Source organism: Mesorhizobium sp. RCAM 06353 (assembly GCF_059683585.1).
In genome coordinates this window covers 5,737,773-5,966,719 of sequence record NZ_CM185031.1, presented here as the reverse complement: position 1 = coordinate 5,966,719, position 228,947 = coordinate 5,737,773, and the positions used below count along the sequence as shown (strand labels likewise).

Below are 228,947 nucleotides of genomic sequence, written 5' to 3'. Positions count from 1 at the left end.
GAGATCGCAGATCGCCAAGGTGCCAACCCTGCCCACCAGCGATAACCAGCAGATGTCCGGAACGGACCTCCGGGCCGAGGCTGGCCCAGGCCCCCAAAAGGCGAATGAGGTTCTTGCGTGGCTCAAGGGTCCCCACAAACAGCAGATAGGGCCGGTCAATTCCAAAACGCGTGCGCACGGCCGCAATGTCGCCCGGCACGAGGCGGGTGTAACCGGGGTAGATCGTTGTCACTGGAGTTTCCACGCCAGGGTACCGCTCACGGAGCGCCCCCTTCGTTGAATTGGAGTCCACGACAATTGCATCAGCCCGGCGCACTGCTGAGCCGACAAAGGCGCGCTCCGCGCCCCATGTCTGCCAACGCATGGTTTCGGGCGCATAGGCCCAAACCAGATCGTGAATTGTGACCACCCGTGGCATCGGCGCCGGTAGACGGAAGGGAAGCCTGTGGGCCGGACCCCAAAAGATGTCGACCGCGTCGTTGACCGCAGCGCGTGGCAGCGCCGTTTGCGACCAGATCATTCGAGCGACGGCGCCTGGGAAAGCCGCGACGCGGATGTCGGCTCCAACCAACTCGCCAAGTGCGTTGGCCGGCGGCTCGGGTAGATAGAGAATTGGCCGGTGTCCGGCCGCGACGAGCGCCCGCGTCATCTCGACGACATATCTTCCGATACCCGTGAGGCCAGGCACTAGGTTGCGTGCGTCGATTCCGATTTTCATTTACGATCTGGGTACAATGAACTGCGTGCGGTGCAGGTAGCGAGCACTTCTGCCGTGATGTCCTTTTCATGCCTATCGCCGGCACTTCCTTTCGCATAGCAGAGTCGAACTCCATTGCAACATGGTCCGCGATGAGGGCGAAGGTCGATATCAGGCTTGGTGACCGAAGCCGGCCATGCTTCCGATCTCTCATTTGACAAGCGATGGTGCACTGCAATACCAGACACAGCCTTCCGGGGGCCGGAAAGCGGATGATCGAGCGGATGATCAAGAAGAAACGAATTTTCTGGCTGGGCATGCACAAGGTGCTGTCGCAGACCGAACTTCCTCACCTGCGGGCGCTAGGCTACGAGGTGTTCAATCCGCCCTATCTGAGCGACGTCTATGATCAGTCCGCTGTCTACGACTGGGCTCCATCAGCTTCCAGCCTGCCCAAAGAGGCATTGGAGATCCTGGAAAGGACCAACTTCTTCTACGATGAGGTTCCGCCGGAAGCAGCTGAGATTCTGAACGCATATTTCGATGCGGCTATCGTTACCATCAACCCGCTATGGCTGGTACATTTCCTGAAAGCCTACCGTGGCCGTGTCATCTATCGTACCTATGGTCAGCCCTACAGTCTGTCGGATGAGCTCATCAATATTGGAGGGCTGCCGCTTGTCACAGAGCGGGACGATTTCTGGTTCATGCCGCACTCCGAAAAGGTTGCCGACATAGAGGACGATTGGCTGCGATCGCGCATGGCGATCGTTCCCTATTGCCTCACGCAGGACGTCGTCGATCTGCGCGACACATGGGATGCCGGGGCGTCGACGGCAGAGGTGGGGTTGCTATGTCCAAGGGCGGCTGACATCCCTTATTACTCCGCCAACTACCGTCACCTTAAGCACTATTTCCCTGCCAAAGGTTACAGGATCTTCGGCGCGCAAAACGTGCCCGTCCGCGATGAACAGGTGATTGGAACGGTCGAGCGTCCCGAGTTCCTGAGACGATTCGCTCAGATGCGTGGCTTTGCCTATCATTACGAAGAGCCTACCGTCTGCTATCTGCCGCCGATAGAATTCATGACGCTTGGCGGTCCGGTGCTTTTCAAAAGGAGTCTTTGCTCAGCCGGTATTTCCCCGCCGACGCGCCCGGCAGGACCGACAGCATTGAAGATCTGGTGAGGCGGTCGGAGCAGCTGAGGAAAGGTGACCCTGCTCTCTCCCGCGAACTGATCGAAAGCCAGGCTGAGGTTCGCAAACTCTACCAGCCGGAATTTGTGTGGCCCGTATTCGACCGGGCGATAGAGATGGCGCTTGGTGAAGCAGGATCGAACCGGGCACAGGAATTGATTTATACGCCTGCCGTGAAGGTGGAAGCGCCTGCCGCCGAAACTGTTCTTGTAGCCTTCCACGGTTTCGGACCGCTGGTCGTTCGCCACAATGGCGAATACCACTGTTCAGAGGGGATCGCGCGCGTTGTCCGTCAGATCATTCGTGCGTTAAGCGATCTTGGTTTCAAGATTGTCGTCACGAGCCGCAAGCAGGACATCGGCCGCGTTCATGGCTTCCTCGGTTCCGCCGCCGGGCGCGATCTGAGGATCATGGTTGTGGAAGAAGAGGTTGCAGGTGGAGGCAACGCTATGAAGGCGCTGGGCCGCCTTCGCCAGATTGCAAGGATGCGGCCATTCTCCGCCAACCTCGATCATCTCAGGACGCTCTACCGAACGAGAGACTTCAAGAAGATGCCGCGCGCACTAGCATCCACGGCATTGTTGGCAATTTTCAAGATTTTGGTCAAGGTGGAGCAGCAAGTAAAGAATATAAGACTTGCGAATGGAACCATACCCAACGCCAAATATGTCGATTTGATAAATGCAGACCCGAACATCGCGCATGTTTTGATCTCGCACTATTACATGTTCCCCGAGCTTGCCCATCTGAATGGTAAGAATATTGTCCTGTATCTTCCCGACTACATGCCTCATTTCTACCAGGGATCGGCTGAGATGGGGGCTACACGGCAATCGGCCATGATCGGCAAAAAGATGGTCGCCAAGGCGCGCCGCATCCTGACGAACTCCGCGTTCACCGCGTCTTATCTGCCCAAGACCGCTTTGGCGCCAAGGCCCGAGACTATCGCCCACATTCCCTTGCCGTTCCTGAATGACGGTGCAAGCAGCGTAGAATCCCTTGATCGGTTTGGAGCGCTGCCAGCGCACTATGTATTTTACCCCACGAGGAACCGGCCCTCAAAGCGGCTCGCAGATTTCGCAAAGACCGTGGCGATCGTAAACGAACGGCTGAAGGCGGCGGGAGGCAAGGATCAGCTCGTTGGGATTTTGACCACGCCCTTGACAGGCCAGGCGGCAGCCGGGGCGGGGGAGCATCTGATTTCGCTTTCGGAGCTGACGGACGCGGAACTCGGATATTTGTACAAGAACGCGCTCTGTCTGCTGTTTACATCTGAAATGGAAGGGAACTTCCCAACCCAGATAACCGAGGCGCTGCACTTGGGCGTGCCGGTGGTTGCAACGAACATCCCTCTCATTACCTTGGAGATGGAGGATGCATCGGCCTCCCTGGATTTGGTCGATGTCGGCGACTGCGAGGGATTCGCGAACCGGGTTATGTCGATCCTAGCGGATCGCTCGGCGGTGGTGCGCCGGCAGGAAGGCGCTAGGCAACTTTCGTCCCGGAAGTTCGCCTATGACAACTTCAAGCACGGATTGTTCGAGCTCTTCAGGCCGTAGGCTGTTTCGTGCACAGGCGACAAACTGTTGATTTATCTGGCTGGCCGCAAGCCGATGTAAGCAAAGCCGAGCGGTTTTGGAGTCCCTGCAGGAGATCATTCGCGCGTTTGCAAGACCAAAGGCGCGGTCTGGAGAAGCGCGTTCCAGAGGACCTTCGTCAGTTCGTGATCCGTAGCGCAAGGCCATACATGGTGCGCGGCAGTGCGGCTTTGGCGCGCGTATCGAGCGGGTGGAATGGGGGCGTGACAGGGAGCCCGAAATCAGCTTTTGTTGGTTTGGCAGATGCGCTCGTCCGCTGCCGCTGTTGGTGTACGATCGGGATCGCTCATAATTGAGGGCGAACCATGGGGGAATAAGAACGCGCAAGGTCGCACGGCGAATGTTTCATTCGCGCATTTTGCATGACCAAAGGCGCAGTTGGAGAAGCGCATTCTGGAAGATCTTCGTCAGTTCTTGATCCGCAACGCAAGGCCATACTTCGTGCGCGGCAGTGCGGCTCTGGCGCGCGCGTACCGAGCAGGTGGAGTGCGGGGCGTGACAGGGTGCCTGAAATCAGCTTTTGTCGGTCTGACACCGCCTGCTGAACAGATTGTGCCGCCGGCCCCTGATGCACTCGAGACCGCGCCCGCTGCCGCTGTCGATTTGACACCGCTTGCGGAACAGAGTGTGGCGCCGGCTCCTGATACACCCGATATGGCATCCGCTGCCGCTGGTGACATACGATCGGGGCCGCTCAAGTTCGCGCTTGATGATCGATATCGTCTGCCTGCCGCAACGTGGTCAGCTTATTTGGATCATATCCATTCGGACGTCCCAGACGATGCGGTGGAACTGCAGGCTTCGATCACCGTCTATGTGGCTATCGTCCTTACGCCGGGCCAGAGTGAGCAGGAGCAAGATGGGTGCGTTGAGACCACGCGGACCTCTATTCGAGCGGCTAGTTCCCATGAGTTGGTCGACATTCAGCCGGTAGCGCTGGGGGAGTCCGCTTCCAGGAATCTGGAGTGCTACTCTTCCGCCAAGGAACTTGCAGAGAAAATTTCAGGCGGGCGTACCTACGTTCTCTTCCTGAAGGCCGGCGACGAAGTGTCTGATAAACTTTCCGAAGTGCTTGCTTATGGGCTGAACGACGACAAGGACCTGCTGTTATTCGACATGTGGCAGAGATCGAATGACAAGGTCCTTCCAATTCTTTTGCCGGGCGTAAATCCGATACTGGGTTTGAACAAGGATTATTTCTATTCTCGGTTCTTGATCTCCGGTTCTGCAATAAAGGAAGAATCCGCGAATGCGGAGGCCAAAACGCCATATGATCTGGCTCTTGGCGTGCTCGGAAAAGCATACGAGGCGAAGCAATTTCAAAAATACGGGCATTTGCCGTTTCCCATCATTTGTCTTCCTGGGGAAGAAGCGGTCTCGGCGCCTTCGGCGTTGCCGGAACCGTTCCGGTATCGCTTTCCCGGCGCCAAAAAACATGACGTGAGCAAGTCGGAGGAGGAGCCGATACCGTCGGTGTCGGTCGTCATCTGTACGCGAAACAAAGGACAGCTTCTCTTTCAGCTGGTGAATGGCATCCTCAACCAGAAAAACAGTCTCATTGAGGATGTCGTCATTGTTGCCAACAACACGGATAATCCTCTGGCGATTGAGAGACACAGGCTTCTTTCAAAAAATAGAAAAGTAAAATTTTTAGAATTTCCGCAGCCGTTTAATTTTTCTGCCCAGAGCAACCTTGGCGCTAGGAACGCGAAGGGAAATACCCTCCTCTTCCTGAATGATGACATCGTGCCTGTCACGGAAAATTGGGTGGCTGAATTGTTGCGGCCGCTCGAAAGCGAACGCATTGCAATGGCTGGGGCGCTGCTGCTTTACCCGAATGAACGGGTGCAGCATGCCGGTATGTTTCTCGGCTTCGATGGGATTTGTGGCCACACCTTCAGGCATGCTGCGTTGCCCGAAGAGGATTATTGCGGGCTGCTGTCTGCACCGCGCAACGTCAGCTGCACGACGGGGGCATGCCAGATGATTAAGCGCGATGTTTTCGAGGATCTGAATGGATTTGATGAAACCTTCGCGACGTACATACAAGATGTCGACCTGTGCCTGCGGGTGCGCGAACATGGTTACGACATAGCTTGGACACCCTCGGCTGTTCTCCTGCATGTGGAATCTCCCTCCGTAAGAGAAATTCTCGCAGACGCGAGTATTGAGTTCACGCGGAAACGCGAACGCGACATCTTCACGGAGCGTTGGGGGCAGGCATATCTAACAAAAGATCCATTTCACAATCCGAACTTTTCTATCGATGACGAGCGTCTTCGCGAAATCGTCTAGCTGCAGAACACGGAAAAGCGGGTGGCTCACCATTTGACCACTTGTCTAACAGGCAAGTCGGCTGCGGGGACGCGGAGCATCTGACTTCACTTCGGAGCTGACGACCCAGATGACCGAGGCGCAGCGCCTGGGGTGCCAATGTTTGCCACAAACATCCTTTTCATTGCCCTGGAGCTGGAGGTGCGTCTGCTTCCCCGGATATTGTCGATGGCGGCGACTGCGGAGGATTTGCGGACCTGCGCGCAAACGCAACCACCGATTCCATCCGATTGACCGCGTGGCTCATCGTTTTCACCCTGCACGATCGGTGTTGCACGGCGAAAAGCTGGTCATCGATGCGCAGCAGCATGAGGCGCCTGACGCTCCGCCCAAAAAAACTCTGGCGATGGCCGCAACTCCACGCTATGCGATGATTGCAGCGGGGGCTGAGGACAGAGCTACGGAACGAGCGATCGATGAGGGATGTCATTCGATCGCGCGAGGCTGTAATGTTCAAGTCCTCTGCCTGGAGTATAGTACTGGCCAATGACTTCCTATGTAAAAGCCGTATCCGGAAGTCGGCCGAAGATGCGGCGCGCCATCATCATGGTCCAGGATTTGGCCATGGTTCTGATTGCGGTGGCGCTTAGTCTCGTCCTCTCCAGGTCAAATCTTTCGTTCGATGCCTTCTCCTACGAAGGCTTCGTCACCTGGGCCGGGATCGTCCTCATCAGCCACCTGCTGTTCAGATATTGTGGCCTCTACACCACGATCTGGCGCTTTGCCTCCACCCCGGACTTTTTCAACATTCTGAAGAGCTGTGCGATTCTGACGGTCGTGCTTTACGGCGTCTCGCTGATGTCTCGTTTCTTCCAGCCCGTGGCTGGCCTTAACGAGCGCCAATTCATCGTCTTCTTCCTCGTTTCGTTCACCATCATATCGGCGCCTCGGCTGTTCTACCGGTTCCTTCGCGACGGCGCGAGCTGGGGTATCCTTACCCAGAAGGGCAACAAAACGCAGGCCAAGCGGGCGCTGTTCGTCGGTCGGCTTGGCGAGGCCGACCTGATCATTCGCTTCACACGCACGGCGGAGCCGGCCGACTATTCCATCGCCGGCATCATGGCGACCGAGCGCGGTGCACCATTGGGCACACGGATTCAAGGTGTTCCCGTGGTAGCGTCCCGGCCGCGCCTGATCGATGTCCTGGAGGACTACGCCGCCGGCACCAAGAGCATCGACCTGCTTATTTTCGGCAGCGGCGTCGAGCATGAGATCGAGGAATATTCCGAGCTTGTGCGTGTCGCCCGCCATGGCGGCATAGCCGTCGTACAGTTCTCGCGGCTTTCGCAACTGGGGCAGGAGGGAAAGATCGTTCTCGACGAAGTCGAAATGGAAACGATCCTGCGCCGCCCGACGGTGCCGTCCGATATCGAACGCATTGGTGCCTTTGTCGGCGGCAGGCGCGTCCTAGTGACGGGAGGCGCCGGGTCTATCGGCCGCACACTGGTCAAGCGGTCGCTGGAGCTGGGGGCAGGGGCGGTGCTGGTCGCCGACAATTCCGAGTTCGGCATCTTCCAGTTGAGCCAGTATGTCGACGAGAAGGATCATGATCGTCTCAAGGTCCGCATTGTCGATGTCGCGGACCGGCGGCAGATGACGCGTGTCGTCACCGAATTCAAACCGGATATCATCTTTCATGCCGCGGCGCTCAAGCACGTTCCGCTGCTCGAGGAGAACTGGGAATCGGCCATTCAGACCAATGTTTTCGGCACGCTTGTCTGCGCTGAGGTTGCCGCCAAATGTGGCGTTCCGCAGTTCCTGCTCATCTCGAGCGACAAGGCCGTGGATCCGAGCTCGGTGCTTGGCATCACAAAGAGAGCGGCCGAGCAGCTCGTCAGTTCCCTGCACGAAAGCCACGCAGTCGCGCCGGACGGGCGCCGTTCCGGCACCAAATTCATAGCCGTGCGGTTCGGCAACGTGTTTGGCTCCAACGGTTCGGTGGCGACCATCTTCCAGGCACAGATCGAAGCCGGCGGCCCGGTCACGATTACCGATCGACGCATGACGCGTTATTTCATGACGGTGGCGGAAGCTGTCGACTTGGTCATCATGGCGGCCGCCGACGCGCAGTCGCGTGACGGCAAGGACGACTATGCCATCTACATGCTCGACATGGGCAAACCCGTGCCGATTCTCGAAGTCGCGGAAACCATGATCCGCATGGCCGGCAAGACGCCCTATGCCGATATCCCGATCCGCTTCACCGGCATCAGGCCCGGTGAGAAGCTGCATGAGACGCTGCAGGGCGCCAATGAAGAGATCGTCACGCTCGACATCGCCAAGATTTTCGGCCTCAGGACGGATGTCGTGGCGTGGCCGGCGGTTCAGGCCGCGCTGGCTGCGCTGCAGGCGGCAATGAAGAACCAGGACAAGACTTCCGCCCTTGCGGTGCTGGCGGAACTCCATCGGCCGGAGACGTCAGCGCCCGACACGCGGCAGGAAACGGGTTCGAGAACAGTCGGGCAGGCAGGTTAGATACGTTGCAGTTGACGGTTGAATGACGAGATCTTGCCTGGATATCGATCCTGTGGCGTTGTCAGAGCAATTCTCAAGGGAAAGCGCCATGCGCTTTTCCCGGGAAAACCGGTTCACACTTTTCCTGGAATTGCTCTAGTGATCGGGGGATGGCCGTGAAGGGACTGAAGCGAGCCTTCGATCTCGTCGCGACAGCCCTGTTGTTGCTGGTGACGTCGCCTGTTCTATTGCTCTGCGCGCTTGCGGTGCGGGCATCGTCGCCCGGTCCGGTGATCTTTTCGCAAACGCGGGTCGGTCGCGATGGCGTGTTGTTTCGCTGCCACAAGTTGCGGACGATGGTCCAGGGAACGCCGTCCTTGCCCTCGCACGAAGCGCCAGCGAATGCCGTGACCGCGGTCGGAAGGACCTTGCGGAAGTTCAAGCTCGATGAACTGCCACAATTCTGGAACGTTCTGCGGGGCGAGATGAGCCTGGTCGGGCCGCGCCCTTGCCTACCGACACAGACGGAACTGATCGAGCGTCGCAGGCGGCTGGGCGTCTTGGCGGCACTTCCGGGCATTACCGGCATGGCCCAGATCAGGGGCATCGACATGTCGAACCCGCAGCTTCTGGCCGAAACGGATGCCGCCTATCTCAGGACGGCGTCGTTCTGGCTCGACCTTCGCATCCTGTTTGCAACGCTCTATCGCAAAGGAGGCGATTGAGCGTTTCCGAGCCGCGCCATCTCGGCCAGCCGCTCCAGCGTGGCGGTTTCCGGCTGCCAGCCTTCGGATACGAGCAGGGAAGGGTCGCATATCTGTGTCGCCGTCATGCTGTCCCAGGACGTCCGCTTGCCCAGCACGACCGCGGCTGTCCGCAACGGACCGGCCGGCACGGCCATCAGGCGCTTCCGTCGTCCAAAACCGTTGCGAAAGGCGCCGACAATGTCAGCGACCGAAACCGGCGGCACGTCGCTGGCAACATAGATCGGGCGCCGTTGCCCCGAACAGTTCAGCAGATGCCACACCGCGCCTGCCGCCGATTGCGATGACAGCAGCGAGCGGGTTCCTGTCAACGCACCTGCCGGCAGCGGCAGGCCCGTATCGGCCAGTCGCATCAGCGTCGCCAGGTTTCCCTTCATGCCGGTTCCGTAGACCGGGGGCAGCCGCAATACGGTAGCGTCGGAACGGCCATGCGATGCATAGGCGTCCAGCACCCTGATCTCTGCTTCGCGCTTCGAGCGCCCATAGGCGCATTGCGGATCGGGTATCGTGTCCGCGTCGATCGTTGCACTGACGTGCGCACCGATCACGGCCCGGATCGAGGAGAGCTGGATGAAGCGTCCGCTTGCCTGCTCGGCCACCGCTTGCGCCAGCCGTCCACTCAGTTCCGTATTGGCCGCCCGAAAATCGGCTTCGGTGGCATTGCCTTCATCATTGTTCAGGCCCGCGCAATGGACGACATCCGTAACATCCCGGGTAAGCGCCAGGAAGGCAGCCGCCGGCGCATCGAAACCGGGCATCTGCATGGCATCCTGTCCCGGACCAAGCCTCTCAGGATAGCGGGACGCGAGACGAAGCTCCGCGCCCGCCTCACGAAGCTGCTGCACCACCTGACGGCCGATGAAGCCTGTCGCGCCTGTGACCAGGACTTTCACGGCCTTGCCCTGAACGGCTATTGGGTGGATGGATGCGTCTGATCTTTCATTACTGGCGGAAGCGCCTGGTCGTCCGCCCCGAGCGGAAGTGTCTGGTCTTGCGGCAACGGAGCCTGACGTCCGCAGGCAAGATAGGTTCCCGACACCAGGAAGACCATCAGTACCGAATCCAGAATGTCGTGACCAACCAGGATGCCCGTCATCCCTGATGTGAGATAGGTGATCACCACGATGACAATCATCGTAGCGCCAAAACGCTCGATCGGATCGGTGCTGTTTCGCAGGACCATGGTGGCATTTGTGGCGGCAACGACAAAGATCGCCGCCAGCGTTACCGCGCCCAGGAGCCCTGCCTGCACCAGGGCGGTCAGGAAGCCGTTGTGGAAATGGTTGAAGCCGGCATCCATCCCGAACTGATCCCGGAAGCCTTGTCTTATCAAGAACTGGGTGGCACCCACACCATGTCCAAACAATGGGGTCTCACGGAACGCTTTGAGGCCTATCTCCCAAAGGGCAACACGGAATCCCAACGAGGTGTCGTAGTGGCCCTGTGCCCCAAGCGCATTCCAGTCGGCGCGCAGAAAGTCGATGCGCCCGGATATCGTCTGGAAGCCGACAGCGCCGACCACGACGCCGACCGCCACCAGCAACAAGAGCAGCCGAACGGCATTCTTGCCCCTCAGCCTGCGCTGGTTGATCATCAGAACGGCGATGCCGGCAATCAGCAGGGCTAGCCAGACGATGCGCGTCTCGGAGTAGATAATGGCGATCGTTCCGCCAAGCGCTGCGCAAATGAGGGCAGTCCTGTGCTTCTCGATGTCCGACAAGGCGCCGGCCACACAGACCATCACGGCAAGGCACAGGACCTCCGCGAACACGATCGCATTGCCCGCCCCGCCCTTGGCTCTCATCCCCACCCAATATTGCTGCGCAACGGCCAGCAGCAGTGCGACGAAACAGGCCGCCAAGCTGCTGAGCACGATGATGCGAACGAGCGTAGTCTTCTGCGAGATGCTCCAGGTCGAATAGGAGACGGGAAAAAACAGGAAGGTTACGAGCGGAATAAGGCGTGGCGCATCCTGGACGAGCGTGTTGTTGACAATGGACGCCACGAGATTGGCCACGCAATAGGCATAGATCGCGATCGTCAGCGCCATCATCGCCCGGTCGGTGTTGAAGCGCCTCTTCTTGAAGGCGATCAACAGGACGGACCACAGGCCGCCGCCATTGAATACGAAGCTGACCACCGATCCCAGAACCGGTGGAAAAAAGAAGCAAAGAGTGGAGAAGTAGATATTGATCCGCGAAGGCGTGAGTTGCTGTCTTGCAGACGAAAGCCGGTTCAAGTTTCGGGCTCGCTATTCTCGAGTAGCTTTGTGCGGCATACCCTGTTCAGCCGAACCGAATGTGCTCGCCTCGAAATTGCCCATGCCTGATGACGCATCTTGCCCGCTTCCGGCGGCTTGTATAGCTGCTGGGCTGTCTTTTCGATAGTGCGTCGGGGCTTGTTGTCACCGAAAATCGGCGGCAGGCGCCCGTCGATTGAGAAAGGGCTCCAGGAGCATTTGCCGCCATGGTCTCCCGAGCAATATTTTTCCTGCCTTTTTCCGGTTGGAGGCCTTGCGAACAGAAATTTTCGGGTTATGGCGAAAGCGTGGAAAATTCGTTCTCAAACTGACCGTTGCCGGGCTCGTCTTGCATTGTTCTGCCCTGCGTCGATCTGCTAGAACGCCCGCACGAAACACTTTGTCCAGAAGCGAAGCTTGAACCGGGCGCAAAAAGCCCGATGATTTGATGCAAGGTCTTCTGGCGCAAGGCACGAGAGAACGCTCACAGTCTATGACCATAGCGCTTACGCATCTGCAGCGGCTTGAAGCCGAATCCATCCACATATTCCGCGAGGTTGCGGCCGCCTTCTCCAAGCCGGTGATGCTCTATTCGGTCGGCAAGGATTCATCCGTGCTGATGCATCTGGCAATGAAGGCGTTCTATCCCGCCAAGCCGCCGTTCCCGTTCCTTCACGTCGACACCACCTGGAAGTTCCGCGAAATGATCGCTTTTCGCGATCAGATGGCGCAAAAGCTCGGCTTCGACCTTTTGGTTCATGTCAATGAAGACGGCGTGCGCGACAACATCAATCCGTTCGACCATGGCTCGAACACCCACACCCATGTGATGAAGACTGTGGCGCTGCGTCAGGCGCTCGACAAATACGGCTTCGATGCCGCCTTTGGCGGTGCCCGTCGCGACGAGGAGAAGTCGCGCGCCAAGGAGCGCATTTTCTCGTTCCGCAATGCCCAGCATGTCTGGGACCCGAAGAACCAGCGCCCCGAAATGTGGAAGATATTCAACACCCGCATCGCGTCGGGCGAATCGATCCGCGTCTTCCCGTTGTCGAACTGGACCGAACTCGATATCTGGCAGTACATCCTGCAGGAGAACATCCCGATCGTGCCGCTCTATTTCGCCAAGGAACGGCCGGTGGTGGAACGCGACGGGATGCTGATCCTCAAGGACGACGATCGCATGAAACTGCGCCCCGGCGAGACAGTCGAGAACCGGCTGGTCCGGTTCCGCACCTTGGGCTGCTATCCGCTCACCGGCGCCATCGAATCCGATGCCGACACGCTCGAAGCCATCGTTGGCGAGATGCTGACCGCGCGCACCTCCGAGCGCCAGGGCCGCCTGATCGACCGGGATGAGGCAGGCTCGATGGAAAAGAAGAAGCGCGAGGGGTATTTCTGACCATGCGCCACATCATGGCAAAGAGCCTCGCCCCCACCGACGGCGTCCGCGACTATCTGGCCGCGCAGGAGAAGAAGTCGCTGCTGCGCTTCCTGACCTGCGGTTCGGTCGATGACGGCAAGTCGACGCTGATCGGGCGTTTGTTGTCCGACACCAAACAGATCTTCGAGGATCAGCTCGCCGCGCTCGAACGCGATTCGCGTAAGCATGGCACCACCGGCGACGACATCGACTTCGCGCTGCTGGTCGACGGTCTTGAGGCCGAGCGCGAGCAAGGCATCACCATCGACGTCGCCTATCGCTTCTTCGCGACGCCGAAGCGCAAGTTCATCGTCGCCGACACGCCCGGCCACGAGCAGTACACGCGCAACATGGCAACCGGCGCCTCGACCGCCGATCTGGCGATCGTGCTGATCGACGCGCGGCAAGGGGTGCTGCGCCAGACCAGGCGCCATTCGATCATCGCCTCGCTGCTCGGCATCCGCCACATCGTGCTGGCCGTCAACAAGATCGATCTCGTCGATTTCGATCAGGCGGTTTTCGATCGGATCGTCGAAGACTACGGACAATTCTCGCGCGACCTCGGCTTTCAGACCATCGTGCCGATCCCGATGTCGGCCCGCTACGGTGACAATGTCAGCGGCCGCTCGCAGAACATGCAATGGTATTCCGGCCTGACGCTGATCGAGCACCTCGAGACCGTTTCGGTCGAAGAGGCCGCTGTCGAGCAGCCGTTCCGTTTTCCGGTCCAGTACGTCAATCGTCCCAATCTCGATTTCCGCGGCTTTGCCGGCACGATCGCGTCGGGCGCGATTGCGCAAGGCGACGAGGTCGTCGTCGCCAAATCCGGCAAGTCGTCGCATGTCAAACGCATTGTCGCTTATGGCGGCGATCTGAAACAAGCGGTGGCCGGCCAGGCCATCACGCTCGTTCTTGACGACGAGGTCGAGGTTTCCAGAGGCAACATGCTGGTTTCGCCGGCTGCCAGGCCGCAGGTCGCCGACCAGTTCGCCGCCAACATCGTCTGGTTCGACGAGCATGCGCTGCTGCCCGGCCGTTCCTACATCCTGCGCACCGAAACCGACCAGACCAGCGCCACCGTCACCGACCTGAAACACCGCATCAACGTCAACGACTTCGCCCATGAGGCGGCCAAGTCACTTGAAATGAATGAAGTCGGCATCTGCAACATCTCGACGCGGGCGCCGATCGCCTTCGATCCCTTCGCCGAGAACCGCACCACCGGCGCCTTCATCCTGATCGACCGCATCAGCAACGCCACCGTCGGCGCCGGCATGATCTTGCACTCGCTGCGTCGTGCCGAGAACATCCACTGGCAATCGCTCGACGTCGGCAAGCGCGTACGCGCCGATATGAAGAACCAGCGGCCCGCCGTGTTCTGGTTCACCGGACTTTCCGGCTCCGGCAAGTCGACCATCGCCAATTTGTTCGAGAAGAAGCTGTACGCCACCGGCCGGCACACCTACATTCTGGACGGCGACAATGTCCGTCACGGTCTCAACCGCGATCTCGGCTTCACCGATGCCGACCGCGTCGAGAACATCCGCCGCGTGGCCGAAGTGGCCAAGCTGATGGCCGATGCCGGGTTGATCGTCATTGTCTCCTTCATTTCGCCGTTCAGCGCCGAGCGGCGTATGGCGCGTGAGTTGATGGCCGATGGTGAGTTCATCGAGGTGTTTGTCGACACGCCCTTTGAGGAGTGCGCCAGGCGTGATCCGAAGGGCCTCTATGCCCGCGCGCTGAACGGTGAGATCAAGAACTTCACCGGTGTCGATTCGCCTTACGAAGCGCCGGAAAAACCGGAAATCCATCTGAAGACGCTCGGCAGATCGGCCGAAGAGATGGTAGATGCCCTGGAACACTGGCTGAACGAGCGTGACATTGCCGAAGACCAATATGACAATGGCGGCGGTATCTGACGACAGGTCGATGCTCGACATCTTCGAGCGGCTGGCCCTGGCGGCCGGACGCGAGGTCATGCGTGTGTTTCACGCCGGCTGTGAGGTTGACCGCAAATCCGACTCCTCGCCGGTGACCGAGGCTGACCGCGAGAGCGAGAAGATCATCCTTGCCGGCCTGCGCGCCGCATTTCCCGACATTCCCTGCGTGGCCGAAGAGGAAGCGGCGGCCGGAATCATGCCGGCCGATCTTGGCGACGCCTTCTTCCTCATCGATCCGCTCGACGGCACCAAGGAATTCGTCAATCGCCGCACCGACTTCACCGTCAACATCGCGCTTGTCCGCCATGGCGTGCCGGAAGTCGGCGTCGTTTTCGCACCTTGCACCGGACGTTTCTTTTCTGGCCAGCCGGGCGGGGCGGAGAGCCTCGAAATCGATGGTGACTACCAGATCGTCGCGCGCCGGCCGATTTCAGTGAGAACGGCAGCAGTGCCGCTGGCCGTGGTTGCCAGCCGCTCCCACAACACGCCGGAAACTGAAGCCTACATTCGCGACCTCGGCGCCGCCGAGATCGTCTCAGTCGGCTCCTCCTTGAAATTCTGTCTTCTGGCCAGCGCCGAGGCGGATGTCTATCCGCGCTTCGGCCGCACCATGGAATGGGACACGGCCGCAGGCGACGCGGTGCTACGCGCAGCGGGCGGCACGACACGCACGCTCGACGGCAAGCCTCTGGTCTATGGCAAACGCGATCAGGCCGATGACGAGGATTTCGCCAATCCGCATTTCATCGCCAGCGGCAGGGCAGGGGCGAGCCCCGTCTGATATTTCTGCCTATTCGGCCGCTGCTTGCGCCGAGTTCGAGCCGATATAGTTGCGGATCGTCTCGATAATCCTCTCCTGGTCGGCTTCGCTGAGATAGGGGTGCATCGGCAGGCACAGGATGCGCTTCGGCAGGTCCTCCGAGACGGCAAGACCGGTCGGCGTGCGCGGGTAGTCGCGATAGGCGACCTGGGCATGCAGCGGCTTGACGTAGTAGATGACGGACGGAATGCCCTTTTCGCCCAGATGCGCCTTCAGCCCGTCGCGCTTGGGCGTCTCGATGGCGTACTGCGCCCAGGCCGAACGGCTGCCGTCGAGGTTGCGGGCCGCTGTGACGATATCGCCAAGCCCCTCCGCATAGCGGTTTGCCACCAGCTGGCGGGCAACCATCTCGTCTTCAAGAATGGCGAGCTTTTCGATCAGGATCGCCGCCTGGATCGTGTCGAGCCGTGAATTGATGCCGACGCGGACATTGTCGTACTGCGTTTCGCCCTTGCCGTGGAAGGCGAAGGAACGCAGCTTGTCGGCCATCGCGTCATCATTGGTGAACATCGCGCCGCCATCGCCATAGCAGCCAAGCGGCTTGGCCGGATAGAAGCTGGTCGAGCCGACATGGCCGAAGGCACCGCACATCTTGCCGTCAAGCGACCCGCCCATCGACTGCGCGGCGTCCTCGATCACCAGCAGTCCTTCGCGGTTGGCGATCGCCATGATGGCATCATAGTCGGCGGCAAGGCCGAACAGGTCGACCGGGATGATCGCCTTCGGTTTCAGCCGGCCTTCCTTCTTGATCATGGCGATGGCCGCCTCGAGGCTGGCGATGTCGATGTTGTAGGTCACCGGATCGACATCGACGAAGACAGGTTCGGCCTTGGCCAGAGCCACCACTTCGGCGGTGGCGGCGAAAGTGAAGCTCGGCACGAACACCGCGTCGCCCGGGCCGATGCCGGCGGCAAACAGCGGCAGCAGCAGCGCATCGGTGCCGTTGGCGCAGGCCACGACATGCTTGGTGCCGATATAGGCGGCGAGCTTGTTCTCGAATTCGGTGACCTGCGGGCCGAGGATATAGCGCCCTTCTTCGACGACACGGTCGATCGCGGCCTTCAGCCGGTCGCTTATGCGTTCGCGCTGCGCGCCAAGATCAATGAACTGCATGTCGGCCTCAAAACGGTTCTAACCAGGCGGTTTAGCCCAATAACGGCCCGCTGGTATCAGAGTTGCGCCTGCCGAGAAAGCCGGGCAGCCAGAGCCGCCAATTGCCGAGGTATCGCAGTCTGTTACCGCTGATTTCCGGCGTATCTTCGCAAGATGCCGGAAATCCGGGCTTCGTCGGGCTCAATCGTGCCTTTATGGTCCCACTGAGCGGCCCTGCGAAACATAAAGTGATCGGCTGGCTCAGCGCTATTCAGGTGATTTCATGCCGCCACGGCGGATTGGCGCCCGCGCGTGACACGGTCACCGCCGCTGCCTTTGCACCGAGCGCCAGCGCCTTGTGGATGGCCTCTTTCGATAGGCTGGCGATTGCCGCTTTCGTCAGCAGGCCCTGTTCATGCAGGGAGGCAAGGATGCCGGCATTGAAGGTGTCGCCGGCGCCGACCGTGTCGACCACCTCGACTTTTTCCGGCATCACGGTGACGGCGTGGTCTTTGGTGTAACCGACAGCGCCTTCGCTGCCATGGGTTACGACGATCAGCTTGGGGCCGCGGTCGAGCCAGTTGCGGATGACATCCTCATGCGAGCCGGCTTCGCCGAACCAATGGAGGTCTTCGTCCGAGAGCTTCACGATGTCGGCCATCGCCATCATCTCGCGGATGCGTCTGAGGTGCTTGGCCTTATCGGGGATGAAGTTCGGCCGGATGTTGGGATCGAGCATCATGACGCGGCTTGCGTGCTCGCGCCGCATGAACTCTTCATAAGCACTGCCGGCGGGCTCCGAGATCAGGCTGATGGCGCCGAACAGCATCGCCTCGATTTCGTTGCCGAGTGCTGGCAGGTCATCGATGGTCAGCAGGCGTCCGGCTGTGTTCTCGTCGTAGAATGTGTAGGTCGCCTGGCCGTTGGTGAGCTTCACGAAGGCCAGCGTCGTTGGCCTGGGCGAGGTGTGAGCATAGGTGGAACTGACCTTGCTCGCCCCCAGCGCGTCCCTGAACTGGCCACCGAAAAGATCCGACGACAGGCCGGAAAAGAAACCGGCCGGTGCGCCAAGCCGGCCAAGCGCGATCGCCGAATTGAACACCGCGCCGCCGACATAGGGAGCAAAGGCCGGCTCACCCTGCGTCGTCGTGCGCGGCAGCATGTCGATCAGGGCTTCGCCGCAGCAGAGGATCATGGCTTCCTGGTCTCCGGCGGATAGATCACGCCCTTGCGGATGATGATGTTGGCGTAGAGCCGCGGCTCGCTTGTCGCGACGATGGCATGCGCCGATTTGACCCGTGCATAGAAGTCGGCTCCGGCCAGTGCAACCACCTTGCGGCCCGGCGCGTGTTTGGCGCAGATCGCCTCGATCTCGCGATGAACTGGATCGGCGAGCGACGGATCGCCTTTCACGGACGCGCGAAACAGCGCCTCTGGAACCGCGTCGTCGACCGGCAGGATGCTCAGGATCGCGTCGAGCACCGGAATGAGCGGATGACCGTCGGCGCGGATCAGGCGTCTTGCCTGCTCCTCGGCCGGGTAGTTTCCGTCGACAAGGGCGATCTCGTCGCCATGACCCATGGCGCGCAGTGTCGCCAGAAGGTCCGGACCGAGCAGCGCCGGGATTCCGATCAGCATTCAGGCGCTCCTGGAAATCGTCGTCGAACCAATGAGGAAGCGTTCGGAAAGCGGCAGGCTGGCGCCACCGAGCGCCCGGGCATGGATGCCGACGGTTCCTTCGCGAACGGCGGGAAGTTTCAGGCCTTCGCCGTCGATCGTCGCGATGGCGGCGATGATGGCATCGACCAGCCGGCGGCGCACCGCCTTCGGCATCCAGCCGTCGATCACCGCCGCCTCGAAATCGATGACCGAGGACGCCGCGACGATGGCATAGGCGAGCGCCCTCGAGGCGCTGGCGATCCAGTCGTCGAGTTCGGGGCCGATCTCGCCCCAGTCTTCCGGCGATGTCCACAGATGCGAGGCCTCGACGCCCCGGGCAATAAGCGCCTTTTCCAGCATGGCGATCGACGCCACGTCGATCAACTGGGTCGGCTTGCCATCCGGTCCGGGCACCGGCATCGAGCCGAGCGCTCCGGCATTGCCGGTTGGGCCGCCGAACAGCCGGCCGTTGAGCACGATGCCGCCGCCGGCGAAGGCGCCGATATAGAAATAGACGAAGTCACGCGCGCCGCCGGCCTGGCCGAAGACGAGCTCGGCGCCGCAGGCCGAGGTGGCGTCATTTTGCAGATAGACCGGAAACTCACATTGCCCCTGGATATCGGCCCTGATGTCGCGGTGGCGCCATTCGTCCATGACGTCGCGCGGCGCGCCAGCGGTATCGGCCCAGTTCCACAGTTCGAACGGCATGGCGATGCCGAGGCCGGCGATGCGCTTGTCCTGCGCCGGTGTCAGTTCGCCACGCATCTTCTTCATGCCTGATGTGACGAACTCCACCGTCTCGCGCGGTGCCGGATAGCGATAGGAGTGCTGCAGCATCGCGCGCACATGCCCAAGAAAATCGATCAGCACCAGTTCCGCGCTGCGACGGCCGATCTTGAGGCCGATGAAGAAGGCGCCCTCGGGGTTGAGCGCCATCGGTATGGAAGGCTGGCCGATCTTGCCGCGCAGCGGCGCCTGGCGAACGAGCAGGCCTTCTTCCTCCAGTTCGCGCATGATGACCGAGACTGTCTGCGCCGAGAGTCCGGTCATACGGGCGATGTCGGATTTCGCCAGGCTGCCATGCTGGCGCACCAGCGAGAGCACCAACCGCTCGTTGTGGTCGCGCATGCCACTCTGGTTGGTGCCGCGGTGAATCAGGCTGTCATTCGCTTCGGGCGAACCGTGCCTCGCAGTGGCGGTCTCCACCCTGTTCCTCCCGTCGTTTCTTCTCAATGCTTTTGAGCCAGAATGAGTGAACGAAGCAAGGCTGTCAATAATAAATAAGAGTGATTTAATTATTGACAGAGGCCTCGGTCTGGTGTCTGTTGGGTCCGCGTCCACGCTGGGAGAAATTCGTTGGATGCGCTGTGGATGTCGGTTGGCCGGCATCCGGAATTGGTTCCACTGGGAGGAAAATCGTGACCAATACAAAACTGTTGAAGTCCACCGTCTTTGCGGCGGCGGCCCTGGGCCTGATGGCGTTTGCCTCGTCCGCATCCGCGGCCGGTGTTGGCGCTTGCCTGATCACCAAGACCGATACCAATCCCTTCTTCGTCAAGATGAAGGAAGGCGCGACTGCAAAGGCCAAGGAACTCGGCGTCGACCTCAAGACCTACGCCGGCAAGATCGACGGCGACAGCGAGAGCCAGGTCGCAGCGATCGAAAGCTGCATTGCCGACGGCGCCAAGGGTATCCTGATCACCGCTTCCGACACCAAGGGCATCGTGCCGACCGTGAAGAAGGCGCGCGATGCCGGCCTGCTGGTGATCGCGCTCGACACGCCGCTCGACCCGATCGACGCGGCCGATGCGACCTTCGCCACCGACAATCTCGAGGCCGGCAAGCTGATCGGCGCCTGGGCCGCCGCGACGCTCGGCGACAAGGCCAAGGACGCCAAGATCGGCTTCCTCGACCTGACGCCCTCGCAGCCGACCGTGGACGTGCTGCGTGACCAGGGCTTCATGATGGGCTACGGCATCGACGTGAAGGACCCCAACAAGATCGGCGACGAAACCGATCCGCGCATCGTTGGCCACGACGTCACCAACGGCAACGAGGAAGGCGGCCGCAAGGCGATGGAGAACCTGCTTCAGAAGGACTCCGGCATCACCGTCATCCACACCATTAACGAGCCGGCCGCTGTCGGTGCCTACCAGGCGCTCAAGGCCGTCGGCCTTGAAAAGCAGGTGCTGATCGTCTCGGTCGACGGTGGCTGCCCCGGCGTGAAGTCGGTTACAGAAGGCGTGATCGGCGCGACATCGCAGCAATATCCGCTGCAGATGGCGGCGCTCGGCATCGAGGCGATCGCAGCCTTCGCCAAGGACGGAACCAAGCCGAAGCCGACCGAAGGCAAGAACTTCTTCGACACCGGCGTCAATTTGGTGACCGACAAGCCGGCCACTGGCGTGAAGTCCATCGACACCAAGGAAGGCCTCGCCAAGTGCTGGGGCTGATGCCGGTCTGACTGGCAACAAAACAACCGAAACGGCCGGGGGGACTTGATCCCCGGCCGCTTCGGGTGGACGATGGGTCGCGTGACCGCGAACAATCCCGGCGATAGACCGGAAAGGCGTGGACGGGCGTCAGCGATTGGCTGACCCCTCACGGGGAGGAAACATGGCTCAAGCTCAGGAATTCGAGAAGGTTCTCTCGACCAGCGACACCAGCGTCGCCGCTTTTGACGAGCACAAATCGGCCGTCAAGCGCATCCAGCATTTCCTGCATTCAACACCGGCCGCTGTGCCGCTGATCGTGCTGGTCCTGTCGATCGTCATCTTCGGTATCGCCATCGGCGGGCGGTTCTTTTCGTCCTACACGCTGACACTGATCCTGCAGCAGATCGCCATCATCGGCATTCTCGGTGCCGCGCAGACGTTGGTCATCCTGACCGCCGGCATAGATCTGTCGATCGGCGTAATCATGGTTATTTCAGCCGTGATCATGGGCAATTGCGCGGTCAGTTACGGTATGCCGGCCATTCTCGCCGTGACGATCGGGCTTGCCGCCGGTGCGGCCTGCGGGCTGCTCAACGGGCTGCTGGTCGCTTATATGAAGCTGCCGCCCTTTATCGTGACGCTTGGCACCTGGAACATCGTCATGGCGACGAACTTCATCTATTCGGCCAATGAGACGATTCGCGACACCGACGTCGACGCCCAGGCGCCGCTGCTGCATCTCTTCGCCCTGAGCTTCAAGATCGGCACGGCGGTGCTGACGCTTGGCGTCATCGCCACGGTCGTGCTCGTTCTGATCCTCTGGTACGTGCTCAATCACACGGCATGGGGCCGCCATGTCTACGCCGTTGGCGATGACCAGGAAGCGGCGAAGCTGTCGGGCATCCAGACCAAGAAGGTGCTGATGACGGTCTATACCCTTGCCGGGCTGATTGCCGCTTTCGCTGCCTGGGTCTCCATCGGCCGCAACGGCTCGATCTCGCCTTCGGCCGCCGTCACCGACTACAATCTGCAGGCCATCACCGCGACGGTGATCGGCGGTATTTCCCTGTTCGGCGGCCGCGGCTCGATCCTGGGCACGCTGTTTGGCGCGATGATCGTCGGCGTCGTCTCCATGGGCCTCAACATGCTAGGCGCCGATCCGCAATGGAAAGTGCTGCTTACCGGTGTGCTGATTATCGGTGCCGTGGCAATCGACCAATGGATCAGAAAGGTTTCGGCATAATCATGACCCAGGAACCCATCCTTACCGCGCGCGGGCTGGTCAAACGCTATGGCCGCGTCACCGCCCTCGACAATGCCGACTTCGACCTTTATCCCGGCGAAATCCTCGCCGTCATCGGCGACAACGGCGCCGGCAAGTCGTCGCTCATCAAGGCGATTTCCGGCGCAGCCGCGCCGGACGAAGGCGAGATCCGGCTCGAAGGCAAACCCGTCGCCTTCAAGTCGCCGATGGAAGCCCGCGAAGCCGGCATCGAGACGGTCTACCAGAACCTAGCGCTGTCGCCGGCCCTGTCGATCGCCGACAACATGTTCCTTGGCCGCGAGATCCGCAAACCCGGCTTCCTCGGCAAGTGGCTGCGCATGCTCGACCGCCCGGCGATGGAAAAGCGAGCCCGCGACAAGCTCACCGAGCTTGGCCTGATGACCATCCAGAACATCAGCCAGGCGGTGGAAACGCTCTCCGGCGGCCAGCGCCAGGGCGTGGCGGTGGCGCGCGCCGCTGCCTTCGGCAGCCGGGTGGTAATCATGGATGAACCGACGGCTGCCCTCGGCGTCAAGGAGAGCCGCCGCGTGCTCGAACTGATCCTCGACGTCAAGAAACGCGGCCTGCCGATCGTGCTGATCTCGCACAACATGCCGCATGTCTTCGAGGTGGCCGACCGTATCCACATCCATCGCCTGGGCCGTCGCCTCTGCGTCATCGATCCCAAGCAGTATACGATGTCGGATGCCGTTGCCTTCATGACCGGAGCAAAGACCCCCCCGGAGGCAGCGCTGGCAGCCTGACTGCCAAGTTGCCGCAGGCGCTCCTGGTTGCGCAATCGCCTAAATCGATTGAACATCCTGAAAGATGCGCTAGCATGGGCTGGGAGGATTGACGAAAGCCGGTATGATCGGGGCAACCGCACGAGAGGCAGCATGACGCGCGCGATGACATCCGAAACCCTTCCCCCACTGCTCGAAAACCCCGATCCGAAGACGCTCGCAAGAGAAGTTCTGATGGCCCTCAAATACAGGGTCGGCAAGGACACCACCGTTGCGACCCAGTACGACTGGCTGACCGCCTCGATCAAGGTCGTGCGCGACCGCATCGTCGATCACTGGATGCAGGCGACGAAAGAGGCCTACGACCAGCAGGAAAAGCGCGTCTATTATTTGTCGCTGGAATTCCTCATCGGCCGCTTGATGCGCGACGCCTTTTCCAATCTCGGCCTGATGGACAATATGCGCGAGGCGCTGTCTTCGCTCGGCGTCGACCTCGATCTCATCGCGGCGCTCGAACCCGATGCCGCGCTCGGCAATGGCGGCCTTGGCCGGCTCGCCGCCTGCTTCATGGAAAGCATGGCGACGGTCGACATTCCAGCACACGGCTACGGCATCCGCTACGCCAACGGCATGTTTCGCCAGGAGATTCAAGGAGGCTGGCAGGTCGAACTGCCCGAGACCTGGCTCGATCACGGCAACCCCTGGGAATTCGAACGGCGCGAACGCTCGTTCGAGGTCGGCTTCGGCGGCTCGGTGGAATCCATCACCTCAAAGGATGGCCGGCTCGAGCGCCATGTCTGGAAGCCGACCGAGCATGTCCTGGCCGTCGCCTACGACACGCCGGTCGTCGGCTGGCGGGCAAACCGCGTCAACACGCTGCGGCTGTGGTCGGGCATGCCGGTCGATCCGATCCTGCTCGACAAGTTCAACGCGGGCGACCACATCGGCGCACTCGCCGAAAGCAACAAGGCCGACGCCCTGTCGCGCGTGCTTTACCCCGCCGATTCCCACATGGCCGGGCAGGAGCTCAGGCTGCGGCAGGAGTATTTCTTCTCGACCGCCTCGCTGCAGGACATCGTGCAGCGGCACCTCAGCCAATATGGTGACCTGAAGTCGCTTCCCGACAAGGCGGCGATCCATCTGAACGATACCCATCCAGCGATCGCGGTGCCGGAGCTGATGCGGCTCCTGATGGATGTCCACGGCATGGACTTCGACCTTGCCTGGGATGTCATCAAACGCACCTTCGGCTACACCAACCACACGCTTCTTCCCGAGGCGCTGGAAAGCTGGCCGGTGCCGCTGTTCGAGCGGCTTTTGCCGCGCCATATGCAGATCGTCTACGCCATCAACGCGCAGGTGCTGCTGGAAGCGCGCGCCACGAACCTGTTCTCGGATGAGCAGATCAGCCGCATCTCGCTGATCCAGGAGAATGGCGACCGCCGGGTGCGGATGGGCAACCTGGCCTTTGTCGGCTCGCATTCGATCAATGGCGTTTCGGCGCTGCATACCGAGCTGATGAAGGAAACGGTGTTCGCCGACCTGCACAGGCTCTATCCCGATCGCATCAACAACAAGACCAACGGCATCACGCCGCGGCGCTGGCTGATCCAATGCAATCCCGGGCTGACCTCGCTCGCCCGCGAGGCGATCGGCGACCGCTTTCTCGATGACATAGACGCCATCAAAGGGCTCGACAGCTTTGCCGATGACGGCGCGTTCCGGGAGAAGTTCGCGGGCGTCAAGCGGCAGAACAAGGTGCGGCTGGCCAATCTCGTCGCCGACCGGCTCGGCATAAAGGTCGACCCTTCGGCGCTGTTCGACATCCAGGTCAAGCGCATCCACGAATACAAGCGCCAGCTTCTCAACATCCTCGAGGCGATCGCGCTTTACGACCAGATCCGCTCGCATCCCGAGCGCGACTGGATGCCGCGCGTGAAATTCTTCGGCGGCAAGGCGGCGCCCAGCTATCACAACGCCAAGCTGATCATCAAACTTGCCAATGACGTTGCCAGGGTCATCAACCGCGATCCGGCCGTTCGCGGTTTGCTGAAGGTGGTGTTCGTGCCGAACTACAATGTCAGCCTGGCCGAAATCATGATGCCGGCCGCCGACCTGTCCGAGCAGATTTCGACCGCGGGCATGGAAGCGTCAGGCACCGGCAACATGAAGTTCGCGCTCAACGGCGCGCTGACCATCGGCACGCTCGACGGCGCCAATGTCGAGATCAAGGAATGCGTCGGTGACGACAACATCTTCATCTTCGGCCTGACCACGGCCGAGGTCGCCGAGCGGCGCAACAATGGCTACAACCCGCGCGCCGTGATCGAGGGCTCCCCCGAACTGGCGCAGGCGGTCGCGGCCGTTTCCTCGGGTGTCTTCTCGCCCGACGATCCCGATCGCTACCGCGACCTGATGAACGGCCTCTACGACAGCGACTGGTTCATGGTCGCCGCCGATTTCGACACCTACGCCGCCGCCCAGCGGGATGTCGACGCTGTCTGGCGCAACAGCCCGGACTGGTATGCGAGAGCAATCCGCAATGTCGCGCGTGTCGGCTGGTTCTCGTCCGATCGCACGATCCGCCAATACGCGAAAGAAATCTGGAACGTGCCGGTCTGATGTGATTGCATGAGGCCACGAACAAGGTGGTCCCGGTGATGCGGGTTGAACCTCAACTCGCATCGCCAGAAACAAACACCTGGTGCCCTGGGAGGGACACTGCCTGATGAGGAAACCGCGCGCGACCGCTGCGACAAGCGGGCCGGACGGACTGGCGCCAGCCAGCGATGTTGCGGCGATTGTCGCCGGCACGCACGGAGATCCGTTTGCGGTCCTTGGTGTCCATGAGGTCGGCAAAGGCCTGTTTGCCCGTTGCTTCGTTCCGCATGCCGAGACCGTCACCGCCTATACGCTGACGGGCATCGAGGCTGGTCAATTGTCCAGGCGGGACGATGCCGGCTTCTTCGAGGGGCAATTGTCGATCAAGAAGCGGCAGCCGCTGCGCTATCACGCGCGCAATGCCGGCGGCGACTGGTGGCTGACCGATCCCTATTCTTTCGGCCCCGTGCTCGGGCCTCTGGACGATTACTATATCGCCGAAGGGTCGCACCTCAGGCTGTTCGACAAGCTTGGCGCGCATGTCATTGAGCACGAAGGCGCCACCGGCGTGCATTTCGCCGTCTGGGCTCCCAATGCAAAACGCGTCTCGGTGGTCGGCGATTTCAACGACTGGGACGGCCGCCGCCACACGATGCGCGATCGCCGCGACACCGGCATCTGGGAACTGTTCGTGCCCGACATCGGCGCCGGGCGGCCCTACAAATACGAGATCATCGGCCCGGATGGCGTCAGGCTGCCGCTGAAGGCGGACCCGTTTGCGTTCAAGTCCGAATTGCGTCCGGCCACGGCCTCGGTTGTCGCCGTGCCGCCGGCGCATGAGTGGGGCGATGAGGCGCACCGCAATTTCTGGCGCAATGCCGATCACCGCCGCGAAGCCATCTCGATCTACGAAGTCCATGCCGGTTCCTGGCAGCTTCGCGACGACGGCACGTTCCTGTCATGGGACGAACTGGCCGACCGGCTGATCCCCTATGCGGTCGAGACCGGCTTTACCCATATCGAGTTCATGCCGATCTCCGAACATCCTTATGACCCGTCCTGGGGTTATCAGACAACCGGGCTTTACGCGCCGTCGGCCCGCTTCGGCGATCCGGACGGCTTTGCCCGTTTCGTCGATGGTGCGCACCGCGCCGGCGTCGGCGTCATCCTCGATTGGGTGCCGGCGCATTTCCCGGTCGATGCGCATGGCCTGGCCCATTTCGACGGCACCGCGCTCTACGAGCATGCCGATCCGCGCAAGGGTTTCCATCCCGACTGGAACACCGCGATCTACAATTTCGGTCGCCGCGAAGTGATATCGTTCCTGGTCAACAACGCACTGTTCTGGGCCGAGAAATATCATGTCGACGGTTTACGCGTCGATGCGGTCGCCTCGATGCTCTACCTCGACTATTCGCGCAAGGCCGGTGAATGGATCCCCAACGAGAAGGGCGGCCGCGAAAACCTCGAAGCGGTCTCTTTCCTGCAGAAGATGAACAAGGAGGTCTACGGACACCATCCCGGCGTCATGACCATCGCCGAGGAATCGACCTCATGGCCGAAGGTCTCGGCGCCGGTGCATGAAGGCGGCCTGGGCTTCGGCTTCAAGTGGAACATGGGCTTCATGCACGACACGCTGGAGTATTTCGCCAAGGAGCCGATTTTCCGAAAGCACCACCACAATGACCTGACCTTTGGCCTGACCTACGCCTTCTCGGAGAATTTCGTGCTGCCGCTCTCGCATGACGAGGTCGTGCACGGCAAAGGCACGCTGCTGGGCAAGATGGCCGGCGACGACTGGCAGAAATTCGCGACCTTGCGGGCCTATTACGGCTTCATGTGGGGCTATCCCGGCAAGAAGCTGCTGTTCATGGGACAGGAGTTCGCGCAGCGCCGCGAATGGAGCGAGGCGCGCGCTCTCGACTGGAACCTGCTGGATTTCCGCCCGCATCGCGGCGTCTGGCAGACGGTACGCGATCTCAACTATCTCTACCGTTCGCGCCCGGCACTGCATGGTCGGGATTGCGAGCCGGAAGGCTTTTCCTGGTTGATCGTCGACGACAGCCAGAATTCGGTTTTTGCCTGGGTGCGCAACGCGCCGGGCGGCAGCCCGGTGGCCGTCATCTCCAACTTCACGCCGGTGCCGCGCGACAATTACCGCGTGCCGCTGCCGAAGGCCGGCAAGTGGCGCGAGATCATCAACACCGACGCATCCGAATATGGCGGCTCCGGCATGGGCAATGGCGGCATTGTCGAGGCAAGGGCAGAGGGCAAGAGCATCTCGGCAACGATGCTTCTGCCACCGCTGTCGACGATCATGCTCGAACTCATTGTCGACTGAGGCCGGCAAGGCCGAGCATCATGGCGAGACTTGAGTAACTTGGGAGGGTAGAAATGGCAGACTTGAAACGGACCCAGCCGCTGGCACGCGATGCCATGGCCTATGTACTGGCCGGCGGCCGTGGCAGCCGCCTCAAGGAACTGACGGACCGTCGCGCCAAGCCGGCGGTCTATTTCGGCGGCAAGACGCGCATCATCGATTTCGCGCTCTCTAATGCGCTCAACTCCGGCATTCGACGCCTCGGCGTCGCCACCCAGTACAAGGCGCATTCGCTGATCCGCCATCTGCAGCGCGGCTGGAACTTCCTGCGGCCAGAACGAAACGAAAGCTTCGACATCCTCCCGGCCAGCCAGCGCGTCTCGGAAACGCAGTGGTATGAAGGCACGGCCGACGCCGTCTATCAGAACATCGACATCATCGAGGCCTATGGCCCGGAATACATGGTCATCCTGGCCGGCGACCACATCTACAAGATGGATTACGAGCTAATGTTGCGCCAGCATGTCGATGCCGGTGCCGATGTCACGGTAGGCTGCCTCGAAGTGCCGCGGATGGAAGCGACCGGCTTCGGCGTCATGCATGTCGATGCCAAGGACAACATCATTGCCTTCGTCGAAAAGCCCGCCGATCCGCCTGGTATTCCCGACAAGCCCGAGTTTGCCCTGGCCTCGATGGGCATCTACGTCTTCAAGACCAAGTTCCTGATGGAACAATTGCGCCGCGATGCCGCCGAGCCCGGTTCGAGCCGCGACTTCGGCAAGGACATCATTCCCTATATCGTCCAGCACGGTAAGGCGATCGCCCACCGCTTCGCCAAATCCTGTGTCCGCTCGACGATGGAAAACGAGGCCTACTGGCGCGATGTCGGCACGGTCGACGCCTATTGGGAAGCCAATATCGACCTGACCGATATCACCCCGGAACTCGATCTCTACGACCGCGACTGGCCGATCTGGACCTACGCCGAGTTGAAGCCGCCGGCGAAGTTCGTCCATGACGAGGACGGCAGGCGCGGCTCGGCCGTGTCCTCGCTCGTCTCGGGCGATTGCATCGTTTCGGGCGCATCGCTGAAACGCAGCCTGATCTTCACCGGCGCGCGCATCAATTCCTATTCGACGCTGGAAGAAGTCGTCATGCTGCCCGACGTTCATGTCGGCCGGAACGCAAAGTTGAAGCGCGTCGTCATCGACCATGGTGTTAGGATACCGGAAGGGCTGGTCGTCGGCGAAGATCCGGTTCTCGACGCCAAGCGTTTTCGTGTTTCCGAGAAGGGCATCTGCCTGGTCACCCAGGACATGATCGACAAGCTGAAGCTCTAGGAGCTATTCCAGGAAAAGTGTGAAGCGGGTTTCCCACGGGAATTGCGCAAAAACAAGAATTGGACAGGATCGGACCATAAACGCATGCAGGTTCTGTCGGTCACGCCCGAGATATTCCCGCTGATCAAGACCGGCGGGCTTGCCGACGTGACCGGGGCGCTGCCCATCGCGCTCGCCGCCAAGGGCGTGACCATGCGCACGCTCATTCCGGGCTTTCCGACCGTGATGGCGGCCTTCAAGAAAAAGAAGGCCGTCTACCAATATCCCCTGCTGCAGGGCGGCAAGGCTCTGGTCCATGCCGTCCAGATTGCCGGGCTCGAGCTGTTCGTGCTCGACGCGCCGCATCTGTTCGACCGCCCCGGTGGCCCCTACGGCAATGCTGCGGGCGCAGACTGGCCTGACAATTGGCGGCGTTTCGCGGCGCTCAGCCAGGTCGGCGGCGATATCGCCGGCGGCGCCATCTCCGGCTACCAGCCTGATATCGTCCACGCCCATGACTGGCAGTCGGCGATGACGCTGGCCTATATGCGCTATGGCAAGGCGGTTGGCGTCCCGTCGATGATGACGGTCCACAATCTCGCCTTCCAGGGCCAGTTCGGCGCCGGCATCTTCGGCGAACTCGGTCTGCCGGCGGTGGCGATGGCGCTCGACGGCGTCGAATATTATGGCGGCGTCGGCTTCCTCAAGGCCGGCCTGCAGGCAGCCTGGGCGATCACCACGGTGAGCCCGACCTATGCGCAGGAAATCTGCTCGCCGGAATTCGGCATGGGTCTCGATGGCCTGATCAACATGCGCTCCAGTGATCTCTACGGCATCGTCAACGGCATCGACACCGCCATCTGGGATCCGGAGACGGACAAGCATCTGGTGTCGAACTACACAGCCGCCACGCTGAAGGCACGGGCACCGAACCGGGCAGCCGTGGAGGACCGCTTCGGCCTCGACCGCGACGACAGCCCGATCGTCTGCGTCATCAGCCGGCTGACCTGGCAGAAGGGCATGGACATATTGGCGACGGTGATCGACGGCATCGTGGCGACCGGCGCACGCTTGGCCGTACTGGGCTCAGGCGATGCAGGACTGGAAGGCGCGCTGCTTGCTGCTGCTGCACGCCATCGCGGCCGCATCGGCGTGGTCGTCGGTTATGACGAGGGGCTGTCGCACACCATGCAGGGCGGTTGCGACGCCATCATCATCCCGTCGCGCTTCGAACCCTGTGGGCTGACCCAGCTTTACGGTCTGCGCTACGGCTGCGTGCCGATCGTTGCCCGCACCGGCGGCCTGGCGGACACGGTCATCGATGCCAATGAGGCCGCCGTTTCGGCTGGCGTCGCCACAGGTTTTCAGTTCGCGCCCAACAATGGCATTGCCATGCTGCACGCCATCCGCCGTCTCGTCGACGCACATGCCAATCCGGTGATCTGGGAATCGCTGCAGCGTCAGGGCATGAAGGCCGATGTGTCATGGGACAAGAGCGCGGAAAAATATGTCGAACTCTATCGCCTGCTGCTTTCGAAAAGGGTTGCCTGAAGCATGATACGGACCGTTCCCACCAAGCCCTATTTAGACCAGAAGCCCGGCACGTCGGGACTGCGCAAGAAGGTGCCGGTGTTCCAGCAGGAGCACTATGCCGAGAACTTCATCCAGTCGATATTCGACGCGCTCGACGGCTTCAAGGGCAAGACGCTGGTGATCGGCGGCGACGGCCGCTTCTACAACCGCGAGGTCATCCAGAAGGCGATCGCCATGGCGGCGGCCAACGGCTTCGGCAAGGTCATGGTCGGGCAGGGCGGCATATTGTCGACGCCGGCCGCCTCGCACGTCATCCGCAAATACAAGACCTTCGGCGGCATCATCCTGTCGGCCAGCCACAATCCGGGCGGCCCGCATGAGGATTTCGGCATCAAGTACAATGCCGGCAATGGCGGCCCGGCACCGGAAAAGCTGACCGACGCGATCTTCGCCAAGACTAAGACGATTTCGAGCTTCAAGACATCAGATATCGCCCAGATCGACATCGACAAGATCGGCACCGTCGAGGCCGGCGGCATGAAGGTCGAGATCATCGACCCGGTCGCCGACTATGCCGATCTCATGGAAACCCTGTTCGACTTCGACGCCATCCGCGCCAATTTCAAATACGGTTTTCGCATGCGCTTCGATGCCATGCATGCGGTGACCGGCCCCTACGCCAAGGAGATTCTCGAGCGCCGGCTTGGCGCGGAGAACGGCACCTGCCGCAACTACAAGCCACTGCCGGATTTCGGCGGCCATCACCCCGATCCGAACCTGGTCCACGCCAAGCATCTCTATGACGAGATGATGGGACCGGACGCGCCGGATTTTGGTGCGGCTTCCGACGGCGACGGCGACCGCAATTTGATCATCGGCAAGGGCATCTTCGTCACCCCGTCGGATTCGGTGGCGATGCTGGCCGCCAATGCCCAGTTGGCGCCGGGCTACAAGGACGGCCTCAAAGGCATCGCCCGTTCGATGCCGACCAGCGGCGCAGCCGACCGCGTCGCCGAAAAGCTCGGCATCGGCATCTATGAGACGCCGACCGGCTGGAAGTTCTTCGGCAATCTGCTCGATGCCGGCATGGCGACGATTTGCGGCGAGGAAAGCGCCGGTACCGGCTCCAACCATGTCCGTGAAAAGGACGGCCTGTGGGCCGTGCTGTTGTGGCTCAACATCCTTGCCGTGCGCGGCGAGAGCTGCAAGCAGGTCGTCACCGAGCATTGGGCGGCCTATGGCCGCAACTACTATTCGCGCCACGACTATGAAGAGGTCGAAAGCGACCGCGCCAATGCGCTGGTCGACGAACTGCGCGCCAAGCTAGGCTCTTTGCCCGGCACCAGCGTGCGCGGCCTGAAGATCGCCAAGGCCGACGACTTCGCCTATCACGACCCGGTAGACGGCTCGACCAGCGAGCATCAAGGCATCAGGGTGCTGTTCGAAGGCGGCTCGCGCGTCGTCTTCCGGCTCTCCGGCACCGGCACTTCCGGAGCGACGCTGCGCGTCTATATCGAGCGCTACGAGCCGGACAAGGCCAGGCATGATCTCGACACTCAGGTTGCACTCGCCGACCTCATCGCCGCCGCCGACGACATTGCCGGGATCAAGAGTCACACCGGCCGCAACAAGCCGAGCGTGATTACTTGAGGGTGGTGCATCGCGCCTTTCCTTCTCCCCTTGTGAGAGAAGGTGGATCGGCGCGTAGCGCCGAGACGGATGAGCGGTGCGCGACGGATCGCCGTCGGTGCCAAGCTGGAGCACACCTCATCCGTCGCCTTCGGCGACACCTTCTCCCACAAGGAGAGAAGGGGGAGCCTGCATGACCCGACTCGGCGCCACCGTCACCCCCGAAGGCATCCGCTTCGCCGCCTGGTCCTCGTCGGCTCGTCGCCTCTGGGTCTCGATCTTCGACGAGCAGGGAAATCGCGAACTCGACCGGTTGGAACTGAAGCCGGAAGGCAACGGCATCTATGCGCTCTTCGTCCCCGGCCTTGCCGCGGGCACGCGGTATGGCTTCCGTGCCGATGGCGACTATGCACCCGAGCGCGGGCTGTGGTTCGATCCCGACAAGCTGCTGAGCGATCCCTACGCCGTCGAAATCGACCGCTCCTATGCCTATCACTGGCGGCTCGCCGCGCGGCGCAACGAGGGCGCCGACACCGCGCCGCTGATGCCAAAGACCGTGGCCAAGGCCCTGCCCATTGCGGCGCCTGTGCTACCGCCGCTCTTCCGCCCGGGCGGTCTGATCTACGAGCTGAATATCCGCGCGTTCACCAAGCTGCATCCGGATATTCCGGAAGCGCAGCGCGGTACGATCGCTGCACTTGCTCATCCTGCCGTCATCGAGCATCTCAAAAAGCTCGGCGTGTCGGCCGTCGAACTGATGCCGGTGACGGCATCGATCGACGAGCGGCATCTGCCGCCGCTGGGCCTGAGCAATGCCTGGGGCTACAATCCCGTCACCTTCATGGCGCTCGACCCGCGCCTGGCCCCGGGCGGCCTGGCGGAGTTGCGCGGCACTGTCGCCGCACTGCGTCAGGCCGGCATCGGCACCATCCTTGATCTCGTCTTCAACCACACAGGCGAAAGCGACAGGCTGGGGCCGACGCTGTCGTTGCGCGGCCTCGACAATCAGGCCTACTACCGGCATTTGCCGGATGGCAGGCTGGTCAATGACACCGGCACCGGCAACACGGTCGCCTGCGATCACCCGGTGGTGCGCGACATGGTGCTCGACACGCTTCGCCACTTTGTCCGCCATGCCGGCGTCGACGGCTTCCGCTTCGATCTGGCGCCGGTTCTGGGCCGCGTCGACGGAACATTCGATACCCAGGCGCCGTTGTTGAAGGCGATGCACGAGGACACGCTGCTCGCCGATCGCGTCTTGATCGCCGAGCCCTGGGACATCGGGCCGGATGGCTACCAGCTTGGCAATTTTCAGCCGCCCTTTCTCGAGTGGAATGATCGATACCGCGACGATGCCAGACGTTTCTGGCGCGGCGATACCGGCGCGGTGGGAGCGCTGGCGACGCGGCTTGCCGGCTCGTCCGATATTTTTGCCAGGACCGGCCAGCCGGCCAGCCGCACGGTCAATTTCATCGCCGCCCATGACGGTATGACGCTGGCCGACATCGTCGCCTATGAGCGCAAGCACAACGCGGCCAATGGCGAGCAGAACCGCGACGGCCACAACGACAATTTGTCCTGGAACAACGGCATCGAGGGTGAGACGGACAGTGCGGCGATCATCCGCGACCGCTTCGACGACCAGCGCGCGTTGCTTGCCACGCTGTTTGCCTCGCGCGGCACCATCATGCTGACCGCAGGCGACGAGTTCGGCCGCACACAGAAGGGCAACAACAACGCCTACGCGCAGGACAATGCCATCACCTGGCTCGATTGGGCAGGCCGCGACCAGGCGCTGGAGCGTTACGCATCGGCGCTCGGCATGCTTCGCCGCGCCGTCCCCGCTTTGTCGGCCACGCATTTCCTGACCGGAGAGCCGGCCGACGCTTCTGGCATCCCCGACGTCGCCTGGTTGACTGAGACAGGTATGCCGCTCGCCGACACGGACTGGAACGACTCTGCCCGTCACCGCCTCGTCATGCTGCTCGGCGATGCAGGCGGCGGCCGGCTTGCCGTCATGATCAACGGCGATCGTCGCCAATGCGTCTTCACCTTGCCCGCACGGGACGGGTTCCAATGGCAGCCGGCGATCGAAACGCAGCCGATCGACCTCGCGCGGCCGCTGCCGGGCCGCAGCGTCAATTTTATGATCGAGCGCGGGGCCGCAAAGGGTCGCGCCAGGAAAGGTTCGTAATGGCCGACAACAATGCCAGCCCTTGGGCCGATCCGGGGGCCGGGCAGGGGACCGAATGGTGGCGTGGCTGCGTCATCTATCAGGTCTATCCGCGCTCCTTCCAGGACACGACCGGCAATGGCAGCGGCGATCTCAGGGGGATCACGGCAAGGCTTGCCCACATCGCGTCGCTCGGCGTCGATGCCGTCTGGCTGTCGCCCTTCTTCAAGTCGCCGATGGCCGACATGGGCTATGACGTGTCGGACTACCGCGACGTCGATCCGATGTTCGGTTCACTGGAAGATTTCGACGCTCTGGTCGCCGAGGCGCACCGGCTGGGCCTGAAGGTCGTCATCGACCAGGTGCTGTCGCACTCATCCGACAAGCACGAATGGTTCATCGAAAGCCGCGCCAGCCGCGACAATCCCAAGGCTGACTGGTACGTCTGGGCCGATACGAAGCCCGATGGCAATGCGCCCAACAACTGGCTGTCCGTCTTCGGTGGCCCGTCCTGGGAGTGGGATTCGACCCGCCGCCAATATTACATGCACAATTTCCTCGCCTCGCAGCCCGACCTCAATTTCCACAATCTGGAGGTCCAGGACGCGCTGCTGGACACGGTGCGCTTCTGGCTCGAGCGTGGCGTCGACGGTTTCCGGCTCGACACCGTCAACTACTATGTCCACGACCGCTGGCTGCGCAGCAATCCGCCCTTGGCGTCGAGCGTCGCCGGCACCAATGGCGAGACCAACACTTACCTTTACCAGGAGCATCTGTTCGACAAGACACAGCCAGAGAACCTGGCTTTCCTCAGGCGCTTCCGCGCATTGCTCGACGAGTATCAGGACCGCGCCGCCGTCGGCGAAATCGGCGATGAGGGCCGCTCGCTGCAGACGCTGGCCGCCTACACCTCCGGCGGCGACAAGCTGCATATGTGCTACACGTTCGATCTGCTTGGTGCGCAATTTTCGGCGGCGCATGTGCGCGGCTGCGTCGAGGCCTTTGAACATGCTGTCGCCGACGGCTGGGTCTGCTGGGCGTTTTCCAACCATGACGTGGTGCGCCATGTCAGCCGCTGGACCGGGCCGGACGGCGATGCCGACGCGGTTGCCAAATTCTCGATCATGCTGCTCGCCTGCCTGCGCGGCTCGATCTGCCTCTACCAGGGCGAGGAGCTCGGCCTGGAGGAGGCGGAGCTTGCATATGAGGATCTGCGCGATCCGGTCGGCGTCCGCTTCTGGCCGGGCGTTAAGGGGAGGGACGGCTGCCGCACGCCGATGGTCTGGGAGGCTGGCGCCGACAATGCGGGTTTCTCCACCGGCAAGCCCTGGCTGCCGGTCCCGGCCAGTCATCGCGCCCGCGCCGCCGACATGCAGAACGGCGACGAGCGATCGGCGTTGTCCGCCTACCGCTCGACGCTCGCCTTGCGCAGGCGCCATTCGGCCCTGGTCAGCGGTTCGATCCGATTTCTCGATGCCGAGGGTGACGTGCTCGCCTTCATCCGCGAAGGCGGTGGCGAGAGGCTGCTCTGTGTCTTCAATTTCGCTGGGGAGCCGGCGAATTTGCCGTTGCCCGGGGATATCGGTGCAATTGCGGCCGTCTTGGGTGGCACCGCCGCTGTCGAGGAAGAAGCGCTCTCGCTGCCAGCTCTCGGTTGCTTCCTTGGCCGGCTCGATTGACCGGCGGTTCAGCCGTCTTTCGGCCAAGCGATCCGCCTGGCCGTAGAGAGCGCTACTGAACCAGAACGGCGCGTCCGCAAGTCGCTCCGGTGACACGCACGTCGGCCTGGCCGACACCGACACCCAGTGCCGAAAGCACATTGTAGAGCAAGTCATCGACGGGCGCCGTTACGGTGTTCAGCACCGCCACCACTGCGGGTTTGACCGTTCCGAGCAGGGCGGTGAGATCGATGCCGAGACCAAGCACACCGACCGAAAGCGACAGGTTGTTGACCAGGGACGTGGTGAGCGACTGCGAGATGTTGCGCGTCGAAACGGTCTTGATCGTCTTGTTGGCGATGTCGGTCGCGTTGAAGGTCAGGGTCTGCGGGCTGTTGTTGGTGATCGCGGTCGCGGCCGAGCCCATCAACTGGATCAACGGTATGTTGATCAGCAGCAGATGGAGACTCACATCCGCGATCTCTGCGTTGGTGAAGGTCTGCGGCTGGCTGAAATCGGCGAAGCCGGAGGGATTGTTGCTGTTGGCGAGGTTCAACTGGGCAATACCCGGATGTGCGGCGATGGAAACGCTGATGCTGGAAGGCCCCGTCGGACAGGTGATGTCGGTCAGTTTGGCTTCGGCATAGGCGACTTCCACATTGAGCGGCACATTGACGGCCAAAAGGCTGATGCCGCCGCCGAGGCCGGGCGTGCCGACACCGACGGAGGCCGTCAGTTTGATCCGCGTTTGGGCCGTCCGCACCGTGGTGCCGATGCCATCGATCGCCAGCCAGGGCGAGGATTGCGCGGGCTCCCCAATGGCTATGCTGAGCTGGGTGTTGAGCAGGCCAGGGATGGTGGCGCCGAGATTGATCGCGGCCTGGTTGGTGCCGTTCGCGAGCACGGCGGCGGCGGTCAGCATGCCCATGGCGCTTGCGTCGACGCCGAGGCCGGACGGCTGTTGCCCAAGCCCCAGGCTGCCGACGGAACCGAGGTCGACAAGACTGCTGAGCGGGATCTTGACCGTGCTGGTCGACTTGGAAGCGATGGTCTGCAGGGCGACCTTGGCCGTGTTGCCGAGGCCGGGAACGTTGGCCATGGCAGTGGCGATCTGGCCGACAGTCGCCTTCGAGGCCAGCACGTCCGAATAGGTGCCGGCCGTGATGTTCAACTGTGTGCCGAGCGTACTGATGAAGGAAAGCACGCTGACATCGGCCGAGATCAGCCCATTATAGTCCATGACGCTGAGCGAGATGTTGCCGCCGAGAAGCCCGCTCAGAAGCGCGTTGAGGATGCCGCCATTGACGCTGAGCAGTCTCGATCCGACCGAGAATGTCGCCTGCGGCGTCATGCTGGCCGTGGCTTGGGTACCGATGACCGGACTGGGGATGAGCGAGCTGGCGAAATAGCGGGCGGGGATTTTCGTCAGGGTGACACGCACCGCGTTATAGGGTGTCACGCCCGCCTGGAAGCGCTGGGTGACATTGCTGGTCGTCGAAGCATATCGGCCTTGCGTGACCGTTACCACCGTCTTTCCGACAGCCGGGGCGATGGTCTGGCCCGAGGCTTGAACAACGACACCCGGCATGCCGTTGTCGGTGAGCGTGGTCACGACCGCCGTGTTGACATTGTTGATGTTCGAGGCAGCAGTGATCGCCGCCAGGTCGACCATCGCCTGGGCTTGCCGGCGCTCGCCGTAGATTGAGGCCTCGTCGATGGCCACCGCGGCCAGCGCCAGCGCGACCGGCGCGCTCAGTGCGGTCATGACGGCGAAATTTGCTTTCCTGTCTCCCACCATCGACCGTGCAAGCCGGCCGATGCCCTTGCCCGCACGCTGCAGCATTAGATACCTCCGACCCTGATCGTTGACTGGCGCGTGATCGTGGTCCCCGGCATCGCTATGCCCGGGAAAAGATTCCAGATCGGCAGGTTGCGGGCATCGTATGAGATGGACACCACGAACTGGCTTCCATCAGCCACGCTGTCATTGGCCTGGTAGGTCAGTTTGCTGGCGTCCACGAACGGGTAGCCGCCGGCATTTGTGGTCAGGTAGCTGGCCACCAGCGTCTGCCGCTCGGTCTGGTTCAACCCGGCTATGGCCGTCCGGGCGGCATCGGCCGCGATCTGCTGGATCGAGTTGGCGGCGCCAAAGTAGATGCCGTATGCAACCATTCCGAGCAGGATAAGGATGAAGAGCGGCGATAGCAGAGCGAACTCGACCGCCGAGGTTCCCGAATTGTCGGTTCGGAATGCGCGCCTTCGGACCCTGGAAATGAGGTTCTGAACCATGCTACTAGCATGCCAAAGTTCGCATGCAGAAAGCGAAAACTCCGGGTACAACCTGAGGATGCGCGCGATTGAAAATGCCGCTCTAATTTAGCCGTTGCTTCTTCGATTATGAGGATTGACTTAGCGTCAATCAGTACTCGGTTGAAAAGAGCTTACCTCCTGTCTAGTCTCCTGCCACCAGCTGCCGGAGGGAACCGGTGGCGCGCTCAAAGGGGCCAGACATCGGTCCCGGGGCGTCAACACGTAAAGGCGCGCCGACGGCAGCGCCGACAGGGAGAACTTCATGCTGAAAAACATGCTGAAGGCGACGGTGTTCGCCACCACCATGGCGGTAGCCGCCGGCGCATTCTACACGCCGGCTTTCGCCGAGAGCGTCTATAACAGGGGCACCGCCGCCGAATCGGAGTCTGTCGACCCGCACAAGACTTCGACGGTCTATGAAGCGAATGTGCTACGTGACCTGTTCCAGGGCCTGGTCATGCAGGACGAGAAGGCGAACCTCATCCCGGGCGCCGCCGAAAGCTGGACTGTATCGGATGACGGCACCGTGTACACCTTCAAGCTGCGCAAGGACGGCCAGTGGTCGGACGGCAGCCCGGTGACGGCGGACGACTTCGTCTACGCCTTCCACCGGCTGGAAGACCCGGCGACCGGCGCCGAATACGCCTCGATGCTGTATCCGGTGAAGGGGGCGGAGGATTTCAACACCAAGAAGGGCAAGCCCGAGGACATGGGTGTCAAGGCGATCGACGCCAACACCCTGGAAGTGACGCTGAAGGCGCCGACCCCTTACTTCCTGGAGATGCTGACCCATCAGGCGACCTATCCGGTCAGCAAGGCTTCGATTGAAAAGCTCGGCGCCGACTGGATCAAGCCCGGCAATCTTGTTTCGAACGGCGCCTATACGCTGGCCGAATGGGTCCCCAACGACCACATGAAACTGGTCAAGAATCCGAAATTCTGGGACGCCGCGACCGTCAAGTTCGACGTCGTCAACTACATCCCGACCGAAGATCGTTCATCGGCGATGAAGCGCTTCGAGGCCGGCGAACTCGACAGCTATGACGATCTGCCGACCGAACAGCTTGCCGACCTCAAGACCAAGTTCGGCGACCAGATCCATGTCGGCCCGTATCTCGGCACCTACTATTATGCGATCAAGACCGACAAGGCGCCGTGGAACAACCCCGAACTGCGCAACGCCATCTCGATGGCGATCGACCGTGACTTCATCGCCGAAAAGGTCTGGCAGAACTCGATGCTGCCCGGCTATTCCATGGTGCCTCCCGGCATTGAGGGCTACACGCCGGCAATGGCCAAATACGCCGATATGCCGCAGATCGACCGCGAGGACGCAGCCAAGAAAATCCTCGAAAAGCTCGGCTACACGCCCGAGCATCCGCTGAAGATGGAGATCCGCTACAACACCTCGGAGAACCACAAGAACACCGCGGTTGCCATCCAGGAGCAGCTGAAGCCGCTCGGCATCGACGTCACGCTGCTCAACACCGACACCAAGACCCACTATTCCTTCCTTGAGCAGAAGGGCGACTACGACGTGGCGCGAGCCGCCTGGATCGCCGACTACAAGGATCCGGAAACCTTCCTCGGCATCTCGCGCAAGGCGAGCGGCAACAACTACTCGAACTACAACAGCGCGCCATACGAAGCGGCCATGGACAAGGCGGCCGCCGCCGGCGGCAAGCCCGAGGAGCGCATGAAGGAGCTCTCCGAGGCCGAGCGCATTCTCGTCGACGATGTCGGCCAGATCCCGCTTCTGTACTACAGCTACCACGACATCGTTTCCTCGAAGCTGCATGGCTTCGTCGACAACGTGATGGACGTCCATCCGTCGCGCTTCGTCAGCAAGGACTGATCCCTGGCCAAGCCGCCGCGCACTCGGTGCGCGGCGGTGCTGGTTTGCCATCGCATCGGCCGGGAAGCGCAATCGATTTTCGGAAAATCCGGTGCGAAGATTTGAAGGCTGGCGCACAATCATCCGACTGGATGGGCGTGTTCCGGATCAAGTGGGGCACCGATGCTGCGATATGTCTTCCGGCGGCTTTTGACCGCCATCCCGACGCTGTTCGTCATCGTGACGATGGCGTTCTTCCTGATGCGCGTCGCGCCAGGCGGGCCATTCAACCAGGAGCGGGGGCTGAGCCCCGAGATCAAGGCCAACCTTGAAGCCCAGTTCGGCCTCAACGATCCGCTCTGGCTGCAATATGTCCACTATCTCGGCAATCTCCTGCGCGGCAATTTCGGCCCGAGCTACAACATGCCGGATTTCACCGTCACCGAACTGTTCGCCAAGGGCCTGCCCATTTCCGTCCAGCTCGGTGCCTCGGCGCTGATCCTGGCGCTGCTGCTCGGTAGCGTGCTCGGCACTATTGCCGCGCTCAACCAGAACAAGCTTGGCGATTATACGGTGATTGCGCTGGCGACGGCCGGCAGCACGATCCCGACCTTCGTCATCGCGCCGGTGATCCAGCTCTTGTTCGGGCTGACCTGGAAGCTGTTGCCGATCGGTGGCTGGGGCGATGGCGCCTTCATCAACAAGGTCGGCCCGATACTCACCCTTGCCTTGCCGCAGATCGCCATCGTTGCCCGTCTCATGCGTGGCTCGATGATCGAATCGCTGCGCTCCCACCATATCCGCACGGCTCGTGCGCTCGGCCTTTCCGACTGGTCGGTGGTGGTCAAGCACGCCCTGCGCGGCGCCGTCCTGCCGATCGTCTCCTTCACCGGCCCGGCGGCCGCGGCGCTTTTGACCGGTTCCGTCATCGTCGAGACGATCTTCTCCATTCCAGGTGTCGGCCGCTATTTCGTCGATGCCGCGCTCAACCGCGACTACACGCTGGTGATGGGGACCGTGGTGGTGATTGCCATCTTCACCATCATCTTCAACCTGATCGTCGACGTTATGTACGCGGTCGTCGACCCGAGGGTGCGCTATGACTGACATCGCAGCCGCAGCCGCTCCCGCAATCGTTGGCCGTTCGCTCTGGGGCGATGCCTGGGCGCGCCTCAAGGCCAACCGCGCCGCCATGTTCAGCCTCTATTACCTCGCCTTGATCGGGCTCGTCAGCGTGTTTGGACCCTGGTTCGTGCCGCATCAATACACGACCATCTATGCCGACTATGTGCGCATGCCGCCAAGCCTGTCGGCCTACCCGAAGCCGGAGATGATTCAGGGGGCACTCACGGACGCCATCAAGCGCATGCGGGTCGACCTCAAGGAGTGGCATCAGGAAGGCAGCCGCGTCACGGTCACGGTCACCTCGACCAAACCGATCGATGATCGCAACATCCGCTACCTCGACCGCTCCGATGCCTTTGACGACACCAAGATCGATAACAAATCGCCGGACGGCCTCGAGGTGACAATGAGCACATCGGTCAAGCAGCAATATTTCCTGTTTGGCACCGACAACACCGGCCGCGATCTGCTGTCGCGCACGCTGATGGCCGGGCGCATCTCGCTCGCCATCGGCCTGCTCGCCGGCGTCGTGGCGGTGGTGATCGGGGTGATCTACGGCGCCGCCGCCGGCTTTTCCGGCGGCAAGATCGACGAGGTGATGATGCGCATCGTCGATGTGCTCTACTCCTTGCCGTTCATTTTCTTCGTCATCATGCTGGTGGTGTTCTTCGGCCGCAACTTCGTGCTGATGTTTCTGGCTGTGGGCGCCGTGCTGTGGCTCGACATGGCCCGCATCGTGCGCGGCCAGGCGCTATCGATCCGCCGTCAGGAATATGTCCAGGCGGCGGAAGCCATGGGGGTCGGCCAGCGCGGCATCCTGCTGCGCCACGTCATCCCCAATCTGCTTGGTCCGGTGGTGATCTACATGACGCTGCTGGTGCCGCAGGTGATCATCCTGGAAAGCTTCCTGTCGTTCCTCGGCCTCGGCGTGCAGGAGCCGATGACCAGCTGGGGCGTGCTGATCTCGGTCGGCGCCAAGAACATCGGCACCGCCAACTGGCTGTTGTTGTTCCCCGCCTTCTTCCTCGTCTCGACGCTGTTTGCGCTGAATTTCGTCGGCGACGGCCTGCGCGATGCGCTCGACCCAAGGGACCGCTGAGATGGAAACTTCCCAAACGATCCTCAGCGTCAAGGACCTGCGCGTTCGCTTCCGCACGCTCGACGGCGCGGTCGAGGCGGTGAAAGGCATCAACATCCACGTCAAATCAGGCGAGACCGTTGCCGTGGTCGGCGAGTCCGGTTCTGGCAAGAGCCAGACCATGATGGCGGCGATGAGCCTGCTGGCCTCGAACGGCGAGGCCACCGGCAGCGTCGACTATCGCGGCCGCAACCTGCTGACTCTCAGCAAATCCGACCTGAACAAGGTCCGCGGCGCCAAGATCAGCATGATCTTCCAGGAGCCGATGACCTCGCTCGATCCGCTCTATTCGATCGGCAACCAGCTGATCGAACCGATCCGCCGGCACCGCGGCCTGAATGCCGCCGCGGCACGCGAAGAGGCGCTAAAGCTCTTACGCCTCGTGCATATCCCCGACCCCGAACGGCGGATGAAATCCTATCCGCACGAAATGTCCGGCGGCCAGCGCCAGCGCGTGATGATCGCCATGGCGCTCGCCAACGACCCCGACATCCTGATCGCCGACGAGCCGACGACGGCGCTCGACGTGACCATCCAGGCGCAGATCCTGATGCTTCTGGCCGAACTGCAGCGCAAGCTCGGCATGGCGATCGTCTTCATCACCCACGATCTCGGCATCGTCCGGCGCTTCGCCGACCGGGTCTATGTCATGCGGCAGGGCGAGGTCGTCGAGGAGGGTGAGGCCGAAGCGATCTTCGCCAACCCGCAGCACGCCTATACCAAGATGCTGCTGGCGGCCGAGCCCACGGGCACCAAGGCGCCTCCGCCCGTCAATGCGCCCGTGGTGCTGGAAGGCAGGAATGTCGAAGTCACGTTCAAGATCGGCGGCGGGTTTCTGGCCGGCGAGGCGCTGATGCTGCGCGCCGTCGATGACATCTCGATCCGGCTGCAGCGCAACCAGACCATCGGCATTGTTGGCGAATCCGGATCGGGCAAATCGACGCTCGGCCGCGCCTTGTTGCGGCTGCTGCCGAGCGACGGGCTCATTCGTTTCGGCGATCGCGACATTTCCCAGGCCGACCGGCAGCAGATGCGGCCGCTGCGGCGCCAGATGCAACTCGTCTTCCAGGACCCGTTCGGCTCGCTGTCGCCGCGCATGACCGTCGGCCAGGTCATCACCGAAGGGCTGCTGGTGCATGAGCCGAACCTGTCGCACAAGCAGCGCGACCAGCGCGCGGTCGAGGCCTTGCTTGAGGTCGGTCTCGATCCCAACGCCCGCAACCGCTACCCGCATGAATTCTCCGGCGGCCAGCGGCAGCGCATCGCCATTGCCCGCGCCATGATCCTGAAGCCAAAGATGGTCGTGCTGGACGAGCCGACCTCGGCGCTCGACCGTTCGGTGCAGAAGCAGATCGTCGAACTGCTGCGCAAGCTGCAGGCCGACCACGAACTGTCCTACCTCTTCATCAGCCACGATCTCTCGGTCGTGCGCGCCATGGCCGACTACATCATCGTCATGAAACAGGGCAAGATCGTCGAAGAGGGGCCGACCGAGGCGATCTTCAGCAATCCGCAGCATATCTACACGCAGACGTTGATGGCCGCGGCGATCGATGTCACGCGCTTCCGGCTGAGCGCGTGAGACGGCGCTTCAGGTAAAGGCAATCATCGTGGCGGCAACCATTCGTTCAGCCCGCTGACCTCGGGCATTTGCGCGCTCGCGCGGCGGCAATGGCATCCTGCTGCTGTTTCAGCCGGTCGATCCTTGCCGTTTCACGGTTGGCCACCGCGGTTTTCACACGCGAACCGCCAAGCAGCCAGCGCGGAACACTGGTGTTGGCGACCTTGCCGCGGGTGATCGCGGTTTGCGAGATCTCGCCGGCGTTGGTCCCCAGCGCACTGTTGAGATCGGTGCAGCTCATCGTGTCGTACTTCGACGGATCGACGGTTTTGCCGATCGACGAACAGCCGGCAACGAGAAGCACCGCAATCAGAAGAACCGGTGCCGAGGTTGTCGTTGAGATCAGATTCATGTCCTCACCAAGCTCGTCGTTTCACTGGCTCCACCATAGCCATCGAATTATCTGGAGCCGACGGTTATTTCGTCAAAGTTTCGCTCGCGACGAAACGCTACGGCCGCATCACCACACATGGATTGCTGGCCGATGTGGGAACGTTCTCGGGCACTCGAAGTTGATCTCGGTCGAGTGTCTTAATTCAATCACTGGTAACGGAGAGAGCCCGTCTCGGTTGATGCCGGGGCGGGCTTTTCGTCGGCCGCTGGCCAACGGTCACGCTGCTTCGGCGATGAATGCGGCGGGAGCGCAACCGCCGAGCACTGCCTGGGCGATGTCAGTCTCATGGTCATCGACATGCGCGGTCACCAAAACGATTGGCTCGGCAACGCCCCGATCATCCGGCTTTGTGGCAGCCGTGATGAATGCACCGAGCAACCCGCCGGCACCGCCGCCGCAGATCGTGGAAATCAGTGCCGTTGCCGACAGGCCTGCCGGAAGAGGATCGGCGCCGAAAACGATCATGGTGCTTACGCAAGCCAATACCGCGCCGACGGCACCAAGAAGGACACACGGAGTCCTCAGAAACCCGACCTCGTCCTGGTAGGGCCCGATAATGGCAATCTGAACGCGAGGAACACCGACCGCCACCAGCGCTCCAGCAACCCGGGCGGCATCGGTATGGGACTCAAAAAGCTTGCTGATTGTTCGCATGGTCTCAGGGCGTCTTGCCGAGCAACGAGTCGGTAACGAAGGACGCGGCGATCAAATCGTCGCCATCGATGCTTCCTCGTCCGTCGACCATCATGGCCGCGACCTTTTGGAAGGTCTTCATTTCGCTCATGGTAATCCGGGCTTGCTCAATCCTGGACTTAAGGTCCGCTACGCGCGTCCCCAAAGCATCGGATCTTGTGGCCTCACTGTTAGGCATGGTGACGTTCATCCAGTTCCGCTTCCCTCGTTTGATCATCCTCGCGCCCAGCCAATCGAACAGGGCCGCAGCGTAAACGTTCCATGGCTGGGCTTAGGTCCGGCATGGACCAGGACTTTAGTCTGACTGAAAAATGCAATGGTCTTACCTCTGGTGCCGCTCGGAACAGCCACTGTTCGGAGCCGTTGTCCGCTGCACGTTCAGGAGGAAGCTGATGGAGAAGAGTGTTGACCAAGCGCGTTGGTTGCTCGCGCTGATCTTCGCGGTGGCCATCACTTTCATGGCGATTGGAATAGCCCTTGGTTGACCATCCGAGAGGTCAAGCAGGAAAGATTGCAGATTGGCGCAGCTACGTCCCTTCCTGCGCTGATAGGGTTCGCTCGCCGCGCCCGTGTGGCGAGCGAACCCTCAAATTTCAGCAGGCCAGCAGCTTGTATTCAAGCCAGTGAAGCGAAATTCCGCGAGCTTTTCGGGGGCTGAATGGCGTCGTATCCACACGATGGTTCGTTGATGATGCCTTGTATCGGCACGCCGGATCACCAGCCACATTTCAGATTCTTTGCCGGCAGGCCCGGCTGCAAGGAGCCGGGCCTCGGCGTCGATCAGTAATCGTTGTTTTCGATCACCACGGGGCGGCTGTGATGGTGCCTGGAGACGGAGCCAGTCACAATGACGGCATCCGGACGATGGTGCCGGCGGCCATGATCGTAGAACGCAACGGTACCATGGTGACGATGATGCAGGCGCTGGCCGTCCTCGTTGATGATCTTGACGTTGCTGTGGTGACGATGGTGGGTTTTGATAATGACATCGGCTTCGGCCGCCGAAGCGATAGCCGGCAAGCCGACGGAAAACGCCAAAGCGCACATGATCATTGTTTTCATTGTAGTTTCTCCATTGCCTTGATTGACCCTTCGCCGGAATAACTGCCGCTGGTCGCTTTGGTTCCGGGTTCCCAGGGCAGCTGGATAGGCAATGGCAATTCGCAGGACGAGCGATCGCGTACCCACGGCTGAGAAGGGGCCGCCTCTCGCTCAGGGCCCTTGCAAAGAACGATGTGTCCCGACGCATAGGTCGTGCGCATAGGCAAGACCGCAGCCAAAAACCCGTCTCTCTCGATCGTTGCCATATGGTGGAACATTAGGCGCGCCTAATTGTTCTACTCCTTGCAGCAGGCGCCTTGCCGTCTGCTGAAGATCAGCGGCAAGGCGGGTCGGCCCGCGTTCTCTGCCAGAGATGCAGGGCTTCAAAAGGCAAGAGGAGAGAGATCATGAACAACATCATTTGGCTCGTTGGAGCGGTGGTTATCGTCATAGCGATATTGAGCTTCTTCGGCCTGCGATAAGCTCGACGTCAGCTTTGACCATGGACCCCTCATCGGAAGATGACCAGCCGAAGCGGACACTACGAAAGCGCCGCAGGCCACCAGCCGAAGACCGAAACGATGGCGGGGAGTTCCTCGCCTCTTTTCCACCTGAAGACAGGAGCTTCCGCGTCTGGTTCCTGTCCAATGAAACAGGCATCAGCGTCGACCAGGCCAGCGAACTTGTCGACAGGATCGAGACGGATGGCGCGGCGTTGTTGAATGCCGCGCGACGGATGAAAATTCACGCGCAATGACCGATAAATTGCAGCCGGCTACGTCGTCTGCGTTTTCAACAAGCCCGCTTGTGTAGTGGGTTGGCGACAAAGCGAAGAGTTGCGCCGAGGAGGCAGCTCATCTCGCCGTATTTTCAGCTGTGATATCAGTTTGAGCGCCAAAGTCGGGATGCGCTAACACGTTGTTTTTCTGGTCGGAGTGGCAGGATTTGAACCTGCGACCCCCTCGTCCCGAACGAGGTGCGCTACCAGGCTGCGCTACACTCCGTGACCAGTCGGCGGGCTTATAGCCGCCACACTTCATTCCTGCAAGCGCAATGGCAGCACTTCTGTCGCATTTATCGGCTTTCGCCACGCAGGCCGCTGGCGCTCCAGTTAAATGCGCGCGCCCAGTCGGCAAAGCCGTGCCAGCGCACCTCGGGGAATTCCCCGTGCAAGGTTGCGATATCGACGTCGTAACCGACGCGGTCGAACCATTCGAACATCAGTGCCGCGTCCTCGCTCTGCTGGCGGGCAGCAGCGATCGGGATTTCTTGATAGCGGATCGGGCGGCCGATGGCCTCGGACAGGATTTGCGCCTGCTCTTCGCCGGACAGTTCGTCCCCGGCGAAATCGAAGCGCTTGCCGAACACCTGCTCCCGCCGTTCCGCAAGCGCGGCAACGAAGGCGCCGATATCGGCCAGCGCGACCAGTTGGAGGACGCGCTTCGGCGGCATGGCGAAGGCGTGAATGCCTTGACGGAGCGCGTCGATCGACCACGCCGCGACGGCATTCTCCATGAAGGCGACCGGCGCGCTGATCGTGTAGGGAATGCCGAGCTGCCTGACATGCTGCTCGACCAGGTATTTGCTTTCGAAATGCGGAATGCCGGTCTGCTTGTCGGCATCGGCGACGGACGAATAGATCAGGTGTCCGATGCCGGCGGCCTTCGCGGCATCGACCGCCAGGATTCCCTGGCGGGTTTCCTCCTCGAGGCCGGCCTCGTAGCTGTTGCCCATCAGGAACATGGTGTCGACGCCTGTTGCGGCCTTCACGATGGAGGCTGTGTCGGCGAGATCGCCGGCCACGATTTCGGCGCCCGCAGCAGCCAGTTGCCGTGCGGCTTCGCTGTCCGGCTTGCGCGTCAGCGCCTTGACGCGATGGCCCCTCGACAACAGGGCACGCGCAACGGCGCCGCCTTGCTGGCCCGTGGCTCCGGTCACAAGAATGCTTCGTTTGCTGGTCATCTCATTTGCTCCTTTTTGTTTGTCTGGAGCAAATTAGGCTCTGTCTCATTGATGCATAATTGCGTATAATTGGAAAACTTTGTCCCAATATTGAGCACAATGATCGACCTCAACGATGTCATCGTGTTTGCCCGCGTCGTCGAAGCCGGCAGCTTCACCGCTGCCGCGCGCCTACTCGCCATGCCCAAGACGACGGTCAGCCGCCGTGTCGCCGCGCTCGAACGCGAGGTCGGTGTGCGTCTGCTGCAACGCACCACACGCAACCTCAATCTGACGGACGCCGGACGTCTCTACTATGAGCAAAGCAGCCAGGGGCTGCGGACGATCGAGGAGGCGAATCTACGCCTCGCGGAGGCGAGGGCAGAGCCTTCGGGTACGATCCGCATTTCGGCCCCGGTCGGTTTTGGTGGTCACTTCCTCATCCGCGCCGTGGTCGAGTTTCTGGCGTTGTACCCGAAGACCAATGTCGAGCTCCGCCTCACCGACGACAAGCTCAACCTGATCGAGGACGGCATCGACCTCGCCTTCCGCACCGGGAGACTTGAGGATTCGACGCTGATTGCCCGCAAGATTGGTTCCACGCACAGGCTGCTTTGCGCCAGCCCCAACTATCTCGCCCGGTACGGAATGCCGGAAAGCCCGGCCGATCTCGCCCGCCATCGATGCGTCATTGCGGGTCCGTCGGCCTCAGGCGCTCATTGGGTGTTGGAGGGACCACAAGGCCAGGAAAGTGTCGTCGTCGCCGGGCGTTTCGCCGCCAATGAGATGCAGGCGGTGGTGGCGGCCGCAATCGCAAGCTTCGGCATCGCCCAACTGCCGCAGGTGATGGCCGAGGCGCTCATCGCGGAGGGACGGTTGCAACGCGTTCTCGATGGCTACACGACGCCCGAGGGCGGCCTATATGTTCTCTATCCAAGCAGCCGACACCTCTCACCCCTGGTCAAGGCCTTCATCGATCTTGCGGTCGAGCGGATTTCGAATCGGGTAAACACGGCTTAGAGTCATGTCTGCTGCCCCAGACCAATTTTGAGCGAGACCCGAATGAGCCAGCGCATCGTCAGTTTTGTCATGAGCGGCGGCGTCGGCTCGCGGCTCTGGCCGCTGTCGCGCGAGGACAATCCGAAGCAGTTTCACGATTTTTCCGGCGACGGCTCCATGCTGGCCAAGACCTTGCGCCGGCTGACGGCGAGGCCGGCCGGCGAAACGCCGATCTTCCTGATCGCCTCCGAGCGCCATGCCGATCGTGTCCATGCCGACCTGGCCGGCCTCGATCTCGCCGGCGGTGGTCCATTGTTCGAGCCCACGGGGCGCAACACCGCGGCCGCGATCGCACTGGCAACGCTGCGCACTCTGTCCGAGTTCGGCGACAGCCTCGTGCTGGTCGTGCCGTCGGACCACGAAATATCGACAGCAGGGCAATTCTGGCAGAGCATCGAGGCAGGTGCCGAGGCGGCAAGTGCCGGCCGGCTCGTGGTGTTCGGCATCAAACCGACACAGCCCGAAACCGGCTATGGCTATATCGAGGTGGCGGGTGCGCAGGGTGGCATCTTCGACGTCACACGTTTCGTCGAGAAGCCGGACCTGGCGACGGCGCAGAGCTATCTCAAGGCGGAAAGCTTTTACTGGAACACCGGCATCTTCCTGTTTCGCGCCGCCGCCATGCGTGACGCCTTCGCCGTTTTCGAGCCCGACATCTGGCAGGCCACCGAAGCCGCCTACAAGGCGGCGACATCGGACCTGTCAGGTCTCTATATGCCGCTGGAGCTCTATGAGGCCATCCCCTCGATCTCGATCGACTATGCCATCATGGAACGGGCGCAAGGCATTGCCATGGTGCCGGCGGGCTTCCGCTGGAACGATCTCGGCTCCTGGCAATCGCTGCTCGACGTCGGCCCGGCCGACGACCACGGCAATGTCGTCATCGGCGATGTCGTCGCCATCGATTGCGAGAACTCCTACATCCGCAGCGACGGCCGCCTGCTGTCGGCGATCGGCATGAAGGATGTCGCCATCGTTTCGACCGCTGACGCGACCTTCGTCGCACCGGTCAGCCACAGCCAGCACGTCAAGAAGATCGTCGAGCAGCTCGAAGAATCCGGTCGGCTGGAAACCAGGTTCACGCCGGCGCATGACCGCGTCATCGAAAGCGGCGCCTGGCGCCGCCGCGTCCACCACTGGCTGTTCCAGGAGACCTTGCCGCTGTGGTCGACATCGGGTGTCGACGAACGCCATGGCGGTTTCCATGAAGCGCTCAGCTTTGATCGCGCGCCGCTGATGAAACCCAAGCGCATGCGCACGATGGCCAGGCAGGTCTATGCCTTCGCGGTCGCCAGCGCGCGCGGCTGGGACGGTCCGGCCGACCGGCTGATCAGCCACGGTATCGAGTTCATGGTCAGAAATGGCCGCACCGACAAAGGTGGTTGGGTGCGCACCTTGCATGTCGACGGCTCCGTCGCCGACCCCACCGAGGATGCCTACGATCATTCGTGTGTGCTCCTCGCGCTTGCGCATGCGCATATGTCGGGCAATCCCGATGCCTTGCGGCTCGGCGAGGAAACCTTCGCGTTCCTCGATGCTCATCTCGAGGATCATCGCATGACTGGTTTCCTCGAAACATCGGAGGGAGAGGGCGAGCGGCGCTCCAACCCGCACATGCATCTGCTCGAAGCGTTCCTGGCCTGGCACCAGGCAACCGGCGAGCGCGCTCATCTGCGCCGCGCGGCACGCATCATCGATCTCTTCCGCAGCCATTTCTTCGATCGGGAAAGCTGGACGCTGGGCGAATATTTCGATGACGAGTGGAGGCCGTCAGCCGGTGAGAAGGGCGCCAGGACCGAGCCCGGCCATCACTTCGAATGGGCTTCGCTGCTGGTCGATTTCGCTGGACGCAGCGGCCAGGCCGAGCTGAGCGGCTTCGCCCGAAAACTCTATGCCTCGGCCATCGCCAATGGCCTCAACCGTGCCACCGGCCTTGCCTATGGCGCCGTCTCCCGGCAGGGCCTGCCGCTTGACCTGATCTCGCGCAGCTGGCCACAGGCCGAAGCGGTCAAGGCGGCGATTGCGCTGGACGGTTCGGGTGGACCCGATCTGAAGCCGGAGATCGAGGAACGCGTCGGCAGGCTGTTCCGCTGGCACATCGACCCGGCCCCGCTCGGCCTGTGGATCGACCGCATCGACGAGCGTGGCCGTTCGCTGGCATCGGATGTCCCGGCCAGCATCTTCTATCATCTGGTCTGTGCGCTGACGCAGTATCTGGATGGGACGGCGGAGAAGGCGGCCTAAGCCCGGATCAATACGGGCTCGCCACGTCCCCGGTCTCGACATAGATCGACTTGAGCTGCGAATAGAGCGCCAGTGCCGCCAGCGAGTTCTCGCGGCCGATGCCGGACTGCTTGAAGCCGCCGAAAGGGATTTCCACCGGCGTCAGATTGTAGGCATTGATCCAGCAGGTGCCGGCTTGCAGCTCGGCGATGACCCGGTGCGCGCGCGGCAGGTCACGGGTGAAGACGCCGGCGGCGAGGCCGAACTCGGTGTCGTTGGCGCGGTCGATCACCTCGTCCTCGCCATCGAATTTCAGCACGCTCATGACTGGCCCGAAGATCTCTTCGCGGGCGATGCGCATATTGTCGGTGACACCGGTGAAGACCGTGGGCTCGATGAAGAAGCCGCCTTCAAAACCTTGCAGCGAGGGCACATTGCCGCCGCAGGCCAGAACAGCCCCATCCTGCTTGCCGATCCCGATATAGCCGACCACCTTCTCTTGCTGCGCCTTCGACACTAGCGGCCCCATCTGGGTCTCGGGGTCGAGCGGATCGCCGATGCGGATTTTCTTGGTCCGCTCGATCAGACGGTCGACGAAGCGGTCGTGAATGCCGCTTTGCACGAAGACGCGCGTGCCGTTGGAGCAGATCTGGCCGGTCGAGTAGAAATTGCCGAGCATGGCGCCGCCGATGGCGTTCTCGATGTCGGCATCGTCGAAGACGATCAGCGGCGACTTGCCGCCGAGCTCCATCGTCGCGTGCTTCATCTTCGAGCCGGCGAGCGACAGCACCTTGCGCCCGGTCGGCACCGAGCCGGTCACCGAAACCTTGGCGACGACATCGTGGCCGATGAGGCCTGCACCGACATCACCATAGCCCTGCACGACGTTGAACAGCCCGTCGGGCAGGCCGGCCTCGCTGTAGATTTCGGCCAATGCCAGCGCCGAAAGCGGCGTGTTCTCGGATGGCTTGAACACCATGGCGTTGCCCATGGCGAGCGCCGGTGCCGATTTCCAGCCGGCGATCTGGATCGGGTAGTTCCAGGCGCCGATGCCGACGCAGACGCCGAGCGCCTCGCGCCGCGTGTAGGCGAAGGGGCCACCGAGGTCGACGGATTCGCCATTGTAGGCGGCGATCACGCCGCCGAAATATTCAAGGCAGTCCGCGGCGGACGGTGCGTCCGCCACCAGCGTCTCTTGGATCGCCTTGCCGGTGTCGAGCGTCTCGATGCGCGCGAGATCGGCGTTGCGGGCGCGCAGAATGTCGGCGGCGCGGCGCAGGATGCGCCCGCGCTCGACCGGCTTCAGCCGCGCCCAGGCCGGCTGCGCGGCGCGTGCGGCCTCGATGGCGAGTTCCAGCACATTCGGCGTCGCCGAGCGTAGCATGGCGATGGTCTCGCCGGTTGCCGGATAGATGACCGGCAGCGGCGCGCCTTGCTCGTCGTCGATATAGCGTCCGTTGACATAGTGCGATGCCGTGGGCTGGGCGCGCATGGGAGTCTCCAAATTGTCTGTCGCGGCATGCGGATCGTGAAGTCACACGATCATGGCCTATCTGTCGGACAGCTGCCAGCGCGGATTGATCCACGGTTCCTGGTTGGACGGCGCCAGCGGCGTGCGGCCAAGAATGTGGTCGGACGCCTTCTCGCCGGTCATGATCGACGGTGCGTTGAGATTGCCGTTGGTGACACGCGGGAAGATCGAAGAGTCCGCGACCCGCAATCCTTCGACGCCGATGACCCGGCATTCCGGATCGACGACGCTCATCATGTCGTCGGCGCGGCCCATCTTGCAGGTGCCGCAGGGATGGTAGGCGCTCTCGGCATGGTCGCGAATGAAGATGTCGAGATCGTCGTCCGACTGCACATGGCTGCCCGGCGAGATCTCCTTGCCGCGATAGGCGTCGAAGGCCGACTGGCCAAAGATTTCGCGAGTCAGCCGGATGCAGTGACGGAACTCGGTCCAGTCGTCCGGATGCGACATGTAGTTGAAGCGGATCACCGGTGTCGCCTTGGGTTCCGGCGAGCGCAGCGTCACCGAGCCGCGCGACTTCGAGCGCATCGGCCCGACATGTGCCTGGAAGCCATGCGACTTCGCCGCCGCCTTGCCGTCATAGCGCACCGCCGCCGGAATGAAGTGATACTGGATATCGGGGTAGTCGACGCCGGCGCGCGAGCGCACGAAGGCCGCCGCCTCGAAATGGTTGGTGGCGCCGAGGCCGGACTTGAAGAACAGCCATTGCGCGCCGATGAGCGCCTTCGAGAACGGATTCAGCACCGAATTCAGCGTGATCGGCTTAGTCGATTCCTGTTGGATATAAAGCTCCATATGGTCCTGCAAATTGCGGCCGACGCCCGGCCGGTCGGCCACGACGGCGATGCCGTTTTCGCGCAAATGCTCGGCCGGTCCGATGCCGGACAGCATCAGGATTTTTGGCGAATTGATCGACGACGCGGCGACAATCACCTCACGCCGCGCCTTAACGACCTGAATCTGTTTGTGAGCTTCGATCTCGACGCCGATGGCGCGTTGATTCTCGATGATCACCCGGCGGGCAAAGCCCTTGACCAGACTCACGTTTTTCCGCTTGAGAGCCGGCTTCAGATAGGCTGATGCCGCCGACCAGCGGCGGCCGCCACGGATGGTTTGCTCCATCGGCCCAAAGCCTTCCTGCTTGGCGCCGTTGTAGTCGTCGGTCAGTTCGAACCCGGCCTGGCGGCCCGCTTCGACGAAGGCGCCATAGAGCGGATTCCTGCGCGAGCCACGCTGCACATGCAGCGGGCCGCCGTGCCCGCGCCAGCCATCCTCGCCGCCGTCATTGTCCTCCATGCGCTTGAAGTAGGGGAGCACGTCGGCGAAGCCCCAACCCGTTGCACCTTCTTCGGCCCAGTGGTCGAAGTCGCGGGCGTGGCCACGCACATAGACCATGCCGTTGATCGAGGACGAGCCGCCGATCACCTTGCCGCGCGGCGTCGCCAGCACGCGGCCGCCGAGATGCGGCTCCGGCTCGCTGGCAAAACCCCAGTCGTAGAGGCTCATGTTGAGCGGGATCGACAGTGCCGAAGGCATCTGGATCAGCGGCCCGATATCGCTGCCGCCGAATTCGATGACGATGACCGAATGCTTGCCGTCCTCCGACAGCCGATAGGCCATGGCCGAGCCGGCCGAGCCGGAGCCGATGATGACGAAATCCGCTTCAAGCATGGTTCATATGCGCCATAAAATCGGCGAGCGAGACATTGCCGCCGGTTGCCACCACAAGGACGGTCTTGTCCTTCACATCCACCTTGCCGCCGAGCAGCGCCGCCAGTGACGCCGCCCCCGACGGCTCCAGCACCAGCTTCATCCGCTCGAAGGCGATCCGCATGGCGCTGCGCACCGACTGGTCGTCGACGGTGATGCCGCGAACGCCAGCGGTCTTGACCGCCGCGAACGGCGCATCACCTGGCCGTCGCGACATCAGCCCGTCGCAGATCGACTTCGGCCCGATTGGCATCGTCTCGATGCTGCCATGCGCCAGCGACGAGCCCATGCCATTGAAACCTTCCGGCTCGACGCCGATGATCTCGGTCGCCGGCGACAGATAGTGGAAGGCAAGCGAAACGCCGCCGATCAGTCCACCGCCGCCGACCGAGCAGAACAGCAGGTCGGCGCTGGCATCCTTGGCCGCAAGCTGGTCGAGCGCTTCGAGGCCGGCGCCGGCCTGGCCTGCGACGATCTCCGGATCGTCGAACGGATGCAGCAGGGCCAGCCCCTCGGTCTGAGCGATCTCGCGCGCCTTGGCGGCCGCGACTTCCTCACGCGCGCGATCGCCATGGTCGGTCAGCACGACGCGCGCGCCATAGCCCGCCGTGGCGTCACGCTTGGCGGCTGGTGCGTCGATCGGCATGACGATGGTGACCGGAATGCCGAGCGCCTGGCCGGCGGCGGCCAGCCCTTGCGCGAAATTGCCGGAGGAATAGGCGACGACGCCCTTCTTGGCCTCATCGGGCGAAAGCTGCTTCAGCCGCCAGTAGGCGCCGCGCACCTTGAACGATCCCGCCCATTGCAGCGATTCCGGCTTGATGAAAACACGGGCCGCACCCGTCTCTCTGGCAAGCGCTGTCGATTCCAGCAGAGGCGTGATCTGCGTCGCCCTGGAGGTGACGGCATAGGCCTGTTTGAGATGGGCCAGCGAAGGAACGAGAAGGTTGGTCATCATTCGCCTCGCGGAAACCGTTTCTGCTCTTCGAGCACGTTGAGATCCATGTGGTTGCGCATGTAGCGTTCCGAAGCCTTTTGCAGCGGCTGGAACTCCCAGGGGTAGTGCGTGCCGTTGCGCAGAGCGGGATAGACCACCCAGCGCCGTGCCTGGCTGGCGCGCACGGCGGCGTCGAGGGCCGCCATGTCCCAGCGCGCCCGGACCTTTTCCAGGAAAGTCGCCACCAGATCCGCATGCCCGGGGTCGGCGGCAAGATCGCTCAATTCATGCGGGTCGGCTTCGACATCGTAGAGCTGCGGCGGATCGATCTCGCAATGAACGAACTTGTAGCGGCCCTCGCGGATCGCCACCAACGGCGCGTTGGAGCCCTCGGCGGCATATTCCATCAGCACCGGAGCGGTGCGCTGCTTGCCATCGAGCAGCGGCAGCAGCGACTGGCCATCGGTCCATGGCGCGATCGCGCTCATGTCGATGCCGGCGAGATCGCACAGGGTCGGAGTCACGTCGAGATTGGAGACCGGTGCCTTGATCAGTCCGGCCGGTATGCCTTTGCCGGCGATCATCAGCGGCACCCGCGCCGAACCCTCGAAGAAGCACATCTTGAACCACAGACCGCGCTCGCCGAGCATGTCGCCGTGGTCCGAGCAGAACAGGATGATCGTGTCGTCGAGCATCCGCGTGCGCTCAAGCACTGACAGCAGTTCGCCGACCTTGTCGTCGAGATAGGAGATGTTGGCGAAATAGCCGCGCCGCGAGCGGCGGACCTGCTCGGCCGTGATGTCGAAACTGTCGTAGTCGGAGGCTTTGTACAGCCGCTGCGAATGCGGATCCTGTTTGTCGTAGGGAATGAAGCCCACTTCAGGCTCAAGCGCCGGGCAATCCTCGTAGAGATCCCAATACTGCCGCCGTGCCACATAGGGATCGTGCGGATGGGTGAAGGAAACGGTCAGGCACCAGGGCCGGTGCGCGGCATCGTCGGAGACGCGGGCGAAGTCATAGAGTTTCTGCACCGCGTGGAAGGCGACCTCGTCGTCATACTCCATCTGGTTCGAGATTTCGGCGACGCCGGCGCCGGTCACAGAGCCCAGATTGTGGTACCACCAGTCGATGCGTTCGCCGGGCTTGCGATAGTCAGGGGTCCAACCGAAATCGGCGGGATAGATGTCGGTGGTCAGCCGCTCCTCGAAGCCATGCAATTGGTCCGGGCCGACGAAATGCATCTTGCCTGACAGCACCGTGTGATAGCCGTCGGCGCGCAGGTGATGGGCAAAGGTCGGGATCGACGAAGCGAATTCGGCAGCGTTGTCATAGACCTCGGTGCGCGACGGCAACTGGCCGCTCATGAACGAGGCGCGGCCCGGCGCGCAGAGCGGTGAGGCCGTGTAGTTGTTCTTGAAACGAGCCGAACGTGCGGCCAATGCTTTCAGATGCGGCGCATGCAGAAACGCCGCCGGCCCATCGGGAAAGAAAGTCCCGTTGAGCTGATCGACCATGACGATCAGGAAATTGGGTCGCTTCGCTGTCACTGTTTGTGCCGCTCGCCGAGTTTGGTTTCGAGATAGTCCTCGACCAGCGCGATTGCGGTCGCGGCGTCGGGCACGCCGTCTTTCAGCGCCCGCCTGATGTAGAGCCCGTCGATCATCGCCGCCGTCGTCTCGGCGGCGCGGTCGGCCTCTGCCCTGGGCAGGATGCCGGTCAGCCCGCTCATCAGGTTCGAGTGCAGCCGTCTTGCATAGACCCTGAGCAGCCGGCGCAGCGCGGATGACTTCTGCGCCTCGACATAGAAGGCAAGCCAGGCGGCGATGGTTTGCGGCTGGAACTGGATGTCGGAGAAGTTGACGGCGACCACAGCCGAGACGCGTTCGCGCGGGGAAGCGGCGGATTGCAGGGCGCGGCGCATATCGATGGTCAGTTCGGCGAGGATGTGCCGCATCGTTGCCAGCAGCAGCTCGTCCTTGGCGCCGAAGTAATGATGGGCAAGTGCCGAGGACACGCCGGCACGCCCGGCGATCTCGGACATGGTCACATCCAGCGAGCCGCGCTCGCCGATCGCCGAGATCGTCGCGTCGATGAGCGCCTTGCGGCGCAATGGCTCCATTCCGATTTTCGGCATGCTGTTCCCGATTTTTGCGCGGAGATTATTTTTTATTGACGGGTCAATCAACAAAAAATCGACACGACCACGACCTGTACCAAGCGATTGTCGGCTTGCGGCCCTTCACGGCTCGGCTGAGAATGTTTATATTTGAACAATAACGGCGAATTGCGCCATGAGCCCAAAGGCTAGGCTGGCGCCAAGGATGGAGACCGCCATGACCGCATGCATCGTTGGCTGGGCGCATTCGCGCTTCGGCAAGCTCGAAGGCGAGACGCTCGAAAACCTCATCGTCAAGGTGGCGACGGGCGCGCTCGACCATGCCGGCATCGGCCCGGACGAGGTCGACGAGATCGTGCTCGGCCATTTCAACGCCGGCTTTTCGGCGCAGGATTTCACCGCCAGCCTGGTACTTCAGGCAGACGACCGGCTGCGCTTCAAGCCGGCGACGCGCGTCGAGAACGCTTGCGCCACGGGATCGGCGGCGGTCAGGCAAGGCATCCGCGCCATCGACGCCAATGCCGCCCGCATCGTGCTGGTGGTTGGCGCCGAGCAAATGACGACGACGCCCGGTCCGGAAATCGGCAAGAACCTGCTGAAAGCGTCCTATCTGCCGGAGGACGGCGAAACGCCGGCCGGTTTCGCCGGCGTCTTCGGCAAGATCGCGCAGGCCTATTTCCAGCGCTATGGCGACCAGTCGGATGCGCTCGCCATGATCGCCGCCAAGAACCACAAGAATGGCGTCGACAATCCCTATGCGCAGATGCGCAAGGATTTCGGCTACGAATTCTGCCGCCAGGAGAGCGAGAAGAACCCCTTCGTCGCCGGCCCGCTCAAGCGCACGGACTGCTCGCTGGTCTCGGACGGCGCCGCCGCCCTTATCCTTGCCGACACCGGGACGGCACTGAAGATGCGCCGCGCCGTCGCCTTCCGCGCCAACGAGCACGTGCAGGATTTCCTGCCGATGTCGAAGCGCGACATCCTGTCCTTCGAGGGCTGCGAGCAGGCCTGGACCCGCGCTCTGAGGAACGCCGGCGTGACGCTCGACGATCTGTCCTTTGTCGAGACGCATGACTGCTTCACCATTGCCGAACTGATCGAATATGAGGCGATGGGCCTGGCTAAGCCCGGCGAGGGCGCCAGACTGGCGCTGGACGGCACGACGGCGAAGGACGGCCGCCTGCCGGTCAATCCCTCCGGCGGACTGAAGGCCAAGGGCCATCCGATCGGCGCCACCGGTGTCTCCATGCATGTCTTGACCGCCATGCAGCTTGTCGGCGAAGCCGGCGGCATCCAGGTGGCGGGCGCAAAGCTCGGCGGCATCTTCAACATGGGCGGCGCGGCGGTCGCCAACTACGTTTCCATTCTCGACCGGATCAGGTAAACCGCCCCTGCATTTTGCGGGAGGTGATATGTCAAATCCGGTTCTGATCGAAGTCCTGCGCGGCGCGATCGTCGAGAGCGTGCATCGCGGTGCCGTCGCGGTCTTCGATGCCGACGGCAAGCCGGTCCTGGAGATCGGCAATACCGCGAAGCCGGTGTTTCCGCGCTCGGCGGTCAAGGCGATCCAGGCCTTGCCATTGGTCGAAACGGGTGCTGCCGATGCCTACGGCTTCGGCAACCGCGAACTGGCGCTGGCCTGTGCGTCGCATTCGGGCGAGCCGGCGCATGTCGAACTGGCGCGGTCCATGCTGGCCAAGGCCGGTTTGGACGGGTCGGCGCTCGAATGCGGCGCGCATTGGCCCTCGAACCATGATGCGGAGATTGCGCTCGCACGCGCCGGCGGTTCGCCCAACGCTTTGCACAACAATTGCTCCGGCAAGCACTCCGGCTTCCTCTGCACCTGCATCCACTCGGGCATTGCGCACCGCGGCTACGTCAAGTCTGGACACGCCTTACAGGAGATGGTGCGTGACGCCATGCAGTCGGTCACCGGCGCTGTCCACAGCGCGGATGAGCGGGCGACCGATGGCTGCTCGATCCCGACCTATGCGGTGCCGCTGAGGAGTTTCGCGCTCGGCTTTGCCCGCATGGCCACGACATCAGGTTTTGGTCCAGAGCGAGCCAAGGCGGCGAAGCGTCTGTTTGCGGCCTGCATGGCAGAGCCCTTCTTCGTCGCCGGCACCGGCCGCGCCGATGTCGCTTTTATGGAAGCAGCACCTGGCCGGATTTTTGCAAAAGGCGGGGCCGAAGGTGTCCACTGCAGCGCGATACCGGAACTTGGCCTCGGCATTGCGATCAAATGTGATGATGGTGCAGGCCGCGCCGGCGAGGCCATGGCTGCCGCCGTCCTTGCCAGGCTGCTGCGTGCCGATGAGGCCGTGGCGGCGAAGCTGCTCGAACTGGCGAACGCACCGATCGAAAGCCGGGTCGGCGCCAAGGTCGGAGCACTGAGGCCGACGCCAGCCTTGAATTGAAAACTGCTCTCAGCTGACGCGGTTGCGCTCAACCGTCAGATGCGCAAAGCCGCTGCTGCTCAACTGGGTCAGGTCTGATGTCACCGGCTCGGCCCAGCGCTGACCGATGACGGCGCCGTTCAGCGCGCCGTCGATGACGTTGTCGGAGATGACGGCCGTGCCGGCGCCTTCGACCACGCTGACGACAATGCCGGTGCCTGCCTTGCGGATGATGTTGCCCGTGGCCACCACATTGCGCAGATACGGCCCCCAGCCGATCGACATGCCGTAGAGCGGTGCGTTCTCGATGACATTGTTGGAAGCGATGGTGTCGGCCTCGACGGCGATGCCGACGCCGAAGCCGGGCGGATCGGCAGTGTAGGGGCCGCTGGTCGACAAATTGCGTACGATGTTACCGGAGCAGACGCCCATGCGGCCGCCTTCGTTGAAGTTGACGATCGAGATGCCGTTGGCCGCGCCATCGACGATGTTGTTGCTGATGACGGCACCCTCGAACGAGAATTCGGAATAGACTGCGGTCTCGCCCGAGCGCGAACAGGTATTGCCGGAGATCTGCAGATTGCTGGAACTGTTGGCGCGGATCGCCGAGAAAGCGCAGTCCGAAACGACATTGCCCGAAATGATGACATTGCCGGCGCGGAAGGCGTTGATGCCATTGCCGTTCTGGCCGGTTCCGCCGCTGCGCGCGCCGATGCGTTCGACTCGGTTGCCGGTGACCATGGTGCCGTCCTCCGCCGCTTGCCAGCGATGCACCAGGATGCCGCCATTGGCGCAGTCGGAGACGGTGTTGCCCGTGATCGCCAGTCCGGCCGCCTCGACCGAATAGATGCCGGCGTCCGCCGCGCCCGATATGTCGGAGCGTTCGATGCGGCCCGCCGCGTGTTCCAAGGCAAGTCCATTCTTGCCGCTGCCGGTTATCTGGCAATTGTCGATGACGAGATGGCCGACCCGGCGCAGATCGAGCAACCCTTGCGCATAGTCGCCCATCGAGCGGTTAGAACCGTCGAAGACCAGCCCGCTCAGTTCGATATGGTCGGCCTGTTCGGTCATGAAGAGGTGGCCGTCGCCGCCATAGACGATCCGCGTTGCACCCGGCACGCCGGAAAGACGCACGCGGCTGGGCAGTGAAAGGTTCGACACCACATAGGTACCCGCCGGCAGGAACACCGGTATGTCGCGCTCGTTCGCGTCACGCAGCAGCTTGGCGAAGGCCTTGCTCTGGTCGTCGAATGTGCCGGGCTGCACGCCAAGTTCGGTGGCATTGATCGAGCCGCGCATCGAGGCTTTTTCGATCCCAGCCAGGCTGGCCGCCGCCTTGCCGAGCGAGAGGCCCATGACGGCAAAGCCGGCGGTTCCGGTCAGCAGTGTTCGCCTGTTCAACATCGGCACAGAATCCCAGTGTTCGACCATAACACCGCAGGAATCGTGCCAGACGTCCTGTTCCGCTTCACGACGTATCGACAATGACTTGTCGAGCAGCCACTCGAGGCCTAGGTTCAGGGAATGAGCAGAGCTTTTACCCGCGAAGAAGACAGCGAAAATGCCATCGCCGGCGTCGGCGAGCGGCCGATCAGCACGCACCGCAACCTGGTGACGGAGCGCGGCCTGGCGCAGATCGAGGACAATCTGGCCGATCTGCGCGACATCCTGGCGAAAGCCGAGAAGAAAGCCGATCGCGAGCGCATCGCGGTCGTGTCGCGCGACCTGCGCTACTGGACGGCCCGGCGCGAAAACGCCGAACTGTCCGTGCCGGAGCCCGACAGCGACGTCGTCCGCTTCGGCATGGGCGTCACCCTGGAAGGCGATGACGGCAAGAAGGTGCACTGGAAGATCGTCGGCGAGGACGAGGCCGATCCGGCCAAGGGCACGATTTCCCACGTCTCGCCAATGGCGGTCGCTCTGTTCGGCAAGAAGATCGGCGAGGTCGTCACGGTCAACGGCAAGGAATGGGAAATCGTCAAGCTGTCGGACAGTTAGTCTTCAAGCTTGACGACATGATCGCGGAAAAAAGCTGCGGCACCCACTTCATCAATCTCGCCAGCGGCAACCATCAAGACCAGTTGAATGACGTCCTGCTGGTCTGCCTCGACGCTCAATCCGTTGAAATAGAGAAACAGATCGGCCGCTGCAAAGGCGGCGCGCTTGTTGCCATCAACGAACGGGTGGTTCTTGGCGATGCCGAACAGATAGGCGGCTGCGAGTTCGCACAGATCCGGTTCGCCATAGATCTCTCGCTGCTGTGGACGGGAGAGCGCCGACGCCAGCATTCCCTCATCGCGGATACCTGCCGCCCCACCATGCAGGCGCAACTGCTCAGCGTGAAGCGACTCCACGAATTCCCGCGAATGATGCTCGGTCATTTCGCGAGCGCGCGGTAGGCAACCTCGTACTTTTTCATCCGCTCACGAGCGATCTTCATCTTGCGCTCGAATTCTTCGGCGCTGTCCTCGGTGCGGCGTAAACGAAGCTCATCGCCTTCCTGGACGATGACGATGCTGTCGCCGGCCTTCATGTTCAAACGCTCGAGCAGATCCTTGGGCAGGATCACACCCTCGGAATTGCCGATCTTGCGTATGATTGTGTTCATGATGGATGCCTTGTTGCAACGTCAATTATAACTCGATAGCAATTCTGTTGCAACGGAAATTATAACAAGCCTATCGAACTGCCAGCAGCCGATCCAGCAACCGATCCGCCGCTTCAGGAATAACAGTCCCCGGCGGGAAGATTTCCGCCGCACCGGCTTGCAGCACCGCGTCGTAATCCTGCGGTGGAATGACGCCGCCGGCGACGATCAGCATGTCGCCGCGGCCGAGTTTTTTCAGCGCGTCGCGCAATTCGGGGATGAGCGTCAGGTGCCCTGCCGCCAGCGATGAGGCGCCGATGATATGGACGTCATGCTGAACCGCCAGTTTGGCAATCTCTTCAGGCGTCTGGAACATCGCCCCGACGGTGACGTCGAAGCCGAGATCGGCGAAAGCAGTGGCGATCACCTTCTGCCCACGATCGTGGCCATCCTGTCCCATCTTGGCAACGAGAATGCGCGGCTTGCCGCCAGTTTTTTTCTCGAAGGCGCTAAGCTTGTCGTGCAGCCCGTCGACCACCGGATTGTCGCCAAGCGCCTTGCGGTAGACGCCGGAAATGGTCTGCACCGTCGCAACGTGCCGGCCAAAGGCTCTTTCAAGCGCAAACGAAATCTCGCCGACCGTGGCATTGGCGCGCGCGGCACGGATGGCGAATTCCAAGAGGTTCTCATTGCCTTGCGCGGCACGGGTCAGCGCATCGAGCGCGCTTTCGACCGCTGCAACCTCGCGCGTGCCCTTCAGCCGCTGCAGCTTCGACAATTGCCGGGCCCTGACCTCGGCATTGTCGATCTTCAGCACATCGACCTCGATATCGTTCTCCGGGCGATGCGCGTTGACCCCAACCAGCATCTGCTCGCCGGAATCGATGCGCGCCTGCGTGCGTGCCGCCGCTTCCTCGATGCGCAGCTTCGGAATGCCTTGTTCGGTCGCGGCGGCCATGCCACCGAGCGCCTCGACTTCCTCGATATGGGCAAGCGCGCGCGTCGCCAGATCATGGGTGAGCCGTTCGAGATAGGCTGAGCCGCCCCACGGATCGATGATGCGCGTGGTGCCGGATTCCTTCTGCAGGATGAGCTGCGTGTTGCGGGCGATGCGCGCCGAATGATCGGTCGGCAGCGCCATTGCCTCGTCGAAGGAGTTGGTGTGCAGCGACTGGGTGTGGCCCTGCGTGGCCGCCATCGCCTCGATCATGGTGCGGATGATGTTGTTGTAGGGGTCCTGCGCCGTCAGCGACCAGCCGGACGTCTGGCAATGGGTGCGCAACGACAGCGAGCGCTCGTCCTTCGGCGCAAAATTCTTCTTCATCAGCGTCGCCCACAGCAGGCGCGCGGCCCTGAGCTTGGCCACTTCCATGAAGAAGTTCATGCCGATCGCCCAGAAGAACGACAGGCGCGGCGCGAAGCGGTCGATATCGAGCCCCGCCGCGACACCGGCGCGGGCATATTCGATGCCGTCGGCGATCGTATAGGCGAGTTCCAGATCGGCCGTCGCACCGGCTTCCTGCATGTGGTAGCCGGAGATCGAGATCGAATTGAATTTCGGCATGTTCTTCGACGTGTAAGAGAAGATGTCCGACACGATCCGCATCGAGGGCTTTGGCGGGTAGATGTAGGTGTTGCGGACCATGAACTCCTTCAGAATGTCATTCTGAATGGTCCCGGCCAGATCCTTCTGCGCAACGCCCTGTTCTTCCGCCGCGACGATATAAAGCGCCATGATCGGCAGCACCGCGCCGTTCATCGTCATCGACACCGTCATGTCGCCGAGCGGAATGCCGTCGAAGAGCTGCCGCATGTCGAGGATGGAATCGATGGCGACGCCCGCCATGCCGACATCGCCGGCGACGCGCGGGTGATCGCTGTCATAGCCGCGATGCGTGGCCAGATCGAAGGCGACCGAGAGGCCTTTCTGGCCGGCGGCAAGATTGCGCCGGTAAAAGGCGTTGGACTCTTCGGCCGTGGAGAAACCGGCATACTGCCGAATCGTCCAGGGCTGCTGGACATACATGGTCGGGTAGGGGCCGCGCACGAAGGGCGGCAAGCCTGGATAGGTGTCGAGGTGCGGCAGGCCCTTGAGGTCGCCCTGATTGTAGAGATGCTTGACGACAAGCCCTTCCGGCGTCGCCCGCTGGCCCTTGACCTCGACCGGTGCGCGGCGTGGCGGCACCCAGCCGATCTGACTGAAATCCGGGATCAAGAGGCGGCCCCGATGGATTGGTCGATGCGGACTGGAAACAGCGGTTCGCACAGGACGACACCTTCGGTGAAGGCAGGCCGCTGCTCCGCGTCCAGGGTCTCGACCGGACGCTCGCTCTTCTGCGGATAGAGCGTGGTGCCGATGATGGCTCGCTCGCCGGCTTTGAAGGCGGCGTCGCGACGGGCGGCCGCTGCGCGAACGCGCTGCTGGATGTGTCCGTCCCGAAGGCTGGACAATACGCCTCCTTCGGCCTCGATCGTCTGCAATTCCGCCCAGGCGGCTTCGCAAAGGTCTGCCGTCAGCGTTTCCACCGCGCCGGACCCATAGGCGGGATCGGCGACGTGATCGACATGGCTTTCATTGGCCATGATCAGCTGGGCGTTGCGCGCGACGCGGCGGGCAAAAGCCGCCGGCAGGCCGTGCGCGATGGTATGCGGCAGGATGGAGATCGAATCGGCTCCCCCGCCGCCGCGGCGAAGCAGCCGATCGTCGTGCGCAGGATGTTGGTCTCGGGGTCCAATGCCGTCATCATCCGAAATGATGTCTCGGCATGGATGTTGGCCGTGGAATTGGGGATCGAGCAGGCTTCCTGCACCCGTGCCCACAGCCTGCGCAAAGCCCGCACTTTGGCCATCGACAGGAACTGGTCCTGGTCGACGCTGAGCGCGAAGCCGATATGCGGTGCGGCATAGACGAGTGGCTGCCGCGCCTTCTCGAACATTCTGAGATACGAGACCGCCGAACCCAGCATGATGCCGAGTTCCTGCGCCTCGGTGGCGCCGGCATTGTGGAAGACGCGACCGTCCGCTTCCAGCAGCACGCCGGGAACGCCCATCGAGAAGAAATGCGCCAGCGATTGCGGCATCGATTCCTGCAGCGCCTCGATCGACATACGCAGCCGGCCAGTTCCTGCAAGGATAGCCGCTGGGTCGATGCCGAAGGAGAGGTTGAGCTTTGCCGGATCGGAACGGCGCTTGCTCAGGAACGCCACCAGCCAGTCGGCCATGGGGCGGCTCCACGGATGGGTATCGATGCGGATCTGGATCCGGTTGAGGGGCACACCCTCCAGCACCGTTTCCAGCGCCTGTGCGGTCCTCGGCAGACCGTAGCCGAATGCGTTCGGAGCACCTTCGAAGACGAGCGACAATCCCGTCGCGCCCTGCGCGATATCATCCAGAACCTGCGCCTTGGCACGATCGACATTAGGGTCGTCGACGCGCTGGCTGACGATCCAGGGCGATCGGGGATTCGCACGCACGATTGGCTCGGCCCCGGTCGCACGGTCGTAGAGTGGCTCGATGCGGATGGTGTCGTCGGTGTGCGAGACCAGCTTTTCCTCGAAGGATGCGCCGGCCAACGCCTTTTCCGCCAGGGCCAGCCAACGCTGGCGCTCCGCGTTCACAGGTTCAGCATCCCTAGTCAAGGCTCCGGCGCCCATCCATCCTCCTCGTTTCATGCGGCCGCACCAGCCGGGAGCATTCAGTCTACGGTCCCCGGTTCATTACCGCAATGCAATGCACTTCCGAGGGCTGAATTCGATCCGCCAGATATATAGGGCGGCTTGCATGGACGAACCATGAACGATTGCCAAACACCAGCAAAATCCGCAAGTTCCAAAAATCCGCTTTCGGCGATGGGTCCGATTGGGACGATTGGCCCCGTTTTGGATGACCGGCCCCGATCTAGATGATCGGCTTGTCGCTATGCAACAGCCTCACTATACCTTCGGGCAAAGGCTGGCTTTTTGACACATTAGTTTGCGGAGACCCGACATATGGCTGACGACACCAGTATTTTCATCGGCGCCAGCCGCAAGCCCGACGACAGTTATCAGCGTGCCGAGCAGCTGTTGCTGCAATATGGGAATCGCCATGGCCTGGTGACCGGTGCGACCGGCACCGGCAAGACCGTTACCTTGCAGATCCTGGCCGAAGGTTTTTCGAATGCCGGCGTGCCGGTGTTCTGCGCCGACATCAAGGGCGACCTGTCCGGCATTTCCATGATGGGCACGGCGCAGGATTTCCTGGTCAAGCGGGCAGCGCAGGTCAAGCTCGATCCCTATGACTTTCAGGAATTCCCTGTCATTTTCTGGGACCTGTTCGGCGAGCAGGGGCATCCGATCCGCGCCACCGTCTCTGAGATGGGGCCGCTGCTGTTGTCGCGGCTGATGAACCTCACCGAGGCGCAGGAAGGCATCATGAACATCGCCTTCCGCCTGGCCGACGAGGAAGGCCTGCTGCTGCTCGACATGAAGGATCTTCAGGCGCTGCTGGCCAACATCGCCGAGCGCGCCGACGAGATCGGCTCGCGCTACGGCAATGTGACCAAACCTTCCGTGGGAGCTATCCAGCGCACGCTGCTGGTCCTGGAGCAGCAGGGTGCGGCGCATTTCTTCGGCGAGCCGGCACTGCGGATCTCCGACATCATGCGCACCACCCGGGATGGACGCGGTGCGATCAGCGTGCTCGCCGCCGACAAGCTGATGATGAACCCGCGGCTCTACGCAACCTTCCTGTTGTGGCTGATGTCGGAACTCTTCGAGGTGTTGCCGGAAGTGGGCGATCTCGACAAGCCGAAGCTGGTGTTCTTCTTCGACGAGGCGCATCTTCTGTTCGACGAAGCGCCGAAGGTGCTGATCGATCGCGTCGAACAAGTCGTCCGCCTGATCCGCTCGAAAGGTGTCGGCGTCTATTTCGTCACGCAGAACCCGCTGGATATCCCTGAAAAGGTCCTGGCCCAGCTCGGCAATCGCGTCCAGCACGCGCTGCGCGCCTACACGCCGCGTGAGCAGCAAGCGGTGAGGACGGCGGCGGAAACGTTCCGTCCCAATCCCGATTTCGATTGCGCCGTCGCCATCACTCAGCTCGCAACCGGCGAAGCGCTGGTCTCGACGCTGGAGGCCAAAGGCATTCCGTCCATGGTTCAACGCACCTTGATCCGGCCGCCGTCGTCGCGGCTCGGGCCGATAACTCCTGCCGAGCGGCAAAAGCTGATCGCGGAAAGCCCCGTCACCGGACAGTACGACGAGGTCATCGACCGCGAATCGGCCTTCGAGATGCTGCAGAAGAAGGCCAAGGAGGCGCAGGACGCCGAAGCGCAGGCGCAGCAGGCCGGCACCGGCGGCTCGCGCTGGACCATTCCCGGCTTTGGCGATGACGATCCGTCGCCGCAATCAGGTGGCCGCCGCGCGCCGGCGCCGCGCCCGTCCAATCGCCAGACGGTGGCCGAGGCCGCGATCAAATCGGTAGTACGCTCGGTCGGCTCGTCGGTCGGACGCGCCATCGTGCGTGGGATCCTGGGGAGCCTGTCGAGAGGCCGCTGAGCTTATGCCAAGGCAGCAAAGCCTCTACTGCCTTACAGCGCCGCGCGTTCCCTTGAACACGTGGCGCTAAGCATTTCCGTAGACGGCCAACTCAGAAGATCGCGTCCGTTACTGCCTTCACCGGTCCGAGCAGGACCGATCCGTCGGGCACGCCAGAATCGATCGGGATAGCCTTGCGGTTGGCCGTCGCCGCCATCGCCTGACCGATATCAGCGGTCACGATGACCGGCGTCTTCTGGGGCACGCGATCATAGAGATCGATGATGTCCTGGTTCATGAAACGAACGCAGCCTGATGAAACCGACTTGCCGATCGATTTCCATTCCGGCGAACCGTGCAGGCGGTAGAGCGTGTCGACGTTGCCCTGGAAAAGATAGAGCGCGCGCGCACCGAGCGGGTTCTTCAGCCCGCCGGGCATGCCGCCATTGTCGGCGCTGTATGGCTTCAATTCCGGCTGCCGGGCGATCATTTCATCTGGCGGCGTCCATTTCGGCCACTTCTGCTTCCACTGGACGACGGCATCGCCAGACCATTCGAAGCCGGCGCGGCCGAGGCCGACACCATAGCGGATCGCCTGGCCGCCCGGTCGCACCAGATAGAGATGATGTCCGGTCGTATCGACGACGATGGTGCCAGGCTTCTGCCCCGTCGGATCGGGCACGATCTGGCGCAGGTACTGCGGATCGATTCTTTCGAACGGTATGGCCGGAAGGTCGAAACCGCCATCGCTGACGGCCGCATACATCGTCGCGTAGTCGGGCAGAGGCGGTTCAACATAAGTCGGCGGTGGCGGCTGGACCGGTTCCGGCCCGGTGGTGGCGCATGCGGAAACCGCAATCGAGGCGGCGCCTAGTGCAGCGGCATTCAGGAAGCCGCGACGGCTCAGGCGAAAGGATTCGATTTCGGTATTGGACATGGTTGCCTTCTTTAGGTCGGAAATCGCAACAAAGCGTGAATTCGCCGACCGTTGTTACGAGGTGCCTGACAACACCTGAGACGATAGGCGGTTCCGATTCTGGCCCGAACGTGGACAAACAAAGGCGAAGGTGTGACTGCGCCGCCACTGTGGCGCCAGGGCCACAGCCCTAGCTGCCGGACACCAACGCTTCGAGGGTTGGCAGGATCAGGGCCGGCGGGAAGTCCCGGTATTCCTCGGGTTGGTTCGAACGATTGATCCACACCGTGCGGAAGCCGAATTTGGTGGCGCCCGCAATGTCCCAGCGATTGGAGGACTGGAAGGACACCGCGCCGGGATAAAGGCGCCAGCCGGTGGCGACCATGTCGTAGACCGCCGGATCGGTCTTGAAGCGCTGCACCGCATCGACCGAATAGATGTCGTCCAGGACCTGGTCGAGCGCGGCGGATTTAACCGCCGCTTCCAGCATTTCGGGCGAGCCGTTGGAGAGGATCGCCAGCCTGGCTCCCGAGGCCTTGAGCGCCTTCAGCACGGCCGGCACTTCCGGGTAGCAATCCAGCCGCCAGTAAGCTTCCAGCAATTTTGACCTGAGACCGGGATCTGCTGAAGGGACCTTGCGCAGGGCGAAGTCGAGCGCCTGTTCGGTCAGTTGCCAGAAGTCGGCATAGGCCCCCATCAGCGTGCGCACCCAGGAATATTCGAGCTGCTTGGCGCGCCAGATTTCGGACAGCAACTGGCCGTCGGGCCCGATCTGATCGGCATGGCGTCGCACGGCGGCATGCACGTCGAACAGCGTGCCGTAGGCGTCGAAAACATAGGCGGCGTATTGCATGGCGACAGTTTTGAGGCGAGGCGGGGCAAGGTGCAAGCCTTGATTGCATCGCGCCAGTCGCTGGCCTCAACAAAACTCCCCGATGCCCGTTGACGGCAGCGGCCAAAGCATCATCCAATGTTGTCACACAAGATTGATCGGAACGGGACAACGCGATGACACTGGCGGCAGCGGCGCAATCCGTGACATGGACCTTCGTCGATGGCGACTGGTACGAGGGCAATGTCGCCATTCTGGGGCCGCGCAGCCACGCCATGTGGCTGGGCACCAGCGTTTTCGACGGCGCGCGCTGGTTCGAGGGCGTGGCGCCCGACCTCGACCTCCATGCCAAGCGGGTGAACGCCTCGGCGATCGCGCTTGGCCTCAAGCCGAACATGTCGCCCGAACAGATCGTCGGGCTGACTTGGGATGGATTGAAGAAGTTCGACGGCAAGACGGCAGTCTATATCAGGCCGATGTACTGGGCCGAGCATGGCGGCTATATGGGCGTGCCGGCCGATCCCGCTTCGACCCGTTTCTGCCTTTGCCTCTATGAATCGCCGATGATCTCGCCGACCGGGTTTTCGGTGACCGTGTCGCCGTTCCGGCGTCCGACCATCGAAACCATGCCGACCAACGCCAAGGCCGGCTGCCTCTATCCCAACAATGGCCGTGCCATCCTTGAAGCCAAGATGCGTGGCTTCGACAACGCGCTGGTGCTGGACATGCTGGGCAATGTCGCCGAGACCGGAAGCTCCAACATCTTCCTGGTCAAGGATGGCCACGTGCTGACGCCGGCGCCGAACGGCACCTTCCTGTCCGGCATCACCCGCTCGCGCACGATGACGCTGCTGGGCGAGTATGGATTCAAGACGACGGAAAAGACGCTGTCGGTGCGCGATTTCCTCGAAGCGGACGAAATCTTCTCGACCGGCAACCATTCCAAGGTGGTGCCGATCACGCGCATAGAGGATCGCAATCTGCAACCTGGGCCGGTGGCCAAGAAGGCGCGCGAACTCTATTGGGATTGGGCGCATTCGACGTCGGCTGGCTGACGCGCCGGCCCGGCCTTTTTGTCGCTGCGCGGTTCGCCGCGGGAAAACCGTGTGACAGTTTTCCGGAACCCGCTTAGAAAGGGTACCGGCGCTTCATTTCCGGAGTTGCCCCAGCTCAATCCAGACCTATCTTAATCCGGTATCCACACCGGATTTTTCCACGAGGGAGTACTACCCATGGCTTTTGAATTGCCCGCTCTGCCCTACGACTATGAGGCCTTGCAGCCCTACATGTCGAAAGAGACGCTGGAGTATCACCACGACAAGCACCACAAGGCCTATGTCGACAATGGCAACAAGCTGGCCGCGGAAGCCGGCATGGGCGATCTGTCGGTCGAAGAGGTGGTCAAGCAGTCGTTCGGCAAGAATGCCGGTCTCTTCAACAATGCAGCCCAGCACTACAACCACATCCATTTCTGGAAGTGGATGAAGAAGGGCGGCGGCGGCAACAAGCTGCCTGGCGCGCTGCAGAAGGCTGTCGACAGCGACCTCGGCGGCTATGACAAGTTCAAGGCTGATTTCATCGCCGCCGGCACGACACAGTTCGGTTCGGGCTGGGCCTGGGTTTCCGTCAAGGACGGCAAGCTGGCGATCTCGAAGACGCCGAATGGCGAAAACCCGCTCGTCCATGGCGCCTCGCCGATCCTCGGCGTCGACGTCTGGGAACACTCCTATTACATCGATTACCGCAACGCCCGCCCGAAATATCTCGAGGCCTTCGTCGACAGCTTGATCAACTGGGATCATGTGCTGGAACTCTACGAAAAGGCGAAGTGATCGATCGTCAGAAAGGCCCCGGCAATCCCGGGGCTTTTCTTTTTCTGTAGCGATGTCGGTGGCTGCGAAGGCCCGGAAAATCATCCGAGCAAAGGGAATAATCCGCCCGCCGCTTCCGTTAACGTCCTGTCCTGAAATGCCTTCATCATGGAGCCCAATGAATGAGAAAGCTTGTCATCGCCATCTCAATGCTCGCCTTCGCCGGTTCGGCCGCCTTTGCCGATCCGATCCTCGACCGGCAGGCTCTGATGAAGGAGCGCGGAAAGATCGTCGGCGGCTTGGCGAAAGTGGCCAAGGGCGAGGATCCCTTTGATGCTGCAGCCGTGCTTACACAACTCCAGGCGTTGCAGGCGAATGCTGAGAAGCTCGACGTGGACGCGTTGTTCCCTGCAGGCAGCGATGCCGGCGACACCACGGCGGGTCCGAAGATCTGGGAAGACATGGCAGGCTTCAAGGCTACCGAGGACAAATATCTCGCCGACGTCAAGGCCGCGACCGCTGCTGCTCCCGCCGACGTTGATGCGCTGAAGGGGCAGATCAACACCCTCGGTGGCGATTGCGGCACCTGTCACCAGACCTACCGGGTCAAGAAGGGCTGATTGCCTGACATGGCATGGCTGAAGAAGCTCGTCGGCGCGGCCCTCATTATGGGCGGCGTCGGCGCGGCTGGTGGTTGGCTGCTGTCGGCGCCGGTCAAGCTGGATGCCGCGACCCTGGCGCAACTCGGGCCGGGCGACGCGACCAAGGGCAAGCGCATTTTCTATGCCGGCGGCTGCACTTCCTGCCACGCGAAGCCGGGTTCGCAGGGCGATGCCCGGCTTCAACTGGTCGGTGGCCTCCAACTCAAGACGCCGTTCGGCACCTTCGTGCCGCCCAACATTTCGCAAGATCCCAAGGACGGTATCGGCGCGTGGTCGGTCGGGGACCTCGCCAACGCCATGCTCAAGGGCGTGTCACCGTCCGGCGAGCATTTCTATCCGGCCTTTCCCTACGCGTCCTACGCCCGCATGAAGCCATCGGACATTGCCGATCTCTACGCCTTCCTGAAGACGCTGCCGGCGGTTGCCGGCAAGGCGCCGGCCAATTCGCTCGGTTTTCCCTTCAACATCCGTCGCGGCATCGGCCTGTGGAAACGGCTCTATCTCAGCGACCAGCCTGTTGTTGCCTTGGCCGCTGGCACGCCTGAGCCCGTGATGGCCGGCCGCTACCTGGTCGAAGGGCCGGGCCATTGCGGCGAATGCCACACACCGCGCGACTTCGCTGGCGGCATCAAGAAAAGCGAATGGCTTGCCGGTGCCGTGGCCGCCGAAGGCTCGGGCATTGTGCCCAACATCACATCGGGCGCCGGCGCCGTCGCCAAATGGTCGGAAGCCGATATCGCCAACTACCTCGAAACCGGCTTCACGCCCAATTTCGATTCCGTTGGCGGCGCGATGGTCGACGTGCAGCGCAATATGGCTGAGTTGGCACCGGAGGACCGGGCCGCGATCGCCGCCTATCTCAAGGCAGTACCGCCGCACCCGAACGGTTATCCCGCACGCAAGCCGGCGAGCTAATTATCGACTACAGGTGCCGATCGCCTAGGAAGTCGAAGCCCGTTTCGAAGAAGAGATTGTAGTTGCAGGTCAACTCCTCGCCCGGTGCGATGTCGCGCAAGGCGTAGGTTTCCTCGGGCGACGAGACATCGCAATTCGGCTCGTCGTCATGGTTCATGTAGCGGGCGTCATCGGCTTCGAAGACGATATAGGCCGGGTCGCGCCGGTCGGGGTAGGAATAGCGGTCGAGATAGTTCTTCACCGGGCCGGTCTCGCCCTCATAGGTCTCGACGTCGATGATCCGGTCGAACCGGGGGTCGAGCTTCCAGATCAGTGTGCCCTTGGGGATGTGGTGCTTGGCAAAGACACCGATGCCCTGGATGGGCGATTTGTCGAGATAGACGTCGACCAGCAGCATAATGGACCCTTGTGCGAGCGTGGGCTCTGTGGCCCCGGGAAAGTCGTGCATTGGGTAACGCGCGACCATCGCAATTGCGAGTGGAAATGAGCAATTTGGAATTCAAAAAGTCATGATCGCTGAACCCAAATGTGAACGTGCTGTCCGGAGCCCTTAGCGTTGCTGCAGGGCCAGGCGGACGCCCAGGGCGCAGTAGATGCCGCCGACCACCTTGCCCTGCCATTTCAGCACTATCGGATTTCGGCGCAGGAAACTTCCGAGCCGGCCGGCGCTTAACGCAAAGATGACCGTGCTGAAAAGGCCCAGCGCGACGAAGACAATTCCCAATGCGGCCAATTGAAATATCACCGATCCGTTTTCGGGCCGCACGAACTGAGGCAGGAATGCGAGGAAGAAAAGCGCGGTCTTGGGGTTGAGCACCTCGGTCAGGACGGCCTGCCGAAACGCCTTGCCGGCGGGGATGGCGAGCGCGCCGGCGGTCGGATCGGCCGGCGTCTTCTCGATGATTGCGCGAATGCCGAGGTAAACGAGGTAGGCCGCGCCGATGTATTTTACGATGCTGAACAGTGTCGCCGACGTGGCGATGATCGCCGAGATGCCGATCATTGCCATCACAGTATGAAACATGTCGCCGGCCGCGATCCCGGTACCGGTCGCGATCCCGACCTTCGTTCCCGAACTCGCTGCCCGGGCGATCGTCAACAGCGTGGCCGGACCCGGGATAAAGACGAAGCCGAGCACGACGGCGATGTAGGCGATCAATGTCGACAGGTCGATCATCGGAGGGCCTCCTCGGCAAGCTGCGCCTTTCCAGTCACTTTCAGCGCGAAGGAGTAAGTATAGGCGATCTCCTCAAGCCTTGAGAACCGGCCCGATGCACCGGCATGGCCGGAATCCATGTTGATCTTGAACAGCACCGGATTGTCGCCGCTCTTGCGGTCGCGCAGCCGCGCCACCCATTTGCCCGGTTCCCAATAGGTGACGCGCGGATCGGTGAGGCCGGCAAGCGCCAGGATCGGCGGATAGTCGAGGGCCGCGACATTGTCATAGGGCGAGTAGGCGGCGATCGTCCGATAGTCGTCGGCCGACGCGATCGGATTGCCCCATTCCGGCCATTCCGGCGGCGTCAGCGGCAAGGTCGCGTCGAGCATGGTGGTGAGAACGTCGACGAACGGAACCTCGGCGACGATGCCGCCAAAGCACTCCGGCGCCATGTTGGCGATGGCGCCCATCAGCATGCCGCCGGCCGAGCCGCCTTGTGCGACCATACGGTCATGCGCGGTATAGCGTTCGGCCACGAGGTGGCGCGCACAGGCGATGAAATCCGTGAAGGTGTTCATCTTGTGCTCCCGCTTGCCGTCATCGTACCAGCCGTAGCCCTTATCCTTGCCGCCACGGACGTGGGCGATGGCGTAGACGAAGCCGCGGTCGACCAGCGACAGGCAGTTGGTGTTGAAGGCTGCCGGCACGGTGATGCCGTAGGAGCCGTAACCATAGAGCAGGCACGGTGCCGATCCATCGAGCGGCGTGTCGCGATGGTGCAAAAGCGAGATCGGCACCAGTTCGCCGTCAGCGGCGGGCGCCATCAGCCGCCTGGTGACATAATGGTCCGCATCATGGCCGGATGGCACTTCCTGGGTCTTGAGCAACACACGCTCGCGGGTGCGCATATTGTAGTCGAACACTTGCGCCGGCGTCGTCATCGACGAATAGGAAAAGCGCATGATCTCGGTGTCGTATTCATAAGAGCCTGACAGGCCGAGTGAGAAAGCCTCCTCGTCGAGAGACAGAAGATGCTCTTCACCGCTGGCGCGGTCGCGCACGACGATACGCGGCAGGCCCTCCTTGCGTTCGAGCCGCACCATATGGTCCTTGAAGCCGATCACCGACAGGATCAGCCGGCCCGGCTCATGCGCCACCAGTTCCTGCCAGTTGGCGCGAACCGGATCGCTTGCCGGCGCCGTCATGATCTTGAAGTCCTTGGCGCCGTCCGCATTGGTCAGGATGAAGAAAATGTCGCCGCCTTCCTCCAGCTCATATTGCAGGCCGGTCTCGCGCGCCGAAACCAGTCTGGGTTCGGCAAACGGATCGCTGGCGCTCAACAGGCGATATTCCGAGGTTTCGTGATCGTTGATGCCGATCATGATCCATTGATTGTTGCGGGTGCCGTCGACATTCATGAAGAAGCCGGGATCGGTTTCCTCATAGATCAGGCGGTCGTTTTCAGGGTCTTGCCCCAGCGCGTGGAACAGCACTTTCGACGGCCGGTGGTTGGGGTCGAGACGGGTATAGAAGAACCCGTCATTGCCCGCGTCCCACACGCCCGAACCGCCGGTGGCGGGAATCTGGTCCGCCAGTTCCTTGCCGTCGGCAAGATCGCGTACGCGCAGGGTGTAGAATTCGGAGCCCTTGTCGTCGAAGGCCCACAGCAGCTTGCGATGGTCGGCCGAATGATCGACGCTGCCAAGCCGGAAATAGGCCTTGCCTTCCGCCTCCAGGTCACCGTCGAGCACGATCTGCTCAGCTCCGCCGTCGCGCGGCATGCGGAAATAGCGCGGCTGCTCGCCGCCGAGCTTGAAGGAAGAACCGTAAGCATAGGGTCCGTCTTTCATTGGAACGGAAGAATCGTCTTCCTTGATGCGGGCCTTCATCTCCTTGAAAAGCTGTTTCCGCAGGCCTGATGTGTCGGCCATTAGCTTCGACTGGTAGGCATTCTCGGCTTCGAGTTCGGCACGGATACCCGCATCGAGCAGGGAAGGGTCCCTGAACATCTCCTGCCAGTTGTCGGCCCGCAGCCAGGCATATTCATCGGTTCGCGTGATGCCGTGATGCGTGTCGAAAACCGGCCGCTTCTCGGGTGTCGGTGGGCTGACGATCGGAAATCGGGGAGTGTTGGTCATTGCGTCTCACTTGGGAAATATCTTGAATGGTGAATGAACACGCCGATCAGGGTGGGTTCAAGGGCCGCAGCCTAGAGGTGATGTCGGTTCGATGAGATGGGCCGGGAGGAAAGATGATGACTGTTCGATCTCGGATTGCCGCAGCCTTCGCCGTTGCTTCGCTAACTCTGGTCTTTGCCGGCCAGTCTCATGCGACCGTATTCGCGGCTTGGCAAGTGGCCAATGTGCCGTTCGGCGACACGCTCAATGTGCGTAAGTATCCGTCCGGCACATCGCAGAAGCAGGCCGCATACCCGAACGGCACCGTCCTGCAGATGACCGGACGCTGCACCGGTGGCATAAACCTCCTCGATATCGCCAATCAACCAGCATGGAAGCAACAGCAGACGGTTCGCTATCGCTGGTGCGAGGTCTGGCACGACCCGGCCAAGAACGGGGCCTTCGTCACCGGCTGGGCCTACGGCAAGTACATCGCCCCGTATTGATCCCCCCTGCGATTGTCCTGCGACGGCATGTCGCCTGGTTGCCTGCGAAAAAGATGAGCGGCAACCTGAGGTTTTGTGGACAGATGTGAACAACCAAGATTGTCGCCTCGATGGCAAAGCAAACCAGAGCATTGAAATCTGCTTTGTGAGTTATCGCGAATGTAACGATCAGCTGACGTAACGTCAGGCGTTCCCGGTTTGGCGGGCGAAATATCGAAAAATTACATGATGCACGAAAGTTTGAAGCTGATTGCCGAATAGTTGATCAACATTCCCAAATATAATGCAAAGAGCGAATTGACTTACTTGCTCTATGGTCGCATTGATGTGCCCGCGACGCGAATCGTAGCAACTCTACCTGCTCAAAATTCGCGCAATGCCCTGCCTGTAAAAAAGGGCGCAGATCGACGTAACTCTTGTTGGGGCCTGAAGACCATGGATATTGTCGAAACACCTTCCAGAAACGCTGACGCGCTGATCGAGTTGACCGCCGATGTGGTGGCCGCTTATGTCAGCAACAATCCCGTGCCGGTCAGCGAACTGCCGAACCTCATATCAGATGTCCATGCCGCTCTCGGGCGTGTGGGCGGAACCGCCGAACAGCCCCCTGCCGACAAGCAGAAGCCGGCTGTCAACCCGAAGCGCTCGGTTCATGACGACTACATTGTCTGTCTTGAAGACGGCAAGAAGTTCAAGTCGCTCAAGCGTCACCTGATGACCCACTATGATCTGACGCCGGACCAGTATCGCGAAAAGTGGAATCTCGACCCGAGCTATCCGATGGTTGCACCGAACTATGCGGCAGCCCGCTCGCAGCTCGCCAAGAAGATGGGCCTTGGCCGCAAGCGCAAGGCGCGGTAACCGCCTGCTCTGTCAGGCCGAACCGACATCAACGGCGCCTTCGGGCGCCGTTTGATTTTGGCGACGTGACGGGACCGTGCCGGCCGAAGTCAGGCGGTCTGCGCGAGCGCCATCTCGGCATCGCGCTTGATGCGCTTGACCATCGAGCGAAGACCGTTGGCGCGCTGCGGCGACAGGTGCTCGTCCAGGCCGAGTTCTTTCAGCGTCGCGTCCGCATCGGTTTTCTGGATCTCGCTGGCGGTCCTTCCGGAAAACAGCACCAGCATGATCGCCACCAGCCCGCGCACGATATGGGCGTCCGAATCGCCCGTGAAGATAATGACCGGATCGCTGCCCGGACCCCGTTCGGTGGTCAGCCAGACCTGGCTGACGCAGCCCGGCACCTTGTTGGCTGCATTGCGCTCCTCGTCGGGAAAGGGCGGCAGCGCCTCGCCCAGTTCGATCACATAGCGGTAGCGGTCTTCCCATTCGTCGAGGAACGAAAAATCGTCGCGGATCGTCTGGATCGTCGTCGTCATGACCCGGATATAGTCATGCAGCGGTGCCGCGTCACGGAAAAAACAAGGACACCGCGGGCGTCGAGAGGGCAGACGGCCCGCGGTGCGCCGTCGAGACGGCTTAATTCTTTATCGGCAGGTTGACGGTCTCGGGCAGGACAATCTCTTGCGGCACGCTGCCCGTCATTGTCGAGGTGTCGGGGCCGGCGGACTTGTCGTCCAGCATGGCGGCCGCGATCTTGGCGGTCTCCTTGGCGCGCGCGGTGATGGTGTGCATCGCCGACTTGCCGGTTTCACAGACATCTGGCTTGCGCTCGCAGATGCCGGCGATGTCGCCCACCGCGTCACGGGCCGCGAACAGGGCCTGGATCGGCCCGACGCTGTCCTGCCCCGGCTCGTTTGAACCGACGCTCAGCGGCAGCGCCAGCAGTACCAGTGAAAACCAGAAAGCCATTCTTATCAGGAAGAACATGCCTCGCCTCTCGTCGTGACCGGATCATGCATCATATGGCATGACCTCTTTTATGGGCAGGATGTTGCCACACAGGCACGAAGGACGGCTTGCAGGTTCGCCGAGAATTTTCCTCAAATTTTAGGCAAATTCGAAACGAAGCGTTTTGCCATGGATTTGTTTCATATCGGGACAATTTTGGTTACGCCGTGATAACCATTTATCTGATTGGTTCCATTGCATTTTCTCTAGATTAAGCCACTTTTCGCCGCGCCCATGGTCCGCTGACGGCAGGCGTTCTCGGATAACCCTCCATTTACTATGGCGGCATTTGCACGGGTTTTCGGCGGCAAGCATCCCGATATTTGCCACAGGCCGGGCTTTGGTCGGCCCTGCCTTATCCATTCCTTAAACGCTGGATGAGAGTTTCAGAGCCAATCAAAACAATCTGCAAAAGCAGAGCTGTTGACGACGAGTGCGAGTGCGTTGAGTTGATGCCGATCAAGGCCAAATACGCTGAATTGCCTGGCGCGATTGCCGCCGGTTGCGAACGTATGGTCCATCCCTCTATTCTCGGGCAGAGCGGGCGCGAGCGCCAGCGCCGCTTCATCGGCGTCATGCTGGCGGCGCCATTCTTTGCTGCCGGTGCCGCGGTCACGCTGGTTACGTCAGGCATGGGTGCCGCGGTGACCATGGCCGCCATCTTCGCGGCCTTCGGTCTGTGCTGGTTTATCGCCCTGCTGGTGGCGGCGACCGGCAGGATGGCCACGGCGGCACCGATCGCCCTGGCGATGGCGGCTGTTGCTCTCGGCGGTCTGATCGCCGCGGCCGGCGGGTTGAGTTCTCCTGTCGCCATGCTTGCCGTGGCGATGCCGTTCGAAGCCTGGTGGATCGGCGCTTCGCGGCGTGCGGCCCTGTGGGGAGCGGTCTCGGCGATTGCCGCCATTGCCCTTCAGCCTCTGGCTGCGACTTTCTTGCCCTTCGCAGGCGCGCAGATCGCCGCCTGGCATTGGCTGATGCCGCTGGCCTGGGCGCTGACGCTGATCCCGCGCCTGTCGGCGTTTCGCGATAGTGCCGGTGTGGCTGATACGCTGGATAGCGGTGACCGGCTGGAAGACATCATCGACGCGGTGGTCTTGCGCGTCGCCCGCCATGGTGAGGTGCTCGATGCCTCGGCCAAGGCGCGCACGCTTTTGAAATTGCCGCCGGAACTGCTTTCCGGAACCGGCCTCTTCGACCGCGTCCACCTGTCGGACCGTGTCTCCTATCTCAGCGCCCTGGCCGACATGCGCGATGGTGCTGCCTCGCGCCGCCTCGAATTGCGCATCAGGCTGCCCCAGAACGGCAACGGCCAGAATGACAGTCGCCAGAATGACAATCGCTTGATAGCTGACAATTATCGGCCGTTCCTGCTCGAACTGCTGCGCGCCCAGGAACAGGACGACGTCTTCACGCTCATCCTGCGCGAGAATGACGAAACGGCCCGGCTGCGTGAGGAACTCGCGCAGGCCACTGAAGCGGCAGCCGCCGCGGAGGTGGCCAAGGGCCGGTTCCTGGCCGTGGTGAGCCATGAACTGCGCACGCCGTTGAACGCCATCATCGGCTTCTCGGACATGCTGCTGCACGAGATGTTCGGCGCCTTCAAGGATCCGCGCCAGAAGGAATATGTCGGTCTGGTGCGGGATTCGGGTCAGCATCTGCTGGCCGTCGTGACATCCATACTCGACGTGTCGCGGATCGAATCCGGCGCCTACGCGGCGGAACCGGAGCCGTTCCGGTTCATGGAAGCCGTCGACATGTGCCAGTCGATGATGAGCCTGCAGGCGCAGGCCAAGAACATCGACCTGCAGACGCAGATCGCTCCCGACGCCGGCGACATCAATGCTGATCGCCGCGCTGTGCAGCAGATCCTCATCAACCTGGTCTCCAATGCGATCAAGTTCACGCCTGACGGCGGCGATGTCGTCGTCGGCGCCAAGCGGATCGGCTCGCGCCTGCATTTCTGGGTCAGGGATACCGGCATCGGCATTGCCGAGGAGGATTTCGCCAATCTCGGCAAGCCCTTCATGCAGATCCAGAACGACTATACGCGCCGTTTCGAGGGGACCGGCCTTGGCCTGTCTCTGGTGAAGGGGCTGGTGGCGCTGCACGAAGGCACCATGTCGATCGAAAGCATGCCGGGCGAGGGCACCACGGTGACCATCAGCCTGCCGGTCAACGGGCCGAAGGGGCGCCCGGCGAACCAGGCAGGGGTGCTGACGATGCCGGTGACGAGGGCGAAAGGGGACAGAAATGGCTCGCTCCGCAAAACAGCCTAAGGCGGTCAAACGCCGCAGCAACGCCTTTCAGGACGGCGCCATCGCCGTCGGCGGGATGATTTCGCGCAATCCCGTACTGGTGGGTGGATCGACGGCATTTTTGGTGACGCTGTTCTATGTCTCCGCGAATGCGCTGTGGTATCAGCCCTTCCCGCATGCCGGGGCGTTCTTCGCCACCCGCAGCATCCAGGCTTTTCCGCACGCCGCGGCCGACGAACCGGAGACGACATTCAACATCGAACGACCCAATGCTGCGCCGGCGCCGGTCAAAGGCGATCCGGTGGTCGAGCAGGTGCAAGGCATATTGAAGGACCTCGACTTCTATCCCGGCACGGTCGACGGCATTTCCGGCCCCAACACGCGCAAGGCCATACAGGCCTATCAGCAGAAGGTCGGGCTCAACGCCTCCGGCGAGATCGACGCGCTGCTGCTGGACCAGCTTGGCGCAACGCCTAAGACCGCTGCCGTGCCCAAACCACAGCCTCGTCCCGACGTGGCGCCGGCCGCCGTGCCGGTGTCGTTGCAGACAAATTCTGGGCAAACGAATTCAGGGCAGGCGGATGCGGCCCCGACCCAGGGACCCGATCCCCGCATCGTCAAGATCCAAGCCGGGCTCAAGGCGTTCGGCAATGACGATATGCAGCTGGATGGTGTCGTCGGCGCGCGCACCAAGGCGGCGATCAAGGAATTCCAGTCGCTGTTCGGGCTGCCGCAGACCGGCGAGCCCGACGAGATCGTCTACGTCAAGATGCGTGAGATCGGCCTGACCAACTAACCCGGAAATGACGGCTCGCCGAGCGGCGGAAACGGCGATACATAGCCCGCACGCTTCCGGAGTTCTCTCATGCGCGTCACATCGGATTTCTGGGTCTCGGCCCTGGTGCGCCGGGTTTTCGGCGCCGGCGGATTTGCCGCCGTGGTCAATCGCGGCGCGACCGAGGCCGGTGCTGTTTTCGTGCTGGCGCGGGACAGGCTGGGCGAAATCGCCCTCTACGGGCCGGCGCCACAGACAAGCTATGATTCGGCCAAGCCCGACGACCGCTTCTTCAGCCTTCTCGCCGCCGGCGATGATCCAGCCGTGCTCGATGCCCGTCTTGAAAGGGAAAAGAAATTCGATCCCGACATCTGGGTGGTCGAGATCGAGGCCGGGACCGTTCCCGTCGAGGAGCTTATTTCCGTGAAGACGCCCTGAGGCTGGGGGCGGCTTCGTCGCTGTTCGAGGCCATGCGGCTGTCGCTGTTTGCGGGTGAAGCGTCACGAACCATCCTGGACAACGTCTCGGCTTTCCACCCCCGCACCCTGTCCAGCGCCACATCGCGATGCAGCAGACGGTAGCGGTCGAGGTAGGTGCGGATGGCCTGCGGATGCGGAAACAGGCTGGGATAGATGGCGACCGTGATCAGGAAGGCCCTGTCTTCGCTGAAGTCGAGCGAGCGCAGCGCCGCCAGCAGTGAGGCATAGTTCTGGTTGGCGGTCAGCGCGCGCGCGGTCGAGAAATCAATGTCGAGGGCGTCCGCCAGCGCGGTCTGGAAGAAGGCGGCGTTTCCCGTCAGCGCCGTCTCGCGCAGTTTGACATAGGTATCCGAGCCGGGGAACGCATCGACCTTGGCCGCCAGAGCTTCGTCGCCGGTGCGCATCATGGAACGCAGCCTGCGCCGCGCATTCTCGGCGGCAGTGCCGGGGGACTGTTGGCTTGTCGCGCTGTCCTCGACCGGTTCAGCATTTGCGGCTGCTGCAGCTGGCACCACGGCGGCTTGCGCCTCCGGTTCCCGCACCCGCACCAGTGTCGGCCGTTCGAGCGCCCTGATCAGATCGGCGATGGTCGGGTTCAGGTCCTTGCGGCGCGCAATGGCGCGCGCATGCGGCAGGCCGTGCCGGCCGATCAGCGCGATCAGGTCGATATCGCTGACGGCGCGTGAGCGGATCAGCAGCGGCGCGGCAATGTCGACCGGTTCTTCGCACAGGCGGCGCACGAGCGCCGCGGGGGCATATTCGCATTCGGAAAGCGCGGCTGCCACGTAGCGCCGCGATTCGACGGACACATCGTCGAACAGCGGCAGCGTCAGGTCTTCAAGCTGGCCGATCTCACGGCGGGACGGCCGGGTCAGCGAACAGAACGCCGACACCGCGGCGCGGAACAGCCTTTCGGCCTTGCCCGATTCCGTCCGTATCGCGATTTGCCTGAAGTCCGAAGATGACACGAAGGATACCCGATACTCGATACACAGCCTTGATCATGCTCAACCGGGACCATGTCGGTTTCGCGACTATCAAGAACAAAGATCAAGTTAGCGGCGATCCGTTAGCGCTCCGTTAACCCTCTGCCGGCCTTAATGATTTTTGGAGGCGTTGCGTTGTGCTCCGGGGAAACCGAGAGGAATGCGCGAATCATGGGCATGGTACTGTCTTTCGTGCCGCGTGCGGCACCGACCAATCGAGCCAAGCAAACCACCGAAATACCGGCGGCGGTGATCATCTTTCCCGGCATCCGCTATGAGCGGTCCAGTACCGGCGAAGCGCGGCCTGCCGGGCCCGACAAGCCGGGATCGCCACGGACGCCGATGCCGCACCACTGAGTCTTCACTAGGCGGCGACCCGCGCACCAGGCTGCATCCGCTGCCGGCTTTCCTGGTGCGGATATCAGGCCTTGATCTGGTCTAGAAATCCTGCAGCTCGCAGGAACTCTGATCGAGAAAGCGCGACACGATCGGCTTCCAGCTATCGTCCGGGACGAAACTGCGGATGACGAAGATGCCTTCGTCGATCGGCGCTTCGACGAAGATCGCCCCCTGCAGATCCTCGGGCAGGTCCTTGCGCACGTCGATCATCTGCGCCGGCGTCAGCACCACGGCGTCCAGCTTGCCACCGGTCGCCGTATGGTCGTTGAAGGAATAGATGTTGTGGCCGTTGCGGTCATAGACCGATACCGACCAGAAGGGGACATTCCCCGGCGCCTTGATCCGGACCATGCCTTCCTCGAGGTCGAACCGGCAGGCCGTGGCGTAGAACAGCGGGTCGACCGATTTCACCACCGGCGCGCCGCCTGCCTCGGCATCGAGCCGGTTCATCCTGTAGAGATCCGACGCCATCGACAGTCGCGACCAGGCGTCGCGCTCCGAAAACTCCGGCACCAGGAGCAGCACCACGATGTGCACGATGCCGGCGCCGACGAGGCCGAGCAGGACGGCGTGGAATAGGCGGCGCAGCGCGGCCAGGAGATTACGCATCGCAGCCGGCCTTCACGATCCTGGGCAGCGAAACGTCCGACAGGCCGGTGCTGCTGGCGATAGGCGTGTCATAGAAGGTCAGGACGAAATACATCCGTCCGGAACCATCGGTCAGAAGCCAGTTGCCTTGCATCGGGTGATGGCCGACCGAGACGATCACTGAATTGTCGGCCTGGCGCAGCACCTCGTAGGACTGAAGTGCTGCAAGTCGCGGCTTGCCGGTCTCGACGACGCCGAGCGATTGATCGGCGGCATAGAGCGTCCAGAAGCGGGCGGTCGGAAATCCGCCCTCTATTTTGTAGCTGCATTCCCGCTTGAGCTGGTCGCCGGCAGCGTCATTTTCCGCGACGAAGGACAGGCCTTCGGCGCGGCCGAGGGCAAGCACGCCCTCGCGCGCCACGCGCGCCTTGGAATAGGGGTCGGCGGCCGGCGTGCCGATGTCGGGGAAGGCGGTCCATTGGCCGATGCGGATCGCGCCGACGCCGTCCTGGATCTTCAGCGCATACCAGACGCTGGCGCCGCCGCCGCCAACGGCTATGGCAAGCGAAAGCAGCGTCAGGAAGGCATTCTTGAGCATGAAGGGCCGGTTGAATGAAGGAGTGCCGATCGGGGATATCGCGGCGCAGGGCCTCGTGGCAAGCGGAGGCTTCCGATTAGGGGGTAAGAGCTGTGGTTAGGTGCGGCTTTCGCTTCTCCCGCAAGGGCGGGAAGGAAAGGCGCCACAATCACAGCGCCGAAAGCGTTTCGGGTGGCGTGGAGGCGTCGAGTTTGGGGGCGGACTGGAACAGCTGCGTCATGTCCCTCAGCGTTTGCGTGGTCCGGCTGGACAACACCGCCGGGCGTTCGGCGGCCGCGTCGGCAGCAGCTTGGTCCTCGCTCTTCTTCTGGGCTTCAGCGGCCTTGGCCGCGATCTCCTCGTCGACGAACGGCTTGTCGATGCCCGGGATCGGCTTCAGGTCGATGTTCTGGTGCGCGTAGACCATCAGGCGCTGCCACACCATCGCCGGCAGCGAGCCGCCGGTCATGTTCTTGGTTGGGGTGAAATCATCGTTGCCCAGCCATACGGCCGCCGTGTAGTTGCCGGTGAAGCCGACGAACCAGGCGTCGCGATAGGATTGCGTCGTGCCGGTCTTGCCGGCGACGACGATGTTGGGAATGAGCGCCCGCCGCGCTGTGCCTATCACCGGTACGGCCGCAAGCATGGTGTTCATCGATTTCAGCGCCTGCTCGGAGAGCACCCGGTGCGGCGGCGGCGCATCCTTGGTCCAGTCATACACCACGTCGCCGGTGCGGGTGACGAGCTGGGTGATGCCGTGCCGGGAACCGACGAAGCCGTTCTGGGCGAACACGCTGTAGCCCGTCGCCTGGTCCATCACCGTCATGCCCGAAGTGCCGAGCACCATGGTCTTGTGTCCCTCGAGCGGCGATTCAACCCCGAAGGATTCCGCCATCGCCTTGATCGGACCGATGCCGAGATGGTCCTTGGCCAGCCGTACCGGCACGGTGTTGATCGACTTGGCCATCGCCATCAGCAGCGTGATATTGCCCGCCGACTCGCCACTGTAATTGTGTGGCGACCAGTTGCCCCAACTGATCGGGCCGCCTGATATGATCGAGTTGGGCGTGAAACCGTGTTCCATCGCCGTGGCGTAGACATAGGGTTTGAACGACGAGCCGGTCTGGCGCAGCGCCTTGGTGGCGCGGTTGAACTGGCTGGCGCCGTAATCGCGGCCGCCGACGATCGCCCGCACCGCGCCATTGGTCTCGATGACGACCACTGCGCCTTCGGTGACGTTGTACTCCTTGCCGAACTGGCGCAGGTGGAACTCGACGGACTCTTCCGCCGCCTTCTGGATGTTGGCGTCGAAGGTGGTGTGGGCAACCAGAGAATGCTGACCGGGCTTGGCGATCTTCTTGACCTCGTCGAACGCCCAGTCGAGGTAATAATCCGGGCTTTTCTGTTCGCCGCGGTCGACGACGTCGGCCGGATGCAGCCTAGCCTGCAGCACCCGGCCCTCGGTCATGAAACCGGAATCGACCAGGTTGGACAGCACCACATTGGCGCGGGCACGCGCTGCCGGCAGGTTGATGTGGGGGGCGTATTTGGTCGGCGCCTTGAACAGGCCGGCCAGCATGGCGGCCTCGGCGAGGTTCAGGTCCTTGACGCTCTTGCCGAAATAGAAGTCTGCCGCCGCCTCGATGCCGAACGTGCCGCCGCCCATATAGGCGCGGTCGAGATAGAGCTGCAGGATTTCCTTCTTCGATAGATTGGCTTCGAGCCAAAGCGACAGGAAGGCCTCCTTGATCTTGCGCTCGAAGGTGCGTTCATTGGTCAGGAACAGGTTCTTGGCCAGCTGCTGAGTGATGCTGGAGCCGCCCTGGACGACCGAATTCGCCCGCACATTCTCGAAGATCGCGCGCGACAGGCCGAGCACATCGATGCCGTAGTGATCGAAGAAACGCCGATCCTCGGTGGCGAGCACCGCCTTGATGACGTGATCGGGCATCTCGTCGACCGGCACGGAATCGCGCTGGATGATGCCGCGCTGGCCGATCTCGTTGCCGTAACGGTCGAGGAAGGTGACGGCGAAGTCGCCCTGGGCACGCCAGTCGCCGGTCGTATCCTGGAAGGCAGGTATCGCCAGCGCCAGCATCACCACGATGCCGCCGGCGCCGAGCGTGAAACCTTCGCTCAAAAGTTCGATGATGACGCGGCGCCAGCCCTTCAGGCGGAAGCGCCGCGAGAAGATCGTTGCGCCTTCCCAGAACTGCCGTGCCTTGAAGCCGATCTCGTAGAGCGAGGAATCGACCCAGGCGTCCACCGCCAGAAGGCGGGAGGCGATCGCACCTCTTCTCTTGCGCGGTTCAGGGCTGACCATTCAAAAACCCGGCTCGGCTGTGGCGTGACCTGAAAACCGCAAGCCGGCAATTTCAGGGCAGCGCCCTGTTCCGACTATTCATCCATTTTGTGGACGCTCACAAGGGCGGCGAGGACACAGCCGCAAGGTTTGTCGATGAAAAAGCAGGCAACCGGTGACACGGTCGCCCGCCCGTCGGATTCTTGATCCGGCGGGCGAGGGCGGTTTGTCGTTCCCGGGCTGTCAGGCCGCTTCGCGCTTCAGCGCCTGCGCCATGCAATGGATGCCGCCGCCGGTCTTGGAGATCTCGCTCATGTCGACGGCCGCGACCTCGAAGCCGCGTGCCTTGAGCTGGCCGATCAGCGTCTGGCTGGAGGTCGGCGCGATCACCCTGTCCTTGCCGAGCGACATGAAGTTGCAGCCGAGCGCCATCGTGTCCTGGAACGGCACGTCGATGATCTCGTGGCCCTTGCCCTTCAGCCAGTCGACGATGCCGGGTTCGGTGCAGGCGAGGCAGACGGCGGTGAGCTTTTCGGCGATCGGCACCACCATCAGGTCGATATGGACGTAATATTCGTCGATGAAGGCGAGACGCGTCTCCCAGCCCTCCTTCTCGAACCAGGACTGGACCTGGCGGGCACCTTCTTCCTGCGTGCGGGCGCCGCCGCAGCCGATCAGCACCACACCCTCTTCGATGACGTTGAAGTCACCACCCTCGAAGGTGCCGGCGGTGACCATGTCGTAGATCGGGATGCCGAGTTTCTCGTAGGTGCGGATGGCGGCATAATTCTCGCCGCGCCGCCACCAGTTGGCCATGGCGGTGATGAAGGCGCCATAAGGCGTCATGACGCTGGAATCGCGGGAATAGACCTGCATCGGCAGCTCCGGCGTCGGCTCGTGCCAGTGGATGTTGACGCCGAAATGCTCATAGGCGGCGACCAGGTCCTTGTGCTGCGCCTGGGCGATCTGGACGTTGCAGGGCGCCTCGCGCAGATGTTTTCGCGACAGCGAACTGGTCGACAGATGGCGCAGGAAATTCGGCGATCCAAGCAGCACGTCGGTCAACACATCGGTTTCGTTGGCGAAGCCCCAGGCGGTGAGCGGCTTGGTGCCGCCGGCCGGATTGCGGCGCTGCAGCGAAAACGGCTCGGCGACGATGCGATCATGAACGGTCATGCGGTTCTCCTCATGGGCTTGTTCTCAAGAGTTGGTCGGGTCATGCATTGCTTGGGATCCACCAGTCGCGCCCGCGCGCGGTGGTGACATATTCCGGCCAGCGGAAATGGATCGGCGGTTCGTAGTCGCAGAGCGGCGCGATCCAGTTCGAACCGTCAACACCGCCGCCGGTGCGGGTGACGAACTCGTCCATCGCCGCATCGTGGGCGGTTCTGTCCTCGAGCAGCCGCAGCGCCGCCAGCGCGATCGTCTTGGCCGCGCAGGTGACCATCGGGTCGATGGTGGCGGGAATGCCGCCCAGCGCATTCATCACCCAGGAAGGATAGGCATGGCCATTGGCCGAGCGCAGCGCCGGACGCGCGACATAGAAGCGTGCCGTCGGCGCATGCCAGCTCATGTCGGTATAGTCGTCGGAGGTCGAATTCACCTGCGAAGGCGGCAGGTCGCGGCGCAGGATGGCCTCGGCCTCCTGTGGCGAAATCAGTCGCTCCAGCTCATCGATGAACGGGTTTTCGGTCGCGGCAGCTCCGGCATTGACCTGGATTTCGCGCCCGATCGCCCTGGCCGTCTCGTCCCAGCGTGGCGGCCCGACCGTCGACAGCGCTTCATAGGCAATCTCGGCCATGGCGTGATTGGCCAGCCCAGGCCGCGACTTCGATACCCAATGGCGTTCGTATCGGCACCCGCTCATCGTGGCGGCCGCGGCCGCATTGCGGTCGAGCACGGCGGTCACCTGCTCGGCCATGCCGATGGTCGGCACCCGGATCATGTACTGGATCTCGGCCAGCCCCGCCGGCAGATTGTCGGCGGTCGCCTGGCCGGCCGTCAAGATCGCCTCGCTGATCGACCAGCCGCCCTGATGCGGCAGCATGGAATCGCGCAGCGCCTTGGAGGCCATGTACATCATCATCAGCGCGTCGTTGGCGCCCGGTGCCCGCACGGCCGAATGTGCCTGCGGGATCGGTGCGCCGTCACCCGCAGCGCGCGCCCAATTCTGCGGCTCGTCGCAGATGAAGCGGTAGATCATGGCGTAGGCGGCGCCACAATGCGTATCCCAGCGCGCCGTGTTGCAGAGCGGCAGCATGTAGAAGGGATGGAAGGAGATCATGCCGGCAAGGCCGTCATAATAGCCTTTTGCCGCATGGATCGGCTTCGAGCCGCGCACCTTCTCGGCCGGCTCGCCGGTGAAGCGCAACGTGCCCGAAATACCGTGCCGCTGCATCGCCGCCTTGGTGGCCAGCAGGCCGCCGAGGCTCGCCATGCCGAGCCCCGAATGCGGGTCGGTGTGGCCGCCGGCCTCGATGCCAAGGCCGGGCCGCGGCTGCTTCACAGTCACCGCGTCCTGGCAATTGCCGGGCACCGCGTCATATTCGGCATACATGCCGATGGTCGGCCCGGCGCCATTCGTCCAGTGGGCGCAAAATGCGGTCGGCATGCCGCCGGACCCTTCCTCGACGGAAAAGCCCTCAAGCTTCAGCCGCGCCACATACCAGGCGGCGGACTGGTATTCGCGCCAGGCGGTCTCGCCGAAATCGAAGATGGTGCGCGTCCACGCCGACAGCAGCGGCTGGATGCCGTCGAGGCAGGCAAGGGCGGTCTCTTGCGCTGATGTCGCCACCGGTTTGTCCATCCCTCAAAGAAAGCAGTGAAGCGGCTCGCCAAAAAGTGATATGTTTTCCCGGTTCGTGCAAATTCGGTTCACCTCTTGAGAATTCCATCCACGCAAGCGCTGCGCGCGCTCGACAGTTTCGCCAGGCATGGCAGCGTCTGGCGTGCCGCCGACGAACTGCACCTCACCCGCAGCGCGGTGAGCCACCAGTTGCGGCTGTTGGAACGCGATCTCGGCTTCGATCTCCTGCAGCGCATCGGTAAAGGGGTGGCGCTGACGCCGCGCGGCCAGCGCTACGCGGCCGATGTCAGGAAGGCGCTGACCGTGCTCGGCGACGCGGGGACGCAAAACAGCGGCGCCGGCGTCGGCGGTTCCTTCGCCATTTCCTGCCCTCCGGGCTTCGCCTCGATGTTTCTGTGCAGCCATATCGGTGAATTCCAGCAGATGTACCCTGACGTGGCGCTCTCGGTGCTGACGCCGCGCCGGCTCGACGACGTCTCGAATCCGGACGCCGATGCCTTCATCGCCTTTGGCGTCGGCAACTGGCCGAACCGGGCGGTGGAACTGCTTTGCGAAGTCCACTTCACGCCGCTTTGCAGCCCGACGCTGCTCAACAAGGTGGGCGGATTTTCCAAACCCGCCGACGTATTGCGCGCCAACCTGCTCCATCTCGGCGACACCGAGGACTGGGCGCGCTGGCTGGCGCTGTCCAAGGTGGAGAATCCCGATACCGAAGGCGGTATCTTCTTTTCCGACATGAACCTCGTCTTTTCGGCGGCGGTCGCCGGGCAGGGGATTGCCATGGGCGACGAGCTGACCGGCCGCCGGGCGCTGAGCGAGGGCCGGCTGGTGAAGCCGTTTGAAGCCTCGGTGCCTTCGCCACGCTCTTATTTCCTGGTCTTTGAGCACGCCAAGGCCAGCCATCCCGTGCTCAATGCCTTCAGCGACTGGCTAAGGGCGAAGCTCTCGGAGAACCGGCTCTAATCTCCCCCTCGAGGGGGAGATGGCCGCGAAGCGGCCAGAGGGGGTCGGTTCGACTGGGCTCGGCCTGCTGCGGCGGATGAAGGTTGGCGCTCCACGCGCGGCGACCCCCTCTGTCGCCTTTCACCACGCACCCGTGAATCAAATTTGCCGATCAGGCGAAAACTATTCGGTTGCGGTGAGCCGCGGGCCTGCCTACGATTTCGCCAGAGACTGAGGAAGAGGCAGGATGCAGCAACCCGGCCGGGCCGCAGAGATCAAGGCAATCGGGATCGGCAAGAGCTTCGGCTCGTTCCGTGCGCTGGACGATCTGTCGCTCAACATCGGCCGCGGCGAATTTCTGACGCTGCTCGGCCCCTCCGGCTCGGGCAAGACCACGTTCCTGATGATCCTGGCCGGCTTCGTGCAGCCGAGCGAAGGAAAGCTTTTCAGCGACGGCACCGACATCACCGACCGCCCGGCCGAACAGCGCGCCGCCGGCATGGTGTTCCAGGGCTATGCCCTGTTCCCGCATATGAGCGTCGAGGCCAATATCGCTTTCCCGCTCAAGGTGCGCAAGAAATCGGCCGCCGACATCAAAAAGCGCGTCGGTGAGATGATCGAGCGCGTCGGTTTGATCGGCCACGAGAAGAAACTGCCGTCGCAGCTTTCTGGTGGCCAGCAGCAGCGCGTGGCGCTTGCCCGGGCGCTGGTGTTCGAGCCGGGCGTGCTTTTGCTCGACGAGCCGTTTTCGGCGCTGGACAAGAGCCTGCGCGGCCAGATGCAGGCCGAGATGAAGCGCCTGCACCAGGAAACCGGCACCACCTTCGTCTTCGTCACCCACGACCAGAGCGAGGCGCTGGCGCTGTCGTCGCGCGTCGCCATCTTCAACCACGGCAAACTGCTGCAGGTCGGCGCGCCGGACGAGGTCTACGACCGGCCGGACAACCGTTTCGTCGCCGAGTTCCTCGGCGAGATCAACATGCTGCCGTTGAAGGGCGTCAAGCCCGCCGACAATGGCTCGACCGGGCTCTGCGAGGACCGCGCGGTCAGCATGCACTGCAAGGCCGAGAAAGTCCGTGGTGACGCCATCCTGGCGATCCGGCCCGAACACATGTCGATCGCGCGCGAGGCGGCCGTCGGCGAGAACGGCATTGCCGCGACCGCCATCGCCTCGACCTATATGGGGGCGGCGACCAAGCTCGACCTGACCACGAAGCAAGGCGCCAAGGTGACCGTCTCGGTGCCGAACGAAGTCGCCGCCGCCGCACTCAGCAAAGGCAATTCCGTCTGGCTGACCTGGCCGGCGGAAAAAGGTTTCCTCCTTCCGGACGGAGGACAATGAGCGCCGACGCGGCCTGACTTGCCGCACCGGCTTTCCGGATTGAAATCAACTAAAACAAAGGGGAACTGACATGAACGATACCAAGAAACAGGCCATCGAAACGCTGTCCGAAAGGACGAGACGCGGCGAGATTTCGCGCCGCCAGTTCACGCAACTCGCGGCCCTTGTGCTTGCCGGCACGCCGATGCTGCTGCGCTCGACCAGTGCCTTTGCGCAGGCCAAGGAACTGGTGCTGGTCAACTGGGGCGGCGATGCCATTACCGCCTATGATGCGGCCTATGGCCAGGCTTTCACCAAGGACACCGGCATCACTGTCAAGATGGACGGCTCCGGCCCGACCGAAGGCGCGATCTCGGCGCAGTTCAAGAGCGGCGCGCCGACCTGGGATCTGGTCGACGTCGATCCGTTCTCGGCCATCACGCTCGGCGCCCAGGGCGCGCTGGAGCCGATCGACTATAAGATCGTCGACAAGACGAAGATGCGCCCCGGCTTCGGCTGGGAGTTTGCCGCTTCGACCTATTTCTTCTCCTATGTCATCGCCTATGATTCCGAGAAATACGGCAAGGACGCCCCGACCGGCATGGCCGACTTCTTCGACGTGAAGAAGTTCCCCGGCAAGCGCTCGCTCTACAAATGGGGCGTGTCGAGCTGGGAAGCGGCCCTTTTGGCCGACGGCATCGCGCCGGCTTCGCTCTACCCGCTCGATCTCAAGCGGGCACATGACAAGATCGCCGCCTTCAAGGAAAACGTCGTCGCCTACTGGGGTGGCGGCGCCGAGAGCCAGAGCGTGCTGCTCAATGGCGAAGCCTCGATGGCTATCGTCTGGTCGACCCGCGCTTCGCTGATCGAGCAGGATTCCGGCGGCAAGATCAAGTTCATCTGGGACCAGGGCCTGATCTCGCCCGGCGCGCTGGCCGTGCTCAAGGGCAACCCGGGCGGCAAGGACGCGGCGATGAAGTTCATCGCCAGCGCCCAGGATCCGCAAAAGCAGCTCGTCATGTTCGACAAGCTGGGGCAGGGCCCGGCCAATCCGGCGGCTGACGCGCTTATCCCTGCAGACAAGAAGCGCATCAACCCTGTCGATCCGGAGAACATGAAGAAGCAGATCGCGCTCGACATGGATTGGTACGCCAAGAACTATGGCGCCGCGCTCGACGAATACACCAAGATCATCTCGGCCTGACCAAGGCCGGGATGATCGGGTCCAAATGAGAGCATATCTCTCCGACAGGATGGGCGCGGCGCTGTTGATGGCGCCGCTGCTCCTGTTTCTTGTCCTCGCCTATGCCTGGCCGTTCCTCGGTGTCGTCAAGTGGAGTTTTACGCTGCCGACGCCTGGGCTAGGCCAATACGAGGCATTGCTCACCGACGATCTGGTGCAGTCGGTGTTCATCCGCACGCTGCGCATCGCGGCCATCGTCACTGTGGTGTCCGTCGCCGCCGCCTATGCCATCACAGTCGTTTGGGTGCGCGGCAGCCCGGCGCAGCGCCTCATCGCCGAATTCTGCATCCTGGTGCCGTTCTGGATCTCGGTGCTGACGCGCGCCTTCGGCTGGGTGGCGCTGTTGTCCAATCGTGGCTTGATCAACACCTGGCTGCAGTCGATCGGCTTCATCTCCGAACCGCTGGCGTTGGTGCGCAACGAATTCGGCGTCATCGTCGGCATGACGCATTTCCTCATTCCATTCGCCGTCTTTCCGCTGGCGTCCGCCATGCGCAGCCTCGACGACCGCGTGCTGCTAGCGGCCCGCGGACTCGGCTCCAGCCGCATGCGCACGTTCTGGACGGTGTTCGTGCCGATGACACGCTCCGGCATCATCGGCTCGGCGCTGATCGTCTTCGTCTTCTCGCTCGGCTTCTTCGTCACGCCGGCGATCCTTGGCGGCGGCCGCAGCGTGATGATCGCCGAGCTGATCTATCTCAGGATTTTCCAGAGCCCGGACTGGGGTCTGGGCGCGGCGATCAGCGTCGTGCTGGTGCTGTTCGTCGGCGCGCTGATGGCGCTGCTGTTCCGCTATGTCAGACCGAAGCAGTTGATCTGATGCCGACCTATCGCCCCGGACCCGTCTCGCTGGTCATCGCCGCTTTGGTGGCGCTGTTCCTGCTGATGCCGCTGCTTGCCGTCATCCCGGTGTCGCTGACACCGAGCCGCATGCTGGCTATGCCATCAGGCGAACTGTCGCTGCGCCATTACCGGGCATTGATCGAGGATCCGCGCTGGATCGACTCGATCCTGCTCTCGATCCGCATCGGTGTCGTCAGCAGCGCCTTTTCCACCGTGCTGGCGCTTTGCTTCAGCCTCGGCGTCTGGATGTTCCAGCCACGCTTTACCGCCGCTCTCGTTGGCTTCGTGCTGTTGCCGATGGTGGTGCCGCCGGTGGTCTCGGCGATCACGCTCTACTTCCTGCTGACCTCGGTATCGGGCATGAGTTCCTTCTTCGGCTACGACACCTGGCTCGGCGTCGCCATGGCGCATTCCGTGATGACGGTGCCCTTCGCCACGGTGCTGATCCTGGTCTCGCTCAGCCAGCTCGACCGCCGCATCGACCTTGCCGCGCGGGGCCTCGGCGCCAGTGTCTGGGAGCGCGCCACCCGCATCATCATGCCCAACATCAAGTTCGGCATTGTCACAGCGGCCTTGCTGTCCTTCGTCCTGTCCTGGGAAGAGATCGGCGTCACCCTGTTCATCACCTCGGTCAACGCCATCACGCTGCCGCGCCTGATGTGGATGGGCCTGCGCGACAACATCGACCCGGCGATCGCCGCGCTGTCGGTGATCCTGATCATCATTACGGTGCTGGTGCTGGCGGTGCGCAGTGTTATCACCAGGCAGCGCGGCGGGCACTAAACAAAACGCACCGAAACGCGGTCGAATCTGCCCGACGCGGAATTCCGTCTTCTGACCCCAGGCGTCCATCTGTTGTCCTCGACTTCACTCTCGATGCGGCGCTAAATAGACAAAGCACTGGCGTTTCATGGAGGGTGATGATGTCGGTGACGTATGACTTTACCGGCCAAACAGCCATCGTCACAGGTGGCGCCCGCGGTATCGGTCGAGCGATCGCTCATAAGTTCGCTTTGAGTGGAGCGGACGTTTGGATCTGGGATATTGAACCTGTCGAGCTTGAAGGCACACGTTCTCTTTCAGTGGACGTGACGAAACGCGACAGCGTCATGCAAGCGCTAGCCACCATGGGCGGAAGCGGGATCGACATTCTCGTGAACAATGCGGGGTGGCTGGGCAGCTACAAGCCGTTCGAGGATTTCGAACCGGCGGAATGGCAGCGGATCCTGCAGGTCAACCTCCTTGGCACGTTCGAAGTAACGCATCGGGTGCTCCCACTCATGCGACGAGCAGGCAAGGGTCGTATCGTCAACATGGGATCCCTTGCGGGGAAAGAGGGACTGCCGAGCCTTGCGGCCTATTCCGCGGCCAGCGCCGGTGTCATCGCTTTTACCAAGGCACTGTCGCGTGAGGTCAGCGATACCGAGATTCGCGTCAATTGCATCGCTCCGGGTCCGATCGATACGCGCCTTATCCGGGATCTCGGCAATGAGACCGTCGACTCGATGATATCGGCAAGTCCGCTGAAGCGGCTCGGTGATCCGGACGAGGTTGCGGCGCTCGTGGTGTGGCTTTGCTCAGATGCCAGTGCGTTCAACACCGGCGCTGTTTTCGATATGTCGGGCGGCCGAGCTCGATACTAACAGAGATTCGAGCAACAGATATTCTGCGGCAGCTCAAGCCGCGACATAAGCAGTCTTCTTGCGCAGATAAGCATCGAAGCCGTATTTGCCGTCCTCGCCGCCGAGGCCTGAGTTCTTCAAGCCGGAATGGAAGCCCTGGACCATCTCGCCGCAGGTGCGGTTGATATAAAGTTCGCCGAAGGCGCTTTCTCTGTTGAAGCGCATGACACGGTTGAGGCTGCCGGTGAACAGATAGGCGGAGAGGCCGAATTCGGACTCGTTGGCCAGGCGCAGCGCTTCGTCGAAATCGGCGACGCGCATGACCGGCACGACCGGCCCAAAAATCTCCTGCTGCATGATTGGCGCCGTATTCGAAGGGGCCATCATGACGGTCGGCTCGAACCAGTGTCCCTTGGCAAAGCCATCCCCCTCAGGTCGATGGCCGCCGGTCAGCAGCTCCGCGCCGCCCCGCACGGCCTCGGCCACCATGGCTTCGACCTTTTCGAGTTCGGGCCGGCTGATCTTGGGGCCAAGGTCGACCGCGTCGAGCGGGTTGCCGATTCTGCAGCGCTGCCGCCCGCGCAACGAAGCTGTCGAGGAACCGGTCGGCGATGACCTCGTGCAGATACATGCGCTCGTTGCAGGTGCAGATCTGGCCGCAATTGGTGAAGCGGGCGATGATCGCGGCATCCACCGCGGCATCGATATCGGCGTCGTCCATGACGATGAACGGCGCCTTGCCGCCCAGTTCCAGGCGAATGACCTTGAGGCTTTCGGCGGCGGCGGCATAGATCTCGCGTCCGGCGCGCACGCTGCCGGTCATGGTGACGAGATCGGAGAGCGGGCTGCGCACCAGCGCTTCGCCGACTTCGCGGCCACGACCGCTGACGATGTTGACGACGCCGGCCGGAATCCCGGCTTCCTCGCAGAGCCGGCCGATCTCGAGCAGGGAAAGCGGCGTCAACTCGTGCGATTTGAGCACGATGGTGTTGCCGGTCGCCAGCGCCGGGCCGAGCTTTCTGCCGGCCAGAGCCACCGGATAGTTCCAGGCGGTAAGGCCAACCACGACGCCGTAGGGCACGCGCCGGATCCAGATTTCCTCGCCCGCCGCATCGGAGGGGATGATGTCGCCTTCGATGCGCCTGGCATTGTCGGCGGCAAATTCGATGAAGCCGATGGCGCCGCCGACTTCGCCACGTGCCTGGGCGATCGGCTTGCCCTGTTCCATCGTGATCAGCCGGGCAATGGTTTCGCGATCACGGTCGAGCAGGGCGCAAAGCCGGCGCAACAGCCGGGCGCGCTCGATTGGCGGCAGCGCCGCCCAGGCCGTTTGGGCAGTGCGGGCCGCTCTCAGCGCGTCCTCGGCGTCGCCGGCGACACCTTCCGGGACGGAGCCGACCAGTTCTTCCGTCGCCGGGCTGTGCACGGCAATCGTTCGGGTCGCCCGGCCTGATGTCCAGCGACCGCCAATATACATCTTGCCCTCGACCGGCAGTCCGGTTTGCGCGGTCATGGCTGTTATCTCCGGTTCAACGAGACGGCGAGGATGATGATGACGCCCTTGACGATCTCCTGGATGGTCGTCGAGAGGCCGATCACCACCAGGCCGAAGGCCAGGATGCCGATGAAGATGGCGCCGATAACCGAGCCGATCACCGAGCCGCGGCCGCCGAACAGGCTGGTGCCGCCGATGATGACCGCGGCGATGACGTTGAGCTCGAGCCCGACGCCGACGCTTGGGTTGCCGGCCGAGGCGCGCGCCGCCAGCATGTAGCCCGCGAACGAGGCGCAGGCGCCGCATATGGCAAAGGCCACCACCTTGGCGCGATCGACGTCGATGCCGGAAAACCGTGCCGCCGCTTCATTCCCGCCGGTTGCCGCCATCTGCCGGCCGATCACCGAGAGATGCAGCACATAGATGCCGGCCAGCGCGAACACCACCGTCCACCACACCGCGGCCGGCAGGCCGATCAGCGTGCCGTTGGCCATGATCTTGCCGAGCGTCCGGTCGCCGATCGGCACCGGCAAGGAATCGGTCAGCGTGAGGGCCGTGCCGGACAGGATGCTGAGCATGCCCAGCGTCACCAGGAAGGAGGGGATGCGCAACCGGGTGACGATCAGGCCGTTGACCAGCCCGACCAGCGCCCCGAAGGCCGTCATGACAGGGATCGACAGCCATGGCGCGATGCCGGTCTGCATCAGCATGGCGCCGACCATGGCCGAAAGGCTGGCCAGAGCGCCCACCGACAGGTCGATCTCGCGGCACATGATCACCATGGTCATGCCGACGGCCATGATCGACACTACCGCCGTGATGCGGCCGATGGCGTTTGCCGTCGCCAGCGAGGCGAAGTTGGGCGCATGCAGGATGAAGAACAGCGTGATCAGCCCGAAGACGATGAAAGTGATGTGGTCGCGCGCCAGGCGTTTCGCCTTCTGCCAGCCGAAGGCGCGTCTGGCGGCTGCTACGGCCGGGACCGGGCTTGAAGTAAGGATCGAGTTGGTCATGCGGCCTCGTGAGTGATGGCGAGTTGTTGCAGCACGGTGCGGATTTCTTCCTCGCCGCGCGCTGTGGCCTCGCCCGTCACCAGCCGGCCGTCGACCATGTAGATCAGCCGGTCGGCGAGACCTGCGAGTTCATCGAGTTCCGAGGTGATCAGCAGCACCGCCATGCCCTTTTCGGCGGCCTGCAGCACCAGCGCGCGCATTTCCGCCTTGGCGTTGACGTCGACACCTGCCGTCGGCTCGTCGAGGATCAGCAGTTTTGGATTGCTGGCGAACCATTTTGCGAACACCACCTTCTGCTGGTTGCCGCCGGACAGCTCCGATGCCGGCTGGCCCGGTTCGCGGCAGGCAATGTGCAGCGCGTCGCGAAAGCTCAGGAACATCTCGGTCTCGCGTCGCCACGACAGGACGCCAGGCCAGCGCGACGTCAGTTCGGTGAGATTGGGCAGCGCCACATTGGCGGCCAGGCCGTGCTGGGCGACCAGCCCTTCGGCGCGGCGATCCTCCGGCACCAGCGCCATGCCGGCGCGGATGCGCGGCGGCGTCGCCAGCGCGCCGATCTCGTTGCCGCCGAGCCGCACGTCGCCGCGCGCATCGGGGATCAGGCCGAACAGCGCCTTGGCGAGCGTCGAGCGGCCGCTGCCGACAAGGCCGGCGATGCCGACGATCTCGCCGGCGCGCACGGTCAGGCCAATATCGCGCAGCTTTCGCGCCGTGCTCAGCCCCACGACCTCAAGAACGATTTCGCCCGGTTCGCGCCGCGCCTTCGGTTTTATCGCCGCGACGGAGGCGGAGCGCGCCATCAGCCGCGACACTTCCGGTATGGTGATCTGGCCGGTGGCGAACGGCCCCTGGATCTGGCCGTCCTTGATCACGCTCAGCCGGTCGGCAACGCGAAAGATCTCCGACATGCGATGGCTGATGTAGACGATGCCGATACCGGCAGCGCGCAACTGGGCAATGGTGGCGTGCAACACCTCTTCCTCACGCACGGTGAGCGAGGAGGTCGGTTCGTCCATGACGATCACCGAAGCGCCGCGCGACAATGCCTTGAGGATTTCGACCTGCTGGCGCGCCGCGAACGGCAGGTCCTCGATGCGAGCGTCCGGATCGAGCGCAAAGCCTTGTTTTGCGATCAGTTCAGCGGCCTCGCGCCGGATGCGGCGGCGGTCGATGCGGCCGCCGAACAGCGCCGGTTCGCGGCCGAGAAACAGATTGTCGGCGACGCTCATCGCCGGCACCAGGCTCAATTCCTGGAAGATCATCGCCACGCCAGCCTCAAGGCGCGCGCGCGTCGATGTCGAGGCCAGCGGTTCGCCGCGCACCAGGATGGTGCCTTCGTCGGGCCTGTGAATGCCAAGCAGCACCTTCATCAGCGTCGATTTGCCGGCGCCGTTCTCGCCAAGCAGCGCATGGACCTCGCCCGCCCGGATTTCGAAATCGACAGCGCGCAGCACGGTGTTGGCGCCGAACCGCTTGACGATGCCGCGCATGGAAACCAGCGCGGGCAGGGGATTGTCGGCAGCGGACATGGCGGTTCCCGAAAGCGGCGGTATGGGCGGCGGGACGATCCGCCGCCCGGGTCAGGTCAGTAGCAGGCGCCGGCACAGGCCTTGACGATATCGTCCGGCACGTCCTGCTTCGTCACCTGCTTGAGGGCCGACAGCAGATTGGCCTTCTTCACTCGCAGCGAGGGCAGCGAGATATAAGGCGGCACCTGCTTGCCCAGCAGTGCGGCCGCACCGGCCTGGGCTTCGGCTATGCCGAGATCGTAGGGCAGTTGCGCGCCGATGGCGATGATCTGGTCGCGGGCAATGTAGAGTGCGCTGTCCGGGCCGAGATCGTTGGTGGTGACGACCAGGTCGTTGCGGCCGAGCGACTCGGCGCCGGCCAGTGTCTGCATGGCCGGGTCGCCCCACACCGCGAAGATGCCCTTGATGTCGGGATGCGCTGTCAGCATGGCGACCGCTTTGTCGTAGGCTTCGCGCGGCTGGGTGAACTTTTCGCGTGCCGCCACGGTGACGCCGGGGTGGGCGGCGACTGATTTCTCGAAGCCGGCAACGCGGGCGGCGATCGAATAGTAGGATTCCTGGATGTAGGTCATCAGGCCGACTTCGCCCTTGCCGCCGATTGCCTTGATCAACTCGTCGGTGGCGAACACCGCGTTCTGTTCGTTGTCGGATGCGACGACGGTGACATAGTCCTTGCCCGGCGCCATGCCGTAGGCGACGTTGTCCATGAACACGATCTTCACACCGCTTTCGGACACCCGCTTGTAGGTGTCGGCCTGCCCCTTGGGGTCGATCGGCACCGAGAAGATCAGATTGACCTTCTGCGCGATCATGCCTTCGAGCTGGTCGGCCTGGGCGGTTGGCGCCTGCTTGGCGTCGGTGACCGCCACGACCTTGATGCCGTATTCATCGAGCGTCTTCTTCAGCGCCTCGACCTGCAAAGTGTTCCAGGGCGAGTCCATGGCCTGCATGGCGATGCCGGCGGTGAAATTCCCGGCCTTGAGTTTTGCCAGCTCGTCGGCGGTGAAGGTCAATGATGCGGCCGGGCTGGCGGGTGCGCCGTCGGGAAAGCCGACCACCGGCTGGCCGGTCGGCGACAAGGGCAGCGGCACCATCAGTTCGGCGGCTTCGGGCGGCAGATCGGCGGCGAAGGCAGCCGTGGCCATGGGTGCGGCCGACAGCAAGAGGGCAAGCGCGAGTGGACGAAGGCGAGACGATCTGGTCACGAGTGTTCTCCGTATTGTTCCCCTGAGCGGTTGATTCCGCTTCGGTTTTTCAAAGAAAATATTGCGGTAAGTCCTTCTGGAGGCGGCGCAATTCGCCTTCGTTGTAGCGAATGTGATGGGCGATGGTGTTGGCCGCCTTGCGCGGCCGCCCGGCTTCGATTTCGTCGACCACCATCGAGTGCTCGGCATAGGAGATGGCGAGACGACCGGGGCGCGGCAGGCCGAGCCGGCGCACGCGCACCAGATGCAGCCGTGCCGCCGCGATCTGATCCCACAGCCCCGGCAGTCCCGCCAGTTGTGCGAGCATGCGGTGGAAGGCGTCATCCGCCTCGTGGAAGCCGTCGACGTCGCCAGCGGCGACGAGCTGAACCTGTTCCAGAAGCTGGTTGCGCAGCGCCGTCACGATCGCGGCTTTCGGATGCGATGCGAGCTCGTGCACGATTTGCGCCTCGACGGCGCTGCGCAGGAACGAACTTTCGATGACGTCGGCCGGTGAAATGCGCGAGACGTAGGAATTGACCTGCGGGATCACCGTGACCAGCCCCAGACCGGCCAGGCGATTGATCGCATCGGTCACCGGCTGGCGCGACACGCCAAGCTCCCTGGCGATGTCGTCCTTGAGCAAAAGATCGCCCGGCCGGCGGTCGACCCGCACGATCGTCTTCAGCAGCGCTTCGAACACGAATTCGGCCCGGCTCCGGCGAACCGAAGCATCGACCACGACATCGTCATCATCTTCATTGGCGGCCATTTCGAAGCCCTTTGCCTGGGGATCAGTGGCCATAGGCTAAGCACCAACATTGCGGTCAATCAAGCCGATTTTCGCCAATTTTAGAGGCAAAGCCGATAGAAGATCAATCAATATGTTGTTTTTATTGAATATTATTTTTTTCAGATGGCAGTCTTAAATTTCAGTTGCGGCTGATCGTGTTTCGAAATATGGATACAAAAGTGACCAAAACCAGCAAGATTCCCGCAATTGAGGGATTTTGGCGGGTTGGGCGCTTTGAAGAAGCGGTAACAAAAATTTTAGCTGCGAGGCGTCGATGCTGCTGCGGACTGATCCTGTCGGGGCCTTCGTGGATTACCCGCCAATCCCGGTTGCTTCGGCTGCAGGCGGGCCACTCGCCGGTCTGACGCTGGCAGTGAAGGATCTCTACGACGTCGCCGGCTATCCCACTGGCGGCGGCCATCCGTTGCGGCGCGACTGGAGCGGCGGCAAGCCCGCCACGGCGCCGGTCGTCCAGACCCTGCTGGATGCTGGCGCCCGGTTTGTCGGCAAGACCCATACCGACGAGTTCGCCTATTCGATGAATGGCGAGAACCCGCACTACGGAACGCCGGTGAACCCACGCGCGCCAGGCCGCATCCCAGGCGGGTCGTCTTCGGGTTCGGCCGCGGCGGTCGCTGCCGGCCTCGCCGATATTGCGCTCGGCACCGATACGGGCGGCTCGATCAGGCTGCCGGCCTCCTATTGCGGGCTCATTGGCCTGCGCCCGACCCACGGGTTGATCGACACCGCCGGGCTGCAGCCCCTGGCGCGCAGCTTCGACACCGTCGGCTGGTTCGCACGCGACATCGATGTCTACGAAACGGTGGCGAGGTTGTTGCTCCCTGACGAGGCTTCTCAACCGCCGATCACCCGTCTCGTCGTCGCGGCGGACATTGCCAGTTACATGCTGGGCTATGCCGAGCGCCGCGTCTTCGAAGATGCGCTCGAGCGGCTGTTCCGGATCATCGACATCGCCGGGGAAGTCAGGGTCGCGCCGGAGGGTTTCGATGCTTGGCGGCCGATCTTTCGCACCATCCAGGCCTACGAAGCCTGGTCCGATCATGGCGCCTGGATCACCGAGCATCGACCGGCCTTCGGCGAGGGGGTGCGGCAACGCTTCGACTGGGCGGAGGGGGTGTCGAACTCCGATTACGAAACGGCTCTTGCCGCGAAAGCCGCTGCACAGGAACGGCTGTCGTCACTGGTTGGCTCGGGAACCGCGCTGGTCTTCCCGACCGCCCCTTCCGTCGCCTTGCCGTTGGGTATGGCTGGAGAGGGGCTCGAGGCCTACCGCGGCCGTTCGATTTCGATGCTTTGCTCGGCGGGGCTGAGCGGCCTGCCGCAGATATCGATGCCGATCGCCGAGGTGGAGGGGCTGCCGTTCGGAATATCGATCCTTGGTCCTGGGAACTCCGATACGGCTTTGCTGTCCCTTTGCCGCAAGGCGCTCGCGCAATTTGCCGGCTGAACAGACTGGTTCTCTAGGGTTGCCCGGCATGGCAATCTGTTCATAACAGGGTCGTATTTTCGAGATGATCGGTGTTCAAGATCGCGGTGAGACGAATCATGCGATATGGCGCAGGCTTGTCGAGCCGGGTACGCTGCGCGCGAATTTGCCAGTTTGGCGAACGGCTTGCACAAGGCGTGACAGGCGAGGGGGACGACAAATGACCGCGCCCGGCGATTTGCTGCAGGCACTGTTTCTGAGGCTTAAAAGCGATAAGTCGCTGTCGGCGTTGCTTGGTGGCGCCGGGCTGCTCGAACAGGCGGCCGACAATGCCGCCTTTCCCTATGTGACCTGCGGCCAGACCAGCGCCTTTGATTGGAACACCGGCGCCGACAACAACGACGATCAGCTGATCACGCTGCATGTCTGGTCGAAAGCCCAGGGCGAAGCCGAAACGCTTGCCATCATGGACGCCATCAGGGCCCGCCTCTCCGACGCGGCGCTGGTGATCGGCCCGCGTGGCCACACGCGGCTGTCGCTTGAATTCACCGAGGCCCGTTACGACGAGGATCTTCTCGTGCACCACGGACTGCTCCGGTTTCGTGCGCTGACGCAGGAAGATGCCTGACATGCTTTCAATCTGACCGTAACGGAGTCTAGACTGGCGTCTGCGGGATTTCGTCGGGTTGGAGCGTCGAAATCACCATCGGTCGTCTCGCGTTCAGGGGTGTAGCGGGCATGTTTTTCGCATCGATCACTGTTCATTTCACGTTCAGCACCGATGCATTACAACGCTGACTATGAAAACGCTTCGCTCCCACTTTCGAACCGCGACCCTGGCGCTCTGTGCTGCCGGGCTGTTCGCGTCGCAGGCGACAGCGATGCCGGTGATCGCGCCCGACCAGGCCAGCCCGATCGTCCTGGCCGCATCCGACTGCTACGCGATCGGCCAGCAGGTGGCCGAGCAGAATGGCGGAACGCTGGCCAAGGCCTCGCAGTCGACACGCGGTGGCCAGCCGGTCTGCGTCATCGTCGTGCTGGTGCCTGGCAAGGACGGGCAGCGTCCGCGCCGCTCCGAGATCGTGGTTCCGCAGAACTGACTCAATCTTCCATCTGACAAGGCTACGTTTCCCAGGTCGCCGGAATCGGCCTATATCTGAACAAGTCCTTCAACAGGTATCGATCTCCGCATGCGCGTACTCGTCGTCGAGGATGACAAGGATCTCAACCGGCAGATAGCAGACGCGCTGGTCGACGCCGGCTATGTCGTCGATCGTGCCTTTGACGGCGAGGAAGGCCATTTCCTCGGCGACACCGAACCCTACGACGCCGTCGTGCTCGATATCGGGCTGCCGCAGATGGACGGCATCAGCGTGGTCGAGCGCTGGCGCCGCGGCGGCCGCAAGATGCCGGTGCTGATCCTGACCGCGCGCGACCGCTGGAGCGACAAGGTCTCCGGCATCGATGCCGGCGCGGACGATTATGTCACCAAGCCGTTCCACATCGAGGAAGTGCTGGCGAGGCTCAGGGCCTTGATCCGCCGCGCCGCCGGCCATGCCTCGTCCGAACTGACCTGCGGGCCGCTGCGCCTCGACACCAAGGCCTCGAAGGCCGATGTCGACGGCGTGCCGCTGAAGCTGACCTCGCACGAATTCCGCCTGCTTGCCTATCTGATGCACCATATGGGCGAGGTGGTCTCGCGGACCGAACTGGTCGAGCACCTCTACGACCAGGATTTCGACCGCGATTCCAACACCATCGAGGTCTTTGTCGGGCGGCTGCGCAAGAAGATGGGCATCGACATGATCGAAACCGTGCGTGGCATGGGCTACCGCATGCGCGAGCCGGAGGCGTAACTCGGAACCGCTCAAACCAACCGCAAGGGCGCCGCTTTCGCTGCGTGTGTGGCCGCGTTCGCTGACGTTCCGCGTGATCGCCTTTTCCACGGTGTGGGCGATCCTGACCCTTGTCGTCATCTTCACCCTGATCACCACCCTCTATCGCCAGGCCAGCGAGCGCGGCTTCGACAGCCTGTTGTCGGCCCATCTGTTCAACCTGATCGGGTCCATCGGTATTTCCGACACGGGAGCGCTAACCGGCGCTCCCGACCTCGGCGACCTCCGCTTCTCGGAGCCGAATTCAGGTTGGTACTGGTCGGTCGAGCCTGCCTCGGAAGGCGTGCATGGCGACCTTCATTCGTCGTCGATGACGAGCAAAATCCCGTCGCCCAGCGTCGCCGAGGTGCCCTTCAATGCCAGCTTCCAGCGTAGCTATGCGGCCGAAGGCATCGACGGCGAGCAACTTGAAGTGTTCGAGAGCGAATTCGTGCTCGACGCCAAGAACCGCGCAGCGCGTTTCCGCGTCATGGGCAACCAGAGCGAACTCGAACAGGAAATCTCCACCTTCCAGCGCCGCCTGCTGACCTATCTCAGCCTGTTTGGCGTCGGCATGATCGCCATCAACGCCATCGCCATCCTGCTCGGCCTGCAACCACTGCGCCGGGTCCGCAACGCACTTGCCATGGTGCGCGAAGGCACCGCACAGCGGCTCGACGGCCGCTTCCCGGCCGAGATCGAGCCATTAGCCAACGAAACCAACGCCTTGATCGAAAACAACAAACGCATCGTCGAGCGCTCGCGAACCCAGGTCGGCAATCTCGCCCATTCGCTGAAGACGCCACTGGCGGTGCTGCTCAACGAAGGCCGGGCGCTTGGCGGCGCCAAGGGACAATTGATCGCCGAGCAGGCCGCCTCGATGCAGAAGCAGGTCGACCATTATTTGCAGCGCGCCCGCGTCGCGGCGCAACGCGACAGCGTCGTCTACCGCACGCCGGTGGCGCCGCTGGTGCAGCGCATGGTGCGGGTCTTGCAGAAGCTCAACCCGCAGACCAGCCTGTCGCTATCGCTGCCGGCCACTGAGATCGTCTTTGCCGGCGAGCGCGAGGACCTCGAGGAACTGCTCGGCAATCTTCTCGAAAATGCGATGAAATGGGCAAAGAGCGCGGTGTCGGTCACGGTGGCGCCGTCGGCCGGCAAGGATGACAATCTTTTCGAGATCAGCATCGATGACGATGGTCCAGGCATTCCCGAGGACAAGGCGCGCGACGCGCTGAAGCGTGGAAGGCGCCTGGACGAGACGAAACCGGGAACAGGTCTGGGGCTGGCCATTGTCGCCGACCTGGTCAACGAGTATGGAGGCGTTCTCGCGCTCGAACGATCTGGCCTGGGCGGATTGAAGGCAGTGGTGCGCTTGCGGAGCCTTCAGTGACGCTTTCTCGGGACCAATCGACAGCGGTGGACGGCGTATGGTATGGCGGCATATCGATTGATCTTGAACCTGCCGGCAGCGGCCAAATTTCCGACAAATATCAATACTATGGCCACGCCTACTTCTCCGATGACGCGACCCCCGGCGCATCCATGGCAGGCTCCAACTCAAGAAAACCGGTTGTTGGCATGAAGATTCGCGTCGCGCTTGTTTCCGCCCTGCTGGCCTTATCCGGCTGCGGCACCTTGAGCGGCAAGGGCCCAACGCTCGCGCCGACACCGGCCTCGACGCCTCCGTCAAGCGGCAAGGTCACCAAGTCGATCATTTCGGCAATGGACGGCGGTCTCATCGGCGGCTCGATCGGCAACGGCCTCAGTGAATCGGAAAAACGCAGCGCTCTCGAGGCCGAATACAAGGCGCTCGAATATACGACGAGCGGCCAGAAAGTGGCGTGGAAGGGCGATCAGGCATCGCGCTATGGCGAGGTGGTTCCGGCCCAACCCTATCGCGTCGGTTCGCAGGATTGCCGCCAGTACACGCAGACGGTCTTCACCGGCGGAGCAGGCGTCACGGCGCGCGGAACCGCTTGCCGCAACGCCGATGGCAGCTGGACGCCGCTGACCTGATATCCAGACCGGCTCCGGCCGGTTGATGTCGATCAAGGACTTCAGGCGCGGCGGCCGTCAAAGCGTCGCAGGATGCTTGTGTTGGCAGGGCAGGGCTCTGTCGTTATTGGAAGAACCATGCTGTTCTGGGTCATAGCCGCGATACTGACGCTCGGCGCGAGCCTGGCGGTGCTGCTGCCGCTGGCCGCAGGAGCCAAGGGCGCGTCGTCGAGCGGCGATCACGACCTGGAAGTCTATCGCGATCAATTGTCCGAGCTTGACCGCGACGCTGCGCGCGGCCTGATCCAGCCGGCGGAAGCGGCCGAGGCGCGCGCGGAGATCGCGCGCCGCATCCTTCGCCTCGACAATGCGGATTCTACGGGCAAGGCATCGGCCAGGCAGGTCTCGGTCACCGCGCGGCTTGTCGCGACCGTGGCCGTGCTGGCCGTGCCGCTGGTGAGCTGGGGCCTTTACAGCCAGATCGGCTCACCTGACCTGCCATCGCAGCCGCTCAGCGAACGTCTGGCCAAGAACCCGGCCGACAGTTCGGTCGACGAATTGGTGGCGCGGGCCGAGGCCCATCTTGCCGCCAACCCTTCCGACGGCAGGGGATGGGACGTGCTGGCCCCGGTCTATCTGCGCATGCAGCGCTTTTCCGACGCGGTGGCCGCGTATCGCAACGCCATCCGCTTCGATGGCGACAGCGCTGTTCGCCAGGCTGGCCTCGGCGAGGCAATCGCCGGTGCGGCGGGCGGCATTGTTTCCGCCGATGCCCAGGATGCCTTCGAGGCGGCGCTGAAGCTCGATCCGGCTAATGCGAAAGCCAGCTTCTATCTGGCCATGGCCTTGGCGCAGGAGGGACGGAACAACGATGCGGTGACGGCCTGGCAGGCAATGCTGGGCACTTTGCCACCGGATTCGCCATGGCGCAGCGCGGTCGAGCAGGCATTGGCCAAATCCGGCAGCCCTGAAGTCGCCTCCGGTGCCGCCGCGAAAGGTCCCGATGCCGCGGATGTCGGCGCCGCATCCTCAATGTCGCCGCAGGATCGCGAAGCCATGATTAATACGATGGTCGCCGGCCTCGACGAGAAATTGCGGCAAAATCCGCGTGACCCGGAAGGATGGATGCGGCTCGTTCGTTCCTATGTCGTGCTGGGCAAGGCCGATCAGGCGCGCGATGCGCTCGGTCGTGCCATCGCCGTCTTCGGCGCCGGCAGTGACGAAGCCAAGAAATTCAGCGCCTTTGCCGCCTCGCTCGGCCTGACGGCGACGGAGTAGACATGACGCGCAAGCAGAAACGGTTGTCGGTCATTGCAGGCGGGTTGGCTTTCCTGGGTGCTGCCACCGGGCTGACCTTCTACGCGCTTGGCCAGAAGGCCTCCTATTTCTACATGCCGGCTGACCTCACCACGGCCAGCGTCCAGCCCGGTCAGCGTATCAGGCTCGGCGGTCTGGTCGAAAAAGGCACCATCCAGCGCGGGCAGGGGGCGACGGTCGCCTTTTCGGTGACCGACACGCATAAATCGGTCAAGGTCACCTATACCGGCATCCTGCCCGACCTTTTTCGCGAGGAGCAAGGCGTCATCACCGAGGGTACTTTCGGCCCCGACGGTGTCTTTGTTGCCGACAGCGTGCTGGCCAAGCATGATGAGCGCTACATGCCCAAGGAAGTGGCCGACGGCCTGAAGGCCAAGGGCGTCTGGCAGGAGAGCAAGAGTGAGTAACTCTGGCGGGAGAGCAAACGTGGACTTCGGAAACAACCATGGTTGAGACCGGACATTTCGCCCTGGTCCTGGCGTTCGCGCTTTCGCTGGTGCAGACGATCGTGCCGCTGTTTGGTGCGCGCCTCAACAACCAGCGCCTGATGGCTGTCGGCGGTCCCGTTGCCGTGACCGGCTTCGCGCTGACGGCGCTGTCCTTCGCGGCGCTGGCGAGTGCCTACGCGAACTCCGATTTCTCGGTGGCGAGCGTCTGGGAAAACTCGCATTCGCTGCAGCCGATGATCTACAAGATCACCGGAACCTGGGGCAATCACGAAGGCTCGATGCTGCTCTGGGTGCTGATCCTGACCTTTTTCGGCGCGCTGGTCGCCGCTTTCGGCTCCAACCTGCCGGCAACGCTGCGCGCCAACGTGCTGGCGGTGCAGGGCGCCATCGGCGCTGCCTTCTTCCTGTTCATCCTGGCGACGTCCAATCCTTTCATCCGCCTCAATCCGGCGCCGATCGAGGGCCGCGACCTCAACCCGGTCCTGCAGGATCTCGGCCTCGCCATTCATCCGCCGCTGCTCTATCTCGGCTATGTCGGCTTCTCGATCTGCTTCTCCTTCTCGGTCGCCGCCTTGATCGAGGGCCGCATCGACGCCTCCTGGGCGCGCTGGGTGCGGCCATGGACACTGGTCGCCTGGATGTTCCTGACCGGCGGCATCGCCATGGGATCATACTGGGCCTATTACGAGCTCGGCTGGGGTGGCTTCTGGTTCTGGGATCCGGTCGAGAACGCTTCCTTCATGCCGTGGCTGGCGGGCACCGCGCTGCTGCATTCGGCCATCGTCATGGAAAAGCGCTCGGCGCTGAAGATCTGGACGCTGCTGCTCGCCATCCTCACCTTCTCGCTGTCGCTGCTCGGCACCTTCCTGGTGCGCTCGGGCGTGCTCACCTCGGTGCACGCTTTCGCCACCGATCCGACGCGCGGTGTCTTCATCCTGTGCATCCTGACGCTGTTCATCGGCGGCTCGCTGGCGCTGTTTGCGCTGCGCGCCTCGAAATTGACGGCGGGCGGCCTGTTCCACCCGATCTCGCGCGAAGGCGCGCTCGTCCTCAACAATCTGTTCCTGACCACGGCGACCGCCACGGTGCTCGTCGGCACGCTCTATCCGCTGACGTTGGAGGCCCTCACCGGCGACAAGATCTCAGTCGGGGCGCCGTTCTTCGACCTCACCTTCGGCCCCTTGATGCTGCCGCTTCTGGCCATCGTGCCGTTCGGGCCGTTGCTGGCCTGGAAGCGTGGCGATGTCTTTGCCGCGTCGCAGCGCCTGATGGCGGCCTTTGCCACGGCGCTGGCGGCGATGCTGGTCACCGGCCTATTTATCGACGGCGCGTCGGTGTTCGCCGCCCTCGGCATCGGCCTTGCCGTCTGGCTGGTCGCTGGCGCGCTCACCGATCTTGCCGTCAAGTCCGGCGTCGGATCGGTCGCACCGGCCGTCATGTTCAGGCGCTTCGCCGGCCTGCCGCGCTCGGTCTTCGGCACGGCATTGGCACATCTCGGCCTCGGCCTGACATTGCTCGGCATCGTCGCCACGCTCTCCTTCGGCACTGAGAAGATCCTCAGCATGCGTGCCGGCGAGACGGTCGAATTATCAGGCCATACGCTGCGTTTCGTCGGGCTTTATCCGGCGCAAGGGCCAAACTACAGCGAGGACCGCGGCCGCTTCGAGCTGATCGGTGTCAGCGGCAGTCCTGTCGGAGAAATCAGTTCCGCCAAGCGCTTCTTCCCCGTGCGCCAGATGACGACGACAGAGTCCGGCATCAAGACGCTCTGGTTCAGTCAGCTCTACCTCTCGCTCGGCGACGAGGGCAAGGACGGCTCCGTCGTGGTGCGCCTGTGGTGGAAACCACTGGTGACGCTGATCTGGGGCGGCGGCCTGGTGATGATGGCGGGCGCTGCCATGTCGCTGATGGACAGGCGCCTGCGTGTCGGCGCGCCCTCGCGCCGGCGCAAGCAGGCGCGCGGCGTGGCGCCAGCGACCCTGCCATGAACGCACGCCTTTCGCTGACCTCGATTGTCCTTTTGCTGGCGCTGTTTTTTGCCGGTACGGCAATGGCGGTGAAGCCTGACGAGATGCTGGCCGATCCGGCCCTCGAGGCGAGGGCGCGGGCGCTGTCGGAAGGCCTGCGCTGCATGGTCTGCCAGAACCAGTCGATCGACGAATCCGATGCCGATCTTGCCCGCGATTTGCGGATTCTGGTGCGCCAGCGCCTGGTCGCCGGCGATACCGACCAGCAGGTTATGGACTATGTCGTTTCGCGCTACGGCGAATTCGTGCTGCTGAAGCCGCGTTTCGACCTGCGCAACGCACTGCTTTGGGGCACGCCCGTACTGTTGCTGCTGGTCGGAGGCGTATTCATTGTGTTGACCGCGCGATCGCGCCGGACACTGGCGACAAAGTCCCTGTCATCAGAGGAGCAGGCGGCATTGGACGCGATCCTGCACCGCGACTGACGGCGGCGACCGCCCCGCCAACATTACCAAAGTTTCATGTGTCGGAAATGGCGCCGTAATGTGCGCCTCTCTAAGTCTCTTTCCCCGAGGATGCCAATCAAGCAGCGTCCGTTTGAAAGAGGATAAGAGATCCATGAATATTGCCCCCAATTCATATTCCGTCACCCGCAAGCGTCTCATGGCAGCCGTCGCTTCCGTCGCCGTTGCTGGCATGATCGGCGTTGGCGCGCTGACCAGCGGAACCAGCCCCGTTCTGGCCGATGCGGTACGCGTCGAGGCGCCGCAGGTGCAAGGCTTCGCCGATGTCGTCGAGCGCGTTTCGCCGGCCGTCGTCAGCGTCAAGGTCAAGGCCAAGATCCAGCCGACCGCCGATGACGGCTCCGATGATCAGGACGGTCTCGACAATCTTCCCAACAATCCGCAGCTGCGCCGCTTCTTCAAGGAATTCCGCGGCTTCGGCGACCAGAACGGCCAGAATGACGACGGCCATCGCCGCTTCGGTCACCGCGACCGCAACAATGACCAGCCGCGCCCGGTGGCGCAGGGCTCCGGCTTCTTCATCTCCGATGACGGCTACCTCGTCACCAACAACCACGTCGTCGAAGAGGGCACCGCTTTCACCGTGGTGACCAATGACGGCAAGGAACTCGACGCCAAGCTGGTCGGCACCGATCCGCGCACCGATCTCGCCGTGCTCAAGGTCGAAGGCAGCGGCAAGTTCACCTATGTCGACTTCGCCGACGATTCCAAGGTTCGTGTCGGCGACTGGGTTGTGGCCGTCGGCAATCCGTTCGGTCTTGGTGGCACTGTCACCGCAGGCATCGTGTCGGCGCGCGGCCGTGACATCGGCGCTGGCCCCTATGACGATTTCCTCCAGATCGACGCCTCGGTCAACCGCGGCAATTCGGGCGGTCCGACCTTCAATCTGAACGGCCAGGTGGTCGGCATCAACACGGCGATCTTCTCGCCTTCGGGTGGCAGCGTCGGTATCGCCTTCGACATTCCGGCCTCGACCGCCAAGCAGGTTGTCGAAGACCTGATGAAGAACGGTGCGGTGCAGCGCGGCTGGCTCGGCGTTGAAATCCAGCCGGTCACCTCTGACATCGCCGAATCGCTCGGTCTGAAGTCTAACAATGGCGCGTTGGTGTCGAGCGCCCAGGACGATGGCCCCGGCAAGAAGGCCGGCATCGCGGCTGGTGACGTCATCACCCAGGTCGAGGGCAAGGATGTCGCTTCGCCGAAGGAACTCGCCCGCCTGATCGGCGCCTATTCGCCGGGCAAGTCGGTTGACGTCACCGTCTGGCGCGACGGCAAGAGCCAGACGATCAAGGTCGATCTCGGCAAGCTGCCGGCCAGCGACAAGCAGGCTTCGAACGACCAGCAGCCGCAGCCCGCCACTCCGGCGAAGCCCGACACGCTGGCTGATCTCGGTCTCAAAGTCACCAAGTCCGAAAACGGCAAAGGTCTTGTGGTGACCGATGTCGATCCCGACAGCGATGCCGCCGACCGCGGCATCCAGCCGGGCGACATCATCACCGCGGTGAATTCGAGCGAAGTCAACGGCACCGACGACGTCACCAAGGCGATGACCGAAGCGGTGAAGGCCGGACGCAAGGCCGTGCTGATGCAGATCACCCGCGACGACAACAACCGCTTCGTCGCGCTGCCCGTCGCCAAGGGCTGACAACGACTTTTCCGGTGCGGCGGTTTCAAACACCCCCGAGCCACCGCATGGGAAAGCATGGAGCCGGGTACGTTAGTCAGTCATCGTGCTCTCCTCCAGCGGCAGCGGGCCTCCCATCGCCCGCTGCCGCACATTTTGGAAGCTGCCTAAAAGCGCTCCCTCGGGCCTGGGCCGAGAGGACGTCATGATTGCAGGATCATGCCCTGAAACAGGCCTCGAAGCAGGCTTGTCCGGGATGAAGACAACCAGAGAACAAGATTTTATCGCGCGCGGTCTCGATCATCTTGATCGCGACGCGCTTTGGCAAAGGCTAAAATGCAGATGCCGGCTACTCAACCTTCCAGCGAAATCGCGTATAACGGCCCCATGAAGATTCTCGTCATAGAAGACGATCGCGAGGCTGCGGATTATCTGCAGAAAGCCTTCGCCGAGGCTGGTCATACCGCGCACGTCGCCGGTGACGGCGAAACCGGTTTCGCGCTTGCCGACGCCGGCGACTATGACGTGATGGTCATCGACCGGATGATGCCGCGCCGCGATGGGTTATCGGTCATTGCCGGCCTTCGCTCCCGGGGCAACACCACGCCGGTGCTGATCCTCTCGGCGTTGGGTGAGGTCGATGACCGGGTCACCGGCTTGCGCGCCGGCGGCGACGACTATCTGACCAAGCCCTATGCTTTCTCCGAGCTTCTGGCCCGCGTCGAGGTGTTGAACCGCCGCGCCAGCGCCAAGGAAGCCGAAACCATCTACCGGGTGGGTGACCTTGAGCTCGATAGGCTGTCGCATTCGGTCCGCCGGGCGGCGCGCGAGATCACGCTGCAGCCGCGCGAGTTCCGCCTGCTCGAATATCTGATGCGCCATGCCGGCCAGGTGGTGACGCGCACCATGCTGCTCGAAAATGTCTGGGATTATCATTTCGACCCGCAAACCAATGTCATCGACGTTCACGTCTCGCGGTTGCGCGGCAAGATCGAAAAAGGCTTCGACAAGCCGATCCTGCATACGGTTCGCGGCGCCGGCTACATGCTGAAGGGCGGCTAGGCGACAGCATGGCTCTTTCCGTGCCGGCCATCATGAAGACGACGGCAGCGCGGCTTTCGGCGCTATACCTTCTGCTCTTCGCGCTCTGCGCCGTGCTGCTTGTCTTCTACATGACCTCGCTGTCGGCGCGCATGCTGACGGCGCAAACGCAGGAGACCATCAACGACGAAGTGCTCGGTCTTGCGCGCGCCTATCAGCGTGGTGGCCTGCCGGTGCTGGTGCGCGTGGTCGAAAACCGCTCCCGCCAGCCTGGTGCCAACCTCTATTTGATCGCCGACGCCAATGGGCAGATCCTGACCGGCAACGTACAGAGCCTGGAGCCTGGCGTGATCGACAACGAGGGCTGGACGACCGAGCCGTTCTCCTACAAGCGCTTCGGCGAAGGTGAGCTTGACCGCCTGCGCAGCGGAGCATCTGACCAGACGCCATCGCCTTCAACTGGCGACAACACCGCGCAGCAGGCCGAAGGCGAGAAGGGTCACAACGCCATTGCGCTGGTGCTGCGGCTGCCCAACCAGATGATCATGCTGGTCGGGCGCGATCTTGGCGAACCGGAGCGCTTTCGCGCCGTTATTCGCCGCGCCCTGATGCTGGCGCTCGGCATGATGGGGCTTGGCGGACTCCTGATCTGGTTCTTTGTCGGCCGTGCCGCGCTGAAGCGCATCGACAGCGTGTCGGAGGCCAGCCGCCGCATCATGGGCGGTGATCTCTCGGGCCGGCTGCCGGTGACCGGCGCCGGCGACGAGTTCGATCGGCTTTCGGAAAACCTCAATTCCATGCTGGCCAGGATCGCCACGCTCAACGAAGGCCTGAAGCAGGTTTCCGACAACATCGCGCATGATCTGAAGACGCCGCTGACCCGGCTGCGCAACCGGGCCGAAGCGACACTGTCCGGCAAGCACAAGCCGGCCGACTATCGCCAGGCGCTCGAAGGCACCATCACTGAGTCCGACCAGCTGATAAAGACCTTCAACGCCATCCTGATGATCTCCCGGCTGGAGGCCGGATACTCTTCCGAACACACCAATCGCGTCGATCTGGCGGCGGCCATGCGTGATGTCGTAGAGCTCTACGAGCCGGTGGCGGAAGAGGCAGGCGTTTCGCTCGAAGCCGAAGTGAACGGCGCCTTTATCGTGAACGGCAACCGCGAACTGATCGGCCAGGCGCTGTCCAACATCGTCGACAATGCGATCAAGTATTCTACCGATTCCACGTCCAAGCCGGCGGTTCGTGTGACGCTCGAGCGGACGCATGGCGAGATCAGGCTTTGTGTCGCCGACAACGGCCAGGGCATTCCGGACGATGCCGATCGAGCCCGGGCGACCGAACGTTTCGTGCGGCTTGAAAAGAGCCGTTCTCAGCCGGGCTCCGGCCTTGGCCTCAGCCTCGCCAAGGCGGTCATGACCTTCCATTATGGACGGCTTGATCTCTTGTCTGGCAATCCGGGACTATCCGTGGTCATGAGTTTCCCCGCGCGGGAGGACAACTGATGGCTGCGGTTGCGAAGCGAACGGTCACGGACTGGCTGCTGAAGCCGGTGGGCGGGCTTGTCGCGCTCGACGAAGGCCGGGCGCGGCACGACCTGGCCGAAATCGCCGCGGCGGCACGTGAAGAAGGGCTGGCGCGGCTGGCCAAGTTCCTGGCCGGCAAGGGGGAGGGCCAGGATTTCCTCGCCGCTGTCTTCGACCTCTCGCCGTTTTTGCGCGATACGGCGCGTCGCCAGCCCCGGATTCTGGATGCTCTTTTCGACCAACCGGTCGAGGCGCGCCTGAAAGCGATCGCCGCCGCAATCGAACAGGCGCCGTTGGCCGAAGCGGTCTCCGAATCCGGCCTGATGATGGAACTGCGCCAGTGCAAGGCCGAGGCGCATTTCCTGATCGCGCTGGCCGATCTCGCCGGTGAAGCGGAAACGTCGCTGACGGTACGGCGGCTGAGCGACCTTGCCGACGCCTGCACCCGTGCGGCAGTCGACTTCCTGCTGCGCGACGCGCATGGCCAGGGCAAGCTCAAACTGCCCGATCTCGACAACCCGTCGCGGCAGTCAGGCTGGATCCTGCTCGGCATGGGCAAGCTTGGCGCGCATGAGCTGAATTTCTCCTCCGATATCGACCTTGTCGTCTTCTTCGATCCGGAAGCACCCGCAATTGTCGATCCGCTCGACGCCACCGAGCTGTTTTCGCGGCTGACGCGACGGCTGGTGCGCATCCTGCAGGACCGCACAGAGCACGGCTATGTCTTCCGCACCGATCTGCGGCTGCGCCCGGATCCCGGTTCGACTCCGCTGGCGATCCCCGTTGAAGCCGCCCTGCGCTACTACGAAGCGCGCGGCCAGAACTGGGAGCGCGCGGCGATGATCAAGGCGCGTCCGGTCGCCGGCGATCTGGCCGCGGGCGCTGCCTTCCTCAAGGAATTGCAGCCCTACATCTGGCGCAAATACATGGACTACGCGGCGATTGCCGACGTCCATTCGATCAAGCGCCAGATCCACGCCCACAAGGGTCACGGCGAGATCGCGGTGAAGGGCCACAACGTCAAGCTCGGCCGTGGCGGCATCCGCGAGATCGAGTTCTTCGTCCAGACCCAACAGCTCATCGCCGGCGGCCGCTTTCCGGAACTGCGCGGCCGCGCAACCGTGCCGATGCTCGGCCAACTCGCGGCCCGCGGATGGATCACCTCAGAGGCGCGTGACGCGCTCGCCCGCCAGTACTGGTTCCTGCGCCGCGTCGAGCACGCCATCCAGATGGTGGCCGACGAGCAGACGCACACGCTGCCGGAAGACGACGAAGGGTTGGAACGCATCGCCCGCATGCTGGGCTTTGCCGATGCCGCGGCCTTTTCGCGGGCATTCCGCGCCTCGTTGCAACAGGTCGAGCGCCACTATGCGGCGCTGTTTGAAACCGCACCGGAGCTTTCGGCGGGTATCGGCAATCTGGTCTTCACCGGCGATGTCGACGATCCCGACACGCTGCAGACCTTGCACGGTCTCGGCTTTCAGCGGCCGAGCGACATCTGCCGCGTGATTCGCGGTTGGCATTTCGGCCGCTATCGCGTCACCCGGTCGGCGGAGGCGCGCGAGCGCTTGACGGAATTGACGCCGGCGCTGCTCAAGGCGTTCGGCCAGACGCGCCGGGCGGACGAAGCCTTGCTCCGCTTCGACGAATTCCTTGCCGGCCTGCCGGCCGGCATCCAGCTGTTCTCGCTGCTGCAGTCAAACCCGGCGCTGCTCAAGCTGATGGCGACGATCATGGGCGCAGCACCCCGGCTGGCGGCGATCATCACGCGCCGGCCGCATGTTTTCGACGGCCTGCTCGACCCGGCCTTGCTGAGTGAACTGCCCGACCGCGCGTACCTGTCGGCACGGCTTTCCGTCTTTGTTGAAGGCGACAGACTTTACGAGGATGTGCTCGACCGATTGCGCATCTTTGCCTCGGAGCAAAAATTCCTCATCGGTGTGCGGCTGCTTGCCGGTTCGATCGATCCGGCCCGGGCCGGCCGCGCCTTTTCCGATCTGGCCGATCTCACCATCGAGGCGGCTTTGCAGGCGGTGACCGCCGAGTTCGCGGCGCGCCACGGCACGATCGCTGGCGGCGTGGTTTCGCTGCTTGGCATGGGCAAGCTTGGCAGCCGCGAATTGACCGCGGGGTCGGATGTCGACCTCATCCTGCTCTACGACCATGACGCGGACGCCGAAGACTCCGACGGCGACAAACCGTTGGCGCCCTCGCACTACTACACCCGCATGACGCAGCGGCTGATCGCGGCCGTGTCAGCACCGACGGCCGAGGGGGTGCTCTACGAACTCGACCTGCGGCTACGGCCGTCCGGCAACAAGGGTCCCGTGGCCACCCACATTGATGCCTTCAAGAAATACCAGTGCCAGGAGGCCTGGACGTGGGAGCATATGGCGCTGTCGCGGGCGCGCGCCATTGCCGGCGATGTCGGCCTGTGCGCCGAGGTCGAAACGGAAGTTGCGGCCGTGCTTGGCCAGCCGCGCGACGCGGCGAAGGTCAGGTCGGAAGCCTCGGACATGCGCGCCATGATCGAGACGGAAAAGCCGCCGCGCGATCTCTGGGACCTCAAGTTGATCTCGGGGGGACTGATCGATCTTGAATTCATCGCCCAGGTGGCTGTCATCACCGGACAGGTCGAAGCCGGGCCGCGTGTCACTGGTACGGCCGAGATCCTGTCCCGCCTCGCGCCTGGCTTCGCCGATCCCGGCGTGCGGCAGGAGCTTGGCGCCGCCTTCGCGCTCTATCTGGCGCTGACCCAGATGACCCGGCTGTGCCTCACGGGAGCCTTCGAGCGTGACGACGTTCCGCCGGGGCTTTCGGATCTGCTTCTGGCGGTGACCGACCTGCCGGATTTCAGTGTGCTGGAGGCACACCTCAAGGAGACGTCGCAAAGGGTCAGGAAGGATTTTGATCGTTTGCTTCGCGCCGGACGACCGTGAAATAGCTGTCGAAGCATCGGACCCAAAAGTGGAAACCGGTTTGGGAAAATCCGATGCTTGAACAAAGAGATAGAGCGGCAACAGGATTGAAGATCCGCCGCTCTGGCATCGGGGGTGACGATGCAACAGGAGAAGACCCATGAGAAAGTCAACCAAGCTTGCCCTTGCCTTCGCAGCGCTCGCCGGCGCCGTCGGCACCACGGCCTACGCCGAAAACAATGCCAGCGCAAAAATGCGCGAGGACACGATGATGCGCCTCAACAAGGCGATGAGCGATTCAGATGGCGCCATCACCTTCGACCAGTTCTCCGACGCCATGAATGCGCGGCTGAAGAAGCTCGTTGCCGCCAATGGCGGCAAGCTGACCGTCGCCCAGTTCGCCGACGCGCTGGAGAAGGCGCGCTTCGAGCGGATGGCCAAGCGCATTATCGCCCGCTACGACACCAAGGGCGACGGCACGCTGACATCGGATGACATCACCGGTCGCGAGAGGAAGGTCTTCGCCATGCTCGACAAGAACTATGACGGCAAGATCGAGAAGAGTGAGCTGCCAAAGGGCGACCGCTCCCAATTGGATGACGAAGGCAACGACGACAGCGTGCGGTGAGGTTGTTCGGGGAAGGCTCCGGCGACGCCGACCGGAGCCTGCTGCTTAAGCCGCGACCTTGACGGCCGCCGGCGCCTTTTTCACCGGAATGCGCACCGATACGATCGTGCCGACACCCTCGGTCGAACGGATCTTTAACGCGCCGCCCTGGAGTTCGGCCAGCGAGCGCGAGATGGCGAGGCCCAGGCCTGATCCGGCATGGTTCTTGGAGAACTGGTTCTGCACCTGTTCGAAGGGCCGCCCGAGCTTGCCGAGCGCGGCTTTCGGGATGCCGCAGCCATTGTCCTCGATCGTCAGCACCAACGCGCCGGATGTGTTGCGGGCGCGAACCGAAATATGGCCGCCCTGGCCGGTGAACTTCACCGCGTTGGACAGGAGGTTGATGACGATCTGCTTGATCGCCCGGCGGTCCGCAAACAGCGTCAGCGCGTCGGCGATACGCGTCTCCACGGTGATCGCCTTTTGCGCGGCCTGCAGCGAGACGACGCGGACCGTCTCGCTGATCAGCGGCCCGAGGTCGATCTGCTCCTGGTCCAGCGAGAACTGGCCAGCCTCGATCTTGGACATGTCGAGAATGTCGTTGATGACGCCCAGCAGATATTTGCCGCTGCTGTTGATGTCGGTGGCATATTCCTCGTAGCGCTCCGAACCCAGCGGGCCGAACAGCCCCTGTTCCATCAGTTCGGAGAAACCGATGATGGCGTTCAGCGGCGTGCGCAACTCATGCGACATGTTGGCAAGGAATTCGGATTTGGCCCGGTTCGCTGCTTCGGCGCGCTCGGTTTCCTTCATGTATTTTCGGTTGAGGTCGACCAGCTCACTGGAGCGCTCCTCTTCGGAGCGCCTGGCGAGGCTGAGATCATGGATCGTTGCCATCAGCCGGCGTTCGCTGTCGACCAGCTTTTCCTGATGCAGCTTGATCTGGGTGATGTCGGAGCCGACCGAGACGATGCCGCCGTCCCTGGTTCTGAGTTCGTTGACCTGCAGCCAGCGGCCGTCGGATAGCTGCCGCTCGAAAGTGGCGCCGCCTTGCGGACCATTGGTGTTGGCAAGCCGGCGCTCGGAAGCAAAGGCCAGCATCCGCTCTTCCAGGGAAGCGCGCGTCACGCCGGGCATCACGTCGCGATCCGAGAGCCCGTTGTCCTGCTGGTATTTGGAGTTGCACATGATCAGCCGCTGCGCCGAATCCCACAGCACGAAGGATTCGTTGATGTTCTCGATCGCGGTTCTGAGGCGAAGATCGGCCGCCTCGGACCGCAGCGCCAGATGGCGCTGCTCGGTGACGTCGACGGCGATGCCGATCAGCTGGATTTCCGGTGCTTCCGGATCCATGACTTGGGCGCGAGCGCGCATCCACACCCATTGGCCATCGGCATGCCGCATCCGGAACACCTGGTCGATGTGGTCGATCTCGCGGGCGACAATTCTGTTGGCGAGCTCGAACAGGTCGCCGTCCTCGGGATGGATGATCTCGTCGACCTCGCCGAAGGACAGCATCGTGTCGCAGGGCTCGTAGCCGAGCATGTCGTACATCGAGCGCGACCAATACATCTTGCCGCGGACCATGTCCCAGTCCCATAGGCCGCAGCGGCCACGAACCAGCGCCATGTCGATTCGCTGATGCGCTTCGAGATAGATGCGGTCGGCGGCCTGCGCGCGCGCCGCCTGCCCGAAATAGGCGTAGAGGATGATGATCAGCACGCCCGCCGTCAGCACAAACAGGGTGACGTTGAGCGAGACGGTCTTGCGCCATGTGTCAAAGACCGCTTCCTGCGGCACTAGGGCTGCCGCGGCACCCTTCCGGTCCTTGGCAACGCTGACCGCGGCGTACCAGTCCTGGCCGCCGATATTGACCTCCATGACGCCAGCGCGATCGCCGAACATGAACAGCGGCTGGCCGCCCTCGACGAGACCGTCGAGGGCATGGCCCTGCCAAGGCATCGAGCGTGGTGTCACCGCGGTGATCTTGAAAGCGCTGTCGGTGATGACGAGCACATGGCTGCGGCTCATCGAGCCCTGACGGCTGGTGGTTTCCAGCAGATCCTGAATGGCGCCGGGCACGGTATCCGAGGTGGTGGCGAGCGAACTGGCGAGTTGCCCTGCCGCCAGCGTCAGGATCGCCTTGGCATCACGCTCGACATCGTCGCGTTCGTTCATCAGCGACAGCACGCGCAGCGCCGCGATGACGAGCAGGAAGATGATGATGAGGGCCGGTATCGACCGGCGCAGCAGCGGCTCGGCGGCCAGAAGCCGCTTGTAGGCCGGTTCGGCAATGAGCCGCGTATTCCCGGCAAGGCCGTCACTGCGCGTCTCGCGACGCGCAAAAGCCATCCCACCGGGCGCGCCCCACGCGTCCGCCTTCGCCATAAATGGCACTCCCCGAATTTGCCTATGCTGCTTGGTGATCCGGCAAACGCCGCACATCCGAATCGTCAGTAAAGAATCAAAGGTGATTCGCCTTGTCCAGTGGTCCGGCGAAAAAAGATTAAAAATCGACTAAAATAATCGGTTTTGGAGGTGCGGCGCCCCGGGCCTTCCCCTGCATGGGAGAAGGCAAGGGGTGCCTAAGCCAGCGTGCGCTCGACGATATCGCGCAGGTCCGCCGACAGGTTTTCGGCATTGGCGATCGAAAGCAGCGCTTCCCGGGCCTTGGCCTGCCGGCCCGGCTCAAGCGAACGCCACGATCTGAGTGCCGTCGCGAGCCTTGCCGCCACTTGCGGGTTGCGCTTTTCGACCTCGAGCACTGTTTGCGCGAAGAGCCGGTAGCCTTCGCCGTCGGCGCGATGGAAGCCGGTCTGGTTGGCACTGGAGAAGGTGCCGATCAGCGAACGCACCCGGTTTGGATTGGCCATCGAGAAGGCCGGATGAGCTGACAGCGCCCGAACCGTGTCCACCGCCTGCGGCCCGGGCACGCTGGCCTGGATCTGGAACCATTTGTCCATGACCAGTGGGTCGGACCCATAAGTCGTCTCGAAAGCCGCCAGTGCCTTGATGGCCTCGGGCGAACGATGGTGGCGATGAGCAAGCACGCCAAGTGCGGCCGCACGGTCGGTCATGTTGGTCGCCGACTGGAAATGCCCTGCGGCCAATGCCGCTCCACCCGGCAGCAGCGAGAGATAATCCAGCAAAGTGTTGCGCAGGGCGCGTCGTCCGGCGCTTGTCGCATCCGGGCTGAACACGGCCTTGTCGACAAGGCTGTGGTAGAGGCTGGAAAATGCCCCGCCATTGGCCGCGGCGATCGCGAGTGCAAGAGCCTGCCGGGCTGCGTGGATGGCGTCGGGATCGATGTTCTTGCCGATGTCACGAGCGATGTCGGCATCGCCGGGCAACGCCAGCGCCAGCGCCCGGTACGCAGGTTCCAGCATCTCATCGGCGGCAATGCTGCCGGCAAGCTCGGTCAGCCTCGTCGCGAAGACCGGCTGCTTGCCGCCAAGGATCTCGCGGAAGGCCGCGATCAGCGCATCGGTGAGCAGCGTGTTGAAGGCCTGCCAGCGCGAGAAGGCATCGCTGTCATGGCGGGCGAGGAAGAACTGGTCGTCGGCCTTTTGCTCCACCGACAGCGTCACGGGTGCCGAAAAGCCGCGATTGAGCGACACCGCCGGGCGTTCGGCAACACCTGAAAAGCGCACCATATGGCGGCGCTTGCGGAGATGGATGACGCCGTCCTCTACGCTGGCGCCCTCGACGCCGCTATACTCGACGGGCTTGCCGCCGGCGCCGATCAGCCCGAAGGCAAGCGGAATGTGCATCAGCCGCTTGCGGCTTTCGGAGGGTGTCGGCGGCACCGACTGCTCGATCTCGAGCGTGAATTCCTGCGCGGCCGCATTGTGTGTCGAGCTGACCGTCAGATTGGGCGTGCCCGCCTGATGGTACCAGAGCGCGAACTGCGACAGGTCGCGGCCCGAAGCGTCCTCGAACACCTTGATGAAATCCTCGATCGTCGCCGCGTCGCCGTCATGCCGTTCGAAATAGAGGTCCATGCCGGCGCGAAAGGCGTCGGCCCCGAGGATGGTGCGGATCATGCGCACCACTTCGGAGCCCTTTTCGTAGACCGTCGCCGTGTAGAAATTGTTGATCTCGCGGTAGCGGCGCGGCCGCACCGGATGCGCCAGCGGGCCCTGATCCTCGGGAAACTGATGCGCGCGCAGCAGGCGTACCTCGGCGATGCGCTTGACCGGCCGCGAGCGCTGGTCGGCCGAGAATTCATGGTCGCGGAAGACCGTCAGACCTTCCTTCAGGCAAAGCTGGAACCAGTCGCGGCAAGTGATTCTGTTGCCAGTCCAATTGTGGAAATACTCATGCGCGATGATCGCCTCGATATTGGCGAAATCGGCGTCGGTCGCGGTCTCCTGGTCGGCAAGCACATATTTGTCGTTGAAGATGTTCAGGCCCTTGTTCTCCATCGCGCCCATGTTGAAGTCGGACACGGCGACGATGTTGAAGACGTCGAGGTCGTATTCGCGGCCAAACGCCTCTTCGTCCCATTGCATCGACCGCTTCAGCGCATCCATGGCGTAGCCGGCAAGCTTCTCCTTGCCGGGCTCGACATAGATGCCGAGCTCGACCTTGCGGCCGGATAGGGTGACGAAACTGTCGGCGACCTGGCCGAGATTGCCGGCCACCAGCGCGAACAGGTAGGACGGCTTGGGGAAGGGGTCGTGCCACGCCGCATAGTGCCAGCCGTCGCCGAGATCGCCCTTGTCGACCGGATTGCCGTTGGACAGGAGCAGCGGCGCTTCGTTGCGCAGCGCCTCGATGCGCACGGTGTAGACCGACAGGATATCGGGGCGATCGAGGAAATAGGTGATGCGGCGAAAGCCCTCGGCCTCGCATTGCGTGCAATAGACATTGTTCGAGCGGTAAAGCCCCATCAGGGCTTCGTTGCCCGCCGGGGCCAGTTCGGTCTCGATCAGCAGCTGGTAACGGCGCGCGGCCGGTGGCTTGAGAATGGTGAGCTGGTCAGGTGTAACCAGCAGATCCGCCGGCTTTGCCTTCTTGCCGTCGACCTCGATCTCGCTTGAGCGTCAGCCCGTCGCCGTCGAGCACCAAAGGCGCCGACGCGGACACCCCATCGCGGCGTTCGACCGTCAGGATTGCGGTGACGATTGTGGCCTCAGGCGAAAGGCGGAAGGTCAAGTTGGTCTGCGGAATGAGATAGTCGTTGGGGCGATAGTCTTCGAGCTTGAAGACCTGGCCGGTGTCCGTGCGCATTCCGTTGTTTTTCCTGTCGATTGCGTTGGAAGCGGACAGTTCCCGCTGGTCCAAAAAAATGAAGTTCGCGCTCTTTACACGAAACGGTCCCTCGACAAAACTGCGAGAGGGTCTATCGAGGCCTTCTTTGCGGCATCGCGGCTAAAGCATGTTGAATGCCAGCGTTGCCGGGCATACAGGCAACGATCAGGGACGCATCACCAGCGTGACATCAGGAGCCGGGGCTCAACCAGAAACAACCGGCGGCCACAGCACGCTGAGGGGCATCGCCCTGAAGATCGTGTCCGTCGCGGTTTTTGTCGGCATGCAAACCTGCATCAAGGCGGCCGGCGACGTGCCGGCCGGGCAGATCGTCTTCTTCCGCTCCTTCTTCGCCACCTTCCCGATCATTGCTTTCCTGGCATTGAAGGGACAACTGGCCACGGCATTCGTCACCAAGCGTTCCTTCAACCACGTCGCGCGCGGCATTGTCGGCGTTGGCGCGATGGGGCTCGGCTTCTTCGCGCTGACCAGGCTGCCGCTGCCGGAGGCGATCACCCTGAATTACGCGCAGCCGTTGCTGGTCGTGGTGTTCTCCTCGGTCTTCCTTGGCGAGACGATCCGTGTCTACCGCTGGAGCGCGGTGGCCGTCGGTCTGATTGGCGTGCTCATCATTTCCTGGCCGGAACTAACCCTGCTCAACTCGGATGAAGCGCTCGACGACCAGGAGGTCCTGGGTGTCATGGCCGCGCTGGTGGCCGCGGCGATCTCGGCTGTCGCCATGCTGCTTGTGCGCAATCTCGTGCAAACGGAGAAGACGGCGACCATCGTCTTGTGGTTCTCGTCGACCGCAAGCGTACTCTCGCTGCTGACGCTGCCTTTCGGCTGGCAAGGACTGACGCCGGAGCAAGCCGCGCTGCTCATCATGGCCGGCTGCTGCGGCGGCCTCGGCCAGATCCTGATGACCTCGGCCTATCGTCATGCCGAGGCTTCGGTGGTGGCGCCGTTCGAATACACCTCGATGATCCTCGGCGTTGTCGTCGGCTATTTCGTTTTCGGCGACGTGACCTCGCTCAGCACGCTGGTCGGCGGTGTGATCGTGGTCGCCGCCGGCATCTTCATCATCTGGCGCGAGCGGCAACTCGGACTGGAGCGCGCCCGAACGCGCAAGGCGGCGCTGCCGCAGGGCTGAGAATGCCCTGGATTGCTTTCGTCAGCCGGGAAAATCGGACTGCGCCTCGGACCGTGACAGGCGGAAGGCATCCAGTTGGTTGCAAAGATGATCCACGGACATCAGCAAAGGGTAGGGCGAGAGATCGACGCCGAAACGACGGGCATTGTTCATTTGAGGGACAAGGTGCAGGTCCGCCCATCCCGGTGTGTCTCCGAAGCAGAATGGCGATGGGGTCGCGCGTCCAGTCAGCGTTTCCTCCAAGGCGGTGAAGCCCAGGCTCAGCCAGTTTTGCACCCAGCGTTCGACGCCGGCTTCGTCGATGGACAACTCGGATTGCAGGAATCGACGAACCCTCTGCACCGTGATCGCGTGCATTTCCGATGCAATGTGTGCTCCGAAAGCCCGGGCCTGAGCGCGCGTTACTGGGTCTACGGGCAACAGGCTTGGCGTCGGGTACACCTCCTCAAGATATTCGAGAATGGCGGGCGATTGGGCGATAATTCGGCCTTCGACGTCGAGGGCCGGCAGCAGACTTTGCGGATTGAGGGTTTTGTATTCCCCCGGCGCCAGGGATCTCACCGGCACATAGGTGAACTGCAATCCCTTCAGTCGAAGCGCGATTCGAACACGTTCGCCGGCCGAATTCTGCCAGCGGGACAGCAGACGCATGTGGTTTCTCCTACTCCGCGAACGGTAACAGGCTGCGCGGCCAGCCCGTCAAGGGTCAGCCAGCCCGCTCCTTCGCTAGCCGCACCAGCACCGCCCTTGTCTGTTCGTCGGCCGGGAAGAAGGATTCGATCGCCAGTTCCGACAAGGTCACGTCGAGCGGGGTGCCGAACACGGTGATGGTGCTGATGAACGACAGCACCTGATCACCATGGGCGAGGCGAAGCGGATGCACGATCGCATTCGGCTCGACAGGCATGGGCCTACTGCCCTTCAGTCCGGACGGGTAGGTGCGCAGCTCGCGCTCCAATTCGACCAGCACCGGATCGCCGCTGGCGTCGTTCTGGTGCTTGAGGCGTTCGAGCAGGTGCGTGCGCCATTCCGCGAGGTTGACGATGCGTGGCGCGATGCCGCCAGGATGCAGGCTGAGGCGAAGCACGTTGACCGGTGCCGCCAGCAACGAAGGCTCGCTGACATCAGCAAGGAAGGGAGCAATCGCGGCGTTCGCCGAAACCAGGTTCCAGTGCCGGTCCACCGCCAGCGCCGGGAAGGGCTCGTGTCCCTTGAGTACGATCTCGACCGCCGCCATCGCCGGTGCCAGTGTCGTGTCGGTCAGCGGCCGTTCGCCGAAGCTCGGCGCAAAGCCCGCGGCGAGCAGCAACTGGTTGCGCTGCCTCAGCGGGATCGCCAACTGCTCGGCCAGATGCAGCACCATATCGCGCGAGGGTGCGGCACGCCCGCTTTCGACAAAGGACAGATGCCGCTGCGAGATTTCGGCTTCCATGGCGAGGTCGAGCTGGCTCATGCGGCGGCGCGTGCGCCATTCGCGAATGAGACTGCCGGCGGAGGTTTGGGCTGTTGTCATGGGAGGATGGTTAGGCTGACAGGGACGGCATTTCAATTACCTGCGAGGTTATCGCCAGGAGCAATTCCAGGAAAAATGCGTAGCGGTTTTCCGTCCGGAGTTGCGTCAAAACAAAGAGATAGAGCGGTTCGGCGTTTCCGTGAAACGGTGAACTGCTCTAGGCGAGTGACCGCAGCTTCGCCTTCACCTCGAGAAAATCCCGCCATGCCAGCTTCTTGTGCGCCGGCGTCCGCAGCAAATAGGCCGGATGCAGTGTCGGCATGGCCGGAATGGCGATACCGGAGGCCGTGGTGTGGACACGCCAGTTGCCGCGCAGCCTGAGAATGCCTTCTGACGTGTTGAGCAGCGTCTTGGCAGAAGGTCCGCCGAGATTGACCAGCACCTTGGGATTGACCAGCTCGATCTGCCGCTCGATGAACGGCCGGCAAATCTCGGTCTCATGCGGCGTCGGCGTGCGGTTGCCCGGCGGCCGCCACGGAATGACATTGGCGATGTAGACCGAAGTGCGGTCGAGCCCGATCGCGGCCAGCATGCGGTCGAGCAGGCGGCCCGAGCGGCCGACGAAGGGCAGGCCCTCAATGTCCTCATCGCGACCTGGCGCTTCGCCGACCAGCATCACCGCGGCCTCCGGGTTGCCGTCGGCGAACACCAGATTCTTGGCGGTGGCCTTGAGATTGCAGCCGTCGAAGGCAGCCATATGCTGGCGCAGCTCGTCCAGGGTTGTTGCAGTTGTCGCCAACTGGCGCGCAAGTGCTGCCTGAGCTTCGTCTGGCACGGCGGCTACCGATGGACGCGCCGGTGGTGCATCCGGCACGTTGCTCGTATCCAAGCCGGGCGAAGCCGCTGGCCGCTCCGGCGCCTTGTCTTCGCGAGCGGGCGCTGCCTGTGCCGGGGCGCGCTCGACGGGCCTGGGTGCCGCCTCGGCGAAGCGGTTCACCGGAGCGTCTTCCAGCGCCTCATCGACGCCGGCGCTGGCATAGAAAGCCAGGATGTCGGCAATATCGGTCGGGCTGTTGGGGGAGGCGGCAGTCATGGTGCGCACATTCGTCCGCATGACTGCAATTTGCAAGCTGGCGGCTTGCCCTATCCGGTCGGAATGCGCGGGTCCTGCACCAGATAAAAAGTCCATCGCGGCGTGTAGTCGGTCACCAGGAACTCGAAGCTGGCGGTTTTCAGCGGGTCGACCTTGCCGTTCTTGAACAGCAGCCGGTCATAGGGTTCGAAGTCGCGGTCGAAATCGGCGAAATTGCTCGACCAGATGTTCTCGGGCGTCTTGTTGCGCTGGTCGAACGAAAGCCCGTCTCCAAACACGCTCGGCTGATCCAGTATCTCCTGAAGCTCGAACTGGAACTCGATCCAGGCCTGGCCGCTGTTGTTGAGCACGTCGATGCGCATATACATGATGCCATTGGCGAACTCGCCCGCCTTGCCGAATGTCTGGATCGGCTTGGTGGTGCGGATGGTCAGCGTCACCGGTGTCGCCGAATTCAGCTCTTCGGTAATGACCAGCGGATCATCCTTGGTTCCGATGCCGGAGGCTCCCGTGATGCGGAAGCCGCCAAGCTCGTCGGAGAAGGAGTAGGCGCCTGTCGCCCAGACCTTCACCTCGTCCGCGACGGCGTGCCCCGGTGCCGACATCAGAAGGGCCAGCAGAATCGCCCGGCAGGCCCGGCCGGGCGTGAAAAGAAAGCGCGTCGAAGGAAAGCCGCCAGGCCCAGGAATGCGCATGGCGGAAGTATGGCCGATAAGCAAGCCGCCGAACAATTAAAAAACGCAAGCACTGTGGGTCTCGCTGGGCACGAACGGCTGCCCTGTCGCAAGATGCGCGACTTTTTGGCCAAATCCGCATTGTCACGTCTGCGCCGGTTTCCTGTCGCCAATTGATGCGCTATGCAGCGCAGGAGCCAGCAAGATACGCAACAGCGGCAAGCCAGTGCGGAGGGGTTGATGAGCGATATCGAACGCGAAAGCATGGAATTCGACGTGGTCATCGTCGGTGCCGGCCCGGCCGGCCTTGCCGCGGCCATCCGCCTCAAGCAGGTCAATCCCGAGCTTTCCGTCGTCGTGCTGGAAAAGGGCGGCGAGGTTGGCGCCCATATCCTCTCCGGCGCCGTCGTCGATCCGATCGGCATCGACCGGCTGCTGCCCGGTTGGCGCGAGGAGGAAGGTCATCCTTTCAAGACGCCGGTCACGGCGGACCATTTCCTGGTGCTCGGCCCTGCCGGCTCGTTCCGTCTGCCCAACATTTTGATGCCGCCGCTGATGAACAATCACGGCAATTACATCGTTTCGCTCGGCAATGTCTGCCGCTGGCTGGCAACCAAGGCCGAGGCGCTTGGTGTCGAGATCTATCCGGGCTTTGCCGCCGCTGGCCTGCTCTACAATGATGAAGGTGCCGTCACCGGCGTCGTCACCGGTGACATGGGCGTCGAGAAGGACGGCACGCACGGCCCGGGCTTCGCGCCGGGCATGGCGCTGATGGGCAAATATGTGCTGATCGGCGAAGGCGCGCGCGGCTCGCTCGCCAAGCAGCTGATCGCCAAATACAAACTCTCCGATGGCCGCGAACCCGGCAAATATGGCATCGGCCTGAAAGAACTCTGGCAGGTCAAGCCGGAGAACCATCGGCCGGGCCTGGTCCAGCACTCCTTCGGCTGGCCGCTCGACATGAAGACCGGCGGTGGTTCGTTCCTCTACCATCTCGAGGACAATCAGGTGGCGGTCGGCTTCGTCCTCCACCTCAATTACAAGAACCCTTATCTGTCGCCATTCGAGGAATTCCAGCGCTTCAAGACCCATCCGGCGATATCAGGCACGTTCGAAGGTGCCAAGCGGCTGGGCTATGGCGCGCGCGCCATCACCGAGGGCGGCTGGCAGTCGGTGCCGAAACTGTCCTTCCCAGGTGGTGCGCTGATGGGGTGTGCCGCGGGCTTCGTCAACGTGCCGCGCATCAAGGGCTCCCACAATGCGGTGCTGTCGGGCATGCTCGCCGCCGAGCATGTCGCCGAGGCAATCGGTGCCGGCCGCGCCAATGACGAGCTCACTTCCTACGAGGAAGCCTGGCGCGCGACCGATATCGGCAAGGACTTGAAGAAGGTGCGCAACGTCAAGCCGCTGTGGTCGCGTTTCGGCACCATCGTCGGCGTCAGTCTCGGTGGTCTCGACATGTGGCTGAACACGCTGTTCGGCGTCTCGCCCTTCGGCACGCTGAAGCACGGCAAGGCCGACTATGCCACGCTCGAGCCCGCCGCAAAGCACAAGAAGATCGCCTATCCGAAGCCCGACGGTGTGCTCACCTTTGATCGCCTGTCCTCAGTGTTCCTGTCCAACACCAATCACGAAGAGAACGAGCCGGTCCATCTGCTGGTCGGCGACATGGCATTGCAGCAGCGCTCCGAGCACGATGTCTTTGCCGGACCCTCGACCCGCTATTGCCCGGCAGGCGTCTATGAATGGGTCGACAAGGACGGCAACGCCGCCGCCGATCCGGCGGCCAAGGATGTGCGCTTCATCATCAACGCGCAGAACTGCGTGCACTGCAAGACCTGCGATATCAAGGACCCGAACCAGAACATCAACTGGGTGCCGCCGCAGGGCGGCGAAGGTCCGGTCTACCAGGGTATGTGACCTCGCTCGGCCGGGCAGGTTGGGCCTCGGCGGCAAAACCGTTGAAACGGCCGCCGGTCTATGGTTCCCTTCCCAGGGGATAGGGAGAAGGCCGATGCGCCGGATCGTTCTGACATGCCTCGTCGCTATTGGAGCGCTGTGTGCGCCAGAAGCCTTGGCCGGCACCAGGGCGGTGGTCCAGACGCGGACCTACGACGTTACGGGAAGCTCGGGCGCCGCCCTCATCGACGCGATGGACCGCAAAGGCCCCAGGCACGGCTTCATGACGCATGCCATCGCCACAACCGCCTATACCGTCGACTGGGACCTCGACGCTGGTCAGGGCAACGGCTTTTGCCGGATGCGGCGGGCCAACGGCACGCTCAATCTGTTCTATACCTTCCCTCGCGTTGGCTCGCCCATGACGCCGGCGCTGAACAGGCGGTGGAACAGGTTTTTCGCCGGTGTTCGCGCCCATGAAGAAACACATGGACGCATCGCCAGGGAGATGATGCGCGCTACGGAACGGTCGATAGTCGGTCTGCGGATCACCAACGACCCGTCTTGCTACCAGACGCGCCGCGAAGCGCGGCTTCGCATCAAGGCTGTCTATGCCGAATATGAGGCCAAACAGATCGCCTTCGATCGGCGCGAGCACAGCAATGGCGGCCATGTCGAACACCTGATCGCTGCCTTGATCGGAAAGCCGTGAACGCGGCGTCGGGGGGCCTTCGCTCGATTGACGGTCAGCCGTATGGCTTGGCCAGCAAATCGCTCGCCGCCAGCGCTGTGGCGTGCCCATTCTCAGGCTGCTTGTCGTCGGGCCTTAGCGTGAACTCGACCAGCACCGGCAGATGGTCGGAACCGGTGTCCTCCAGCCGGGTCGAAGACAGAATGGCCAATCCACCCTTGGTGAAGACCTGGTCGATCGGCAGGCCTGCATAGCGGCGCAGGACGTCCGGCAGTGTCCGGTGGATCCAGGTCGGGCCGGCCGAAGGCATGAGTGTCAGCCCGCCGAGAGCCGCGACCCGCCGCACTGCCGCGCTCCACGGCACGGCGTTGCAATCGCCGGCCATGATCGCGGTCGGGCCAAGCCCGGCCAGTGTTTGCGCCAGTTCGCCGATCTGCCAGTATTGCTCCTTCGGCCACGGCCAGCTCAAATGGATCGCGGCGACATCGACGCTGATGCCGCCGAAGTCGATGGTGGCGGTTGCCATCGCGCCGCGCGGCTCACAACGCGGCGCGGTGTCGGCGGCGAACGGCCGCCGCGACAGCAGCGCCACCCCGAACATGCCGTTCGGGTAGGGGCACAGGATACGGTAGGGGTAGGCGCTGGTGATGGTGCCAAGCTCGGTCGTCCACATCTCCGACACCTCGTCGAGGGTGATCACGTCGGGATTGGTGCGGCCGATCAGCGAGAGCACTTTCTTCGGTGTCGGGTTGTTGAAGCGCAGGTTCATTTGCAGCAGGCTGTAGACAGCCTGATCGGCGGGCTTGGCAACCGCAGGCTGCGGCCAAAGCCTCGGCAAGGCGCTTGCCGTTGTGGCCAGGCAGGCGATGGCAAAGACCAGCCCCGCTGCCGCTTGCAGCCGAAACGAGCTGGCGAGCAGCGACAGAGCCAGAAGCGCCATAAGCACACTGAAGTGAATGCGGAAATGCGAGAAGGAGTCGAACGCCGGATGCAGCGTGCCGAAGAACCCGGCCAACAGCGCGGCCGACAGTGCCGTCATCGCCAGGAATGCCAACCCAGCCGTCATTTTCAAGCGCGCGCCTGTTATCATTGAGGTCGTGTCTGCTGGATGCCGCCTGCGTTCGATCTGCTTACCGGTCAAATTGCGGCCTGAGCAAGACGACGAATTGCCTCGCCGCGGGCTCGCGGCCGCCTATTGGAACGCCGTCTCCGAAAAACTCCGGAGCTTACGCGAATGCAGCCGCTCCATCGGCATCTCGGCCAGCTTCTCCATCGCCCTGATGCCGATGGTCAGATGCTGCGCCACTTGCCGCTTGTAGAACTCGGTCGCCATGCCAGGCAGTTTCAACTCGCCATGCAGTGGCTTGTCGGAAACGCACAGCAGCGTGCCGTAGGGCACGCGGAAGCGGAAACCATTGGCGGCGATCGTCGCCGATTCCATGTCGAGCGCGATAGCGCGCGACTGCGACAGGCGCTGCACCGGTCCGCGCTGGTCGCGCAACTCCCAGTTGCGGTTGTCGATGGTGGCGACCGTGCCCGTGCGCATGATGCGCTTCAGGTCGTAACCCGACAGGCCGGTAACCTCGGCAACAGCCTCCTGCAACGCGACCTGGATCTCGGCCAGCGGCGGGATCGGCACCCAGACCGGAAGGTCGTCGTCGAGCACGTGATCCTCGCGCACATAGGCGTGCGCCAGCACATAGTCGCCAAGCGCCTGCGTGTTGCGCAGCCCGGCGCAATGGCCAAGCATCACCCAGGCATGCGGCCTCAGCACCGCGATATGGTCGGTGATCGTCTTGGCGTTCGAAGGGCCGACGCCGATGTTGACCATGGTGATGCCGCCATGGTTCGGCTTCTTCAGGTGATAGGCCGGCATCTGCGGCAGGCGCTGTGGTCCAACGCCTTCGCCGGGCGTGCTCTGCCCGGCCTTGGTGATCACATTGCCTGGTTCAACGAATTCGGCATAGCCGTGGCCGCCTTCCGCCATCTGCACCCGGGCGCGGGCCACGAACTCGTCGATATAGAACTGGTAGTTGGTGAACAGCACGAAGTTCTGGAAGTGCTGCGGTGTGGTCGCGGTGTAGTGCGACAGGCGGTGCAGGGAATAGTCGATGCGCTGCGCCGTGAACGGCGCCAGCGGCCTCGGCTCGCCGAATGGCACTTCGAATGTGCCGTTGGCGATCTGGTCGTCGGTGCCGTCGAGGTCGGGCACATCGAACAGGTCGCGGATCGGTCGTTTGATGCGTTCGGCCGCCGCCCCGTCGACATGGGTGCCCTCGAGGAAGGCGAAATGCAGCGGGATGGGTGTGGTCGATTCCGACACGGTGACCGCGACCCCGTGATTGCGCATGATCAGGCGCAACTGCTCGACCAGATAGCTCTCAAACAGAGCCGGCTGGGTGATCGTGGTCGAAAAATGCCCCGGTGTCGGCATGTGGCCATAGGCCTGACGCGAGTCGATCTGGGTGAACGAATTCGTGGTGACGCCGATCTCGGGATAGAAGGCGCGGTAGCGTTTGCCGTTGTCGCCGCCCGCCGCTGCAAGCGCGGCAAAGGAGTCGCGCAGGAACTTGGTGTTGCGGTCGTAGAGGACCTGCAGTGCGGCGACTGCTTTTTCGGCTTTGTCAAAGCTTTGCCGGCCAAAAGGCTCGGGCATGACGACAGATTCGATTGCTTGGGGGTAGATTCGCTTTTCCATGGCTCAATATAGAGACTTGGACGGGCGGTTGGGAGGGGTGTCGCTGTCGAAGGCGCCCAAAGCGCCAATTTTCTTTATCCCCGCTGCAGGCTGACCAGTAGGACGAAACCCACGCCGGACTGCTTCAGGGCCGGCGCCTCGATCGTCGAGCCGGTATCGGCGCGCATCATCGGCACCGCTAGAACCGGAGCGGCCAGAAGCATCAGGACAAGCAGCGCACGCGGCAGAAGCCGAAGGGTCTGTAGGGTATTGGCGGCGATGCGGTTCATGGCTTTTGCTCTTCTCTTTGGATCTGCGTCTTTGTCGCCTCAGCGGCGAAAATGGTTCACGCAATCGAATTGGCAGGAACTGGCTTTGTCCCAGGCGCGGGCAGGACGGCCGGCTTCTGCGACGAGGATGGCGAAGAACATCCCAAACAGGCTCATCAGCAGGCAGACGATGGTGAAGCGGCGAGCAAGCATTGGGTCGTGTCTCCTTCAACACGGGTGAGAATGCCCCAACGCCTCTGAACCGGCTCTGATGCCGGCGTTCATCTGCGGTTCAATTTGATTGACGGGATCCGAGCGGGCAGCCGCTGGCTGCGCGGCGACCGGAAGCGAGGCAATGGCGTCGCCCAAAAGTGACCTCGGTTTTGGGAAGACGACATGCATAAAGAAAAGATCTAAAGCGCGTCGCATGAATCCGTTTCAACGCGACGCGCTTTAGACGTGCCGGTGAAACGAAAACGGGGCCCGCCAGGCCCCGTCATCATGTCAGAAGAATAAGGATAGGGTCGATCAGAGCTTGTGCCAGGTCTGGCTCTTGCAGATCAGTCCGCCGAGCACGCAACCGCTCATCTTCAGCGAGGTGCCCGACAATGTCGCCTTGCCGGAATAGGTCTTGTCGTTCGCCGGATCAGTGATGTTGCCGGCATATTTGTCGTCGCCGGTCGCTTTCAGCGAGCCGATGGTCTTGCCGGCATATTTTCCTGATTTGAGCGTGATGGAAAACGAGCCGCTGCCTGAAATGGCGGCGGTGTCGCCGGCTTGCGTCTTCCAGTTGCCCTCGATCGGATCGGCCCACGCCGCACCCGCCATGATCAATGTGGCTGCAAGAGCCAGGCTCACTTTTCGAAACATGTCTTGCTCCCTTTGGATAGCCGGCCGAATTCTCCGCCTCGCCGGTCTGCCGCTTACGCAAACGTAAGCTAATCCAGCTCCCGGCAAAACAAAAGTCGTGCCGCAACGGAAGAGTTTCGTATTTTCAAGGTGCCCGGATGCGCCTCGGCGGCGAGGAAGTGAAACGATCGGCGCAGTGCCTTTGGTTTCCGTGGTTAGCGGAGTGTTGATTTGGCAGTCGAAGATTTTCGTCAAATTCGATGCAAATAGGCTGAATTGCTGGCTTCTTATCCTTAACGAATTTTCCCGTTTACCTCTTGTTTTAGCTTTGTTTTCTTCAAATTAAGCACGCTATTTAACGACGGATTCAAGCCTGATCGGCATTCTCGAAAGCATCGAAAGAGCAGCCCGGACAAGACAAACGGAGGCAGCTCTCGGGAGCCAGACAGGGGACTAAAATGGCACGTTTTGAAATGCTTGAAGCAGGTTTCGGCGCCATGGGGGCAACTGCCCAGGCCGACATTCTTTTCGAACTGGGCATGATGTATGCGACCGGCCGCGACTGCGAGACCGACGTCGTTGCTGCCCACAAATGGTTCAACATCGCCGCCATCAAGGGCTCGGCCCGCGCCGCGGAACTGCGCTCTGAACTGTCGGCCGCCATGTCGAAGGTCGAGATCGCCAAGGCGCTGCGCGAAGCCCGCGAATGGATGACCATGCACTGAGTTCCGCCAGACGGGGACGCTCCGGCCAAGACCGCTCCAAGACGGTCGGGCCAAAACAGGGATAAGGCTGCGTAGACAGCCAGGCCACAGGCCATCAACAATAAGAATGCGGCAGGCCGGCAGGTCCAGGCCGTGCGACGGGCCATGATCCCGAAAATCGGGAAAGCCCATGGTCGGCAGGAAGACAGGGAAGGCGACGTTGGGGTTCGCGGCGCGGGGGCGCTGGGGAAACGGCCCGACAGGCAAAAAAAGCCACGATCAGCCGGAACAAGGCTGGCGTGGCTTTTTTGCGTGGAGGAGGCCTCGCAGGCCCAATCGAGCGGTGCCGATGCGCCTAGACAGGCCCAATGAAGGATGAAATTGTCCCGCCTCTCTAAGAAGAAGCGCGGCCGGGGCGGCCGCGCGTGAGTGGAGGAGTTCTATTGTCATGAAAAAAATGAGTATTTTGAGCGCGGCCATTTTCGGCCTGATGATGAGTGCGCCGGTCGCATTCGCCGACGACATCACCGTTTCGGTGGTCGGCCCGATGACCGGACAGCTCGCCACCATCGGCGATCAGTTCAAGCAGGGCGCACAGGCCGCCGCCGATGCCATCAACGCCGCAGGCGGCGTCAACGGCTCGATGATCAAGCTCGACATCGAGGACGACCAGTGCGATCCGAAGCAGGCTGTTTCGGTCGCCAACCGCATCGTCGCCAATGGCGTCAAGTTCATCGACGGTCATGCCTGCTCGGGCTCGAGCATTCCGGCCTCGGCTGTCTATGCCGAATCCGGCGCGCTGATGATGAGCCCGGCTTCCTCGAACCCGGTGCTGACCGACGCGGCGGCCAAGGCCGGCTGGCCGACAATCATGCGTCTCTATACGCGTGACGACGCACAGGGCGCCTTCATCGGCCCGTGGATCGCCACGAAGTATGCCGGCAAGAACGTCGTCGTCCTGCACGACAAGAGCGCCTACGGTCAGGGCGTGGCTGACGCCGTCAGGGCCACCATGAACGCCGGCGGCCTCAAGGAAGTCTACTATGACGCCATCAACCCCGGCGAGAAGGACTATTCGGCGCTCGTGACCAAGCTCAAGGATCTCAAGGCCGACGTCGTCTATTTCGGTGGCTACCATCCTGAAGCCGGCCTGATCCTGCGTCAGTCGGCGGAACAGAACCTCAAGTTCCAGCTGATCATGCCGGACTCCATCGCCTCGCCGGAATTCTGGCAGGTTGCCGGCCCGGCTGGCGAGGGCACCATGTTCGTGTTCCCGTCGGACCCGCAGGCAAAGCCGGAAGCCAAGGCCGCTGTCGAGAAGATCAAGGCCGGTGGCTTCGTGCCGGAAGGCTTCACGCTGTTCTCCTACGCCGTGGTCCAGGCTTTCGCCGAAGGCATCAAGCGCGCCGGCAGCGACGATCCGGCCAAGGTTGCCGAGGCGCTGAAGAACGGTACGCCGATCAGCACTGTCGTCGGCGACGTCACCTTCGACGAGAAGGGCGACCTCAAGAATGCCAGCTACGACATCAACCAGTGGCATGACGGCAAGTACGCGCCGATCGCGCAGTAATCGCTCTGGCGGTTAAATAAATGGCCGGGTTCGTCCCGGCCATTTTTCTTTGTGATCCAGGATGCAGTTCCGGTTGTCAGCCAGTTGCGGCGGTCGAAGCTTGTTCCTCGACGAACCGCACCAGCACGGTCCCGTCGGTGACCTGTGCACCTTCAATGGCGATTTCGGCAATGACCCCGTCATGCGGGGCAGCGATCGTGTGCTCCATCTTCATCGCTTCGAGGATCAGAAGCGATTGCCCTTTGATGACCGCATCGCCCTTCCCCACGCGCACCAGCTTGACCAGGCCGGGCATCGGCGCGCGCAGGCTGCCGGAGGCGGCCGCCGCGTCGTCGCTCCTGGCCAAGGGGTCCGGCACCGCGAATGTATAACCGACGGCGCCTTCGAACGCGGTGACGTGGCCCGGCCAGCGGGCGAGGCGAGGAACGGCGCGAAAATCATGTGCATTGGCTTTGTCATAGGGCGCCTCGAGCGCCACCTGGAAGCGCCCGTCCGGCCGCACCGACACCTTTGCCAGTATATCGGCCTCGCCGAACTTTAGCCGCGTGCGCCGCGCGACGCCGTGGAAATGCGCGTAGCCGGAAAGCGAAGACCATGGGTCGTTCGATGGCGGCAAAGCTTCCGCCCCGGAGGCGGCAAGGGCGGCAGCCGCGACGATTTCAGCAGTCGGCGGCGCGACCTCGGTCAGCGCCGCCTGATGTCTGCCGATCAGGCCGGTGTCGACGTCACCAGCACAAAAGTCGGGATCGGCGGCAAGGGCGGCAAGAAAGGCGGTGTTGACGATCGAGCCGGCGACCTCGGTTTGCGCCAGTGCTGCGCCGAGAGCTGCCAGCGCCGCTTGCCTGTCCTCTGCATGGACGATCAGCTTGGCGATCATCGGATCGTAATAGGGCGAGATGGCATCGCCGGCCCGCACGCCGGTCTCGATACGCAGCGCCGCCGCGTCGGGCTCGGGAAACTTCAGATGATGCAGCGTGCCCGTTGCCGGCAGGAATCCCTTGCCGCGTCCTCCGCATAGATGCGTGCCTCGAAGGCATGGCCGGCAAGCGCGATCTCGCTTTGCGTCTTCGGCAGCTTTTCGCCAGACGCAACCCGCAACTGCCACTCGACCAGATCGGTGCCGGTGACCATTTCGGTGACCGGATGCTCGACCTGCAGGCGGGTGTTCATTTCCATGAACCAGAAGCGGTCGGCCTTGAGGCCTTGCGAGGCATCGACGATGAACTCGATGGTGCCGGCGCCGGAATAATTGATCGCCTTGGCGGCCTTCACCGCCGCTTCCGTCATTGCCTTGCGCAAAGCCGGCGTCATGCCGGGGGCGGGCGCTTCCTCGATCACCTTCTGGTGGCGGCGCTGCGCCGAGCAGTCGCGTTCGTAGAGATGCACCGCATTGCCGAAATTGTCGCCGAACACCTGCACTTCGATGTGCCGCGGCTTGTCGACGTATTTTTCGACCAGAACGCGGTCGTCGCCGAAGGCGGCTTTTGCTTCGCGCCGGGCGCTGGACAGTGCCTCGGAGAAATCGTCGGGATGCTCGACGCGGCGCATGCCCTTGCCGCCGCCGCCGGCGCGCGCCTTGATCAGTACGGGGTAGCCGATCTCGCGTGCCTTGGACGCGAGCAGGACGATCTCCTGTGCCTCACCATGATAGCCCGGCACCACCGGCACACCGGCCTTCTCCATCAGCCGCTTGGCGGCGTCCTTCAGTCCCATGGCGCGGATCGAGGCCGCAGACGGCCCGATGAAGGTGAGCCCTGCCGCCACCACCTGGTCGACGAAATCAGGATTTTCCGACAGGAAGCCATAACCCGGATGGATGGCTAGCGCCCCGGTCGCGAGCGCCGCCGCGACGATCTTGTCGCCGCGCAGATAACTTTCGCCGACAGGCGAGGGGCCGATATGAACAGCCTCGTCGGCCATCTCGACATGCAGAGATTTCGCGTCGGCGTCCGAATAGACGGCGACGGTGTGCACGCCGAGCTTGCGGGCCGTGCGGATGACACGGCAGGCGATCTCGCCCCGATTGGCAATCAGGATCTTGCTAAACATGGAGCCTCCCGGGTCTGTCTCGGGCGGCGCCATTCAGGCAGGCGCCGGCCTACTTCGAAGCGGCGATCTCGCAGGCGCCGCCGTTCGTCACCTTGTAGTGCGCGCGCGTGGCCGCGCAGGATTTCATCGCCAACCCTTCCGCCACCTTTTGCGACGGCGCATTCAGCTGCGCACCGCATAGGATGTACAATGAAACCACCCTTGAATATGGGGTGGTGGCATAAGCGGAATGGCCACTGGCCGCAACATAGGCCTTGTACGCCTTGGCGCATGGCGACTTCGAGACGCCCAAATTCGGTGGGAAACGCTTGTCCCCCTCGCTGCCCGCCAACGACGCGGCCATGCCGAAGCCGGACGAGGCGATCAACAACAACCCGGCCAGTATCGCCATGGCTGTTCGCCTGGAATTCGTGGATTTCATTTTGTCTCTCCCAAATCGAAAAACCGCGCGCCTTCCAGCCTATTTGGAGGCGGCGAGACTGCAGGCGCCGGCGACCGTCACCTTGTATTTGCCTTTGCTGGCCTGGCAGGATTTCAGCGCTAGGTCCTCGGCCGCCTTCTGTGACGGTGCGTTCAGCTTCACGCCGCAAATGAAATACTCGCTCGCCGGAACGATTGGCGTCGCCGCAAAGGCCGAATGGCCCGAGGCTGCGAGATACGCTGCATAGATCTTCTCGCAGCCTCCGGTGGTTCCTATAGGGATGGTTATCGGGTAGCGCACGTCGCCCTTGCTTCCCGCCAGCGATCCAGCCATGGCGGCGCTGGGGGTCGCCACCATCAGCAAGCCTGCGACTATCGAGGTCGCTGCTCGTTTGCAGGTTCCGGATTTCATTCTGTTCACCCCATTCGGAAAAAAGTCTCGGCTGGTTGCCTACTTCGATGACGAGATCGCACAGCCGCCGCTCGCGGTCTTGAGCTTCCATCGTGTCAACCCAGCTTGGCAGTTGCGCAGCGCCATCTCTTCCGCGGCCTTCTGGGATGGCGCGTTGAGCTTCGTCCCGCAGATGATGTAGAGGTCGACCACGCGCGAATAGAAGGTCGTGGCGTAGGCTGAATGACCGCTCGCCGCGACATAGGCCTTGTAGGCAACGTTGCATTCGCCCGTGCCTAGGGTCGGCGGAAAACGCACGTCTCCCTTGCTGCCCGCCAGCGAGCCCGCCGTCGCGGCGCCAGCTGTTGCGAATATTAGTAGTCCTGCAAATATCGAGACAGACGTCTCCCGATAATATTCCAGTTTCATTTCCACCCTGTCCCCTTTGCACTGAGCAGGACAAGCAGTAGCGAATGTTTTGCCTCACCGCCAGTTCGTTGGTGGGAATTTTGGTTTGCCTGTGCTGATGAATCGGTTGGTCCATACAGTTCAGCCTTTCCGGAGCGCAGCAACGGTTCGCTGGTATAGTTGTGCCGTATGCTCGTCGAAGCAGCAGAAGATGACGGTTTCGGGCATGTTTTTCTCTTCGACGACCATGCCGACCGTGCCGACAGCGATCTCGGTCGCCGCATCTTTCGGGTAACGGTAAACACCGGTCGAGATCGCTGGAAACGCCACTGTGCGGCAGCCATTGGCGGCCGCGAGTTCCAGCGACCTGCGATAGCAGGAGGCCAACAGTTCGGCTTCGCCCTTGCCGCCGCCCTGCCAGACGGGTCCGACCGTGTGGATGATGTGTCGAGCCGGCAGTTTATAACCTTTGGTGATCTTCGCGTCGCCGACCTTGCATCCGTGCAGCATCCGGCATTCGAATTCGAGCTCGCGGCCCGCCGCGCGATGGATGGCGCCATCGACCCCGCCGCCGCCGAGCAGCGACGAATTGGCGGCATTGACAATGGCGTCGACATCCAGCTTCGTGATGTCGCCGGTGTGGATGCGGATCCTGTCCAGCGCCTTGCTCATCTCACATCCTGAACACGCCGAAGCGTGTGTCCTCGATTTCGGCATTGAGCGCGGCGGACAGGCTGAGCGCCAGCACCTCGCGCGTCTTCGCCGGATCGATGATGCCGTCATCCCAGAGGCGGGCGGACGAGTAGAGAGGATGGCCCTCATGCTCGTATTTCATCAGGATAGGCTTCTTGAATTTTGCTTCCTCCTCGGCGCTCCATTCGCCCCCTTTGCGCTCGATGCCTTCGCGCTTGACCATGGCAAGCACGGTTGCTGCCTGCTCACCGCCCATCACCGAGATGCGCGCGTTCGGCCACATCCACAGGAAGCGTGGGGAATAGGCGCGGCCGCACATGCCGTAATTGCCGGCGCCGAACGAACCGCCGATGATCACGGTCACCTTCGGCACCCTGGCGGTGGCAACCGCCATCACCAGCTTGGCGCCGTCCTTGGCGATGCCGCCTGCCTCGTATTTCCGGCCGACCATGAAGCCGGTGATGTTCTGCAGAAAGACAAGCGGGATCTTGCGCTGGCAGCACAGCTCGATGAAGTGCGCGCCCTTCAGCGCGCTTTCGGAAAACAGCACGCCATTGTTGGCGATGATGCCGACCGGCATGCCATGGAGATGGGCAAAGCCGGTGATCAGCGTGGTGCCGTAGTTCTGCTTGAACTCGTCGAACTCGGAACCGTCGACAAGGCGCGCGATCACCTCGCGCGCATCATACGGCTGACGCAGATCCGTGGGCACGATGCCGTAGAGTTCGTCTGCCGGATGAAGTGGCGGAATCGATTTCTGTAAGCTCAGGCTTACGGTCTTGTTCCGATTCAGGTTTTTGACGATGCGACGGCAGATGGCGAGCGCATGGTCGTCGTCCATCGCATAGTGGTCGGCGACGCCGGAAAGCCGCGTATGCACGTCCGCGCCGCCCAGATCCTCGGCGCTGACGTCTTCACCGGTGGCCGCCTTCACCAGCGGCGGGCCGCCGAGGAAGATGGTCGCCTGGTTGCGCACCATGATCGTCTCGTCCGACATCGCCGGCACATAGGCCCCACCCGCCGTGCAGGAACCCATGACGCAGGCGATCTGCGGGATGCCGGCAGCCGACATGTTGGCCTGGTTGTAGAAGATGCGGCCGAAATGCTCCCGGTCCGGAAACACCTCGTCCTGATTGGGCAGATTGGCGCCACCGCTGTCGACCAGATAGATGCAGGGCAGATTGTTCTGCAGCGCGATCTCCTGTGCGCGCAGGTGCTTTTTCACCGTCAGCGGATAGTAGGTGCCGCCCTTCACCGTGGCATCGTTGACGACGACCATCACCTCGGTGCCTTCGACACGGCCGATGCCGGCGATCATGCCGGCCGACGAAATCTCCTCGCCATACATCGACCACGCCGCGAACTGGCCGATCTCGAGGAAGGGCGAGCCGGTGTCGAGCAATTGGGCGAGGCGTTCACGCGGCAACAGCTTGCCACGCGAGACGTGGCGCTCGCGTGCCTCCTCCGAGCCACCGCGCTCGACGGTCGCGGCTTTTTCGGCGATGTCGGCGACCAGTGCGCGCATGCGTTCGGCATTGGCGCGAAAGGTGTCGGAGGAAGGCGAGATCTGGGTTTGCAGCGTAGCCATGCTACACTCCCTCCGCCATGATCTCGCGGCCGATCAGCCAGCGGCGGATTTCGCTGGTGCCGGCGCCGATCTCATAGAGTTTGGCGTCGCGCAGCAGCCTGCCGGTCGGATAGTCGTTGATATAGCCATTGCCGCCCAGCAGTTGGAGGGCGTCGAGCGCCATCTGCGTCGCCTTCTCGGCGGCAAACAGCACGCAGCCGGCGGCGTCCTTGCGGGTGGTCTTGCCGCGATCGCAAGCGGCGGCGACGGCATAGACATAAGCGCGAGCTGCGTTCATCACCGTATACATGTCGGCCAGCTTGCCTTGCACCAGCTGGAACTCGCCGATCGGCTGGCCGAACTGCTTGCGCTCGTGGACGTAAGGGATCGCCACGTCGAGGCACGCCGCCATCAGACCGATCGGGCCGCCGGCGAGCACCGTGCGCTCATAATCGAGACCTGACATCAGCACCTCGACGCCGCGTCCTTCCTCATGCAGAACATTGTCGAACGGCACCTCGACATCCGAAAAAACCAACTCGCCGGTGTTGGAGCCGCGCATGCCGAGCTTGTCGAGTTTCTGCGCCACGGAGAATCCCGTCATCGTCTTCTCGACGATGAAGGCAGTGATGCCGCGCGATTTCCGCTCCGGATCGGTCTTGGCATAGACGACCAGCGTATCGGCGTCCGGCCCGTTGGTGATCCACATCTTGGTGCCGTTGAGCACATAGCGGTCATTGCGCTTTTCGGCGCGCAGCTTGAGCGAGACGACGTCGGAGCCAGCGCCGGATTCCGACATCGCCAGCGCGCCGACGCGTTCGCCCGAGCACAGCGGCGGCAAGAATTTTTCCTTCTGCGCCGGCGTCGCCCAGCGGTTGATCTGGTTGACGCAGAGGTTGGAGTGAGCGCCGTAGGAGAGACCGACCGAAGCCGAGGCGCGGGAAATCTCTTCCACCGCAATCACATGGGCGAGATAGCCCATGCCGCTGCCACCGAAATCGGGATCGGCGGTGATACCGAGCAGGCCGAGCGCGCCGAGCTCCCGCCACAGATGCGCTGGAAATTCGTTGTCGCGATCGATGTCGCCGGCGATCGGCGCGATCCTGTCCTGGGCGAAGCGGCGCACCAGGTCGCGCAGCGCCTCGATGTCCTCGTCATGCCCGAAGCTGAGCGTGTTCGTGTACATGTTTCTCCTCCGTGGCGCATGACCCCGAAAATCGACTTCGATTTTCGGAAAGGATCATGCGCGAAAATTAAAGTGGGACAGCGTCCTTTGCGCGTCCGATGGACGCGCGGCGCTGTCAGCGATCTTCGCGCCGACGAGCCGCATTGTCATTGAAAGATATGTCGCCGTTACTTCAGGGACCGACAGCCGTTCGCCGGGCCGGAACCAGACGATGACGCCGGTCATCATCTGGATCAGCGCCATGGCCGTCAGGCCGGTGTCCTCGATCTCGAAGACGCCGGTCTCGGCGCCGTCGCGCAGGATGCTGCGCAGTTCCTTTTCGTAGGCTGTGCGCATGCGCAGGATCTGTGTCAGCCTGTCGGGCGACAGGCTGCGCAATTCCATGTTCGACACATGCGTGGCGTGCCGGCGCTCGATGTGGAAGGCGATGTGGTTGCGCACATAGGCCGCAAGCTGCTCCGCCGGATCGGCGCCGGTTGGTCTGGCATGTTCCCAGGCCTCGCGAAGCCCTTCCATGTGCTCACGCATCAGCGTGAACAGGAGGTCTTCCTTGGTAGGGAAATAGCGGTAAAGCGCGGCCGCTTGGACGCCGACCTCGGCCGCCAGCTGGCGCATCGACATCGCTTCATAGCCATAGCGGGCGATCAGGTTGACCGCCGCTTCGCGGACTGCCGCTTCGGTTCGTTCGCCGTCGGACCCTGTGGTGCGCGCCATGATCGCCTCGTGAATGCGGAGATAATAAAACGAACGTTCAATTAATTCAAGCGTGCCTGATGAGTTCACGTGACGCGCCCGCGCCTATGCGACGATCCTGAAGTCTCCGGGCGCGGTCCAGGCCTCAATCTCCTCGACATCGATCCGTGAGACTGAAGCGCCCTGCGGGCCTTGCCGAAGTCGTTCGATCATGGCTGAAACCGCCGGATCGGCGCCGGCAAGCCATGCCGTTACCGAGCCGTCTCTTTCATTGCGCACCCAGCCCACCAGCCCAAGCCCTGCTGCTTCGTCTCGCGCCCAGATCCTGTAGCCGACGCCTTGCACCTTGCCGTGCACGCGCGCTTGCACCGCTCTTCTTCGCTCGTTCATGGCTCACTCCCTTGCATAGAGTCTGGCGCGGGATCGAACGAAGGCAACCGGTTGGAAGGGAGGATTCGATCAGATCGATGGGCCGTGCTTTGCTCTGGGATACATGACATGTTCCAATAGATAATTGACTCCGTCAACTTTTTCACGATGATCAGTCAGAGTGGAAATCTTCTGGGGCACCTGACATGCCAACCGATCGCAATGCCTTGGTCAGCGACCTCAGGTGCTTCAACCGCTTCTACACTAGCCTGATCGGGCTGCTCGACGAAACCTTGACGCACGGCGCCTACACGCTGGCCGAGGCGCGGGTGCTGTTCGAACTGGACCGTCGATCCGGCCATATTGCCGCCACCCCTGACGGCAAGGCAGGCTTTCTGGCACGGGCGTTTCAAATCGATTTCGCACCGGCAGCGTCCGACATCGCCCAGGAACTCCAGTTGGAGCCGGCTTACGTCACGAGAATCCTTCGAAAACTCGCTACCGCCGGCCTGACGGAAACGCGTGCCGGCCCCGACGCCCTGCGCGGTCGCGTCCTCTCGCTCACCGTCCGCGGCCAGGCCGCGCTTACCACACTCCAGGCGGCCGCGGATCGCGATCTCGTCCGCCTGACCGCGGACTTAGGCGACGAAGAAGCCGCCGAACTATCCGATATTTTGACGCGTGCCAGGCATCTGCTGGGCGGAGCACCGGCATCCAAACACAGCAAAGCTGCCTAGTTCCCTCGTGCGGCCGCCAGTGCGCCCGGCAGTTCCTCGGCGAAGATATCCAGCTCGTGGTCGAGGCCGACACTGACGCGGATGCAGTGGTCGAGCCCTGGCGCCATCGGCTTGCGGATGAAGACGTCGCGCGACAACAGTCCTTGCAGCACTTTCAGCGCGAAGGCGCCGTCATGGCCACAATCGATGGTGACGAAATTGGTCGCCGAGGCCAGCGGCTTCAACCCGTTCTGCTCGGCGATCGCCGCGATGCGCCGGCGCCCGGCAGCCACCCGCGCCACCACTGTCTCGAGATAGGCCTGGTCGGCAAGCGCCTCGACGCCGGCAATCTGCGCCATGCGGCTGACGCCATAATGGTTGCGGATCTTCTCGAAGTCGCGGATCACCTGGGCCTCCGCGACCGCATAGCCGCAGCGTATGCCGGCAAGCCCGTAAGCCTTTGAAAAGGTTCGCATGCGGATGACATTCGGGCGCGAGGTATCGATCGGCGGCAAAGCCGAGGCCGGCCCCAATTCGCCATAGGCCTCGTCGAGCACCAGCATGGTGGTCTGCGGCAGCGCTTCGATGAAGCGGATCACCTCGTCCGCCTCCCACCAACTGCCCATCGGATTGTCCGGGTTGGACAGATAGACCAGCGGTGCCTTCTCCTTGACCGCCGCCGCGAGCAGGCCGTCCAGGCTTTCGTGGTCGTTCTCGTAAGGGACGGTGACCAACCGCCCGCCGACGCCGGCTACATGGAAGTTGAAGGTCGGATAGGCGCCGAGCGACGTCACCACGGCATCGCCGGGCGCCACATACATGCGCGCCACCAGGCTCAGCAGGCCGTCAATGCCTTCGCCGACAACGACGTTCTCGACCGCCAAATCGTGATGCGCGGCAGCCGCAACCTTCAGATCGAAATTGTCGGGATCGCAATACATCCACATGTCGCGGGCGATCTCGGCCATGCGGGCAATGACGCGCGGCGAAGGACCAAAACTGCTCTCATTGGCACCGATGCGCGCACGAAAAGGGCGCCCGCGCTCACGCTCCTGCGCTTCGGGGCCGACAAACGGCACGGTTGAGGGAAGCGCGGCGATGAGCGGCGAGAGGGGAGGGCGTTGGCGCATGGCGGAAGCTCGCTTGGAAAGGGACTTCTTGCTAGCTTGACCGGCTTGCCTGTGCAAGCACCTGGTGGTCCCGCAACCGTAACGCTGGATTCCTTTGTTTCTTTTTGCTAGCGAGGCAAAATGAACAATCGTCTTCCGCCCGCCTGGTCCAAGCACATCAAGCCCGGCCCTGCCCCGAAACCCAAACTGCCGCAAGCCAAACTGCCGATGGCAAATTCGCTTTCACGCGCGCAGGCCGACGACGCGGATCTGAAACAGGCATACATCTTTCAGCAGGCAAAACGCCTCAACGAGGCTCAGGACTTGTGCCTTCGAGTTCTGGCACGCACGCCAAACCATCCCATGGCCCTGTACATTCTGGGCACCGTCTGCCTAGGCTACGACGACGAGATGGCTCTGCGATATTTCGCGCGCGCGATCGGCGAGGAACCCAAGAGCCCCTACTACCATCTTGGCCTGGCCTCGGCCTATGTGAAGGTCAGCGAATATTCGCCAGCAATCGAACACATGCAGCATGCCTTGGAGTTGCAGCCAGACCTTATAGAAGCCCTGTGTGCATTGGGGGATGCCTATATTGATTTTGACAAGCCCGAGATGGCTTTGCCGCTTTATGAGAAGGCGCTGAAAATCAACCGGGATCATCCAAAGGTGCGGATCGGATTGGCCCGCGCGCTCACCAGTGTGGGACGCATGGATGAAGCCGCCGGTTACCTTCATGAGGCGATCGAACGTCGCATCGCTGTGCCGACCGCCTATCATGACCTCGTCCAGACGCAAAAGTTCACCGAAGAGCCAAAGGAACTCAAATCCATCCTTGGTGAACTCGGAAATCCCAAGCTTGACCCCGACGGCGCGGAAAGGCTCCATCTGGCGGCCGGCAAGGTGCTGAACGACCTCAAGCGCTATAAGGATGCATTCGGCCATTTCAACAAGTCGAAGCAGGCCTCAGGCCGCAGGTTCGACATCGCTCAATACCGTCGCTGGGTTGACGCGCTGATCGAGACTTTCACGCCTGAGATGTTGGCTGCCCGGACCGACTATGGAAATCCCTCTGAAGTGCCTGTGTTCGTGGTCGGCATGCCTCGCTCGGGAACGACGCTTACGGAACAGATCTGCGCCAGTCATCCCGATGTTCATGGCGTAGGCGAACTTATGAAGCTTAGGCGGGTTGCGAATGCGATCGAACTCAGAAAGTCGTCGGCCGGAAATTTGAACAAGGCAATCGCATCAATCACAAAAAACCTGTCCGGAACATTGGCCGAAGAGCACCTGACCTATCTGACGGAGCGGGCACCTGCCGCACTTCGGATCGTGGATAAGATGCCGCATAATTTTGAATTGATCGGTTTGATCGGCCTCCTCTTCCCCAACGCGCGCATCATTCATTGTCGTCGCGATGCCATCGACAATTGCGTCTCTTGCTTTGTCCTAAGGTTCGGCGAGGGGCACAGCTACAACACCGATCTGAGGACCCTTGGCCTGTATTACCGCGAATATAACCGGCTGATGCAGCATTGGAACAAGGTTTTTCCAGGCCTGATCTTCGAAAATAAATACGAAACGCTGGTTGACGATCAGGAAGCACAGTCCCGCCGTCTCATAGATTATCTAGGGTTGCCCTGGGACGACGCCTGCCTGCGCTTTTTCGACAGGGATGGTTCGGTCAACACGCCCAGCCGCTGGCAGGTTCGTCAGCCGATCTACAAATCCTCGGTCAAGCGCTGGAAGAACTATGAGAACGAGATTCAGCCGTTGATCGAAGCATTGGGTGACCTGGCGGACGCGTGAATCAGGTATTCGCGTCTCAAACCCACCTCCGCCAACAGGACACATCGGGTGGGCACTGCCGCGTGGCACGTATTTCTGTAGTTTTCCCGGATCGACCTTCCAGCCGTAAGCGAAGACGCCATCCGGCAAATGGCATCGTCGAGGAAAGTGCTGCGATGAGTGGCGCGAGGCGGAGAGCGCTGGCGCATGGCAAAAGCTCGCTTGAAAGCTTCCTTGCAAGCCTGCCGGATGGGCTTGCAAATTCCAGCAGCCTACAACCGCACGCTGGATTCCTTGGTCTCTTTTTGCTAGCGAGTCACGATGAACAATCGTCTGCCGCCAGCCTGGTCCAAGCACATCAAATCCGGCCCCGCGCCGAAACCCAAATTGCCACAGCCAACGTTGCCGAAAGCAAACTCGCTTTCGCGTGCCCAGGCCGACGATGCGCTGCTGAAGCAGGCCTATATCCATCAGCAGGAAAAACGGCTGGATGAAGCGCAGGATCTCTGCCTTCGGGTTCTGGCGCGCACGCCAAACCATCCGCTCGCGCTGTACATACTGGGGACTGTATATTGGGGCTACGACGACGAAATGGCCTTGCGGTATTTCGCGCGAGCGGTCGGTGAGGAACCTAAGAACCCTCACTACCACCTTGGCCTAGCCGAGACCTATATGAAGGTCAGCGAATATTCGCTTGCAATCAGGCATATGCAGCAAGCGTTGGAACTCCAGCCTGGCCTTATCGAGGCACTTTGTGCATTGGGGCGCGCTTATATCGTCTTTGACAAACCTGACATGGCGTTGCCGCTTTACGAAAAGGCGTTGAAAATCAATCGCGATCACCCCAAGGTGCGGGAAGGACTGGCCAAGGCGCTCAGCAGCCTTGGCCGTATGGATGAAGCCGCCGTCTACCTGAAAGAGGCGATCGAGCGGCGGATCGAAATGCCGGCTGCCTACAACGACCTTGTGCAGACGCAAAAGTTCACCGAAGAGCCAATGGAATTCCAAGCCATCCTTCGCGAACTCGATAACCCGAAGCTGGATGCCGATGGCGCGACGCAACTCCATCATGCGGCCGGCAAGGTCTTGAACGACCTCAAGCGTTACAAGGAGGCTTTCGCTCATTTCAAAAAGGGAAAAGAGGCCGCAGGATACAAGTTCGATATCGGCTCTTACCGGACCTGGGTCGATTCGATGATCGAAACCTTCACCCCGGATATGTTGACTGCCAGGGCCGGCTATGGAAACCCGTCCGAAGTCCCGGTGTTCGTGGTTGGCATGCCCCGCTCGGGAACGACGCTCACGGAACAGATCTGTGCCAGCCATCCCGATGTTCATGGCGCGGGCGAGCTCAGCAAGCTGATGCGCGTCGCCAACGCTATCGGCTTGACAAAGCGCGGTTCAGGAGACGTGGGCCAGTCGGCCATGTCGATCACGACGGGCCTGTCGAGAACGCTGGCTCAGGAACATCTGTCATACCTGCGCGAGCGGACGCCTGATGCGTTGCGCGTTGTTGACAAGATGCCGCACAATTTCGAACTGATCGGCCTCATCGGGCTTCTCTTTCCGAACGCACGCATCATTCATTGCCGCCGCGATGCCATCGACAATTGTGTCTCGTGCTTTGTGCTCCCCCTAGGTAAGGGACACAGCTACAGCAATGATCTGGAAACGCTCGGGCTTTATTATCGCGAATATGACCGCTTGATGCGCCACTGGCAGACGGTTTTTCCGGGGCTCATTTTCGAGAATCGCTATGAGACGCTGATTGAAGATCAGGAAGCGCAATCGCGCCGCCTCATAGATTATCTTGGGCTGCCCTGGGACGATGCCTGCCTGCGGTTTTTCGACAAGGGTGGCTCGGTTAATACTTTTAGCCGCTGGCAGGTTCGCCAGCCGATCTATACATCGTCCGTCAAGCGCTGGAAAAATTACGAAGGCGAGATTCAGCCGCTGATTGAAGCGCTGGGCTACCTGGCGGACACCTGATCATCACGGCAGCTTGCGGCTCGGAATTGAAAGCTGCGGCACAGGCTGCTGCGTTCGTTCCGAAGAACACCCTCGCTCGAGCAAAGGGCCCTGCGGCCAACACATGGGCCTTCTGCTGACACATGGACCTTCTGCTGGAGGCCGTCGATATGGTCAGATGTTCTGGATTCGATTGGCTTTTTTTGCTAGCTAGGAATGATGAATAATCGTCTGCCGCCTGCTTGGTCCAAGCACCTCAAATCCGCCGCCTCGCCTAAACCTAGATTGCCACAGGCAGGTCCTGTACGAGCAAGTCTGCCGAAAACAAATTCGTTTACACGCGCACAGGCTGACGAATTGTTGCTGAAGCAAGCCTATGAGCATCAACAGGCCAAGCGGCTCAAAGAGGCTCAGGACCTATGCCTGCAGGTTTTAGCGCGCACGCCAAACCATCCGCTGGCACTCTACATCATGGGCACCGTCTGTGTGGGCTACGACGACGAGGCGGCTCTGCGTTATTTCGCACGCGCGGTCGGCGAGGAGCCTGGAAACCCCTACTATCATCTTAGCCTCGGTGAGGCCTATGGCAGGCTGAGCGAATTTTCAGTTGCGATCAAACACATCCGGCATGCCTTGGAATTGCAGCCCGATCTTGTAGAGGCCCTGTGTGCCCTGGGTCGCGTTTATACCGAGTTCGACAAACCCGACCTGGCCTTGCCGCTTTATGAGAAGGCGCTGAATATTAACCGCGATCACCCCAAGGCGCGGATCGGAATGGCTGCCGCGCTCACTGGCCTTGGGCGCATGGAGGAGGCCGGCGTCTATCTTAAAGAGGCGATCGAACACCGCGTTGACGTGGCGGCGGCTTATTACGACCTCGTGCAGAGCCGAAAGTTTGCCGAAGAGCCTGCGGAATTCCAATCGATCCTTCGCGAACTAGACGGTCCACGCCTTAAATCGGAGGCTGTGCAGAACCTGCATTACGCAGCCGGTAAGGTGCTGAACGACCTCAAGCGCTACGCTGAGGCGTTCCACCATTTCAACAAGGCGAAACAGGCCGCCGGCTACAAGTTCGACATCGATCAGTATCGTCGTTTCGTGGATATGACCATTGAAACCTTCACGCCGGATCTGTTTGCCGCAAGGTCCAGCTATGGGAACCTTTCAGAAGCGCCTGTGTTCGTGGTCGGGATGCCGCGATCGGGGACGACACTGACCGAACAAATATGCGCCAGTCATCCCGACGTTCATGGCGCTGGAGAGCTTAGCAAGCTGAGGCGGGTAGCGAACGCGATCGGTCTGAAAACCACGGCTTCCGATCTCAACAAGCCGATTATGACGGTCACTGAAGGCTTGTCCAAGACGTTGGCCGAAGAGCATCTTTCCTATCTCCGGGAGCGCGCTCCGACTGCGCAACGAATCATCGATAAAATGCCGCACAATTTCGAATTGATCGGCCTCCTCACCCTGCTCTTTCCCAATGCCCGCATCATTCACTGCCGCCGCGATGCCATCGACAATTGCGTGTCATGCTTTGTCCTGCCTTTCAGCTCGGCACACAGCTACAACTCAGACCTGCGTGCACTCGGCCTCTACTATCGAGAATATGACCGCTTGATGCGCCACTGGAACGAGGTTTTCCCGGGTCGTATCTTTGAAAATCGCTATGAGACGCTTGTAGAGGATCAAGAGGCACAGTCGCGCCGGCTCATCGATTATCTCGGCCTGCCTTGGGATGACGCATGCCTACGCTTCTTCGATAGGGAAGGGGCGGTCACCACGCCCAGCCGCTGGCAGGTTCGTCAGCCGATCTACAAATCGTCGGTGAAGCGCTGGAAGAATTACGAAAGTGAGATCCAGCCTTTGATTGAAGCGTTGGGCGACTTCGCCGACGTGTGAGCGATAGTTCCCCAGGCCAAAAGCATGTCAAAGAGCTAAGTGCAGAAGCGAAGCTGAAAGATCGCGACGCGCTTTATAGGGTGGTTCGGCGCTTGGTAGAGTAGCCAATGCGACGCCAGTGCGCCGTCGTCATCCTCGCGCTTGACATGGCTTGACCCGAGGATCCTTGCCGTGACCCGAGAGCGCCGCCGCGGTGCAGAACTTGCCCCACCGCACTCCTCGGCAGAAGTCATGCATGGATCCTTGGGGCTTCGCTCCGCTTCGCGTCGCTCCGCCCAACGATGACGAAGCTGTGGGGCTTCAGCCAATTGCGAACGTTTACGATGGTTCATCGAAACGAACTGTGGCTGACAACATGTCTGCGACCTAGAGCAATTCCACCTCGATTCCGGCTGCCGAATGCAGCACTGCGCACTCGGGCTATTGCTGATGCATGTCGTCCAAAGTGCGCAACGGCGTTGGAACAACGGTATGCATCAAAACAAAAAAGAGCAACCCGGCGGTTGCCCGCCGGGTTCTCCTGTCTCCCCAGAAATATCTGGTCTTAGAAATCGCGCTGGAAGCGGATGATACCGCCGACGGCGTCCTTCTTCTCGGCGCCAGCCCAAACGTTGCCGGCGGCAATAGCGCCCGAACCAACGTGCTGGTAGTCGATTTCGGGCGTGACCGTGAGGCCGGGAACGACGGTGTAGGCGATGTTGGCCGCAACCCCGTAGTCCTTCCACTGATCACCCGACACCTGGAGGTTGAACGAGGTCTTCTCGTTGAACTTGTAAGTGCCGCCGGCCCAGAAGCCCCAGTGACCACCCCACGGCTTGTAGAAGCCGCGGCCGTTAGCTGGGTCGAATCCCGTATCGTTCAGCTTTCCCTCGCTGGCGTAGCCGAACATGCCGAACAGCGACAGTGCATTGGAAACGTTCACGTCAACGCGAACCTTCCCCGAGACGTATTCGTAGTTGCTGTCATAGGCCACGACGCCGACGACATCACCCCAGCCCTGCGTATACTTCACGCCGCCGACGACATGCGGAACATAGCTGTCGATCGTGGAGACACCATAACCATAACTAGCACCTGGTACCTGTGCGGCGCCGCCCGAACCTTCTTCGAGAGAGGCCATCGCCGAGAAGCCGTTGCCGGCGTCGAAGTAGTACTGAACGACACCGGTCTTGAACCCGCCGTAAGGAACGATGGTGTCGTTGATGACGTTGCCGGCGTAGCCGACGAACGTATCGAATGCCGATTCGTCCAAGCCTACACGCAGGCCGCCAAGCTGGATCCAGGCGAAGTGCATGTCGAAGCCGTTGTGAGCGGAATTACCGTCACCGTTGTCCAACGGGCTGTTTTGGAAATTCATGCGCGTTTCGGTATAGGTCTTCAACGTGCCGAGTTCCGTTTCCTGGCCGGTCCAGGTCTTCAGCGTGAAGCGAGCGTCTTTGTAGAAAGTGCCCTGGTTCTTGCCGTCGACGACGTCATCGGCACGTGCGCCGGTGAACGTGCCGACATCGCCAGCGCCGATGTCGTAACGGACATAGCCGCCGATGCGCAGGCAGGTTTCGGTGCCGGGGATGTAGAAGTAGCCAGCGCCGTAGACGTCGCAGATCTTGACGTATTCAGCGGGTTCCGGCTCGGCGACGACGACGGCGTCGGCGGCGCGCGCACCGGAAACTGCGATCAGGGCCGCAGCGGAGCCGAGAAGAAGGCTCTTGATGTTCATTTTCTGACCTCCAGTCAGAATCGAACGAAACGATAGAAGCTACGGCTCGTGTTCTCGCGATAACAGATTGTTATTGCTACGTTATATCGAAAAAAGTGAAATTTGACGCTGGCGCGCGGTCGTCACCACAGCCGTTTGTTGGCGAAAGCGTGCCCAGAACCGGATTTGAGATAACGCTCGAATGAAGCCGCTTTGGCCTGGCTCGAGAAGGCCATGTAGGTCACGATCCGCCATGGCAGAAACTTGGACGTATGGCTGGATTTTCCGGCATTGTGCTCGGCAAGCCGCCGCCTCAGGTCCGAAGTTACACCGATATAGCGCTCACCTTCCGCAGCCTTGCTTCCAACAGATAAACATACCACACGAACCGCGCTCCTTCGCCCGATGCACGCATCCTGGTTCCTGGAGGTCAGACTGCCAATCCCATTTTACTAGGAATTTGAGGTGCTTGTGGCCCTCCTTCGCCGAGGCTTCGGAGGGCATCCTGCTTCGTGCGGAGGTCTGGACTTGTCCTGCGAAGCTCGAAGAGCGAAGCAGGATGGCGGAGAGGATGGGATTCGAACCCACGAGAAGCTTTTGACCTCTACTCCCTTAGCAGGGGAGCGCCTTCGACCACTCGGCCACCTCTCCGTTGCGCCGCTGGATAAAGAAAAGCGCAGGCACAATCAACAAGCCCCAGCCATTATCTCGGAAAAAGAAGTCATTATATGGAAAAATAACGGCACGCCGGCGCGGTGGCTTTCCCAGCTGCGGCGGTTCTGCGGCAAATCCCTGGCCAGCGACTCGCCGCTTCGCCTTGATTCCGTCAGTCGATTGCCGGATTCGGCTGGAAATAAGCGGTTGCGGCAGGCCAGATGGTTAATGAGAGCTTTCTGAGTGAGGCCAAATCGTGTCATTTGTGCAACAACGCCGGGGGATAGCAGCCGAACAGCCCTTTCGCCGGTACGATCGTGGTTGAACGCCGCCGGCTCATGGGTAATGTCGGTTTCGAGGAAGCGGCGCGGTGCGCATCTTTTTCGGTAGTGGGGATGGGGCAGGGAACGCTGTCCTTCAGCAAAGAATACCCAGACCCGTTTTTTAACTTTTGACTGGAGGTCAGAAAATGAACATCAAGAGCCTTCTTCTCGGCTCCGCTGCGGCCCTGATCGCAGTTTCCGGTGCGCGCGCCGCCGACGCCGTCGTCGTCGCCGAGCCGGAACCCGCTGAATACGTCAAGATCTGCGACGTCTACGGCGCTGGCTACTTCTACATCCCCGGCACCGAAACCTGCCTGCGCATCGGCGGCTATGTCCGTTACGACATCGGCGTGGGCGAACACGGCTCGTTCGATGGCGTCAATCACGTTCCGGACCAGATGGGCGACGGCGACCACTCGACCTACCAAAAGCAGGCCCGCTTCTCGTTCAAGACCTGGACCGGTCAGGAAACCGAACTCGGCACCTTGAAGACCTACACCGAGACCCGCATCAACTTCGGCAACAACGGCGGCGACTATACCAACCAGAATGGCCAGTTCACTTCCGGTGGGCTTGCCAATCCTAATTTCAACGCAAGCCGCAATAACTGGCAGGGTCACAACAAGGGCATCTCGCTCAACTTCGCCTGGATCCAGCTCGGTGGTCTTCGTGTCGGTAAGGATGAATCGGCTTACGATACGTTCATCGGATACGCCGGCAACGTCATCAACGACACGATCGTTCCTTACGGCGGCTTCGACACCAACGTTGTCCAGTACACCTTTGACGCTGGCAACGGTTTCTCGGCCATAGTCTCGCTTGAAGAAGGTTACGGCGGTTACTCGATCGACAGCTACGTTCCTCACGTCGTCGGCGGTGTGAAGTGGACCCAGGGTTGGGGCGCGATCACCGGCGTCGTTGCTTACGACAGCACTTTTGAAGAAGTCGCTGGCAAGGTTCGCCTGGACGTCAACGTTTCCAACGAACTGTCGCTGTTCGTGATGGGCGGTTACGGCACGGACGACAACCTCCAAGATTTCCATGGCGATCGCGGCATGTACAAGATCTGGGCCGGCAACTGGGCGTTCTGGGCCGGTGGCACCTACAAGTTCAACGAGAAGACCTCGTTCAACATCCAGGTGTCGGGTGATGAAGAGAAGAACTACGGTGTGGCGGCAAACGTTGCCTACGACGTCGTTCCCGGCCTCACGGTTACGGCCGAAGTGGACTACGACCATGCTGGCAATTTTGGCAGCTTCACGTCTGCCAACGGCGGCAACTGGACTGGCGCCGACAAGAAGAACAGCGTCGGCGGTATCCTCCGCTTCCAGCGCTCCTTCTAAGGGCTGGTTCCTTACAGGTGAAATCCAGCCCGGGCGCTCAAACGCCCGGGCTGTTTTTGTTTCGTGACTGGTCAACGCAACAGAAGGAACAGGGGGAATCGGTAGCTGAATTGGTCCGCGGGACGATATCGTGGGATCCGTTGATGGGCGGATGAGGTCACAACCGCGTGATTAAAATCTCTTGAAAGGACGCTTCCAAGCGGATAGGGCTGATCTATCCACATGGGGGTGTGATGAATTATGACCAACGAAGCGATTCAAGAGGGTAGCCCCCCGGATCCGTTTTCGATGTTTTCTTCTCAGAACTCAAAGATCAAGTACACCTACAACAAGATAAGAGAAGTAAAATCGTACAGGGTCGGAGAGCTTTTTTCAGTTTACCGGGATATACTGTGGGATGATGGGCGGCATAAATACAATGTCAGCTCTTTTATCGGCGAAATAGATGAGATCCTCCTAGGGGAGCGTTTCAGCGCCGTCGACCAGAGTACCCTTGATAACCTTATCGGAACCTTGCGCCAGCGCGGTAACAGCAACGCAACCATCAATCGAAAGATGGCTGCCCTCAGCAAACTGCTGCGCAAGGCTTACAAGATGGGAGATATCCACAGCCTGCCCGAGTTTCGCCGCCAGAAGGAGCGGGCGGGACGGATTCGTTTCCTCGAGAGAGAGGAAGAGGCAAGGCTGTTTTCCGCCATCAGGACCCGCAGCGAGGATGCCTATAGGCTTTCCGTTTTCCTGGTCGACACCGGATGCCGTCTCGGTGAGGCGCTCGGGCTGATCTGGAATGACATCCAGGAACATCGCGTCTCCTTCTGGATCACCAAATCCGGCCGCAGCCGCACCATTCCGATGACCGAGCGGGTCAAGGAGGTGATCAAGCTGCCTCCGACCGAAGGCCGCCGGCCCAAAGGCCCGTTCACCAAGCTCAGCCAGGCACAGTTCCGTGCTATCTGGAACGACGCCAAGGCCGAAGTTGGCCTCGGCGCCGACGACCAGGTCGTGCCGCACATACTGCGCCACACCTGCGCCTCGCGCCTTGTCCAGGGCGGTATCGACATCAGGCGTGTGCAGATGTGGCTCGGCCATCAGACCCTGTCGATGACCATGCGCTACGCGCATCTGGCGACGAACGATCTCGACGGTTGCGTCGTGGTGCTGGAAACGCCGCGAAGCGAAGCGTCGCCGCACGGTGCCGAAAGCTCGGTGTTCTCGTCTCCGTTGACCGCTTCGGGGCCAAAACGAGGCCAGACGAGCGAGGCGGGCGCGGCGAAGCCGGCTAAGGCGTCCGGGAAAAGCTCGAAGGCCAAATAGTTCCGCCGGCCTGCGTATACTGTCATGTTGACCCCAGGACCAGATCTGGTCTTGGGGTTTATTTTGTTTGGTCTAATGCATGTCGCCCAAAAGCGGCCTCGGTTTTGGTTGAACGACATGCACAAAACAAAGACCTAAAGCGCGTCGCATGATTCCGTTCAGACGCGACGCGCTTTAGCGCTCAGCCCGATCGAGGAAGGCCGCTATATCGCCGGGCAAGCTGCCGGTTTCGAGGAATGGCGCGTGACCTTGGCTGTCGACCGTGATCGTTTCCATCGCCGGATGATGCTCTCGCATTTGCCGCATGGTGTCCGCGGACAGCAGTCTCGAATTGGCGCCGCGGATAGTGAGCAAGGGGATGGCCGCCAGCGCGTCGAATTGCGGCCACAGGGCGGGCAATGGCTGCGACAGGTCGAGACTGGCGACCGTGTCGACCAGTTTCGGGTCAAAATCCGGCACCAGCCCTTGATCCGTCTCGCGGTAGAGCGCGCCCACCATTCGCGTCCAGTCGGCGTCGGTGAGTATGGGAAAATCCTTGCCGTGAACGCTGCGCTGGGCATTCACCAACTCGGCGAAGGTTTTCGGCTTCGGCGCGCGTTCGAGATAGGACTGGATATGGGCGAGGCCGGCCGGTTCGATCACCGGCCCGATGTCGTTGAGAACAATGGCTTTCAGCACGGCCGGCCGCAAGGCGCCAAGCACATGGATGATCAGCCCGCCGCGTGAGGTGCCGATGAAAGCGGCCTCCTCGATGCCGAGTGCGGCCAGCCCGGCAAGAATGTCGCCGGCTTCGACGCCGACATTATAGTGAACGACATCGGGATCGTAGGCCGACTGTCCGCGTCCGCGATAGTCGAAGGCAGCCACCTTGCGCGGTATCGAAGATCGCGCCGAAAGATAAAGTGCCAGCTCGTGAAAGTCCCGCGCGTTGCGGGTTAGGCCAGGCAGGCAGACGACTGGCCAGTGCCCGGAATTCGCTTCGCCATAGACGCGCGCATGAAGTCTCAGCCCGTCTGGCGCCGCGTAGAAGAAGTCGGAAAAGCCTTCGGTGCTCGACATCTGAAAGGACTCCCTAGCCAGATCGTCTCCGACTGCTACAGACGAGGGCAGGGATGGTCAAATGGAAGGTCTTTCCTTCTCCCCTTGTGGGAGAAGGTGGATCGGCGCGCCGCGCCGAGACGGATGAGGGGTGAGTGACGGAATGAGACGTCGGTGTTTCCTGGAGCAACCCTCATCCGACCTCGCTTCGCGAGGCCACCTTCTCCTGCAAGGGGAGAAGGACAAGAAGCCTCAGCTGCGTCCATTCACGAGATCGCCGACGATGTCGTATTTGCCGGAAATACGCATCTTGTAGACCTCGTAATTCTCCATCACGCGCTGCACGTAACTTCTTGTTTCCGTGTAGGGAATCCGCTCGATCCAGTCCACCACCGCATCGATGTCCTTGCCGCGAGGGTCGCCGTATTTCGCCACCCACTGGCTGGCCCTATTGGGGCCGGCATTGTAGCCGGCGAAGGTCAGCACATAGGAGCCGTTGAAGCGGTCGAGCTGCTCACCAAGGAAGGCTGAACCGAGTGTGGCATTATAGCCGGCGTCGGTGGTCAGCCGTGCCTGCGAAAACTGCAATCCGGCCTTCTTCGCCAGTTGCCTGGCGGTTCCCGGCATCAGCTGCAGCAGCCCCCGCGCGCCGGCACTTGATACGGCACCGACGTTGAATTCGCTCTCCTGGCGGGCAATTGCATAGGCCAGTGCCTTGCCCGAGCCGGAAATGTTGGCCGTATCAGGGATGACGCCGAGCGGGTGCGACAGCGCGCCGACATCGATGCCGCGTGCCCCGGCGATCTTGCCGACTTTCAGCGCCATGAAGTGGTTGTCCTGCTTTTCGGCAAGGACAGCGAGCAGCGCCAGTTCGCCCGGGCTGGTCAACTGGCCGGCAAGGTCGCGATAGAGCGTCTCGGCATAGCGGTCATAGCCAGCCTCTTGCAGCCGCTTGATGGCGCTGACGGCCTCGCGGCCGGCAAAATTCTGCCGGTCAGCGGCACTGGGCGTGGGATAGACGATGTTGAGCGCCTGCCGGCCGACGCGTTCGGCGGCAAGCTGGCCGTAAAAGGTCGTGCCGTAGGCGGCGGCGCGCCCAAAATAGTCCTTGGCATTGCCTGGGCCGCCGACTTCCGCCGCGCGGCCGAGCCAGTAATAGGCACGCGACAGCGTCATCGGCCCCTGGGCGAGGTCGGCGATGCGCGAAAAATGCGTCGCGGCAAGCTTGGGGTCGTTCAGGCCGCGCAACGCATACCAGCCGGCGTGGAACTCGGCCTCGGCCGCATTGGCAGCACTTTCGGCGGCGTGCGTGGCGACAATCTTGTACGCCGTCTTCATGTCGCCCTGGTCGACCAGTTCGCGCGACAGCACGCGGCGCTCGACCCACCAGGCGTCCGGATCGACCAGAGCCTCGCGATCCGTCGGCGCCTTCATCACGACGGCCGCGGCACCGGCAAAATCGTCCTGCTTGCGCAGATACTCCGCCTGCGCGAAGAAATAACCCGCCGAACGCTGGGGTGCCGGCACCGCCTTCAGCAGTTTCAACGCATTCTTGTCGCCTCTGTCGGCCGCGGCCCAGGCCTCGGCAAACTGCTGGGCGCCGGCAACGCCGGCAACGCGCAGCGCGGAATTCACCCGGTCGGCATAGAACATACGGTCCATGCGAAAACGGTGGTCGGCGGCCGGGATCAGGCTACCGAATTCCTTGATCAGCGCCGTCTCGTCCTTGGTTTCCAGGACCGTGGTGCGCCAGAACGGAGACAGCACCGAGCGCGCCGCCTTGGCGTTGCCGGTCGCCACATAGGCGCGGGCGAGAACCATGACGCCTTCGAATGTCTGCGGCTGGCTGCCATCGAACGCCGCAATGACGATGTCGGCGGCGGGGTTTTCCCGATAGAGCGCGCGTTCGCTGTTCTTGCGCAGGGCAACGGTGCCCGGCCAGTTAGGCAGCATCTTCGCGGCGGCGGCGATGTCGCCGCTCGGAACCTTGTCGCCGCCATAAAGCGCGATCGCCCAGGCCAGTATGTGCTGGTCGAGCGATTGAGCGGGAAGCGCATCGCGCACGCCACGGGCGCCCGTGATATCGCCCGCCGCCAGAGCGTCCAGCCCGCTCTTCAACAGCGCGACGCTGGGCGAGGGGGCCTGCTGTGCACTGTCCTGCGGGCTCGGCATCGGAATCGCCGAGGTGACCCGCACATCGACGCTGCCGCTCATCGCCACGCCGGGCATCAGCCCGGCAATGGCGCCAAGCAGCGCGAAGAGGTGAGGCCGACTGGTCGGCATGATCTCGTGTCTTTCCCTAATCCAGCATTTTATCAGCAGGCGAAGAAGCCTCGAAGCCTAAACTTAGGTCGTGAAGGGCTCGTAAACAAAGAGTTATCGAGGCCGTTCGAATTGCGCTTGCTGGCACCATGGCAATGCTTGCCGCGCAACCATGTCGAGACTATGGTGCGCCGCTTCGCTTTCGGTTAGAAGGCGCGCACGACAAACTGATCGACAAAACACCGATGCATGTCGCCCAAAAGTGGTTACCGGTTTTGGGACAACGACATGCACAAACAAAGTTGCATGTCGCCCAAAAGTGGTTACCGGTTTTGGGGAGTACGACATGCATAAACAAACAAGTCCCAAGGAGTTGGACGACATGCTGAGAGGCTCGCTTACTGCGCTCGTGACACCGTTCGAAAAGAGCGGGCGTTTCGACGAGAAAGCCTTTCGGGCGTTTGTCGAATGGCAGCTAGCGGAAGGCACGACTGGTCTGGTTCCGGTGGGCACGACCGGCGAGTCGCCGACGCTTTCGCATGATGAGCACCGCCATGTCATCAAGGTCTGCATCGAGGTGGCCAAGGGTCGCGTCCCGGTCGTCGCCGGTGCTGGCTCCAACAATACCGAAGAAGCGGTCGGGCTTGTACAATATGCCGAGAAGGCCGGCGCGGATGCCGCCCTGGTCGTCACACCCTATTACAACAGGCCGACACAGCGCGGCCTCTACGAGCACTTCGCCGCCGTCGCCAGGGCGACCAAGCTGCCGATCATCATTTACAACATCCCGCCGCGCTCGGTCATCGACATGATGCCCGAGACGATGGGCCGGCTGGCGCACGACTTCAAGAACATCGTCGGCGTCAAGGATGCCACCGGCAAGGTCGAGCGTGTCTCCGAGCAACGGATGACATGTGGCAAGGATTTCATCCAGCTTTCAGGCGAGGACGCTTCGGCACTCGGCTTCAACGCGCATGGCGGCGTCGGCGCTATTTCGGTGACTTCGAACGTCGCGCCGCGGCTCTGCGCGGAGTTTCAGGAGGCGACCCTGTCCGGTGACAGCGCCAAGGCGCTGGAATTGCAGGACCGCCTGCTGCCACTGCACAAGGCGATCTTTCTCGAACCCGGCGTTTCCGGCGCAAAGTATGCGCTTTGGAAGCTCGGCAAGATCGAGAACGTGCTTCGGTCGCCGCTTGTCACGGTCGAGGAGTCGACTGCGTTAAAGCTTGACGCGGCATTGAAGCACGCCGGCTTGATTAATTGAGGATGAGGCGCCACCTCTCCACATCATGAATCAAGTCAGAAAAGCCGATCCCAACAACAAGACTGTTTCGGAAAATCGCAAGGCGCGGTTTTCCTATGAGGTGCTCGACACGGTCGAGGCCGGCCTTGTGCTGACCGGCACCGAGGTCAAGTCGCTGCGCCAGGGCCAGGCCAACATCCAGGACAGCTATGCCTCGGTCGAAGGCGGCGAGATCTGGCTGATCAACTCCTATCTGCCGGAATATCTGCAGGCCAACCGCTTCAACCACGAGCCGCGCCGCCGGCGCAAGCTGCTGCTCAACAAGCGCGAGATGGCCAAGCTGTCGCAGAGCGTCGACCGTGAAGGCATGACGCTGGTGCCGCTAAAGATCTATTTCAACGATCAGGGCCGTGCCAAGCTGCTGCTCGCTGTCGGCCGCGGCAAGAAATTGCACGACAAGCGCGAGACCGAGAAGCAGCGCGACTGGTCGCGCGAGAAGGGCCGGCTCTTGAAGGAGCGCGGGTGACACCAAGTTGCCATTCTTGGCAATGACAGTGCAGCAAGCCGGCTGATTTCATGGGGCTGCTGATTTGAAAAAACGGTTGGTCCTTTGGGGGGCAGCGAGCCTGGTTTTCGCAGCGCTGGTCGTGGCTGGTGGCTTTGTCTACTTCCACACTTATTCTCCCGACCGTGGCAAATATCCGGTCAGAGGCGTCGACGTCTCCCATCATCAGGGCCAGATCGACTGGCGGCGCGTTGCCGCCGACGATGTCGCCTTCGCCGTCATCAAGGCGACCGAGGGCGGCGATCATGTCGATGATGCCTTTGCCACCAATCTGCGTGAGGCTCGCGCGGCTGGCCTTGCTGTCGGCGCCTATCATTTCTTCACCTTCTGCCGGCCCGGCGCCGACCAGGCAAAGAATTTCATCTCGGTCGTGCCGCATGATCAGCCCTTGTTGCCGCCGGTCGTCGATGTCGAGTTCGGCGGCAATTGTCCGCAGCGTCCGTCGCCCGAACAGTTGAATGCCGAACTCCAGGCTTTCCTTGGACCTGTCGAGGCGGCGTTCGGCAAGACGGCAATCGTCTACCTGACCGATGAGGCCGAGGCCACCTATGCCGGGCAGATCGCCGCGCGCCCGCTCTGGCTCCGCTCCTTGCTCATGGAACCGGACCGCCACGACTGGATCTATTGGCAGTATCACAACAGAGGGCGCGTCGACGGTATCGCGGGTGATGTCGACCTGAACGTCCTTCAGGGCGGGGAGGACAGATTGGCGGCGCTCCTTGCGCCGGCGCAGTGAGGTCTTTGGCCGAAGCGGTCAGGGCTGCACGTCCGAATCTGTTTCTTCGCAAATCGGACTATGCTGTTGCAAATATTGACGATCCGGCTGCTGCCGGTGTGAACTCCGCCAGTCCTTACCGCCGCCGCTTCAAGCCGCTGCCTGCGAAACCTGCGGCGCCAACGTCACATTCGCATCGCCCCACACTTTCAAGGCTGTGATCACCGGCTCCAGACTTCTGCCGCGCGGCGTCAGGCTGTATTCCACCTTCGGCGGCACTTCCGGATAAATCTTGCGGGCAATCAGCCCATCAGCTTCCAGTTCGCGCAGCTGGTTGGTCAGCATGCGCTGCGTGCAGTTGGGAATGCGCCGGCGGATCTCGTTGAAGCGCAGCGTGCCCTCGAACAGATGGTAGAGCACGACGCCTTTCCACTTTCCGTCGATATAGCGGAGCGTTCCCTCCACGGTGCAGCCTGGGCTGCAATCGAAACGCTCATGGCGAATGCGCGGCATGACGGTATCCTTTTCGACACTATATGCTTTATATGTGCATTCTTGCGCTTTGCGCACATAATCCGCATTTCTGCCCCAGGCAACGCTCAACAGCAATCGCGGAGACCAGAATGCGCGCCGTCGGGTATCAAATCCCAGCCCCCATCACCGATGAGGCCTCCCTTGTCGATATCGACCTGCCCAAGTCGGAGCCGAAAGGCCGTCAACTGCTGGTCGAGGTGAAGGCAATTTCGGTCAATCCGGTCGACACCAAAATCCGGAAAAGTGCCAAACCCGCAGCGGGAGCGTGGCGGGTGCTTGGTTGGGACGCCGCCGGTCGGGTCGCGGCGACCGGTCCGGATGCCAGCCTGTTCGAGCCTGGTGAGGATGTCTTCTATTCCGGTGCGCTCGCGCCGCAAGGCACCAATGCCGAGTTCCACCTTGTCGATGAGCGCCTTGTCGGCCGCAAGCCCGGCTCGCTCGATTATGCGCAGGCTGCGGCGCTGCCGCTGACGGCCATCACCGCCTTTGAGGCACTGTTCGACCGAATTGACGTGAAGAAACCGGTCGTGGGCGCCGCGAATGCCATCCTGATCATCGGCGGCGCCGGTGGCGTCGGCTCGATTGCCGTCCAGCTCGCACGCCAGCTGACCGATTTGACGGTGATCGCCACCGCGTCAAGGCCGGAGACGCGCGACTGGGTGCTCGGGCTTGGCGCCCATCATGTCATCGATCATTCCAAGCCGTTGGCTGCCGAAGTCGCAGCCCTCGCCATCGGCGCTCCAGCTTTTGTGTTCTCGACAACCAACACCGATCGTCACCTCGCCGAGATCGCCGAATTGATCGCACCGCAGGGCCGGTTCGGCTTGATCGACGACCCTCAGACGCTCGATATCAATCCATTCAAGCGTAAGAGCGTTTCGGTGCACTGGGAACTAATGTTCACCCGCTCGCTGTTCGAGACGCCGGACATGGCCGCGCAGGGCGAGCATCTGAACGAGCTGTCACGCCTTGTCGATCAAGGCACCATCCGCACCACGTTGGGCGAAACCTTCGGTCCCATCAATGCCGCCAATCTGAAGCGCGCTCATGCCCTGATCGAGACCGGCAAGGCCAAGGGCAAGATCGTCCTCGAAGGCTTTTGATCCGGGGTCGCCCAGCCCAATCTAGCTCTGCAGGAAAGCTTCTATCTGGCCAAAAACATTGACGAACATCTCCTCCGTCAAGACGCCGGTGTTGGTGTTGTAGCGCGAGCAGTGGTAGCTCGAAAACAGCGTGATGCCGCCGGCCGGCAATTGCCCGCCATGCTTGAACGGGTGGGCGGCGACACGCCCGCCCAGCGCGCGCACCGTCGACTGGTGCGCGATCGACCCCAGTGCCAGCACGGCGCGCAGGTTTGGGAAGCGGGCGATCGTCGGCACCAGGAATGTGCGGCAGGTGGAGATTTCGGCGCCGACCGGCTTGTTCTCCGGCGGCACGCAGCGAACCGCATTGGTGATCGCCGTACCGACAAGCTCCAGCCCGTCATCGGGCCGCGCCTTGAACTCGCCGCGCGCGAAGCCGTGCGAAATCATCGTGGAATAGAGCAGGTCACCGGCATAGTCACCGGTGAAGGGGCGGCCGGTGCGGTTGGCGCCGCGCAGGCCGGGCGCCAGTCCGACGATCAGAAGCTGGACGGTGTCCTCGCCGCCCAGTGGCAGGAAGGTCGGCACCGGCGCGTTGAACCAGGACGGCTCGCGCTGCCGCCACTCGGCGATGAAATCATGCAGCCGCGGGCAGAGCGCGCAGTCGCGGTTCGGTTCGGAAACGGCGGTCAAGGCGACCGGCCTCAGTAGTCGTCCTCGTCGACTTCGGCCGGCTCGGGCCGCCGCACGGGCCGTTCGGAGGGGTCGCGGCCGACTTCGCTTTTCAGCGTCGTCAGGTCGATGAAATGGTCGGCCTGGCGGCGCAGATCGTCAGAAATCATCGGCGGTTGCGAGGCCATGGTCGAGACGATCGAAACTTTGCGGCCACGCCGCTGCAGCGCCTCGACCAGCGTGCGGAAGTCGCCATCGCCGGAGAAGATGACATAGTGGTCGACGACATCGGCGAGCTCCAGCGCATCGACGGTGAGTTCGATGTCCATATTGCCCTTGATCTTGCGGCGGCCGGTCGAGTCTGTGAATTCCTTGGCCGGCTTGGTCACCACTTTGAACCCGTTATAGTCGAGCCAGTCGATCAGCGGGCGGATCGAGGAGTATTCCTGATCCTCGACCAGCGCCGTGTAATAATAGGCGCGCAAGAGGTAGCCGCGCTTCTGGAAGCTCGACAGCAGCTTGCGATAGTCGATGTCGAAGCCGAGCGCCCGCGACGTGGCGTAGAGATTGGCGCCGTCGATGAACAGCGCGATTTTTTCACGAGGGTCGAACATGGAAAATATTCCTTTTCGAAAAATGCGGCCGTCTAAACGAAATGCGGTAGCGACTATCGGTCTGGCTCATAATAAACCGGCTGACCTTGTCCATCCGAGATAACGCCAGTTTGGTGGCAATCCAAGGCATGATGGGGCAATGCAAGCAATTGTGATCGCAGCGTCGAACGCCATGGACACAACGGCGTTCTGCTTCAATCGGGTGTTTGACCGCGCGATTGAGTGTCCTGCAGCGCCGACTTTGGCATGATGCTTGTATTTTGGCGGCGTTCGGGTTATGGACCGCGCCTGTTTTCCATCAAATCCAGGCATGAAAGGGGCAGTCCATGGCCCGCGTAACCGTTGAAGATTGCATCGACAAGGTCGACAACCGCTTCGAGCTGGTGCTTTTGGCCGGCCACCGTGCTCGCCAGATCAGCCAGGGCGCGCAGATCACCGTTCCTCGCGACAACGACAAGAACCCGGTCATCGCCTTGCGCGAGATCGCCGACGAGACGCTGTCGCCCGACGATCTCAAGGAAGATCTGATCCATTCGCTGCAGAAGCATGTCGAGGTCGACGAGCCCGAAGCCGATGGCGAAGTGATCGCCGATCAGACCGGCGGCGCCGTTGCGGCTGCCGACACTGATGACGCAGAGGAAAATGTCACGTTCGATCGGATGACCGAGGAAGACCTGCTCGCCGGCATCGAGGGGCTGGTTCCGCCGGAAAAGAGCGACGACTACTAAGCGAGCGCTCTGGACCTGCCTGGAATACGTTTCGGGCACTTCCGTATCAGCAGTTTCGTGGCTATCTATGACATGCGCCGTACAGCAGTGCGGCGCATGTTTCATTTCATCGCCGAGAGATTCCGCCCATGATGCGTCAGTATGAGCTTGTCGAGCGCGTCCAGCGCTACAAGCCTGACGTCAACGAGGCGTTGCTCAACAAGGCCTATGTCTATGCCATGCAGAAGCATGGCCACCAGAAGCGCGCTTCGGGCGACCCCTATTTCTCGCATCCGCTTGAAGTCGCCGCCATCCTCACCGAAATGCACATGGACGAGGCGACGATCGCCGTCGCTTTGCTGCACGACACCATCGAGGACACCACGGCGACGCGGGCCGAGATCGACGATCTGTTCGGTCCCGAAATGGGCAAGCTGGTCGAGGGCCTGACCAAGCTGAAGAAGCTCGACCTCGTCTCCAAGAAAGCCGAGCAGGCGGAAAACCTGCGCAAGCTGTTGCTGGCGATCTCGGAAGATGTGCGCGTGCTGCTGGTCAAGCTCGCCGACCGCCTGCACAACATGCGCACCCTCGACCACATGCCGGAGGCCAAGCGCCTGCGCATCGCCGAGGAGACGATGGACATCTATGCGCCGCTGGCCGGGCGCATGGGCATGCAAGGCATGCGCGAGGAGCTGGAAGAGATCGCTTTCCGCTTCATCAATCCGGAAGCCTATCGCGCGGTCACCGCGCGGCTTGCCGAGATTTTCGAGCGCAACAAGGGCGTGCTGACCGACATTGAAAAGGCGTTGTCGGCGCTGTTTGAAAAGCATGCCATCAACGCCGGCGTGAAGAGCCGGCAGAAGAAGCCCTGGTCGGTGTTCCGCAAGATGGAGGCCAAGGCGCTGTCCTTCGAGCAACTGTCCGACATTTTCGGCTTCCGCGTCGTCGTCGACAGCGTCGAAGACTGCTATCGCGCGCTCGGCGCCATCCACACGACATGGTCGATGGTGCCAGGCCGCTTCAAGGACTACATCTCGACGCCGAAGCAGAACGACTACCGCTCGATCCACACCACCATCGTCGGGCCGTCGCGCCAGCGCGTCGAACTGCAGATCCGCACCCGCGAGATGAACAAGATCGCCGAATACGGCGTCGCGGCGCACTCGATCTACAAGGACACCGGCGGCAAGACGAACGGTGCCGGCCATGCGATCTCGAAGGAGACCAACGCCTATGCCTGGCTGCGGCGCACCATCGAGCAGTTGGCCGAAGGTGACAATCCCGAGGATTTCCTCGAAAACACCAAGCTGGAGCTGTTCCAGGACCAGGTGTTCTGCTTCACGCCGAAAGGCATGCTGATTGCCTTGCCGCGTGGCGCCACGCCCATCGACTTCGCCTATGCGGTGCACACCGATGTCGGCGACACCTGCGTCGGCGCCAAGGTCAATGGCCGCATCATGCCGCTGATGACGGAACTGAAGAACGGCGACGAGGTCGAGATCATCCGCTCCAAGGCGCAGGTGCCGCCGGCGGCGTGGGAATCGGTCGTCGTCACCGGCAAGGCACGCGCCGCCATCCGCCGCGCCACCAAGAATGCCATCCGCAAGCAGTATTCGGGTCTCGGCGCGCGCATTCTGGAGCGCGCCTTCGAACGGGCCGGCAAGACCTTCACCAAGGAAAGCCTGAAGCCGGTGCTGCACCGGCTGGCGCGCAAGGATATCGAGGATGTGCTGGCGTCGGTCGGCCGTGGCGAACTGGCCTCTACCGACGTCATGAAGGCGGTCTTCCCCGACTACAAGGACGAGCGTGTCACGTCGGCAGCGCCCAAGCCGCGCGAGGAGGGCTGGTCGAAGATCCGCAATGCTGCAGGCATGCTGTTCCAGATTCCAGGTCGCGCCGCCCGCAAGGACAAGGACCAGCCGCGCGACGGTGCCGTGCCGATCCGTGGCGTGCGCGGCGACCTGCCGGTGCGCTTCGCGCCGGAAGGCGCTGTGCCGGGCGACCGCATCGTCGGCATCGTCCAGCCAGGCACCGGCATCACCATCTATCCGATCCAGTCGCCGGCGCTGCAGGCCTTCGACGACCAGCCCGAGCGATGGATCGACGTGCGCTGGGACATTGACGAACGCACCAAGGAACGCTTTCCCGCGCGTGTCTCGGTCACCGCCATCAATGCGCCGGGATCGCTTGCCGATATCGCCCAGGTCGTTGCGTCCAACGACGCCAACATCCATACGCTGTCGATGGTGCGCACCGCACCCGACTTCACCGAAATGCTGATCGATCTCGAAGTCTGGGATCTGAAGCATCTCAACCGGCTGCTGTCGCAGCTCAAGGACAATTCGAGCGTCAGCGATGCACGGCGTGTGAATGGCTGACGCGGCTGATCTGTGAGGGGATAGACGCAGATGAATACCGATGAAGTGCTGGGCATTTTCCGCGATGCGGGTGCTGTTCTGGAGGGGCATTTCATCCTGACGTCGGGCCTGCGCAGCCCGGTCTTCCTGCAGAAGGCACGGGTGTTCATGCACGCCGACAAGACCGAGCGTCTGTGCAAGGCGCTGGCGACAAAGATCCGCGCCGCAGTGCCGGGCAAGATCGACTATATCGTCGGCCCGGCGATCGGCGGCCTGATTCCGGCCTACGAGACCTCGCGCCATCTCGGCGTGCCGGCGATCTGGGTCGAGCGGGAAGGGGGCGAGTTCCGCCTGCGCCGCTTCGAAATCGCCAGGGGTGCCCGTGTCGTCATCGTCGAGGATATCGTCACCACCGGCCTGTCGATCCGCGAAACCATCGACTGCCTGCGCGAGCTTGGCGCCGAGGTGGTGGCCGCCGCCTGCATCATCGACCGTTCGGCCGGCAAGACCCATGTCGGCGTGCCGCTGATCGCGCTCGCCGAATACGAGGTGCCAGCCTATCCGCCGGACCGACTGCCGCCGGAGCTAGCCGCACTACCAGCGATCAAGCCCGGCAGCCGCAACATTTGACCATGCATGTCGCCCAAAAGTGTGCCGCGGTTTTGGAGTGACGACATGCATGAAGACAAATTGGAAATGATCGTCGGCATCGATCATTTCGTGTTGACGGTGGCGTCGCTCGAAGCGACCTGCGCCTTTTACCAGCGCGTGCTGGGCTTTGAGCGCGTCGATACGCCGGGCCGGCCGACAGCGCTGGCTTTTGGCAGCCAGAAGATAAATGTCCACGAAGTCCGCCGTACTTTCGAGCCGAAGGCGAAGTCCCCGACGCCGGGTTCAGGCGATTTCTGCCTGATCACCGAACGGCCGCTCGACGAAATCCGTGCCCATCTCGAGGCCAGCGGCGTTGTGCTCGAACTGGGACCGGTCGAACGTATCGGCGTGCGAGGTCGGATGATGTCGGTCTATTTCCGCGACCCGGACGGCAATTTGGTCGAGGTCAGCGAGTATCGGTCTTAGCGGACAGCAAGGCTAGGCCTTTCGGCTAAGCGGCTCCCGTTTTCATAAATTCGCCGCGATTGTCCCATGTTCGATCCAAAGAATGCTTGGCCCGAGTGTGGGGCAACAAGCACGCGCCGCTCAGACGGTGTCCGGTTGTTCTTGCGCAAGCGCGTCGCTATATCAACGTTGCGATTGCCATCGGGCGATCGTTAAGCGCAAGATGATGTATCTCATAACCGGCGGAAATTGCCGGCGCGAGAGTTGTGGAACGGGAACAGAGTGCTTTTTCGACGCCGCAAGCCTGATGGCCTTCTCGAACGGGTGCGTACCTACCTTTGGCCGCGCCGCTCGTTTTCGCGCTCGCTTCAGTACTTGTCCAAGCGCATCCTGCGGTTGAAAGCCACCCCGCATGCGGTGGCCGCCGGTGTTGCCGCCGGTGTCTTCGCCTCGTTCTTCCCCGTCGGTTTCCATTTCGTCATTGCCTTCGTCCTGTGCTGGGTGATCGCCGGCAATCTGGTGGCGGCCGCTCTGGGCGCTGTTTTCTTCGGCAATCCGCTGACTTTTCCTATCCTGTGGGGCGCATCCTGGGAAACCGGCAAGCTCATCCTGCGTGACCGACTGCCGGCGCATGGTCCGCCGGCGCATCTGGGCGAGATGCTGCACACGCTTTCCTTCGCGAAACTGTGGCATCCCGTGCTGGAACCCATGCTGATCGGCGCGGTGCCGCTCGGGCTGGTGTTCGGCCTTCTGTTCTACGGTGTCACGCGCTGGGGTATGACTGTCTTCCGCGAGCAGCGGCGCAAGCGCCTTGCCGAGCGCGCGCAGCGCCATGCGCAATCGTCCCATCCCGGCGGAAGCGTCGGTTCTGCCGCACAATGATCATCGGCATCGGCAGCGACCTGATCGATATCAGGCGCATAGAGAAATCGCTTGAGCGTCACGGCCAGCGTTTCGTGCAGAGGATTTACACCGAGGTCGAACAGGCGCGTTCTGAGAACCGACGCGCCCGCGCGGCCTCCTATGCCAAGCGCTTCGCCGCCAAGGAGGCCTGCGCCAAGGCGCTCGGTACCGGTCTGGCGCAAGGCGTGTTCTGGCGCGACATGGGCGTCGTCAACCTGCCCAGCGGCGCGCCGACCATGGCACTGACCGGTGGCGCGCTGGTACGACTGCAAAAAATCCTGCCGAAAGCCCATCGGGCGGCGATCCACCTCACCATCACGGATGATTTTCCGCTTGCTCAAGCCTTTGTGATCATCGAGGCGTTGCCCGTCGAAGAAGCGCCACATTGATTGCATCTGACGACCGGCATTGACGTTGCCCAGCGCGCGCCGAGACTCTATACCATCCAACGCACAATCGAGGACGACATGAGCGTGGCTGAAAAATCTCAGAAGAAATCCGGCGGGCTTGGCGAAACCGTCAGCGTCATCGTCCAGGCGCTTTTGCTCGCCCTGGTCATCCGTACGCTGTTGTTCCAGCCCTTTTCGATCCCGTCGGGATCGATGCGGCCGACGCTTCTGGAAGGCGACTATCTATTCGTCACCAAATGGTCCTACGGCTACTCCCGCTATTCGCTGCCTTTCGGCCCTGACATTTTCTCGGGCCGCATCTGGGGCTCCGAGCCCAAGCGCGGCGACGTCGTGGTGTTCAAGTTCCCGCCGGATCCGTCCGTCGACTACATCAAGCGCGTGGTCGGCCTGCCTGGCGACAAGATCCAGATGAAGAACGGCCAGCTGTTCATCAATGGCGTTGGCGTGCCGCGCGTGAAGACCGGCCAGATCGACAATCCCGATATCACCGAAATGCCTCAGCCGATCGATGTGTACCGGGAAACCCTGCCCAACGGCGTCAGCTACGACACGCTTGACCTCAATCCGAATTCGATCGGCGACAACACGCGCGAATTCGACGTGCCGCCCGGCCACTACTTCATGATGGGCGACAACCGGGATAATTCCGCCGACAGCCGGTTCACCGTCGGTTACGTTCCCGCGGAGAACCTGGTTGGCCGCGCCAATCTCGTTTTCTTCTCGATCGCCGGCAAGGCAAGCCCGCTCGAAATCTGGAAATGGCCGTCGCTGATGCGCGCTTCGCGCCTGTTCCACTTCGTCAATTAGGGATGGCAGCGGCGAAACGCCTGACCGCCGATGCGCTCGCCGAAGCGCTTGTGGAACGCACGGGCCATGCCTTTGCCGACCGCCAGCGCTTGCAGCGTGCGCTGACCCATGCCAGTGCCCGCAGCGCCAATGCCGGCACCGACTATGAGCGTTTCGAATTTCTCGGCGACCGGGTTCTCGGCCTGGTCGTTGCCGACATGCTGTTGGCCGCGTTTCCCGACGCTGCGGAAGGCGAGTTGTCGCTGCGGCTCAATGCGCTGGTCAATGCCGAGGCGCTTTCGGACATTGCCGAGGATATCGGGCTGCCGGAGCTGATCCGCGCCGGATCCGACGTGCGCGGGCTCGAGGGGCGCAAGCGCGTCAATCTGCGCGCCGACGCCTTGGAATCGCTGATCGCCGTGCTCTACCTCGATGGTGGACTGCAAGCGGCACGCGCCTTCATCCATAAATACTGGCAGCCGCGTTCGCAGGCGTCGGGTGCGGCACGCCGTGACGCCAAGACCGAATTGCAGGAATGGGCGCATCAGGCCGCGAGTGCCGTGCCTGCCTACCAGATCGACAGCCGCGAGGGGCCGGACCACGATCCGCTGTTCACCGTCAGCGTCAAGGTTGGTGCGTTTCAGCCGGCGACCGGCAGTGGCCGTTCCAAACGTGAAGCCGAGCAGGCAGCAGCGGCTGCCCTTCTGCTGCGCGAAGGTGTATGGAACGCGGCATGACGGATATTGAAACTGCTGAAACCCCCGCCACGCACTCCGGTTTTGTTGCGCTGATCGGCGCGCCCAATGCCGGCAAGTCGACGCTGGTGAACCAACTCGTCGGCGCGAAAGTGTCGATCGTCACCCACAAGGTGCAGACGACGCGTGCCATCGTGCGCGGCATCGCCACGCATGACAATGCGCAGATCGTCTTTGTCGACACGCCGGGGATCTTCAAGCCCAAACGGCGCCTCGACACGGCGATGGTCACCACCGCCTGGGGTGGCGCCAAGGATGCCGATATCGTGCTGCTGCTGATCGATGCCGAGCGTGGCATCCGGGGTGACGCCGATGCCATCCTCGAACGGCTGAAGGATGTGCGCCAGCCGATGGCGCTGATCCTCAACAAGGTCGACCGGGTCAAGCACGAGACGCTTCTGGCCCTATCCGCGGCAGCGAATGAGAAAGTGCCGTTCAAGCGCACCTTCATGGTCTCGGCGCTGACCGGCTCCGGCTGCAAGGATTTGCTGGACTATCTGGCGCAGGCGCTGCCGGCCGGCCCGTGGTATTATCCGGAAGACCAGATCTCGGACCTGCCGATGCGCCAGCTGGCGGCCGAAATCACGCGCGAAAAACTGTATCTGCGGCTGCATCAGGAACTGCCCTATTCCTCGCATATCGAGACCGAGAAATGGGAAGAGAAGCCCGACGGCTCGGTGCGCATCGACCAGACCATCTATGTCGAGCGCGACAGCCAGAAGAAGATCGTGCTCGGCCACAAGGGCGAAACCATCCGCGCCATCGGCCAGTCGGCGCGCATGGAAATCGCGGGCATCCTCGAACAGAAGGTGCATCTGTTCCTGTTCGTAAAGGTGCGTGAGAACTGGGGCGACGACCCCGAGCGCTATCGCGAGATGGGTCTCGAATTCCCGCATTAAATGGACGGCAAGCTCACCATCGATACGGCTTTGGTCCGCCGGTTGGTCGCCGCGCAATTCCCCCAGTGGAAGGATCTTGCCGTCAGGCCGGTTGCATCAGGCGGATGGGACAACAGGACCTTTCATCTCGGCGACGAGATGACCATGCGGCTGCCAAGCGCTGCCGCCTATTCCCTGCAAGTGGAGAAGGAACATCGCTGGCTGCCGCGGCTGGCGCCGCTTCTGCCGCTGCCCATCCCCGTGCCGCTGGCGATGGGCGTTCCGGCGGAGGGCTATCCCTGGCATTGGTCCGTCTATGGCTGGATCGAAGGCGAGACCGCGAGGCGAGAGAACATCGCCGACCTGTCGCAATTCGCGGCTGACCTGGCCGGGTTCCTGACTGCATTGAAACGCATCGAACCGACCGGTGGCCCGGCGCCCGGCCAGCACAACTTCTTTCGAGGCGGACCGCTGACCGTCTATGACGGCGAGACAAGGCAAGCGATCGCCGCACTCGGCAGCCGTATCGATGCCAGTGCGGCGAGTGCCGTTTGGGAAGCAGCCCTTGCCGCGACCTGGCAGGGACCGCCTGTCTGGTTCCATGGCGATGTTGCCTCGGGAAATCTGCTCGTCGAGGACGGCCGCTTGAGCGCCGTGATCGACTTCGGCACCTCCGGCGTCGGCGATTCCTCATGCGACCTCGTGATCGCCTGGACCCTGTTCGAGGACGAGAGCAGGGAAGTTTTCCGCTCCGGCATCGCTGTCGACGACGCGACCTGGCCACGCGGGCGTGGCTGGGCGCTGTGGAAGGCGCTGATCACCGCCGCCGGTCATATAGACAACCCTGTTGAAGTCGAAAAATCCTGGCGCGTCATCGACGCGGTGCTGGCCGATCACCGGCGCCGGACGTGATTCCTTGATCGTCCTTGTTTCTGCTCGCCTTCGTTGTCGCATTGGGCTTGAAAAGTGGTCCCGTGCCGGCTCACGGTGAGCGGGTGGCTGTCACAATCGATAGCGCTGGAGCGTGCGACAGCCCGTTTCGACCGCCTTGGCGAGATTTGGCCGACTTCGCAGGCGGTGTTGGAATTCCCTTGCGTCATCGCGGAACAGAGGTCGCCGGCATCACATCTGTGGCACGCAACGTAACGGTTACTTTTAACTCTAAGTAGCAAAAAATGCCATTTTCAGGCTATTAATTGGAAACATCTCGTGCTGAACGCATAGTTAGCCGAGAAAATATCTGAATATATATTGAATATGTGACGTTGTGCCAATTGTGCCAACTCCTATGTATGCAAGTGTTATTTGTGCAACACGGCATTAATCTGTTTACGGAATCGCCGTTATTTCCAAAACCGTCATTGAAGGCGGAAGATTGATGGGTATGTTCGCCGCGAAAAGGGGACGCGGTGCGAGCCTTTTTCGTTGTGGGGGTGAGGCGGGAAAACATATCCGCCAGCCACAAATCCGAAGCCATTTAAACTAATGACTGGAGAGGTCAGAAAATGAACATCAAGAGCCTCCTTCTCGGCTCAGCCGCGGCCCTGATCGCGGTCTCCGGCGCTCGCGCCGCGGACGCTGTCGCCGAGCCGGAACCGGCCGAATACGTCAAGATCTGCGACGTCTACGGCGCCGGCTACTTCTACATCCCCGGCACCGAAACCTGCCTGCGCATCGGCGGCTATGTCCGTTATGACATTGGTGCCGGCGATGTCGGCTCGTTGGATGGCGTCAACCATGTTGCTGACAGCATGGGCGATGGCGATCACTCGACTTGGTATAAGAACACGCGCTTCACGCTGAAGACGTGGACTGGCCAGGAAACCGAGCTCGGCACGTTGAAGACCTATACCGAGACACGAATCAATTTCGGCAACAAGTCTGGCGACTACTCTAAGGGGGGTGCCGATTGGCAGGCTGTAAACAAGACTCCTATCTCGCTGCGTTTCGCCTGGATTCAGCTCGGTGGTCTGCGCGTCGGCAAGGACGATACGGCTTTTGATACGTTCATCGGCTATGCTGGTAGCGTCATCCAGGATACGCTGGTTCCGTATGGCGGGCAGGAGAGCAATGTCGTTCAGTACTATTTCGACGCAGGCAACGGGCTGACGGGACTCGTCTCGCTCGAAGAAGGCGCCGGCACCGGCTCCATCGATAGCTATGTTCCGCATGTCGTCGGTGGCTTGAAGTACAAGGGCGACTGGGGTGCGATCACCGGCGTCGTCGCTTATGACAGCAACTATGAAGAAGTTGCCGGCAAGGTTCGTTTGGACGTAAATGTCAGCAAGGAATTTTCGCTTTTCGTCATGGGCGGCTACGGTTCGGACAGCAACCTCAACGACTCTATCACCGCCAAAGGTCGCGGCTTCTACAAGCAGTGGGGCGGCAACTGGGCGGTCTGGGGCGGCGGCACCTACAAGTTCAACGACAAGACTGCGTTCAATGCCCAGGTCTCCTATGACGACTGGAAGAATCTCGGTATCGCCGCCAACGTTGCCTACACCGTTGTGCCCGGCTTCACAGTCACGGCTGAAGTCGACTACCTCAATGCAGGCAAGTTCGGCGACGCCGACTTCAACAACTGGACCAAGGCTACCAAGAAGAGCAGCCTCGGCGGCATCCTCCGCTTCCAGCGCTCGTTCTAATAGATCGATAGATATCAATGAACCGCCCGCAGCGTATAGCTGCGGGCGGTTTTTCTATGCGTTGTTGCGAGAGCCGGCCTACAAACCCATACCTTGATTTCGCCACCCGATCGGTGAAAAGCTCCGGCATGGAATGGCGCGACGAGGGAATCATTCTCGGCACCCGCAAGCATGGCGAAACCAGCGCCATTCTCGAGGTGATGACACGTGCGCATGGCCGTCATCTCGGCCTCGTCCGTGGCGGCCGCTCGCGCAAGCAGCAACCCGTTCTCCAGCCTAGCAACCGCGTCGATCTTCTGTGGCGGGCGCGGCTCGACGAGCATCTCGGCACCTTTCAGGTCGAGGCGATCGAGATGAACGCTGCCCGATTGATGGATAGCGCCGTCGCCGTCTACGGACTGCAGACCATGGCCGCGCATCTGCGCCTGCTACCCGAGCGCGATGCCCATGGCGGCCTTTACGAGGCGCTCGCCGTGATGATCGTCCATCTCGACGATGCCGACGCCGCCGGCGAACTGGTGGCGCGCTTCGAGCTTCTGATTCTCGATGAACTCGGCTTCGGCCTCGATCTCAGCCAATGCGCCGCCACCGGCACAAAGCAGGACCTTGCCTATGTCTCGCCGAAGTCGGGCCGTGCGGTGTCGCGCGAAGCCGGCGCGCCTTGGCGTGACAAGATGCTGGCGCTGCCGGCCTTTTTGCAGCGCGGCTCCGGCCTGCGCGCCGATCCAGCGGCGGTCGAGGATGCCTTCCGGCTGACCGGCTTCTTCTTTGGCCGCCACGTCTACGAGCCGCGTGCCATCGAACAGCCCGATGCCCGCGCCGGCTTTCTTGCAGCGCTGCGCAAGCACTATGCCGCGCGCAAAACCATTGCCGGAGAAAATGCAGCCAGAGAAATCATCACATGAGCGAAGTCGAGCTTTATCCGGGCCGGGTCTCGCCGCTCGGCCTCGGCACCATTCCGCACGCCGACATCCTGAAATACACTGGCCTGGAGTTGCTGCAGCGAATCATCGACGGCAAATACCCGGCACCGCCGATCTCGTTCCAGCTCAGCTTCGCGCTGACCGAAGTATCGGAAGGTCGAGCGGTGTTCCGTGGCGTGCCGAATGAGCGCCACCTCAACCCGCTCGGCGGCGTGCATGGCGGCTGGGCGGCGACGCTGCTCGATTCGGCATTGGCTTGCGCGGTGCAGACGCTGCTCGAAAGGGGCGAGGCCTACACGACGGCGGAGTTCAAGGTGAATCTCACGCGGCCGATCACGCCCAGGACCGGCGAGGTGGTCTGCGAAGGCAAGGTGGTCCACAAAGGCCGCACGCTTGCCGTTTCGGAAGCGACGCTGAAGGATGCCGGTGGCAAGCTGCTGGCTTTCGGCACCGAGACATGTTCGATATTTCCAGCCGCCAATCTGGCGCCACGTTGAGTTTTTCAGCCGTTTAGCCGCCGCATTTGAATGTCAGTGAGATGAAATGTCAGTGAAAACTGGCCTGGTTTGGGGGAACCGCCATGTTTGAAAGCCTGATTGGCCTTGTCGCCATCATCGCCTTGTTCGTCATCATTTCGCGTCAGCAGAGCCGCATCGGCCTTGTCGAACGCGAGCTTGGCGCGCTGCGCAGTCTCGTCCTTTCGGGCGCCGTGCCGCCGGTGGTCAAGCCGTCCGAGCAGGCCGCGGCGGACAGCGAACCCGCCGATGTGGTTCCAGCTGTAGCTGCTGCCGCCATGGCTTCGCCTGCGGTGAGCGAGGCCACCGCCGCGCAAGCGCCGGCGCCTGAGCCGGTCGTTGTGGCCAGCGAGGCTGTGTCCGGGCCGTGGGCTGCGGGCGAGCCGAAGGCAGCGGAACCCGTGGCGCCGACACCGCCGGCCAAAGCGCCCGGCAAGCCGGATATCGAGACGGCGCTCGGCACGCGCTGGGCGGTTTGGGTCGGCGGCATCGCGCTGGCGCTGGGTGGCCTGTTCCTGATCCGCTACACCATCGAGGCTGGCATTTTCGGCCCCGGCGTGCGGCTCACCATGGCAGCGGTGCTCGGGCTGGTTCTGGTCGCCGGCGGCGAGTTCATTCGCCGCACCGGCTTCAAGGTGCCGGTGCAAGGCGTTGCCGGCGCCTACATTCCGGCGATCCTGACGGCAGCCGGTGCCTTCATCCTGTTCGGCACCGTCTATGCCGCCCATGGCATTTACGGCTTCATCGGCCCGGCGCTTGCCTTCACGCTGCTCGGCGCCATCGGCGTGGCGACGATCGCCGCCGCTCTCATACACGGCCTGGCCCTGGCTGGTATCGGTCTCGTCGGTGCCATGGCGACGCCGGCGCTTGTGTCCTCGCAGGCGCCAAATCCATGGGCGCTGTTCGTCTATCTCGCCATCGTGCTTGCCGCCACCGCGGTGATCGCCCGCATGCGCGACTGGAAATTCCTGATGGCGGCGGCCTTCTTCGGTACCGGTCTCTGGACCATCGCCTACATGACGAACGCGCCCGGCGCCGACCTTGCCGTCATCCTGTTCATCGACGCGGTGACGCTGGCGATGCTCGCCCTTGTCTGGCTGCGCAGTCGTGGCGGCGAAGAGGAAACGGCAAATCAGGGTTTCGACTGGCCGTCGATCGTGCCGGGAGTTTTTGTTGCGTTTTCGGCGCTGGGCCTGTCCGTCGACTCCACGCTTGTCGCGGCCGGCGATGCCTTGCCGGGCGCTTTGGTCATCGTCGCCCTTGTCGCCACCGCACTCTATCGGCCGCGCGCCGTGCCGCTGCTGCATGCCGCCGGGGTCGTGAGCGTGATGATCTATCTCGGCATCATTCCGCCGGCCACCATCGGCTCCGATTTGTCCCAGGGCAACATAGGCTTTGACGGCCTGCAGGTGGCGGCTGGAAATCCCTTGACGCTGCGCATCGGCATTGGCCTCGGCCTGGTCTTCATCGGCGCGGGTTTCTGGGCCGCCCGCCGTTTCGCCGCCGTCGCGCAGATCCGCGCGGCATGCTGGGCGGCATGGGGCATCGCCGCGCCGCTGGTCATTATGCTGGCGCTATGGCTGACCTACGGCAATCTCGATCGCGACCTTGCCTATGCCGCGGTCGCGGCCCTGCTGGTCGTGGTCTTCGCCGCCGGCGGCGAGTGGATCGCGCGCGCCGAAGAACCGCCGCTCAAGGGCGGCATGGCGGTGTCATTTGCCTTGGGCGGCGCGGCGATCGCCGGCCTCTTGATGCTGCACATGGCTTTCGACTCCGGCTGGACCACCATTCTGCTCGGTGCCGCGGCCATCGTGCCGGCGCTGGCGACGCGCTGGCGCTCCTATCCAGTGCTTGGCTGGATTGCGGTTGGCGCGGTGATCGCTGTGCTTGGCCGCGTCGCCTTCGATCCGACCATCGTTGGCGCTGAATTCCTCTCCACGACACCGGTGTTCAACTGGCTGCTGCCGGGGTACGGCGTGCCGGCGCTCGCCTTCGGCTTCGCCGCCTGGCAACTCGCCCGCACCACCAATGGCCGGCCGCGCCTCGCCATGGAAGCGGCGGCGGCGCTGTTTGCGCTGCTTGCCGTTGCCATGCTGGTGCGTCACGCCATGCATGGCGGCGTCATCGACACGGGTGCGATGACGCTCGCCGAGCAGGCGATCTACACGCTGATTGCCATCGGCGCCGGCGCCATCCTGGTCGCCATCGACATGCGCTCGCCAAGCTCGGTGCTGCGCTATGGTTCGATGGCCGCCGGCGTGGTTTCGGTCGCGTTCATCGTCATCCGGCATTTCGTGGTGCTGAACCCGGTGTTCACAGACGAATCGACCGGCCAGATCCCGGTGTTCAACCTGTTGTTCCTCGCCTATCTCCTGCCGGCCATCGCTGCCGGCGGGCTGGCGCTGTATGCCCGCGACAAGCGGCCGAAATGGTATGCGCAGATGTTGGCGGTCGTGGCGGCCGTGCTTGCCCTGGCCTATGCCACGCTGTCGGTGAGGCGTCTGTTCAAGGGCGAGTTCATCGGCCTGTGGAGCGGGCTTGGCCAGTTGGAGACCTACACCTATTCGGCGCTCTGGCTGGTGATCGGCGTGGCGCTGCTCACAGCCGGCGTCTGGCTGAAGTCGCAAGTGTTGCGCATTGCCTCCGCCGCGCTGATCGCGATCGCCGTGCTGAAGGTCTTCCTCTTCGACATGTCGGAGCTGGAAGGTGTGCTCAGGGCGCTGTCCTTCATCGGCCTGGGCGCGGTTTTGATCGGTATCGGCCTGTTTTATCAGCGGCTGCTGACGCGGGCGGCGAAGGAAAATGGATAAAGGCAACCAAGAACAATAAGATTTCAGTCCGGCCGGGAATAAATCGGCCAATGAGCTCGTTATCTTATTGCTTGGGTGACCGGAGCGGCGGACCGCTTCGCGCTGGCTGCTTGCGCCACGCCGGGAAGGCGCGTTCAATCGGGATCAACAAGGGCGACCTCAGAACCAGCGGTCATGGACGAAAAGAAGGCAGCAATCCTTGGCGAAATACCGCGCTTGCGCCGCTACGCACGCTCGCTTTTGCGCGACCGCGATTCTGCCGACGACCTCGTTCAGGACTGTCTCGAGCGCGCACTCATGCGGCTCGACAACTGGCAGACGGGAGAAAGCCCCAGGAGGTGGCTGTTTACGATCATGCATCATTTGTTCATCGACCAGATGCGCAAGGTGAACCGTCGCGGCGAAGCGGCGATGCTGCCCCTGGAAGCGGGCGAGGCGGTTGCCCAGCCGGCCGAGCAGTTGGAAGGCATCGCCTCACGCGAGATCATCGATGCGTTGCAGGCGATCAGCCCCGATCGCCGCGCGGCCCTTGTCATGGTCGCCATCGAAGGTTTTTCCTATGCCGAGGCCGCCAACATTCTGGGCGTACCCGCCGGCACGCTGATGTCGCGCATTGCGCGCGGGCGTGAGGAGTTGCGCGGGTTGCTTGATGACACGGCGCGTCGCCGCACGATAAGGATCGTCGAGAAATGATCCGCCGCGATTTCTCCGAACGTGACATCCATATGGCGCTCGACGGCGAACTGCCGGCCGACGAGCGTGCCGCCTATGATGCCTGGCTCGATGCCAATCCTGAGATGAAGGCCAGAAGCGCCCGCTTCACAGCCGACCGGGAGGCGTTGCGCTCAGCCTTTGCCGGCGTGCTGGATGAGCCTGTTCCCGCGCGCTTGCGCAAGGTGGTGCTCGGCGAGGCGTCCGTTAAGGCTGCGCTGCCGCGCTCGCGCTGGTGGCTTGCCGCGGCCGCGGCCGTGCTCTTGGCCACGGGCGGATTTGGCGGCTATTTTGCCGGCATTGACGGCGTCGGACAGGAGGGTCTGGCGGAGGATCGGCTCGCCGAGCAGGCGATTGCCGCCCACGTCATCTACGCCGCCGAGAAGCGGCATGCGGTGGAAGTGCCGGCCAGCGACAAGGATCATTTGCAGACCTGGCTGTCCAACCGGGTTGGGCTGAAGCTGGTGGCGCCGGATCTGACCGCGAACGGTTTTCAACTGGTCGGCGGCCGGTTGCTGCCGGCCGGCGAAGCCAAGGCCGCCATGCTGCTCTACGAGGACGACAAGGGCGAACGCATATCCCTCTTTGTCACCGCGGAATCGACGGAGAACGCCAAGGGCACCTATGCTTCGGCGCAGGATGGCCCGCAGGCCGTCTACTGGCTGGACAAGGGCTATGGCTGCGCCGTCGTCGGCTCGCTGCCGCGCGAGCAATTGGCGGTCGTGGCCAAGAGTGCCTATGGCCAGCTTCTGGCTGGCCTCGCAAGCTGAGTTGGCCGCAATTGGTCGCGGTCGGTGGCCCATCAAAACAGCGATCCTGTTCAAAGCCCGCGCGCTTCCTTGCCGCCGCGGAAACTGTCACAATTCGGCCCTAATCAAGGAGCGATAGCGCTTGATGAATACCGGCGCTTCGGCCGGTGTTTGCGACGCTTTTGACCGGGGCCGTTTCCGCAACGCAATCGAGGTTGTCTCAAGTCGCATGCCTGCCGAGATCCGCACGGCCCGCGCGTCTGACGTCGATGATCTCGCCGCCATCGAGAAAGCCGTTTTCACGAGCGATCGCATTTCCCGTCGCTCCTTTCGCCTGTTCATCGAGCGCGAGACCGCGCAGACGCTGGTCGCCGAAGTCGATGGCCGCGTCGCCGGCTATGCGATCGTGCTGCTTCGCAAGGGCAGTGGGGTGGCACGGCTTTACTCCATAGCCACGGGCCCATTTTTTGGCGGGCTGGGTGTCGGCCGCATGCTGCTCGCGTCGGCGGAGGAGGCGGCGTTCGAACACGACCGCATGATGCTGCGTCTCGAAGTGCGCGAGGACAATGGCCGCGCCATCCGCATCTACGAGCAGGCCGGCTACCGCAAGATCGGCCGTGAGCCGGGCTACTACGAGGACGGCGCAACCGCGCTTCGCTATGAGAAAACCTTGCGCGGCGACATTCCGATCGCCACCAGGGTGCCGTTCTATCAGCAGACCTGCGAATTCACCTGCGGCCCATGCTGCCTGATGATGGCCATGGCCAATTTCGATCGAGGCTTCGTGCCCGATCCGGTGATGGAAATCCGCCTCTGGCGCGAAGCGACGACCGTCTTCATGATGTCTGGACCAGGTGGCTGCGAACCATTCGGCCTGGCTGTCTCGGGGTACGAAAGCGGGCTCGCGGCGGAAATCTTCGTTTCCTTCTACGGCGCATTGTTCCTGCAGTCGGTGCGCAGCGAGGACAAGCGCCGGGTGATGGAACTGGCCCAGGTCGACTTTCGCCGCCGTGCGGAACTTTACGGCATCCCGGTGAATTACCGCTCATTCAGCATCGATGACATCAGAGCCGCGATCGCCGAGGGAAAACTGGTGCTGGTGCTGATCAGCGGCTTCCTTATGTTCGGCAAGAAGGTGCCGCACTGGGTGCTGGCCATCGGCGATGATGGCGACCATATTCTGATCCATGATCCCTGGGTCGAGGACGAAAGGCAGGAGACCATCCTTGATGCCGCCAACATTCCCGTGCCCTACGGCATCTTCATGAACATGGCGCAGTTCGGCCGCGACGGACTGCGTGCCGCCATCACTCTGGGGAAGCGCGACACACAATGACCTGGGTCATCCTTACCGGCCGGCAGAGCGATCTCGACCAGGTGGCGACACCGCACAAGATCATCACCAATCGTGACTATCTCGCGCATCCGTCGCTGTTTCGTGGCCAGCGGCCGAAGGTCATCAACCTGTCGAACAATTACGGCTACCAGAGCCGCGGCTACTATGCCTCGCTGCTGGCGAGCTCGCGCGGCCACAAGGTCATTCCGACCGTGGAGACGATGATCGACCTGTCGGAGCGCAAGCTCTATGAGCATGCGCTGCCGGAACTGGAACTGGCGCTCAACAAATGCCGCAAGGACCTCGGCGGCGCCTTTCCGGCCAAGGTCTGCATCTTTTTCGGCATCGGCCCCTCCAAGGTGTGGGACCGGTTCGCCAAGCTGTTGTTCGACTGGTTCCGGGCGCCGGCACTCGAGGTCCACATCAAGGACAGCGCCGAATGGGCCTCGATCCGCAAGATCGGCTTCCATCCGCTGGCGCGGATGACCGAGGACGAAGAAAAAGCTTCATCCAATGCCTGGAGACCTACACCAACCGCGAGTGGCGCGACACCAAGGGGCGCACGCCGGCGCGCTACACCTTCGCCACGCTGGTCGATCCGCATGAGGAATTGCCGCCGTCGGAAATCTCATCGCTGCGCTACTGGGCCAAGATCGCCGAAAAGATGGGCGTCGAAATCGAGCCCATCACCAGGAAGGACCTTGCCAAGCTCGCGAACTACGATGCGCTGTTCATCCGCGAGACCACCTCGATCTCGAACCACACCTATCGTTTCGCCCGCCGCGCCCAGCAGGAAGGCATGCCGGTCATCGACGATCCGCTGTCGATGATCCGTTGCACCAACAAGGTCTATCTCAACGAACTGATGGCCTACAACAAGGTGCCTGTGCCGCCGACGGTGATGATCGCCGGCACCTCGGATCTTGAGCTCGCGGCGCAAACGCTGGGTTTTCCGCTGGTGTTGAAGATCCCGGATTCGTCCTTCTCGCGCGGCGTCAAGAAATGCGAGAACCTGGAGGAGTTGACGCGGCTTGCCACCGAATGGCTGGAGGATTCCGACCTCCTCATCGCCCAGAAATTCATCCCGACCGAATATGACTGGCGCGTCGGCGTGCTCGGTGGCCAGCCGCTGTTTGCCGTGCACTATCTGATGGCCAAGAAGCACTGGCAGATCGTCAACCACAAGGCCAATGGCAAGCCCGACCAGGGCGGCATCAAGACCTTCACGCTGAAGGAGACGCCGGCCCATGTCGTCGAGACCGCGGTCAAGGCGGCGCGCTGCATCGGCGACGGCCTTTATGGCGTCGACCTCAAGGAGACCAAGGACGGCGTCTTCGTCATCGAGGTCAACGACAACCCCAATCTCGACCATGGCTGGGAGGATTCCGGCGAGAAGGACGAGGTCTGGGTCCGGCTGACGCAGTGGTTCCTGGAGCGGCTCGACCGCCCGGGGCGCTAATCCAAGCAAGGGGAAAACATGCAGTTCATCGTCATCGAGGACTTCACCGGCTGCGACCGCAAGGAGATCTACCGCCGCTTCCGCGATCGGGGCCGCCTGAAGCCGGATGAGCTTGTCGTGCACCACAGCTGGATCGCGGCTGATATGAGCCGCTGCTTCCTGCTGGTTGAGGCCGATGACGTCACAGTGCTGCAACGATGGGCAATCGAATGGAACGATCTGGTCGAGTTCGAGATCGTTCCCGTGGCAACGAGCAAGGACATGACAGCGGCATTGGCTAGCCATCTCTGACCGGCGCCTGCCGGTCAGAGGCTGTCGTGGGAACGCAGCGCCGGTGATCCAACCGATCGCCGGCATTCCTTGATCAGCCAATCGCGGAACGCCGCCACGACATCGCGCCTGCCGCTGCGCTCCGGAATGGTCAGGCAATAGGGCTGGCGCAGCGCGATCGCCCGGGCGGCGGGGCGGACCAGCCTGCCGTCTTCCACCGCCTCGGCACAATAGATCCCTTGCGCCAACGCCACGCCCAGTCCCGATATGGCGAGGTCGAGGGCCGCGCGCGACGAATTGGCCGACAGGCCCCGCTGCGCGGCCCGGCCGGGCTGGACACCGGCAGCCTCGAACCAGTTGCGCCAGGACGGAAATGACGCACCGGTCGGCCCCCAGTCGGTGTGGATCAGCGCCAGCCCGGCGAGCGTATCGCCGTCCGCCTTGATCCCACGGGCAAGCCCTGGTGCGCAGACGGGATAGACGGCGTCCCGGGCAATGTCCTCGGTCGGGTGCTCGCGGTAATGCGGACCGTAGGAGAGCCTGATGTCGATCAGTTCGCGGTCGAACGGCACCGGGTCGTCGTCACCCCGCAGCGATATGTCGGCGGCGCCGTGGGTTGCGACAAAGCCGGCGAGACGCTGCGAAAGCCAACCCATGGCCATCGATGGCGGCACCGACACCACCAGGCGCGGGCGGAACGCATCGCCGCCCAGTTCACGCGAGACACTGCCGATTTCCTGGAAGGCCATGGTCAGCCGTGGCAGCATTTCCACGCCGGCCTCGGTGAGGACGACGCGGCGGTTGACCCGGTGAAACAGCTTGCGGCCCATCTGTTCCTCGACGGTGCGGATGAGCTGGCTGATGGCGGCCGCCGAAACCGAAAGCTCCTCCGCCGCCGCGGCAAAGCTGCCTGTGCGCGCCGCAGCCTCGAAAGCCTGAAGTCCTTTCAGCGATGGAGATGTGACCATGATTGCCAGATAGATAAGATGAGCTTATCCAAATCGCAGGAATCGTCGTTTTTGGAAAGCTTTTTCACCGACTAGAGTGGCTCATCAAATCGCCAGCCTGGATCGAAGCCGATGGACCATCGCGACATAATCGCATCATTGACCCCCGAAGAGCGCAATCGCCTGACCGCCAAGTCCGACGCTGCGGGTTTCGTTCAGCTCGGCGCCCATTGGGGTGCGATCGTGATCCTTGGATCGCTGATCGCAGCGAAAGCGCCATTCTGGCCGTTGCTGATGTTGCCGCAAGGCATCCTGATCGTCTTCCTGTTCACGCTGCTGCATGAGACGGTTCACCGCACGGCCTTCGAGACGCAGTGGCTGAACGATGTCGTGGCGCGGGTGTGCAGCGTGGCGCTGGCGCTGCCGGCCGACTGGTTTCGCTACTTTCATTTCGCCCACCATCGCTTCACCCAGGATCCCGAGAACGATCCGGAGTTGGCCTTTCCCAAACCGGAAACGCTGCGGCGGTACCTCGTGCATGTTTCCGGCATCCCGCTATGGTGGGGCCATCTCAAGACGCTCTACGCCAATGCCTTTGGCGACGGACAGGAAAGCTATGTGCCGCCGAAAGGCCGACCCAAAGTGCGGGCCGAGGCGCGCACCATGATTGCCTTCTACGCTGTCGTCATTCTGATCGCCCTCTATTTCCGGCTCACCGTGCTTCTCTATGTCTGGATCATCCCCGCTCTGCTCGGTCAGCCCTTTCTGCGCCTCTATCTCCTGGCCGAGCACGGCCGCTGTCCGTTCGTTGCCAACATGCTGGAGAACACAAGAACCACGCTGACCAATTGGGTCGTGCGCAAGCTGGCGTGGAACATGCCGTTCCATGCCGAGCATCATGCCTATCCTGGTGTGCCGTTTCATCAATTGCCGCAGTTTCACGCGCTGATCGAGCGGCATCTGAAGGTGGTCGAGCCCGGCTATGTCAGCTTCCATGAGAAATACCTGGAAACGCTGCGCTGACCTTGCGTCGATGCCATCAGCCGGTGTGGCTGTGCAGCGCACGCGACTTCAACAGACGCTGGATGTCCGCCGCCTTCGAGGGTACGCCGATCAGATAACCCTGTGCCTCGACACAGCCATTGTCGCGCAGCATGTCGAGTTGCACCTCGGTCTCGACGCCCTCGGCCGTGACGACAATGCCAAGCTCATTGCCGAGCCCGATGATGGTGCGGACGATCGCCGCCGTGTCGCGATTGCCCATGTCGCGGATGAAGGAGCGATCGATCTTGATCTTGTCGACCGGAAAACGCCTGAGGTAACCAAGCGAGGAATAGCCGGTGCCGAAATCGTCCAGCGCGATGCGGATGCCGAGATCGCGCAGCTGTCGCAACGTCTTCAGCACCGTTTTGCTCTCGTCCATCAGCACCGTTTCGGTGATTTCCAGCTCCAGCTGTGCGGCCGGCACGCCAGAAAAGGCCAGCGCCGAGATGACGTCGCGGGCAAACCCGCCGCTCTTGAGCTGCACGGCCGAGACATTGACTGCGATGCGCAAGCCGGAAGGCCAGCTTGCCGCCGCCGTGCAGGCCTCTCTCAGCGCCCATTCGCCAAACGGCACGATCAGTCCGGTTTCTTCGGCCACCGGAATGAATGCGTCCGGCGCCACAGTACCTCGTGCTGGCGAATGCCAGCGCATCAAGGCCTCCGCGCCGATGATCTCGCCGGAGGCGATGTGCATGATGGGCTGGTAGTCGAGGTCCAATTCCTGGCGCGACAGCGCGGCCTCGAGGTCGACCTCGAGCGCCCGGCGGGCCTGCACTATGGCGTCCATTGCAGGTTCGAAGAAGCGATAGAGGTTTCGCCCTTCGCTCTTCGCCCGATAGAGCGCCGTATCGGCATTTTTCAGCAGCGTATCGGCGTCCCTGCCATCGCTGGGGAAAATAGCGATGCCCATGCTGATGCCGACATGCATGTCCCGGCTTTTATCGCGAAACGGTTTTGCGATCGCCTCGACGATTCGCTTGGCCAGTTTTTCAGCATCGGCGATGCCCTTGGAATTGAACTGCATGATGACGAACTCGTCCCCGCCGAACCGGGCGACGAGGTCTGTTTCATTGTGCAGGCAACGCTGCAGCCTCTCGGCCACACTTTTCAAAAGCCAGTCGCCGGCAGGATGTCCCCAGGTGTCGTTGATCGCCTTGAAGCGATCGAGATCGAGCGAGAAGATTGCCAGTGGCGGTGCCGCCACATCCTCCAGCGCCAGGTCCAGCCTTTCGCGAAACATCGAACGGTTGGCCAGTCCGGTCAGCGTGTCGTGATGCGCAAGATGGGTCATGCGCTCTTCGGTGCGGCGACGTTCGGTAACGTCGTCGAAGGTCACCACCCAGCCGCCGCCGCTCATCGGCCGTCGTGTGACCAGAACCGTCCTGCCGTCGGTAAGATAGCGATAGGCCGAATGCGGTTTTGCCGCCACCAGGCAGGCTTCGGTCTTGGCGACTTCGCTGTCGACGTCGATCGTCGTATAGATGCCCAGTTCCAGCAATTTTTCGAGCGCGTCGCGGTGCGTCGTCCCAAGCGGGAAGTCCGCCGCGGTGACATTGTAGAGCTCCAGAAAGCGCCGGTTGCGCACGATCATCTTGCCGTCGGCGTCGTACATCAGCAGGCCTTGCGACATGTTGGCGAGCGCGGCGTCGAAACGGCGATGCTGCTCCTTGAGATCCTGCTCGGCGCGGCGCTGTTCGGTTATGTCCTCATAGATCGAGACCCAGCCGCCCAGGGCCAGCGGGCGGTGCGAGATGTTGATGATGCGACCATCCGAGAGCGTTTCTTCGTAGGTCGAAGGTTTCGCCTGGTCGATATAGGGTTTGCGGATGGCATAGAGCTCGTCGGCGCTTTGCGAGGCGATGCCGATGTCGACGCTGTGCCGCAGGATGTCGATGAAGTGGATGCCCGGTCGTATCAGCTTGGCGTCGAGGCAGAAGATGTTGAGGTAGTTGCCGTTGCAGATGATCATGCGCTCGTCGGCATCGAACATGCACAGGCCATGCGACATGTTCTCGACAGCGGCTGAAAAGCGCTCATTCTGTTCGCGCAACTCGTCTTCCATGTGGCGAGAGCGCTCCACGCCTTCGGCCACCCGCTCCGGGACGACCGAACCAACCTTGACATCCACGACGGGCATGAGGCGCGCCTGCGGTGTTTGATCCAACACCGCACTGTTGACGTTTCCGGTTAATTTAGCGTTTTCTACCCTATCGCCGACGACGCAACTGGGTGTCGCGAGGTCTCGATCGCCGAAAATCGTTCCAGGAAGGCATTCTGCGCCCAGGTCACCGAGCGCGGTGTGAAGTCGAAGCGCTCGGCGGAAAAGCCGCGCGGGCGGCCGAAGAATTCGGTCGCCTCGGCGGTTGAAAAGCCGGCAAGCAGCGTCGCCTCGAAATAGGCGGCGATCTGGTCGGCGCGCTTGATGTCCCTGCGCAACGCCGCGGCCGGTTCTGGCGGCAGCGAGAAGCGCTGATGGATGGCGCGCTGCAGGCGCAATTCGCAGTCCTTGTAGCTGCCGCCCATCACCGACTTGAACGGCGAGATCATGTCGCCGATGACATATTCAGGCGCATCGTGCAGCAGCGCGGCGAGCCGGTCGCTGGCCGAAGCCTGGGGCACAAGGTCGTTGAACAGCGACTCGACCAGCAGCGAATGCTGGGCGACCGAAAACGCATGCTCGCCGCTGGTCTGGCCGTTCCAACGGGCGACGCGGGCGAGCCCATGGGCAATGTCCGAAATCTCGATGTCGAGCGGCGAGGGGTCGAGCAGGTCGAGCCGGCGCCCGGACAGCATGCGCTGCCAGGCGCGTGGCGGCGCGCCGGTGCGGTCCGCCGCCATCAGGCTTCCCCCGCGCTGACGGTTTCTTGAGGAAAATTGAATTTGGCCCAGGCGGGAATGGCCACCGTCACCGGCACATCGCCCGCCAGGATCGGCTGGCCGGCGTCCAGCGCTGCCTTGACCCTGTCGATACGGGCAATGGCAAGCCCTGATGTGCCGGCGTTCGAGCCGAGGGTGCCGACCGGTCGTCCATCGACGGTGAGTTCGGTGCCGGAGGCGGGCAGGGGAAGCCCGGCCTGGACAATCAGCACGCGCCGCCTAGCCGTACCGCGATGCTGCATGCGCGAGACGACTTCCTGGCCGACATAGCAGCCCTTCCTGAAGCCGACGCCGTCCGTCTCGTCGAGCAGAACGTCATGCGGGAAGGCGTCGCCCAGCGCGTAATCGGCACCGCTTTCGGCAATGCCGTGGGCAATGCGGAAGGCCTGCCACGCGGCGATGTCGCCGGCTGCAGTGCCGGCATAGGAGCGCGTGACGCTCTCATCGCGAAAGCGTCTGTCGGCAGGCGCGGTTGAATCATTTTCTGAGGCGATTGACTCTTTTCCCCACCCGACAGTGACAAGCGTCTGTTCCGACTTGGCAATCTCGACCTTGGCGCGAAGCTTGTAGAGCGTCAGCCGGCGAACGAAATCGTCTGAAATGTCGGCTCGGCATTCGAGCCGGAAGGCGTTTTCACCGGCACGCGAGATCAGGAAGTCGAACAAGATCTTGCCTTGCGGCGTCAACAGCGCGCCGGGCTTTGCTTCGCTTTCGCCGAGTGTATCGAGATCGGTGGTCAGGATGTTTTGCAGAAAGTGCTCGGCATCCGGGCCGGAGACGGTGATGAGCGCGCGGTCTTTCAGCAGGGCAAAGGGCATGGGGCGGATAAAAGCCTGATCTTGCAAAACGGTTGGCCATTACGTAAGCCGCTGACACTCCCCCCGCAAGAGAGCATGGCCATGACCTACGACCTCATCCTGACAGGCGGCACAGTGGTCAACCATGACGGCGAGGGGGCGCGTGACATCGGCGTGAAGAATGGGCGCATCGCCGCAATAGGCGATCTCCGCCAGGCCTCGGCCGGCGAGACGATCGACTGCCGAGGCCTGCACATCCTGCCCGGTGTCGTCGACAGCCAGGTGCATTTTCGCGAGCCGGGGCTGGAGCACAAGGAAGATCTCGAAACGGGCTCGCGGGCTGCGGTGCTTGGCGGTGTCACCGCGGTGTTCGAGATGCCCAACACCAACCCGTTGACCACCAGCGAGGCAACGCTTGCCGACAAGGTCCGGCGCGGCAGCGGCCGCATGCATTGCGATTTCGCGTTCTGGGTCGGCGGTACCCGTGACAACGCCAGGGATGTCGGCGAGCTCGAGCGGTTGCCGGGTGCTGCGGGAATAAAGGTTTTCATGGGCTCGTCCACCGGCGACCTGCTGGTCGAGGACGACGAAGGCGTCGCCTCTATCCTGCGAAACACGCGCCGCCGTGCCGCTTTCCATTCGGAAGACGAATTCAGGCTGCGCGAGCGCTTTGGCGAGCGCATCGAGGGCGACCCGTCATCGCATCCGGTCTGGCGCGATGAGATCGCCGCCTTGCGCTGCACCGAGCGGCTTGTGCGCATCGCCAGGCAGACCCGCGCCCGCATCCACGTCCTGCACATATCGACCGCCGAGGAAATCTTGTTCCTTGAGCAGCACAAGGACGTCGCGACCTGCGAGGCGACGCCGCACCATCTTACGCTGAGCGCCGACGACTATGCCAGGCTCGGCACGCTGATCCAGATGAACCCGCCGGTGCGCGCCTCCCGCCATCGCGACGGCGTCTGGCACGGCATTGAGCAAGGCATTGTCGACGTGCTCGGCTCCGACCACGCGCCGCATACACTGGCCGAAAAGGCAAAACCCTACCCGGCCTCGCCCTCGGGCATGACCGGTGTGCAGACGCTGGTGCCGATCATGCTCGACCACGTCAATTTCGGCCGGCTGACCCTGCAGCGCTTTGTCGACCTGTCCAGCCACGGCCCGCAGCGCATTTTCGGCATGGCCAGAAAAGGCCGCATCGCCGCCGGCTACGATGCCGACTTCACCATTGTCGACATGAAGCGGCGCGAGACCATCACCAATGCGCAGGCCGGCTCGAAGGCAGGCTGGACGCCCTATGACGGCAAGGAAGTGACCGGGTGGCCGGTCGGCACGGTCATTCGCGGGCGACGAATCATGTGGGAAGGCGAAATCGTCATGCCTGGCCAGGGCAGGGCGGTGGAGTTTTCCGAGGCGCTGCCGGTTTAGCCTCCGTACTCGCTTGTGGAGGGTAAGCCGCTCAATCCCCGGCGACGAAAAATGTCCACTGCCCGGCAGGCGTGATGCCGACGCGATAGAAAATATAGGCGCCGAACTGCTTCATGTCGTCGAAATCGCCGGCGGTGACGATCTTGAACAGTTCGACCCGCTGCTTGGCGTCGAGCTTGTCCAGCGGCAGGGCGAAGAAATACGGCCAGACATAGAGTTCCTGCGGCGTTCCGGCGTCGACATGGACATAGCCGGCGCTGAGCACCTCTTCCAGTATGGCCAGGATCTCCTGGCCGTCTGGGTCGCCGGACAGCCCCTTGAGGAAGGCGATGGCGTCGCCGTCGATATCGGCCAGCGACAGCTGGGTCATGCTGTCGCCCTTGCCGATCAGGGGCCTCAGCTTTTCGATGTCGCCGCTCTTGCAGGCTTCGATAATCAGATCATGCATGCGCCGCACGGGCTCGGGCAGTTTGCCGAGGTCGTAGACGACTTCCGGCAAGGGCGCTTCGGGATCGACACGCGGCCTGTTGGTGCCGCCATCCGCTGGACTGTCGGGCTCCGCCGCGTCCGGAGCGGCCGGCTGCTGGCCGGTCGAAGGCGGGGTTCCCACCGGGTCAGGCATAGGAATCGCGCCGCCGGGCGGTGAAAGGTCGTCATCCGTCGACGGTGTGGCAGGGGCGGGAAGCTCTTCGCGTTTGATCTCGCTCAGCGCATAGGCCGGGCTGCTTGCAAGGCACGTCACAAAGGCAATCGCGGCACAGCAAGCAGCGAGGCGGATGTAAAGGACCAGACCCTTCGGCCTGCCTGACATCGGAAAGTTCACTGCCCGTATCTCCTTGGCTCCCGGGCACCTGATCGTCAAAGAACCGGATGTCGGTTCAGTGGCGCAGCCGCTCGGGTTCGAAGGCGCCAGCAATGACCTTCTCGCGCATGCGGTCGAGCAGGGCAAGGGCAGAGGTCTCGCCGTTGGCGCGCAGCATTTCACCAAACGCGGTTTCAAGCGCCGCTTCGGCAATGATTTCGGGCTCGATGCCGGCCGAAAGGCCTTCCGCCCAGGCTTCGCTGTGGCTCTCCACCGCGGTCAGGCGCTTTTCTTCCCTGACCAGGGCATCGATGTCGTTGGCAGCATGTTCCATAAGCGATGTCCACCCTTTCAAGCGACGATCCGCCAGTGCGGATCAGGCTTGATCTGTTCCGTTTGCGCGCAGCGTCGAAGTAAGTATCTGTAAATACGACATTTTTTTGATCGTCTTTTACAGGAGACGGCTGTGTTTGGCGAAGCTGCGTTTCAACCCGGATCAAACTTAGCCGATTAGGCCGGCCTGCGGGGTGAAAACCTTCAGTTTGAGTTAATTCCGCATTCGTGCGCTAACGTTTCATTAACGTTGTTGCAGAAGTGCAACATCAGGATTGCACCAAGACATCGACTGCTACAAGCCGATTTGTCCGATATGCCTGGCGACGGCCCGGATATCTGTTGATGGATTGCCTAGTTGCCGTAGCGCGAGGCGATGTCGCGCGACAGCGTCTCGCCTTCCTTCATGTAACGGCTGATGGCCTCGGTGGCCGAGGCGGTGCACTGGGTGTATGTGCCGCCGAACGAGCGGTAGCCGCGGTTGAAGCTGGCAATGAAGCGGGCGCGGCGCTCCGGATCCGGATTTTCCGAATCGAGCAGTTTTTCCATCTCGCCACGCCACTGGTCGCCCTTCTCGCCGCACAGATTGCGCAGGAAATGCAGCGACCCCAGCACCTCCGCCAGCCGCATCAGCCCCGGCTCGAACGGCGACTCGGCACTGAACGCCGGCCGCGCCGGGACGGCCGCGCTGACGGCAAGGCAAATGGCGAGGAGTATCGACGGACGGTTCATAAGGCTTCTCTGCCTAACAGCTAGGCCGTTATGGCTGGCCAGACAGTGTAAGCCTTTGTGGCGAAACAATTTGTCGTCTGCAAGGCGATTTTTCAGCGCTGCGCCGGAGTGTTCGAGTGCGGACCAAGGAGTTCCTCGGCCACCGCGAACACCGAACCGGCAAGCGGCAGCGCGGCCATCTCAAGCAGCGTGTAGAAGGCGGCTGTCTCTGCATCGTCGCTGGCCACGGCCTCGCCGCCGGTATAGGCAGCGCCGAAGACCGTGAGGCGGTAATCGACTGGATGGAATTCGTCCCTGCCGTCGATATGGATTTCCCGAAGTGCGCGGAAACCGGTGGCACGCAAGCCGGTCTCTTCCAGCAGCTCGCGCCGTACCGCGTCCTCCAGGGTCTCGCCGGCCTCGACCTTGCCGCCCGGAAATGCATACAGCCCCTGTGAAGGCTGCCGCGCTCGCTTGACCAGCAGCACGGTGTCACCACGCACGACGGCCACCGAGACGGCCGGAAGTGTCTTGCGCGGTTCGTTCATGGTTTCCGATCGGGGTTGACGGCGGGTCTGTTGTGGACCGCCCAGCATGCGGAAGCTTTAGCGGTTGCGCAACGCCGCTTCCATCGCCACCTTCGACCCGAACCATTCGAAGGGCGCCAATCGACCATGTGCGGACGTTTTGCCTTGACCGCGACGCCGGATCAGACCGCTGCCTATCTGGGCTTGGCCGAGCTGGAGGGTTTCCCGCCGCGCTACAACATCGCGCCGACGCAGCCGATCCTGGTGGCGACCGCAGGCGCGCCGCGGGCACCGGGCTCCAATTTGCCCGACCGGCAGCCGATGCTGGTGCGCTGGGGGCTCATTCCCACCTGGGTCAAGGACACCAGGGAGTTTCCACTGCTGTTCAATGCGCGCTCGGAAGGCGCAATCGAAAAGGCCTCGTTCAAGGCCGCCATGCGCCATCGCCGCGCGCTGGTGCCGGCGTCGGGCTTCTATGAATGGCGGCAGACCGGGGGCAAAAAGGGGCAACCTTATTGGATCCGCCCCAGGCATGGCGGGTTGGTCGCCTTTGCCGGCCTGATCGAGACCTATGCCGAGCCGGGCGGCTCGGAAATGGACACCGGCGCCATCCTGACGGTCAACGCCAATGCCGACATCGCCCATATTCACGACCGGATGCCGGTGGTCATTGATCCCAGGGATTTCGCCCGCTGGCTGGATTGCCGTACGCTTGAGCCGCGCGACGTTGCCGACCTGTTGCGGCCGGCGCAACTCGATTTCTTCGAGGCTATCCCGGTCTCCGACCTCGTCAACAAGGTTGCCAACACCGGTCCGGAAATTCAGGTGAGGGGCGAGATCGGGCCGGAGCCCGAGAAGGCCAAGCGCCAGAAGCCTGGCGCAGACGACAGCCAGATGACGCTGTTTTAGAGCATGATCCTGAAAAGTGGCCCCGGTTTTCGGGAAAGGTCATGCTCAGACAAAAGATCGAAGTTTCGATCTGGAGGCGTATACGAGCGCCTCATACCCAGTGCCTTTGGCGCCGGCCGCACACTGCTTCAGGCAGCGCGGGGCGATACGATTTTTGGTGCCGGCTTGTTCTTCTTCGCGGTGTGGAGAAGCGCGGCGACGATCGCGGCCGGGCCGATCGCGCGATAGTGGCTGGCCAGTGCCGGTTGCTTGGCGCGAGTGGCGTCTTGCTTGCTGCGAGGCATGTATCTCTTCCCAGGTAACGTTTTCGTGTTCGCGTTTGACCGTTGATTCCGACCAAATCGTGACGCTTGGTGATCTAGCCGGCGAATGTTTCATGACTGTGCCGACATGTTTAATATAATGTTTCACTGGCTGATTCCGCGTGATCGAGCGACGCGTTTGCACGTGTTGGCGACGTTTTTCCGGGGATTAGCGGCTTGACGGCAACACTGGCCAAGGCGATAAAGCCGCCCATGAAAACGTCTTTCGCCATTTGTGGCATTTGCATTATTGGCTAGCCTCGCGCTGGTCCGGACGTTTTCGCCTCATCTTTCCCCAGATTGGACAAACGCCCCGGCCAGCAGGCTGGAGTCTGATTTGCGCCTCGGCGCGCGGCTGGCTCCATCCAGATAAGAAGTTCTGAACCGGGAAGGCATGGAATGTCAGACGCATCGAAGGGCCTGCGCCTCTACAACACGCTGACGCGCACGAAAGAGGATTTCGTGCCGATCGATGCGCTGAACGTGCGCATGTATGTCTGCGGCCCGACCGTCTACGACTTCGCCCATATCGGCAATGCCAGGCCGGTCATCGTCTTCGACGTGCTGTTCCGCCTGCTGCGTCATCGCTACGGGCAGACGCATGTTACCTACGTGCGCAACATCACCGACGTCGACGACAAGATCAACGCGCGAGCGCTGCGCGATTTCGGTGGCGAGATTGCTTCGGGGACGCTTTCGCTCAACGAAGCGATCCGGCGGGTGACCGAAAAGACCGCCGACCAGTTCCACAAGGATGTGGCTACACTCGGCTGCCTGGAGCCGACGGTCGAACCGCGCGCCACCGAATTCGTCGAACCCCGCGCCGACGGCAAGGCCGACATGATCACCTTGATTCAAAGCCTGATCCAACGCGGCCATGCCTATGTCGCGGCAGGCGAAGTTCTGTTCGACACCGCGTCGATGCCGGATTACGGGCAATTGTCGAAGCGCAATCTCGACGAGCAGCAGGCCGGCGCCCGCATCGCCGTCGACGCGCACAAGAGGAACCCCGGCGATTTCGTGCTGTGGAAGCTGTCGTCGCCGGAAGAGCCGGGTTGGCAGAGCCCATGGGGCAGGGGCCGGCCGGGCTGGCACATCGAATGCTCGGCGATGTCGGCGGCCTATCTCGGCGAAGTCTTCGACATCCATGGCGGCGGCCTCGACCTGATCTTCCCGCACCACGAGAACGAGATTGCCCAGTCGCGTTGTGCCCACGGCACGTCAGTTATGGCTAATGTCTGGATGCACAATGGCTTCCTGCAGGTCGAGGGCCAGAAGATGTCGAAGAGCCTCGGCAACTTCTACTCGATCCACGAACTGCTGGAGACCGAGACCTTCGGCGGTCGCAACTGGTCGGGCGAGGTTCTGCGGCTGGCGATGCTGATGACGCACTATCGCGAGCCGATCGACTTTTCCGTCCGCAAGCTTGAGGAGGCGGAGAACACGCTGCGCAAATGGAAACGCGCGGCGGACCTGGCGCCGACGGCCGGGCAGGTGCCGGCGGAAGTCATCGATGCCTTGTCGGATGATCTCGCCACCTATGCCGCTTTCCAGGTGCTGACACAGTTGGCCGCAGAGGCCGCGGACGGCAACGAGGCTGCCGCTGCACTAAAGGCGTCGCTGCTGTTCCTTGGCTTCGATATCGCCTCGGCAGAGGTGGATGAAGACGCGGTCGCCAAGGCCATCGCCAGTCGCCTCGCTCTCATCGCCGCCAAGAACTGGGCCGAAGCCGACCGCATCCGCGACGACCTTTTGGCACAAGGTGTACAGTTGAAGGACGGCAAGGATCCGGCCACCGGCGAACGCATCACCACCTGGGAGGTGAAGCGGTGAGGGTGGCGCCGAGTACTTTTGCAATTTTGGCGGAGGCGCTGGTGGCGGCCGATCTCCCCCTTGCGGGGGAGATGTCCGGCAGGACAGAGGGGGTGTGACGGAACGCCAACGTTTCCGTTTGTTCACCCTCGCTCCAATCATTTCTTGAGAAGGCAGCGGTGGCAAGCTGATAGGCCGGCGGGACAGCACCCCCTCTGCCCTGCCGGGCATCTCCCCCGCAAGGGGGGAGATTAGCCTTCGTCGCCGATTTCGCCAATCACCGGCAAAGGGGTGTTTGATGGGGCACGACCTCGTTCCATCCCGTCAGCGCAGAAACGCCAAATCCATGCGTCGCGTCATGACGGATGCAGAGTTGAAACTGTGGAACGAGTTGCGTGCTCACCGACTGATGGGGATGAGCTTTCGGCGACAGGTGCCGGTCGGACCTTATATCGTGGACTTTGCGTGTTCGGCTCATCGCCTCATTGTCGAGGTCGATGGCAGCCAGCATGCTGATGCGGAACATCTGCAGTACGACGAGGCACGAAGCGTCTATTTGAAGGCGAGTGGCTGGACCATCCTGCGCTTCTGGAACGACGACGTCATTCGCGATATCGACAATGTCTGCCAGCACATCGTGATCGAGGCCGGCCTGGCCGGTGACCAAGCGCCAGCACACCAACCAGCAAGGGAGGCATTTCCATGATCGACCATCTCGGCATCGACGTTGCCGATTTCGAGGCTTCGAAGGCTTTCTACGACAAGGCGATGACGCCGCTTGGTGCCTCGCTGCTCTATATGGTGCCGCTGGAATACACCGGCGGCGAAAAGGTCGGTGGTTACGGCCGCGATCGGCCGGTGTTCTGGCTGCAGGAAGGTAAGGATGGCCAGAAGGCTCACCAGCACGTCGCCTTCACCGCGCGTAGCCGTGCCGAAGTCGACGCCTTCCATGCCGCGGCGCTTGCCGCCGGCGGCAAGGACAATGGCGGGCCGGGGCTCCGCCCGCACTACCACCCGAACTATTACGGCGCCTTCGTCTTCGATCCCGACGGCAACAATGTCGAGGCCGTCTGCCATGATCCGGAGTGAGACGCGATGAGCCTCGACAACCGGCCGGTCTACTCAGGCGGCTGCCAGTGCGGCGCGGTGCGCTTCCGCGTCGAGGGCACGCTTGGTGACGCGTCGGTCTGCCATTGCCGCATGTGCCAGAAGGCGAGCGGCAATTTCTACCTGCCGCTGGTCTCGGTGCGCGGCGCCAAGGTCGACTGGACACGCGGTGAGCCCAAGCGTTTCCGTTCCTCCAATGCCGCCTGGCGCGGCTTCTGCGCCGAATGCGGCACGCCGCTGACCTTCGAGGCGCCCGACGGCATGGCGCTGGCGATAGCCGCCTTCGACGATCCGGCCGATATCGCACCGACCATCCAGTGGGGCACCGAAGCAAAACTGCCTTACGTCGACACTATTCCGCAATTGCCGGGCGAGGATACGATGGCGGATATGGGGTCGGCTCCCTATCTCGCCGAGCTTGTCTCCTACCAGCACCCCGACCACGACACCGACCAATGGCCGCCGGAGGAAAGACCATGACCGAGACTGTCCGAACCGGCGGCTGCCAGTGCGGAGCCGTGCGCTTCCGCATCAAGGGGGCGCTCGGGCGCCCGTCCATCTGCCATTGCCGCATGTGCCAGAAACAGTTCGGCTCGTTCTTCGGCGCGCTGGTGACCGTGCCCAGGGACGGTGTCGAATGGACCCATGAGGAACCGAGCTATTTCCAGTCGTCGGTCAACATCGATCGCGGCTTTTGCGCCCGCTGTGGTACACCGCTGACCTACCGCCAGCCCGGCGGGCTCGAGATCGCCATCGGCGCCTTCGACGATCGCTCCGATCTGGCGCCGCAGATCCAGGTCAACTACGCCGCGCGGCTGCCTTGGGTGGAGACGATCTTCGACCAGCCCGTCCATCAGGATCCTGACTTCTACACAAGGCAGGAGCAGATCATCTCCTTCCAGCATCCCGACCACGAAACGGCGGACTGGCCGACCAAAGGTTTGCAGCTATGAGCAGTCAATTGCGTGCCCTCTATCCCGAGCTCGAGCCGTTCGACTCAGGCATGCTCGATGTCGGCGATGGTCACATGGTCTATTGGGAGCGTTCCGGCACCAAGGGCGCTAAGCCGGCCGTGTTCCTGCATGGCGGGCCGGGCGGCACGATCTCGCCAAAACACCGCCGGCTGTTCGATCCAAAGCTCTACGACGTCATCCTGTTCGATCAGCGCGGTTGCGGAAAATCGACGCCGAATGCCTCGCTGGAGGCCAACACCACCTGGCATCTCGTCGCCGACATAGAACGCCTGCGCGAGATGGCCGGTTTCGACACATGGCTGGTGTTCGGCGGCTCCTGGGGCTCGACGCTGGCGCTCGCCTATGCCGAGACGCATCCCGATCGCGTCAGCGAGCTGGTGGTGCGCGGCATCTACACGCTGACCCGCGCCGAGCTCGAATGGTACTATCAGTTCGGCGTCTCCGAAATGTTTCCCGACAAGTGGGAGCGTTTCCTGGCGCCGATCCCGCAGGCCGAGCGCGGCGACATGATGGCGGCCTACCGCAAGCGGCTGGTCGGGTCCGACCGCACGGCACAAATCGAGGCTGCCCGCGCCTGGAGCCTGTGGGAGGGCGAGACGATCACGCTGCTGCCGGAGCCTGAAACCAGCGGGCCGTTTGGACAGGATGACTATGCTGTCGCCTTCGCCCGCATCGAGAACCACTATTTCGTCCATGCCGGCTGGCTGGAGGAGGGGCAGCTTCTGCGCGATGCGCACAAGGTCAGCGACATCCCCGGCACCATCGTCCACGGCCGCTATGACATGCCGTGCCCGGCACGCTATGCCTGGGCACTACACAAGGCTTGGCCGAAGGCCGACTTCCATCTGATCGAAGGCGCCGGCCATGCCTATTCGGAGCCCGGCATCCTTGACCGGCTGATCCGCGCGACGGACAAATTTGCAGGCAAATGACCATGGCCCGCGAGCGCCTCTGTCTCTTCGACACCACATTGCGCGATGGCCAGCAGACGCCGGGCATCGACTTTTCCGTCGAGGACAAGATCGCGATTGCAAAATTGCTCGACGAATTCGGCATGGATTATGTCGAGGGCGGTTATCCCGGCGCCAATCCGACCGACACAGCCTTCTTTCAGCAGAAGCGCACGGTACGCGCCAAATTCGTTGCCTTCGGCATGACCAAGCGGGCAGGGGTCTCCGCCTCGAATGATCCTGGCCTTGCGGCGCTTGTGCAGTCGAAATCGGACGCCATCTGCTTCGTCGCCAAGAGCTGGGACTACCATGTCCGCGTCGCACTCGGTTGCACCAACGAGGAGAACCTCGACTCGATCAAGGCCTCGGTCGAAGCGGCCGTCGCTTCGGGCAAGGAAGCGATGGTCGACTGCGAGCATTTCTTCGACGGCTTCAAGGCCAATCCCGACTATGCGCTGGCCTGCGCAAGGACGGCATACAACGCCGGCGCACGCTGGGTGGTGTTGTGCGACACCAATGGCGGCACGCAGCCTTCGGAAGTGCGCGCCATCGTCGAGAGGGTCATCGTCTCCGGGATACCGGGCGATCATCTCGGCGTCCACGCCCATGACGACACCGGCCAGGCGGTCGCCAATTCACTGGCCGCGGTCGAGGCCGGTGTGCGCCAGATCCAGGGCACGCTGAACGGCATCGGCGAGCGCTGCGGTAACGCCAATCTGATCTCGATCGTGCCGACGCTGGCGCTGAAGCCGGCCTTCGCTGATCGCTTCGAGACCGGCATTTCGGCCGAGGCGCTGACCGGAATTTCACGTCTGTCGCGTGCTTTCGACGAACTCTTGAACCGTGCACCGGAGGCGCAGGCGCCCTATGTCGGCGCCTCGGCTTTCGCCACCAAGGCCGGCATCCATGCCTCTGCCCTGGCTAAGGAGCCGGCGACCTATGAGCATGTGCCGCCGGAAACGGTCGGCAACCGCCGCCGGGTCATGGTCTCCGACCAGGGCGGCAAGGCCAATTTTCTTGCCGAGTTGAAACGGCGCGGCATCGAGGTGCCCAGGGACGATCACCGGCTGGATGCGCTGATCGCGGTCGTCAAGGAACGCGAGGCCGAGGGCTATGCCTATGAGGGTGCCGATGCCTCCTTTGAGCTTTTGGCGCGCAAGATGCTGCACGGCCTGCCGGAGTTTTTCCACGTCACTTCGTTCCGCTGCATGATCGAACGCCGCTTCGATGCCAATGGCCAGCTGAAGACGGTGTCGGAAGCCGTTGTCAAAGTGCTGGTCGAGGGCGAGGAGAAGATGTCGGTGGCGGAAGGCCATGGCCCGGTCAACGCGCTCGACATCGCGTTGCGCAAGGATCTCGGCAAGTACCAGAACGAGATCGCCGATCTCGAACTCGCCGACTTCAAGGTGCGTATCCTCAATGGCGGCACCGAGGCCATCACCCGCGTCCTGATCGAATCGCATGACGGCACCGGCGCCCGCTGGTGGACGGTCGGGGTTTCCGAAAACATCATCGACGCGTCGTTCCAGGCACTGATGGATTCGATCATCTACAAGCTGATGAAGAACCGCGAAATGGCTGGCCTGGTGGCGGCGGAGTAGGCGCGTGGGCTTCTCGATAAGCTGGTTTGGCTTCCGCGGTTACGGTGTCAAGGAAGCAGCAGCCTTGTTCGGCAGGGAAGTCGGTGGTTCGTCGGAAGACTTCGATGCCCCGGTCAACGCTTATCGCAGCGAAAAGAATTGGGCGATTATCATCCTGGGCTACTGCAGCTTTCCCAATCCTCCCGACAGCTATCTGTCGGCGTTCTCGCAGGGCAGGGAAATGGTCGTCGTGCACATAGAAGAACATACTATGTTCGCTCGCGCCGAATTCTGGAGCAGCGGAAAGAACATCTGGAGAGTATCGCATACCGGCGACAAAAACGTCAGGGACCTTCATGCCACAGGCGACCTTCCGACATCCTTTGAAGGCGTAAGGCAGGAGGCCTTGTCAAAACAGGATGAAGAAGATGCCGAACGCTCAGGAGTCGACTTCGTTTTCGACATTCCTCTCGATCTTGCAAAGGAGTTGACGGGCTTCAGGCATGATGAGGGCGCGCCCGACCGGCTTTTCTTTGAGCTTGTCGAGAAGCCGGTCCAGAAATGAGCTGACAAGTTCGTTGCCATAGCTCTCGGGGATGCAGTTCTTCGAAGGCAGCCGCTTGAACCATCAGCGAAAGTCCATTGATCCATCACAACTTTGCGATGGTCTTGCCAAGATTACTGGGCCATAGCGTTGGCCCATGGTCGCTGAAGCAATTGCCCTGGATGCAGATTCAAAAGCCCGTCGCGGCTTCTTGCTGGCGCTGGGTGCCTATCTCTTGTGGGGATTGCTGCCTTTCTACATGAAGGCGGTGGCGCATCTGCCGCTTGCCGAGGTGATCGCACACCGCATTGTCTGGTCGGTGCCGATCGCCGCGGCGGTTCTGGTCTGGGCCGGCCGCACGGCGGATTTCAAGGCGGCAATTCGCTCACCCCGCACCATCGCCATGGCGGCGCTGACGGCAGCGCTGATCTCGGTCAACTGGGGCATCTATGTCTGGGCGATCGCCGTCGACCGCACCGTCGAGACCGCACTCGGCTATTACATCAACCCGCTGGTGGTGGTCGTGGTCGGTGCGGTGCTGCTGGGCGAAAAGCTCGACCGGTTGCAGATCGCTGCTGTCGCGCTGGCGGCGGTCGCCGTCACGCTGCTGACGATCGAGGGCGGCAAGCTGCCTTGGGTATCGTTGGCGCTGGCTTTCTCTTTCGCCGCCTATGGCTTCTTCCGCAAGACGCTGCCGATCGGCCCGAGCCAGGGTTTTCTGCTCGAAGTGCTTTTGCTGTCCGTGCCGGCTCTCGGCTACATCATCTACCTGATCACGACAGGACAGGACCACATCGTGTCCAGCAACGGCACCGACACTGCCCTGCTGATAGGCTGCGGTCCGGTCACGTCGATACCATTGCTGTTGTTCGCCTTCGGCGCCAAGCTGCTGCGGCTCTCCACCATCGGCATCATGCAGTATATCGCGCCGACCATGGTGTTCCTGATCGCCGTTCTGATCTTCGACGAACCGTTCGGCACGGCACAGGCCATCGCCTTTGCCCTGATCTGGGCAGCCTTGGCGATCTATTCCTGGTCGATGCTGGTTACCGCCCGCCGGGCCGCCGCTACAACCCGCGGCCGAGCCGCCTGACGAACAGGTAGGTGGCCAAAGCGATAACCACCGACACAGCCGTCACCACCCAGAAGCCCGCTGGTGTATCGACCAGCGGCAGCCCGCCGACATTCATGCCGAACAGGCCCGAGATGATGGTCATCGGCAGCAGCACTGCCGTCATGACGGAGAGAACATAAAGAAGCTGGTTCGACTGCATCGTCAGTTTCGCCATCAGCTCGTCCTGCAACAACCTCGTGCGCGCCTGCAACTGCTCGCCGTCATTGTAGAGGGTGAGTGCCCGGTGCGAGAGCCGGGCCGCCATGTCGTTGATCAGGTCGGGTAGCTCGTCGCGATGCGAATGATCGAGATGGCGAAACAGGTTGGTGAGCGTCGCCATCTGCCGGTGGATCACCACCAGCTGCCGGCGCGCCTCGACCAGCGACTGGCGTTCATTGTGCCATGCATCGCGCACGACGCGGTCCTCGATGCCGTCGAGCGTGTCGCCGAGTTTGCCGAGCTCGCGCGACATGCCGTCGAGCGACTGGCCCATGACCGCCTCGATCAGTTCCGCCGGCGTGCGGAATTTCCGCGATCCATTCTCTACCGCCTTGCGAACCGCGTCGGCCGACTCCAGAGGCTGCTTGCGGGCGCCGATCAGCATCGTGTCGTTGAAGGCGAAGCGGAAATGGACGAGCCCGCGCGCCTCTGAAAAATCGTGCCTGAGGTCCGGCAGGTCGCCAAACAGCCAGTCATCCTCGTAGTCGATGTGGCAGCCATGGCTGGGCGCGAGGAAAGCATCGCGCGCCGCGGCCGGCAGAGCCTTCTCGGCGGCGATTTCCTGGCGGGCGTGCAGATCGGTGATCTGGTAGCTGCGCCAGCTCCATCGCGCCTGCGCGGGCTCCCTGGTGCGCACGCCTTCAGCGGTGAAATGATAGATGAAGAACAGCCCGTGCTCGTCGGGCAGGTAAGGCGACAGGTCGGTGCCTTCCGGGGCGAGGGCGATATCCATGGGCGCAGTGCCAGATGCAGGTTTCGAAAGGTGGCGCCGCGCAACGGCACCTCTGCAGTTTCTAGCACGCGCGAACCCGGTTTCGTGTGACGGTTTCTTGACAGCGCGTCACAGCGTGTCGATCAGGGAGAGGCCTCGATCCGCCAATTGCCGTCATTTTCGACGTTTGGACGGACTTCGTATCCACCGCAACGGGGCTGTCAATCGTCGCCAGTTGGGCGACGCGAGCCGTGCGGCGCGTTCGGCAACGAGATTCTCTCGATCCTGCACCAATGCGTTCCGTTCGAGGCCGAGCTCATGATAGGCGCGGTTGATTGCGTCGCGCTCTTCGCGCAAATTGTCTGCCTCGGCCGCTGCCGCGGCGCCCACGACAGCGCAACTTTCATCGAATTTCGCCCGCACAAGATCCAGCTCGTCGCGCAATTTCTGGCTGTCGCCGTCGTCCGCCATGGCACATAGAATGTCGTAGGCGGTGCGTATCAGCGGTGTCACATCCGGATGGCTCTGCAAGTCCCCGACTGTTGCCCGTTCACGGTGCAGGTCCGCTGTCAGGAAACGTCCTATTTCGGCCTCCGCCTGATCGGAGCGGGCCGGCCAGACGATCCCGGTCTTCTCCGCCGCGCGGTTCGTATGATGTCGCCAGTCGATCAGCAACTGTTCGTGACGCATGAAATGACGTGGCATGTGCCGTGAATGAAATTCCGCATCGAGCACGTGCCTCAGCCAGAGCAAAACGGATTTTGCCAGCGGCAATCGATCCCGCCTCTCCAGCGAGTAAGCGACCTCGAGGGGGTTGCGGAGCGGAAGCAAGGCCACCGACTCGACCTCCATTTCGGCAAGGATCGACGACATGAACGGAACGAACCGGCAGATCCGGGGATCCTTGACGAAAAACAGCGGTTCATCGCCGTACTCGCTTGCCAGGATCGCCTTGATCTTGTGGCGGTGACGCTCTGCCGCCAGCGATTGCAGCCATTGCGGATTGAGCGGCCGCCAGTCATGCCACGAGGAGGCTGCCGCTGCGAGTAACTCGTCGTTGGCGAAATTGAGCGGGGTGCTTTCCCAGTATCCCCTGGGATTGTTGCCGTCGGCGCGCAACGGTCTTTTGGGGCCGGCCGATCCCAATGCGGCGATGGTGCCGGCAAGCATCGAGGTCCCGCTGCGGTGCATCCCAAGCACGAGGATCGCTTTTCTGCGAGAGTGGCGCGCGCGGTTCGGCATCTGCGCGGCCTGCGCAGGGGTCTCGCGCAATGGCAGCCGGGCCTCGAGCCATTCGCGTATTCCCGCAGGCAACGCCAACGTTCCGTCCAGTATCGGGTTCGCGGCAACTGCCCCCTCGTTGAACAGTCCATGATAGTGGATATGGACCAGCCGGGCCGGGTCGGGCGCCGTGGCCGGGTTGAAGTTGTGAAGCGGAAAATTATGCGTTGCCGGCAAAAGCCGCACCGAATGGTTGCCGGCGGTGGCCGCCAGTGAGAAAGCAGCCTGGCTCGTGCCCCAGAAGGCCGTGGCCTCCCCCTGCAGGATGCCGGTCCCGGTGCCATAGGTTGGCTCGGCGCCGGCCCATGGTTTCATATTGGCGGCCACCAGCTTCCGGAAAATATCTTCGGTGCGCTGAAACAGGCCGCTCGCCCTTTTTGCGGCGATGAGCCCGCCATTGTAGCTGGCGCGCACAGCCAGGCCGTCGACGCTCGTGCGCACGATCGGCAGGTGCTCGTAGTCGACACCGGCAAGGACGCACAGCTGTCGCCAGTAAGCGTCGAATGGGTCGCCAGGGCCTGTCGTGCACATCCCCTTGCTGTCCACCGGGCGAGCAGCGGCGGAGCATGTGCCCAACGAAAAGTCTGGCTCGGCGACGAATATCGCGTCGCTATCAAGCATGATGATGACCGGCGGCCCGGTCCGTCTTTCGACATGAGCAAGCGAATGGACTCGGTATGAGGGGCCATATTGCGGGCTGCGGCTGTCGATCTCGATCGGCAGATAGTCCACTCCCAGTTGCTCGAACCGGGCTATCGTCGACGCGGACGGGCGACGGCTGCTTCGCGGCGAGACCGCAATTATCGGGGATCGCGAATAAGAGCCGGCGAAACACCTGATGCTTTCGCACAGCAGCAGGGCCTGTGCTTCGAGAATGCCCGCCTCGGCGATCAGCACAAACTCGACGTCGTTCTCGGATCCGTCGGCTCTGGGTTTGTCGACGGGTTCTTCCCGAGGGGCAGGAGGCTGCCGAGAAGAAATTGCCGGCCGCTCGTTCCTGGCGACGCCGATCTTCTGGATGATGACTTGTTCTCCTCGGTACAGTTCGCGGTATTGGCCTGATTGCACCGACAGGAAACTGTCGATCCCGAGTTTTGGACGAGCGACCTCGTTGGCAAAGAAAGTCCATTCGTAATCGTCGAAAATGACGATCCCGCCGTCCCGCACCATCGGCCAGGAGAACACGGCATCGGACTGGACGTCGGCGCTGTGATGGCTGCCGTCGACATAGACGAGGTCGAAACACCGCTCGTCGGTGATAAGGCGGGCCAGTGCCTGGGACGAGGGACTTTTGATCTTCTCGACCCGTTCGCCGAACGCGGCCAGGTTGCTGTCGAAGCGTTGCTCGACATGCGCAAGCTGGTCGCTCCATTTGTGGCGCAGGGTGTGTTCGGGACTGCCGCCGAATGTATCGATGCATGTCAGCCGGCATTTGCCGAAATAATTGAGAAAGAAGATCGCCGACCGGCCCTCCCAGGAGCCGATCTCCAGGACATCGAGAGCCTCATCGCGGCGTGACTGGAACAGTGTGGCCCAGAGGGGAAAGAAGCGCGAGGTCCAGTCGGTCGAAAGGCTCTTGCCTGCAAACCACGCAGAATAATCAGGGTTCATATTCTCACTCTTTAAGGCAGAGACGGCACCTTCAGTTTCCAGAATGCTGTTCCTCGTCAACTGGTCCGGCACCGATTCAGTCAGCTGCCTGTTTTGGGCAACCACGGCTTGAGCCCAATCGCCAGCCGCTTTGTCACCGCACTGGTTACGGAGCGCCAGTCGAGCGGCCAGCACAGATAGCAGACGCGCAGCATCTCTGTGAGACCCGGCGGCGGGCTGGCGAGCATGCGCGCGACGATGCCATGCACCAGCTGCCTTGCCGCAACCGCATCCTCCGTGCGCCGGAAGGGCCGTGACGCTGCGAGAAAGGCCTTGAGCACGCCAAGCAACTTGCTGTAGGCGGCGGCGCGTCGGTCGACGGCAATCACCTGCCCGCGGATGAACTGGGTGAGGTCCTGGGCGAAAGCGTCGTTATAAAGGTCATAGGTCAGGCCGAGGCGCGCCCATGATGCATGGCGGATCGGATGCGTGCGATTGCGGGCATTCGTTGCGTTTGTCGCGGTCAGCCCGAGTGCGTTCAGCCGGTAGCGCGTCAGCGGTTCGGCAAGATTTCGCGCCCGGCACAAAGGCAGCATGTCGAACCACAGATAATGGTCCTGCGAGACCAGTTCATCGATCCTGTAGCGCCCGGCGGCCTCGAAGCAGCCGCGGCGGTAGGCGATCGTCGAATGGTAGAAGGGATTGTGGAACAGGATCGTCCAGCGGATCTCCAGATCCGTCTCGGGCATAAGCTGCGCCCCGACGACGCGGTCGGCTTCGTCGATCAGCGTTACCGCATGTCCGACAAGGCCAAGTTCGCGATCCTCGTCCAGGGCCGCGACCAGTCGTCCGACATGCGCAGGCTCGGCGATATCGTCAGCGTCGAGGCGCAGGATGATCTCCCCTCGGGCCGCCTCGATGCCGCGATTGGCGGCGGCTGCGGTGCCGAGATTGGTCGGGTTGGTGATCAGCCGGATGCGCGGATCGCGACGCGCCAGCTCCTGGAAGACTGCGTCCTGGCTCGTGCCGTCATCGACAATGATGAGTTCGAGATCGTCGAACTCCTGGGTCAGGATGCTGTTCACCGCGGCATCGAGAAAGCGCTGGTCCGTATAGACGGTCATGACGACGGAGGCGCGTGGAACGCGATCCGCATCGCCGTCTGTCCTGTCCAACACCGTTCAATCCCCCTTGTCCATCTCCCCGATAGCCAACCGGGAGGTTCGCCGCAAATGGAAATCGCCGGAGCGTCGGTGGCGCTTCTACCTTGCCGCTCGAGCGGCGGCCGGCGGTGAGCGCCGCCGACCGCTCCGTCTGATGCGGTTCAGCGCTTCGGCCCAAACCCGGGGTAGGGGTTGAGCGGCACGATCGCGGCGATGTCCATCATGCCGGCCTTGATCAATGGCAGAGTGGCGAGATGGCCGCGCACTTCGGCGTCGTCTGATGCCTCGAACATCATGCCGCTGCCGGGAATGTCGCCACGGTTCCAGATCTGGCGCGCCGCGCCCTCGGCGTAGAGCGTTCGCCGCTGCTCGGCCTCGCCGGGCAGGAGCGGCGCAAAGTCGGCGTCGCCGAACTTTGCGGTGTTGCGGGTGAGAAGGGCAAAGAACTGCATATCGGTCTCCTTTGGTTGGGATGGCCGAGTTTCGCTTTGACTGGTCAGACTGTCCAAGACTGATTAGGCTAAAGTTGAGACCTATGAGGACAGAGAAAAATTGTTCGACCTGCGCCAGATCAGATACTTCGTCACTGTCGCCGAGACCGGCAATGTCGGCCGCGCCGCTGAAATCCTGCACATCTCGCAATCGCCGCTCAGCCGGCAGATCATGCAGCTCGAAGAGCAACTGGGCGTCGCTCTGTTCGAACGGGCAAAGCAGCGGGTTCATCTCAATGCCGAGGGCCGCGCCTTCCTTTCTGAAGCCCGCGCGCTGCTTGCCAATGCACGACGCGTTGAGGAGTTCGGCCGCAACCTCGCCAGCGGCGCGGTCGGCCGTCTCGCCATCGGCTATGTCGAGGGCGCGGTGCATGCCGGGCTGGTCGCCGACATGCTCAGGCAATTCCGCCGCGAGCGGCCCGATTTCCATCTCCAGCTCAGGAGCCTGCGCACGGCGGCGCAGTTCGACGATCTGCGGCAGCGCGTACTCGACCTCGGCTTCGTCTACGCTCCGGCCCTGGCCGACGATCCGGACATCGACAGCATGCTGGTGCGGCGAGAGCCGTTGGTGCTGGCGATCCCCGAAGAGGACCCGCTTGTCCAGTTGTCGGACATCAGGCCGCATCATCTCGATGGCCGCACCTGGATCACCGTCGTGCGCCAACCTGACGACACCAATCGCAGCCAATTCCTCGCCGCTTGCGCCAAGGCCGGCTTTCTGCCCGAGATCGCCTATGAAACAGCCGATCCGCTGACCTCGCTCGGCCTGGTCAGTGCCGGCCTGGGCCTGGCGACAGTGCAATCCAGCCTGGGTGCCGCCGCACCGCCGCGGATCGTGTTCCGCGACCTGCCTTGGTTCGAACGCACGGTTTCGATTCACCTGGCCTGGCGGCGGCAAGATCGGCGAGCGGTGATTGGGGATTTGCGGAAGGCAGTAGGCAGTAGGCAGTAGTAGGCAAGCCCTATTCCCCACTGCCTATTCCCTACATTTTGTCTATGACCGACTGCATGCCCTCGGTTGGCGCGTCGACGGAGGAGCCTGCCACCATGATGGCGGCGACGATGGCCTCGGGATCGTTGACGACCAGCGGCTTGACCCGTTGCGCTGTGTGGATGAAGCCTTCTGCCGCCATGTGATCAAGCAATGACAGCATCGGATCCCAGAATCCGTTGACATTGCCGAAGACGATCGGCTTGCGGTGATGACCGAGTTGCCCCCAGGTCATGACCTCGACGATCTCCTCGACTGTACCGATGCCGCCCGGCAGCGCCACAAAGGCGTCGGATTTCTCGAACATCTTGTGTTTGCGCTCGTGCATATTGTCGGTGATCAGCAGTTCGTCGAGCCGGTCGAGCGCGGTTTCGGTTGCTTCCTTGTTGATCAGGAAGCGGGGAATGATGCCCGTCACCTTGCCGCCGGCCTTGAGCGCGCCTTCGGCGACGGCGCCCATAATGCCTTTGGTGCCGCCGCCATAGACCAGCCGCAGGCCCGCTTTGGCAATTGAACGGCCAAGCAGGTGTCCGGCCTTCGCATAGATTTCAACGCGGCCCGGCGACGAGCCGCAATAGACGCAGACGGATCGAATCGTGTTCATACGGATGATTGGTGATTGGGTCTGAAAGCGTGGTCAAGCCCCAAGGCTTGACAAGTTCGGGCTTTTTCTTGTCGGCCCGTTTTTCTTGTCGGCACTGGGAAAACACGCTAGACCGGCATTAGGTGGCTAAGGGGTAGGGAAATATGGCAATTAATCCATTGAAGGCGTTCCTGTTTGCGGCGGGTGGGACCGTCGCGGCCGCGGGAACCGCCTATGTATCGGGCGCACTCGACCCGTATCTTCATCCAGCGCCGCCGGCGCAGGTGGCGGCCTTGACGCCTCCCGAGGCGCCGAAACCGGCTGATCCCGGCACGGAAGGGCGACTGCCGGCGCCGGCAGTGCCGGCCGCTCCCGCCGCAGCGCCGCAGGCGACCGCTCCGGCCGCGCCTGCGACGGAAACCACGCCCCCGACAGCGCCTGCAACCGATGGGGCGGCTCCCGCGGCGCCAGCAGCGGCCGGCCCGATCGCGCCGACCTTCGATGTCGTGCGCGTCGAGAGCAATGGTTCGATCGTCATTGCCGGCAATGCAGCGCCCAATTCAAAGGTCGAGATCCTCAACGGCACGACCGTGCTCGGTTCGACCGTGGCCGGTCCCGATGGTGCCTTCGTCATCGTGCTCGACGATCCGCTGAAGCCGGGTGACTATACGATTGCCCTGCGTTCGACAGTCGGCACGGTCGTGACCGCTTCGGCGCAGACAGCTGTCGTTTCGATTCCCAAGGATGCCGCCGGCCAGGTGCTGGCCATGGTCGAGGAGCCGGGCAAGCCGGCCGAACTGCTGACCGTTCCGGCACCCGAGACCAAACCGGCGGCACCTGCCACCGGTGACCAGTGCTGCCGCTCCGGCTGCACCGGCGCCAGCTCCGGCCGCCGAAGTACCCGCAACTGCTGCTCCGGCGCCAGCCGTACCGGCACCGGCGCCAGCCGTCGTCGAGGCTGCACCAGCTCCCGCCGCGCCGGCAACACCGCCCGCCGCAGCCGTGGCCGAACCCAAGATCGTCGTTGAGGCGGTCGAGATCGACGGCAACAAGATCTTTGTCGCCGGCCTCGCCGATCCGGGCCGCAAGGTGCGCGCCTATGCCAACGACATCCTGCTCGGAGACGCGCAGACGTCGCCGGACGGTCATTTCCTCGTCGAGGCGACGCGCGACATTCCGGTCGGCAGCTACACCATCCATGTCGACGGCCTCGACGCCGACGGTGTGAAGGTGGTGGCCCGCGCCGCCGTGCCGTTCGAGCGCGAGCCGGGCGAGGCGGTTGCCGCTGTGGCGCCTGCGGAGGTCAAGCCGGCGGATGCCAAGCCGGCCGCACCTGCCGCTGCCGAGGCACCCGCCACTCCGGCTCCTGCGGCACCAGCCGTTGTCGCGGCTGCTCCTGCCGAGCCAGCGCCAGCTCCTGCCGTGCCGGCCGCTGCGGCACCGGCTGTTGCCGCCGCACCCGCGGAGCCCGCTCCGGCTCCCGCTGCACCCGCCACCGAGGCTCCGGCCGTCGTCGCTGCGGCCACGCCGCCAACCGACGTGCCGGAGGTCGTATCGCCCAAGCTCGAACATGCCGACGGCGCCGTCATCATCCGCCGCAACGACACGCTGTGGCGGATTTCGCGGCGCGTCTATGGCCATGGCGTGCGCTATTCCACCATCTACCTGGCCAACCAGGACCAGATCAGGGATCCCAATCGCATCTGGCCAGGACAGGTGTTCAAGGTCCCGGAAAAATCCAAGGAAGGCGAAGCCGCCGACCTCAAGGCGATGGGCGAGCAGGCGACGACGGCGCCGACCAAGACGGAGTAGAAGCCCACCTCGATCAGCCGGCATCGCCTGCTTGGTTGGAGTGAAGCGTGAAACCGGTTGCACCGGGATCACCCAGCTCAGGGCGGAGATTCATGCTCGGGATGAGATAATCTCCGCCATTTTGCCGACGGTATGGGATGGGCGGCGTCGTCGCCAGTGTCCGCATCCTGTCACGCAGGCGTTCGGCCATGGGCTCGAAGCCGGCCTCTTCAAGACGATCGACCTTGTAGACCACGAACGGCGGAAGCACGTCGTATCCAGGGTAATAGAGGATCCCGTGATTGATCGGGAACAGCAGGTCGTCCATAGGTCCGTTGATCCCGCGCGGCGTGTAGTGCTCCTCCCAGCCTCCAGCGGTCACGATCAGCATTGCGCGTTTCCCGACAAGGGTCCCCTCACCATAGCGATCGCCCCAGCGCCGATCGCTATGCTCACCAACGCCATAGGCGAATCCATAGGCGAACACGCGGTCGACCCAGCCCTTGAGGATCGCCGGCATGGCAAACCACCAGAGCGGGAACTGCAGGATCAAGGTATCGGCCCACAGGAGCTTTTCGATCTCGGCCTTTACATCCCCGGTTAGCATGTTGGCCTCGAAGCCCTTCTTGGAAGCCGCGACCGGGATGAATCGCGCATCGGGGTCCGATGATGGGAAGTCGGCGCGATCGACTTCGGATTTCCAGCCATCGGCGTACAGGTCCGATACGCGCACCTCATGCCCTTGAGCCTCGAGTTCCTTGACGGCGACGTCACGAAGGGCGCCGCTCAGCGAGCGTGTTTCAGGGTGAGCGAAGACAAGCAGAACTTTCATGGGTCAGATCCAATGTTGAGGAAACTGACCGGAAGGTAGCCAATGGCGGAATGATCCACTATATGCAGGTAATGCATAATATTGTGCCGAATAATGGATAAATCGGACATTACATTCGAGCGTATGCGCACCTTCGTTCGCGTGGCCGAGCGTGGCAGCCTGTCGGCCGTCGCGCGCGAATTTGGGGTAGGGCAGTCAACAATCACGCGGCACGTGCGGGAGCTCGAAGAAGCGGTCGGCGTGCCTTTGCTCAGCAGGACGACCAGGCGTGTGATGATGACCGCCGAAGGCAGCCGCTATTATGCCAACAGCGTTCAGATCCTGCGCCTTGTCGAAAAGGCCAGCGATGAGGCCCGAGGCACGCGTGGCGCGCCCGCCGGCACCATCCGGATAAGCTGTACGGCGGCTTTCGGTGTCTTGCACGTCAGCCGGCTGATCTTCGCTTTTCAGGACCGTCATCCTGACATTGGGGTTGATCTCAGCCTCACGGATGAGCGGGTGGATCTCGTCCGCGAGGGTGTCGATATCGCGCTTCGCCTGGGACCGCTCACCGACAGCTCGTTGAAGCTGCGGGCTCTCGGCCAGTCGCGGCGTCTGCTCGTGGCGTCTCCGGATTATCTGGCGGCGCGGGGAAGACCAGCTGTCCCTTCGGATCTGTCCCGGCATGAGGGCATCCGGATGTCGAACGTGGCGGGCAGCGAAACGCTTGTTTTGCAGGGCGCCGGCGGCGAACGCCACACGGTGCCTTTCGCGGGGCGACTGCGTATCGATCATGGGCTTGCCGCGCGGCAGGCCATGGTTGCCGCTCGAGGGATCGCGCCGGCGCATCGATGGCTTGTGGACGATCTTCTGGCGGCGGGCTTGCTCGAGACGATCCTGGCGGATTATTCGCTGACGTCCGTCCCGCTGAACATGTTGATTGTCCCGGAGCGCGCGGGCGTCGCCAGGGTGCGCTTGCTGGTCGAGTTTCTGGCTGAACAGATTGCCGCTATTCCAGGGATCGAGAAATCCATACCGGAGCGCTAGCCACCGTCCGATCTGCCCGGAAGAGTAGCTTGCGGCGGTGCCGTCCATCGTCTATCGCCGATGAACGATGACAGAATCCGCCCTTGACCCAGACCCCGCTACCAGCGCTCTACCCAACTGCATCTCCGACAGCCGCGCTGTCGCGGCGCGATCTCGCAGCGTTGTCGCATCCGGCACGGATTGAGATACTGAAGCACCTCTCGGCCAGCAATTCATGCTGCTGCCGCGAAGTCGTCGACCGTTTCGATCTGGCGCAGTCGACGGTCTCGCAGCATCTGAAAATATTGGTCGAGGCCGGTCTGGTCCGCTTCGAGCCCGACCGCCAGCGTTCTCGCTACGCGGTCGATCATGCGGCGCTCGCCAACCTGTCGGCATCGCTGAACGCGCTCGTCATTTCCTGCTGCTCCGGCCGCTGACCCTCTCACCCAAAGGCAAGAAAAGTGGTCGAAAAAACCGTCTCCGCCGACACCTCAACCTTCGCGACTTTGCGCAATTTGTGGCCCTATATGTGGCCGGCCGATCGCGCCGACCTCCGGGCACGCGTGACCTGGGCGACGCTGCTGCTGGTCGTCGCCAAGCTGACACTGGTCGCCGGTCCCTATTTCTTCAAATGGGCAACTGATGCGCTGGCGGGCGGCTCCAAAGTACCACCGCCGCTGCCTTCTTTCATGCTTGCCCCGGTGATGCTGGTTATTGCCTACAACGTGCTGAGGCTCGTCCAGCTTGGCTTCAACCAGTTGCGCGATGCGCTGTTTGCCCGCGTTGGCCAGCATGCGGTGCGCCAGCTTGCCTTCCGCACCTTCGTCCACATGCACCAGTTGTCGCTGCGCTTCCACCTGGAGCGTCGCACCGGCGGTCTGTCGCGCATCATCGAGCGCGGCACCAAGGGCATCGAAACGATCGTGCGTTTCATCATGCTGAACACGGCGCCGACCATTCTCGAATTCGCGCTGACGGCCGGCATATTCGGTTTCACCTATGGCTGGAAATATGTGGCCGTGGTGGCGGCCACCGTCTGCCTATATGTCTGGTTCACGGTCAAGGCGAGCGACTGGCGCATCTCGATCCGCCGCGACATGAACGACAGTGACACCGACGCCAACACCAAGGCGATCGACTCGCTGCTCAATTTCGAGACGGTCAAATATTTCACCAACGAGGCCATGGAAGCCGAGCGCTTCGACCGCTCGATGGCGCGCTACGAGATCGCCGCCACCAAGACCTGGACCTCGCTCGGCTGGCTGAACTTCGGCCAGGGCATCATCTTCGGCCTCGGCACTGTCGTCGTCATGTGCATGTCGGCGCTGGAGGTCCAGGCCCACACGCAGACGGTCGGCGACTTCGTCTTCATCAATGCGATGCTGGTGCAGCTTTCGGTGCCGCTCAACTTCATCGGCTTCATCTACCGCGAAATCCGGCAAGGGTTGACCGACATCGAACACATGTTCGACCTGCTCGACGTGCCGCAGGAGATTGTCGACAAACCTGATGCGAAATCCCTGGTCGTCGGCGCCGGCAAGGTCGAGTTCCGCGACGTGCATTTTTCCTATGACCCGAACCGCAAGATCCTGAAAGGCGTCTCGTTCGAGGTGCCGGCCGGCAAGACGGTCGCCATTGTCGGCCCGTCGGGTGCCGGCAAGTCGACCATCTCGCGGCTGCTGTTCCGTTTCTACGACGTGCAGGCCGGGCAGGTGCTGATCGACGGCCAGGACGTCAGGGACGTCACCCAGGACAGTCTGCGCGCGGTGCTCGGCATGGTGCCGCAGGACACGGTGCTGTTCAACGACAGCATCGCCTACAACATCCGCTATGGCCGCGTCGGCGCCAGCGAAGAAGAGGTACGCAAGGCTGCCGAACTCGCCCAGATCGGACCGTTCATCGACAAGCTGCCCGACGGCTACAAGTCGATGGTCGGCGAGCGCGGGCTGAAACTCTCGGGTGGCGAAAAACAGCGCGTGGCGATTGCCCGCACTATCCTAAAGGCGCCGCCGATTCTGATGCTCGACGAAGCCACCTCGGCACTGGACAGCCACACCGAGCAGGAGATCCAGGCCGCGCTCGATCTCGTCAGCAAGGGCCGCACCACCATTGTCATTGCCCACCGTCTGTCGACGGTGATTTCCGCCGACGAGATCATCGTGCTCAAGGACGGCCAGATCGCCGAGCGCGGCACCCATGTCGAGCTGATGCGAAAGCACGGCCTCTACGCCTCGATGTGGGACCGCCAGCGCGAGGCGACCGAGGCTGAAGAGCGCCTGCGCCTCGCTCGCGAGGGCGACGAACTCGGCGTCATCGTTCGCCGGCGGACGTCGGAGGTAAATTGATTTTTGCGCTTGACCTCAACTTAAGTTGAGATTGTACGCCGTTCCTGGAGCCCGAAAACACCATTATCCAGGAACGGAACAATTGAAATGAACGATACAAATCAGAGTGTTAACGGTGGCAGCGTGTTCAGGGTGGACAAGTTCGTCGTCCCGGCTGCCGCCCGCGAGGAGATCCTTGTCAAGGTCAGGACGACGCATGAATTGCTGCGCCAGCAGCAGGGCTTCGTGCAGGATTTCCTGCTCGAGCAATTGTCCGGGCCGGGCGAATTCAACCTGGTGACGATCGTCGAATGGGAAAGCCAGGCGGCCGTCGACAAGGTCGTGCCGATCGTCAAGGCGGCGCAGGAAAGGGTTGCCTTCAACCCGCAGGAAACGCTCGCCCGACTTGGTGTCCGCGCCGACATCGCCAACTATCAGCGGGTTCCCGGGCTCTAATGCATGTCGCCCAAAATTGTGTAGCGGTTTTGGGACGACGACATGCATAAACAATGGAGGCTAAGCGCGTCGATGCGACGCGCTTAGCCCGACCAGCCGACGCCATGTGCCGGCTAGTTTTTCTGTTCTTCGCTCACGAAGAACGTCCCGTCGACATGGCCATTGTAACCGCACGATGGCGGCTCGGGAGTGCCGTCCTTGCCGGTGCCGCTCTGTTCGACGACGAGCGCGTCGCCATTGCGGCGGAAGGTGAAGACAAAGCCGGTCGGCTTGTCATTGTCATCGGTGTCGACCAGCCGCAAACTCTTGCCGGCCTCGACCGTGCCACCGATGTCGCACTCTCCGCCGCCGGTGACAGGGTTGGCGACCACATCTTCCGAAATCTCGAGCTTGCCCGCGCCCGCGGCCTTGACCTCGACCACGCCGCGCACGCTGCTCCATGTGCCGATGAATCCGCCGTCCGCCGGCTTGTGGATGCCGGCGAGGAAGGTCGCGCGGTCGCGCAGGAATTCGCCGAGGTCGAAAGTTTGCTGATCCTTGAGCGTGTTCCCGTTGAAGCCGGCGATCTGGTCGCGATATGCGATGAAATCGCTTTGGTCGTCCCGCAAGGCCTTGCCGGCTCGGGCGTCGAGCGTCTTCAGCAATGCCGCGTAGTTCTTCGCCACGTCGGCGTCGGCTTGCGCCAAAGCAGGGTCGGCGCAGATGGCCTTTTCCGCCACGCTGGCCGCCTTGGCGCAGTCGAAGGATGGCCTGATCTGTGCCCGCGCTTGGCCAGACATTGCGGATACCATGGCCAACACCAGCGCTGGAAGGAGTACGCAGACCGCGAATTTCCGGTTTTTCATCAGGTCTGTTTCCCGCCCTGGTCGGAATTCTGGCTCCAACGGCATGGGCACGCAAGCCGGTCGCGACTTCACGAAACGCGGAGCGTCCTTCTGTCCGGACACGGCCGACCCTTGCCCGTTCGCCCGCGTGGCCGATTGTTGCGTTGCGGCGAAGGGGGCTTTCGGCTATTGAGGCCCCACCTGAAACGGAGCCGTTCATACCCGATGAGCCTTGTCGATACGGTCAAGAACGCGTTCGTACCGATCCATCGCGAAGGCTACCCCTTCATCGCGGCCTTTGGCGCGGCAACGCTTTTCCTTGGCTATTTCTCCTCGATCCTATTCTGGGTCGGCCTCATCCTGACCGCCTGGTGCGTCTATTTCTTCCGCGATCCCGAGCGCGTGACGCCGGTCGACGACAGCTTGGTGGTGAGCCCCGCCGATGGCATCATCTCGGCGGTCGGTCCGGCTGTGCCGCCGCGTGAGCTCGGCCTCGGCAATGTCGAAATGACCCGCATCTCGGTGTTCATGAATGTCTTTTCCTGCCATGTGAACCGCTCGCCCGTGCGCGGCCGCATCGCCAAGATCGAACATCGGCCGGGAAAATTCCTCAATGCCGAACTCGACAAGGCCAGCACCGAGAATGAGCGCAACGGCACTGGTCATCGAGAGCCCCAATGGCACGGTCGCCGCCGTCCAGATCGCCGGCCTGGTGGCGCGCCGCATCGTTTGCTGGGCCGAGGCCGGCGCTTCGATCGGCACCGGCGAGCGCTTCGGCCTCATCCGTTTCGGCTCGCGCGTCGACGTGTTCCTGCCTTTGACCGCCACGCCGCGTGTCGCCGTCGGCCAGACGGCGGTCGGCGGTGAAACGGTACTGGCCGAATTCGGCGGCGTCGCCGGCACCCCCTCGTACGGATTTCCTGAGCGGTGGGCACGCAATACAAAAAGTTCGAGGCCCATGCCAGCGGCGGTCCGCGCATCCGCGAGATCCCGATGCGCATGGTGCTGCCCAATCTGGTTACTGTGCTTGCCATCTGCGCCGGCCTGTCCGGCATCCGTTTTGCCTTCGAGGACCGCTTTGAGACGGCGGTGGTGATGGTACTGCTGGCCGCCTTTCTCGACGGGATCGACGGTCGGCTCGCACGCATGCTGAAGGCGACTTCGAAATTCGGCGCGCAGATGGATTCGCTGGCCGACATCGTCAATTTCGGGGTCGCGCCGGCCTTGGTACTGTATGCCTTCCTGCTCGACCGCGCCGGCTCGCCGGGTTGGATAGCAGCGCTTCTGTTCGCCATCGCCTGCGGGCTCAGGCTTGCCCGCTTCAACGTGCTCGACGACGAGAAGGCCGAGCGTCCGCTGTGGCAGTCGGAATATTTTGTCGGCGTGCCGGCGCCGGCGGGCGCCGTGCTGGTCATGCTGCCGCTCTATCTGTTTTTCCTGCGGCTCGGGCTGGAGCCCAGCCGCCCGGCCGCCTTCGTCGCCACCGGTTTCACCATCCTGGTCGCCTTCCTTCTGGTCAGCCGGCTGCCGGTCTATTCCGGCAAGAGCATCAAGATCCCTGGCGACAGGGTGCTGCCGGTCATCCTGGCCGTGGTGCTCTACGTCCTCCTGCTGATGACCTATCCCTGGTACACGCTGACGGCCTCGGTCGCGGGCTACCTGATCTTCCTGCCGTTCTCGGTGCGCGCCTACTCCAAGCGTGCCAAGCTCGAGGGCGAGAAGGTGCCGCCTTCGGACATAGGTTAGAGAGTTAACCGAAGTCGTTGATCTGACTCAGGCCGCGACGCCGAGCCCTAGCCTGTCGATCGCCAGCTTCCTGGTCGAGACATAGTCGGTCTTGCCGGAACCAAGCACCGGGATTTCCTCCACCTTGACGATGTCGTTGGGCACCATCAATTCGGCGGCTCCGGCTTTTTTGCCGAACTGACGCAGCTCTTCGGGGTTGGCATCGTCGGCGGTGGTGACCAGCACGATGCGCTCGCCGCGCCTCTTGTCGGGCACCGCCACCGCCGCGTGGCGCTCTTCCGGCCACAGCGACTGCACCAGCATCTCGACTGCGCCGAGCGACACCATCTCGCCGGCGATCTTGGCAAAGCGCTTGGCGCGGCCGCGAATGCTGATGAAGCCTTCGCGGTCGACGGCGACGATGTCGCCGGTGTCGTGCCAACCAGTCAGCGGCTGCAGCTCTCCGGGACGGTCCGCGGTCATGTAACCCATCATCAAATTGGGGCCATCGAGCCACAGCTGTCCGGCATCCGAGATGCCCTCGACCGGCTCCAGCTTCATGCGCATCGCCGGCAACAGCCGGCCGACGGTGCCGTCGCGGCCGTGGATGGCGGTGTTGACAGCAACCACGGGTGCGGCCTCGGTCAGCCCAAAACCTTCGATGATCTCGGCCTGGAAGCGCTCGCGATAGACGCGGCGGGTTTCCGGCTTCACCGCCTCGGCGCCGGCAACGACGAAGCGCAGGCTGGAGAAATCGCCATCCTTGGCGGTGCGCGCATAGTTGGCGAGGAAGGTGTCGGTGCCGAACATGATGGTCGGTTTCACCTTGCGCGCGATCTCGGGGATGATCTTGTAGTGCAGCGGCGAGGGGTAGAGGAACAGTTTCACCCCGGTGACCAGCGGCAGGATGGTGCCGCCCGTCAGGCCGAAGGAGTGGAACACCGGCAGCACGTTAAGCAGGATATCGGCCGGCGAGATGGTGATGCGCGCCTCGGCCTGCATGGCGTTGGCGAGCAGGTTCTTTTGCGACAAAACCACCGCTTTCGGCGTGCCTTCCGAACCCGAGGTGAACAGGATCACGCCCGGCTTGGCCGCATCCTGCCGCTGCAGCGGCCAGCGCCATAGCAAGGCGGCGGCAAGCTTGTCCAGCGGGGTGACGCTGGTGCGAATATCTTCCAGCCACAGCAGCCTGGCGCCGCCCTTTTCGACCGCCGCGACGATATCGGCGAGATCGGCCTTCTCGACGAAGGCGCGGGAAGAAATGACGGTGCGGATGACGGCCGTCCGCACGGCGGCCGTGACGCTCGCTGGCCCGGCCGTATAATTGATCATCGCCGCCACCCGTCCCGCCGACAGCAGGCCGACGAGCGACAGCACGACACCATTGGCGTTGGGTAGCATTATCCCCACCGCTTCGCCCGGCGCCGTCACCGCTTCGAAGCGCCTGCCCAGCACGCGCGCACCGATGAACATCTTGCGGTAGCTCAGCGCACCCGAGATGACGTCCTCGATGATCCGATGCGAGGCGCCAACTCTGGCTGCGGCATCGCGCATGGCCAGGAACAGGCCGCGATCGAGGTTGGTGCCGAAAAGTCGTACTTCGGCGATGCGGTCGAACAGCGCATTGGTGTTCGACGCCTGGTCCGGATTCCGCGCCACCAGTTCGGCGACGGTCATCGGTTCCAGCACGCTGACGGACAACTGTGGAAACCAGTGCCGCGGCGCCTTGTCTGCCGTCGTCAACGACACAGGCAGGCTGCGCGCGCCGGCAATGAAGATCGGCACGATGCGGGCGTCGGCCTGCATGGCGATGCGGGTGACGGCGCGAAACAGGCGGAACGTCTTGATGTCGGGTTCGACCGCATCCGGCAGATAGACGGCGAGCCGGCCCTTGCCCTTCAGCACGCGCACCAGCCGGCGGCTGACGAAGAGATGTTCGGCATTGAAGGCAATGCTGCGGCCAAGCTCGCGCCAGGGTTCGAGCCAGGGCGAGCGCGCCGACACCTCGTCGAGGATATGCAGCGTGTCATCCGGCAGCAGCGACAGCATCAGCGCCGGTTCGAAGCGCGACTGGTGCGAGATGACGTAGATGACAGGAGCCTGCGCCTTGCGGGCGATCCCGATGCGGTTGTCGCTGATCCGGTAGGCGAGCTTGAACGGCACATAGAGCAGCGCCTGGGTGAGACGCAGGCCGAGGCGGAATTTCTCGACCACGCCGATCAGCAGCCAGGCCACAACGAGACCCGCAAGCAGCGCCAGTGTCAGGATCATGCCGCGTCTCTCCCAACGTTTTTGTCATCACGGCTCTGCGGCCGCTTCGGAGGCAGAGGGTAGCGGAAGTCGGAGGAAGGTCAATGTGGGAAGAGGCGGTGTTCCTCTCCCGTTGGAGAGAGAAGGAACGAAGCCCTCATGCCGCCTGCAGCCGCCCGCTGATGAATCGGAACTCCTGCGTCTTGCCGCCATAGCCATAGGCGGCCGCCGGCACCTCATGAACGAAGGCATAGCTTTCCTCGTGCACACCGCCCAGCAGGCGGCCGAAGGCATCGAAGAGTGCCTTGAGATAGGCTTCCAGCTCAAGCTTGGTGTTGGTGCCGTCGACCACCTTGATATCCAGCCAGAACGTGTTGGTGCCATGCTCGGCCAGCGACTTGCCGCCGGCGAACCAGTGCTGCGGATCGATATAGGATACGGCAACGGCGGTGATCGTCGGATCCTTGCGCAACTGCGTGGCGGTGATCTCGGTGATTTCCTTGGCAATCCTGGCGGACCAAGCGGCGTCCGGCTTGCCTGTGACGCTGATGTTAATGATGGGCATTTTCTTCTCCTGGGGTTTCTAGCGGCGTCTGATCGCCGGTGGAGAGAGAATGTCATTATCTGAGAGTCAAAAAAATCGAATTGTTTTCAACTGAAGATTCGATAATATCGAATTATGGAAACGCTCGATCCGGATCTACTCATAACCTTCCTCGCTTTCGTCGACAGCGGCTCGCTGGCGCAGGCGGCCTCGAGTGTCGGCCGTTCGCCTTCGGCGGTGACTGCCCAGATGCAGCGGCTGGAGGAGATCGTCGGCGAGCCGCTGCTGGCGCCGCAGGGCCGGGGTCGTGGCCTGACGCCGGCCGGGGAGGATCTCGTTGGCCACGCCGGGCGCATTCTTGCCGTGCACCGCGAGGCGTGGCTGGCGCTGAAGGGCGCGCGGGCTGCCGGGCGTGTCGCCATCGGTACGACGCAGGATTTCGCCGACAGCGGCCTGCCGGACTTGCTGCGTGCCTTCGCCAGCAGCCATCCGCGCGTCAGGATCGAATTGCGGGTCGGCCGCTCCGCGGAACTGGCGCAGGCGCTGCAGGCCGGCAGCCTCGATCTGGCGATCGTCATGCGCCAGACCGCGGCGCCGGACGAGGTCGGCGTCCTGCGCGAGCCGATGATCTGGCTGTGTTCGCAGAAGGGGCTGGCTTCTCGGCAGGCAGAACTGCCGCTGGCGCTGCTCGATCCCTATTGCGGGTTTCGCGAGGCCGCACTCGCAGCGCTCGATGCCACCGGCCGCCGCTATCGCATCGCCGCCGGCAGTGCCAGCCTGGCCGGCCTGCGCACGGCCGTGAACGCCGGCGTTGCGCTGACCCTGCGAACCCCGCGCTTTGCCCATTCCGGCATTGTCGAAGCGCCGCGCGAGCTTGGCCTGCCGCCGGTTCCCACGGCTGAGTTCGCGATCCGGCTGCGCACCGGTGCCGATGCTTCCGCGGGCGATCTGGCGGCACTGCTCAGCGGCAACCTGGCCTTGGCGACCGGTTTGGGCTGAGCGACAAAGAAAAAGCCGACTTTGCGGTCGGGCCTATTGCCAAAGAAAAAGCCGACCTCGCGGTCGGCTTGGGAGTAGGACGGGCCGAGGGGTTTGGGGGGACTTGGGGGGTGGCCCGTCGCACCAATAATGCCTGACCCGGATGATGGTTCCATGACTGTGTCACTTTTTTAAGAAATATTTGACGCCGCCTGCTGCGAGCGGGTCGCCAGCCAGTCGCGGCCGGCATGGGCGAACACCGCGCAGAGCACAATGGCGCCGCCAACGAGGCTTGCTTCTGGCGCAATCTCGCCCAGAAACAGGAAGGCAAACAAGATTGCGAACGGCACTTCAGCCGAGCCGAGTAGTCCGGATTCGGCGGCCGGGATGAGCCGTGCGCCTTCCGTCCACAGGATCGACGACAGCGCGAAGGACGCGCCAAAGGTGACGAGCAGAGCAGCATCCCTTGGCGAAACCGCCAGCGGATCGGTGACGAACCAGCCGAGCACGAACAACAGGAAGGCCGATACCGCGCCAGCCCAGACCACGGGTGTGTCGCGAAAGGCCCGCACCATGATCATGTAGAGAGCGCTGCCGATGGTCATCAGCAGCGCTAGTCCGTCGCCGAACAGATTGCCGGTGCCGAAGCTGGACCAGACCATGATGGCCACGCCGCAGAGCGACACGGCTGCGGCGATCATCGTCTGCATGCGGAAGGGTTCACGCGTCAGAACCCAGGCCAGCAGAGCGGTGAGGAATGGTGCGGTTGCATAGATAACGGTGACGTTGGCAACGAAGGTGAATTTGAACGCCGAGATGAAGGCGATGCTGGCCAGCGCCCCTTCCACCGCCAGCAGCCAGCCGCGCCAGCCCAATCGCAGGCTCCCGAGTCCGCCGGAGCGGCGTCGCCGCGATAACACATAGAGGCTGATCAGGATCGAACCGACAAAACCGCGCCAGCAGATGATGGTCAGCGGATCGGCATGGATCGATTTTGTCAGCACGCCGGTCAAGGCAAAGACGGCTGCCGAGCATGACACGAGAATGATGCCCAGCGTGCGCTCGGCGACGGTGTCGGTGGTGGCTGTCACATCAGTCATGCCGACAGCCTACGCCGTCCAGTCCTGACATCGTAGTGTCAGCAGTGAGCGCCATCCACATCACAGCCGCTTGCGGAAATGCTCGCCGCCCACGATCAGCAGGCCGGCGGCGATGATCAGGGCGGCACCGAGAAACACTTCGCGGCGCGGCACGTCGCCCCAGATCGCAAAGCCGAGCGCGAATGCCCACAACAGCGAGCTGTATTCGAGAGGGGCGAGGATCGATGCCGGCGTGCGCTTCATGCCTTCGAAGAGAAGATATTGCGCTAGCCCCCGAGCGCGGCGACGCTGGCAAGAAGTAGCAATTGTGTCAGATCAGGCGTGTGCCACCACAACAGCGCCGGCACCGCCGAAAACACAAGGAAATAGAAATTGTTGAGGAGGAGCTGGATCATGGAGCGCTCGGCAAGTGCTGTCTTGCGCAGGAGCACGATGGCGATGGCCCACAAAAGCGCGGCCGCCAGCACCAGCAGCACCGGCACGGACAGGCCGAGATGGGTCGGATCGCATGCGACAAAGACGCCGACGAAGCCGATCAGAACCGCCAGCCAGCGCAGCATCGGCACCTTCTCGCCGAGCAGGAACACCGAAAGCACGGTGACGATGATCGGGGCCGCGTAATAGACGGTGGTCAGTTCGGCAAGCTGCAGGCTGCGGGCGGCGTTGTAGTAGCAAAGCCAGGCAGCAAGCGTGAAAGCGCTTCGCACCAGCATTGGCCGCACGATCGACGAACGCACCGTGTCGGCAAACAGCGCCCGCCCGCCGATCGCCGCGCAGGCGCCGAGAGGATGCCGGCGAGAACCCTTTCGCGTGTTTCGAAAATGGCGACATCGGCCATAGGCACGGACCAAAGTTGCAGAAAGCGGCAGAGATGCTGCGAGGCGGCGCAAGGGGCTTGGAAGGTCAGGCGCTCACCAAAGCTATACGGTCGAAAGTTGGTCCAGCGCTACGCCAGCCCTGAGCTTGCATTGGGGCAGGGATTGCGAGCTTGCTTCTAGGACACGATCGGCACTTATATGTGCCGAAGCCACGCTACGCGCTGGCCATAAATGCGAAAAGAGGCAACGGAAATGGACGCCACCGAACTTAAAGCCATGCAGGCGCCGCTGAAGCAGGCCTATCGCGACGATGCCGCGCAGGCGCTGATCACGCTGAAGGCGCGGGGTTCGATCGACGACCAGTCGGTGGCCTGCAAAGTGGAGACGGGCAGGGCGATCGCCATCGCCGGCCTGCATCCGGCAACCGGCGGCTCCGGGCTCGAGCTCTGCTCCGGCGACATGCTGCTGGAAGCCCTGGTGGCGTGCGCCGGGGTGACGCTGAAGGCAGTGGCGACGGCGCTCGAGTTCAAGCTCGGCGCTGCCACTGTGGAAGCCGAAGGCGATCTCGATTTTCGCGGCACGCTCGGTGTCGCCAAGGATGCGCCGGTCGGTTTTCGCGCCATCCGGCTCAATTTCGCTCTCGACACCGATGAACCGCAGGAGCGCATCGATTCGCTGCTCAAGCTGACCGAGCGCTATTGCGTGGTGTTCCAGACCATCAACCAAAAACCGGAATTGACGGTGAGCGCCGGGCGCTAAAGCAATTCCAGGAAAAGTGTGAACGGTTTTCCGTCCGGAATTGCGTCATAACAGCTCTGAAATCACAAGGCCCGCAGCCGGTGGCTGCGGGCCTTGTTGCATCCGATGCTTACTGCGCCGCCGGCTCTTCGGCATCGCCTTCGTCGGTAAAGGGCGAGGCGCTCGGTACGCACTGCACCGACCAGCCGGGCGGTGTCGGCTGCTTCTGATATTCGGTGATGGCGGCGGTGCACTGTTCGCGCTTGTCGAAAGTGCTGGGCAGCACCACCATGCCGCCCTGCGGGCCGGCGATTACCAGATACCAGACCAACGCTGCGGTCGTAGCCATGGGGATGTCCTTGTTCTGCCCAGCTCGGGCGCTCGTTGTTGTGGGAGTTCTATACGATCCTACCAACTCTATGGAAACGACGAAAGCATGACAGAAGCGCAGCCTTTCCCCCTCTGATCACAGCCGCGTGATCGCCCGGCGGATCTTGCAGCCAGGGTTTTACAGCCGACGCGGCTCAGTCGGTTGCAAAACAATAGAACAGCCCGTCGCCGCCGGTGCCTTTCAACGCCTCCTGGCTGCAGCCGCCGCGCGACGCGTGCGAGGAATTCCACGACTTCGCCGCCGCCGAATCGTCAAGGCCGGTGCGGTCGTGATGCCCCATCATCGCCGCCCCTTCGGCGCCGCTCATCGTCCAGTCGCCGCAGGTCTGGTCGGCGATCCTGGTGCCGTCGGGTTTCGACCCGGTCAGCATGTCGTGCCGGTTCGGCTTGTCGCCGCGCCCATTGACTGCTTCGCCCTTTTCGTTCAGCGCCGTCTGCTTGGTGATGCCGTTGGCGTCGCTGTGCAGCGAGGCGACATCGTCGGCGATCTTCTCGCCCTTGGCGTTGAACCACGGACCCTTGCCGATGCGATCGCGCGCATCCTCGGCACTGGTCGAGAGATAGGCATGCCAGCTCTTGCCGGTGACGCCGGCGGCTTCGGCCAGCGAAGCGCAATGCGCGTCGGCACCCTTCAGTCCGCCGAGATCGGCACCCTTGCCGGAGCCGGCGCTGGTGATGAAGAAACTCATCTTGGCATCTTGCGAGAGGGCGGTGCCGGCGGTGGCGGCCAGGGTGGCCGTGATGGCGGCGGCAACGAGAAGAAGTCTACGCATGTCGGTCCTCCGGTTTCGAATGTCCCACATTCGAAGAAACGTAGCTGGAGGCCCTTTTAATCCCTGACATAGGTCACCCAAATGCGGGCAACGGTTCCGGGAGCCGTCAAAACCAAGGTGTAAGTTTATTCCGGCTGCCGGTAGGCGACGAAGCGGTTGTGCTTGGCCTGGAAGATCAGCCCGGTCTCTTTCAACTCGGGGCTGGCCAACGGCACGATGCGCTTGGCGATCTCCGAGGGGTGCGGCAGCGTCTCCGGATCCTCGCCAGGCACGGCCTGGGCTCGCATGGCGGTACGGGTGGCGCCGGGGTCGGCGGCATTGACGCGCAGCGGCAGGCTTTGCGTCTCATGCGCCCAGGAGCGCATCATGGTTTCGACCGCAGCCTTCGATGCCGCGTAAGGCGCCCAGAAGGCGCGCGCTGAGTGTGCCGCGTTGGAGGACAGGATGATGGCCCGGCCGGCATCCGAAA

General features: G+C 62.5%; 203 protein-coding genes, 2 tRNA genes and 8 pseudogenes (2 of these 213 cut by a window edge). 116 read left to right on the top strand and 97 right to left on the bottom strand.

Going from position 1 to position 228,947, the window contains the following annotated elements; translation table 11 throughout:
- On the bottom strand, window positions 1-718 hold the 5' portion of the coding sequence (locus tag AC56QX_RS29010) for a glycosyltransferase family 4 protein (protein ID WP_497111926.1). It extends 401 nt beyond the left edge of the window; the window shows 718 of its 1,119 coding nt (coding positions 1-718); it begins with the start codon at window positions 716-718; its stop codon lies beyond the left edge, outside the window.
- A gap of 251 nt (window positions 719-969) precedes the next feature.
- On the opposite strand from AC56QX_RS29010, the gene AC56QX_RS29005 reads away from it, so the two are divergent.
- From AC56QX_RS29005 to AC56QX_RS28985, 5 genes are all read left to right on the top strand, one after another.
- On the top strand, window positions 970-1,884 hold the full coding sequence (locus AC56QX_RS29005) for a hypothetical protein (RefSeq protein ID WP_497111925.1): 915 nt from the start codon (window positions 970-972) through the stop codon (window positions 1,882-1,884).
- Complete coding sequence (locus tag AC56QX_RS29000) at window positions 1,821-3,452, top strand: glycosyltransferase (protein ID WP_497111922.1); 1,632 nt, start codon at window positions 1,821-1,823, stop codon at window positions 3,450-3,452. Before AC56QX_RS29005 ends, AC56QX_RS29000 begins: the two co-directional genes overlap by 64 nt.
- Before the next feature lie 417 nt (window positions 3,453-3,869).
- Complete coding sequence (locus AC56QX_RS28995; protein WP_497111921.1) at window positions 3,870-5,786, top strand: glycosyltransferase family 2 protein; 1,917 nt, start codon at window positions 3,870-3,872, stop codon at window positions 5,784-5,786.
- Window positions 5,787-6,311: 525 nt separating this feature from the next.
- Window positions 6,312-8,300: an SDR family NAD(P)-dependent oxidoreductase gene (locus AC56QX_RS28990; protein WP_497111919.1), complete on the top strand. Its 1,989-nt coding sequence runs from the start codon at window positions 6,312-6,314 to the stop codon at window positions 8,298-8,300.
- A gap of 149 nt (window positions 8,301-8,449) precedes the next feature.
- On the top strand, window positions 8,450-9,004 hold the full coding sequence (locus AC56QX_RS28985; RefSeq protein ID WP_497111918.1) for a sugar transferase: 555 nt from the start codon (window positions 8,450-8,452) through the stop codon (window positions 9,002-9,004).
- Here the strand turns inward: AC56QX_RS28985 and AC56QX_RS28980 are convergent.
- Both AC56QX_RS28980 and AC56QX_RS28975 read right to left on the bottom strand, forming a co-directional pair.
- A complete protein-coding gene (locus AC56QX_RS28980; RefSeq protein WP_497111917.1) occupies window positions 8,983-9,936 on the bottom strand; it encodes an NAD-dependent epimerase/dehydratase family protein in 954 nt (317 codons plus the stop codon). The two genes, AC56QX_RS28985 and AC56QX_RS28980, sit on opposite strands and share 22 nt — an antisense overlap.
- 17 nt (window positions 9,937-9,953) lie before the next feature.
- Complete coding sequence (locus AC56QX_RS28975) at window positions 9,954-11,282, bottom strand: O-antigen ligase family protein (protein WP_497111915.1); 1,329 nt, start codon at window positions 11,280-11,282, stop codon at window positions 9,954-9,956.
- Window positions 11,283-11,775: 493 nt separating this feature from the next.
- On the opposite strand from AC56QX_RS28975, the gene cysD reads away from it, so the two are divergent.
- Genes cysD through cysQ form a run of 3 tightly spaced genes read left to right on the top strand, consistent with a single transcriptional unit; the run spans window position 11,776 to window position 15,423 of the window.
- A complete protein-coding gene (gene cysD, locus AC56QX_RS28970; protein ID WP_095198602.1) occupies window positions 11,776-12,681 on the top strand; it encodes a sulfate adenylyltransferase subunit CysD in 906 nt (301 codons plus the stop codon).
- A gap of 2 nt (window positions 12,682-12,683) precedes the next feature.
- Complete coding sequence (gene cysN, locus AC56QX_RS28965; RefSeq protein ID WP_497111913.1) at window positions 12,684-14,621, top strand: sulfate adenylyltransferase subunit CysN; 1,938 nt, start codon at window positions 12,684-12,686, stop codon at window positions 14,619-14,621.
- A 10-nt stretch (window positions 14,622-14,631) separates the two neighbouring features.
- Window positions 14,632-15,423, top strand: coding sequence for a 3'(2'),5'-bisphosphate nucleotidase CysQ (cysQ, locus tag AC56QX_RS28960; protein ID WP_497117950.1), 792 nt, complete (start codon window positions 14,632-14,634; stop codon window positions 15,421-15,423).
- A 9-nt stretch (window positions 15,424-15,432) separates the two neighbouring features.
- Here cysQ and AC56QX_RS28955 read toward each other — a convergent pair whose 3' ends face one another.
- The 4 genes from AC56QX_RS28955 to AC56QX_RS28940 form a co-directional block, all read right to left on the bottom strand.
- On the bottom strand, window positions 15,433-16,575 hold the full coding sequence (locus tag AC56QX_RS28955; RefSeq protein ID WP_497111912.1) for a DegT/DnrJ/EryC1/StrS family aminotransferase: 1,143 nt from the start codon (window positions 16,573-16,575) through the stop codon (window positions 15,433-15,435).
- 250 nt (window positions 16,576-16,825) lie between these two features.
- Entirely contained in the window at window positions 16,826-17,749 is a 924-nt protein-coding gene (locus AC56QX_RS28950; RefSeq protein ID WP_497111909.1) for a carbohydrate kinase family protein, read from the bottom strand.
- The gene (locus AC56QX_RS28945) at window positions 17,746-18,192 is read right to left on the bottom strand and encodes an RbsD/FucU family protein (RefSeq protein WP_497111908.1); all 447 of its coding nucleotides are present in this window, start codon (window positions 18,190-18,192) and stop codon (window positions 17,746-17,748) included. The genes AC56QX_RS28950 and AC56QX_RS28945 overlap by 4 nt, the downstream gene beginning before the upstream one ends.
- Complete coding sequence (locus tag AC56QX_RS28940; RefSeq protein ID WP_497111907.1) at window positions 18,193-19,419, bottom strand: ROK family transcriptional regulator; 1,227 nt, start codon at window positions 19,417-19,419, stop codon at window positions 18,193-18,195.
- A 269-nt stretch (window positions 19,420-19,688) separates the two neighbouring features.
- On the opposite strand from AC56QX_RS28940, the gene AC56QX_RS28935 reads away from it, so the two are divergent.
- The 10 genes from AC56QX_RS28935 to bglA all read left to right on the top strand — a co-directional run bounded on the left by AC56QX_RS28935 (window position 19,689) and on the right by bglA (window position 35,909).
- A complete protein-coding gene (locus AC56QX_RS28935; protein ID WP_430515894.1) occupies window positions 19,689-20,666 on the top strand; it encodes a sugar ABC transporter substrate-binding protein in 978 nt (325 codons plus the stop codon).
- A gap of 163 nt (window positions 20,667-20,829) precedes the next feature.
- Complete coding sequence (locus tag AC56QX_RS28930; protein WP_497111906.1) at window positions 20,830-21,891, top strand: ABC transporter permease; 1,062 nt, start codon at window positions 20,830-20,832, stop codon at window positions 21,889-21,891.
- 2 nt (window positions 21,892-21,893) lie between these two features.
- A complete protein-coding gene (locus AC56QX_RS28925; RefSeq protein WP_497111905.1) occupies window positions 21,894-22,676 on the top strand; it encodes an ATP-binding cassette domain-containing protein in 783 nt (260 codons plus the stop codon).
- Between the two features lie 132 nt (window positions 22,677-22,808).
- A complete protein-coding gene (locus AC56QX_RS28920; RefSeq protein WP_497111903.1) occupies window positions 22,809-25,277 on the top strand; it encodes a glycogen/starch/alpha-glucan phosphorylase in 2,469 nt (822 codons plus the stop codon).
- 106 nt (window positions 25,278-25,383) lie between these two features.
- The gene (gene glgB / locus AC56QX_RS28915; protein ID WP_497111901.1) at window positions 25,384-27,597 is read left to right on the top strand and encodes a 1,4-alpha-glucan branching protein GlgB; all 2,214 of its coding nucleotides are present in this window, start codon (window positions 25,384-25,386) and stop codon (window positions 27,595-27,597) included.
- A gap of 53 nt (window positions 27,598-27,650) precedes the next feature.
- Entirely contained in the window at window positions 27,651-28,916 is a 1,266-nt protein-coding gene (gene glgC / locus AC56QX_RS28910; protein WP_497111900.1) for a glucose-1-phosphate adenylyltransferase, read from the top strand.
- Between the two features lie 84 nt (window positions 28,917-29,000).
- Window positions 29,001-30,446, top strand: a complete 1,446-nt coding sequence (gene glgA / locus AC56QX_RS28905) for a glycogen synthase GlgA (protein ID WP_497111899.1) — start codon at window positions 29,001-29,003, stop codon at window positions 30,444-30,446.
- A 3-nt stretch (window positions 30,447-30,449) separates the two neighbouring features.
- On the top strand, window positions 30,450-32,078 hold the full coding sequence (locus tag AC56QX_RS28900; protein WP_497111897.1) for an alpha-D-glucose phosphate-specific phosphoglucomutase: 1,629 nt from the start codon (window positions 30,450-30,452) through the stop codon (window positions 32,076-32,078).
- A gap of 172 nt (window positions 32,079-32,250) precedes the next feature.
- A complete protein-coding gene (gene glgX / locus AC56QX_RS28895) occupies window positions 32,251-34,251 on the top strand; it encodes a glycogen debranching protein GlgX (protein WP_497111896.1) in 2,001 nt (666 codons plus the stop codon).
- Window positions 34,251-35,909, top strand: a complete 1,659-nt coding sequence (gene bglA / locus AC56QX_RS28890; protein ID WP_497111895.1) for a beta-galactosidase BglA — start codon at window positions 34,251-34,253, stop codon at window positions 35,907-35,909. The genes glgX and bglA overlap by 1 nt, the downstream gene beginning before the upstream one ends.
- A 52-nt stretch (window positions 35,910-35,961) precedes the next feature.
- Here the strand turns inward: bglA and AC56QX_RS28885 are convergent, their stop codons facing one another.
- Complete coding sequence (locus AC56QX_RS28885; protein ID WP_497111893.1) at window positions 35,962-37,731, bottom strand: hypothetical protein; 1,770 nt, start codon at window positions 37,729-37,731, stop codon at window positions 35,962-35,964.
- Window positions 37,731-38,177: a TadE/TadG family type IV pilus assembly protein gene (locus AC56QX_RS28880; RefSeq protein ID WP_497111892.1), complete on the bottom strand. Its 447-nt coding sequence runs from the start codon at window positions 38,175-38,177 to the stop codon at window positions 37,731-37,733. The genes AC56QX_RS28885 and AC56QX_RS28880 overlap by 1 nt, the downstream gene beginning before the upstream one ends.
- Before the next feature lie 283 nt (window positions 38,178-38,460).
- On the opposite strand from AC56QX_RS28880, the gene AC56QX_RS28875 reads away from it, so the two are divergent.
- The 4 genes from AC56QX_RS28875 to AC56QX_RS28860 all read left to right on the top strand — a co-directional run bounded on the left by AC56QX_RS28875 (window position 38,461) and on the right by AC56QX_RS28860 (window position 43,877).
- Window positions 38,461-40,053, top strand: a complete 1,593-nt coding sequence (locus AC56QX_RS28875; protein WP_497111891.1) for a peptide ABC transporter substrate-binding protein — start codon at window positions 38,461-38,463, stop codon at window positions 40,051-40,053.
- A gap of 162 nt (window positions 40,054-40,215) precedes the next feature.
- A complete protein-coding gene (locus AC56QX_RS28870) occupies window positions 40,216-41,139 on the top strand; it encodes an ABC transporter permease subunit (protein WP_497111890.1) in 924 nt (307 codons plus the stop codon).
- Window positions 41,132-42,256: an ABC transporter permease gene (locus AC56QX_RS28865; protein ID WP_497111889.1), complete on the top strand. Its 1,125-nt coding sequence runs from the start codon at window positions 41,132-41,134 to the stop codon at window positions 42,254-42,256. Before AC56QX_RS28870 ends, AC56QX_RS28865 begins: the two co-directional genes overlap by 8 nt.
- A gap of 1 nt (window position 42,257) precedes the next feature.
- Window positions 42,258-43,877 (top strand): ABC transporter ATP-binding protein, encoded by a 1,620-nt coding sequence (locus AC56QX_RS28860; protein ID WP_497111888.1) that lies wholly within the window; start codon window positions 42,258-42,260, stop codon window positions 43,875-43,877.
- 46 nt (window positions 43,878-43,923) lie between these two features.
- Here the strand turns inward: AC56QX_RS28860 and AC56QX_RS28855 are convergent, their stop codons facing one another.
- From AC56QX_RS28855 to AC56QX_RS28840, 4 genes are all read right to left on the bottom strand, one after another.
- The gene (locus AC56QX_RS28855; protein WP_497111887.1) at window positions 43,924-44,268 is read right to left on the bottom strand and encodes a hypothetical protein; all 345 of its coding nucleotides are present in this window, start codon (window positions 44,266-44,268) and stop codon (window positions 43,924-43,926) included.
- A 258-nt stretch (window positions 44,269-44,526) separates the two neighbouring features.
- Window positions 44,527-44,964 (bottom strand): hypothetical protein, encoded by a 438-nt coding sequence (locus AC56QX_RS28850; protein ID WP_497111885.1) that lies wholly within the window; start codon window positions 44,962-44,964, stop codon window positions 44,527-44,529.
- Window positions 44,965-44,968: 4 nt separating this feature from the next.
- Complete coding sequence (locus AC56QX_RS28845; protein WP_497117948.1) at window positions 44,969-45,181, bottom strand: hypothetical protein; 213 nt, start codon at window positions 45,179-45,181, stop codon at window positions 44,969-44,971.
- 602 nt (window positions 45,182-45,783) lie between these two features.
- Window positions 45,784-46,065: a hypothetical protein gene (locus AC56QX_RS28840; RefSeq protein ID WP_497111884.1), complete on the bottom strand. Its 282-nt coding sequence runs from the start codon at window positions 46,063-46,065 to the stop codon at window positions 45,784-45,786.
- 352 nt (window positions 46,066-46,417) lie between these two features.
- On the opposite strand from AC56QX_RS28840, the gene AC56QX_RS28835 reads away from it, so the two are divergent.
- Window positions 46,418-46,801: a hypothetical protein gene (locus tag AC56QX_RS28835; protein WP_497111882.1), complete on the top strand. Its 384-nt coding sequence runs from the start codon at window positions 46,418-46,420 to the stop codon at window positions 46,799-46,801.
- Window positions 46,802-46,971: 170 nt separating this feature from the next.
- Here AC56QX_RS28835 and AC56QX_RS28830 read toward each other — a convergent pair.
- Together AC56QX_RS28830 and AC56QX_RS28825 are read right to left on the bottom strand one after the other, a co-directional pair.
- A tRNA-Pro gene (locus AC56QX_RS28830) sits at window positions 46,972-47,048 on the bottom strand.
- Between the two features lie 70 nt (window positions 47,049-47,118).
- Window positions 47,119-48,006: an NmrA/HSCARG family protein gene (locus tag AC56QX_RS28825; protein ID WP_497111880.1), complete on the bottom strand. Its 888-nt coding sequence runs from the start codon at window positions 48,004-48,006 to the stop codon at window positions 47,119-47,121.
- A 99-nt stretch (window positions 48,007-48,105) separates the two neighbouring features.
- Between AC56QX_RS28825 and AC56QX_RS28820 the strand changes: the two genes are divergently transcribed.
- Both AC56QX_RS28820 and AC56QX_RS28815 read left to right on the top strand, forming a co-directional pair.
- On the top strand, window positions 48,106-49,005 hold the full coding sequence (locus AC56QX_RS28820) for a LysR family transcriptional regulator (protein ID WP_497117946.1): 900 nt from the start codon (window positions 48,106-48,108) through the stop codon (window positions 49,003-49,005).
- A gap of 42 nt (window positions 49,006-49,047) precedes the next feature.
- On the top strand, window positions 49,048-51,288 hold the full coding sequence (locus AC56QX_RS28815) for an AGE family epimerase/isomerase (RefSeq protein ID WP_497111879.1): 2,241 nt from the start codon (window positions 49,048-49,050) through the stop codon (window positions 51,286-51,288).
- Window positions 51,289-51,295: 7 nt separating this feature from the next.
- Here the strand turns inward: AC56QX_RS28815 and betB are convergent, their stop codons facing one another.
- The 5 genes from betB to betI are packed head-to-tail and all read right to left on the bottom strand — an operon-like array spanning window position 51,296 to window position 57,579.
- Window positions 51,296-52,759, bottom strand: coding sequence for a betaine-aldehyde dehydrogenase (gene betB, locus AC56QX_RS28810; RefSeq protein ID WP_497111878.1), 1,464 nt, complete (start codon window positions 52,757-52,759; stop codon window positions 51,296-51,298).
- A gap of 57 nt (window positions 52,760-52,816) precedes the next feature.
- Window positions 52,817-54,469 (bottom strand): choline dehydrogenase, encoded by a 1,653-nt coding sequence (betA, locus tag AC56QX_RS28805; RefSeq protein WP_497111876.1) that lies wholly within the window; start codon window positions 54,467-54,469, stop codon window positions 52,817-52,819.
- Window positions 54,462-55,463, bottom strand: a complete 1,002-nt coding sequence (locus tag AC56QX_RS28800; RefSeq protein ID WP_497111874.1) for a threonine/serine dehydratase family protein — start codon at window positions 55,461-55,463, stop codon at window positions 54,462-54,464. The genes betA and AC56QX_RS28800 overlap by 8 nt, the downstream gene beginning before the upstream one ends.
- Window positions 55,463-56,992: a choline-sulfatase gene (gene betC, locus AC56QX_RS28795; RefSeq protein ID WP_497111873.1), complete on the bottom strand. Its 1,530-nt coding sequence runs from the start codon at window positions 56,990-56,992 to the stop codon at window positions 55,463-55,465. The genes AC56QX_RS28800 and betC overlap by 1 nt, the downstream gene beginning before the upstream one ends.
- The gene (gene betI / locus AC56QX_RS28790) at window positions 56,989-57,579 is read right to left on the bottom strand and encodes a choline-binding transcriptional repressor BetI (protein ID WP_497111871.1); all 591 of its coding nucleotides are present in this window, start codon (window positions 57,577-57,579) and stop codon (window positions 56,989-56,991) included. The genes betC and betI overlap by 4 nt, the downstream gene beginning before the upstream one ends.
- A gap of 199 nt (window positions 57,580-57,778) precedes the next feature.
- Here betI and AC56QX_RS28785 point away from each other — a divergent pair, with 199 nt between their 5' ends.
- Window positions 57,779-58,945 (top strand): acetyl-CoA acetyltransferase, encoded by a 1,167-nt coding sequence (locus tag AC56QX_RS28785; protein WP_497111869.1) that lies wholly within the window; start codon window positions 57,779-57,781, stop codon window positions 58,943-58,945.
- Between the two features lie 28 nt (window positions 58,946-58,973).
- The gene (locus AC56QX_RS28780) at window positions 58,974-59,978 is read left to right on the top strand and encodes an asparaginase (protein ID WP_497111867.1); all 1,005 of its coding nucleotides are present in this window, start codon (window positions 58,974-58,976) and stop codon (window positions 59,976-59,978) included.
- Window positions 59,979-59,987: 9 nt separating this feature from the next.
- Here AC56QX_RS28780 and AC56QX_RS28775 read toward each other — a convergent pair whose 3' ends face one another.
- A complete protein-coding gene (locus tag AC56QX_RS28775) occupies window positions 59,988-61,361 on the bottom strand; it encodes a TIGR03808 family TAT-translocated repetitive protein (protein WP_497111865.1) in 1,374 nt (457 codons plus the stop codon).
- 120 nt (window positions 61,362-61,481) lie between these two features.
- On the opposite strand from AC56QX_RS28775, the gene greA reads away from it, so the two are divergent.
- A complete protein-coding gene (gene greA, locus AC56QX_RS28770; protein WP_497111864.1) occupies window positions 61,482-61,955 on the top strand; it encodes a transcription elongation factor GreA in 474 nt (157 codons plus the stop codon).
- Here greA and AC56QX_RS28765 read toward each other — a convergent pair.
- The 4 genes and pseudogenes from AC56QX_RS28765 to AC56QX_RS28750 form a co-directional block, all read right to left on the bottom strand.
- On the bottom strand, window positions 61,952-62,338 hold the full coding sequence (locus AC56QX_RS28765) for a type II toxin-antitoxin system death-on-curing family toxin (protein ID WP_497111863.1): 387 nt from the start codon (window positions 62,336-62,338) through the stop codon (window positions 61,952-61,954). The genes greA and AC56QX_RS28765 overlap by 4 nt on opposite strands.
- A complete protein-coding gene (locus tag AC56QX_RS28760; RefSeq protein ID WP_477444493.1) occupies window positions 62,335-62,565 on the bottom strand; it encodes an AbrB/MazE/SpoVT family DNA-binding domain-containing protein in 231 nt (76 codons plus the stop codon). Before AC56QX_RS28760 ends, AC56QX_RS28765 begins: the two co-directional genes overlap by 4 nt.
- A 70-nt stretch (window positions 62,566-62,635) precedes the next feature.
- Window positions 62,636-64,759 carry a methylmalonyl-CoA mutase gene (scpA, locus tag AC56QX_RS28755; RefSeq protein WP_497111861.1) on the bottom strand — a complete coding sequence of 708 codons (2,124 nt, stop codon included), beginning with the start codon at window positions 64,757-64,759 and terminating at the stop codon, window positions 62,636-62,638.
- Window positions 64,756-66,197, bottom strand: a pseudogene (locus AC56QX_RS28750) (methylmalonyl-CoA mutase subunit beta). Before AC56QX_RS28750 ends, scpA begins: the two are co-directional and overlap by 4 nt.
- A gap of 336 nt (window positions 66,198-66,533) precedes the next feature.
- Between AC56QX_RS28750 and AC56QX_RS28745 the strand changes: the two are divergent.
- Window positions 66,534-68,081, top strand: coding sequence for a helicase HerA-like C-terminal domain-containing protein (locus AC56QX_RS28745; RefSeq protein ID WP_497111859.1), 1,548 nt, complete (start codon window positions 66,534-66,536; stop codon window positions 68,079-68,081).
- A 91-nt stretch (window positions 68,082-68,172) separates the two neighbouring features.
- Here the strand turns inward: AC56QX_RS28745 and AC56QX_RS28740 are convergent, their stop codons facing one another.
- Window positions 68,173-68,997, bottom strand: coding sequence for a L,D-transpeptidase (locus tag AC56QX_RS28740; protein WP_497111858.1), 825 nt, complete (start codon window positions 68,995-68,997; stop codon window positions 68,173-68,175).
- A gap of 169 nt (window positions 68,998-69,166) precedes the next feature.
- Window positions 69,167-69,829 carry a haloacid dehalogenase type II gene (locus AC56QX_RS28735; protein WP_497111857.1) on the bottom strand — a complete coding sequence of 221 codons (663 nt, stop codon included), beginning with the start codon at window positions 69,827-69,829 and terminating at the stop codon, window positions 69,167-69,169.
- A 155-nt stretch (window positions 69,830-69,984) separates the two neighbouring features.
- Here AC56QX_RS28735 and AC56QX_RS28730 point away from each other — a divergent pair, with 155 nt between their 5' ends.
- The 4 genes from AC56QX_RS28730 (at window position 69,985) to AC56QX_RS28715 (ending at window position 73,196) form a co-directional block, all read left to right on the top strand.
- The gene (locus AC56QX_RS28730; protein ID WP_497111856.1) at window positions 69,985-70,863 is read left to right on the top strand and encodes a branched-chain amino acid aminotransferase; all 879 of its coding nucleotides are present in this window, start codon (window positions 69,985-69,987) and stop codon (window positions 70,861-70,863) included.
- A gap of 177 nt (window positions 70,864-71,040) precedes the next feature.
- On the top strand, window positions 71,041-71,640 hold the full coding sequence (locus tag AC56QX_RS28725; RefSeq protein WP_027053553.1) for a superoxide dismutase: 600 nt from the start codon (window positions 71,041-71,043) through the stop codon (window positions 71,638-71,640).
- Between the two features lie 161 nt (window positions 71,641-71,801).
- On the top strand, window positions 71,802-72,239 hold the full coding sequence (locus AC56QX_RS28720) for a c-type cytochrome (RefSeq protein ID WP_497111855.1): 438 nt from the start codon (window positions 71,802-71,804) through the stop codon (window positions 72,237-72,239).
- Window positions 72,240-72,248: 9 nt separating this feature from the next.
- On the top strand, window positions 72,249-73,196 hold the full coding sequence (locus AC56QX_RS28715; RefSeq protein WP_497117944.1) for a cytochrome c: 948 nt from the start codon (window positions 72,249-72,251) through the stop codon (window positions 73,194-73,196).
- A gap of 7 nt (window positions 73,197-73,203) precedes the next feature.
- Here the strand turns inward: AC56QX_RS28715 and AC56QX_RS28710 are convergent, their stop codons facing one another.
- The 3 genes from AC56QX_RS28710 to AC56QX_RS28700 all read right to left on the bottom strand — a co-directional run bounded on the left by AC56QX_RS28710 (window position 73,204) and on the right by AC56QX_RS28700 (window position 76,493).
- Window positions 73,204-73,593 (bottom strand): SET domain-containing protein, encoded by a 390-nt coding sequence (locus AC56QX_RS28710; protein WP_056563632.1) that lies wholly within the window; start codon window positions 73,591-73,593, stop codon window positions 73,204-73,206.
- A 153-nt stretch (window positions 73,594-73,746) separates the two neighbouring features.
- Complete coding sequence (locus AC56QX_RS28705) at window positions 73,747-74,373, bottom strand: LysE family translocator (RefSeq protein WP_497111853.1); 627 nt, start codon at window positions 74,371-74,373, stop codon at window positions 73,747-73,749.
- The gene (locus AC56QX_RS28700) at window positions 74,370-76,493 is read right to left on the bottom strand and encodes a S9 family peptidase (RefSeq protein ID WP_497111852.1); all 2,124 of its coding nucleotides are present in this window, start codon (window positions 76,491-76,493) and stop codon (window positions 74,370-74,372) included. The genes AC56QX_RS28705 and AC56QX_RS28700 overlap by 4 nt, the downstream gene beginning before the upstream one ends.
- A gap of 116 nt (window positions 76,494-76,609) precedes the next feature.
- Between AC56QX_RS28700 and AC56QX_RS28695 the strand changes: the two genes are divergently transcribed.
- A complete protein-coding gene (locus AC56QX_RS28695; protein WP_497117942.1) occupies window positions 76,610-76,978 on the top strand; it encodes an SH3 domain-containing protein in 369 nt (122 codons plus the stop codon).
- A 435-nt stretch (window positions 76,979-77,413) separates the two neighbouring features.
- Window positions 77,414-77,839: a Ros/MucR family transcriptional regulator gene (locus AC56QX_RS28690; protein ID WP_497117940.1), complete on the top strand. Its 426-nt coding sequence runs from the start codon at window positions 77,414-77,416 to the stop codon at window positions 77,837-77,839.
- An 89-nt stretch (window positions 77,840-77,928) separates the two neighbouring features.
- Here AC56QX_RS28690 and AC56QX_RS28685 read toward each other — a convergent pair whose 3' ends face one another.
- Complete coding sequence (locus AC56QX_RS28685) at window positions 77,929-78,357, bottom strand: SufE family protein (RefSeq protein WP_497111851.1); 429 nt, start codon at window positions 78,355-78,357, stop codon at window positions 77,929-77,931.
- Window positions 78,358-78,457: 100 nt separating this feature from the next.
- Window positions 78,458-78,808, bottom strand: coding sequence for a DUF5330 domain-containing protein (locus AC56QX_RS28680; protein WP_497111849.1), 351 nt, complete (start codon window positions 78,806-78,808; stop codon window positions 78,458-78,460).
- A gap of 533 nt (window positions 78,809-79,341) precedes the next feature.
- On the opposite strand from AC56QX_RS28680, the gene AC56QX_RS28675 reads away from it, so the two are divergent.
- The 3 genes from AC56QX_RS28675 to AC56QX_RS28665 all read left to right on the top strand — a co-directional run bounded on the left by AC56QX_RS28675 (window position 79,342) and on the right by AC56QX_RS28665 (window position 82,297).
- Entirely contained in the window at window positions 79,342-81,105 is a 1,764-nt protein-coding gene (locus AC56QX_RS28675; protein ID WP_497117938.1) for a sensor histidine kinase, read from the top strand.
- On the top strand, window positions 81,080-81,880 hold the full coding sequence (locus tag AC56QX_RS28670) for a peptidoglycan-binding domain-containing protein (RefSeq protein ID WP_497111847.1): 801 nt from the start codon (window positions 81,080-81,082) through the stop codon (window positions 81,878-81,880). Before AC56QX_RS28675 ends, AC56QX_RS28670 begins: the two co-directional genes overlap by 26 nt.
- Window positions 81,881-81,949: 69 nt before the next feature.
- Window positions 81,950-82,297, top strand: a complete 348-nt coding sequence (locus AC56QX_RS28665) for a DUF1491 family protein (protein ID WP_497111845.1) — start codon at window positions 81,950-81,952, stop codon at window positions 82,295-82,297.
- Here AC56QX_RS28665 and AC56QX_RS28660 read toward each other — a convergent pair.
- Entirely contained in the window at window positions 82,275-83,306 is a 1,032-nt protein-coding gene (locus tag AC56QX_RS28660; protein WP_497111843.1) for a hypothetical protein, read from the bottom strand. The genes AC56QX_RS28665 and AC56QX_RS28660 overlap by 23 nt on opposite strands.
- Before the next feature lie 189 nt (window positions 83,307-83,495).
- Between AC56QX_RS28660 and AC56QX_RS28655 the strand changes: the two genes are divergently transcribed.
- Window positions 83,496-83,681: a hypothetical protein gene (locus tag AC56QX_RS28655; RefSeq protein ID WP_497111841.1), complete on the top strand. Its 186-nt coding sequence runs from the start codon at window positions 83,496-83,498 to the stop codon at window positions 83,679-83,681.
- Between the two features lie 81 nt (window positions 83,682-83,762).
- Here the strand turns inward: AC56QX_RS28655 and AC56QX_RS28650 are convergent, their stop codons facing one another.
- From AC56QX_RS28650 to AC56QX_RS28630, 5 genes are all read right to left on the bottom strand, one after another.
- On the bottom strand, window positions 83,763-84,332 hold the full coding sequence (locus tag AC56QX_RS28650) for a DUF1254 domain-containing protein (RefSeq protein ID WP_497111840.1): 570 nt from the start codon (window positions 84,330-84,332) through the stop codon (window positions 83,763-83,765).
- Window positions 84,325-84,909, bottom strand: coding sequence for a DUF1214 domain-containing protein (locus AC56QX_RS28645; RefSeq protein WP_497111838.1), 585 nt, complete (start codon window positions 84,907-84,909; stop codon window positions 84,325-84,327). Before AC56QX_RS28645 ends, AC56QX_RS28650 begins: the two co-directional genes overlap by 8 nt.
- 148 nt (window positions 84,910-85,057) lie before the next feature.
- Window positions 85,058-87,211, bottom strand: coding sequence for a transglycosylase domain-containing protein (locus AC56QX_RS28640; RefSeq protein WP_497111837.1), 2,154 nt, complete (start codon window positions 87,209-87,211; stop codon window positions 85,058-85,060).
- A 222-nt stretch (window positions 87,212-87,433) separates the two neighbouring features.
- Entirely contained in the window at window positions 87,434-88,366 is a 933-nt protein-coding gene (locus AC56QX_RS28635) for a dimethylarginine dimethylaminohydrolase family protein (RefSeq protein ID WP_497111836.1), read from the bottom strand.
- 40 nt (window positions 88,367-88,406) lie between these two features.
- On the bottom strand, window positions 88,407-89,996 hold the full coding sequence (locus tag AC56QX_RS28630) for a zinc-binding metallopeptidase family protein (protein ID WP_497111834.1): 1,590 nt from the start codon (window positions 89,994-89,996) through the stop codon (window positions 88,407-88,409).
- Window positions 89,997-90,071: 75 nt separating this feature from the next.
- Here AC56QX_RS28630 and AC56QX_RS28625 point away from each other — a divergent pair, with 75 nt between their 5' ends.
- The 6 genes from AC56QX_RS28625 to AC56QX_RS28600 all read left to right on the top strand — a co-directional run bounded on the left by AC56QX_RS28625 (window position 90,072) and on the right by AC56QX_RS28600 (window position 95,988).
- On the top strand, window positions 90,072-90,959 hold the full coding sequence (locus tag AC56QX_RS28625) for a LysR substrate-binding domain-containing protein (protein ID WP_497111833.1): 888 nt from the start codon (window positions 90,072-90,074) through the stop codon (window positions 90,957-90,959).
- Window positions 90,960-91,185: 226 nt separating this feature from the next.
- Complete coding sequence (locus AC56QX_RS28620; RefSeq protein ID WP_497111832.1) at window positions 91,186-92,280, top strand: ABC transporter ATP-binding protein; 1,095 nt, start codon at window positions 91,186-91,188, stop codon at window positions 92,278-92,280.
- A 70-nt stretch (window positions 92,281-92,350) separates the two neighbouring features.
- Window positions 92,351-93,463 (top strand): ABC transporter substrate-binding protein, encoded by a 1,113-nt coding sequence (locus AC56QX_RS28615; protein ID WP_497111830.1) that lies wholly within the window; start codon window positions 92,351-92,353, stop codon window positions 93,461-93,463.
- Between the two features lie 25 nt (window positions 93,464-93,488).
- Window positions 93,489-94,322 (top strand): ABC transporter permease, encoded by an 834-nt coding sequence (locus tag AC56QX_RS28610; RefSeq protein ID WP_497111829.1) that lies wholly within the window; start codon window positions 93,489-93,491, stop codon window positions 94,320-94,322.
- Entirely contained in the window at window positions 94,322-95,128 is an 807-nt protein-coding gene (locus tag AC56QX_RS28605; protein ID WP_497111828.1) for an ABC transporter permease, read from the top strand. The genes AC56QX_RS28610 and AC56QX_RS28605 overlap by 1 nt, the downstream gene beginning before the upstream one ends.
- 140 nt (window positions 95,129-95,268) lie before the next feature.
- Window positions 95,269-95,988 carry an SDR family NAD(P)-dependent oxidoreductase gene (locus AC56QX_RS28600; protein WP_497111826.1) on the top strand — a complete coding sequence of 240 codons (720 nt, stop codon included), beginning with the start codon at window positions 95,269-95,271 and terminating at the stop codon, window positions 95,986-95,988.
- A gap of 33 nt (window positions 95,989-96,021) precedes the next feature.
- Here AC56QX_RS28600 and AC56QX_RS28595 read toward each other — a convergent pair whose 3' ends face one another.
- The 6 genes from AC56QX_RS28595 to AC56QX_RS28570 are packed head-to-tail and all read right to left on the bottom strand — an operon-like array spanning window position 96,022 to window position 101,993.
- Complete coding sequence (locus AC56QX_RS28595) at window positions 96,022-96,489, bottom strand: aldehyde dehydrogenase family protein (protein ID WP_497117936.1); 468 nt, start codon at window positions 96,487-96,489, stop codon at window positions 96,022-96,024.
- Window positions 96,398-97,480, bottom strand: coding sequence for an aldehyde dehydrogenase family protein (locus AC56QX_RS28590; RefSeq protein ID WP_497111824.1), 1,083 nt, complete (start codon window positions 97,478-97,480; stop codon window positions 96,398-96,400). Before AC56QX_RS28590 ends, AC56QX_RS28595 begins: the two co-directional genes overlap by 92 nt.
- A gap of 5 nt (window positions 97,481-97,485) precedes the next feature.
- Entirely contained in the window at window positions 97,486-98,475 is a 990-nt protein-coding gene (locus AC56QX_RS28585; protein ID WP_497111823.1) for an ABC transporter permease, read from the bottom strand.
- On the bottom strand, window positions 98,472-100,004 hold the full coding sequence (locus AC56QX_RS28580; RefSeq protein WP_497111822.1) for a sugar ABC transporter ATP-binding protein: 1,533 nt from the start codon (window positions 100,002-100,004) through the stop codon (window positions 98,472-98,474). The genes AC56QX_RS28585 and AC56QX_RS28580 overlap by 4 nt, the downstream gene beginning before the upstream one ends.
- Before the next feature lie 56 nt (window positions 100,005-100,060).
- Window positions 100,061-101,209 carry a substrate-binding domain-containing protein gene (locus AC56QX_RS28575; protein ID WP_497111821.1) on the bottom strand — a complete coding sequence of 383 codons (1,149 nt, stop codon included), beginning with the start codon at window positions 101,207-101,209 and terminating at the stop codon, window positions 100,061-100,063.
- 49 nt (window positions 101,210-101,258) lie between these two features.
- Entirely contained in the window at window positions 101,259-101,993 is a 735-nt protein-coding gene (locus AC56QX_RS28570; RefSeq protein WP_497111819.1) for a GntR family transcriptional regulator, read from the bottom strand.
- Between the two features lie 262 nt (window positions 101,994-102,255).
- On the opposite strand from AC56QX_RS28570, the gene AC56QX_RS28565 reads away from it, so the two are divergent.
- The 15 genes from AC56QX_RS28565 (at window position 102,256) to AC56QX_RS28495 (ending at window position 119,300) form a co-directional block, all read left to right on the top strand.
- Window positions 102,256-103,449: an amidase gene (locus AC56QX_RS28565; RefSeq protein ID WP_497111818.1), complete on the top strand. Its 1,194-nt coding sequence runs from the start codon at window positions 102,256-102,258 to the stop codon at window positions 103,447-103,449.
- 199 nt (window positions 103,450-103,648) lie between these two features.
- Window positions 103,649-104,056, top strand: a complete 408-nt coding sequence (locus AC56QX_RS28560) for a DUF3168 domain-containing protein (protein WP_497111817.1) — start codon at window positions 103,649-103,651, stop codon at window positions 104,054-104,056.
- Between the two features lie 172 nt (window positions 104,057-104,228).
- A complete protein-coding gene (locus AC56QX_RS28555; protein WP_475451691.1) occupies window positions 104,229-104,528 on the top strand; it encodes a hypothetical protein in 300 nt (99 codons plus the stop codon).
- A 90-nt stretch (window positions 104,529-104,618) separates the two neighbouring features.
- A complete protein-coding gene (locus AC56QX_RS28550) occupies window positions 104,619-105,284 on the top strand; it encodes a response regulator transcription factor (protein WP_019857144.1) in 666 nt (221 codons plus the stop codon).
- Between the two features lie 40 nt (window positions 105,285-105,324).
- Window positions 105,325-106,695, top strand: coding sequence for an ATP-binding protein (locus tag AC56QX_RS28545; RefSeq protein ID WP_497117934.1), 1,371 nt, complete (start codon window positions 105,325-105,327; stop codon window positions 106,693-106,695).
- Between the two features lie 188 nt (window positions 106,696-106,883).
- Window positions 106,884-107,321 carry an RT0821/Lpp0805 family surface protein gene (locus AC56QX_RS28540; protein WP_027041621.1) on the top strand — a complete coding sequence of 146 codons (438 nt, stop codon included), beginning with the start codon at window positions 106,884-106,886 and terminating at the stop codon, window positions 107,319-107,321.
- A gap of 117 nt (window positions 107,322-107,438) precedes the next feature.
- Complete coding sequence (ccmI, locus tag AC56QX_RS28535; protein ID WP_497111815.1) at window positions 107,439-108,578, top strand: c-type cytochrome biogenesis protein CcmI; 1,140 nt, start codon at window positions 107,439-107,441, stop codon at window positions 108,576-108,578.
- Between the two features lie 2 nt (window positions 108,579-108,580).
- Window positions 108,581-109,024, top strand: coding sequence for a cytochrome c maturation protein CcmE (ccmE, locus tag AC56QX_RS28530; RefSeq protein WP_477444525.1), 444 nt, complete (start codon window positions 108,581-108,583; stop codon window positions 109,022-109,024).
- A 38-nt stretch (window positions 109,025-109,062) separates the two neighbouring features.
- Window positions 109,063-111,054: a heme lyase CcmF/NrfE family subunit gene (locus tag AC56QX_RS28525; RefSeq protein WP_497111813.1), complete on the top strand. Its 1,992-nt coding sequence runs from the start codon at window positions 109,063-109,065 to the stop codon at window positions 111,052-111,054.
- The gene (locus AC56QX_RS28520; protein WP_497111811.1) at window positions 111,051-111,518 is read left to right on the top strand and encodes a cytochrome c-type biogenesis protein; all 468 of its coding nucleotides are present in this window, start codon (window positions 111,051-111,053) and stop codon (window positions 111,516-111,518) included. The genes AC56QX_RS28525 and AC56QX_RS28520 overlap by 4 nt, the downstream gene beginning before the upstream one ends.
- A gap of 133 nt (window positions 111,519-111,651) precedes the next feature.
- Entirely contained in the window at window positions 111,652-113,202 is a 1,551-nt protein-coding gene (locus AC56QX_RS28515; RefSeq protein WP_497111810.1) for a Do family serine endopeptidase, read from the top strand.
- A gap of 366 nt (window positions 113,203-113,568) precedes the next feature.
- Window positions 113,569-114,243 carry a response regulator transcription factor gene (locus tag AC56QX_RS28510; protein ID WP_497111809.1) on the top strand — a complete coding sequence of 225 codons (675 nt, stop codon included), beginning with the start codon at window positions 113,569-113,571 and terminating at the stop codon, window positions 114,241-114,243.
- 8 nt (window positions 114,244-114,251) lie between these two features.
- On the top strand, window positions 114,252-115,733 hold the full coding sequence (locus AC56QX_RS28505) for a sensor histidine kinase (protein WP_497111807.1): 1,482 nt from the start codon (window positions 114,252-114,254) through the stop codon (window positions 115,731-115,733).
- The gene (locus AC56QX_RS28500) at window positions 115,733-118,693 is read left to right on the top strand and encodes a bifunctional [glutamine synthetase] adenylyltransferase/[glutamine synthetase]-adenylyl-L-tyrosine phosphorylase (protein WP_497111806.1); all 2,961 of its coding nucleotides are present in this window, start codon (window positions 115,733-115,735) and stop codon (window positions 118,691-118,693) included. The genes AC56QX_RS28505 and AC56QX_RS28500 overlap by 1 nt, the downstream gene beginning before the upstream one ends.
- Window positions 118,694-118,832: 139 nt before the next feature.
- Entirely contained in the window at window positions 118,833-119,300 is a 468-nt protein-coding gene (locus tag AC56QX_RS28495; RefSeq protein WP_497111805.1) for an EF-hand domain-containing protein, read from the top strand.
- A 45-nt stretch (window positions 119,301-119,345) separates the two neighbouring features.
- On the opposite strand, the gene AC56QX_RS28490 is transcribed toward AC56QX_RS28495, so the two are convergent.
- Together AC56QX_RS28490 and pepN are read right to left on the bottom strand one after the other, a co-directional pair.
- Window positions 119,346-121,667 carry a PAS domain-containing sensor histidine kinase gene (locus AC56QX_RS28490; protein ID WP_497111804.1) on the bottom strand — a complete coding sequence of 774 codons (2,322 nt, stop codon included), beginning with the start codon at window positions 121,665-121,667 and terminating at the stop codon, window positions 119,346-119,348.
- Between the two features lie 197 nt (window positions 121,668-121,864).
- Window positions 121,865-124,511, bottom strand: a pseudogene (gene pepN, locus AC56QX_RS28485) (aminopeptidase N).
- 148 nt (window positions 124,512-124,659) lie between these two features.
- Between pepN and AC56QX_RS28480 the strand changes: the two are divergent.
- The gene (locus AC56QX_RS28480; protein WP_497111803.1) at window positions 124,660-125,682 is read left to right on the top strand and encodes a DMT family transporter; all 1,023 of its coding nucleotides are present in this window, start codon (window positions 124,660-124,662) and stop codon (window positions 125,680-125,682) included.
- A gap of 21 nt (window positions 125,683-125,703) precedes the next feature.
- On the opposite strand, the gene maiA is transcribed toward AC56QX_RS28480, so the two are convergent.
- From maiA to AC56QX_RS28460, 4 genes are all read right to left on the bottom strand, one after another.
- Window positions 125,704-126,333 (bottom strand): maleylacetoacetate isomerase, encoded by a 630-nt coding sequence (maiA, locus tag AC56QX_RS28475; RefSeq protein ID WP_497111801.1) that lies wholly within the window; start codon window positions 126,331-126,333, stop codon window positions 125,704-125,706.
- A 55-nt stretch (window positions 126,334-126,388) separates the two neighbouring features.
- Entirely contained in the window at window positions 126,389-127,195 is an 807-nt protein-coding gene (locus AC56QX_RS28470) for a helix-turn-helix domain-containing protein (protein WP_497111799.1), read from the bottom strand.
- A gap of 157 nt (window positions 127,196-127,352) precedes the next feature.
- Window positions 127,353-128,228 (bottom strand): uracil-DNA glycosylase, encoded by an 876-nt coding sequence (locus AC56QX_RS28465; RefSeq protein ID WP_497111798.1) that lies wholly within the window; start codon window positions 128,226-128,228, stop codon window positions 127,353-127,355.
- Between the two features lie 50 nt (window positions 128,229-128,278).
- Window positions 128,279-128,923 carry a hypothetical protein gene (locus AC56QX_RS28460; RefSeq protein WP_497111797.1) on the bottom strand — a complete coding sequence of 215 codons (645 nt, stop codon included), beginning with the start codon at window positions 128,921-128,923 and terminating at the stop codon, window positions 128,279-128,281.
- A 219-nt stretch (window positions 128,924-129,142) separates the two neighbouring features.
- Here AC56QX_RS28460 and AC56QX_RS28455 point away from each other — a divergent pair, with 219 nt between their 5' ends.
- Together AC56QX_RS28455 and AC56QX_RS28450 are read left to right on the top strand one after the other, a co-directional pair.
- Complete coding sequence (locus AC56QX_RS28455; protein ID WP_497111796.1) at window positions 129,143-130,822, top strand: electron transfer flavoprotein-ubiquinone oxidoreductase; 1,680 nt, start codon at window positions 129,143-129,145, stop codon at window positions 130,820-130,822.
- 94 nt (window positions 130,823-130,916) lie between these two features.
- Complete coding sequence (locus AC56QX_RS28450; RefSeq protein ID WP_497111795.1) at window positions 130,917-131,513, top strand: DUF922 domain-containing Zn-dependent protease; 597 nt, start codon at window positions 130,917-130,919, stop codon at window positions 131,511-131,513.
- Window positions 131,514-131,547: 34 nt separating this feature from the next.
- Here the strand turns inward: AC56QX_RS28450 and AC56QX_RS28445 are convergent, their stop codons facing one another.
- The 5 genes from AC56QX_RS28445 to AC56QX_RS28425 all read right to left on the bottom strand — a co-directional run bounded on the left by AC56QX_RS28445 (window position 131,548) and on the right by AC56QX_RS28425 (window position 135,308).
- Window positions 131,548-132,558 (bottom strand): endonuclease/exonuclease/phosphatase family protein, encoded by a 1,011-nt coding sequence (locus AC56QX_RS28445; protein ID WP_497111794.1) that lies wholly within the window; start codon window positions 132,556-132,558, stop codon window positions 131,548-131,550.
- Window positions 132,559-132,684: 126 nt separating this feature from the next.
- The gene (locus AC56QX_RS28440; protein WP_497111793.1) at window positions 132,685-134,148 is read right to left on the bottom strand and encodes an AMP nucleosidase; all 1,464 of its coding nucleotides are present in this window, start codon (window positions 134,146-134,148) and stop codon (window positions 132,685-132,687) included.
- A 116-nt stretch (window positions 134,149-134,264) separates the two neighbouring features.
- Window positions 134,265-134,459, bottom strand: a complete 195-nt coding sequence (locus tag AC56QX_RS28435) for a hypothetical protein (RefSeq protein WP_497111792.1) — start codon at window positions 134,457-134,459, stop codon at window positions 134,265-134,267.
- A gap of 39 nt (window positions 134,460-134,498) precedes the next feature.
- On the bottom strand, window positions 134,499-134,651 hold the full coding sequence (locus AC56QX_RS28430) for a hypothetical protein (protein ID WP_202596399.1): 153 nt from the start codon (window positions 134,649-134,651) through the stop codon (window positions 134,499-134,501).
- A 315-nt stretch (window positions 134,652-134,966) separates the two neighbouring features.
- A complete protein-coding gene (locus tag AC56QX_RS28425) occupies window positions 134,967-135,308 on the bottom strand; it encodes a DUF2147 domain-containing protein (RefSeq protein ID WP_497111791.1) in 342 nt (113 codons plus the stop codon).
- Window positions 135,309-135,745: 437 nt separating this feature from the next.
- Between AC56QX_RS28425 and AC56QX_RS28420 the strand changes: the two genes are divergently transcribed.
- Both AC56QX_RS28420 and AC56QX_RS28415 read left to right on the top strand, forming a co-directional pair.
- Window positions 135,746-136,012: an SEL1-like repeat protein gene (locus tag AC56QX_RS28420; RefSeq protein ID WP_010915070.1), complete on the top strand. Its 267-nt coding sequence runs from the start codon at window positions 135,746-135,748 to the stop codon at window positions 136,010-136,012.
- 427 nt (window positions 136,013-136,439) lie between these two features.
- Entirely contained in the window at window positions 136,440-137,561 is a 1,122-nt protein-coding gene (locus AC56QX_RS28415; protein WP_497111790.1) for an ABC transporter substrate-binding protein, read from the top strand.
- A 76-nt stretch (window positions 137,562-137,637) separates the two neighbouring features.
- Here the strand turns inward: AC56QX_RS28415 and AC56QX_RS28410 are convergent.
- The 9 genes and pseudogenes from AC56QX_RS28410 to AC56QX_RS28370 all read right to left on the bottom strand — a co-directional run bounded on the left by AC56QX_RS28410 (window position 137,638) and on the right by AC56QX_RS28370 (window position 145,358).
- Window positions 137,638-139,610: pseudogene (locus tag AC56QX_RS28410) on the bottom strand (acetyl/propionyl/methylcrotonyl-CoA carboxylase subunit alpha).
- A gap of 49 nt (window positions 139,611-139,659) precedes the next feature.
- Window positions 139,660-140,001: a hypothetical protein gene (locus AC56QX_RS28405; RefSeq protein WP_497111789.1), complete on the bottom strand. Its 342-nt coding sequence runs from the start codon at window positions 139,999-140,001 to the stop codon at window positions 139,660-139,662.
- A 69-nt stretch (window positions 140,002-140,070) separates the two neighbouring features.
- Window positions 140,071-140,442 (bottom strand): hypothetical protein, encoded by a 372-nt coding sequence (locus AC56QX_RS28400; RefSeq protein ID WP_497111788.1) that lies wholly within the window; start codon window positions 140,440-140,442, stop codon window positions 140,071-140,073.
- 39 nt (window positions 140,443-140,481) lie between these two features.
- Entirely contained in the window at window positions 140,482-140,850 is a 369-nt protein-coding gene (locus tag AC56QX_RS28395; RefSeq protein WP_497111787.1) for a hypothetical protein, read from the bottom strand.
- A gap of 120 nt (window positions 140,851-140,970) precedes the next feature.
- Complete coding sequence (locus AC56QX_RS28390) at window positions 140,971-141,501, bottom strand: O-acetyl-ADP-ribose deacetylase (protein ID WP_497111786.1); 531 nt, start codon at window positions 141,499-141,501, stop codon at window positions 140,971-140,973.
- Between the two features lies 1 nt (window position 141,502).
- Window positions 141,503-143,110, bottom strand: a complete 1,608-nt coding sequence (locus AC56QX_RS28385) for a carboxyl transferase domain-containing protein (protein WP_497111785.1) — start codon at window positions 143,108-143,110, stop codon at window positions 141,503-141,505.
- Window position 143,111: 1 nt separating this feature from the next.
- Window positions 143,112-144,275, bottom strand: coding sequence for an isovaleryl-CoA dehydrogenase (locus AC56QX_RS28380; protein ID WP_497111784.1), 1,164 nt, complete (start codon window positions 144,273-144,275; stop codon window positions 143,112-143,114).
- Window positions 144,276-144,329: 54 nt separating this feature from the next.
- On the bottom strand, window positions 144,330-144,989 hold the full coding sequence (locus tag AC56QX_RS28375) for a TetR/AcrR family transcriptional regulator (RefSeq protein WP_497111783.1): 660 nt from the start codon (window positions 144,987-144,989) through the stop codon (window positions 144,330-144,332).
- 84 nt (window positions 144,990-145,073) lie between these two features.
- Window positions 145,074-145,358, bottom strand: a complete 285-nt coding sequence (locus AC56QX_RS28370; RefSeq protein WP_497111782.1) for an acylphosphatase — start codon at window positions 145,356-145,358, stop codon at window positions 145,074-145,076.
- A 206-nt stretch (window positions 145,359-145,564) separates the two neighbouring features.
- Between AC56QX_RS28370 and AC56QX_RS28365 the strand changes: the two genes are divergently transcribed.
- The gene (locus AC56QX_RS28365; RefSeq protein WP_497111781.1) at window positions 145,565-146,074 is read left to right on the top strand and encodes a MarR family winged helix-turn-helix transcriptional regulator; all 510 of its coding nucleotides are present in this window, start codon (window positions 145,565-145,567) and stop codon (window positions 146,072-146,074) included.
- Here the strand turns inward: AC56QX_RS28365 and AC56QX_RS28360 are convergent.
- On the bottom strand, window positions 146,071-147,183 hold the full coding sequence (locus tag AC56QX_RS28360) for a pyridoxal phosphate-dependent aminotransferase (protein WP_497111780.1): 1,113 nt from the start codon (window positions 147,181-147,183) through the stop codon (window positions 146,071-146,073). The genes AC56QX_RS28365 and AC56QX_RS28360 overlap by 4 nt on opposite strands.
- A 120-nt stretch (window positions 147,184-147,303) precedes the next feature.
- Here AC56QX_RS28360 and AC56QX_RS28355 point away from each other — a divergent pair, with 120 nt between their 5' ends.
- The 3 genes from AC56QX_RS28355 (at window position 147,304) to AC56QX_RS28345 (ending at window position 152,817) form a co-directional block, all read left to right on the top strand.
- Window positions 147,304-148,971, top strand: coding sequence for a tetratricopeptide repeat-containing sulfotransferase family protein (locus AC56QX_RS28355; RefSeq protein ID WP_497111778.1), 1,668 nt, complete (start codon window positions 147,304-147,306; stop codon window positions 148,969-148,971).
- Window positions 148,972-149,271: 300 nt separating this feature from the next.
- Window positions 149,272-150,939 carry a tetratricopeptide repeat-containing sulfotransferase family protein gene (locus AC56QX_RS28350; protein WP_497111776.1) on the top strand — a complete coding sequence of 556 codons (1,668 nt, stop codon included), beginning with the start codon at window positions 149,272-149,274 and terminating at the stop codon, window positions 150,937-150,939.
- 198 nt (window positions 150,940-151,137) lie between these two features.
- Window positions 151,138-152,817: a tetratricopeptide repeat-containing sulfotransferase family protein gene (locus AC56QX_RS28345; protein WP_497111775.1), complete on the top strand. Its 1,680-nt coding sequence runs from the start codon at window positions 151,138-151,140 to the stop codon at window positions 152,815-152,817.
- A gap of 544 nt (window positions 152,818-153,361) precedes the next feature.
- Here AC56QX_RS28345 and AC56QX_RS28340 read toward each other — a convergent pair.
- The 3 genes and pseudogenes from AC56QX_RS28340 to AC56QX_RS28330 all read right to left on the bottom strand — a co-directional run bounded on the left by AC56QX_RS28340 (window position 153,362) and on the right by AC56QX_RS28330 (window position 155,164).
- Window positions 153,362-154,534: a porin gene (locus tag AC56QX_RS28340; RefSeq protein WP_497111774.1), complete on the bottom strand. Its 1,173-nt coding sequence runs from the start codon at window positions 154,532-154,534 to the stop codon at window positions 153,362-153,364.
- Between the two features lie 122 nt (window positions 154,535-154,656).
- A pseudogene (locus AC56QX_RS28335) lies at window positions 154,657-154,898 on the bottom strand (GIY-YIG nuclease family protein).
- Window positions 154,899-155,073: 175 nt separating this feature from the next.
- Window positions 155,074-155,164: transfer RNA gene (locus AC56QX_RS28330), tRNA-Ser, on the bottom strand.
- Window positions 155,165-155,636: 472 nt separating this feature from the next.
- Between AC56QX_RS28330 and AC56QX_RS28325 the strand changes: the two genes are divergently transcribed.
- Window positions 155,637-156,833, top strand: a complete 1,197-nt coding sequence (locus AC56QX_RS28325; RefSeq protein ID WP_497111773.1) for a porin — start codon at window positions 155,637-155,639, stop codon at window positions 156,831-156,833.
- 240 nt (window positions 156,834-157,073) lie between these two features.
- Window positions 157,074-158,147 carry a tyrosine-type recombinase/integrase gene (locus AC56QX_RS28320; protein WP_497111772.1) on the top strand — a complete coding sequence of 358 codons (1,074 nt, stop codon included), beginning with the start codon at window positions 157,074-157,076 and terminating at the stop codon, window positions 158,145-158,147.
- 174 nt (window positions 158,148-158,321) lie between these two features.
- Here the strand turns inward: AC56QX_RS28320 and AC56QX_RS28315 are convergent, their stop codons facing one another.
- Together AC56QX_RS28315 and AC56QX_RS28310 are read right to left on the bottom strand one after the other, a co-directional pair.
- Window positions 158,322-159,206 carry an alpha/beta fold hydrolase gene (locus AC56QX_RS28315; RefSeq protein ID WP_497111771.1) on the bottom strand — a complete coding sequence of 295 codons (885 nt, stop codon included), beginning with the start codon at window positions 159,204-159,206 and terminating at the stop codon, window positions 158,322-158,324.
- A 231-nt stretch (window positions 159,207-159,437) separates the two neighbouring features.
- Complete coding sequence (locus tag AC56QX_RS28310) at window positions 159,438-161,468, bottom strand: lytic transglycosylase domain-containing protein (protein WP_497111769.1); 2,031 nt, start codon at window positions 161,466-161,468, stop codon at window positions 159,438-159,440.
- Between the two features lie 361 nt (window positions 161,469-161,829).
- On the opposite strand from AC56QX_RS28310, the gene dapA reads away from it, so the two are divergent.
- The 3 genes from dapA (at window position 161,830) to AC56QX_RS28295 (ending at window position 163,991) form a co-directional block, all read left to right on the top strand.
- Window positions 161,830-162,711, top strand: coding sequence for a 4-hydroxy-tetrahydrodipicolinate synthase (dapA, locus tag AC56QX_RS28305; RefSeq protein ID WP_497117932.1), 882 nt, complete (start codon window positions 161,830-161,832; stop codon window positions 162,709-162,711).
- A gap of 25 nt (window positions 162,712-162,736) precedes the next feature.
- The gene (smpB, locus tag AC56QX_RS28300) at window positions 162,737-163,216 is read left to right on the top strand and encodes an SsrA-binding protein SmpB (protein WP_172230692.1); all 480 of its coding nucleotides are present in this window, start codon (window positions 162,737-162,739) and stop codon (window positions 163,214-163,216) included.
- Window positions 163,217-163,280: 64 nt separating this feature from the next.
- Entirely contained in the window at window positions 163,281-163,991 is a 711-nt protein-coding gene (locus tag AC56QX_RS28295) for a glycoside hydrolase family 25 protein (RefSeq protein ID WP_497111768.1), read from the top strand.
- A 129-nt stretch (window positions 163,992-164,120) separates the two neighbouring features.
- Here AC56QX_RS28295 and AC56QX_RS28290 read toward each other — a convergent pair whose 3' ends face one another.
- Window positions 164,121-164,483, bottom strand: coding sequence for a winged helix-turn-helix transcriptional regulator (locus tag AC56QX_RS28290; protein WP_027045275.1), 363 nt, complete (start codon window positions 164,481-164,483; stop codon window positions 164,121-164,123).
- Between the two features lie 110 nt (window positions 164,484-164,593).
- On the opposite strand from AC56QX_RS28290, the gene AC56QX_RS28285 reads away from it, so the two are divergent.
- A complete protein-coding gene (locus AC56QX_RS28285) occupies window positions 164,594-165,607 on the top strand; it encodes a zinc-binding alcohol dehydrogenase family protein (RefSeq protein ID WP_497111766.1) in 1,014 nt (337 codons plus the stop codon).
- A 21-nt stretch (window positions 165,608-165,628) separates the two neighbouring features.
- Here the strand turns inward: AC56QX_RS28285 and AC56QX_RS28280 are convergent, their stop codons facing one another.
- Together AC56QX_RS28280 and AC56QX_RS28275 are read right to left on the bottom strand one after the other, a co-directional pair.
- Complete coding sequence (locus AC56QX_RS28280; protein WP_497111765.1) at window positions 165,629-166,279, bottom strand: uracil-DNA glycosylase; 651 nt, start codon at window positions 166,277-166,279, stop codon at window positions 165,629-165,631.
- A gap of 11 nt (window positions 166,280-166,290) precedes the next feature.
- Complete coding sequence (locus AC56QX_RS28275) at window positions 166,291-166,872, bottom strand: LabA-like NYN domain-containing protein (protein ID WP_172230683.1); 582 nt, start codon at window positions 166,870-166,872, stop codon at window positions 166,291-166,293.
- A 326-nt stretch (window positions 166,873-167,198) separates the two neighbouring features.
- Between AC56QX_RS28275 and rpoZ the strand changes: the two genes are divergently transcribed.
- The 19 genes and pseudogenes from rpoZ to AC56QX_RS28180 all read left to right on the top strand — a co-directional run bounded on the left by rpoZ (window position 167,199) and on the right by AC56QX_RS28180 (window position 186,163).
- Window positions 167,199-167,600, top strand: coding sequence for a DNA-directed RNA polymerase subunit omega (gene rpoZ, locus AC56QX_RS28270; RefSeq protein ID WP_013896382.1), 402 nt, complete (start codon window positions 167,199-167,201; stop codon window positions 167,598-167,600).
- 128 nt (window positions 167,601-167,728) lie between these two features.
- The gene (locus AC56QX_RS28265; protein WP_172230677.1) at window positions 167,729-169,957 is read left to right on the top strand and encodes a RelA/SpoT family protein; all 2,229 of its coding nucleotides are present in this window, start codon (window positions 167,729-167,731) and stop codon (window positions 169,955-169,957) included.
- A 30-nt stretch (window positions 169,958-169,987) separates the two neighbouring features.
- Window positions 169,988-170,566 carry an orotate phosphoribosyltransferase gene (gene pyrE, locus AC56QX_RS28260; RefSeq protein WP_497111764.1) on the top strand — a complete coding sequence of 193 codons (579 nt, stop codon included), beginning with the start codon at window positions 169,988-169,990 and terminating at the stop codon, window positions 170,564-170,566.
- Between the two features lie 45 nt (window positions 170,567-170,611).
- Window positions 170,612-171,013, top strand: a complete 402-nt coding sequence (locus AC56QX_RS28255; RefSeq protein ID WP_497111763.1) for a VOC family protein — start codon at window positions 170,612-170,614, stop codon at window positions 171,011-171,013.
- Between the two features lie 261 nt (window positions 171,014-171,274).
- On the top strand, window positions 171,275-171,874 hold the full coding sequence (locus tag AC56QX_RS28250) for a DUF2062 domain-containing protein (protein WP_497111761.1): 600 nt from the start codon (window positions 171,275-171,277) through the stop codon (window positions 171,872-171,874).
- The gene (gene acpS / locus AC56QX_RS28245; RefSeq protein ID WP_497111759.1) at window positions 171,871-172,284 is read left to right on the top strand and encodes a holo-ACP synthase; all 414 of its coding nucleotides are present in this window, start codon (window positions 171,871-171,873) and stop codon (window positions 172,282-172,284) included. Before AC56QX_RS28250 ends, acpS begins: the two co-directional genes overlap by 4 nt.
- 78 nt (window positions 172,285-172,362) lie before the next feature.
- Window positions 172,363-173,112 (top strand): signal peptidase I, encoded by a 750-nt coding sequence (lepB, locus tag AC56QX_RS28240; RefSeq protein ID WP_027045285.1) that lies wholly within the window; start codon window positions 172,363-172,365, stop codon window positions 173,110-173,112.
- A 2-nt stretch (window positions 173,113-173,114) separates the two neighbouring features.
- Entirely contained in the window at window positions 173,115-173,828 is a 714-nt protein-coding gene (gene rnc / locus AC56QX_RS28235; protein WP_497111757.1) for a ribonuclease III, read from the top strand.
- Entirely contained in the window at window positions 173,813-174,745 is a 933-nt protein-coding gene (era, locus tag AC56QX_RS28230) for a GTPase Era (RefSeq protein WP_497111756.1), read from the top strand. The genes rnc and era overlap by 16 nt, the downstream gene beginning before the upstream one ends.
- Window positions 174,746-175,636, top strand: coding sequence for an aminoglycoside phosphotransferase family protein (locus tag AC56QX_RS28225; RefSeq protein ID WP_497111755.1), 891 nt, complete (start codon window positions 174,746-174,748; stop codon window positions 175,634-175,636).
- 593 nt (window positions 175,637-176,229) lie between these two features.
- On the top strand, window positions 176,230-177,369 hold the full coding sequence (locus AC56QX_RS28220; protein ID WP_497111754.1) for a porin: 1,140 nt from the start codon (window positions 176,230-176,232) through the stop codon (window positions 177,367-177,369).
- A gap of 128 nt (window positions 177,370-177,497) precedes the next feature.
- Entirely contained in the window at window positions 177,498-178,274 is a 777-nt protein-coding gene (gene recO / locus AC56QX_RS28215) for a DNA repair protein RecO (protein WP_497111753.1), read from the top strand.
- Window positions 178,271-178,789, top strand: a complete 519-nt coding sequence (locus tag AC56QX_RS28210; RefSeq protein WP_497111752.1) for a PaaI family thioesterase — start codon at window positions 178,271-178,273, stop codon at window positions 178,787-178,789. Before recO ends, AC56QX_RS28210 begins: the two co-directional genes overlap by 4 nt.
- 83 nt (window positions 178,790-178,872) lie before the next feature.
- Window positions 178,873-181,617 (top strand): DUF2339 domain-containing protein, encoded by a 2,745-nt coding sequence (locus tag AC56QX_RS28205; protein ID WP_497111751.1) that lies wholly within the window; start codon window positions 178,873-178,875, stop codon window positions 181,615-181,617.
- Window positions 181,618-181,791: 174 nt separating this feature from the next.
- Complete coding sequence (locus AC56QX_RS28200; protein ID WP_027045295.1) at window positions 181,792-182,310, top strand: sigma-70 family RNA polymerase sigma factor; 519 nt, start codon at window positions 181,792-181,794, stop codon at window positions 182,308-182,310.
- On the top strand, window positions 182,307-183,098 hold the full coding sequence (locus AC56QX_RS28195; RefSeq protein WP_497111750.1) for an anti-sigma factor family protein: 792 nt from the start codon (window positions 182,307-182,309) through the stop codon (window positions 183,096-183,098). Before AC56QX_RS28200 ends, AC56QX_RS28195 begins: the two co-directional genes overlap by 4 nt.
- 208 nt (window positions 183,099-183,306) lie before the next feature.
- Window positions 183,307-184,413, top strand: a complete 1,107-nt coding sequence (locus tag AC56QX_RS28190; RefSeq protein WP_497111748.1) for a peptidase C39 family protein — start codon at window positions 183,307-183,309, stop codon at window positions 184,411-184,413.
- Window positions 184,410-185,872, top strand: a pseudogene (locus tag AC56QX_RS28185) (RimK family ATP-grasp domain-containing protein). The gene AC56QX_RS28190 and the pseudogene AC56QX_RS28185 overlap by 4 nt, the downstream one beginning before the upstream one ends.
- A gap of 18 nt (window positions 185,873-185,890) precedes the next feature.
- The gene (locus tag AC56QX_RS28180; RefSeq protein WP_475451620.1) at window positions 185,891-186,163 is read left to right on the top strand and encodes a DUF3303 domain-containing protein; all 273 of its coding nucleotides are present in this window, start codon (window positions 185,891-185,893) and stop codon (window positions 186,161-186,163) included.
- 14 nt (window positions 186,164-186,177) lie between these two features.
- Here the strand turns inward: AC56QX_RS28180 and AC56QX_RS28175 are convergent, their stop codons facing one another.
- Window positions 186,178-187,110, bottom strand: a complete 933-nt coding sequence (locus AC56QX_RS28175; protein ID WP_497111746.1) for a LysR substrate-binding domain-containing protein — start codon at window positions 187,108-187,110, stop codon at window positions 186,178-186,180.
- Between the two features lie 111 nt (window positions 187,111-187,221).
- On the opposite strand from AC56QX_RS28175, the gene AC56QX_RS28170 reads away from it, so the two are divergent.
- Entirely contained in the window at window positions 187,222-188,112 is an 891-nt protein-coding gene (locus tag AC56QX_RS28170) for a fatty acid desaturase family protein (RefSeq protein WP_497111744.1), read from the top strand.
- 16 nt (window positions 188,113-188,128) lie between these two features.
- On the opposite strand, the gene AC56QX_RS28165 is transcribed toward AC56QX_RS28170, so the two are convergent.
- From AC56QX_RS28165 to ygfZ, 3 genes are all read right to left on the bottom strand, one after another.
- Window positions 188,129-190,270 carry a putative bifunctional diguanylate cyclase/phosphodiesterase gene (locus tag AC56QX_RS28165; RefSeq protein WP_497111743.1) on the bottom strand — a complete coding sequence of 714 codons (2,142 nt, stop codon included), beginning with the start codon at window positions 190,268-190,270 and terminating at the stop codon, window positions 188,129-188,131.
- 65 nt (window positions 190,271-190,335) lie between these two features.
- Complete coding sequence (locus AC56QX_RS28160) at window positions 190,336-190,971, bottom strand: HD domain-containing protein (RefSeq protein WP_497111742.1); 636 nt, start codon at window positions 190,969-190,971, stop codon at window positions 190,336-190,338.
- Window positions 190,971-191,828: a CAF17-like 4Fe-4S cluster assembly/insertion protein YgfZ gene (ygfZ, locus tag AC56QX_RS28155; protein WP_497111741.1), complete on the bottom strand. Its 858-nt coding sequence runs from the start codon at window positions 191,826-191,828 to the stop codon at window positions 190,971-190,973. The genes AC56QX_RS28160 and ygfZ overlap by 1 nt, the downstream gene beginning before the upstream one ends.
- Before the next feature lie 75 nt (window positions 191,829-191,903).
- Here ygfZ and AC56QX_RS28150 point away from each other — a divergent pair, with 75 nt between their 5' ends.
- A complete protein-coding gene (locus AC56QX_RS28150) occupies window positions 191,904-193,235 on the top strand; it encodes a dihydroorotase (protein WP_497111740.1) in 1,332 nt (443 codons plus the stop codon).
- A gap of 31 nt (window positions 193,236-193,266) precedes the next feature.
- Here AC56QX_RS28150 and AC56QX_RS28145 read toward each other — a convergent pair whose 3' ends face one another.
- From AC56QX_RS28145 to AC56QX_RS28130, 4 genes are all read right to left on the bottom strand, one after another.
- Window positions 193,267-194,058 (bottom strand): hypothetical protein, encoded by a 792-nt coding sequence (locus tag AC56QX_RS28145; RefSeq protein WP_497111739.1) that lies wholly within the window; start codon window positions 194,056-194,058, stop codon window positions 193,267-193,269.
- Between the two features lie 55 nt (window positions 194,059-194,113).
- Window positions 194,114-194,371, bottom strand: coding sequence for a hypothetical protein (locus AC56QX_RS28140; protein WP_015318556.1), 258 nt, complete (start codon window positions 194,369-194,371; stop codon window positions 194,114-194,116).
- A 353-nt stretch (window positions 194,372-194,724) separates the two neighbouring features.
- Window positions 194,725-195,102, bottom strand: coding sequence for a TIGR02301 family protein (locus AC56QX_RS28135; protein WP_497111737.1), 378 nt, complete (start codon window positions 195,100-195,102; stop codon window positions 194,725-194,727).
- Window positions 195,103-195,194: 92 nt separating this feature from the next.
- Window positions 195,195-195,629: an NUDIX hydrolase gene (locus AC56QX_RS28130; protein WP_497111735.1), complete on the bottom strand. Its 435-nt coding sequence runs from the start codon at window positions 195,627-195,629 to the stop codon at window positions 195,195-195,197.
- A gap of 126 nt (window positions 195,630-195,755) precedes the next feature.
- Here AC56QX_RS28130 and AC56QX_RS28125 point away from each other — a divergent pair, with 126 nt between their 5' ends.
- Window positions 195,756-196,517, top strand: coding sequence for an SOS response-associated peptidase (locus AC56QX_RS28125; RefSeq protein ID WP_497111734.1), 762 nt, complete (start codon window positions 195,756-195,758; stop codon window positions 196,515-196,517).
- 128 nt (window positions 196,518-196,645) lie between these two features.
- Here AC56QX_RS28125 and AC56QX_RS28120 read toward each other — a convergent pair whose 3' ends face one another.
- Window positions 196,646-196,801, bottom strand: coding sequence for a hypothetical protein (locus AC56QX_RS28120; RefSeq protein ID WP_497111732.1), 156 nt, complete (start codon window positions 196,799-196,801; stop codon window positions 196,646-196,648).
- Window positions 196,802-197,218: 417 nt separating this feature from the next.
- Here AC56QX_RS28120 and cysS point away from each other — a divergent pair, with 417 nt between their 5' ends.
- The 9 genes from cysS (at window position 197,219) to rarD (ending at window position 204,879) form a co-directional block, all read left to right on the top strand.
- Entirely contained in the window at window positions 197,219-198,652 is a 1,434-nt protein-coding gene (cysS, locus tag AC56QX_RS28115; protein WP_497111730.1) for a cysteine--tRNA ligase, read from the top strand.
- A gap of 277 nt (window positions 198,653-198,929) precedes the next feature.
- A complete protein-coding gene (locus tag AC56QX_RS28110) occupies window positions 198,930-199,337 on the top strand; it encodes an endonuclease domain-containing protein (RefSeq protein ID WP_497111729.1) in 408 nt (135 codons plus the stop codon).
- Complete coding sequence (locus AC56QX_RS28105; RefSeq protein WP_497111728.1) at window positions 199,334-199,720, top strand: VOC family protein; 387 nt, start codon at window positions 199,334-199,336, stop codon at window positions 199,718-199,720. The genes AC56QX_RS28110 and AC56QX_RS28105 overlap by 4 nt, the downstream gene beginning before the upstream one ends.
- Window positions 199,721-199,726: 6 nt before the next feature.
- The gene (locus AC56QX_RS28100; RefSeq protein WP_497111727.1) at window positions 199,727-200,218 is read left to right on the top strand and encodes a GFA family protein; all 492 of its coding nucleotides are present in this window, start codon (window positions 199,727-199,729) and stop codon (window positions 200,216-200,218) included.
- Window positions 200,215-200,691, top strand: coding sequence for a GFA family protein (locus tag AC56QX_RS28095; protein WP_497111726.1), 477 nt, complete (start codon window positions 200,215-200,217; stop codon window positions 200,689-200,691). The genes AC56QX_RS28100 and AC56QX_RS28095 overlap by 4 nt, the downstream gene beginning before the upstream one ends.
- Window positions 200,688-201,644 carry a prolyl aminopeptidase gene (pip, locus tag AC56QX_RS28090; RefSeq protein ID WP_497111725.1) on the top strand — a complete coding sequence of 319 codons (957 nt, stop codon included), beginning with the start codon at window positions 200,688-200,690 and terminating at the stop codon, window positions 201,642-201,644. Before AC56QX_RS28095 ends, pip begins: the two co-directional genes overlap by 4 nt.
- A complete protein-coding gene (cimA, locus tag AC56QX_RS28085; protein WP_497111724.1) occupies window positions 201,641-203,263 on the top strand; it encodes a citramalate synthase in 1,623 nt (540 codons plus the stop codon). Before pip ends, cimA begins: the two co-directional genes overlap by 4 nt.
- A 4-nt stretch (window positions 203,264-203,267) precedes the next feature.
- Window positions 203,268-203,807 carry a hypothetical protein gene (locus AC56QX_RS28080; RefSeq protein WP_497111723.1) on the top strand — a complete coding sequence of 180 codons (540 nt, stop codon included), beginning with the start codon at window positions 203,268-203,270 and terminating at the stop codon, window positions 203,805-203,807.
- A 136-nt stretch (window positions 203,808-203,943) separates the two neighbouring features.
- Complete coding sequence (gene rarD, locus AC56QX_RS28075) at window positions 203,944-204,879, top strand: EamA family transporter RarD (RefSeq protein ID WP_497111721.1); 936 nt, start codon at window positions 203,944-203,946, stop codon at window positions 204,877-204,879.
- On the opposite strand, the gene AC56QX_RS28070 is transcribed toward rarD, so the two are convergent.
- The 4 genes from AC56QX_RS28070 to AC56QX_RS28055 all read right to left on the bottom strand — a co-directional run bounded on the left by AC56QX_RS28070 (window position 204,854) and on the right by AC56QX_RS28055 (window position 210,317).
- Window positions 204,854-205,852 carry a transporter gene (locus tag AC56QX_RS28070; RefSeq protein ID WP_497111719.1) on the bottom strand — a complete coding sequence of 333 codons (999 nt, stop codon included), beginning with the start codon at window positions 205,850-205,852 and terminating at the stop codon, window positions 204,854-204,856. The two genes, rarD and AC56QX_RS28070, sit on opposite strands and share 26 nt — an antisense overlap.
- Before the next feature lie 153 nt (window positions 205,853-206,005).
- Window positions 206,006-208,828: a class I SAM-dependent methyltransferase gene (locus AC56QX_RS28065; RefSeq protein WP_497111717.1), complete on the bottom strand. Its 2,823-nt coding sequence runs from the start codon at window positions 208,826-208,828 to the stop codon at window positions 206,006-206,008.
- A complete protein-coding gene (locus AC56QX_RS28060; protein ID WP_497111716.1) occupies window positions 208,804-209,880 on the bottom strand; it encodes a glycosyltransferase in 1,077 nt (358 codons plus the stop codon). The genes AC56QX_RS28065 and AC56QX_RS28060 overlap by 25 nt, the downstream gene beginning before the upstream one ends.
- A 146-nt stretch (window positions 209,881-210,026) precedes the next feature.
- Complete coding sequence (locus AC56QX_RS28055) at window positions 210,027-210,317, bottom strand: muconolactone Delta-isomerase family protein (protein WP_497111715.1); 291 nt, start codon at window positions 210,315-210,317, stop codon at window positions 210,027-210,029.
- A 100-nt stretch (window positions 210,318-210,417) separates the two neighbouring features.
- On the opposite strand from AC56QX_RS28055, the gene AC56QX_RS28050 reads away from it, so the two are divergent.
- Window positions 210,418-211,308, top strand: coding sequence for a LysR substrate-binding domain-containing protein (locus tag AC56QX_RS28050; protein ID WP_497111713.1), 891 nt, complete (start codon window positions 210,418-210,420; stop codon window positions 211,306-211,308).
- Between the two features lie 31 nt (window positions 211,309-211,339).
- On the opposite strand, the gene AC56QX_RS28045 is transcribed toward AC56QX_RS28050, so the two are convergent.
- Window positions 211,340-211,951 carry an LOG family protein gene (locus tag AC56QX_RS28045; RefSeq protein WP_497111712.1) on the bottom strand — a complete coding sequence of 204 codons (612 nt, stop codon included), beginning with the start codon at window positions 211,949-211,951 and terminating at the stop codon, window positions 211,340-211,342.
- 143 nt (window positions 211,952-212,094) lie between these two features.
- Here AC56QX_RS28045 and AC56QX_RS28040 point away from each other — a divergent pair.
- A pseudogene (locus tag AC56QX_RS28040) lies at window positions 212,095-213,742 on the top strand (LysM peptidoglycan-binding domain-containing protein).
- A gap of 13 nt (window positions 213,743-213,755) precedes the next feature.
- On the opposite strand, the gene AC56QX_RS28035 reads toward AC56QX_RS28040, so the two are convergent.
- The gene (locus AC56QX_RS28035) at window positions 213,756-214,553 is read right to left on the bottom strand and encodes an NAD(P)H-dependent oxidoreductase (protein WP_497111711.1); all 798 of its coding nucleotides are present in this window, start codon (window positions 214,551-214,553) and stop codon (window positions 213,756-213,758) included.
- Window positions 214,554-214,646: 93 nt separating this feature from the next.
- Here AC56QX_RS28035 and AC56QX_RS28030 point away from each other — a divergent pair, with 93 nt between their 5' ends.
- From AC56QX_RS28030 to AC56QX_RS28015, 4 genes and pseudogenes are all read left to right on the top strand, one after another.
- A complete protein-coding gene (locus tag AC56QX_RS28030; RefSeq protein WP_497111709.1) occupies window positions 214,647-215,579 on the top strand; it encodes a LysR family transcriptional regulator in 933 nt (310 codons plus the stop codon).
- A gap of 67 nt (window positions 215,580-215,646) precedes the next feature.
- A pseudogene (locus tag AC56QX_RS28025) lies at window positions 215,647-215,995 on the top strand (ArsR/SmtB family transcription factor).
- Between the two features lie 24 nt (window positions 215,996-216,019).
- Window positions 216,020-217,903: an ABCB family ABC transporter ATP-binding protein/permease gene (locus tag AC56QX_RS28020; protein ID WP_497111707.1), complete on the top strand. Its 1,884-nt coding sequence runs from the start codon at window positions 216,020-216,022 to the stop codon at window positions 217,901-217,903.
- A gap of 87 nt (window positions 217,904-217,990) precedes the next feature.
- Window positions 217,991-218,338: an antibiotic biosynthesis monooxygenase gene (locus AC56QX_RS28015; RefSeq protein ID WP_497111706.1), complete on the top strand. Its 348-nt coding sequence runs from the start codon at window positions 217,991-217,993 to the stop codon at window positions 218,336-218,338.
- A 113-nt stretch (window positions 218,339-218,451) separates the two neighbouring features.
- Here AC56QX_RS28015 and AC56QX_RS28010 read toward each other — a convergent pair whose 3' ends face one another.
- The gene (locus AC56QX_RS28010) at window positions 218,452-219,117 is read right to left on the bottom strand and encodes a lysozyme inhibitor LprI family protein (RefSeq protein WP_497111704.1); all 666 of its coding nucleotides are present in this window, start codon (window positions 219,115-219,117) and stop codon (window positions 218,452-218,454) included.
- A 270-nt stretch (window positions 219,118-219,387) separates the two neighbouring features.
- Here AC56QX_RS28010 and AC56QX_RS28005 point away from each other — a divergent pair.
- Together AC56QX_RS28005 and AC56QX_RS28000 are read left to right on the top strand one after the other, a co-directional pair.
- A pseudogene (locus tag AC56QX_RS28005) lies at window positions 219,388-220,069 on the top strand (phosphatidylserine decarboxylase); the annotation flags it as partial.
- A gap of 20 nt (window positions 220,070-220,089) precedes the next feature.
- A complete protein-coding gene (locus AC56QX_RS28000; RefSeq protein WP_497111702.1) occupies window positions 220,090-220,908 on the top strand; it encodes a CDP-alcohol phosphatidyltransferase family protein in 819 nt (272 codons plus the stop codon).
- Between the two features lie 27 nt (window positions 220,909-220,935).
- Here AC56QX_RS28000 and AC56QX_RS27995 read toward each other — a convergent pair whose 3' ends face one another.
- Together AC56QX_RS27995 and AC56QX_RS27990 are read right to left on the bottom strand one after the other, a co-directional pair.
- Window positions 220,936-223,158 (bottom strand): AMP-binding protein, encoded by a 2,223-nt coding sequence (locus AC56QX_RS27995; protein WP_497111701.1) that lies wholly within the window; start codon window positions 223,156-223,158, stop codon window positions 220,936-220,938.
- A 136-nt stretch (window positions 223,159-223,294) separates the two neighbouring features.
- Window positions 223,295-223,702 (bottom strand): tautomerase family protein, encoded by a 408-nt coding sequence (locus AC56QX_RS27990; protein WP_497111700.1) that lies wholly within the window; start codon window positions 223,700-223,702, stop codon window positions 223,295-223,297.
- 114 nt (window positions 223,703-223,816) lie between these two features.
- On the opposite strand from AC56QX_RS27990, the gene AC56QX_RS27985 reads away from it, so the two are divergent.
- Window positions 223,817-224,680 (top strand): LysR substrate-binding domain-containing protein, encoded by an 864-nt coding sequence (locus AC56QX_RS27985; protein ID WP_497111698.1) that lies wholly within the window; start codon window positions 223,817-223,819, stop codon window positions 224,678-224,680.
- Between the two features lie 170 nt (window positions 224,681-224,850).
- Here the strand turns inward: AC56QX_RS27985 and AC56QX_RS27980 are convergent, their stop codons facing one another.
- Genes AC56QX_RS27980 through AC56QX_RS27970 form a run of 3 tightly spaced genes read right to left on the bottom strand, consistent with a single transcriptional unit; the run spans window position 224,851 to window position 226,472 of the window.
- Complete coding sequence (locus tag AC56QX_RS27980) at window positions 224,851-225,759, bottom strand: DMT family transporter (RefSeq protein WP_497111697.1); 909 nt, start codon at window positions 225,757-225,759, stop codon at window positions 224,851-224,853.
- 60 nt (window positions 225,760-225,819) lie between these two features.
- The gene (locus AC56QX_RS27975) at window positions 225,820-226,002 is read right to left on the bottom strand and encodes a hypothetical protein (protein WP_497111696.1); all 183 of its coding nucleotides are present in this window, start codon (window positions 226,000-226,002) and stop codon (window positions 225,820-225,822) included.
- A 23-nt stretch (window positions 226,003-226,025) separates the two neighbouring features.
- Entirely contained in the window at window positions 226,026-226,472 is a 447-nt protein-coding gene (locus AC56QX_RS27970) for an EamA family transporter (RefSeq protein WP_497111695.1), read from the bottom strand.
- A gap of 357 nt (window positions 226,473-226,829) precedes the next feature.
- On the opposite strand from AC56QX_RS27970, the gene AC56QX_RS27965 reads away from it, so the two are divergent.
- Window positions 226,830-227,336, top strand: a complete 507-nt coding sequence (locus AC56QX_RS27965) for an OsmC family protein (protein ID WP_497111694.1) — start codon at window positions 226,830-226,832, stop codon at window positions 227,334-227,336.
- 109 nt (window positions 227,337-227,445) lie between these two features.
- On the opposite strand, the gene AC56QX_RS27960 is transcribed toward AC56QX_RS27965, so the two are convergent.
- The 3 genes from AC56QX_RS27960 to AC56QX_RS27950 all read right to left on the bottom strand — a co-directional run.
- Window positions 227,446-227,664, bottom strand: coding sequence for a hypothetical protein (locus AC56QX_RS27960; protein WP_096456416.1), 219 nt, complete (start codon window positions 227,662-227,664; stop codon window positions 227,446-227,448).
- Window positions 227,665-227,839: 175 nt separating this feature from the next.
- Window positions 227,840-228,478: a hypothetical protein gene (locus AC56QX_RS27955; protein ID WP_497111692.1), complete on the bottom strand. Its 639-nt coding sequence runs from the start codon at window positions 228,476-228,478 to the stop codon at window positions 227,840-227,842.
- A gap of 125 nt (window positions 228,479-228,603) precedes the next feature.
- Window positions 228,604-228,947, bottom strand: partial view of an SDR family NAD(P)-dependent oxidoreductase gene (locus AC56QX_RS27950; protein WP_010915156.1) — the 3' portion only. 397 nt of this gene lie beyond the right edge of the window; only the last 344 of its 741 coding nucleotides appear in the window; its start codon lies beyond the right edge, outside the window; the stop codon is at window positions 228,604-228,606.

Bases quoted from the DNA above. Each gene is read 5' to 3' on its own strand.
- AC56QX_RS29005 (WP_497111925.1), top strand. From the start codon at position 970: ATGATCGAGCGGATGATCAAGAAGAAACGAATTTTCTGGCTGGGCATG.
- AC56QX_RS28990 (WP_497111919.1), top strand. From the start codon at position 6,312: ATGACTTCCTATGTAAAAGCCGTATCCGGAAGTCGGCCGAAGATGCGG.
- AC56QX_RS28985 (WP_497111918.1), top strand. From the start codon at position 8,450: ATGGCCGTGAAGGGACTGAAGCGAGCCTTCGATCTCGTCGCGACAGCC.
- cysD (WP_095198602.1), top strand. From the start codon at position 11,776: ATGACCATAGCGCTTACGCATCTGCAGCGGCTTGAAGCCGAATCCATC.
- cysN (WP_497111913.1), top strand. From the start codon at position 12,684: ATGCGCCACATCATGGCAAAGAGCCTCGCCCCCACCGACGGCGTCCGC.
- cysQ (WP_497117950.1), top strand. From the start codon at position 14,632: ATGCTCGACATCTTCGAGCGGCTGGCCCTGGCGGCCGGACGCGAGGTC.
- AC56QX_RS28955 (WP_497111912.1), bottom strand. From the start codon at position 16,575: ATGCAGTTCATTGATCTTGGCGCGCAGCGCGAACGCATAAGCGACCGG.
- AC56QX_RS28950 (WP_497111909.1), bottom strand. From the start codon at position 17,749: ATGATCCTCTGCTGCGGCGAAGCCCTGATCGACATGCTGCCGCGCACG.
- AC56QX_RS28945 (WP_497111908.1), bottom strand. From the start codon at position 18,192: ATGCTGATCGGAATCCCGGCGCTGCTCGGTCCGGACCTTCTGGCGACA.
- AC56QX_RS28935 (WP_430515894.1), top strand. From the start codon at position 19,689: ATGGCGTTTGCCTCGTCCGCATCCGCGGCCGGTGTTGGCGCTTGCCTG.
- AC56QX_RS28930 (WP_497111906.1), top strand. From the start codon at position 20,830: ATGGCTCAAGCTCAGGAATTCGAGAAGGTTCTCTCGACCAGCGACACC.
- AC56QX_RS28925 (WP_497111905.1), top strand. From the start codon at position 21,894: ATGACCCAGGAACCCATCCTTACCGCGCGCGGGCTGGTCAAACGCTAT.
- AC56QX_RS28920 (WP_497111903.1), top strand. From the start codon at position 22,809: ATGACGCGCGCGATGACATCCGAAACCCTTCCCCCACTGCTCGAAAAC.
- glgB (WP_497111901.1), top strand. From the start codon at position 25,384: ATGAGGAAACCGCGCGCGACCGCTGCGACAAGCGGGCCGGACGGACTG.
- glgC (WP_497111900.1), top strand. From the start codon at position 27,651: ATGGCAGACTTGAAACGGACCCAGCCGCTGGCACGCGATGCCATGGCC.
- glgA (WP_497111899.1), top strand. From the start codon at position 29,001: ATGCAGGTTCTGTCGGTCACGCCCGAGATATTCCCGCTGATCAAGACC.
- AC56QX_RS28900 (WP_497111897.1), top strand. From the start codon at position 30,450: ATGATACGGACCGTTCCCACCAAGCCCTATTTAGACCAGAAGCCCGGC.
- glgX (WP_497111896.1), top strand. From the start codon at position 32,251: ATGACCCGACTCGGCGCCACCGTCACCCCCGAAGGCATCCGCTTCGCC.
- bglA (WP_497111895.1), top strand. From the start codon at position 34,251: ATGGCCGACAACAATGCCAGCCCTTGGGCCGATCCGGGGGCCGGGCAG.
- AC56QX_RS28885 (WP_497111893.1), bottom strand. From the start codon at position 37,731: ATGCTGCAGCGTGCGGGCAAGGGCATCGGCCGGCTTGCACGGTCGATG.
- AC56QX_RS28880 (WP_497111892.1), bottom strand. From the start codon at position 38,177: ATGGTTCAGAACCTCATTTCCAGGGTCCGAAGGCGCGCATTCCGAACC.
- AC56QX_RS28875 (WP_497111891.1), top strand. From the start codon at position 38,461: ATGCTGAAAAACATGCTGAAGGCGACGGTGTTCGCCACCACCATGGCG.
- AC56QX_RS28870 (WP_497111890.1), top strand. From the start codon at position 40,216: ATGCTGCGATATGTCTTCCGGCGGCTTTTGACCGCCATCCCGACGCTG.
- AC56QX_RS28865 (WP_497111889.1), top strand. From the start codon at position 41,132: ATGACTGACATCGCAGCCGCAGCCGCTCCCGCAATCGTTGGCCGTTCG.
- AC56QX_RS28860 (WP_497111888.1), top strand. From the start codon at position 42,258: ATGGAAACTTCCCAAACGATCCTCAGCGTCAAGGACCTGCGCGTTCGC.
- AC56QX_RS28855 (WP_497111887.1), bottom strand. From the start codon at position 44,268: ATGAATCTGATCTCAACGACAACCTCGGCACCGGTTCTTCTGATTGCG.
- AC56QX_RS28850 (WP_497111885.1), bottom strand. From the start codon at position 44,964: ATGCGAACAATCAGCAAGCTTTTTGAGTCCCATACCGATGCCGCCCGG.
- AC56QX_RS28845 (WP_497117948.1), bottom strand. From the start codon at position 45,181: ATGCCTAACAGTGAGGCCACAAGATCCGATGCTTTGGGGACGCGCGTA.
- AC56QX_RS28840 (WP_497111884.1), bottom strand. From the start codon at position 46,065: ATGAAAACAATGATCATGTGCGCTTTGGCGTTTTCCGTCGGCTTGCCG.
- AC56QX_RS28835 (WP_497111882.1), top strand. From the start codon at position 46,418: ATGCAGGGCTTCAAAAGGCAAGAGGAGAGAGATCATGAACAACATCAT.
- AC56QX_RS28825 (WP_497111880.1), bottom strand. From the start codon at position 48,006: ATGACCAGCAAACGAAGCATTCTTGTGACCGGAGCCACGGGCCAGCAA.
- AC56QX_RS28820 (WP_497117946.1), top strand. From the start codon at position 48,106: ATGATCGACCTCAACGATGTCATCGTGTTTGCCCGCGTCGTCGAAGCC.
- AC56QX_RS28815 (WP_497111879.1), top strand. From the start codon at position 49,048: ATGAGCCAGCGCATCGTCAGTTTTGTCATGAGCGGCGGCGTCGGCTCG.
- betB (WP_497111878.1), bottom strand. From the start codon at position 52,759: ATGCGCGCCCAGCCCACGGCATCGCACTATGTCAACGGACGCTATATC.
- betA (WP_497111876.1), bottom strand. From the start codon at position 54,469: ATGCTTGAAGCGGATTTCGTCATCATCGGCTCCGGCTCGGCCGGCTCG.
- AC56QX_RS28800 (WP_497111874.1), bottom strand. From the start codon at position 55,463: ATGACCAACCTTCTCGTTCCTTCGCTGGCCCATCTCAAACAGGCCTAT.
- betI (WP_497111871.1), bottom strand. From the start codon at position 57,579: ATGCCGAAAATCGGAATGGAGCCATTGCGCCGCAAGGCGCTCATCGAC.
- AC56QX_RS28785 (WP_497111869.1), top strand. From the start codon at position 57,779: ATGACCGCATGCATCGTTGGCTGGGCGCATTCGCGCTTCGGCAAGCTC.
- AC56QX_RS28780 (WP_497111867.1), top strand. From the start codon at position 58,974: ATGTCAAATCCGGTTCTGATCGAAGTCCTGCGCGGCGCGATCGTCGAG.
- AC56QX_RS28775 (WP_497111865.1), bottom strand. From the start codon at position 61,361: ATGTTGAACAGGCGAACACTGCTGACCGGAACCGCCGGCTTTGCCGTC.
- greA (WP_497111864.1), top strand. From the start codon at position 61,482: ATGAGCAGAGCTTTTACCCGCGAAGAAGACAGCGAAAATGCCATCGCC.
- AC56QX_RS28765 (WP_497111863.1), bottom strand. From the start codon at position 62,338: ATGACCGAGCATCATTCGCGGGAATTCGTGGAGTCGCTTCACGCTGAG.
- AC56QX_RS28760 (WP_477444493.1), bottom strand. From the start codon at position 62,565: ATGAACACAATCATACGCAAGATCGGCAATTCCGAGGGTGTGATCCTG.
- AC56QX_RS28745 (WP_497111859.1), top strand. From the start codon at position 66,534: ATGGCTGACGACACCAGTATTTTCATCGGCGCCAGCCGCAAGCCCGAC.
- AC56QX_RS28740 (WP_497111858.1), bottom strand. From the start codon at position 68,997: ATGTCCAATACCGAAATCGAATCCTTTCGCCTGAGCCGTCGCGGCTTC.
- AC56QX_RS28735 (WP_497111857.1), bottom strand. From the start codon at position 69,829: ATGCAATACGCCGCCTATGTTTTCGACGCCTACGGCACGCTGTTCGAC.
- AC56QX_RS28730 (WP_497111856.1), top strand. From the start codon at position 69,985: ATGACACTGGCGGCAGCGGCGCAATCCGTGACATGGACCTTCGTCGAT.
- AC56QX_RS28725 (WP_027053553.1), top strand. From the start codon at position 71,041: ATGGCTTTTGAATTGCCCGCTCTGCCCTACGACTATGAGGCCTTGCAG.
- AC56QX_RS28720 (WP_497111855.1), top strand. From the start codon at position 71,802: ATGAGAAAGCTTGTCATCGCCATCTCAATGCTCGCCTTCGCCGGTTCG.
- AC56QX_RS28715 (WP_497117944.1), top strand. From the start codon at position 72,249: ATGGCATGGCTGAAGAAGCTCGTCGGCGCGGCCCTCATTATGGGCGGC.
- AC56QX_RS28710 (WP_056563632.1), bottom strand. From the start codon at position 73,593: ATGCTGCTGGTCGACGTCTATCTCGACAAATCGCCCATCCAGGGCATC.
- AC56QX_RS28705 (WP_497111853.1), bottom strand. From the start codon at position 74,373: ATGATCGACCTGTCGACATTGATCGCCTACATCGCCGTCGTGCTCGGC.
- AC56QX_RS28700 (WP_497111852.1), bottom strand. From the start codon at position 76,493: ATGACCAACACTCCCCGATTTCCGATCGTCAGCCCACCGACACCCGAG.
- AC56QX_RS28695 (WP_497117942.1), top strand. From the start codon at position 76,610: ATGACTGTTCGATCTCGGATTGCCGCAGCCTTCGCCGTTGCTTCGCTA.
- AC56QX_RS28690 (WP_497117940.1), top strand. From the start codon at position 77,414: ATGGATATTGTCGAAACACCTTCCAGAAACGCTGACGCGCTGATCGAG.
- AC56QX_RS28685 (WP_497111851.1), bottom strand. From the start codon at position 78,357: ATGACGACGACGATCCAGACGATCCGCGACGATTTTTCGTTCCTCGAC.
- AC56QX_RS28680 (WP_497111849.1), bottom strand. From the start codon at position 78,808: ATGTTCTTCCTGATAAGAATGGCTTTCTGGTTTTCACTGGTACTGCTG.
- AC56QX_RS28675 (WP_497117938.1), top strand. From the start codon at position 79,342: ATGGTCCATCCCTCTATTCTCGGGCAGAGCGGGCGCGAGCGCCAGCGC.
- AC56QX_RS28670 (WP_497111847.1), top strand. From the start codon at position 81,080: ATGGCTCGCTCCGCAAAACAGCCTAAGGCGGTCAAACGCCGCAGCAAC.
- AC56QX_RS28665 (WP_497111845.1), top strand. From the start codon at position 81,950: ATGCGCGTCACATCGGATTTCTGGGTCTCGGCCCTGGTGCGCCGGGTT.
- AC56QX_RS28655 (WP_497111841.1), top strand. From the start codon at position 83,496: ATGGGCATGGTACTGTCTTTCGTGCCGCGTGCGGCACCGACCAATCGA.
- AC56QX_RS28650 (WP_497111840.1), bottom strand. From the start codon at position 84,332: ATGCGTAATCTCCTGGCCGCGCTGCGCCGCCTATTCCACGCCGTCCTG.
- AC56QX_RS28645 (WP_497111838.1), bottom strand. From the start codon at position 84,909: ATGCTCAAGAATGCCTTCCTGACGCTGCTTTCGCTTGCCATAGCCGTT.
- AC56QX_RS28640 (WP_497111837.1), bottom strand. From the start codon at position 87,211: ATGGTCAGCCCTGAACCGCGCAAGAGAAGAGGTGCGATCGCCTCCCGC.
- AC56QX_RS28635 (WP_497111836.1), bottom strand. From the start codon at position 88,366: ATGACCGTTCATGATCGCATCGTCGCCGAGCCGTTTTCGCTGCAGCGC.
- AC56QX_RS28630 (WP_497111834.1), bottom strand. From the start codon at position 89,996: ATGGACAAACCGGTGGCGACATCAGCGCAAGAGACCGCCCTTGCCTGC.
- AC56QX_RS28620 (WP_497111832.1), top strand. From the start codon at position 91,186: ATGCAGCAACCCGGCCGGGCCGCAGAGATCAAGGCAATCGGGATCGGC.
- AC56QX_RS28615 (WP_497111830.1), top strand. From the start codon at position 92,351: ATGAACGATACCAAGAAACAGGCCATCGAAACGCTGTCCGAAAGGACG.
- AC56QX_RS28610 (WP_497111829.1), top strand. From the start codon at position 93,489: ATGAGAGCATATCTCTCCGACAGGATGGGCGCGGCGCTGTTGATGGCG.
- AC56QX_RS28605 (WP_497111828.1), top strand. From the start codon at position 94,322: ATGCCGACCTATCGCCCCGGACCCGTCTCGCTGGTCATCGCCGCTTTG.
- AC56QX_RS28600 (WP_497111826.1), top strand. From the start codon at position 95,269: ATGTCGGTGACGTATGACTTTACCGGCCAAACAGCCATCGTCACAGGT.
- AC56QX_RS28590 (WP_497111824.1), bottom strand. From the start codon at position 97,480: ATGACCGCGCAAACCGGACTGCCGGTCGAGGGCAAGATGTATATTGGC.
- AC56QX_RS28585 (WP_497111823.1), bottom strand. From the start codon at position 98,475: ATGACCAACTCGATCCTTACTTCAAGCCCGGTCCCGGCCGTAGCAGCC.
- AC56QX_RS28580 (WP_497111822.1), bottom strand. From the start codon at position 100,004: ATGTCCGCTGCCGACAATCCCCTGCCCGCGCTGGTTTCCATGCGCGGC.
- AC56QX_RS28570 (WP_497111819.1), bottom strand. From the start codon at position 101,993: ATGGCCACTGATCCCCAGGCAAAGGGCTTCGAAATGGCCGCCAATGAA.
- AC56QX_RS28565 (WP_497111818.1), top strand. From the start codon at position 102,256: ATGCTGCTGCGGACTGATCCTGTCGGGGCCTTCGTGGATTACCCGCCA.
- AC56QX_RS28560 (WP_497111817.1), top strand. From the start codon at position 103,649: ATGACCGCGCCCGGCGATTTGCTGCAGGCACTGTTTCTGAGGCTTAAA.
- AC56QX_RS28555 (WP_475451691.1), top strand. From the start codon at position 104,229: ATGAAAACGCTTCGCTCCCACTTTCGAACCGCGACCCTGGCGCTCTGT.
- AC56QX_RS28550 (WP_019857144.1), top strand. From the start codon at position 104,619: ATGCGCGTACTCGTCGTCGAGGATGACAAGGATCTCAACCGGCAGATA.
- AC56QX_RS28540 (WP_027041621.1), top strand. From the start codon at position 106,884: ATGAAGATTCGCGTCGCGCTTGTTTCCGCCCTGCTGGCCTTATCCGGC.
- ccmI (WP_497111815.1), top strand. From the start codon at position 107,439: ATGCTGTTCTGGGTCATAGCCGCGATACTGACGCTCGGCGCGAGCCTG.
- ccmE (WP_477444525.1), top strand. From the start codon at position 108,581: ATGACGCGCAAGCAGAAACGGTTGTCGGTCATTGCAGGCGGGTTGGCT.
- AC56QX_RS28525 (WP_497111813.1), top strand. From the start codon at position 109,063: ATGGTTGAGACCGGACATTTCGCCCTGGTCCTGGCGTTCGCGCTTTCG.
- AC56QX_RS28520 (WP_497111811.1), top strand. From the start codon at position 111,051: ATGAACGCACGCCTTTCGCTGACCTCGATTGTCCTTTTGCTGGCGCTG.
- AC56QX_RS28515 (WP_497111810.1), top strand. From the start codon at position 111,652: ATGAATATTGCCCCCAATTCATATTCCGTCACCCGCAAGCGTCTCATG.
- AC56QX_RS28510 (WP_497111809.1), top strand. From the start codon at position 113,569: ATGAAGATTCTCGTCATAGAAGACGATCGCGAGGCTGCGGATTATCTG.
- AC56QX_RS28505 (WP_497111807.1), top strand. From the start codon at position 114,252: ATGGCTCTTTCCGTGCCGGCCATCATGAAGACGACGGCAGCGCGGCTT.
- AC56QX_RS28500 (WP_497111806.1), top strand. From the start codon at position 115,733: ATGGCTGCGGTTGCGAAGCGAACGGTCACGGACTGGCTGCTGAAGCCG.
- AC56QX_RS28495 (WP_497111805.1), top strand. From the start codon at position 118,833: ATGAGAAAGTCAACCAAGCTTGCCCTTGCCTTCGCAGCGCTCGCCGGC.
- AC56QX_RS28490 (WP_497111804.1), bottom strand. From the start codon at position 121,667: ATGGCGAAGGCGGACGCGTGGGGCGCGCCCGGTGGGATGGCTTTTGCG.
- AC56QX_RS28480 (WP_497111803.1), top strand. From the start codon at position 124,660: ATGTTGAATGCCAGCGTTGCCGGGCATACAGGCAACGATCAGGGACGC.
- maiA (WP_497111801.1), bottom strand. From the start codon at position 126,333: ATGCGTCTGCTGTCCCGCTGGCAGAATTCGGCCGGCGAACGTGTTCGA.
- AC56QX_RS28470 (WP_497111799.1), bottom strand. From the start codon at position 127,195: ATGACAACAGCCCAAACCTCCGCCGGCAGTCTCATTCGCGAATGGCGC.
- AC56QX_RS28465 (WP_497111798.1), bottom strand. From the start codon at position 128,228: ATGACTGCCGCCTCCCCCAACAGCCCGACCGATATTGCCGACATCCTG.
- AC56QX_RS28460 (WP_497111797.1), bottom strand. From the start codon at position 128,923: ATGCGCATTCCTGGGCCTGGCGGCTTTCCTTCGACGCGCTTTCTTTTC.
- AC56QX_RS28455 (WP_497111796.1), top strand. From the start codon at position 129,143: ATGAGCGATATCGAACGCGAAAGCATGGAATTCGACGTGGTCATCGTC.
- AC56QX_RS28450 (WP_497111795.1), top strand. From the start codon at position 130,917: ATGCGCCGGATCGTTCTGACATGCCTCGTCGCTATTGGAGCGCTGTGT.
- AC56QX_RS28445 (WP_497111794.1), bottom strand. From the start codon at position 132,558: ATGACGGCTGGGTTGGCATTCCTGGCGATGACGGCACTGTCGGCCGCG.
- AC56QX_RS28440 (WP_497111793.1), bottom strand. From the start codon at position 134,148: ATGCCCGAGCCTTTTGGCCGGCAAAGCTTTGACAAAGCCGAAAAAGCA.
- AC56QX_RS28435 (WP_497111792.1), bottom strand. From the start codon at position 134,459: ATGAACCGCATCGCCGCCAATACCCTACAGACCCTTCGGCTTCTGCCG.
- AC56QX_RS28430 (WP_202596399.1), bottom strand. From the start codon at position 134,651: ATGCTTGCTCGCCGCTTCACCATCGTCTGCCTGCTGATGAGCCTGTTT.
- AC56QX_RS28425 (WP_497111791.1), bottom strand. From the start codon at position 135,308: ATGTTTCGAAAAGTGAGCCTGGCTCTTGCAGCCACATTGATCATGGCG.
- AC56QX_RS28420 (WP_010915070.1), top strand. From the start codon at position 135,746: ATGGCACGTTTTGAAATGCTTGAAGCAGGTTTCGGCGCCATGGGGGCA.
- AC56QX_RS28415 (WP_497111790.1), top strand. From the start codon at position 136,440: ATGAAAAAAATGAGTATTTTGAGCGCGGCCATTTTCGGCCTGATGATG.
- AC56QX_RS28405 (WP_497111789.1), bottom strand. From the start codon at position 140,001: ATGGCGATACTGGCCGGGTTGTTGTTGATCGCCTCGTCCGGCTTCGGC.
- AC56QX_RS28400 (WP_497111788.1), bottom strand. From the start codon at position 140,442: ATGAAATCCGGAACCTGCAAACGAGCAGCGACCTCGATAGTCGCAGGC.
- AC56QX_RS28395 (WP_497111787.1), bottom strand. From the start codon at position 140,850: ATGAAACTGGAATATTATCGGGAGACGTCTGTCTCGATATTTGCAGGA.
- AC56QX_RS28390 (WP_497111786.1), bottom strand. From the start codon at position 141,501: ATGAGCAAGGCGCTGGACAGGATCCGCATCCACACCGGCGACATCACG.
- AC56QX_RS28385 (WP_497111785.1), bottom strand. From the start codon at position 143,110: ATGGCTACGCTGCAAACCCAGATCTCGCCTTCCTCCGACACCTTTCGC.
- AC56QX_RS28380 (WP_497111784.1), bottom strand. From the start codon at position 144,275: ATGTACACGAACACGCTCAGCTTCGGGCATGACGAGGACATCGAGGCG.
- AC56QX_RS28375 (WP_497111783.1), bottom strand. From the start codon at position 144,989: ATGGCGCGCACCACAGGGTCCGACGGCGAACGAACCGAAGCGGCAGTC.
- AC56QX_RS28370 (WP_497111782.1), bottom strand. From the start codon at position 145,358: ATGAACGAGCGAAGAAGAGCGGTGCAAGCGCGCGTGCACGGCAAGGTG.
- AC56QX_RS28360 (WP_497111780.1), bottom strand. From the start codon at position 147,183: ATGCGCCAACGCCCTCCCCTCTCGCCGCTCATCGCCGCGCTTCCCTCA.
- AC56QX_RS28355 (WP_497111778.1), top strand. From the start codon at position 147,304: ATGAACAATCGTCTTCCGCCCGCCTGGTCCAAGCACATCAAGCCCGGC.
- AC56QX_RS28350 (WP_497111776.1), top strand. From the start codon at position 149,272: ATGAACAATCGTCTGCCGCCAGCCTGGTCCAAGCACATCAAATCCGGC.
- AC56QX_RS28345 (WP_497111775.1), top strand. From the start codon at position 151,138: ATGAATAATCGTCTGCCGCCTGCTTGGTCCAAGCACCTCAAATCCGCC.
- AC56QX_RS28340 (WP_497111774.1), bottom strand. From the start codon at position 154,534: ATGAACATCAAGAGCCTTCTTCTCGGCTCCGCTGCGGCCCTGATCGCA.
- AC56QX_RS28325 (WP_497111773.1), top strand. From the start codon at position 155,637: ATGAACATCAAGAGCCTTCTTCTCGGCTCCGCTGCGGCCCTGATCGCA.
- AC56QX_RS28320 (WP_497111772.1), top strand. From the start codon at position 157,074: ATGACCAACGAAGCGATTCAAGAGGGTAGCCCCCCGGATCCGTTTTCG.
- AC56QX_RS28315 (WP_497111771.1), bottom strand. From the start codon at position 159,206: ATGTCGAGCACCGAAGGCTTTTCCGACTTCTTCTACGCGGCGCCAGAC.
- AC56QX_RS28310 (WP_497111769.1), bottom strand. From the start codon at position 161,468: ATGCCGACCAGTCGGCCTCACCTCTTCGCGCTGCTTGGCGCCATTGCC.
- dapA (WP_497117932.1), top strand. From the start codon at position 161,830: ATGCTGAGAGGCTCGCTTACTGCGCTCGTGACACCGTTCGAAAAGAGC.
- smpB (WP_172230692.1), top strand. From the start codon at position 162,737: ATGAATCAAGTCAGAAAAGCCGATCCCAACAACAAGACTGTTTCGGAA.
- AC56QX_RS28290 (WP_027045275.1), bottom strand. From the start codon at position 164,483: ATGCCGCGCATTCGCCATGAGCGTTTCGATTGCAGCCCAGGCTGCACC.
- AC56QX_RS28285 (WP_497111766.1), top strand. From the start codon at position 164,594: ATGCGCGCCGTCGGGTATCAAATCCCAGCCCCCATCACCGATGAGGCC.
- AC56QX_RS28275 (WP_172230683.1), bottom strand. From the start codon at position 166,872: ATGTTCGACCCTCGTGAAAAAATCGCGCTGTTCATCGACGGCGCCAAT.
- rpoZ (WP_013896382.1), top strand. From the start codon at position 167,199: ATGGCCCGCGTAACCGTTGAAGATTGCATCGACAAGGTCGACAACCGC.
- AC56QX_RS28265 (WP_172230677.1), top strand. From the start codon at position 167,729: ATGATGCGTCAGTATGAGCTTGTCGAGCGCGTCCAGCGCTACAAGCCT.
- pyrE (WP_497111764.1), top strand. From the start codon at position 169,988: ATGAATACCGATGAAGTGCTGGGCATTTTCCGCGATGCGGGTGCTGTT.
- AC56QX_RS28255 (WP_497111763.1), top strand. From the start codon at position 170,612: ATGCATGAAGACAAATTGGAAATGATCGTCGGCATCGATCATTTCGTG.
- acpS (WP_497111759.1), top strand. From the start codon at position 171,871: ATGATCATCGGCATCGGCAGCGACCTGATCGATATCAGGCGCATAGAG.
- lepB (WP_027045285.1), top strand. From the start codon at position 172,363: ATGAGCGTGGCTGAAAAATCTCAGAAGAAATCCGGCGGGCTTGGCGAA.
- rnc (WP_497111757.1), top strand. From the start codon at position 173,115: ATGGCAGCGGCGAAACGCCTGACCGCCGATGCGCTCGCCGAAGCGCTT.
- era (WP_497111756.1), top strand. From the start codon at position 173,813: ATGGAACGCGGCATGACGGATATTGAAACTGCTGAAACCCCCGCCACG.
- AC56QX_RS28225 (WP_497111755.1), top strand. From the start codon at position 174,746: ATGGACGGCAAGCTCACCATCGATACGGCTTTGGTCCGCCGGTTGGTC.
- AC56QX_RS28220 (WP_497111754.1), top strand. From the start codon at position 176,230: ATGAACATCAAGAGCCTCCTTCTCGGCTCAGCCGCGGCCCTGATCGCG.
- recO (WP_497111753.1), top strand. From the start codon at position 177,498: ATGGAATGGCGCGACGAGGGAATCATTCTCGGCACCCGCAAGCATGGC.
- AC56QX_RS28210 (WP_497111752.1), top strand. From the start codon at position 178,271: ATGAGCGAAGTCGAGCTTTATCCGGGCCGGGTCTCGCCGCTCGGCCTC.
- AC56QX_RS28205 (WP_497111751.1), top strand. From the start codon at position 178,873: ATGTTTGAAAGCCTGATTGGCCTTGTCGCCATCATCGCCTTGTTCGTC.
- AC56QX_RS28200 (WP_027045295.1), top strand. From the start codon at position 181,792: ATGGACGAAAAGAAGGCAGCAATCCTTGGCGAAATACCGCGCTTGCGC.
- AC56QX_RS28195 (WP_497111750.1), top strand. From the start codon at position 182,307: ATGATCCGCCGCGATTTCTCCGAACGTGACATCCATATGGCGCTCGAC.
- AC56QX_RS28190 (WP_497111748.1), top strand. From the start codon at position 183,307: ATGCCTGCCGAGATCCGCACGGCCCGCGCGTCTGACGTCGATGATCTC.
- AC56QX_RS28180 (WP_475451620.1), top strand. From the start codon at position 185,891: ATGCAGTTCATCGTCATCGAGGACTTCACCGGCTGCGACCGCAAGGAG.
- AC56QX_RS28175 (WP_497111746.1), bottom strand. From the start codon at position 187,110: ATGGTCACATCTCCATCGCTGAAAGGACTTCAGGCTTTCGAGGCTGCG.
- AC56QX_RS28170 (WP_497111744.1), top strand. From the start codon at position 187,222: ATGGACCATCGCGACATAATCGCATCATTGACCCCCGAAGAGCGCAAT.
- AC56QX_RS28165 (WP_497111743.1), bottom strand. From the start codon at position 190,270: ATGCCCGTCGTGGATGTCAAGGTTGGTTCGGTCGTCCCGGAGCGGGTG.
- AC56QX_RS28160 (WP_497111742.1), bottom strand. From the start codon at position 190,971: ATGGCGGCGGACCGCACCGGCGCGCCGCCACGCGCCTGGCAGCGCATG.
- ygfZ (WP_497111741.1), bottom strand. From the start codon at position 191,828: ATGCCCTTTGCCCTGCTGAAAGACCGCGCGCTCATCACCGTCTCCGGC.
- AC56QX_RS28150 (WP_497111740.1), top strand. From the start codon at position 191,904: ATGGCCATGACCTACGACCTCATCCTGACAGGCGGCACAGTGGTCAAC.
- AC56QX_RS28140 (WP_015318556.1), bottom strand. From the start codon at position 194,371: ATGGAACATGCTGCCAACGACATCGATGCCCTGGTCAGGGAAGAAAAG.
- AC56QX_RS28135 (WP_497111737.1), bottom strand. From the start codon at position 195,102: ATGAACCGTCCGTCGATACTCCTCGCCATTTGCCTTGCCGTCAGCGCG.
- AC56QX_RS28130 (WP_497111735.1), bottom strand. From the start codon at position 195,629: ATGAACGAACCGCGCAAGACACTTCCGGCCGTCTCGGTGGCCGTCGTG.
- AC56QX_RS28125 (WP_497111734.1), top strand. From the start codon at position 195,756: ATGTGCGGACGTTTTGCCTTGACCGCGACGCCGGATCAGACCGCTGCC.
- AC56QX_RS28120 (WP_497111732.1), bottom strand. From the start codon at position 196,801: ATGCCTCGCAGCAAGCAAGACGCCACTCGCGCCAAGCAACCGGCACTG.
- cysS (WP_497111730.1), top strand. From the start codon at position 197,219: ATGTCAGACGCATCGAAGGGCCTGCGCCTCTACAACACGCTGACGCGC.
- AC56QX_RS28110 (WP_497111729.1), top strand. From the start codon at position 198,930: ATGGGGCACGACCTCGTTCCATCCCGTCAGCGCAGAAACGCCAAATCC.
- AC56QX_RS28105 (WP_497111728.1), top strand. From the start codon at position 199,334: ATGATCGACCATCTCGGCATCGACGTTGCCGATTTCGAGGCTTCGAAG.
- AC56QX_RS28100 (WP_497111727.1), top strand. From the start codon at position 199,727: ATGAGCCTCGACAACCGGCCGGTCTACTCAGGCGGCTGCCAGTGCGGC.
- AC56QX_RS28095 (WP_497111726.1), top strand. From the start codon at position 200,215: ATGACCGAGACTGTCCGAACCGGCGGCTGCCAGTGCGGAGCCGTGCGC.
- pip (WP_497111725.1), top strand. From the start codon at position 200,688: ATGAGCAGTCAATTGCGTGCCCTCTATCCCGAGCTCGAGCCGTTCGAC.
- cimA (WP_497111724.1), top strand. From the start codon at position 201,641: ATGACCATGGCCCGCGAGCGCCTCTGTCTCTTCGACACCACATTGCGC.
- rarD (WP_497111721.1), top strand. From the start codon at position 203,944: ATGGTCGCTGAAGCAATTGCCCTGGATGCAGATTCAAAAGCCCGTCGC.
- AC56QX_RS28070 (WP_497111719.1), bottom strand. From the start codon at position 205,852: ATGGATATCGCCCTCGCCCCGGAAGGCACCGACCTGTCGCCTTACCTG.
- AC56QX_RS28055 (WP_497111715.1), bottom strand. From the start codon at position 210,317: ATGCAGTTCTTTGCCCTTCTCACCCGCAACACCGCAAAGTTCGGCGAC.
- AC56QX_RS28045 (WP_497111712.1), bottom strand. From the start codon at position 211,951: ATGAACACGATTCGATCCGTCTGCGTCTATTGCGGCTCGTCGCCGGGC.
- AC56QX_RS28035 (WP_497111711.1), bottom strand. From the start codon at position 214,553: ATGAAAGTTCTGCTTGTCTTCGCTCACCCTGAAACACGCTCGCTGAGC.
- AC56QX_RS28030 (WP_497111709.1), top strand. From the start codon at position 214,647: ATGGATAAATCGGACATTACATTCGAGCGTATGCGCACCTTCGTTCGC.
- AC56QX_RS28015 (WP_497111706.1), top strand. From the start codon at position 217,991: ATGAACGATACAAATCAGAGTGTTAACGGTGGCAGCGTGTTCAGGGTG.
- AC56QX_RS28010 (WP_497111704.1), bottom strand. From the start codon at position 219,117: ATGTCTGGCCAAGCGCGGGCACAGATCAGGCCATCCTTCGACTGCGCC.
- AC56QX_RS27995 (WP_497111701.1), bottom strand. From the start codon at position 223,158: ATGATCCTGACACTGGCGCTGCTTGCGGGTCTCGTTGTGGCCTGGCTG.
- AC56QX_RS27990 (WP_497111700.1), bottom strand. From the start codon at position 223,702: ATGCCCATCATTAACATCAGCGTCACAGGCAAGCCGGACGCCGCTTGG.
- AC56QX_RS27985 (WP_497111698.1), top strand. From the start codon at position 223,817: ATGGAAACGCTCGATCCGGATCTACTCATAACCTTCCTCGCTTTCGTC.
- AC56QX_RS27980 (WP_497111697.1), bottom strand. From the start codon at position 225,759: ATGACTGATGTGACAGCCACCACCGACACCGTCGCCGAGCGCACGCTG.
- AC56QX_RS27975 (WP_497111696.1), bottom strand. From the start codon at position 226,002: ATGAAGCGCACGCCGGCATCGATCCTCGCCCCTCTCGAATACAGCTCG.
- AC56QX_RS27970 (WP_497111695.1), bottom strand. From the start codon at position 226,472: ATGCTGGTGCGAAGCGCTTTCACGCTTGCTGCCTGGCTTTGCTACTAC.
- AC56QX_RS27965 (WP_497111694.1), top strand. From the start codon at position 226,830: ATGGACGCCACCGAACTTAAAGCCATGCAGGCGCCGCTGAAGCAGGCC.
- AC56QX_RS27960 (WP_096456416.1), bottom strand. From the start codon at position 227,664: ATGGCTACGACCGCAGCGTTGGTCTGGTATCTGGTAATCGCCGGCCCG.
- AC56QX_RS27955 (WP_497111692.1), bottom strand. From the start codon at position 228,478: ATGCGTAGACTTCTTCTCGTTGCCGCCGCCATCACGGCCACCCTGGCC.